This is a genomic window from Pseudomonas putida, from assembly GCF_001941965.1.
Classification (GTDB): Bacteria; Pseudomonadota; Gammaproteobacteria; order Pseudomonadales; family Pseudomonadaceae; genus Aquipseudomonas; species Aquipseudomonas putida_L.
In genome coordinates, this window is record NZ_MKZO01000036.1 from 113,932 (window position 1) to 344,617 (window position 230,686).

Sequence of the window (230,686 nt, forward strand, 5' to 3'; positions counted from 1 at the left end):
TTGGGACTGACGAAACGCCAAGGGGTTTCGCCGGATACGCCGGCCAATTCCTACTGCGGCACTCAGGAAAGCCGCGACCTAGAGCGGCCGGTGGAATGTATCAATCCCGTTGATTGTTACCATTACCTTTATGAACTTTTCTATCCAATTTCCAAGAGTAGCATTGGCTCCGTACCCACTTACTTGTCCTCCCCCAGGAGATCCAAAACATGAAACGCCAATTGCTGCTCAGCCTTGCCCTCTCAGTCCTGGCCACCAGTGCCTTCGCCGTACCGGCCGCCGACCAACACCTGTCCGCCGAAGCCCGCGACAGCTCGGCCACGGTCTCCCAGCCGCTGAACACCCTGGCTGAAGGCGGTTCGGATCGTGTGATCGAACGCGCCAACCGTGTGGCCGAAGGTGGTGGTGACCGTGTGATCGAACGCAACAACCGCGTTGCCGAAGGCGGTGGTGACCGTGTGATCGAGCGCAACAACCGAGTTGCCGAAGGCGGTGGTGACCGTGTGATCGAGCGCAATAACCGTGTGGCCGAAGGCGGTGGTGACCGTGTAATCGAACGCAACAACCGGGTGAGCTGATGCCTATGCGCGAAAACAACAGCTACCCGCGCGCAGTCCTCTCCCCTCCGAGGCCCGGTCAACTGACCGGGCTTTGTTTTTCCGGCCCCGGCCTTTAGAGTGCAGGGCCCGTTTCACACGAACGAACCCGCCATGCTGCCGCGCGCCGAACAGAAGCAACAGACCCGCCACGCCCTGCTGGACGCCGCCCGTCAACTGATGGATAGCGGTCGCGGATTCGGCAGCCTGAGCCTGCGTGAAGTGGCCCGCACGGCCGGCATCGTGCCCACCGGTTTCTACCGGCATTTCGATGACATGGACCAACTGGGCCTGGCCCTGGTCCGCGAAGTCAACGAAACCTTCCGCCAGACCATCCGCAGGGTCCGCCACAACGAAATCGAACTGGGCGGCATCACCGACGCCTCGGTACGTATCTTTCTCGATGTGGTCGCGGCCAACCGTGCGCAATTCCTGTTTCTCGCCCGCGAGCAATACGGCGGCTCGCAGCCGGTGCGCCAGGCCATCGCCCGCCTGCGCGAGGGCATCAGTTCCGACCTCGCCGCCGACCTGGGCAGCATGCGCCGCTGGCAGCACCTCGATGCACCGGCACTCGGCGTGATCGCCGACCTGGTGGTGAAAACCGTATTCGCCACCCTGCCGGAGCTGATCGATCCGCCCACCAACCTGGCCGAGGGCCAGCTCAGCGCCGAAGCCAAGATCATCCAGCAACTGCGCTTCATCTTCGTCGGCGCACGGCACTGGCAGGGCCTGGGCAACCCGGCCTGATCCCGGCGCCACGGGGAAATTTCCTGCTACCATGCGCGCCAACGCAATGACGGCGACGAACCTTTTCCATGTCCGAACTTTCCCCTGCCCAGTCCTCCCTGCTCGCTGACATCCAGCAACACTTCGACCGGCGCATCGTGCCGCTCTGGGAAGGCCCGGGCTGGAACCCGGACATGGCCCTGCCCTTCGAGGCGCTCGACCCCGCCCACCAGCCAATGCCGGTGCAGCGCTACCGGGCCATGGCCTGTGCCCGCCAGCTCTACCTGTTCAGCAGCCGCATCGACCAGCCCGGCGCCAGCGAACGCGCCGCCGCGCTGTTCCGCTCGCTGAACCGGCACTTCCATGATGCCGAGCATGGCGGCTGGTTCTACAGCGTCGATGCCCAGGGCAAGCCACTGGACCGGCGCAAGGACCTGTACACCCACGCCTTCATCGTCTTCGCCTGCGCCCACTACTGGGACAAGAGCCGCGACAGCCTGGTGGAATCGACCCTGAATGCCGCGCTCAGCGTGGTGGCCGAGCGCTTCGCCAATGACGACGGGTTGTACGAGGCAAGCCTTGGCGAAGACTGGTCGGACCTGGGCAGCGGCCCGTTGCAGAACCCGTTGATGCACCTGGCCGAAGCCTTCCTTGCCACCCTGGCCGTGCGTGAGGATGACGAGGTGCAGGCGGCTCTGCTGGCCCTGACCGAGGGCATGCAGGCGCAGTTCATCGACCCGCAGCATGGGGTGATGCTGGAGAAACCGCGCGGGGCTGTGGATAACTGGTTCGAGCCGGGGCATCAGTTCGAATGGTTCTGGCTGTTGGAGACTTCGCCGCTGCTCAAGGGCACGGCGTTGCATGCGTCGCTGGAGCGGGCCTTTGCCTTTGCCGAAGAGCGCGGGGTGAAGGACGGTGCGGTACTGGCGATGCTTGATGCCGATGGCCAGGTGCGTGATGCCACCCAGCGCATCTGGGCCCAGGCCGAGTACCTGCGGGCGCTGACCTTGCGCGCGGATGGCGGGGAGAAGCTGGTGGGGCAGCTTGAGGTGCTGCGCCAGCGGTTCCTGCATGAGGGGGGGTGGTATGAGTGTCGGGATGCCAAGGGTGAGGTGAGTCGGGAGGATATGCCTTCTACTACGCCGTATCACCTGGTGACCTGTCTGCAAGGCTTGCAGCGCAGCAACTGACGCCATCGCTGGCAAGCCAGCTCCCACAGGGTTCGCGCCGCCCGCGAGAACACCGCTGTACCTGTGGGAGCTGGCTTGCCAGCGATGAGGGCCTCAAGGGCGACTCAGTCCTTGCGGGTAATCGAGAACCCGGCCCAATCCTGGCTCACCGGCATCAACTCAAGGTTGTTGATGTTGATATGCGCCGGCTGGTTGAGAATCCAGAACACGGTCTCGGCGATGTCCTGCGGCTGGATCGCTTCGGCGCCCGCGTAGGTGGCGTCGTAACGGCTCTGGTCGCCGCCGAAACGCACCAGCGAGAACTCGCTCTCGCACAGCCCCGGCTCGATATTGGTCACCCGCACGCCAGTGCCGCGCAGGTCGCAGCGCAGGCTCAGGGAGAACTGGCCGACGAAGGCCTTGGTGCCGCCATACACGTGGCTGCCCGGATACGGATAGTTGCCCGCCACCGAACCGACGTTGAGGATGGTCGCACCCCGACCGTGGGCGATCAGCCGCGGCAGCAGCAGGCGGGTGCTGTACATCAGGCCCTTGATGTTGGTGTCGACCATGGTTTCCCAATCATCCAGGTCGCACTGCGGCGCCGGGTCCGCGCCCAGGGCCAGGCCAGCGTTGTTGATCAGCCCGCGCAGCTTGGCGAAGGCCGGTGGCAGGCTGGCGATCGCCTCCTCCATGGCCTTGCGGTCACGTACATCCACGACCAGGCCATGCACCTGGGTTTGTTGCGAAAGTTCTGCACACAGGGCGTCGAGGCGCTCCTGGCGGCGACCGGTCAGCACCAGCGACCAGCCGGCCTCGGCGAAACGGCGGGCGCAGGCTTCGCCGAAGCCGGAAGTGGCACCGGTGATGAATACGGTGGAAGTCATGGGTATCTCCTTGGATCACGGCAAGAGGACAGCAGGCCCTGAAGCATGCCCGGCCAATGGCCATGCGGCAAGCCGTTCCTGCCCCTGGACAAAAAACGACCAATCGGCGCAAAGCCTTGTGGCAGAAGGCTCCGGCGCGGCTATGCGCACCTTATCCACAGGCCCTTCCACACAGATTGGGGGCAACTGTATAACCCTGCCGCAGCGCTCCAGGCCAAGTAATCCACAGGCTGGGGCGCCCTTTTTCACTTGACTCCGGTGTCAGCTTAAGCACCCTGCCCCGTTATCGTGCACGGTGGAAAACCGCGTTGATGGCGCAACGCCTTTAACCTCGCGGGCCAGCGGCGTCTTTCCAGGGCTTGTTCACAGAGTTATCCACAGGCTTTCATTGATGTTTTCAGGCTCTTTTAAATGCTGATCAGCAACTTGACAAATACCCCGACAGGGTCTTCTGAAGTCACTGATCAAAAAATGAACACATCCTTGCAAGCCACGTGACACAAGGCTTGCAGCCACTCATCACCAAGTTACCCACAATCGCTTCCACATTAATCGTGGACAACTTCAATTACATGGAAAACAACTGCTTACAGCGACTTTATGGCGCATGGCCATCAACTTGCCCAGGTACTTTTCCACATTCCTGTGGACAACCTATTGCACCTTGCGGTTGGTGTCTTCCAGGCGCCGTTGCAGTTCGCCGATCTGCCGGGTCTGCTCGTCCACGGTGCGGCGCAGATCCTGCAGGTCGCTGGCGTTCTGGTTGAGGGTGTCGCGCATCTTCTTCAGGTCGGCCACGCTGACCCCGGAGTCATGCAGGGAGTGGCTCATGCCGGATTCGCGGTGGATCGCGGCGAGGTTGTCGGAAGAGGACGCAGAGGACTCGATCTGGACCTTGGCCGCTTCCTCGGCGTGCACTGTCAGGCCGCCGAACAGCAGGCCGCAGGCGAGGATCGCGGGGGTGAGCAGGGAGCGTCGGGACATCGTAGGGGTTCCTTGTGCAGCGTCGAAACGGTACACGGGGTACGACTGCCCGGGTTTGCCTTGAGTTCCTGAAAATCCAGGACGACGCAGCGGCTTGTAGGAGCGTGGCTTGCCCGCGAAGGACCGCACAGCGGTCCCAAAAATGTTACTGGCCACACTATTTTGGGACCGCTACGCGGTCCTTCGCGGGCAAGCCACGCTCCTACGAGGATTGGGCGATACAGGAGGTATCAATGCCCGCCGAGATAAGCGTTCCTCACCTCCTCATTGACCAGCAGCTCCTGCCCCGTACCACTCAGGCGGATCTGCCCGTTGACCATCACATAGGCCCGGTCCGACAGCTTCAGCGCATGGTTGGCGTTCTGCTCGACGAGGAAGATGGTCATGCCGCTCTTCGCCAGTTCGCGCAAGGTCGAGAAGATCTGCTTGACCACGATCGGCGCCAGCCCCAGCGAAGGTTCGTCCAGCAGCAAGAGCTTCGGCCGGCTCATCAACGCCCGGGCGATGGCGAGCATCTGCTGCTCGCCACCGGACATGGTCATCGCCCGCTGGCTACGCCGCTCCTTGAGCCGCGGGAACAGCTCGTACATGCGCTGCATGTCTTCGTCGGCATGTTTGTCGCCAATGGGGATGGTGCCCATCATCAGGTTTTCCTCGACGGTCATGTCGGGGAACACCCGCCGCCCTTCCGGCGACTGGGCGATGCCGTTGGAAGCGATGTAGTGCGACGACTTGTGGGTGATGTCGGTACCGCGATAGAGGATCTTGCCCCCCGCCGCCCGCGGCTGGCCGAAGATCGACATCAGCAGGGTCGACTTGCCGGCACCGTTGGAGCCGATCAGGCTGACCGTCTCGCCCTCGTTGATGTGCATCGAGACCTTTTTCAGGGCCTGGATCGGCCCATAGAACACGTCCAGGTCCTGCAGTTCGAGAATGGGTGCACTCATACCAGCTCCTCTTCGTCAGCACCCAGGTAGGCGGCGATCACGGTCGGGTTGTTGCGGATGTCCTGCGGCTTGCCTTCGGCGATCACGTTGCCGTGGTCGAGCACGACGATATGGTCGGAAATGCTCATGACCATGCCCATGTCGTGTTCGATCAGGACCACGGTAATGTCGTGCTCGTCACGCAATACCCGGATCATCCGGCTCAGGGCCTCGGTTTCCTGCGGGTTGAGGCCGGCAGCCGGTTCGTCCAGGCAGATGATCTTCGGCCGCGTGCACATGGCCCGGGCGATTTCCAGGCGGCGCTGCTGGCCATAGGAAAGCTCACCGGCGAGGCGGTTGGCGCAGTCCACCAGGTCCACCACTTCCAGCCAGTAGAAGGCATGGTCGAGGGCGTCGCTTTCCGCCTTGCGGTAGGCCGGGGTGTTGAGCACGCCGGCCAGCAGGTTGCGGTTGACCCACATGTGCTGGGCCACCAGGAGGTTTTCCACCACCGACATTTCCCGGAACAGGCGGATGTTCTGGAAGGTCCGCGCCAGGCCGGCGCGGTTGACCAGGTGGGTACCGCCGAACATCTTGTAGCGTACCCGGGTCATGAAGCGACTCGGCGAAACGAAGTCGCCCAACTGGAAGCGCTCGCCGAGCAACTGGATCACGTTGGTGTGCGAGCCGCGCACGTTCAGTTCGATCTTGCCGCCACTGGCCTTGTAGAAACCGGTGAGGCAGTTGAACACCGTGGTCTTGCCCGCACCGTTGGGGCCGATCAGGGCGAAGATGTCGTTGCGCTTGACCTTCAGGCTGACGTCGCTCAGCGCCTTGATCCCGCCGAACTGCATCATCAGGTTATCGACCGAGAGGATTACGTCGTCGCTCATGGCGCCACTCCTTTACGCGGGACCACACCGGCGCGGCTGATACGGATCAGCCCGCGCGGTCGCCAGATCATCATCAGCACCATCAGCACGCCGAACAGCAGCACGCGGTATTCGGAGAAGCTGCGCAGCAGTTCCGGGGCCACGGTCAGGACGAACGCGGCGATCACCACGCCGACCGTCGAGCCCATTCCGCCGAGCACTACGATGGCAAGGATCAGCGCCGACTCGAAGAAGGTGAACGACGACGGGTTGACGAAGCCTTGGTAACTGGCGAAGAACACCCCGGCCAGACCGGCGGTGGACGCCCCCAGGGTGAAGGCCGAGAGCTTGACCAGCACATGGTTCAGGCCCATGGAACGGCAGGCGATCTCGTCTTCGCGCAGGGCTTCCCAGGCCCGGCCGACCGGCATGCGGGTCAGGCGGTGCTTGATGTACAGCACGGCCAGCACGACCATGAACAGCACGGCGTAGATGAAGATGAACTTGAGGTTGGCGTTGTATTCGAAGCCGAAGAACTCGTGGATCGGTACCCCGCCATCCTTGGCCCGGCGCCCGAACTCCAGGCCGAGGAAGGTCGGCGACGGTACCGGCATGCCGTTCGGACCGCCGGTGAACGACAGCCAGTTGTTCAGCACCAGGCGAATGATTTCACCGAAGCCCAGGGTCACGATCGCCAAATAGTCGCCGTGCATCCTCAGTACCGGGAAGCCCAATATGCAGCCCGCCAGCGCCGCGGCGATGGCCGCCAGCGGCAGCACGCTCCAGAAGCCCAGGCCGAGGTACTGGTAGCCCAGGGCCAGGCCATAGGCGCCGATGGCGTAGAAGGCCACGTAACCCAGGTCGAGCAGGCCGGCCAGGCCCACCACGATGTTCAACCCGAGCCCCAGCAGCACGTAGATCAGGCCGAGGATGACCACGGTCAGCAGGTACTTGTTGGCGAAAATCGGGAAGACGATGGCGATAACGATCAGCGCCGGGATGATGTAGCGCAGGCGCGACTTGTAGTCCGGCGCCAGCACATGCACCCCCGAGCCACCGCTTTCGAAGCCGTGGGCCATGCGCTTGCCGGCGTCGGTCTGGAGGAACAGGCTGATCAGCAGGCGCCCCACCATCACCCCGCCCACCAGCCAGGCCACGCGGCTCGGTTCGGCGTTGAAGCTGTAGCCGTCGAGGACCACGCCCACCACCGGACCGAAGACGATCAGGGCGAGCAGGCCGGCGACGACGGTGTCAATCAAGGTGCGTTTGATATCGAAACCGGAAGAAGCAGTCTTGGCAGTGGACATGTTCACACCTTAGCCACGAGCGGGCGACCCAGCAGGCCCTGGGGACGGAAGATCAGGATCAGCACCAGCAGGGAGAAGCTGAACACGTCCTTGTAGTCGGAGTTGACCAGGCCGGCGAACAGCGATTCCGAGATACCCAGCACGATCCCCCCGAGCATGGCCCCGGGCAGCGAGCCGATGCCGCCGAGTACCGCGGCGGTGAACGCCTTGATGCCGATGATGAAGCCGGCATAGAAGTCGAAGGTGCCGTAGTTCATGGTGATCAGCACCCCGGCCAGGGCCGCCATCACCGCGCCGATGACGAACACATAGGAGATCACCCGATCGGTGTTGATCCCCAGGATCGAGGCCATCTTGCGGTCCTGCTGGGTGGCGCGGCACATGCGGCCGAGCTTGGTGTACTTGATCACGTAGGTGAGCAGGGCCATGCCGGCGAAGGCGGCGATGAGGATGAAGATCTTGGTGTAGGTCAGTTGCACGAAGCCGGTACCGACGTCGAAGCGCCAGGCGCCTTCGAGCAGGGTCGGCACGCCTTGCTGGCGGGCGCCCTGGCTGATCTGCGCGTAGTTCTGCAGGATCAGCGAGATACCGATGGCGCTGATCAGCGGCGCCAGGCGGGTGGAGTTGCGCAGGGGTTTGTAGGCGATGCGTTCGATGGTGAAGCCGTAGACCCCGGTGACGACGATGGTGAACAACAGGGTTCCCAGCATCAGCAGCGGAAAGGACTCGATACCGAAATAGGCCAGCAATGCCAGGCTGATTGCCGCCAGGTAGGCGGAAATCATATACACCTCGCCGTGCGCGAAGTTGATCATGCCGATGATGCCATAGACCATTGTGTAGCCGATGGCGATCAGACCATAGACGGACCCGAGGGTCAGCCCATTGATCAGTTGCTGCAGGAAAATTCCATCCATAACGCAATCTCACGTATTTGAGATTGCACAAGCGCCGACTACGGCGAACCGCGGATGACACGGCCCTCGCAGCGCAGGTTTGTGCAGATCTACGGGAAAAGACAGGTACGGCGCAGAACCGGGAACCGGCCCGGGCGTTGGCAGCCCGGGCCGGTCGCGCTTGTTATTTTTGTTTTTCGAGCTGGTGGTATTTGCCGTTGGCGTCCCACTGGTAGACCACGTAGTCGGAGACGGTCAGGTCGCCCTTGCTGTCCCACTTCTTCTCGCCCATCACGGTTTTCACCGGATTGGCCTTGAGCCACTTGGCGGCGTCTTCGCCCTTCTTCGACTTGGCGCCTTCGAAGCCGGCGGCCAAGGCCTGGATCGAGGCGTAGGCGTACAGGGTGTAGCCTTCCGGCTCGGTGCCGCCCTTGCGGAACTGCTCCACGACTTCCTTGCTGTCCGGCAGCAGGCGCGGGTCGGCGCCGAAGGTCATGTACACGCCGTTGGTGTATTGCGCGCCGCCGGCGGTGGCGACCAGTTCGTCGGTGACGATGCCGTCGTCGGACATGAACGCCACGTCTTTCAGACCCTGCTCACGCAGTTGGCGGACCAGCGGACCGGCTTCCGGGTGCAGGCCACCGAAGTAGACGACATCGGCACCGGCGGCGCGGATCTTGGTGACCACGGCGCTGAAGTCCTTCTCGCCACGGGTCAGGCCTTCGTACAGCACCGGGGTCACGCCGCGCTTGGTCAGCTGTGCCTTGGTGGCGTCGGCAAGGCCCTGGCCGTAGGTGTCCTTGTCGTGCAGGACCACGACTTTCTTGCCCTTGAGCACATCGACGATGTAGTCGCCGGCGACGATGCCCTGCTGGTCGTCACGCCCGCACATGCGGAACATGGCGCCGAGGCCGCGCTCGGTGACCTGCGGGTTGGTCGAGCCCGGGGTGATGGCGATCACGCCGGCTTCGTCGTAGACCTCGGAGGCCGGGATGGTCGAGGAGGAGCAGAAGTGGCCGACCACGCCGGCGACCTTGTCCTGGTCCACCAGGCGGTTGGCCACGGCCACGGCCTGCTTCGGTTCGCAGGCGTCGTCGCCCTTGACCAGGACGATCTTCTCGCCGTTCACGCCGCCCTTGGCATTGATCGCATCGGCCGCAGCCTGGGCACCTTTCATGTACTGCTCGCCGAAGGCTGCGTTGGCGCCGGTCATGGGACCTGCGACACCAATCTTCAGATCGGCCTGGACATACGAAGAAACGCCCAGCGCCGTGGCCACGGCGAGAGCAAGAAAGCCTTTCTTGTAAAACGTCTGCGACATGTGGTGGTGCTCCTGATGTTTTTTTGATTTGGCACTACTACTTCAGCAACTTGTTTCAGCCCATTGCTCTGAGCAAGGGCCGTGCCATCGGTTTTTTATTCGAAAAAAACACGTACCGCAGTTTTCCAGCAGAGACTTCCGGGCTTTCTTTTCAGGTCGTGCAACCGCTTGCCAGACACAAAGAGCAACCTTCCGAAGAGGGAAAGCGCAACCCGCCGATGCCATCATTGCAACCTTGACGCGTGTTTACGTGCAACCGCCCTGTAACAGGATGCGTAACGGAACTGCACATCCGCGGTGCGCGACTGCTACAACAAGCACCATAAGAGGCTAGACCGCCCCGGGAAAATCGCCGCTATCGGTAGTCTGCTACCGAACGACCCGTGAATCGGCCTGACCCCGGGCGGAGTACACTGGCACAATGGGCAGCCTTGATGGCACCCGCCGGAACTGGAGCGACCTAATGAGCGAAAGCGCCTTCGCAGACCGCATCGTGCAAAGCCTGCTGGACACCGATTTCTACAAGCTGACGATGATGCAGGCGGTGCTGCACAACTACCCCAACGTCGACGTCGAGTGGGAGTTCCGCTGCCGCAATGGCGAGGACCTGCGCCCCTGGCTGGGGCAGATCCGTGCACAGATCGAGCGCCTCAGCGACCTGAGCATCAGTGACGAGCAACTGGGCTTCCTCGAACAGATCAGCTTCATGAAGCCGGATTTCCTGCGTTTCCTCGGCCTGTTCCGCTTCAACCTGCGTTACCTCGACATGGGCATCGAGAACGACCAGTTCTACCTGCGCATCAAGGGCCCCTGGCTGCACGTGATCCTCTTCGAAGTGCCGCTGCTGGCGATCGTCAGCGAGGTGCGCAACCGCAACCGTTATCCACAGGTGGTGCTGGGCGACGCCCGCGACCAACTGCTGCGCAAGTTCGACTGGCTGCGGGCCAATGCCAGCGAAGACGAGCTGGCCGGGCTGCAGGTCGCCGATTTCGGCACCCGCCGGCGCTTCTCCTATGGCGTCCAGGAAGAAGTGGTGAAGGTGCTGAAGAGCGAGTTCCCGGCGCGCTTCGTCGGCACCAGCAACGTGCACCTGGCATGGAAACTGGATATCAAGCCGCTGGGCACCATGGCCCATGAATGGATCATGGCCCACCAGCAGCTCGGCCCGCGCCTGATCGACAGCCAGATCGCCGCCCTCGACTGCTGGGTCCGCGAGTACCGCGGCCTGCTCGGCATCGCCCTGACCGACTGCATCACCATGGATGCCTTCCTGCGCGATTTCGACCTGTACTTCGCCAAGCTGTTCGACGGCCTGCGCCACGACTCCGGGGATCCGGTGCTCTGGGCGGAAAAGGCCATCGCCCACTACCGCAAGCTCGGGATCGACCCGATGACCAAGACCCTGGTGTTTTCCGATGGCCTCAACCTGCCGCGCTCCCTGGAAATATTCCGGGCGCTGCGCGGGCGGATCAATGTCAGCTTCGGCATCGGCACCAACCTGACCTGCGACATCCCCGGCGTGGCGCCGATGAGCATCGTGCTTAAAATGACCGACTGCAACGGCCAGCCGGTGGCGAAGATCTCCGATGAGGCCGCCAAGACCCAGTGCCGCGACGCCAATTTCGTCTCTTACCTGCGTCACGTTTTCCAAGTTCCCAGCGAGGAGTAACCCATGCAAGCCGTCCAGCGAGAAATCGCCCAGCAGCTCAAGGTCCAGCCGCCATTCGCCGACCGCGCCGCCCTCGACGCCGAAGTCGCCCGGCGCGTCGCCTTTATCCAGCAATGCCTGAAGAATGCCGGGTTGAAGGTCCTGGTCCTGGGCATCAGCGGTGGCGTCGATTCGCTCACCGCCGCCCTGCTCGCCCAGCGCGCGGTCAATGAACTGCGCGAGCAGACCGGCGACCAGGCCTACCGCTTCATCGCCGTGCGCCTGCCGTACCACGTGCAGCACGACGAGCACGACGCCCAGGCCTGTATCGACTTCATCAAGCCGGACGAACTGCACACGGTGAACATCGCCCCGGCGGTGCGCGCCCTGGCGGCCGAGGTCAAGGCCCTGGAAGGCGGCAAGCCGGCCATGGTGGATTTCGTCGTCGGCAATACCAAGGCGCGGATGCGCATGGTGGCCCAGTACACCATCGCCGGTGCCCGCGCCGGCCTGGTGATCGGTACGGATCATGCTGCCGAAGCGGTGATGGGCTTCTTTACCAAGTTCGGTGACGGGTCCTGCGACCTGGCGCCGCTGAGTGGCCTGGTGAAAAACCAGGTGCGCTCGATCGCCCGCAGTTTCGGGGCGCCGGAGTCACTGGTGGAAAAGGTGCCGACCGCTGACCTGGAAGACCTCGAGCCGGGCAAGCCGGACGAAGCGTCCCACGGCGTGACCTACGCACAGATCGACGCCTTCCTGCACGGCGAGCCGGTGAGCGAGGAAGCGTTCGGGATCATCAAGCGGACGTACGAGAAGACGCAGCACAAGCGGGAGATGCCGTTCGCGCCGTGAGAACAGCATCGCTGGCAAGCCAGCTCCCCAACGGACCTGTGGGAGCTGGCTTGCCAGCGATGAGGCCCTGAAGGCCCCTGAAGGAATTACTTCAGTACGACAGCGCCCTTCATCATGCTGATGTGGCCCGGGAAGGTGCAGAAGAACTGGTAGTCCTGACCCGCTTCCAGCTTGGACACATCGAAGGTCACGGAGCTGGTTTCACCCGCGCCGATCAGCTTGGTGTGGGCAACGATGCGCGCATCGCTCTCATCCAGGTAACCACCGTCCAGGCCTTTGCCCATGCTGGCAGTGGCGATGGCAGGGGCGTCGGCAGCCTTGGCGATCACCAGGTTATGGCCCATGACGTTCTTCGGCAGGGTACCGGAGTGGGTCAGATCGACCGTGAACTGCTTGCAGCTCTTGTCGATCACGATTTCCTTGGTGTTGTAGGACATCTGGTCGGTGGAGTCGACGGTGACCTTGCAATCCGCAGCCATTACCTGGGCACTGGCAAGGGTCAGCAGGGATACGGCAACAAACTTGGCAAACATTGTGAATCTCCATGGCAGGTTTTTTATTGAAATCAGACTGCCCCAACCAGCGCAGCGGACTGGTGACATGGGTCAAGGGTTAAGACCCTGAATCGGCAGTGAAATTCTCTATGGTGTCCATCAAGACAATCAACGTGCGCCATCATGCCCCTATGACCGAGGATGGGACAACCTCTCATTTAGGAGTAGTACGACATGACCCTCGGCAATTTCATGCAAAGCCTCCTGGCCGCCTACGCCTGCGGTGCCACCGGCGCTGCCTGCGAGTTCTCCCGTCCGGAGTGAAATACAAGACTTGGAACCAACGCCCCATGACCGTACCCTGTGGCCGTTTTCGACCCGGAGGAAGTCATGTCCCTACGTTCCGTTTGTGTTTTCTGTGGCGCCAGCACCGGGGCCAGCCCGGTCTACCGTGAAGCCGCCATCGCCCTTGGCCAGGCCATCGCCAAACGCGGCCTGACCCTGGTCTACGGCGGTGGTGCCGTGGGCCTGATGGGTATCGTCGCCGATGCGGCCATGGCGGCTGGTGGCGAAGTGGTCGGGATCATCCCGGTCAGCCTGCAACGCGCCGAAATCGCCCACCCGGGCCTGACCCGCCTGGAAGTGGTCGACGGCATGCACGCCCGCAAGGCGCGCATGGCCGAACTGAGCGATGCCTTTATCGCCCTGCCCGGCGGCCTGGGAACATTCGAAGAGCTGTTCGAAGTCTGGACCTGGGGCCAGTTCGGTTACCACGGCAAGCCGCTGGGCCTGCTGGAGGTCAATGGCTTCTACGAGAAACTCAGCGGCTTCCTCGACCATGTGGTCGCGGAAGGCTTCGTGCGCCCGCAACACCGCTCGATGCTGCAGATGAACGAACAGCCCGATGCCCTGCTCGACGCCCTGGCCGCCTGGGAGCCGGTGGTGCAGCCGAAATGGGTCGATCAGCCGCCGACCTGATCCTCCAGCGGCAGCACCGTCACCCGCACCTCGGGGTCGTGGCTGCCGCCGCCGAGGATCACCCCGCGCAGGGGTGAGACATCGGCGAAATCACGGCCCCAACCGAGGGTGATGTGCTCCAGCGCCGGCAGCAGGTTGTTGGTGGGATCGAAGTCCACCCAGCCATGCCGGGGGCAGAACACCGAGACCCAGGCATGGGAGGCGTCGGCGCCGATCAGCCTGGCCTGCCCGGGCGGCGGCTGGGTCAGCAGGTAGCCGCTGACATAGCGCGCCGCCAGCCCCCGCGAACGCAGGCAAGCGAGCATCAGGTGGGCGAAGTCCTGGCAGACCCCGCGACGTCGCTCCAGCACCTCCACCAGCGGCGTGGCGACCTGGGTCGCGGCGGCATCGAAGGTGAATTCGCGGAAAATCCTGTCCATCAGCGCCCACACCGCCTCCAGCAACGGTACACCGGGGCCGAAGCAAGGCTCGGAGAACGCCACGAAACGTTTTTTCAGACGCACGAAGGGCGATTCGAAACGGTAGCGGCTGGCCTCCAGAACGACCGGGGACAGCGCCTGACGCGAATAGGCCAGGGCCTCCCGCGCCTGCTCCCAGGCCGGTGAGGCGGCAAGGACTGGCTGCCGGCGCGGCAGGACTTCGATGCGCACGCGGGTGCTGACCTTCAGTTCATCGTGCTGGTACTCCAGGCCCAGGCGGGTCAGCGGGTTGCCGAATATATCCTGCTCATCGCGGCGCCGGGTCGGCAGCGGACTCACCTCCAGCACCCGCTCCTCGCAACGCTGCCAGGCACACTCCCGCGGCCACAGGTGCACCAACTGCTGAGCCAGGGACACCGGGCTGGCGTAGCGGTAATGGGTGTCGTGAAGAATCTGGTAACGCGCACTCATCAGGAGGACACCGTCTGCTGGCTGATATCGACATGGGCGAAATGGCGCAGGGCCAGGCGCTCGGCGGCGGCTTCGGCGCCCGAGGCGATCCGTTCGAGCATCGCGGCCAGCCCCTCCAGCACCGCCTGCAGGCTGGCCTCGCCAAACAACGGGTCTTCCAGACTGCGCAGGTCGAAACGCTTCAAGCGCTCGGCCAGCTCGCTCAGCTCGGCCTCCGCCGGGCTGCGCAGGCGCTCCAGCGAACGCAATAGCGAGCGCAACTGGAACAGCACGCCATGGGGGTTCTGCTCGTCCAGCAGCAGCAGGTCCAATGCCGGAACCAGTTGCGCCACCGCCAGGTAACGGGAGCGGTAGGTGATGCTGCTGTTGGCCAGTTCCAGCAGCCATTCCAGGCCGGCCTGGTCGGTCGCCGCCGGGCCGCGCAGGAAGCCGGCGAGGCTGCCGCTCAGGGCGTGCAGGCGCTCGATCCGCCGCCCGGTCAGGAGGAAGCGCCAGCCTTCGTCACGGGTCATGTCGTCCAGGGCGAAACCGGACAGCGCCGCCATCGACAGGATCAGGCGGTTGAGGAAATCCAGCAGTTCGGTGAAGTCGGCGGAGAGGTCGTCAAGGCGCTGGGCCTCCCGTTGCAGTTCGCTCAAGGCCTGCCAGTTCTCCCGCGACAGTTTGCCCCGCACCTGCCCCGCCGCCCATTGCAGGCGTTGCAGGTTGGCCCGCAGGCTGAAGCCCCAGTTCGGGTCGAGCAGGGCTGTGCGCAGGCGGGTGTCGAGGGTCCCCTCCTCCGGCAGCAGTTCGAGCTGTTCGGCCAGTTGCACCGCCGCCTCCAGCGCTTGCGGTGAGTCACCGTCGAGGTAACGCCCAAGCAGGATCCGCAGCAGCCGGGCGCTGGCATCGCAACGTTCGCAATAGCGGCCGAACCAGAACAGGTTTTCCACCACCCGCGAGGGCAAGTAGGGATCCGCACGCACCAGGTCGGCCACACCAAGACTGCGACTGACCTGCCACCGCTCGCCCCGTGCCGGGCGCTCGCCGAGGACCCAGGTGTCCTTGCTGGCACCGCCGCGCTGCATCGAGACCACCTCGGCATCGGCCTGCGCCGCCACCCGGGTCAGGCCGCCCGGCAGGACCCGCCAACCCTCGGCGTCGGCCACGGCGTAGACGCGCATGCCCACCGGACGATCCTCCAGACCGCCGCCCTGCCAGACCGGCGCCTGGGACAGTTGCGCCAGTTCCTGGGCGACATAGGCATAAGGGCGCGCCCGCAGGCGTTCGGCCAAGGCCTGGCGCTGGGCCTCGTCCAGATCCCGCCCCAGCAGTGGCTGGAAGCTTTGCGAGGGGAAGGCGGGCTTGAACAGCAGGTCCGGCATCTTCTCCAGGGCCTGCTCCAGCGCCGCCGGCTCGCCGCACCACCAACTGGCGATGGACGGCAGGATCAGTTCTTCACCCAGCAGGCGCTGGCTGATCCCCGGCAGGAAGCCCGGCAGTCCGGGTGACTCCAGCACCCCGCTGCCCAGGGCATTGGCCACCAGCACGCGGCCCTGGCGCACAGCGTCCAGCAGGCCGGGCACGCCGAGCGCGGAGTCGGTGCGCAGTTCGAGGGGATCGCAGAAATCGTCGTCGAGCCGACGCAGGATCGCGTGGACCCGGCGCAAGCCGCTGAGGGTCTTGAGGTAGACGGTGCCATCGCGCACGGTCAGGTCGCTGCCTTCGACCAGTGGATAACCCAGCTGGCGGGCGAGGAAGAGATGTTCGAACCAGCTTTCGTTGAAGCGGCCCGGGGTCAGGAGTACCACCAGGGGTGTTTCCCGTCCGCAAGGAGCCTGGCGTGCCAGGGTCTGTTGCAGGGTGCGGAAGAAGCCGGCCAGATGCTGCACGTGCAGGTCGCGGTACAGCTCGGGGAAGGCCCGGGAAACCACGGTGCGGTTTTCCAGGGCGTAGCCGGCGCCGGAGGGGGCCTGGGTGCGGTCGGCGGTGACCCACCAGCGTCCGTCGGGACCGCGGGCCAGGTCGGCGGCGTAGATATGCAGCCAGGTCTGCCCGGGGACCTCGATGCCCTGGCAGGGCCAGAGGAAGTTGTTGTGGCCAAAGACCAGCTCGGCGGGCAGCAAACCCTCGGCGATCAGTTGCTGCGGCCCGTAGATATCCGCGAGTACGCCATTGAGCACCTGCGCACGCTGGGCGATGCCCCGAGCCAGTTCGTCCCATTCGGCGGCGGGGATGACCTGGGGCAGCAGGTCCAGTTCCCAAGGGCGGTCGGCGCCGTCCGGGTCGGCGTAGATGTTGTAGGTGACGCCGTTTTCCCGCAGTTGCCGGTTGAGCAGGGACTGGCGCTGGGTCAGTTGCTGCGTGCCGCTGCGTTGCAGGTGGGCGAGCAGCTCCTGCCAGTGCGGACGCACGCTGCCGTCGACGGCCAGCATTTCATGCCAGGTCGCGGGGCTTGGGGTCAGGGCATCCAGCAGGTCGGGCATCGGGGCGCTCACAGGGGAGTTGTGGGCGGGATGCGGCAAGAGTTATGCCAGTGGCTTTTCCGGTGTCTGGTCTGGCCTCATCGCTGGCAAGCCAGCTCCCACAGGGTTCCATGCCAGCCACAAAATGCTGGCCCGGCGCGATCCTTGTGGGAGCTGGCTTGCCAGCGATGAGGCTCTCGGCACCTTGCACCGGATAGGTGCAATGAGGGGCTTCATGACGGGGCGCTGGCCCCGTCATGGGGCTTAGCGCGGCAGGACCGGCTGACGCTTGGTCTTGCCCTTGCCGCCTTTGCCACCTTTGGCCGCATCCTTGCGCGCCTTGGCCGCTTCCTGGTTGCGGGCGAACGCGGCGGCCTTGGCCTCTTCGCGCTTGTCCCACGGCTTGGCGCCATCGCTGGCACGCGGCGGCAGGCCGGTGTGCTGGGTGAGGATCTTCTGTTCCTTGCCCACCTTGTGGCTGCCCGCCGGGGTGGAGTTCTTGCGTCGGGCACTCTGGTAGCTGTCGGTCGCCGGCTGGTGCGCCGGGATCAACTGGTGCTTGCCCGAGCCGATCAGGTCGGCACGGCCCATGCGCTCCAGGGCCTCGCGCAGCATCGGCCAGCCCTTCGGATCGTGATAACGCAGGAAGGCCTTGTGCAGGCGGCGCTGCTCCTCGCTCTTGACGATGGTCACGCCTTCGCTCTTGTAGGTGACCTTGCGCAGCGGGTTCTTGCCCGAGTGGTACATGGCGGTGGCCGAGGCCATCGGCGACGGGTAGAACGCCTGCACCTGGTCGGCACGGAAGCCGTTGCCCTTGAGCCACAGCGCCAGGTTCATCATGTCTTCGTCGGTGGTGCCCGGGTGCGCGGCGATGAAGTACGGGATCAGGTACTGCTCCTTGCCCGCCTCCTTCGAATACTTCTCGAACATGCGCTTGAAGCGGTCGTAGCTGCCGATACCAGGCTTCATCATCTGGTTCAGCGGGCCTTCCTCGGTGTGCTCCGGGGCGATCTTCAGGTAGCCACCAACGTGGTGGGTGACCAGCTCGCGCACGTATTCCGGCGACTCGACCGCGAGGTCGTAGCGCAGGCCCGAGGCGATCAGGATCTTCTTCACCCCCGGCAAGGCACGGGCGCTGCGGTACAGCTTGATCAGCGACGAGTGGTCGGTGTTCAGGTTCGGGCAGATCCCCGGGAACACGCAGGACGGCTTGCGGCAGTGGGTCTCGATCTCGGTGCTCTTGCAGGCGATCCGGTACATGTTGGCGGTCGGGCCGCCAAGGTCGGAGATCACCCCGGTAAAGCCCGGGACCTTGTCGCGGATCTCTTCGATCTCGCGAATGATCGACTCGTGGGAACGGTTCTGGATGATCCGCCCTTCGTGCTCGGTGATGGAGCAGAAGGTGCAGCCACCGAAACAGCCACGCATGATGTTCACCGAGAACCGGATCATTTCATACGCCGGGATACGCTCCTTGCCGTAGGCCGGGTGCGGGATCCGCGCGTAGGGCATGCCGAACACGTAGTCCATTTCCTCGGTGGTCATCGGAATGGGCGGCGGGTTGAACCAGACGTCGACTTCGCCGTGCTTCTGCACCATGGCCCGGGCGTTGCCGGGGTTGGTTTCCAGGTGCAGCACGCGGTTGGCGTGGGCGTAGAGCACCGCGTCGTTGCGCACCTTCTCGAAGGAAGGCAGGCGGATCACGCTCTTTTCGCGGGTCATGCGCGGGCTGTCGAGCAGTTGCACGACCTTCGGCTCGTTCGGGTCCTCGACGTTGCCCTTCTCCTGCTCGATGGCGCAGGCCTGGGTGTCCTGGGTGTTGACGTAGGGGTTGATGATCTTGTCGACCTTGCCCGGACGGTCGATACGGGTCGAGTCGATCTCGTACCAGCCCTGCGGGGTGTCACGGCGGATGAACGCGGTGCCGCGGATGTCGGTGATCTGCTCGATGCGCTCGCCGGCCGACAGGCGCTGAGCGATATCGACCACGGCGCGCTCGGCGTTGCCGTACAGCAGGATGTCGGCGCAGGCGTCGATCAGGATCGAGTGGCGGACCTTGTCCTGCCAGTAGTCGTAGTGCGCGATACGGCGCAGCGAGGCCTCGATGCCGCCGAGGACGATCGGCACGTGCTTGTAGGCTTCCTTGCAGCGCTGGCTGTAGACCAGGCTGGCGCGGTCAGGGCGCTTGCCGGCCAGGCCGCCCGGGGTGTAGGCGTCGTCGGAACGGATCTTCTTGTCCGCGGTGTAGCGGTTGATCATCGAGTCCATGTTGCCGGCGGCGACGCCGAAGAACAGGTTGGGCTCGCCGAGCTTCATGAAGTCGTCTTTCGACTGCCAGTTGGGCTGGGCGATGATCCCGACGCGGAAGCCCTGGGCTTCCAGCAGACGGCCGATGATCGCCATGCCGAACGACGGATGGTCGACGTAGGCGTCGCCGGTCACGATGATGATGTCGCAGGAATCCCAGCCGAGCTCATCCATCTCCTCCCTGCTCATCGGCAGGAACGGCGCTGGCCCGAAGCATTCGGCCCAGTACTTGGGATAGTCGAAGAGTGGTTTGGCTGCTTGCATGTCAGTGACCGGTTTTTTTGGAAGGCGGGAAAATCACGGGCGCGGAGAATAGCACAAAAATTGACCAATTCCGACGCTGAAGGTCGGAATTGGTCAGGCGACGTTCTTACTCGTCGTCGTCGAAGTTGTAGCTGCCCGGGGCGAGGTTCTCGAAGCGGGTGTACTTGCCGATGAAGGCCAGGCGGATGAAGCCGATCGGACCGTTCCGCTGCTTGCCGATGATGATCTCGGCGATGCCCTTGTGCTCGGTCTCGGGGTGATACACCTCGTCACGGTAGACGAACATGATCACGTCGGCGTCCTGCTCGATCGCTCCGGATTCCCGCAAGTCGGAGTTCACCGGGCGCTTGTTGGGCCGTTGCTCCAGGGAGCGGTTGAGCTGCGACAGGGCGATGACCGGGCAGTTGAATTCCTTGGCCAGGGCCTTGAGGGACCGGGAGATCTCGGAAATCTCGTTGGTCCGGTTGTCGCCACTGGAACCGGGGATCTGCATCAACTGCAGGTAGTCGATCATGATCATGGCGATATCGCCATGCTCGCGGACCAGGCGACGGGTCCGCGCGCGCATTTCCGACGGGCTGATGCCGGCGGTATCGTCGATGAACAGCTTGCGGTCGTTGAGCAGGTTGACCGCCGAGGTCAGGCGCGGCCAGTCGTCGTCGTCCAGCTGGCCGGAACGCACCTTGGTCTGGTCGATGCGGCCGAGGGACGAGAGCATACGCATGATCAGCGATTCGCCTGGCATCTCCAGGGAGTAAACCAGCACCGCCTTGTCGCTGCGCAGCACGGCGTTTTCCACCAGGTTCATGGCGAAGGTGGTCTTGCCCATCGACGGACGGCCGGCGACGATGATCAGGTCGGCCGGCTGCAGGCCGCTGGTCTTCTCGTCGAGGTCGGTGTAGCCGGTGGACAGGCCGGTGATCTCGCTGTCGGAGTTGAACAGCGTGTCGATGCGGTCGATGGCCTTGGTCAGCAGTTCGTTGACGCCCACCGGGCCGCCGGTCTTCGGGCGGGCTTCGGCGATCTGGAAGATCTGCCGTTCGGCTTCGTCGAGGATCTCTTCGGCGTTGCGCCCTTGCGGGTTGAAGGCGCTGTCGGCGATGTCGTTGCTGATGCTGATCAGTTGGCGCAGGGTCGAACGCTCGCGAATGATCTGCGCATAGGCCTTGATGTTGGCCACCGACGGGGTGTTCTTCGCCAGTTCGCCGAGGTAGCCGAGGCCACCGACCTGGGTGCTCAGGCCTTCCTTGTCCAGCTGCTCGTGCAGGGTGACCACGTCGAACGGGACGTTCTGGTCCACCAGCTTGTGGATGGCGCGGAAGATCAGGCGGTGGTCATGCCGGTAGAAGTCGCCATCGGAGACTTGATCGAGCACGCGCTCCCAGGCGTTGTTGTCCAGCATCAGGCCACCGAGCACGGCCTGTTCGGCCTCGATGGAATGCGGCGGCACCTTCAGCGCGGCGGTTTGCAGATCATATTGCTCTGGGGCGGTTATCTCGTTCATGGCCACCTGGAAATCTGGGGGGTGAAAAAGACAAAGGGCACGACCTGCAATGCAGGATCGTGCCCGATGTTAACCGGCTGTTCCCGAAGGAACCAGCCGATCGATACAGCTTAGGCTGCTACGACGACCACGCGTACGGTGGCTTCGACGTCGCTGTGCAGGTGCACGGCTACGTCGTATTCGCCAACCTGACGGATGGTGCCGTTCGGCAGACGAACTTCAGCCTTGGCCACTTCAACGCCGGAGGCGGTCAGGGCGTCAGCGATGTCGTGGGTGCCGATCGAACCGAACAGTTTGCCTTCATCGCCCGCGGTAGCGGTGATGGTGACTTCCAGTTCAGCCAGTTGGGCTGCACGGCTTTCAGCCGAAGTTTTCTTGTCGGCAGCTGCTTTTTCCAGCTCGGCGCGACGCTCTTCGAACGCAGCCAGGTTGGCAGCGTTAGCGACGGTGGCCTTGCCGAATGGCAGCAGGAAGTTACGACCGTAACCAGCCTTGACTTTAACTTTGTCGCCCAGGTTGCCCAGGTTGGCGACTTTTTCCAGCAGGATCAGTTCCATTTGGTATAAACCTCTTAACTTTTAACCTTCACCGTTCGCGGAGCCGTTACCGGCGTCCTTGGACGCCCCGCGTCCGCGAAAATCAATCAGGCTGTCGACAATGGCCAGGACCACGAGCAACGGATAAATCAGCTGCATGAACAGCAGCAGCGTTACGTACAACCCGACCAGCCAGAACCTGGCCAGTCGCTTCTGCGCCACCAGGCCGTGAATCACGGCCAGTCCGGCGAAGACCAGCGGCACGGTGCACAGCGGTGTCAGCATGCCCAGCTGGGTACCGAAATTCGGACCCACCAGCATCAACACCAGCAGCACCAGCGCCGCCGCCAGCGGTAGTCTTACGGCACGAAACTCGATGCCGAAGCCTCCCGGGTTATACAAGGCTGCCTGCCAGTAGCGACCCAACATCAGGGCCATCACACTGACCGCTTGCAGCAAGGCCGCAATCAGGCCGGTAAGCACCGGTGCGATCAGCCCTTCGAGTCGGCCCCGCTCTTCTACCGACAGTTGTTGGTAGATCCCGTCGAGCATCTGCGGAAGGATCTTGGCGATCTCTTGCGCGAGGGTGTCGATCGGTTCGCGGAACACCGAACCCAGAACGGCGCCATACACCAGGCCCAGGGCGATGCTGGACAACAGCACCCGGTTCCAGGACTGCCCGGCGCGCAACAGCGCTGCCAGACCCAGCGTCCCCAGCAACACCATCAAGGTGCGCGGCTCGCCGAAGTACCACCAGGCCAACGCCGGCAGTACAGCCCAGGCAAGAACGCCGGAGGCGTCCTTGAAACCGCGCCGCAGGAACACCAGGCTCCCGGCGGCGGCACTCAACCAGAACAGCAGCGGCAATGCCGCACAACCCACCACTACCAGAGTGGCCTGCACGCGACCGCGCATGATGAAATCAGCCAGGGCCCGCATGCACTTTATCCTTTGCTACTTGTCGACGACCCGGTCTCAGCGGCCGTGGCTGTCGGTGTAGGGCAGCAGGGCCAGGAAGCGGGCGCGCTTGATAGCGGTAGCCAGCTGACGCTGATAACGAGCTTTGGTACCAGTGATACGGCTTGGAACGATCTTGCCGGTTTCGGATACGTAAGCTTTCAGGGTGTTGAGATCTTTGTAATCGATCTCTTTCACGTCTTCAGCAGTGAAGCGGCAGAATTTACGACGACGGAAGAAACGTGCCATGTAATAGGCTCCTCAAAAGATCCGTGGATTACTCGTCAGCGTTATCGCTGTTGTCGCTGTCATTGCTGTCGTCGCCTTCGGCGCTGTCAGCATGCTCAGGACGGTCACGACGCTCACGGCGCTCGCTGCGGTTTTCTTCAGCCTTGAGCATCTCGGACTGGCCGGTAACGGCTTCGTCGCGACGGATGACCAGGTTACGGATCACGGCATCGTTGTAGCGGAAGTTGTCTTCCAGCTCGGCCAGGGCCTTGCCGGTGCACTCAACGTTCAGCATCACGTAGTGAGCCTTGTGAACATTGTTGATTGCGTAGGCCAGTTGACGACGGCCCCAGTCTTCCAGACGGTGGATCTTGCCGCCGTCTTCTTCGATCAGCTTGGTGTAACGCTCAACCATGCCGCCGACTTGCTCGCTCTGGTCCGGGTGAACCAGGAAGATGATTTCGTAATGACGCATGAATGCTCCTTACGGGTTGTAGTCTGCCGACAATGCGGTCAGACAAGGAGTGAATGACACTGTATGTCTTGTCCTGAACCAGGCACGCATGCCCGGGACAAGGCGCGCAATTGTAGAGAAGCGCGGTGGGACAAGCAAGGTGATTGGTGAAATATTGAGCAATGCCCCTAAAAGCATCGCTGGCAAGCCAGCTCCCACAGGGTCAGCGTTGCACGCGATCCTGTGGGAGCTGGCTTGCCAGCGATTGGGTCCACCAATTACTTGCTGACGGAACGCTGCCGCACAACCTCGAACAGACAAACCCCGGTAGCCACCGAGACGTTCAGGCTGCTGACGCTCCCCGCCATCGGCAATTTCACCAGGAAATCGCAGTGCTCGCGGGTCAGGCGGCGCATGCCCTTGCCTTCGGCGCCCATGACCAGCACGGTCGGCCCGGTCATGTCCTGCTGGTACAGCTCCTGCTCGGCCTCGCCGGCAGTACCGACCACCCACAGGCCACGCTGCTGCAGCTTTTCCAGGGTCCGCGACAGGTTGGTCACGGCCACCAGAGGGATGACCTCGGCGGCGCCGCAGGCGACTTTACGCACCGCAGCGGTGAGGGTCGCCGATTTGTCCTTGGGCACGATCACCGCCAGCGCACCCGCCGCATCGGCGGTACGCAGGCAGGCCCCGAGGTTGTGCGGGTCGGTGACGCCATCCAGAACCAGCAGCAGCGGAACCTTCTCGGTGCGCTCCAGCAGTTCTTCGAGCATCGCCTCGCCCCACACCTGGCTCGGGCTGACTTCGGCCACCACGCCCTGGTGCACGCCTTCGACCCAGGCGTCCATTTCACGACGCTCGGCCTGGCCGACACTGACCCGGTACTCCGCCGCCAGCGCCAGCAGCGCCTGCAGGCGCGGCTCGCTACGGCCTTCCGACAGCCAGATCTGCTTCACCCGCTTCGGGTGAAAGCGCAACAGGGCTTCCACGGCATGCACGCCGTAGATCTTTTCCAACTGACTCATGACTTGCCTTTCGGTTTACGCGAAGTGGAACCGGACTTGGGCGGCCCCTTGCGGTGTTTGCTCTTCTCCGGCTTGCCCGACGAGGACTTGCCCGCCGGCTTGCCGCTGGCGTGGGCGTGCCGTGCTTCGGAAAGCAGGGCTTTCTTCATTTCCCGGCTCTTGCGCACTTCGGCGTTGTTCGTCGCGGCGTGGGAGGAGAAATAGGCTTCGGAGGTTTCGTCCTTCTTGCTGCGACGAGCCGGACGCTCTTCCTTGGCCGGAGCCGCTGCAGGCTCTGCAGCCTTGCCCTTGCCCTTGGCATTCGGGCCGACGCCGATCTTCGCAGCGGCCGCCGCTGCTGGCTCGGCCGAACGCTGCTTGCGCCCGATCGGTGCCTTGAGGGCGTTCTCGGACATTTCGAAGTCGATCTTGCGCTGCTCCAGGTCGACGCGCATCACCCGCACTTCGACGGTGTCGCCGAGGCGGAAGCTGCGCCCGGTGCGCTCGCCGGTCAGGCGGTGGTGCACCGGGTCGAAGTGGTAGTAATCACCCGGCAGCGCGCTGACATGGACCATGCCCTCGACATAGATGTCGGTCAGCTCGACGAACAGGCCGAAGCCGGTCACCGCGGTGATCACACCCGGGAAGGACTCGCCGACGCGGTCCTTCATGTACTCGCACTTGAGCCAGTTGACCACGTCGCGGGTCGCCTCGTCGGCGCGCCGCTCGCTCATCGAGCACTGTTCGCCCAGTTGCTCAAGAGTGTTCTCGTCGTACGGGTAGATCCGCGCCTTGGGAATGCTCATCGCCCCGGCCCGCTTGACGTGCGGGGTTTCCTGGCGGGAACGGATCACGCTGCGAATGGCGCGGTGCACCAGCAGGTCCGGGTAACGGCGGATCGGCGAGGTGAAGTGGGTGTACGCCTCGTAGTTCAGGCCGAAGTGGCCGTTGTTCTCGGCGCTGTACACCGCCTGGCTCAGGGAGCGCAGCATCACGGTCTGGATCAGGTGGAAGTCCGGGCGCCCGGCGATGCTCGCCAGCAGGGCCTGGTAATCCTTCGGCGACGGGTCCTTGCCTTTATGCAGCGACAGACCCAGCTCGCCGAGGAAGGCGCGCAGTTTTTCCAGGCGCTCCGGCGGCGGACCGTCGTGGACCCGGTACAAGGCCGGAACCTCATGCTTCTTGAGGAATTCGGCAGTGGCCACGTTGGCCGCCAGCATGCATTCCTCGATCAGCTTGTGCGCGTCGTTGCGCACGGTCGGGCGGATTTCCGCGATCTTGCGCTCGGCGCCGAAGATGATGCGGGTTTCCTGGGTCTCGAAGTCGATCGCGCCACGGGTGTGACGGGCATCGAGCAGCACCTTGTACAGCGCATAGAGCTGTTTCAGGTGCGGCAGCACTTCGCTGTATTCCTCGCGCAGGGCACGGCCTTCGCGGGTGCGGGCGTGCTCGAGCATGCTGCTGACCTTGTTGTAGGTCAGGCGCGCATGGGAGTGGATCACCGCTTCATAGAACTGGTAGTCGACCATCTGGCCAGACTTGTTCATGGTCATTTCGCAGACCATGGCCAGGCGATCGACGTGCGGGTTCAGCGAGCACAGGCCGTTGGACAGCTCCTCCGGCAGCATCGGGATCACCCGCTCGGGGAAGTACACCGAGTTGCCGCGGACCTGGGCTTCGGCGTCCAGCGCCGAACCGAGACGGACATAGCTGGAAACGTCGGCGATGGCCACGTACAGGCGCCAGCCACCGGAGAACAGGCGCAGCTTGCCGAGGCTTTCGCAGTAGACGGCGTCGTCGAAGTCGCGGGCGTCTTCACCGTCGATGGTGACGAACGGCAGGTGGCGCAGGTCGATGCGCTTTTCCTTGTCCTTCTCTTCCACGTCCGGCTTGAGCTTGCGGGCTTCCTTGATGACCGCTTCGGGCCATACATGAGGGATGTCGTAGCTGCGCAGCGCCACGTCGATTTCCATGCCCGGCGCCATGTAGTTGCCGATCACTTCGATCACATCGCCTTGCGGCTGGAAGCGCGGGGTCGGCCAATGGGTGATCTTCACCTCGACGAACTGGCCGATCTTGGCCCCGGCGTTGCGGCCCGAGGTCACCAGCACTTCCTGCTGGATCTTCGGGTTGTCGGCGGTGACGAAGCCGATGCCGCCTTCCTCGAAGTAGCGGCCGACGATGCTTTCGTGGGCGCGGGAGATGATTTCCACCAGCACGCCTTCACGGCGGCCACGCCGGTCGACACCGGAGACCCGGGCCAGGGCGCGGTCGCCGTCGAACACCAGGCGCATCTGCGACGGGCTGAGGAACAGGTCCTCGGTGCCATCATCCGGGATCAGGAAACCGAAACCATCGCGGTGGCCGGAAACGCGGCCGAGGATCAGGTCCAGCTTGTCCACCGGGGCATAGGTGCCACGCCGGGTGTAGATCAGCTGACCGTCGCGCTCCATCGCCCGCAGGCGGCGGCGCAGGGCCTCGATCTGATCCTCGGTGTGCAAACCGAATTCCTCAACCAGTTGCTCGCGCGCAGCCGGCGAGCCTCGTTCGGCGAGGTGCTGGAGGATCAGCTCACGGCTAGGGATGGGGTTTTCGTATTTTTCCGCTTCACGAGCGGCCTCGGGATCGAGGGACTGCCAATCGGCCATTAGGAGGGGTTCACCTTGTCTATATAAGGGTTAGTTTGGCATAGCCGTATTGAAGTCTATATAAGGGTTAGTTTGGCATAGCCGTATTGAAACCGGAAATTTCAACCTTGGACAGCCCCGCCCGGGGCGGCCTGTAAACGGGTTCTGTGCATCGGTCGATCAACGGCTTGAATTTTTTAAGATTTTTTTCGAACGGGGGGTTTACAGCCCCTGGGGCCGTCCGTATAGTGCGCACCACAGCGACGGACACCGTCGTTATAGTTGAGAAGCGGCACGATGTAAAACACTACGTCGAAGCGCAATCAGCGAAATGCCCAGATGGTGAAATTGGTAGACACGCCAGCTTCAGGTGCTGGTGACCTTACGGTCGTGGAAGTTCGAGTCTTCTTCTGGGCACCAATTTCAAATTTCAGATAACGCACTGCGTATCTGGAATTTACGCGACACGCTACACCGCTTTTGTTTCAAATGCTGCACATTTGCCCAGATGGTGAAATTGGTAGACACGCCAGCTTCAGGTGCTGGTGACCTTACGGTCGTGGAAGTTCGAGTCTTCTTCTGGGCACCATATTTCTAAAGAAACCCGCGAAAGCGGGTTTTTTTATGCCTGTGATTCAGGAATCAGGTGCCAGGAAAGGGCTTTCGCCCTGCCCTCCTAGAAAGTCTTCTCGAACTTCAACGCCACCTCGGTCTGCCGGTACGAGTAAGCCCAGTCGATGGTGCTATCCATGACCGTGCGCTTGGCATACAGGCTCGGCACGATGCCAGCGAAAGCCAGGCGCGGCATGCCCAGGTTGGCGATGTAGATCTGCTGGCGATCCTTGCGCAGGCCGCCGAGGAAAGCGTCCGGCTCATCGTAGCGCGTGCTGCGGTACAAGCCGATCAGGCTCAGGTTCACCCCCACATCGAAGCTGTGATACGCCCCGAGGCTGCCCATGTACTCGCGATTGCTCGCGGTATCAGCCTCCTGGCTACGGCGGGTGTAGGTGACCCCGCCGAACACCAGGGTTTGCGGATCAAGCAGGTAGGACAGTGAGGTGCCGACCTGACGCTCGTCATAGTCATCGAAGTAATCACGCTGCTCGCCCTGGAAGCGGAAATGCTTGTGCTGCGCCTGCAAGCCGATCTGCAAGCGGTTGCCCAGGTTGTGCTTCCACTCACCGCGCACGCCGCTGGCCTGGTATTTGGTGTGGTGGTCGCTGTAGTAGTTCTCGAACAGCGGCGTCAGCGACACATCGTTGAGCGCGCTCTGGAAGCTGTAGCCGGCGTACAGCACGCTGGTGTTGTCGTCATACCAGGTCTCGACGTCATCCTGCTCGCTGTGCCGGTTGTAGTTGTTGCCATAACTGAGGCCCCGCACCAGCACATTGTGGTTGCCGGAGATCTGGAAACGCCGCTCGGCCGCGACGTCGTAGACCAGGCTTGAGGCGCTGATCTTTTTCGGCATCTGCCGCGTGTAGTCGAAGCAATCGAAGAACACCGAGCAGACCTGGGTGACCGTGGTCATGCCGTTGGCCTGGTTGATATTGCTGTTGTAGCCGAAGCCCAGGGAGGCCGAGCCATGCCACTGGCGGCGCAAATCGATTGCGTTGTGATATTCGCCCAGCACGCTCAGCACCTGCTCGGGCACATCGCTGGCGGCAACTTCGCGGAACAGCGTCTCGGCCTCGCGGGTCTGGTTGTCTTCGAACAGGGTCCGCGCCAGCTCCAGGCGCGCACGCACGAAGCCCGGTTGCAGCTCGTCGGCCCGCCGCAGATGAGCGATCGCCGGCTTGTAGCGGCGCTCGCTGCGGTCGATCAGGCCCTCGGCCATTTCCACCAGCGCCGGCTCATGCCCGGGCAACTGCCGGTAGCGCTCGACGAACTGGCGCACCTTGCCCCACTGCTGCAGGTTGATGGACACATAGATCGCCGGCCCGAGGTCTTCGAGGGTGTTCTGCACGTTGTAGGTCTGCCCCTGGATGGTGATCAGCCCGTCATTGTTTTCGGCCGGGTCCGGCGCGCCCAGGTTGGCCCGCTCGCGCGCTTCGGCGCCGCGCTCGATCTTGTTCAAGAGCAGGCGGGTGTCGTCATCGTCGGCCAGCGCGGCAGTGGACAACAGGGTCGAGACACACAGCAGGGCGACGCGCACCCGCAAGGACGGCAGCATGGTGATCGGTCCGGGACAGAAAGGAATAGGGGTCGGAAGGGAGCGCCGAAGCGCCCTCCTCCAATGACGCGTGGGTGTTACTGCTTGGCGCCGCCGAAGGCGACCTTGGTGGTGCTGGTGGTGTAGATACCCGCCAGGGCCTCGGCGTTGGCGCCGTAGAACTGACCCTGGATGTTGGTGCCGCGAGCGAAGGAGCCGTTCGAAGCGATGGTGGTACCGGCGAAGCTCAGCGAACCGACCGAACCGGTCAGGGTGCCGCTGCCGGAACCGTAGTTGGCGGTCAGCACGCCCGTGGTGACGCCAGCTCCGGTACCCGGGTTGTACTGGTTGATGCCGACCACGTTGTACTTGGCGTTGACCAGAGTAGGCATGCTGGTGGTCGGGTTTTCGCCGACGAACCAGACGGTGCGGTCAGAGCTGGACAGGTTCAGGTCGGTGCTGTTCAGCGGTTGGGTGCCGGTCTTGCGCGGCGCCCATTCACCGAAGTACACCTCGGCACCGGATACCTTGGCGATGACTTCGCCACCGAACTGCGGGTAATTCGGCAGCGGATCATCGATCTGGCGATAGGCGTAGACGTTGGTGTTGTAGGCGTAGGTATTTTTCCAGGTCTCAGAGACATTGGAGACCACGCCGGTAATCGGGTGGGTCTGGGTGATGATCGCCGACGAGAAGCCCGAACTGGACAGTTTTGCGTTGGTCTGGGCGATCGGACCAGCGGCGAAACTTACCACTTTCGAAGTATCAGCGGTGCCACCGACGACGGTTGGCATGGCAATACCCGCGGTGTTCGCAGCGAGCATGTTGGATGCGAACGCCTGGACATAGTTGCTGGACGAACCACCAGACACGGTTGCGGCAAAACTGGTAGAAGCCATCAGTGACAATGCGGAAACAACAAAAAGCTTTTTCATGGAACCTCCTTGGATAGTTGAAGAAACACTGTTTTTATAAAAAACAGCAAAAAATCCTTGGTACTTTAAAAACGGACAGTCAGCCCCATTTTCATGGTGCGTCCGGGTGCCGGCATCATTGCCCGCGCCAATGGGTCGATGTAATAGCGGTTGGTAATGTTGTTGATACCGAAGTCGACATCCAGGTTTTCAGTGACCTGATAACTTGCAAAGGCATCGAAGACCCAGATCGGATGCCAGCGGAACGGCCGGCCGAAGGCGTCGGCACCACTGACACCACTGGTGATCCACTTGGCCTCCTCCTTGTTCTCGGCGCTGCTGTGATAGACCATGCGTCCGCCCAGTTCGAGCTTCTCGTCGAACAGGCGAACACCGCCGTCCAGGTTGATCGAGTACTTCGGCTGCAGACTGGTACGGGCCATGGTCAGCGGGAAGCCGCCGGTTACGCAGCTATTAACGGCCTTGCCATAAAGTGGGTCGAATGTCGCGGCGTAATCCTTGTCGCAGAGTTTCTGTTCCAAACGATAACTGACACCGAAGTTGCTGAAATACCGCCCGGTATCGGTACGGGCCTGCAACTCGATTCCGGAGTAGGTCTTCTTGTCGAACTGAACGATATTGTAATTACGGTCACGATCAATGAAGTCGTGGATTTCATTCTTGTAGTAGTTGATGCGGAAGTCCGCATGTCGCCAGTCCGGAACGAAACTGCGCAAGTCATGCACATAACCCACCTCCCAGTTATAGGCATGCTCAGGGTTCATTGCCTCGGTGGAGCTTCGCCCGAAGGCAGTACCCGCCTGCGTGTCTTCGTACAAGGTAGGGAAGCGCACCAACTCGCTGTAGCGCACATAGACACGGGCGTTGTCGGTGAGCAGGAAGGTCAGGCCGGCCATCGGGGTCCAGGCATGATCCCGGCGTTTCTTGGGCTTGGCGAACCGCTCGGACTCGTCGGGGTTGACGGTGACCGGCGTGAATGCGCCGCTCGCGATGTAACGCTGGGCCGTCTCGGTAGTGCCCTGGGCGTTGGCTACCGTTTCGTTCAGGTCGATGGCGCCATTGAGGAACTGATTGGTGGAGCGATCGATCTTGAAGCCATCGTAGGCGGCCGTGAATTGCTCGCGGGTGTAGTAGAAGCCGTTGACTCGATAAGCCGCCAGCTCGCTGGAGACCATCTCTTCGACGTCCTCCTCGGGTAGCCCCCAGGACTCGACTTCCGTGCGCACCGTCTGCGCCAGTGCCGCCGCCTCATCGTCACTCATCAGGCGCTGGTAGCTGAATCTGGCCCCCACCGTAGCAGGCCCCACAGCCCAGTCACTGTCCTGGTTCTCCCGATGCTTCGCCAGCCCTTCGTCGAACGAGTTGTAATCGCTGTAGCGTGCCCCGGCATTGACCACCAGCCAGGGCATGGCGGTCCATTCGTTGTTGAAGCTGAAGTTGTACTGCTGGCGGTTACCGCTACGTGGCCCGAAGTGCTGGGTCCCCCAGACCACCTCGCTGCCGACCATGGTCGGCGAAGCATAGTTTTCATCCAGTTTTTCATGGCTGAAGTCACTGGCAAGGGTCACATTGAACGTGTCGCTGAGCACCATGCGGTTGCTCAGGTTTACCCCCCAGCGATCATGCTTCGATAGTTGCAGCGACCTGGCAACGAGAGTGAAACGACCATCGCTGTTATCCATGGGTTGTGGCTGGGTGGTGGGCGCGATCGAACAAGCGTTGGGGTTGCTTCCGTACTGGCAATGGACCCAATTGTTCCAGTCTTCATCCTGGTCCAGCCCCGTGACACCGACACCATAGATCGAATCACCGGTCTGGTAGCGCTTGCTGTCACTGTTGGTCATCCATAGGCCGGCCTGAAGATTGATCAGGTCGTTGTCTTCAGGATTCCAGGTGTAAGCCAGCGACCAGGTGTCCTGCTTCACCTGCGAATAGGGATACTGGATGCCCAGATTCTGCGTACCATCCAGACCGCGATAGGTCGTCAGGCTATTAACGAACGGCGAGCTCTCGCCATACTCCAGGTCGCTGTGCATGTAGGACAGCTTCAGACTTTGCTGGTCGGATAGAAACCAGGTGCCCTTGAGCAGGGTGGTGCGCATGTCGCTCGACGTATTGGTGACCTCGTAGCCGGGGTGATACAACTGGGCCACATATGAGGTGCCGGCCCCGGGCACATTCTGATTACCCTCGGCCTTGGCCTTGTCCAGCCAGTCTTCCGTTTCATAACGCTGGCTGCCGCCCTTGCCGCTGTAGTAATTGCCCTTGCGACGATAGCTATAAGCCGCCAGCAGATCGAAGTCCTCCAGATGTGCACCTGCGGCGATACGGAAGGCATTGTCATCGAAGTTGAAGTCAGTCCCGCCAGAGCCCTTGCGCGGCGTCACGCGGCCAGCATTGGGCAAAGCGAAACCCACGGTACCGTCATAGGCCGTTGTCGCACCGGGAACGTCGTGATAATCCTGGCCAAACAGCTTTGTCCCTGAATCATCCGGCGACACCGAATTGCTCGCCGTCTCGGTCTTGATCTCGATACCCCAAGGCTCACCAGGCTTGACGATATCCTCGACATCCAGGGTCTTGATCTGCACCGAACCACCGATTCCCGTACGACTCCCATCCGACATCGACGGCCCCTTCTCCACCGAAATGCTGCCGATCATGTTGGGGTCGACATAGTTGCGGTTTGAAACACCACCCGAGCCCTGCCACACCGAGATTGCCTGTTCGGTGCCATCCACCGTCACCGGGATCCGCCCTTCGCCCTGGATACCGCGGATGTTCGGGTCCAGGGCGCCACTGTTGCGCGAGTCGCCGCTGTAGACGCCGTTCAGCCCGCTGAACACATCGGACACCGAGGTGCCCTTGTAGCGCTCCAGCTCTTCCTTGCCGGCATAGACGTTGGACACATCCTTGCGGAAGACGTCGTTCTTGCCCTTCTCGTCGCGGTCTTCCCATTCGTCTGCGGTGATTTCCTGGGCCTGTAGCTCCTGCGGCTCATTGCGCGACGCGACCGTCTTGCCCGCCTTCTCCTCATACCCCGCCGGCAGCTCGATCTCCACCGGCCCCATGTTCGGTGTCGAAGACTGCGGCGCCGGGCTTTCGCCTTCGGCCAGGGCGGCGGAGCTGGACAGTGCCAGGAGGATCGACCAGGCCAGCGGCTTGAGGCGCATCGGCGTGGGAGGGGTGATGAAGAAGGACATGGCGAGACTCTTGTTTATCGGTGCATGGCAGTTTCGTGACCGCTCTGCGGCGGCGAAGTGATACTACCGATAAACGCAAATGAATCTCGTTTAGATTGGTATGCGGGAGGGTGAAAAATGTATGCGCTCAGAAGAACAACACAAAACCCTGTGGGAGCTGGCTTGCCAGCGATTTGGCCAGATCAGGCAACATCGCTGTCCGTGCCGGCCTCATCGCTGGCAAGCCAGCTCCCACAGGGTTTGTGTTGCAGCATAGGAATTGCGCTCAGCGCTTGCGCCCAAAGATCGACTTCGGCGCCCGCCCGAAGTACCGGGTAAAGGCCACGGTGAAGTTGTTCGGGTACTTGTATCCCACCTGCCACGCCGCCTGGGCGACCTGCTGGCCGGACTCCAGCAGGGTCATGGCCTTGCGCATCCGCAGGTCGAGCAGCATCCGCGCCGGGGTCGTGTCGAACAGATAACGGAAGCCTTCCTTGAGCTTGTGCTCATTCATACCAACGCTGGTGGCCAGGTATTCCACGGTCAACGGCGTATGCAACTGCTCGCAGAGAATGTTGCGTGCCCGCTCGATCCGCTCGATCTCGCTGGTGCTCAAGGGCGACGCACTGCCGTCCTGGGGCGCCAGCAGGTTGAACTGCTCGGACAGCAGACTGAGGGTATGGATATGCAGGTCCAGGCGATTCGACGGATTCAGCACCCCCGGCTGCAGATAGCGCACCAGCGCCGCGGCATGGGCCTGCGCCGCCTTTGAGCTGGCGCGAAAATCGATGCGCTGCAAACGCCCGCTGCCCAGCACCTGGGCCGCGCGTTCTTCGCCGACGTACTTGCACAGGGTCGGCTGGTCGATCACCACCCTGAGTTGCGAAGCCGTTTCATTGGCCTGGTAACGCCGCTCACCCGGCGTGGCGCGAAACGCAGTGATGGTGGTCTGCCCGGCCTCGAAGGCGAGGTTGCTGCCGTCCTTGCCGAGGAAGCCCGATTTGCCCTGCAAACCGATGGTCACCACCATCACATGGCCGTCATGGGGCCCGCAGGTTTCCTCGATCAGCGTGCGCGTCGGGTGGTAGTGCAAACGCCCCAGCGATAGCCCCTGCTCCAGCTGCAACAGCTCGGAATAACAGTTGCCGACATCCTCGGCCAGTTGCATGCGCAGACGCCCGTCAGCCTGCACCGACCGCTGTCGGGGGTGATCGAGGCCAAGACGGCAGCTCCCTTTCATTGTGCTCATGACGACATCCCTGCGTGTGCGCGCCGTGCTTCGCATAGGAACGGCTCCGGCTCGCATACTTAACATAAATGATTCTCATTTAATATATATCACTCTTTTCAGTGATTCGGCCACGGCTTGTTTCGTTAAGAACAAGGCGGCCAAGTACAGGGAGTTACCGTGCCTCAACGTGAAAACCTCAAGGAGCTGACCAGCACCCACCCCCTGCAAGCCTGCTGGGACCTGCAACTGGCCGGGCTTGGCGCCGATGCCTTGCAGGTCGCCCTCGAATGCGCGCTGTTCGATCATCTCGCGGTGCCAGTGAGTGCGCCTGACCTCGCCCGCGTCCTGCAACTGGATGCCGCCAGCGCCGGCTACCTGCTGGAGCTGCTGTGGAGCCTCGGCCTGCTCGACCGCGACCAGCAACAACCGCCGCACTACCGCAACCTGCCCCTGGCCGACCTTTATCTGCGCGCCGAAGCCCGCGCCTATTGCGGCGATGCCCTGCTGTTCCGCCACAAGGTGATGCGCCAGACCGGCACCCAGCTCGGCGACTACCTGCGCAACGGCGTGCCGCGCCCGCCCATGGCCACCGCCTCGATCGCCGCCGCCTGGGCCAACGCCGCACGCCTGCAGATCGCCCAGGAACAACGCGCCGTGACCCGCGAAGTCGCCTGCGCCCTGATCGACCGACTGCCCGAGGCACCGCACCTGCAACGTATCCTCGATCTCGGCGGCGGCCCCGGCCTGGTTGCCATCGCCCTCGCCGAGCACCTGCCTGCGGTGGAGGGCACCGTCTTCGAATACCCCCTGGCCGCCGACGTGGCCCGCGAGAACATCGCCGCCGCCGGGCTGGGCAAACGCCTGCAAGCCATCGGCGGCGACCTCAACGACGACGATATCGGCAGCGACTACGACCTGATCTGGTGTTCCTCGGTCCTGCATTTCGTCCACGACCTGCCCGCCACCCTGCACCGCCTGTACGCCGCCCTGCGCCCCGGCGGCGTGCTGCTGGTGTGCCAGGCCGAAGTGCCGGACGAGCGCCCGGCCGCCGCCCAGGTCCTGCCTTATTACCTGCACATGCGCCTGCAAGGTCGCCACGTCCTGGCCCAGGGCGAACTCGCCGGTCGCCTCGAAGACCTCGGCTTCCGCGCCGTGGAGCAGATCAACGGACTGCGTTTCCCGGTGACCCCGGTCAACGCCGTCATCGCCCGCAAACCCAAGGGATAACTCGATGGAGCGCACGCGGATCGCCGGCCTGCAATTGCTGTTCGGCTGGCTCAACCTGGTGCTGGCGGTGCCCAGCATCTACCTGATGTTCGGCATGCCGCTGGTGATGCGCCAGTACGGCTGGAGCGGCACCGAGATCGGCCTGTTCCAGCTCGCCGGGTTGCCGGCGGTGTTCAAGTTCCTGCTCGCCGTGCCGGTTCAGCGGGTACGCCTGGGCCGCGGGCATCTGGTGCACTGGATGCTCCTGCTGAGCGCCGCGCTGCTGGTCCTGTACTGGCTGATCGGCCGGCAGAACCTGATCGAACAGCGTCTGCCGCTGTTCGCCATGACCTTCGCCATCAGCATCATCGCCACCTGGATGGACATCCCGCTCAACGCCCTCGCCGTGCAGTGGCTGCCGCGCAGCCAGCAACTGCGCGCCGGCAGCATTCGCTCGGCGGCGCTGTTCCTCGGCGCCATCGTCGGTGGCGGTGCCATGCTGCTGATCCAGGCACGCCTGGGCTGGCAGGCGCCGTTCCTGATCATGGGCGCCGGCCTGCTGCTCGGCGTGCTGCCGCTGCTGGCCCTGCGTCGCAAGGCGTTGCCGGTCGAGAGCGAGCAGGCTGCGCCGAGCGGCTTCGTCGCCGACTGGATGAGCTTCTTCAACCAGCCAGCCGCCCGCCAGTGGACCTGGCTGCTGCTCACCGCCTTCCCCTTCATTGGCGCCGCCTGGCTGTACCTCAAGCCGCTGCTGCTCGACCAGGGCATGCCGATGCAGGAAGTGGCGTGGATCGTCGGCATCGCCGGTGGCGTCACCGGGGTGATCTTCAGCCTGATTGGCGGGCGCCTGATCGGCGTACTCGGCACTGCCCGGGCGATCCTCGTCTACCTGCTCGCCGCGCTGCTGGCGCTGCTCCTGCTGACCGTCAGCGTCTGGCTGAACCTCGGCACCCGCTGGTTGATCGCCAGCGCCCTGTGCCTGGCCGCGAGCATGGGTGCGGTGTCGGCGCTGATGTTCGGCCTGACCCTGTTCTTCAGCCGTCGCCAGCGCACCGCCAGCGACTACGGCCTGCAATCCAGCCTCTTCGTCATCACCCGCCTGGCCGCCCCGGTGGCCGCCGGGCTTCTGCTCGACCGCCTCGGCCAGGCCGGCATGCTCGCCTGCCTGAGCGCCGGCCTGCTGCTGGCCCTGCTCCTGGCCTGGCGGGTACGCCACAGCATCGCCGGCAGTGCCGAGGCCCTGCTGACCCACGAACGTCACGCCGCTGCAGGGGTGACCTCCATCGCTACCGAGGGCAAAGCATGAAGCCACGTACCGTCGGCATCTGCCTGGTCAGCCGCGACAGCGCGCTGCAGGAGGATGTGCAAGCAGTGCTCGACCGGCTCAATCACTGGTTGGGCCATGAAACCGCGATCGCCAGCCAGCACTGGCCGGACAGCGACTCGCGCTGCCTGTACCGGCAGGTCGCCGGACAGGCCGAAGCCTATGTCCGCGAGCATGCCGGCAATCACGGCCTGTACCTGGACCTGCGCTGTTTCGATGATGCCGCCGAAGCGCGCGAGGCCTTGGCCACCGCCGACAGCGAAAGCGACTACGTGCTGTTCGACACCCGCCACCTGGCCGAGCAGCCCGACAGCGACCCGCTGGTTGAGTTGCTCGCCGCGCAACCCCAGGCCAAGCGCTCGCCCAGTTCCGCCCTGCTGCTCTGCGATGAACAGCGCTTGCAGCACTGGCTCGGCCGCCTCGGCGGCAACCGCCTGGTGCGGGTGCCCCACGAGCGCCAGCCGCTGCGCCGCGCCGACCTGCTGCGGCTGTTCATCGATCATCTGGAACACGCCTACTTCAACCGCCTGCTGGCCCGCACCACCCTGCAATCCAGCGAGCCGGTGGCCCTGGCCCGGGATATCGAGCAGCGCATGAACGCGCGCTGGGGCGAGCAATGGGATTGCCATTTCTTCACCGGTTCCATGGTCGCCGGCTTCCTCGATTCCATGGGCGCCCTGCTGCGCGACAGCGGCCGCGGCTTCCACACCGCCAGCAACGAACATGCCCTGGCGGTCAGCGCCCTGGCCGGCTGGCAGCTGTATCGCCGGGCCTACGTGATCGTGATGACCTCGGGGATGCTCGACGAACTGCGTGGCACCCTGGCCAACCTCAAGCGCGCCGGCGCGCCGGGCCTGGTGATCTGCGCCGACTCGCCGGAGTCGGTGTGGTTCGCCTTCCAGGGCAGCCTCGACTGCGACAACGACGGCCACCAGGTGATCGCTGCACGCGGGCTCTGGCAGCACTTCATCCGCCGCCCGGAGGAGTCCCGCGCCAGCGTGGAATCGGCCTTCGCCGCGCTGGACAAAAGCCCGGCGCCGACCTTCCTGTTCGCCACCCAGGCGGTCCTGGAATCGCGGGTGCAAAGCGACGCGCCGGGCACCGTGGAACCGGCGGCCACGCCCGAGAGCGACCTCGATGACAGCCAGCGCGCCGCCCTCGACAGCGTGGTCCAGGTGCTCAACAGCGAGCCGTCGCGGATCCTCTGGCAATGCGGCCGCCTCAGCGAGGAAGAACGCCTGCGCGTGCTGGCCCTGGCCCGGCGCACCGGCATCGCCCTGGCCGACAGCATCATCGCCCCGGGCAGCGTCTGCGCCTACCAGGACCAGGAGCCGGTGCTCAACTACCTCGGCCCGCTGTCCATGTACGGTTTCAGCCGGCGCATCCACGCCTTCCTCGAACAGCCGGACGCCGATGAAGGCAAGCCGTGGCTGTTCTTCCTCAAGAGCAAGATCGACCAGTCGGCCACGCCCTATTCCGAGGGCCGTCTCAAGCGCCTGTTCCATATCGTCCAGGTCAACCGCCAGCGCGCGCATATCTCGCCGTTCACCGAGGTAGCGGTGGAGCTGCCGCTGGGCCGGGTGCTGGATTACCTGGAGCCGCGCCTGAACGTGCCGGCGCCCCTGCTGCAAGCCCGCCGCGAACGCCTGCAACGCCTGCAGCGCACCCGCGAGGCGCTGCCCAGCGACCAGATCGAAACCCTGCCGATGACCCCGAACTTCTTCTTCCATCGCCTCGGCCAGTTGCTCGGCGAGCTGATCGAGGGCGACGGCTATCGCTACACCGGGGTCTACGACGTGGGCCGTTGCAGCATCTCGGCGATGCGCAACCTGCCGCGCACCGATGCCGGTTTCTCCGGCTGGTATGGCCGGGCACTGATGGGGGATGCGCTGATGTCGCTGCCCTATATCGCCCTGAACAACTGCCGCCATGTGCTGGCCTTTATCGGTGACGGCGCGCGGGCGCTGGTCCCGGATATCGAGCAGCGCCTGGCCATGAGCCTGGCCAGCGCCAGCGATGCCGCCGAGCGCAACGTCACCGTGCTGTACCTCTCCAACGGCGTGCTGTCGATGATCCAGACCTACCTGGACAAGCGCTACGCCTGCCACGGTGCGGCCCAGGTCAACGTGCCGCTGAACGACCGGCCGCAGCATGCAGCACAGCGCTTCGGCCCGATCAGCATCTGCCGCGCGCGCCTGCTCGCCTTCTGCCCCGACACCCTGCGCCAGGCCCTCACCGCCCCTGGCCGCCTCAACTTCTTCGACGTCTGGCTGGGCCACAACTCGGAGGGCGACGGCTTGAGCCTGGTCTCCGAAACGGCCTGGAGCCGCCTCAACGCAGAGAACCACTGATGAAATTCGGATTCATTGCCCACCCCACCTCCACCGGCCTGCTGCACCAGGTCAAGCTGATCGACCTGCTCGACCGTACCCTGGAAGAACAGGCCTGGGGCTACGACAGCGAGCGCTGGCGCCAGCGCAACCTGGTGCCCTTCGTCGATTTCGGGCGCATCGTCAGCGCCAGCGGCGCGGAGTGCTCGGGCATCCTGCAGTTCATGCCGCTGACCGCCGAACAGATGCTGCGCCAGCCACGGGCCATCGCCGAGCGCGTGCTCCAGGGCGTCAATGCGCTCAAGGCCGAAGGTGCCGAACTGGTCGGCCTCGGTGGCTTCACCGCCATCGTCGGCAACCGCGGGCTGGCGACCATGGAGCAGGCCGACGTCGCCGTGACCACCGGCAACTCCCTGACCGCCTACGCCGCCTACGTCAACCTGCTGGACAGCCTCAGCCTGCTTGGCGTGGCCCCGGAAAACGCCGAAGTCGCCGTGCTCGGCTACCCCGGCTCGATCGCCCTGGCCGTCGCCCGCCTGCTCGCCGAACAGGGCTGCCGCCTGCGCCTGGTGCATCGCGGCAACCAGCGCCAGGCCGAGGCGCAACTGGAATACCTGCCGGCGCAGTACCACCGCCAGGTCAGCCTGCACGACAACATCGAGGACTGTTACGCCAGCGTGCGTTTCTACGTCGCCGCCACCTCCAGCGGCGGCCTGATCGACCCGCGTCGCCTGCTGCCCGGCAGTGTGGTGATCGACGCCGCGCTGCCCAAGGACGTGATGGACGTACCGCATACCCGCCGCGACATCCTGCTGGTGGACGGCGGCCTGGTCTCGGCCAGCCCGGCGGTGCACCTGGGCATGCGCACCATGGGCCTGGAGCCCAAGCGCAGCATGAACGGCTGCCTCGCCGAAACCATGATCCTGGCCTTGGAAGGCCGCGCCGAACCTTTCTCCATCGGCCGCGAACTGCCGGCGAACAAGGTCCTGGAAATCGGCGCCATCGCCGCCCGCCACGGCTTCACCCCGTCGCCCATGGCCAGCGCCGGTGAAGCCCTGGGCAGCGACGACTTCGGCCGCCTGCACCGGCATCACCACGGCCAGCGCCCGGTGCAGGCCAGCGATGCGAAAAAGGCCCCGCAGGACCTGCGCCGCGAAGTGCTCAACAGCTTCGGCGAGCACATCAACCCGGTGCTGCGCGAGTTCTACCAGTTCAACCATATCGAGCGGGTCTTCAGCCATGGCGAAGGCTGCTGGCTGACCGACCTCGACGGGCGCCGCTACCTGGACTTCGTCGCCGGCTACGGCTGCCTTAACACCGGGCACAACCACCCGGCGATCAGCCAGGCCCTGCAACGCTATCTGCAGGAGCAGTTCTCGACCTTCATCCAGTACCTCTCCGCACCGCTGCACGCCAGCCTGCTGGCCAAGCGCCTGGCGGACCTGGCGCCGGGGGGATTGTCGCGGGTGTTCTTCAGCAACTCCGGGACCGAGGCAGTGGAGGCGGCGCTCAAGCTGGCCCTGGCCGCCAGCGACAAGACCACCGTGCTGTATTGCGACAACGGCTATCACGGCAAGACCCTCGGCGCCCTCTCGGTGACCGGCCGGGCCAAGCACCGCAAGCCGTTCGAACCGCTGCTGCCGCGTTGCGACAGCCTGCCCTTCGGCGATCTCGACGCCTTGCGCCAGCGCCTGGAAAAGGACGATGTGGCGGCGTTGATCATCGAGCCGATCCAGGGCGAAGGCGGGGTGATCCTGCCGCCTCCGGGTTACCTCGCGGGCGTGCGGGCGTTGTGCGACGAGTTCGACTGCCTGTGGATCCTCGACGAGATCCAGACCGGCCTGGGCCGTACCGGCAAGCTGTTCGCCTGCGAATGGGACGACACCGCGCCGGACATCATGGTCCTGTCCAAATCGCTCTCCGGCGGGCTGGTGCCGATTGGCGCGACCCTGTCCAAGGAAGCCGTGTGGCACCGCGCCTATGGCGATATCGACAGCTTCGCCCTGCACACCTCGACCTTCGGCGGCGGCAACTTCGCTGCTGCGGCGGCTTTGGCGGCGCTGGACGTGCTGGAGCAGGACGGCTTGATGGACAACGCGGCGCGGGTCGGTGCGCATTTGCAGGAAGGCTTGCAGGCGATTGCCGGGCGCTACCCATTCATCAAGGCGGTGCGCGGGCGCGGGCTGATGCTGGCGATCGAGTTCAGCAACAGCATGGCCGGGGGTATCGAGGCGCTGGTGCGGGAGATGGCCGGGCGCATTCCGGGGCAGGCGGCAGCGACCTGGCGGATGTTGTCGGGCAAGGCGCGGCGGCATCTTGAGGCGGCCATGGAAGAGCTGGAGCAGAGCCTGGAGGACATGTTCGTGCTGCGGTTGATGACCAAGCTGTCGGAGGAGCACGGGATCCTGACGTTCGTGACGGCCAACAATAATCGGGTGATGCGGATTCAGCCGCCGTTGGTGCTGGGGATCGAGGAGGCGGATCGGTTCCTCGGGGCGTTTGCGGCGGTCTGTGAGGATCTGGCGACCTTCGAGTCCTGATTGACAGTTCCGGCCTCATCGCTGGCAAGCCAGCTCCCACAGTGTCCGCGTCGCTGCCGAACTTGTGGGAGCTGGCTTGCCAGCGATGAGGCCGGTACAGCCACAACAGATCTCATACCTTTTCCACGCTTTCCCATACGAATCCCCTCCCCCACCCCATTGAATCCTCGCCTGTCACATTTGAAAATAATTCCAGTTCGTATCTACTGAATGGAAGAAAGCGATATGACCTTACCGCCGCTGGTAGAACCCGGTGCCGAGCTGAGTCGCGAGGAAGTGAACCGCTACAGCCGCCACCTGCTGATCCCCAATATGGGCGTGACCGGACAACGCCGCCTGAAGAACGCCAGGGTGCTGGTGATCGGCGCCGGCGGCCTCGGTTCGCCGACCCTGCTCTACCTCGCCGCCGCCGGCGTCGGCACCCTCGGGGTGATCGACTTCGACCGGGTCGACGAGTCCAACCTGCAACGCCAGGTGATCCACACCGTCGACAGCATCGGCGAACTGAAAGTGGAAAGCGCCCGCCAGGCCATCGCCCGTCTCAACCCGTTGGTGAAAGTGATCGCCCACAGCGACCGCCTGGAACCGGACATGGCCGTGGAGCTGTTCTCGCGCTATGACCTGATCCTCGACGGCACCGACAATTTCGCCACCCGCTACCTGGTCAACGACGCCTGCATCCTGGCGAACAAGCCCTACGTCTGGGGCTCGATCTTCCGCTTCGAAGGCCAGGCCTCGGTGTTCTGGGAAAGCGCGCCGGACGGACGCGGCCTCAACTACCGCGACCTCTACCCCGAGCCACCACCGCCGGAACTGGCGCCGTCCTGCGCCGAAGGCGGCGTGCTCGGCGTGCTCTGCGCCGCCATCGCGTCGATCATGGCCACCGAGGCGATCAAGCTGCTGGTCGGTATCGGCGATCCGCTGCTGGGCCGCCTGATGGTCTACGACGCCCTGGACATGAGCTACCGCGAACTGCCGATCCGCCGCCTGCCGCAACGCGCGGCGGTCACCGCGCTGTCCGACTACCAGAGCTTCTGCGGCCTGAACCGTCCTTCGCCGGCCAACGACAACAGCGTGCCGCTGATCAGCGCGCTGCAACTGAAGTCGCTCAAGGATGGCGGCAAGGCCCCGGTGATCATCGACGTCCGCGAGCAGACCGAATGGGACATCGTGCGCATCGAAGGCGCGCTGCTGATGCCCAAGTCCGCCGAGGTCGCGCAGCAGATCATCGAGCGCTTTGGTCACGACACCGAGCTGGTCATCACCTGCAAATCGGGTATGCGCTCCCAGGCAGTCTCCAGCGACCTGCGCAAGCTCGGCCTGGACAAGGTGCGCAACCTCGAAGGCGGTGTGCTGGCCTGGGTTCGCGACGTCGAGCCGGCCCTGCCGACCTACTGAGGACACGGCCATGGCCCTGCGCATCACCCGCGCGGCGCTGGAGCAGATCCAGCGCCAGGCGGCCCGGGAGCATCCCCTCGAAGCCTGCGGCGTGATCGCCGCACCCTGCGCGGAAACGCTCGCCAGCCGGGTGATCCCGATGCGCAACCAGGCCGCCTCGGAAATCTGGTTCAGCTTCGATCCCCGCGAGCAACTGAAGGTGTGGAACGAACTGGACGAGCGCGACGAGGAGTGCCGCGTGCTCTACCACTCGCACACCGCGAGCGAGGCCTGGCCCAGTCGCGAAGACATCGCCCACGCCCAGGATCCGGACGTGCATTACCTGATCCTCTCGACCTGGCCCGAGGCCAGGCACCGGGCCCGCAGCTTCCGCATCGTCGAAGGCCGCGTGTTCGAAGAACAGCTGTCCATCCAGGAATGAGACATCAACCAAAGGAGATTCACATGTCGGTTTCAGTCATGGTTCCAACCCTGCTGCGTCCACTCACCGAGGGGCAGAAGAAGGTCGAGGCCCAGGGCGAGACGGTGCGCCACATCATCGACCACCTCGACAGCCGCTACCCGGGCATCAAGGCGCGGCTGGTGCACCAGGACGAGGTGCACCGCTTCGTCAATATCTACGTCAATGACGATGACATCCGCTTCGCCGCCGGCCTCGCCACCAGCGTTGCACCGGGCGCCAAGCTGACCGTCCTGCCGGCCGTCGCCGGCGGCTGAGTCCCGCGTGCCGTGTCGCGGGTTCGCTCGCGACACCGTTCCACCGGCTTTCCGACTCACCGTTCCACCCAAGGTGCTTCCCCATGTCCCGACTCCTGGATGCCGCCGGCCTGAGCTGGCGCAGCGGCCCCTGCCTGCCCGCCTGGCAGAGCCTGAGCGCCGCCCTGCAACGCCAGGGCGAGTGCCTCGGCCTGCGCCACGCCGATGGCGCGCCCGACGGTCCGACGCTGCAACTGATGCACCCCGATCTGCAACCGCTCCAGACCCGCTTCACCGGCTTGCCGGCGCTGCCCCTGGAGCTGTCCACCGAATTCACGCTCCAGGCCGCCTGCGGTCTCATGTCGGTGCACGGCCGCGCCAGTGGCAGGCTCCAGGTCCTGGGCGTGAATTATCTCGCCACCCTCAACGCCGCCCTGGCCTGGCAAGGCAGCTTCGCCGCTGCCGTCGGCCAGTTGCGCGGCGGGCGTTTCCATGAGGTGACCCTGCAACCCGCCGCCGGCGCGCTGCTGAGCATCGGCCAGTACCTCGCCGGGGCCACTGCGCCGGAAGACGCCGAGCAGTTGCTACCGGGCACCGACGATGCCCTGGCCCGGCCGCCGTTCCTGTCTGCCGATGGCGTGCTGTTCGAACTGGAAACCCTCGACAGTCACCCGTGGCGGCAATTCTGGAATGCCCTCGGGGTCAGCGACGCGATTGCCGGCAAGGCCTGGCAACGCTTCCTCCTGCGCTATGCCCGCGCTGTCGCGCCGATGCCGGCCGAGTGCCTGGACGCCCTGGCCGGCCTGCCGCTGGCGCGTATCCAGGCGGTTGCCGCCGAGTGTGGCGTGGCCCTGGTGCCGGTGCGTGATCCGGCGCAGCGCCACGCCGACAGCGACTACCCGGCCAGTGCCGCCAGCCCGTGGCAGATCCAGCGCGGCAGCGCCGCCCACGCGCCGCGCCGTACAGCGCCCGTGCGCCTGCCCCTGGAAGGCATCCGCGTGCTCGAATCCTGCCGGCGCATCCAGGGTCCGCTGGCCGGGCATCTGCTGTCGTTGCTCGGCGCCGAGGTCATCCGTTTGGAACCGCCGGGCGGTGATCCGCTGCGCACTATGCCGCCGTGCGCCGATGGCTGCTCGGTGCGCTTCGATGCGCTGAATCATCTGAAGGACGTGCGCGAGGTGGATATCAAGTCCGTCGCCGGCCGTGCCGAGATCCATGCCCTGTGCCGCGACGCCGATGTGTTCCTGCACAACTGGGCACCGGGCAAGGCCGCCGAGCTGCAACTGGATGCGGCCGACCTGCATGCCACCCAGCCGGCGCTGATCCACGCCTATGCCGGCGGTTGGGGCGATGCTGCGGTCAATGCACCAGGGACCGACTTCACCGTGCAGGCCTGGTCCGGTTTCGCCTCGCGCATTGCCGCTGCTTCGGGTACCCGCGGCGGCACCCTGTTCACCGCCCTCGACGTACTCGGCGGCGTGGTCAGCACCCAGGGCATCTGCGCCGCGCTGCTCGACCGCGAGCTGCACGGTCACGGCGCGGCGCTGCACAGCTCGCTGCTGGGCGCCGCCGACCTGCTCCTCGACAGCCGCTGCGACGAGCCTTCGCCGTCCCTGCTGCAAGGGCTGTTCAACACCGCCGACGGCGTACTCGCCCTCGACTGCCAGACCCGCCAGCAGCACCAGGCCCTGACCCGCCTGCTCGGCGGCGAAGCCCACTCCGGCAGCCTCGCCGGACAGACCAGCGCGCGCTGGCTGGACGCCTGCCTCGCCGCCGGCATTCCCGCCAGCACCGCCCATGAAGACCTCGCCCTGCTCGCCGCCGATCCGCGCCTGGCCCCGAGCCTGTCCCAACGCGCCTACCGCGCTGTTCAATCTCCGTGGAGTTTCCTATGAATACTGCCGGCATCATTGATCTCGTCCCCCTGCACACCCGTCGTCGCTGGAGCGAAGACGGCAGCTATCCCAACCAGGATGTCTTCGGCCTGTTCCGCCAGCGCGCCGCCGAGGCGCCGGACAAGGCCGCAGTACTGTCGCCGGAAGGCAACGTCAGCTACGCCGAACTGCTCGACGCCGCCCTGCGCATAGCCGCCAGCCTGCGCCAGGCCGGGATCGTCGCCGGCGATGTGGTGGCCTACCAACTGAGCAACACCTGGCGCTGCTGCGCCATCGACCTGGCGGTGGCCGCGCTGGGCGCTATCGTCGCGCCCTTCCCGCCGGGTCGCGGCAAGCTGGATATCCAGTCGCTGGTACGCCGCTGCGATGCCCGGGCGGTGATCGTGCCGCAGGAGTACGCCGGCATCGACCTGTGCGAAGTGATCGAGTCGCTGCGCCCGACCCTGCTGTCGCTGCGCATCCTGATCGTCGACGGCGAGCCTCGCGCCGGCTGGTCGACCCTCGATGGCCTGCTGGACGCCGCGCCGATCGATCTCGCCAGCCTGCCCAAGGTCTGCCCGGATTCGCCGGTACGCCTGCTGGTGTCTTCCGGCACCGAGTCCGAGCCCAAGCTGGTGGCCTACTCGCACAACGCCCTGGTCGGTGGCCGTGGCCGCTTCCTGCAACGCATCAGCAGCGACGGCGCCGAATTCCGTGGCCTGTACCTGGTGCCGCTGGGCTCGTCGTTCGGCTCCACCGCCACTTTCGGCGTGCTGTGCTGGCTCGGCGGCTCGCTGGTGGTGCTGCCGCGCTTCGATGTGGGCGAGGCGATCAAGGCCATCGAGGCGCTGCGCCCGAGCTTCATCCTCGGCGTGCCGACCATGCTCCAGCGCATCGCCGCCGAGCCGGCCCTGGCCGAGATTGACAAGTCCAGCCTGCGCGGCCTGATCTGCGGTGGTTCGCTGATCGACGAAGCCACGGTGCTGCGTTGCACCGAGCACTTCGGTTGCGGCTTTATCAGCCTGTACGGTTCGGCTGATGGGGTGAACTGCCACAACACCCTCGACGACCCGCTCGACGTGGTGCTCAACAGTGTCGGCAAACCGAACCCGGCGGTGTGCGAGATCCGCATCGTCGATGACCTCGGCCGCGAGCTGCCCCACGGCGATGTCGGCGAGATCACCGCGCGCGGGCCGCTGAGCCCGATGCAGTACGTCAACGCACCGGAGCTGGACGAGCGCTATCGCGACGGCGAAGGCTGGGTGAAGACCGGCGACCTCGGTTTCATCGATCCGCAAGGCTATCTGGTACTGGCCGGGCGCAAGAAGGACATCATCATTCGCGGCGGCGCCAACATCAGCCCGGTGCAGATCGAAGGCCTGGTGATGGGCCACCCGGACGTGGTCACCGTGGCCTGCGTACCGGTGCCGGATGCCGACCTCGGCCAGCGCGTGTGCCTGTGCGTAACCCTGCGCGAAGGCGCGGCGAAGTTCGCCCTGGCGGATATCACCGCGTTCCTGCGCGAGCAGGGCCTGGAGGTGAACAAGCTGCCGGAGTACCTGCGCTACTACCGTCACCTGCCGCTGACCCCGGCGGGCAAGATCGACAAGCGCGCCCTCGCCGCCGATGCCGCCGGCCTCGGTGAAGCCGTGCGCCAGGTGGGCTGAGCCATGAGCAACCCATCCCCTGAAGCAATCGACCTGGCGCGGCGGGTCCGCGCCTTCGTCGAGCAACATATCCTGCCCCGCGAGCTGGAGCTGGGTGCCTACGACCAGGCGGCCGCCGTGCTGGCCGCCGAGTTGCAGGTCAAGGCCCAGGCCATCGGGCTGTTCGGCAGTTTCTATCCGGGCAGCCCGATCACCCGCCTGAGCGACTACCTGGCAGTGGCCGCCGAGGAAGGCCGTAGCGAATTCGCCCCGGCGATCCTCGGCTGCGATGCCACCCTCGACACCTGGATGCTCGACCGCCATGCCAGCCCGGAGCAACGCGAGGCGTTCCTGCTGCCGCTGCTGCGCGGCGAGTCGGTGCCTTGCTATGCCATGTCCGAGCCGGACAGCATCGGCTCGATCCCGGCAACCATGCAGTGCCGGGCCGACTGGCACGGCGATCACTGGCGGCTGAACGGGCGCAAGTGGTTTATCTGCCGCGCCGCCCGGGCCGACTTCGCCACGGTGATCACCCGCACCGGCGACGGCGCGGTCGGTGCAGCGCTGTCGATGTTGCTGGTGCCGAGCGACAGCCCCGGTTTCCGCTTCGTCCGGCCATTGGCCTTGCTGGGTCGCCAGCAGGGTCAGGGTGAATTGCACTTCGACAATGTGCGGGTCGAGGCGCGGCAGGTGCTCGGCGAGCCCGGACAGGGCATCGCCTTGATGCAGCGTCGCCTCGGCCTCGGCCGCCTGCTGCGCGCCGCGCACTGGCTGGGGCTGGCCCAGCGCTGCTTCGATGATCTGTGCGCGCGGGTGCATTCGCCGCGCGGCGAACTGGCGCGATTGAGCGACAAGCAACTGGTGCGCGGGCGGATCTATCAGGTGTATCGCGATATCGCTTCCGCCCGTGGCCTGCTGCGGGAGGCGGCGGAGAAGTTCGACGCGGGTCTGCCCAATGCCATCGAGGTCAACCTGGCCAAGCTGGCGGCGTCGGATGCGCTGTCCGCTGCGGTGGATTCGGCGATACAGATCATGGGCGCCGAGGGCCTGAGCGAGCTGTCGCCGCTGTCGGGCATCTACCGGCATGCGCGCACCACGCACATCCTCGACGGCACCGACGATGCGCTGATCAGCACCCTGGGCCGCGACCTGCTGGCCGCTACAGCACCCGGCAAGGTGAACCCATGAAAAAGCACGCCGCCCTGGCTGCCCTGCTGACCTGCGCCATGGGCCTGCCGATGATGATCTTCTACGCCCTCGGCGTGCTCGGCCCGCAACTGATCGCCGACCTTGGCATCGACCGCGAGCACCTCGGCTGGCTGACCACCAGCGCCTTCGGCCTGGCGGCGCTGCTGTCGCCCTGGGCCGGGGCGCTGGTGGCGCGGATCGGTTCGCGCAACGGGCTGCTGGCGTTGTTCCTGCTGGTGGCGCTGTCGTTCAGCCTGATGGCGGTGTTGCCCGGCTTCGTCGGCGTGGTGATCGCCCTGTCGTTCTGCGGGGTGGCCCAGGCCCTGGCCAATCCGGCGACCAACCAGGCGATCGCGCAGACGGCCGATGCGCCGAAGGCAGCGCTGGTCGGACTGAAGCAGGCCGGGGTGCAACTCTCGGCACTGATTGCCGGGCTGGCGCTGCCGGCGTTGAGTGCCTGGCTGGGCTGGCGCCTGGCGCTGGCTTGCTGGGTGCCGGTGGCGTTGTTGCTGGCCTTGTGGGTACCACTGCGAATCGCCGCGCCAGCTGCGGGCGCCCGTCCGCCGTTGCGTTTGGCCTCGGCCAATGGCTGGCTGCTGCGGCTGATGGCGATCCAGGCCTGTGCCGGGTTGTGCCTGTCGTCGTTCATCACCTTCTTCGGCGTCTATGCCAGCAGCCTTGGCGTCAGCCCTTCCAGCATCGGCCTGATGGTCAGTTGCTTCGGCCTGATGGGCATTGCCTCGCGCCTGTTGCTGACCCCGCTGGGGGCACGTCTGAATGATGAGACGGTGCTGCTCGGCGGGCTGTTCCTGTTTGCCCTGGGCACCCTGCTGGTGATGCAGCAGGCGTCGGGCAACAACCATCTGCCGCTGTGGCTGGGAGTGATCGGCATGGGCCTGAGCCTGGTGGCGAGCAATGCCGTGGCCATGAGCATGCTGCTGCGTGATGCGCGCTTCGGTGGCGTCGCCAGCAGTGCGGGGATGTTGTCGCTGGGCTTCTTCGGCGGTATCGCCGTGGGCCCGCCGCTGTTCGGCATGTTGTTGCGCCAGCCGGGTGGGTTCGCCGCGGCGTGGACGCTGCTGCTGTTCGCCCTGTGTGTCGGCGCCATCCTGTGCCGCAACCTGTACCGCGCCCGTCGCACCGAGGAGAGCCGCCCCCATGCCGGCACAGCGTAAACGTCAGGCGGTGGTCAACGCCCTGTTCAAGCAACTCGACAGCATTTCCCGGCAGTGCGGCGAGCAGTTCCCGCTGTATCGTCTGCCCCGGGAGCGCAAATGGAAACTCTCGCGGCGCGGCTCGTGGCTGGGTGGTTTCTGGGCCGGGCTGTGGTGGCGGCGGGCGGCGTACACCGAGCTCAGCGAGGACCTGGATCAGGCCGCGTTCTGGAGTCGCCAGTTGGTGGCGCAACTGGACGAACCGAGCCTGAACCGCAGTTTCGTGTTCTGGTACGGCGCCGCCTTTGGCGGGCGGCTGGCCCAGGATCAATCGGCACGGGAGCTGGCCTTGCGTGCCGCCGACACCCTGGCCCGGGATTATCGCCCGGATATCGGCGGCTGGCCGCTGGGCCCCGGCATGGGTGGTGGCGACAGCGGGCATGCGACCCTGAATATCGATGCCCTGGCGCCGACCCTGGCGCTGATGCATCTGCAGGCGGACCAGCGCGAGATGGGCCGCAGTCATCTGGAGCTGTGCCTGCGCACCTTGCGTGGGGAAGGTGGTGCTTGGGCGAGCCATGCGCAGCTTGATGAGGACGGCCGCGTCAGTCGTGGCCCGGCCGGTGAATGGGCGCGTGGGCAGGCCTGGGCGATGCTCGGGCTGGCTGAAGCGGTGGGGTTGTATGGCGGCGCCTATGCGGCGCCGGCGCGGGAGGCGTGTGCCTATTGGTTGAAACGCTGGGGCAAGGGCATGGGGGATGCCGACCCTTGCGCCGTGGCCATCGCCTCCCTGGCGCTGCTGCGGCTGTGGCAGTGCCTGCCGGGGATGAATGAATGGCGGGAGCTGGCGTTCAAGCAGCTTGAGGGGTTGATGTCGCTTGAGGTGCAGCAGGGGTGCTTTGTCGGGCACTACTACCGGACCGGGGCGGATCAGGAGCAGATGGTGGAATCGGCCTGTGCGACGTTCTTTCTGGTGGAGGCATTGTTGACCCAGGATCAGGTGATGGCGGCGCAAGGTGGAATCGCCGGGTGGTAACACTCCCCGAGACACCACAAAACCCTGTGGGAGCTGGCTTGCCAGCGATGAGGCCGGCAGGGACAAAAGGGTTGTCAGATCCGGCCAAATCGCTGGCAAGCCAGCTCCCACAGGGTATTGGGCCAGCCCATGACACCTGGGCTTGTCCCCTGCAGATTCTCAGCCTGCCACTGAACCCAGTCCTGACCCGGACACTGTGGGAGCTGGCTTGCCAGCGATGAGGTCAGCAGGGGCAAAAGGGTTGTCAGATCCGGCCAAATCGCTGGCAAGCCAGCTCCCACAGGGTATTGGGTCAGCCCATGACACCTGGGCTTGTCCCCAGCAGAACCTCAGCCTGTCACTGAACCCAGGCCTGACCCGGACATTGTGGGAGCTGGCTTGCCAGCGATGAGGCCAGCAGGGGCAAAAGGGTTGCCAGATCCGGCCAAATCGCTGGCAAGCCAGCTCCCACAGGGTATTGGGCCAGCCCATGACACCTGGGCTTGTCCCCAGCAGAACCTCAGCCTGTCACTGAACCCAGGCCTGACCCGGACATTGTGGGAGCTGGCTTGCCAGCGATGAGGCCAGCAGGGGCAAAAGGGTTGCCAGATCCGGCCAAATCGCTGGCAAGCCAGCTCCCACAGGTTATTGGGCCAGCCCATGAGACCTGGGCTTGTCCCCAGCAGAGTCTCAGCCTGTCACTGAGCCCAGGCATGACCTGGACCCTGTGGGAGCTGGCTTGCCAGCGATGAGGCCGGCAGGGGCAAAAGGGTTGCCAGATCCGGCCAAATCGCTGGCAAGCCAGCTCCCACAAGGTGCGGCGGTGTCCTTTCGATCGAGCAGAAATCCGATAGTTAGCTTATGAAATTCCCGCCATGGGGCCACTTGAGAAACAATTTCGTTTACCATTGTTTCCAAATATGTAGCCGCAAGCGAGGATTGACCCGCATGACGATTCGCAGTAACCCGATTTTGCGCGGCCTGGCCGTTTCCCTTCTCGGCCTGGTGCTCGGCGCACCCGCCGCGCTGGCCGCCGATCCGGTGACCCTGACGCTCTACAACGGCCAGCACAAGGAAATCGGCGAGGCCATCGCCAAGGCCTACGAGGCCAAGACCGGTATCCATATCAATATCCGCAAGGGCAGCAGCAACCAGTTGGCCAGCCAGATCATCGAGGAAGGCGAGCGCTCCCCCGCCGACGTGATCTACACCGAGGAATCGCCACCGCTGAACAACCTCGGCGAACTGGGCCTGCTGGCAACCATCGACCAATCCACCCTGGACGTCCTGCCCAAGGAATTCGTCGCCGCCAACGGCAGCTGGATGGGTGTGACCGCCCGTACCCGCGTGGTCGCCTTCAACCCGAAGAAGATCGACGAGAAAGACCTGCCGCAATCGGTCATGGACTTCGCCGACCCCGAGTGGGACGGCAAGATCGGTTTCGTCCCCACCAGCGGTGCCTTCCAGGAACAGGCCGTGGCCATCCTGAAACTCCACGGTCGTGAAGCCGCCGAGGAATGGCTGACCGGCCTGAAGGCCTTCGGCAAGACCTACACCAACAACATGGTCGCCCTGAAGGCCGTGGAAAACGGTGAAGTCGCCGCCGTGCTGGTGAACAACTACTACTGGTACGCCCTGAAGAAGGAACGCGGCCAGCTCGATTCCAAACTCTACTACCTGGCGGACGGCGATGTCGGCGGCCTGATGACCATCTCCAGCGCCGCTGCGGTGAAGGCCAGCAAGCATCCGAAGGAAGCCCAGGCCCTGCTTGCCTGGATGGCCAGCGAAGAAGGCCAGCGCGTGATCACCCAGACCACCGCCGAGTACCCGCTGCACAAGGGCATGGTCTCCGACCAGGGCCTGAAGCCATTCGAGGACCTGCGTCCGCCGAAGATCACCCCGGCCGACCTGGGTAATGCCGAGGAAGCGCTGGAACTCGAACGCGAAGTCGGCCTGCTCTGATGAGCGCCGCGCTTCCCGCTGGTTTGAACACCGGCTTCGTCCCGCGACGCAAGCGCCCGTCGGTGTGGGTGGTGCTGCCGGTCCTGCTGCTGGTGGGGCTGAGCCTGCTGCCGCTGCTGTACGTGGCGATGAAGACCTGGGAAGCCGGCTGGCACGAGGCCCTGCGCCTGATCTGGCGGCCCTTCGTCTGGGGCCTGATGCGCAACACCCTGCTGCTGATGGTCGGGGTCACGGTCGCCTGTGCGGTGGTCGGCCTGTCCCTGGCCTGGCTGCTGGAGCGCAGCGACCTCCCGGGGCGCCGCCTGTGGGGCGTGATCCTCTGCCTGCCATTTGCCGTGCCGTCCTTCGTCAGCGGCTTTACCTGGGTGTCCCTGAGCCCGAAATTCGAAGGGCTGTGGGGGGCGATCCTGGTGATGAGCCTGTCCAAGTATCCGCTGGTGTTCCTGCCGGTGGCGGCGACCCTGCGCAACCTCGACAGCTCCCTGGAGGAGTCGGCGCGGACCATGGGCTGCAACCGCTGGGCGGTTTTCCGCCGGGTCACCCTGCCGCTGCTGTGGCCGTCGATCCTCGGCGGCAGCCTGCTGATCGCCCTGCATATGCTGGTGGAGTTCGGTGCCCTGTCGATCCTCAACCTGCAGACCTTCACCACGGCGATCTACCAGCAGTTCGAACTGGAGTTCAGCAACGCCAATGCGGCGATGCTCTCCGCCGTGCTGTTGCTGATGTGCCTGCTGATGCTCTGGCTGGAACTGCGGGTGCGCGGCAAGGCGCGGCATGTGCGCATCGGCCAGGGCGTGGCCCGGCGCGGTGCGCCGATCCGCCTGCGTGGCTGGATGCTGGTGGGCCAGGTGTATTGCCTGGGCCTGGCGATTCTCGGCAGCGGCATTCCCCTGGGGATGCTGGCGTACTGGTTGAGCGTGGGCTCGTCGGCGGCCTTCCCGGTGGCGGAAATCAGCCGGGCGCTGCTGTCGTCGCTGTCGATCTCGCTGGGCGGTGCCGGCGTGAGCCTGTTGCTGGCCTTGCCGGTGAGCTTCCTGGTGGTGCGCTACAAGGGCCGCCTGGCGATCTGGGCCGAGCGCCTGCCGTACCTGCTGCACGCCCTGCCGGGATTGGTGATCGCCCTGACCCTGGTGTATTTCGCCCTGCACTATGTGCCGGCGATGTACCAGACCACGGGGCTGTTGCTGCTGGCCTATGCGCTGCTGTTCCTGCCGCTGGCGCAGGCGCCGGTACGCACGGCGCTGACCAAGGCCGCGCCCCAGCTGGAAGAAGCGGCACGGACCCTCGGCGCGACGCCCTTCATGGCGTTCTGCCGGATCACCCTGCCGATCATCTTCCCGGCCCTGGCCGCGGCTTTCGCCCTGGTGTTCCTCGACGCCATGAAGGAGCTGACCGCAACTCTGCTGCTCAGCCCCACCGGCATGACCACCCTGGCCACCGAGGTCTGGGCGCATACCGCCAACGTCGAGTTCGCCGCCGCAGCGCCGTATGCGGCGCTGCTGATCCTGGTGTCCGGGTTGCCGGTGTACCTGCTGACCACCCGGATGTACCTGAACCGCGCCTGATCAGGCGCGGAACTGGCCCAGGCTGGCCTTGAGCTGGGCCGCCAGGTCGTCGAGCACCTTGCTGCTGGCGGTGGTCTGCATGACCACCTCGGCAGCGCGCTCGGCCTGGGCATGGATATTCTCCACCCGTCCCCGTACCGCCTGCGCCCCCTGTGCCTGCTGCTCGGCTGCGCGAGTGGCGAGGCCGATGGCCGCGTGCACCTGCTCCACCGAGACCTGCACCGACTGTTGCAGACGGGCGTTGTCACGCAGCACCAGCAAGCCTTCGCTGGCCTGACGCCCGGCCTGGCTGATCGCTGCCACCGCTTCCTTGGCACCCTGTTGCAGTGCGCCGATATGGGCCTGGATATCGCCAGTGGAGCTTTGCGTCTTGCTCGCCAGTGCCCGTACTTCGTCGGCCACCACGGCAAAGCCGCGCCCGGTCTCCCCGGCCCGCGCCGCCTCGATCGCCGCGTTCAGCGCCAGCAGGTTGGTCTGCTCGGCGATGCCGTGGATCACGGTCAGCACCACCTCGATCTGCTCGCTCTGTTCGGCCAGGCGCTCGATCACCTTGGAGCCGGTGTCCACCTGGCCCGCCAGCGCTTCGATCAGCTTGGCGACCTGGGCCGAGGTGCGGCTGTTCTCGTCGGTGGCCTGGCGGATATCCACCACTTGCTGCAGGGCTTCCTGCATCGCGCGGCTTTCCGCCTGGGCCTCGTCGGCCATGCTCGACAGGGCGCGCAGGCTTTCGGCAACTTCGTCACGCTGGGTCGCCGCCGCCGAATCGGCACCGGCATTGCGCTGGGCCATGCTGCTGATCTCGACGCCGGTACGCTGGGCCACTTCGCCGGCCTCGCGGACGATGGGTTGCAGCTTGTCGACGAAGCGGTTGACTGCCGCGGCCATGTCGCCGATCTCGTCGCGGCTGTCGATGGCCACGCGCTTGGTCAGGTCGCCTTCGCCGGCGGCCAGGTCGTTGAGTGCAGCGATCAGCAGGCGCAGCTTGTTGACCACGCGACGACCGAGGACCACGGCAACCACCAGCAACACGCCACAGCCGACCAGGGCCAGACCGGCGCCGATCCTCCAGCGCAGGGTGGCCGCAGCATCCTGGACGCTTTGCGAGGTGTTGGCCTTCATCTGCAGGGCGCTGCCCTGGGCGGTTTGCAGGCGGGCCTGGAGGGTCTTGGTGCTGTCGGCGGCGGCGCTGGTCAGGCTGTCGCCCACCAACTGGTCGCCACTGGCGATCAGGGCCGCGAAACGCTTGTCCAGGGCCGTCAGCTCGGCGTCCACCGAAGCCGTGGAAACGCCCATCAGGACCTTGCCGATCTCGACGCCATTGGGGTTGATCGAAGCCTCGACGAAGTACACCGCAGGATCAGTGCGCGCGGCATCCAGCACCTTGTCGAGGGCGCGTTCGCCCTTGCCCTTGTCGAGCAGGGCCTGGTTGATCGGGTTCTGGCGGTTGAGGTAGCGGGTCAGGTGTTCGCCCTGGGCATCGTCATAGACGACGAAGAGCACGTTGGGATTGCGCTGGGCACGGCGGGCGAACTCCGACAGGGTCGGTACGTCCACGTCCCAGATGGCCCGGGGCGCCACCGAGGCGAGCAGTTCGGCCATGTCGTTGGCCGAGTCGCGCAGGTTCTTCTCCAGGGTGGTGCGCAGTTGCGCCTGTTCCTCTTCCAGGCGTGACGACAAACCGGCGGTCAGGCGCTGGCGGGTGCTTTCGGAAAGGCTGCTCAGGCCCGAGCTGACTTCCTTGGCGGCCTGGTCCAGTTCCGTCGCCAGTTTCTGGCTGTCGGCGCCCAGACTCTTGCCCAGATCGGCTTCCAGTGCCGTGACCGTGCTGCGGGTCAGAACCACAGCAACCACCACCTGCACCAAAAGAGCGATACCAAGTGCCACAAAGACAGGCCGCAAGAGGCGGCTTCGTAACAATGAGATAACGGCAGACACAATAAATCCCTCTGCTTTTCGGAGCCATTACAGTGATGGCATCCCTGAAGGCAATTTCACAGCAAAGCTTGTGCCGTGAGGGAGGGGCAAAAACGCCAAAGGCCCCTAAAAAGGGGCCTTTGGTTTTAACGCATGACTAAATCAGGCGAAAGGATGACGCAGGACAATAGTCTCGTTGCGGTCAGGACCGGTCGAGATGATGTCGATCGGCGCACCGACCAGCTCTTCCACGCGCTTGATGTAGGCACGGGCGTTGGCGGGCAGCTCTTCCAGGGTCTTGGCGCCCACGGTCGATTCGGTCCAGCCTGGCATCTCTTCGTACACCGGCTCCAGGCCGATGTAGCTGTCGGCGTCGGTCGGAGCGTCGATGACGGCGCCGTTTTCGTTCTTGTAGCCCACGCAGATGCGGATGGTTTCCAGGCCGTCCAGTACGTCCAGCTTGGTCAGGCACAGGCCCGAGATGCTGTTGACGTCGATGGCGCGACGCAGGATGACGGCGTCGAACCAGCCGCAACGACGGGCACGGCCAGTGGTAGCACCGAACTCGTGGCCACGCTTGGCCAGGTAGGCACCGACGTCATCGAACAGTTCGGTCGGGAACGGACCGGAACCAACGCGGGTGGTGTAGGCCTTGGTGATGCCGAGGATGTAGTCGATGTACATCGGGCCAACGCCGGAACCGGTGGCGATACCGCCAGCGGTGGTGTTGGAGCTGGTGACGTACGGGTAGGTACCGTGGTCGATGTCCAGCAGCGAGCCCTGGGCGCCTTCGAACATGATGTCCTTGCCGGCGCGACGCAGGGCGTGCAGCTCGGCGGTGACGTCGAGCATCATCGGCTTCAGTTCTTCGGCGTAGGCCATGCACTGGTCCAGGGTTTCCTGGAAGTCGATGGCCGGCTCCTTGTAGTAATTGACCAGCTGGAAGTTGTGGTAGTCCAGCAGCTCACCCAGCTTGGCGGCGAAACGCTCGCGGTGGAACAGGTCACCGATGCGCAGGCCGCGACGAGCGACCTTGTCTTCGTAGGCCGGGCCGATGCCGCGACCGGTGGTGCCGATCTTCTGCTCGCCACGGGCCTTCTCGCGCGCCTGGTCGAGGGCGACGTGGTAGGAGAGGATCAGCGGGCAGGCCGGGCTGATGCGCAGGCGATCGCGAACCGGGACGCCCTTCTCTTCCAGCTTGGTGATCTCACGCAGCAGGGCGTCGGGAGCGACGACCACGCCGTTGCCGATCAGGCACTGCACGCCTTCGCGCAGGACGCCCGACGGGATCAGGTGCAGCACGGTTTTCTCACCGTCGATCACCAGGGTGTGGCCGGCGTTGTGGCCACCCTGGTAGCGCACTACGGCGGCGGCATGTTCGGTCAGCAGATCGACGATCTTGCCTTTGCCCTCATCACCCCACTGGGTGCCCAGGACTACGACATTCTTACCCATAACACTTGTCCTCATTCGCGCAAACTTGGCGCCGGCGAGAGGGCCGGCGACTAATCTCAGATGGCCAGTGGCAGAACCTGCCAGAGCCCGTTTTGCAGAATCAATTGCCGGTCGCAGTCCGCCTCGATGGCGGCAGCCAGCGGTTGGCCAGGCAATGCCTGCACAACCCGCTGACCGTCACTGCGCAACTGGCAGACCAACTGCCACAGAGCCGCGTCCACGCTGTCGGGCATCCAGATCCCGCCAGTGGGCAACACGACCTCTGCCCGCCCCAGTGTGACCAGGGTCTTCAAATCCGTGGAGAAACCGGTGGCCGGGCGTGCCCGGCCAAAGTCAGCTCCGATGTCGTCGTAGCGACCGCCCTGGGCGATCGACTGGCCGACACCCGGGACGAACGCGGCGAACACCACACCGGTGTGGTAGTGGTAGCCACGCAGCTCGCCCAGGTCGAAATACAGCGGCAGATCCGGGTAACGCGCGGTCAACCGGTCGGCGATGCTCATCAGGTCATCCAGCGCTGCCAGCACGGCGGCCGGGGCACGGCCCAGGCGCACGCGGGCGGCTTCCAGCACTTCGCGGCCGCCGCACAGCTCGGTCAGGGCGCGCAGCATGCCGGCCAGGTCCGCCGGGAGGTTGGCGGTCAGGGCGATGACTTCGTCGATGGCCTTGCGTTGCAGGGCATCGAACAGCTGCTGCTCGACCGCACCGGACAGGCCGGCGGCACGGGCCAGGCCGCGGTAGATACCGACATGGCCGAGGTCCATGTGCACATCCGGCACATCGGCCAGTTGCAGCATGGCCAGCATCAGGCTGATGACTTCCACGTCGCTGACCGGGCTGGCGTCGCCGTACAGCTCGGCACCGAGCTGGATCGGGCTGCGCGAGGTCGACAGTGCGCGCGGCTGGGCGTGCAGGACGCTGCCGGCGTAGCACAGGCGGCTCGGGCCTTCGCGGCGCAGAGTGTGCGCATCGATGCGCGCCACCTGCGGCGTGATGTCGGCGCGGAAGCCCATCTGCCGGCCGGACTGTGGATCGACCACCTTGAAGGTCCGCAGGTCCAGGTCCTGACCGGCACCGGTGAGCAGCGATTCCAGGTACTCGATATGGGGAGTCACGACGAACTCGTAACCCCAGCTCTGGAACAGATCCAACACCTGACGACGCGCGATCTCGATGCGTGTCGCTTCAGGTGGCAGTACTTCTTCGATGCCATCTGGCAGCAGCCAGCGGTCTACCGTTGCCATTACGCCATTTCCCCTGTGGTCCGGGCGGCCAGCCCGCGGGCCCAGCCGTGAGTGAAGCAGGCCTCGGCAAATCACCCGCGCAGCGCCGATTCCAGCGTTGCCGCAGTGCCGATACCCTCGTGAATCCTGAGTCGCGCCGCTGATCGCGACCGCATGCGGTCATTCGATCTTGCAGACGCAAAAAAGCCGGGAATTTCCCGGCTGCCGCATCATACACCCGTTGTCTTGCATAAATCACCCCGCCGAACGTTTTAGCCGCCCGACGGGGTGTTTCGACTTCAGGGTTTCGCTTTGTTCATGAAGCGGAAGAACTCGCTGCTCGGGTCGAGGACCAGAACATCGTTCTTGCTGCTGAAGCTTTCACGGTAGGCATTCAGGCTACGGTAGAACGCGTAGAAGTCCTGGTCCTGGCCGTAAGCCTTGGCGTAGATCGCCGCTGCCTGGGCATCACCGTCACCGCGGGTCTCTTCCGACTCGCGATAGGCTTCCGCCAGCAATACGCGGCGTTGACGATCGGCGTCGGCACGGATGCCTTCGGCCAGCTCGTTACCCTTGGCGCGGTGCTCGCGGGCTTCACGTTCACGCTCGGTGCTCATCCGCTCGAACACGCTGCGGTTGACTTCCTTCGGCAGGTCGATGGCCTTGACGCGAACGTCGACCACCTCGATGCCCAGCTCCTTCTCCGCCATGCGGTTCAGGGAAGCGGTGATATCGGCCATCAGCGCATCGCGCTCACCGGATACCACTTCATGCAGGGTACGTTTACCGAACTGGTCACGCAGGCCGCTTTCCAGACGACGGGACAGACGCTCGTCGGCGATCTGCTTCATGCCGGAAGTCGCGGTGTAGAAGCGCTCGGCGTCCTTCACCCGCCATTTGGCGTAGGCATCGACCATCACCGCTTTCTTCTCCAGGGTCAGGAACCGCTGGGTCGGGGCGTCGAGGGTCATCAGCCGGGCGTCGAACTTGCGCACCTGGTTGACGTACGGGATCTTCAATTGCAGGCCCGGCTGGACATCCGCCTGGACCACCTTACCGAAGCGCAGCAGTACCGCGCGCTCGGTCTGGGACACGATGTAGAAGCTGTTCCAGGCCACGATGGCCAGGACCACGCCGACAATCAGGGCGATCAGCGATTTATTGCTCATCAGCGGCTCTCCCTGGTGCGCACTTGCTGTTGCTGTTGATCCACGGCACGGGCGGCGTCATTGACCGAAGTCGCTGGCACGCTGTTCACCGACGGACTGGCGTTGCGGCTGCTGTCGACCATCTTGTCCAGCGGCAGGTAGAGCAGGTTGTTCTGCCCGTCCTTGCCGGTGACGAGCACCTTGCTGGTGTTGCTGTAGACGGCTTGCATGGTCTCCAGGTACAGGCGCTCGCGGGTGACCTCGGGCGCTTTGCGGTACTCGGTGACCAGCTTGGTGAAGCGATCGGCCTCACCCTTGGCGCGGGAGATGACTTCATCGCGGTAGCCGTTGGCGTCCTCGATGATGCGCTGCGCCTGACCACGGGCTTCCGGCACCACGCCGTTGGCGTAGGACTCGGCCTGGTTGCGGGCACGCTGCTCGTCTTCACGGGCACGGATCACGTCGTCGAAGGCTTCCTGTACTTCACGCGGGGCTGCCGCGCTCTGCACGTTGACCTGGGTGACGGTGATGCCGGTACGGTAGGTGTCGAGGAAGCGTTGCAGACGCTCCTTGATCTCCACGGCCATCTGCTCGCGGCCTTCGGTCAGCACCTTGTCCATCGCGGTCGAACCGACCACGTGACGCAGGGCGCTGTCGGTCGCGTGCTGCAGGCTGACTTCAGGCTGGTCGACGTTGAGGACGAAGTCCTGCAGGTTGCTGATCTTGTACTGCACGGTCAGCGGGACCTCGACGATGTTCTCGTCCTCGGTCAGCATCTGCCCCTGCTTGGTGTACGCCCGCTCACGCGTGACGTTTTCCATGTACTTGCGGTCCATCGGCGGGAAGTAGATGTTCAGGCCCGGCCCGACGGTCTCGTAGTACTTGCCGAAGCGCAGCACCACGGCCTGCTCCTGCTCGTCCACGACGTAGACCGCGCTGTACAGCCAGATGGCCAGCAGCACGAGCAGGCCAATGCCGAGCAGGCCGAAGCCGCCACCTTTCGGGAGGCTGTCGCCGCCACCACGTTTCTTGCCGCTGCCAAACATGCCGTTCAGGCTGTCCTGCAACTTGCGGAAGGCCTCGTCGAGATCCGGAGGGCCTTTCTTGTCGCCGCCGCCGCCACCATTACCGCCGCGACGCCCACCCCAGGGATCCTGATTGTTCGAGTTGCCACCCGGCTCATTCCAAGCCATAGCGCTCTCCATCTGATAAAGCAAAGACGCGCCAAACGGCGCGCCGTCCAATGCTACAGAATGCCTGTCACGGCTGCCTGACCGCGTCGTCAGGCTTTTATTGCAAAGTGTGTTGTTCGAGGAACTCGACCGGCTCCAGCCCTTCGCGCGCCACCAGGCGGTTGACGTCGGCCCGTGGCAAACGCACGGCCAACAGGCTGCTGCCTTCTTCGTCGTGCTCCTCGTTCTGCACGGCCCCCGCCGCAAAGAATTGCGCACGCAAACGCGCGTAGCGCTGTTCCAGGCGAAGGGTACCGACGAACAGGTCATCCCCCAGCAATTCGGCTATCGCCTGCCCCACCAGCTCAAGACCGCGACCCTCACGGGCCGAGACCCAGACCCGCTCAGGCTTGCCGTCGGCATTGCGCTGAATATGTGGCTCAATGCCTTCAAGCAGGTCGAGTTTGTTATACACCTCGAGGATCGGCAAGCCTTCGGCACCGATCTCGCCCAGCACCGCCATCACCTGTTCGATCTGCGCCATGCGCTCGGGCTCGTGGGCGTCGATCACATGCAGCAGCAGGTCGGAGTTGCTCGACTCTTCGAGCGTAGCCCGAAAAGCCTCGACCAGCTTGTGCGGCAGGTGACGAATGAAGCCCACGGTGTCCGCCAGCACGATCGGCCCGATGTCGCTCAGTTCGAGACGGCGCAGGGTCGGGTCGAGGGTGGCGAAGAGCTGGTCGGCCGCATAGACATCGGACGAGGTCAGGGCATTGAAGAGGGTCGATTTGCCGGCGTTGGTATAACCCACCAGTGAAACCGAGGGTACATCGGCCCGCTTGCGCCCGCGCCGCGCCTGTTCGCGCTGGCTGCGCACCTTGTCCAGGCGCGCCTTGATCTGGCGCAGGCGCACACGCAGCAGGCGGCGGTCGGTTTCGAGCTGGGTTTCACCCGGGCCGCGCAGACCGATACCGCCTTTCTGCCGCTCAAGGTGAGTCCAGCCGCGAACCAGGCGCGTGCTCATGTGTTCGAGCTGCGCCAGCTCGACCTGCAGCTTGCCCTCATGGGTCCGGGCGCGCTGGGCGAAGATGTCGAGGATCAGCCCCGTGCGGTCAAGCACGCGACACTCGAAGACACGTTCGAGGTTGCGTTCCTGACTGGGCGTGAGGGTGTGGTTGAAGATGACCAGGTCGGCCTCTTCGGCCTTGACCAGGTCACGCAGTTCCTCGACCTTGCCGCTGCCAATCAGAAACTTGGCAGTGGGCTGGTGTCGCGCCACATTGGCGAGCGCAACGATATCGGCGCCGGCCGACAAGGCCAGTTCCTGGAACTCCTGCGGGTCTTCGCGCGCCTCAGGGCTCTGACCTTCCAGATGAACGAGAACGGCTCGTTCACCACCACCGTGGCGCTCAAAGAACAAAGCAGGCTCCTATCAGGCGTTACCTGGCTCAGCGTCGCCGTGTTCGGCATCAGCTGCGCTAGGCAGACGGATTGGACGTACTGGAACGACGGTCGAGATCGCGTGCTTGTAGACCATCTGGCTGACGGTGTTCTTCAGCAGGATGACGAACTGGTCGAAGGACTCGATGGTGCCTTGCAGCTTGATGCCGTTGACCAGGTAAATCGAAACCCCGACTTTCTCTTTTCTCAAAGTATTCAAGTAAGGGTCTTGTAGCGAATGCCCTTTTGACATATGCCGCACTCCTGTAAGGATCAATAGTAAAAAAACAATAAAAATGATGGCTCAGGCCGCCCCACCCCCAAGGATAGACGGCAATTGCGGGATTCAGCCCAATATGGAGACGCTCCCGAGGTATTTCAAGGTGCGAGACAGATTGTCGCAAGCCAGGCTGTCCAACCAATGGAGATCGGCCCAACTGCGCAACCAGGTAAATTGCCGCTTCGCCAACTGGCGGGTGGCAATGATGCCGCGCTCCTGCATTTCAACTGAAGTCAGCTTGCCATCAAGATGATCCCAGACCTGGCGATAACCAACTGCCCGTATAGACGGCAGTCCCGCGTGCAAGTCACTTCTCGCGCGCAGCAATCGGACCTCGTCAATGAAGCCCTGTTCCAGCATTTGCGTGAATCTTAGTGCAATTCGCTCATGCAGCACCTGCCGGTCCTGCGGGGCGATGGCCAGGCTGGCGACAGTATAGGGCAATTGCCCCGGCCCAGAAGGGTCGGAGCCATTACTTTGCTCAGCTTGACGCAAACGATGTGAAGTCATCGTTAAACCGCTCACCCGATACACTTCGAGTGCGCGGATCAGACGCTGCGGATCATTCGGATGAATACGCGCCGCCGAGACCGGATCGACCGCGGCCAGCTCGTCGTGCAGTGCCTGCCAGCCGTGCTGCTGCGCCTGGGCTTCCAGTTCGGCACGAACCTGCGGATCAGCCGCCGGCATATCCGCCAGGCCTTCGAGCAGCGCCTTGTAATACAGCATGGTCCCGCCTACCAGCAGCGGAATCTTGCCCCGCGCGGTGATATCGGCCATGGCTTCGAGGGCATCGCGGCGGAAATCCGCAGCGGAATAGCTTTCGGCCGGGTCGAGGATGTCGATCAGCCGATGGGGATGGGCCGCGAGAATCTCCTTCGACGGCTTGGCCGTGCCGATGTCCATGCCGCGATAGATCAGTGCCGAATCGACGCTGATCAGTTCGCAGGGCAGCACCTTGGTCAGTTCGATGGCCAGGTCGGTCTTGCCCGCAGCGGTCGGGCCCATCAGGAATATCGCGGGAGGTTTCGACAACGCCATGTTTCAACGACCGCGCAGGAACAGTTTGTCCAGGTCGTCCAGGCCCATCTGGGTCCAGGTCGGGCGACCGTGGTTGCATTGACCGCTGCGCTCGGTGTTTTCCATGTCGCGCAGCAGGCCGTTCATTTCCGGGATGGCCAGGCGCCGGTTGGCGCGTACCGCGCCGTGACAGGCCATGGTCCCGAGCAGCTCGTTCAGGTGTGCCTGGATGCGGTCGCTGGTGCCGTATTCCATCAGGTCGGCGAGCACATCCTGCACCAGGCGATTGGCCTCGGCCTGCTTGAGCAGCGCCGGGATCTGCCGGATCGCCAGGCTTTCAGGGCCCAGGCGCTGCAATTCGAAGCCCAGGCGCTGGAACCACTGCGCATGTTCTTCCGCGCAATCCGCCTCGCGCTGGCTCAGGGCCAGTGACTCCGGCACCAGCAGCGGCTGGCCGCTCAGGCCTTCGCTGGCCATGGCGATCTTCAGGCGCTCGTACATGATCCGCTCATGGGCCGCGTGCATGTCCACCAGCACCAGGCCATGGGCGTTCTCCGCAAGGATATAGATGCCTTTCAATTGCGCCAGGGCGTAGCCCAGCGGCGGAATGTCGCGCTCGCTTTCCGGCAGCGGCGCCGGCTGTGCGTTGGCCAGCGGGGCATAGAACTCGCGATAGGCCTCGCGGGCTTCCTGGACCGGAACGCCGGCCGTTGGCCGCGGCGTGTAGTTGTACTGGTAGCCAGCGCCGGCAGGAGTGGAAACCGAGGGCGCGGCAACCGGCTGCTCCAGCACCGCGGCGGACAGACGCATCTCGCCCTGCGGCCCGAATTCCCCGGCCTGAACGCCGCTTGGCCGGATGAGTTCCTCGGTCGCCGCCGGTGCCGCGACCTGGTCGTCCGGCCGCACATCCGCCAGCGCCCGGTGCAGGGTGCCGTAGAGGAAGTCGTGGACCATGCGCCCGTCACGGAAGCGGACTTCGTGCTTGGTCGGGTGGACGTTGACGTCGACCCCGGTCGGATCGAGTTCGAGGAACAGCACGAAGGTCGGGTGCCGACCGTTGAACAGCACATCGCGATAGGCCTGGCGCACCGCGTGGGCAACCAGCTTGTCGCGCACTGCGCGGCCATTCACGAAGAAGTACTGGAGATCCGCCTGGCTGCGCGAGAAGGTCGGCAAGCCGACCCAGCCCCAGAGGCGCAGACCATTGCGCTCGATCTCGATCGGCAGCGCCTGTTCGAGAAAGCCCGGACCGCAGATCGCCCCGACCCGCCGCGCCCGGGACAGGTCGTCCGGCGCTTCGTGAAGGCTGAGGATGCTCTTGCCGTTATGACGCAGATGGAAGCCGACATCGAAGCGCGCCAGCGCCAGGCGCCGGATCACTTCCTGGAGATGGTCGAACTCGGTCTTCTCGGTCTTGAGGAACTTGCGCCGCGCCGGGGTATTGAAGAACAGGTCGCGCACTTCCACCGACGTGCCGACCGGGTGGGCGGCGGGCTGGACCCGGGGTGCCATGTCGCGGCCTTCGGTTTCCACCTGCCAGGCCTGCTGGGCATCACGGGTTCGCGAGGTCAGGGTCAGGCGTGCCACCGAGCTGATCGAAGCCAGCGCCTCGCCGCGAAAACCCAGGCTCATCACCCGTTCCAGGTCCTCGAGGTCACGGATCTTGCTGGTGGCGTGACGGGCCAGGGCCAGCGGCAGGTCATCGGAGGCGATACCGCTGCCATCGTCACGCACCTTGAGCAGCTTGACCCCGCCCTGCTCCACTTCCACATCGATGCGCCGGGCACCGGAGTCGAGGCTGTTTTCCAGCAGTTCCTTGATCACCGAGGCCGGCCGCTCGACCACCTCGCCGGCGGCGATCTGGTTGGCGAGACGGGGGCTGAGCAGTTCGATGCGCGAAGCCGAACTCATGGCTGGCCCGCCAGGGTGGTGGCGGGGATGTCGAGGTTCTGGCCAACTTTCAGCTCATCGCTTTTCAGGCTGTTGCTGCTGCGCAGGCTGGCGACGCTGACCTGGTAGCGCACGGCGATCATCGCCAGGGTCTCGCCCGGACGCACCGTGTGCTCGCGCGGGCCCTGGGCAATCTTGCCGGTGTCACGCAACCAGGCGATATAGGTGCCCGGCGGCGGGTTCTGCTGGAAGAACTGCTTCACGCCACTGTGGATCGAGCGCGCCAGGGATTGCTGGTGGCTCGCCGTGGCCAGCTTGGCAGCCTCGTTGGCGTTGGAGATGAAGCCGGTTTCCACCAGGATCGACGGGATATCCGGCGACTTCAGCACCATGAACCCGGCCTGTTCCACACGGCGCTTGTGCAGCGAGGTGACCCGGCCGATATTGCCCAGCACCTTCTGCCCGACGTTCAGGCTGGAGCTGAGGGACGCGGTCATCGACAGGTCGAGCAGCACCCCGGCGAGCATGCGGTCCTTGTCGTCGAGGCTGACGTTGCCGGCACCACCGATCAGGTCGGAACGGTTTTCACTGTCCGCCAGCCAGCGTGCAGTCTCGGAGGTGGCGCCACGATCGGACAGGGCGAACACCGAGGCACCGAAGGCAGCCTTGGACGGCGCGGCGTCGGCGTGGATCGAGATGAACAGGTCGGCGCCCTTCTTGCGGGCGATCTCGGTGCGTTTGCGCAGCGGGATGAAGTAGTCGCCGGTGCGGGTCAGCTCGGCACGGAAGCCCTTCTCGGTATTGATCTGGCGCTGCAGCTCCTTGGCGATCTGCAGGACGATGTCTTTCTCGTGCTGGCCGCGGGAGCCCGAGGCACCCGGGTCCTCACCGCCGTGACCGGCGTCGATGGCGATGACGATATCGCGCTTGCCATTCGGCACCGGCGGCAGCTTGATCGCCGGTTGCGCCGGGGTGACCGGTACGGCAGGCGGCGTGGCGGCGGTAGCGGCCGGGGTCGGCGGGGTGGCGGGCGCAGAGGCGGCGATGGCGTCGGCTTCCTGGTCGTACAGGTCGACCACCAGGCGGTTGCCGTACTGGGCGTTGGGCGCCAGGGTGAAACTCTTCGGGGTGACCGACTTGTTCAGGTCGATCACCACGCGCAGGTCGTTAGGCGTGCGCTGCGCCGAGCGCACCGCAGTGATCGGGGTATTTGAAGTGGACGCGGTCAGCGGCGCAGCCAGGGTGGCGCCATTGATATCGATGACCAGGCGATCCGGTGCGGTCAGGGTGAAGACGCTGTGCTCCACCGGGCCGGACAGGTCGAAGACCAGCCGGGTGTTGTCCGGCGCGCGCCACAGACGCATGCTCTTGACCTGCGAGGCCGCGAAGGCCTCGACGGTCACTGCCGTAAGCAGCAGTCCTACGACGGCAACCAGTGCGCGAAAGCGCATACCTTTCCCCATTTCTATTTGAATTCCACGGCCAGAGCGGCACACCAGGCTTCACCGCGAGCACCTTGCGGCGACAGGCTCAACGACCGGCCGCCCGCCTGGGGGCTTATGGTAATGGTCAGGTCCGGCTTTGGCAAAATGCCCTCACCCTTGTCCGGCCACTCGAAGAGACACAGTGCGTCGCCTTCGAAATAGTCGCGAATCCCCATGAATTCCAGCTCTTCCGGATCGACCAGGCGATAAAGGTCGAAGTGAAAAGCTCGGACTTCACCAATCTCGTAGGGTTCCACAACAGTAAATGTAGGACTTTTCACAGCACCGGTATGCCCGAGGCCGCGAATGATGCCTCGGGACAGGGTGGTCTTGCCGGCGCCGAGGTCGCCTTCGAGAAAGATCACACCATGGCCTTGGGTCACCTGGGCGACACGTGCGCCAAAGTCGACCATGGCCTGCTCGTCGGCCAGAAACAGGGTTATGCCTGACACGCTGAATGCTCCTCCAACAACTGACGAATAGACGGGACCAGATCATGGGCCGCCAGGCCGCGCCCCTGGTCACCCAGGCGTTCACCGGCGCAGGCGTGCAGCCAGACGCCAAGGCAGGCGGCGTCCCAGGCGCTCATGTCCTGGGCCAGCAAGGCGCCGAGCACACCGCTCAACACATCGCCCAGGCCGGCCCCCGCCATGGCCGGATGCCCGCGCTTGCACAGCGCCAACTGGCCATGGGGATCGGCAACCAGGGTCCCCGCGCCCTTGAGCACGCTCACCGCCGCATATTTGCGCGCCAGCTTACGTGCCGCGCCGGGACGATCGGCCTGCACCGCCTCGGTGGAAATCCCCAGCAACCGTGCGGCCTCGCCGGGATGCGGGGTAATGATGCTGCCGCGCACCAGCGCCATGGGCGCCGAGGCCAGCAGGTTCAGGGCATCGGCATCCCAGATCTGCGGCAGGGCCGAACTGGCCACCGCCGACAGCAGGCTGCGGCCCCAGGCGGCCTGGCCCAGTCCGGGCCCGACCACCAGCACCGAGGCGCGCTCGATCGGCGCCATCAGTTGGTTGGCCGAGTGCACGCCAAGGCTCATGACCTCGGGAAGCCGGGCCAGGGCGGCGGGTACATGCTCGGGACGCGTGGCCACGGACACCAGCCCCGCGCCACAGCGCAAGGCGGCCTCGGCACCCAGCAGGACCGCGCCGCCGGTGCCGCGATCACCACCCACGATCAGGACATGGCCGAACTGCCCCTTGTGGGCATTGAATGGCCGCGCCGGCAGGCTCGCCAGGGCGTCACGGGTGAGCACCAGCGGCTCGTGTGAAGGGTGTTTGGTCTGAGGCATGCGTCGTTGGGCTCCGATGTCTGGCAGAATTATACGCACCTGTCCTTTTATTGCCCTATTTCGCATGTCCGTCTCTTCCATCGACCTCCCCGCCCTCGCCCAATCCATCAAGGAGTGGGGGCGCGAACTGGGTTTTGCCCACGTCGGCATCTCCGGCGTGGAGCTGGCCGAGCACGAACAGCACCTGGAACGCTGGCTGGCAGCCGGCTACCACGGCGAGATGGACTATATGGGCGCCCACGGCAGCAAGCGCTCCCATCCCGACGAACTGGTGCCCGGCACCGTGCGCGTGGTCTCGCTGCGCATGGACTACCTGCCCGGCGACACCCAGATGGCCCAGCGCCTGGCCCAGCCGGAACAGGCCTATATCTCCCGCTACGCCCTCGGCCGCGACTACCACAAACTGGTGCGCAAGCGCGTGCAGCACCTGGCCGAGCGCATCCAGAAGGAAATCGGCCCGTTCGGCTTCCGCGCCTTCGTCGACAGCGCCCCGGTGCTGGAAAAGGCCATTGCCGAACAGGCCGGCCTCGGCTGGATCGGCAAGAACACCTTGCTGCTCAACCGCAAGGCCGGTAGCTATTTCTTCCTCAGCGAGCTGTTCGTCGACCTGCCGCTGCCGGTGGACGAAGCCCAGGCCACCGAGCATTGCGGCCGGTGCAGCGCCTGCCTGGATATCTGCCCAACCAAGGCCTTCGTCGGGCCTTACGTGCTGGATGCGCGGCGCTGCATTTCCTACCTGACCATCGAACTGAAGAACGCGATTCCCGAGGAACTGCGCTCGATGATCGGCAACCGCGTGTTCGGCTGCGATGACTGCCAGATCGTCTGTCCGTGGAACCGCTTCGCCAAGGAGACGGCGGAAAACGACTTCAAGCCGCGCCATGGCCTGGACAATGCCGGCCTGGCGGAGCTGTTCATGTGGGATGAGGAGCGTTTCCTCGCCAGCACCGAGGGTTCGCCACTGAGGCGTGCCGGCTATGAGCGCTGGCTACGCAACCTGGCGGTCGGCCTGGGCAATGCGCCGTCGACCATCCCGGTGCTGGACGCCCTCAATGCCCGCCGCGACTACCCGTCCGAGCTGGTCCGCGAGCATGTGGAATGGGCACTCAGGCAGCACACCGAGCGTCAGTGCTCGTCGTTGTAGTGGAACTTGGGCATTTCCCAGTGGAAGCGGATCGCCAGCAACCGCAGCAGGAAGCCGCCGAACAGGGTGATCAGGATCGACTGCTCGGCCGGTAGCTTGAGGTACACGCAGCCCATGTAGCACCAGGCGGCGGCGAAGGACACGCTGGCATACAGTTCGCGCCGGAACACCAGCGGGATGTCGTTGCAGAAGATGTCCCGGAGGATACCGCCAAAGACCCCGGTGACCACGCCACTGATGGACGCTACCAGCATGCCATGGCCCAGTTCCAGGGCGGTCATGCAGCCGATCAGGGTGAAGGCCACCAGGCCCAGGGCGTCGAGCACCAGGAACAGCGAGCGCAGATGGCGCATCAGCGGCGCGATGAAGATGGTCAGCAGCGCGGCGACGCTGGTCAGCACCAGGTATTCCGGGTGCTTGACCCAGGTGAGCGGGTAGTGGCCCAGCAGCACGTCGCGCACCGAACCGCCGCCCAGTGCGGTGACGCAGGCGATCAGCACCACCCCGAACCAGTCCATGCCGCGGCGGCCGGCGGACAGCGCACCGGTCATGGCTTCGGCGGTGATCGCGATGAGGTAGAGCATCAACAGCATGGCGCGGGGTCCTGGCAGAAAGGCGCGCAGTCTAACCAGTTGCTGCTGGCACCAAAAGGGGGCACAAGACTTCTAGTGATGCTGATGGCCTCATCGCTGGCAAGCCAGCTCCCACAGTGTCCGAGGCGCTGCCGAACCCTGTGGGAGCTGGCTTGCCAGCGATAGGGCCAGTGGCCACGACTCAGAACTTGATGAAATGCTTGCGGTAGTGCTGCAACTCGGCAATCGACTCACGAATATCATCCAGCGCCAGGTGCGTGCTGCCCTTCTTGAACCCGTCCTTCACCTCAGGCGCCCAGCGGTCGGCCAGCTCTTTCAGGGTCGAGACGTCCAGGTTGCGGTAGTGGAAGTAGTTTTCCAGCCCGCGCATATGGCGATACAGGAAGCGGCGGTCCTGGCAGATGCTGTTGCCGCAGATCGGCGACTTGCCCTTCGGCACCCATTGCTCGAGGAAGGCAATGGTCTGCGCCTCGGCCTCGGCCATGTCGATGGTGCTTTCGCGCACGCGCTGGGTCAGGCCGGACGCACCATGGGTACGGGTGTTCCAGTCGTCCATGCGGGCGAGGATCTCGTCGCTGTGATGGATCGCGATCACCGGGCCTTCGGCCAGAGTGTTCAGGTTGCTGTCGGTAACGATGGTCGCCATCTCGATGATGACGTCGTGATCAGGGTCCAGACCGGTCATTTCCAGGTCGATCCAGATCAGATTCTGTGGGTTTTGCATAAGTCGGACTCCTCGGTAGCTGCGCAGTTTAGCCTAGTGGAGCGTGCTAAACTCGACGCCGTTTCAACATCCCCGCTTTAAATCGACGAGACATTCATGGCCAAACGCCAGCTCAACCGCCGCCAGAACTGGCGCATCGAAAAAATCCAGGAAGAACGGGCCGCCCGTGCGGCCAAACGCGAGGAGCGCGCCCTGGAGGTGCTCGAAGGCGGCGACCTGGGGCCTGAACAGACCGGCCTGGTGATCGCCCACTTTGGCGTGCAGGTCGAGGTCGAGGCCGATGACGGCGAGGAAGCCGGCCAGGTTTTCCGCTGCCACCTGCGCGCCAACCTGCCGGCGCTGGTGACCGGCGACCGCGTGGTCTGGCGCGCCGGCAACCAGGGTATCGGCGTGATCGTCGCACAACTGCCGCGCAGCACCGAGCTGTGCCGGCCCGATAGCCGTGGCCAGCTCAAGCCGGTGGCGGCCAACGTCGACCTGATCGTGATTGTCTTCGCCCCGGCACCCGAGCCCCACGCCAACCTGATCGACCGCTACCTGGTGGCGGCCGAGCACGCCGGCATCCGTCCGCTGCTGTTGCTGAATAAGGCCGACCTGATCGACGAGCAGAACGCCCCGGCACTGAATGCGTTGCTGGCGGTTTACAGGCAACTGGGCTATCCGCTGCTGGAAGTCTCGGCGCACCAGGGCGATGGCATGGAGCAATTGAAGAAGATGCTCGACGGCCACATCAGCGTGTTCGTCGGCCAGTCCGGGGTCGGCAAGTCGTCGCTGGTCAACAGCCTGCTGCCGGAAGTGCAGACCCGGGTCGGCGCGCTGTCGGAGTGGTCCGGCCAGGGCCAGCACACCACCACCACCGCGCGCCTGTACCACTTCCCCGGTGGCGGCGAGCTGATCGACTCCCCGGGTATCCGCGAATTCGGCCTGGTGCATGTCAGCCGTGACGACGTCGAAGCCGGCTTCATCGAGTTCACCGACCTGCTCGGTACTTGCCGCTTCCGCGACTGCAAGCATGACCGCGAGCCCGGCTGCGCCCTGCTCAAGGCCCTCGAAGACGGGCGGATCCAGCAGCAACGGATGAACAGCTACCGCTCGATCATCGCCAGCCTGCCGCAGGACACTTACTGATCCTGTAGTCCATTTCTGTAGGACCGTTCATACGGCAACGTAGGACGGTTCTTTGTTTCTAGCCATCTATTGCCGGGTTGAAGGAATTCACTGATCGTCGCCGCTTTCACCAGAAAGGACGCCTCGTGATGCCTGTATTCATCAGCTACCGCCACCCAGACCGCCTCGACGCGTTCGTAATCAACGAACGACTCAAGCTCGAAGGCATCAACACCTGCCTCGAATTGTTCGACCCGCAGGCCCGGCAGACCACCGACGACATCTGCACCCTGTTCAACACCAACATCAATGCCTGCACGCACATGATCACCGTGCTTGGCCAGGGTGGCGGGGATGAGTGGTGGATACCCTTCAGCCTCGGCAGCGCGACCCAGCTCAACCGTCGCCTGGCGTTCTACCAGTGCGAAGGCAGCCAGCCCGGCTATTTGGAGCGCTGGCCGACCCTGACCCGGCGCGAGCATATCGACCTGTTCGTCAGTGCCTACCACGATGAGCAGACCTTCCGCCGGGCGATCAGCAAGGATGCGGCGGAGACCAATCGTAATAATGCGGAGTTTTTCCACACGGACCTGAAGGCCCGCCTGCGCCGGGGCTTCTAAGGCGAACCGCACCCCCCTGTGAGACTTGAACAATGATGGTGTCTTGACGGGCCAATCGCCGGCAACGCCGGCTCCCACAGGGACCGCATACACCGCAAAAACCTGTGGGAGCCGGCGTTGCCGGCGATGAGGCCATCAGCCACAACACCATAAAAAAGCCCGCCGGGATCGCTCCGGGCGGGCTTTTCATTGCGGCTCGCTTACTGCTGCTTGCCTGGCTCGTCCATCTTCAAGGTACCGTCCTCGAAGATATTCAGCTTCTGGCGCAACTCCTGCGGCTGCATCGGTTCCGGCACCGGCTCGGCGGGCGCCGCAGCACCCGGTACCGCCGGAGTGCCATCCGGGTTGGTCGCAGGGGCCTGCTGACCGTCCGTTGGCGACTGCTCGCCCTCGATCGCCCGCTGCGCCTTCTTGGTCAGCACCACGATATCGATGCGCCGGTTCACCGGGTTCTGCGGATGCTCGCGGTCGAACAGCGACGAGGAGGCATAACCCACCACCCGCGCCACCTGCCCGTCCGGATAACCACCGGCGACCAGCGCACGCCGCGCGGCGTTGGCGCGGTTGGCCGAGAGCTCCCAGTTGCCGAACTCGCCGCTGCCGGAATACGGCTTGGCATCGGTATGGCCACTGACGCTGATCTTGTTCGGCACCGTCTTGATGGTGTCGGCCATGGCCAGCAGGATGTCTTCGAAATACGGCTTCAGCCGCGCACTGCCGAGGTCGAACATCGGCCGGTTCTCGGCATCGACGATCTGGATGCGCAGGCCGTCCTGGGTGATCTCGAAGAGAATCTGGTCCTTGAACTTCTGCAGCTCCGGACTCTGCTCGACCTTGTTCTGCAGTTCCTGCAGGACCAGCTCAAGGCGCTCGCGCTCGACCTGCTCGGCCAGGCTCTCGGCCTGCTCCGGGCTGACCACGCTGCTTTCCGGTGTCGGCGCCGCCTGCTGTTCCGGGTTGATGGTCTTTTCCGGTGCCAGTTCGGGCGAGCCACCGAGGTCGATGATGTACGGCGTGCCACTTTCCGAGAACCCGATCGGGTCCTTGAAATAGCCGGCGATGGCGATCTTCTGTTCCGGCGTGGCCGTGGACAGCAGCCAGAGCACGAGGAAGAACGCCATCATCGCCGTGGCGAAGTCGGCGAAGGCGATCTTCCACGCACCACCATGATGGCCACCGCCGAAGCGCTTGACGCGCTTGATGATAATCGGCTGATTATTTTCCATGGATCAGCGACCGCGGACTGCTTGTTCCAGCTCGGCGAAGCTCGGACGGTGCTTCGGATAGAGCACCTTGCGTCCGAATTCCACGGCCAGCGAAGGCGGCATGCCGGAGGCCGACGCCACCAGGGAGGCCTTGATCGCTTCGTAGGTGTTCAGCTCTTCCTTGGCATCGTGGGCCAGGGAGGTCGCCAGCGGGCCGAAGAAGCCGTAGGCCGCGAGAATACCGAAGAAGGTACCCACCAGCGCCGCACCTACGTGCATGCCGATGGCCGCCTGGTCACCCTCGCCCAGCGAGGCCATGGTCACCACGATACCCAGTACCGCTGCGACGATACCGAAACCGGGCATGCCGTCGGCGATACCGGTCACCGCGTGGGACGGGTGCTCCAGCTCTTCCTTCATGCTCAGCAGTTCCATGTCGAACAGGCCTTCCAGCTCGTGGGGAGCCATGTTGCCGGTGGACATGATGCGCAGGTAGTCACAGACGTACGCGGTCATGCGCTCGTCCTTCAGCACCGCCGGGTACTTGGCGAAGATGGGGCTCGCCGCGGCATCCTCGATGTCGCCCTCGATCGCCATCATGCCTTCGCGGCGGCTCTTGTTGAGGATCTCGTAGACCAGGCCGAGCACTTCTATATAGAAGGCGTGGGAAAAGCGGCTGCTGAACATGCTCAGCGACTTTTTCACCACATGCATGGTCATATAGCCAGGGTTGGCCTGCAGGAACGCACCGAACGCGGCACCGCCAATGATCAGCACCTCGAAAGGCTGGATCAGGGCCGCGATCTTGCCGTGGGAGAGCACATATCCGCCTAGCACGCTCGCGAATACGACAATGATGCCGATAATTTTAGCCATAGATAGAAAGCACTTACTGTCGGGGTCTTGGGTGAGGACGGAAGTTAGTAAATCTCTTCTTCTACTTATCGGCAGTTCTGCGCCAGACTATAGCCAGTCAAGGCGAAAAGCCAGCTTGGCCCACTTCCAGCATGCTTAGTGAAACCATCGTGCCAACTACGAATCCGAAGACTCTAGACGCCTGGATCAAACTACTGGACGGTACCCCTCTACCAGTCCCGTGCCATAGCCACGACCGCGTGAAAGAAGCGCTCGCGGACAGCCGCCGTTCGCTGCGCGACATTGCCGAAGTGATGCAGGATAGTCCGGCTTTGGTGCTTGGGGTAATGCGCGAAGCGAATCGGCATACCCACGCCACCATCGCCGAGCCGGCAGAGAATCTCGAGGTCGCGCTCAACCGTCTCGGCCTGGCCCGCGTCGATGCCTTGATGCAGCGCCTGCCGACCGCGCCCGTCGAACAGATCCCCCTGGCCCTGCGCCAATTGCAGATGATCAGCCAGCACGCCAGCCAGCAGGCCAGCGGCCTGTTCGCCAGCCGCCTGGCGCGGCTCTGGCAGGACATCCACTGGGGCAGCCTGCTGTTTCTTTCGCCCCTCTGGCCGCTGGCCCTGACCCATCCGCAACTGCTGGAAGAATGGGAAGTGCGCGTGGTCCATCGCGGCGAGCCGGCCCCCAAGGTCGAGCGCGAGCTGTTCGGCGTGCGCCTGCTCAGCCTGTGCCAGGCCCTCGCCGAGTTCTGGCACCTGCCGACCTGGGTCACCCAGGGCTATCACCTGTTGCAGGAAGAGCGCCGCTCGCTGGCCAAGGTCATGCACATCGCCCGCCTGCACAAAAGCCCGCTGCGCCAGCAACAGAAGCTGGATGCCGACCCGGAACTGCGGCGCTGGCTGAACCATCCGGCCAACACCGTGATGCTGGCCAACGGCGTGGCCCTGGCCGCGCAGCATGCCTGGACCGGCGCCCATATCCGCCGCTGGCAACAGCTGATCAGCCTGTACCTGCAGGCAGCGCTCGAAGACGTCCAGGTGCAGAACCACCAGCAGGCGGCGGCCAGTGCGCGCAAGCATGGGCTGCAAGGCGTATTCCATCCGGCGCAGATGCTGCTCTGGCCCGCCGATGCCCGCTACATCCCGCGCGGCATGCAGCAGGCGAGCACCCCGGACACCAAGGCCCTCGGCGACTGGCGCAAATACTGCGCCGACCTGCTCACCGAGCCGAGCCCGTTCTCCAACGCCATGCACCTGACCACCTACGCCCGCGAAGCCCTGCAGGCCTGCGGGATGAAACGGGTGCTGCTGTTGATGTGCGACAAGACCCAAAGCTACCTGCGCGTCCACCAGTTGGCGGGCCTGCCGCAACAGGCCGCCAGCCTCACGGTACCGGTGGAACAGAGCAAATTGCTGCAACGCCTGCTTACACAATCGGCACAACTGCGCCTCACCCCGCAGAACCATGCGCAGTTCTCCGCCCTGCTTCCAGGCAGCCTGCGCGTGCTGTTCCGTGGCGAACACCTGCTGCTGCGTTCGCTGTCGAACAACGGCAAAGTGATCATGCTGCTGATGGCCGACCAGGGCGGCGGCCCGTTCTCCGAAGTCAGCGTCCAGGCCTTTGCCAGGACGGCCCAGTGCCTGGAGCGCGCCCTCGCCACCTTCAGCAACCGCGGCGCCTGACCCTGCGCTACAATCGCCACCCTCTGTTCCGCTCTGGAGTTTCTGGATGACTGACTTTTCCGGCTTGCCCCTGGTGATCGAACCGGCAGACCTGCAGCCGCGCCTCGCTTCGCCGGAGTTGATCCTGGTCGACCTGACCAGCGTCAACCGCTACGGCAGCGGCCATCTTCCCGGTGCCCGTTTCGTCGATCCCAAGCGCACGCAACTGGGTCAGCCGCCAGCACCCGGCCTGGCCCCGGCCAAGACCGAACTGGAAAAACTCTTCAGTGAACTGGGCCATCGCGCCGACGCCACCTACGTGGTCTACGACGACGAAGGCGGCGGCTGGGCCGGACGCTTCATCTGGCTGCTGGATGTGATCGGCCACCAGCGCTACCACTACCTCAACGGTGGCGTGCAGGCCTGGCCGGCCAACCTGCTGAGCACCGAGGTCCCGGCCAACGCTACGGCGCCGGTCAGCCTGGTGCTGCATGACGAGCCCACCGCCACCCGCGAATACCTGCAAAGCCGTCTCGGCGCCGCCGACCTGGCGATCTGGGACGCGCGCAGCCCCGGCGAATACCGTGGCGAAAAAGTCCTCGCCGCCAAGGGCGGACACATCCCCGGCGCGGTCAACTTCGAGTGGACCGCCGGCATGGACCTGAACGACGCCCTGCGCATCCGCAAGGACATGCCGCAGATCCTCGAACAGCTGGGCATCAGCAAGGACAAGGAAGTCGTTACCCACTGCCAGACTCACCACCGCTCGGGCTTCACCTACCTGGTGGCCAAGCACCTGGGCTACCCACGGGTCAAGGCGTACGCCGGCTCCTGGGGCGAATGGGGCAACCATCCGGACACGCCCGTCGAAGTTTAAGGAAACCCAATGAAATCCCGTTTGTTCATCATCAGCCAGTACCTGCTGCCCCATCACCTGCTCTCGCGCCTGGCCGGCTGCGTGGCCGAGTGCCGCGTGCGCTGGTTCAAGAACGCCTTCACCGCCTGGTTCGCCAAGCGCTACCAGGTCGACATGTCCCAGGCCCTGGTCGAAGACCTGACCGCCTACGAGCACTTCAACGACTTCTTCACCCGGGCCCTGAAGCCGGGCGCCCGCCCGCTGGATGAAACCCCGGGCGCGATCCTCTGCCCGGCCGACGGTGCCATCAGCCAGCTGGGTCCGATCGAGCACGGCCGCATCTTCCAGGCCAAGGGCCACAGCTACAGCGCCCAGGAACTGCTCGGCGGCGATCCGGCCAATGCCGCGCCGTTCATGGGCGGCGAGTTCGCCACCGTGTACCTGTCGCCGAAGGACTACCACCGCGTGCACATGCCGCTGGCCGGTACCCTGCGGGAGATGATCTACGTGCCGGGCCGCCTGTTCTCGGTGAACCAGACCACCGCGGAAAACGTCCCGGAGCTGTTCGCCCGCAACGAGCGCGTGGTCTGCCTGTTCGATACCGAACGCGGGCCGATGGCCGTGGTGCTGGTGGGTGCGATGATCGTCGCCTCGATCGAGACGGTGTGGGCCGGCCTGGTCACCCCGCCGAAGCGCGAGCTGAAGACCTTCCGCTACGATGAAGCCTCCCGTGCGCCGATCCATCTGGAGAAAGGTGCCGAACTGGGTCGCTTCAAGCTGGGTTCGACCGCCATCGTGCTGTTCGGCCCCGAGCAGGTGAAGTGGGCCGAAAGCCTCGGCGCCGGCTCGCCGGTCACCATGGGCCAGGGCATGGCCCTGCCGGTCGCCCCGCACGCCTGATCCCTGAGGCAGCTGCAAGCTACAAGCTGCAAGCCATAAGAAAAAGCAGACCGATGCGCTGGCTGCTTTTCCTTACAGCTTGCGGCTTAAAGCTTACAGCTCGATATGACTGCGGAAGCCGATCGGGCCTTCGTTGTCATAGGTGTTGGTGCCATCGAGGCTCTTGCCTCCGTCGTTCGACTTGACGCTCAGGGCAACCACGCTCTGGTTGTCGCGCCCGCCGATGACCCATTCGCCACCCGGATGCCAAGGGGCATCGTTGCCGCCCCACTGGTTCTGGACTTCGTAGCGGTTGTGGGCGATGCGCTTGGCCTTGAAGCCGATCGGACCTTCGCCCGAGTAGGTCATCTGGCCCTTGAAGGTCACGCCACCGTCACCGGAACGGATATCGACGGCCACCACCTTCTGGTTGTCCCGCGCACCGAGCTGCCAGGTTCCACCCGGATGCCACGGTGCACTGTTACCGCCCCATTGGTTCTGAACTGCGTACTTGTTCGCCATGAACTTCATCTCCTTGAAGTTGCTGATGGGAGACCGGCCAGTGTCCCGACCGGCCGTGCGACCCTCGGTACGGGCCGCACGCGAGCAAGCCTAGTCGGCGCTCAAAGAACGCCAGGGCACAAGGGACGAATGGTTAGAACCATTCGCTCTATCACGCGCCTTCGCGGTCGCGCATGCCCAGCAGGTAGAGCACGCCATCGAGGCCGAGGGTGGAGATCGCCTGCTTGGCCGACTGGCGCACCAGCGGCTTGGCACGGAAAGCCACGCCGAGGCCGGCGATAGCCAGCATCGGCAGGTCGTTGGCGCCGTCACCGACCGCGATGGTCTGCTCCATCTGCAGGCCTTCCTTGCGCGCCAGCTCGGTGAGCAGGTCGGCCTTGCGCTGGGCGTCGACGATCGGCTCGATGGCCACGCCGGTCACCTTGCCGTCGACCACTTCCAGTTCGTTGGCGAACACGTAGTCGATGCCCAGCTTGGCTTGCAGTTGCTTGGCGAAATAGGTGAAGCCGCCGGAGAGGATGGCGGTCTTGTAGCCGAGGCGCTTGAGTTCGGCGAACAGGGTTTCCGCGCCCTCGGTCAGGCGCAGCGAGGCGCCGATATCGTCGAGCACGTTGACGTCCAGGCCCTTGAGCAGTGCCAGGCGCTCCTTGAAGCTGGCGCGGAAGTCCAACTCGCCGCGCATGGCGCGCTCGGTGATTTCCGAGACCTGCTCGCCGACGCCGGCGGCCTTGGCCAGTTCGTCGATCACTTCGGCCTCGATCAGCGTCGAGTCCATGTCGAACACCGCCAGGCGGCGGTTGCGGCGGAACAGCGAATCCTGCTGGAAGGCGATATCGACGCTCAGTTCCTGGCCGACACTGAGGAATTCGGCACGCAGGGCCTGGGGATCGGCCGGTTCGCCGCGCACGGAGAACTCGATGCAACCCTTGCCCTGCTCCACCGGGGTGTCCAGCGCCACGCGACCGGACAGGCGGTCGATATGGTCGATGTTCAGCCCGTACTTGGCGGTGATGGAGCTGACGCGCTGCAATTGCTCGGCGGTGACCTTGCGGGTCAGCAGGGTCACGATGTGGCGTGGCTTGCCCTGGTTGGACACCCAGTTGCGGTAGTCTTCTTCCGAGACCGGGGTGAAACGCACCTGCTGGTTCAGTTCGTAGCCGGTGAACAGCAGGTCCTTGAGTACCGAGGAGCCCTGCTCGGTGCCGGGAATCTCGACGAGGATGCCGAACGACAGGGTGTCGTGGATCACCGCCTGGCCAATATCGAGGATGTTCACACCGCCACGGGCCAGAACGCCGGTAATGGCCGCGGTCAGACCCGGACGGTCCTCACCGGTGATGTTGATCAAGACGATTTCGCGCAAGACGGGCTCCAGGACGTGCAAAAAATGCGCATTCTACCGCCTTTTGCGGACCATCGGGCGCAGTCGATGCTTTGCCGCCCGAAGGGCGCTCGCTATACTGCGCAGCAATTTCTCCGTCATAAAGAGCCGCGCTCAGTGAACCGGCCCACGCCCGTCAAAACCGACAACTTCTTCCTGCTGATCTTCCGTGCCCTGCGTCAGCGTCGCGTGCCACTGGCACTGCGCATCGCCTGCCACAACATTTTCCTGGTTGCCCTGGCGCTGGTGATCTACGCCTGCGTGATGGGTTTGCAGTTCAAGGAAGCCATGCACGAACAGGCCGACGCCCTCGGGCAGAGCCTGACCACCCAGACCGCGACCTCGGCCACCGAGCTGCTGGTGTCCAACGACATCCTCAGCCTCAACGTGCTGCTCGGCAACCTGGTGAAGAACCCGCTGGTGGCCCATGCCGCGATCTACAGCGTGGACAACCGGATTCTTGCCGAAGCCGGCCAGCGCCCGAAGAACAGCCTTCTTGGCGAGGCCGAGGGCCTGTACCAAACCAAGATCACTTTCCAGGACGTCACTGCCGGGCAACTGCGCATCAGCCTCGACATGAGCCAGTTCCAGCAGCCGATGACCATCAGCATGCAGAGCATGGGCATCCTGGCCGGGATCCTGCTGGCCTTGGCGCTGACCATGAGCCTGCGCCTCGGGCGCTACGTCTCCACACCGTTGCTGCAACTGCGGGTGTGGCTGCGTGACCTGGACGAATACACCCCGGCCACCGAGCGCCAGGACGAGATCGGCGACCTCGCGCGCCAGTTGCACGCACGCTTCGCCCCGCCGCCAAAGCCGGTCGAGCCCGAGCCGGAAATCGAGGACGAGTTCGAGGAAGACGCCGAGCCGTTCGAAGTGCGTGATCTGCGCGATCCGGAGTTCGACGAAGCGCCCGCGGTGGTGCGTCCGGTCAAGCGCGTGGTGGAAGCTGAAGAAGACGAAGATGACGACGCCTTCGCCGACCTGCGTGACGACGCCGTGCCGGCTGCCGCGCCGGTCGCCGCCAAGCCGGTCGCTCCACGTGAACCGACGAAAAGCGCCGTGCTGGCCGTGCAACTGGGTTCTCAGGAGCAACTGCGCCGCCTGCCCCGCGCCCGCCTGACCGAGCTTCTGGAGCGCTACCGCGACTGCCTGGACCAGGCGGCGTCGCTGTATGAAGGTGAAGTGCAGACGCTCAACGATGGCAGCACCCTGTTGCTGTTCCACAGCCAGGACAGTGGCGAGGATTACCTGACCAATGCCATCTGCTGTGGCGAACTGTTGCGGGCCCTGGGTCATGCCTTGCAGGTAGAAGTGGCCGACAGCGGCATTACCTTGCAACTGCAGTTGGGCCTGGCGCTGGGTGAAAACCTGAATGGCCTGAGCCAGATCGACCTGCTGCTGACCGAAAAGGCCCAGGATGCCCTGGCCCTGTCGCAGCACAGCCGTAATCTGCTGCTGGTGGAACGCAAGATCAGTGATGACGCGCTGATTCGCCAGCGTGCGCGGATCCGCCCGATTGCCAGCCCTGAGGGCGCCTGTTGTGTGGAGCGCTTGATGGAGCCTTATCCGTCGATGCTGGAACGGCAGCTGGCGCGGATGCATGAGCGGCAGGTGAAGAACTGATATTTGCGGTGCTGCTGATGGCCTCATCGCTGGCAAGCCAGCTCCCACAGTGTCTGCGTCGAGCACAAATCTTGTGGCAGACCACAGAACCTGTGGGAGCTGGCTTGCCAGCGATGAGGCCAGAACAGACTATGCAGTTTCCAGCCCCCAATAAAAAAGCCCGCATCACTGCGGGCTTTTTTTATTGGGTTCAGATCAGAACCGGAACACTTCCATATCGGTACGAATCGGCGAAGCCATCGGGATCTTCGGCTTCTCCGGCTCCTTGCGCACCTGCACCGGTGCCGCCGGTTTTTTCGCCGGGGCCTCTTCCGCCAGCGCTGGCTGGTTGGCCAGCGGCTTGAGCGCAGTGCTCAGCTGTTCCGCCAGCTTCTGCAGCAACTGGCCCTGGGCCTGAACCTGTGCCGCCGAACTACCCGCATGGGGCTGCTCAAGGTGGACGATACGGTTATCCCGCACCTGGCCACGACGGTCCAGCAAGCGCCATTGCGCATCGAGGATCGCCGGCTGGTTAGCCCCGGAATCCAGGCGGGTGATCGACAGCAACACCTGCACATCCGGATTGAAGCCGGCATTGGCCGGCGCCAAAACCACACGCTGGCTATCCAGGCGCCAGGCCAGCTGACGCACCAGCAACTGATCGATATCCGCCGACAGACTGCCCGCCCAGCGACCGTCCGTCGCCGCAGTCAGGCTGCCGTCGGTCTGACGCTGCAGCAAAGTCTCGCGTTGCAGGTAGTCGGCAACCGATACCGGCCCCAACACCACCGACATGCCGGCCGCCTGCTTTGGCTGGCCCGGCTCGCCACTGTCGAGCTGATACAGCGCGACCGGCTGGTGCATGCTGCACCCTGCCAGGCCGAGAACGCCGGTCAGCAGAAGAACAAATGGAAGGCGCAGAAAAGTCATCATCCCATCCAGGCGGCCACCACACGGCACCGCAGTGATACTCATGAATTCAGTCGGGCACCCGGCCACGCCGGCGCCACAGGGGGGCTATCATCCGCGAAAATACGGCCTGACTCCAGTATTTACGCCCGGAACGTGTAGGAAATTACCGTTTCCGGGCGTGTATTTGCCTTACTCGGGAGCGTCGACCAGCAACGCATCGACCCGCTGGAAGCCCCGTGGCAGCTTGTTGCCCCGGCGCCCGCGCTCGCCCTTGTAGTGCTCCAGGTCTTCACCCTTGAGTGACAGGGTACGCTTGCCGGCCTGCAATACAAGGGTCGCCCCGTCGGAGAGTACGGCCATGTCCGTGACATATTCTTCACGACTGGCTACCCGATCCCCGGGAATACCGATGATCTTGTTGCCCTTGCCTTTGCCCAGTTGCGGCAGGTCGCTGATCTTGAACACCAGCAGGCGACCTTCGGTGGTGACCGCCGCCAGCCAGTTCTGCTCGCGGTCCGCCACCGGCCGTGGTGCCAGCACCTTGGCCCCATTGGGCAGGCTGAGCAGGGCTTTACCGGCCTTGTTCTTGGCCTGCAGGTCCTCGCCCTTGACCACGAAGCCATAACCCGCGTCGGACGCGATCACATACAGGGCGTCGTCATCCGGCAGCAGCACGCATTCGAAGGCCGCGCCCGGCGGCGGCGTCAGACGACCGGTCAAGGGTTCGCCCTGGCCCCGTGCCGAAGGCAGGGTGTGGGCCGCCACCGAATAACTGCGCCCGGTGGAGTCGATGAACACGGCGAACTGGTTGGAACGCCCCGCCGCCGCCACCTTGAAACCGTCACCGGCCTTGTAGGACAGCCCGGTGGCATCGATATCGTGCCCCTTGGCGCAACGCACCCAGCCTTTTTCCGACAGAACGACCGTCACCGGCTCGGTCGGCATCAGCTCGTTTTCCGACAGGGCCTTGGCCTCGGCACGGGCAACGATTGGCGACCGGCGGTCGTCGCCGTAGGTTTCCGCATCCTTGATCAGCTCGGTGCGCACCAGCTTGCGCAGTTTGGTGTCGCTGCCCAGCAGAGCCAGCAGCTTGGCCTGCTCTTTCAGCAGTTCTTCCTGCTCGCCGCGGATCTTCATCTCTTCCAGTCGCGCCAACTGGCGCAGACGGGTTTCGAGGATGTAGTCGGCCTGGATCTCGGTCAGTTCGAAACGGGCAATCAGCGCCTGCTTGGGCTGGTCCTCGGTGCGGATGATGTGGATCACTTCGTCGAGATTGAGGAAGGCGGCCAGCAAGCCGTCCAGCAGGTGCAGGCGGCGCTCGACCTTGTCGAGGCGGAATTTCAGGCGCCGACGAACGGTAGCAATCCGGAACTCCAGCCACTCCAGCAGCAGTGTCCGCAGGTTTTTCAACTGCGGCCGGCCATCGAGGCCGATGATGTTGACGTTGACCCGGTAGCTCGACTCCAGGTCGGTCGTGGCGAACAGATGCTGCATCAGTTCATCGAGGTCGACCCGGTTGGAGCGGGCGATGATCACGATGCGGCACGGGTTCTCGTGGTCAGACTCGTCACGCAGGTCGGTGACCATCGGCAGCTTCTTGGCCTGCATCTGCGCGGCGATCTGTTCCAGCACCTTGGCCCCGGAGACCTGGTGCGGCAGCGCGGTGACAACGATATCGCCGTCTTCGATGCGATAGACGGCGCGCATGCGGATCGAGCCGCGACCGCTTTCGTAGATTTTCAGCAGTTCGGCACGCGGGGTGATGATTTCCGCTTCGGTCGGATAGTCCGGGCCCTGGATATGCTCGCAAAGCTGCTCGATGGTGGCTTTCGGCTCGTCCAGCAGGCGCACACAGGCGCTGGCGACTTCCCGCAGGTTGTGCGGCGGTACGTCGGTGGCCATGCCCACGGCGATGCCGGTGGTGCCGTTAAGGAGGATATTCGGCAAACGTGCCGGCAAAACGGCAGGTTCGTCGAGGGTACCGTCGAAGTTCGGCACCCAGTCCGCCGTGCCCTGGCCCAGTTCGCTGAGCAGCACTTCGGAATAACGGGAAAGCCGCGCCTCGGTGTAACGCATGGCCGCGAAGGACTTCGGATCGTCCGGCGCACCCCAGTTGCCCTGGCCGTCGACCAGGGTGTAGCGGTAGCTGAACGGCTGCGCCATCAGCACCATGGCTTCGTAGCAGGCCGAATCGCCGTGGGGATGGAATTTACCGAGCACGTCACCGACGGTACGCGCCGATTTCTTGTGCTTGGAGTCGGCATCCAGGCCCAGTTCGCTCATGGCATAGACGATGCGCCGTTGCACCGGCTTCAGGCCGTCGCCGATATGCGGCAAGGCGCGGTCCATGATCACGTACATGGAATAGTTGAGGTAGGCCTGTTCGGTGAAGTCGGCCAGTGACCGGCGCTCTACGCCATCGAGGCTCAGATCAAGGGAGTCGCTCATGCGGGCCTCATCAGTTCAAGGTCTGGCGCAGCAGCAAGGTGCCGCCGCGCTGGGTGAATTCAAGTTGTTTCAGGGCACTCATGCCCAGCAATACCTGGCTGCCGTCGAGCCCCGGGACCACCAGGGCGCGCACGTCGCGCAGCAGGATATCGCCCAGTTGCACGCTGTCCAGACGGGTGCGATAACCCTCTGCGCGGCCATTGGCGGTGCTGACCGTGACCGGTGCACCGCGCTCGAGACCGAAGTCCCGGGCCAGGGGCTCGGGAATCGCCACGTCGGTAGCGCCGGTATCCAGCAGGAAATGCACGGCCTGGCCGTTGATCAGGCCATCGGCGACGAAATGCCCCTGGCCGTTGCCGAGCAGGCGCACTTCGACGAAGCCGTCACCGTGTTGCGAGGTGACCTGGCTGTTGGGGTTGGCCTGCTTGTCTTCCCACGCGCCGAAAAAGCGCGTGGCCAGGAACAGTCCGGCCGCCCAGGCCAGAACCATGAACACCCGCCCGATCCGCTGGCCCGGGGTCTGGCTCATTTCTTCGCGCTCCAGCCGCCTTTCGGCGCAGCGAAGCGCCAGACAATCGGGCGATCCTCGCCATCGGCGCGGGTGCCGTTGTTGTTGTCGATGCCGATCCAGGCGCCTTCGGCGTCGATCACCAGGGCTTCGGCCAGGCCGTAGGGCTGGCTGTATTGGCGCTGTTCGGTCAGCGCTTCGCCGGCAAAGGACCAGCAACGCTCCACCTGCGCACTCTGGGCGTCACGCCGGCAAATGCGGTAGGCATTGCGCTCGAGGGTGAACAGCTTGCCCTCGAACAGCGCCAGGTCGGAGAAGTCCCGGGACACCTCGCGGGCCTTGGGGAACTGGTCCGGCTGCATTTCCGTGCCGGCTTCGCTGAGCAGGACGCAGGCGTCGCCGCAGGTCCAGGTGCTTTGCTTGCGGTTGACCAGCAGCAGCCCGCGACGCTCGCGCTCGGCCGCCAGCCACAGGCGGTCGCCCGCCGGACTGACGGCCAGGCCTTCGAACAAGGCATTGAAATGCAGGAGCATGCCGCTGGCCCGGGCCTGGCGAATCATCGCCGGATCGATCTTCAGCCAGTTCGGCTCGCCTTCCACGGGTACTTCCAGTACGGCGGCATGGGCTTCGCTGACGATGTACTTGTTGCCGGCCGCGTCACAGCTGATGCCTTCGAAATCCAGATCGCCGCCGCGCACCAGCGAAGCCGCCCACTGCCGCGAGCGCAGGCCCAGCGGGAAGCCGGGGTCCGGCACCGCCGGCGCCGCCAGCGGCTGGCCGAGCGCCTGCCACACGTGGCTGGCGGTATCGAGCTTGTAGATCAGATCGTCGTCGCGGTCGGAAACAGTCCACAGGGCGCCATTGCACTGCGCCAGACCCGACAGGTTGCCGCCGCGCATGCCTTCGACCGGGTGCTCCGAAAGCATGGTCAGTTCCGGCCACGGATCGGCCATGGCCGGCACCGCGACCAGGGTCAGCAGTGCCGCCAGCAAACCACGGATCAAGCCATGACCTCGGCCAGGTTGCCGTTGCTTTCCAGCCAGGACTTGCGGTCGCCCGCGCGTTTCTTGGCCAGGAGCATGTCCATCATCTCGCGGGTTTTCTCGAAGTCATCAAGGGTCAGCTGGACCAGGCGCCGGGTATTCGGGTCCATGGTGGTTTCGCGCAGTTGCGGCGGGTTCATCTCGCCGAGCCCCTTGAATCGGGTGACCTGCGGCTTGCCGCGCTTCTTCTCGGCCACCAGGCGGTCGAGGATGCCGTCACGCTCGGCTTCGTCGAGGGCGTAGTAGATTTCCTTGCCCAGGTCGATACGGTACAGCGGCGGCATCGCCACGTAGACGTGACCGGCCTCGACCAGCGGACGGAAATGCTGGACGAACAGGGCGCACAGCAGGGTCGCGATGTGCAGGCCGTCGGAGTCGGCGTCGGCGAGGATGCAGATCTTGCCGTAGCGCAACTGGGTCAGGTCGGCAGCGCCCGGATCGACGCCGATGGCCACGGCGATGTTGTGCACTTCCTGGCTGGCGAGGACTTCGCCGCCGTCCACTTCCCAGGTGTTGAGGATCTTGCCGCGCAGCGGCAGGATCGCCTGGAATTCCTTGTCCCGCGCCTGCTTGGCGGAACCGCCTGCGGAATCACCCTCGACCAGGAACAGTTCGGCGCGCATCGGATCCTGGCCCGCGCAGTCGGCCAGCTTGCCGGGCAGCGCCGGGCCCTGGGTGACGCGCTTGCGCTCGACCTTCTTGCTCGCCTTGAGGCGGCGACCGGCGTTGCTGATGGCCAGCTCGGCCAGTTGCATGCCCAGTTCAGGGTGCGCGTTGAGCCACAGGCTGAAGGCGTCCTTCACCACGCCGGAGACGAAGGCCGCGGCCTCGCGGGACGACAGGCGTTCCTTGGTCTGCCCGGAGAACTGCGGCTCCTGCATCTTCATCGAGAGGACGAAGGTGATGCGCTCCCAGACGTCTTCCGGCGCCAGCTTGACGCCACGGGGCAGCAGGTTGCGGAATTCGCAGAACTCGCGCATCGCATCCAGCAGGCCCTGGCGCAGGCCGTTGACGTGGGTACCGCCCTGGGCGGTGGGAATCAGGTTGACGTAGCTTTCCTGGACACTGTCGCCACCTTCCGGCAGCCATAGCAGGGCCCAGTCCACGGCTTCCTTGTTGCCGGCCAGGCTGCCGCAGAATGGCTCGTCCGGCAGGCGCAGGTACTCGCTGACCGAGTCGACCAGGTAGGAACGCAGGCCGTCCTCGTAATGCCACTCGACCTTCTCGCCGGTGCTCTTGTCCTCGAAGGTCACCGACAGGCCCGGGCACAGCACGGCCTTGGCCTTGAGCACGTGCTTGAGGCGGCTGACGGAGAATTTCGGCGAGTCGAAGTACTTCGGATCCGGGGCGAAATACACGCTGGTACCGGTATTGCGCTTGCCGACGCTGCCGATGACTTCCAGCTCGCTGGCCTTGAAGCCGTCGGCGAAGGTCATCTGGTACTCGTTGCCATCGCGCTTGACCCGCACCCGCACCTGGGTCGACAGGGCGTTGACCACCGAGATGCCGACGCCGTGCAGACCACCGGAGAACTGGTAGTTCTTGTTGGAGAACTTGCCGCCGGCGTGCAGCTTGGTGAGGATCAGCTCGACCCCCGACACACCCTCTTCCGGGTGGATGTCCACCGGCATGCCGCGACCGTCGTCGCTGACCTCCAGGGAGTGGTCGGCGTGGAGGATCACCTGCACCGAACGGGCGTGGCCGGCCAGGGCTTCGTCGACACTGTTGTCGATGACTTCCTGGGCCAGGTGGTTGGGGCGGCTGGTGTCGGTGTACATGCCCGGACGCTTGCGTACCGGGTCAAGGCCCGAGAGGACTTCGATGGCGTCTGCGTTATAGGCGCTAGCGCTGGGATTGGCCATGGGTTCTCGTCGTCATTCGTGGGTGAAAATAGGCAATCAAAATACAGAAAAATCCAGGTCCTGATACGTCTTCGCATCAATACCCGCGTAACTCAGCAAGGCTGGCAGGTGCAGGGCAAAGCGCTGGAAGCTGTGGTCGCCACCGGCTTCGATGCGCAGGGCACAGGCCCGGTAGAAGCGCTCGGCGCGGCGGTAATCCAGGGTTTCGTCGCCGGTCTGCAACCACACCTGGTAACGCTCGGCGTCCACGGGCGGCGGGACTTCCAGCCCGGCCAGGGCCTCGACATGATCGGGGGTCAGTTCCCAGGTTTCGCCGGTGTAGTGGTTGGTCTGGGTGCCCAGGTAGCCGTCGAACAACTGGTGCGGATTGACCGCCGGGTTGATCAGCAACGCTTTCAGCCCGTGGCGCTCGGCCAGATGAGTCGCATAGTAGCCGCCAAGGGAACTACCGACCAGCAATGGCCGGCCCAGTTCGGCGATACCCGCCTCCAGTTGTGCGATGGCCTGGCGCGGATGGTGATGCAGGGCCGGCACGCGCAGTTGCCCGGCCAGGCCGATGCGCTCCATCACTGCCAGCAACTGGCTGGCCTTCATCGAGCTCGGCGCGCTGTTCAAACCATGGATGTAAAGGATCGAGCCCGACATTCCGCCCCCCGGAGTTCCTGGAGCGCCCGCCAGTGGCGGGCACAAAGACGCGCAGTTTAGCCTGATAAGCGGGAAATGATTCAGCTTTAGAGATTGCGCGATGCTTCAGTAGCCATTGCCGTAGTCAACGCTGAAGGCAAAATCGCTCAGGCGCGAGACACCGGTCTCCAGCCGTCCATCATCATGCAGCGCCAGCCAGCGGTAACCGGGCGGGCGCTGCTCGTCAACCTTGAAGTCCGTGCTGCGCGGTTCGAACTGGATGCAGGTGGACGGCGACGCCAGCAGGCGCCGACCATCCAGGTGCTGGTCCCATTCCTGATGGATATGTCCCCAGAGCAAGGCCCGCGCCTGTGGATAAGGCTTGATCGTCTCGAACAGCGCTTCAGGATTGCGCAGGCCGATGGGCGCCATCCACGCACAGTCGATGGAAATCGGCTGATGGTGGAAGCACACCAGGCAATGACGGCCGCCGGCGCTGCTCAGGGCCTGGTCGAGCACGTGCAGCTGGTTTGCTTCGAGGCGCCCCGGCACGCTGCCGGGAATCGACGAGTCGAGCATGATCACCCGCCAGTTGCCGATATCGGTGACCTGCTGCAGCAGGTCGGTGCCTGCCGCGACGCGTTCCATCGGCAGCGGCTCGTCGTGGTTGCCGGCCAGCCAGCGGGTTGGCGCGCCGAGCACGGCGGTCATATCACGGAAATGTCGGTAGGACGCTTCGGTACCGTCCTGGGACAGATCGCCGGTGGCCAGGATCAGGTCGATATGCGGTTGCTCGGCCAGCACCAGGTCGATGACCCGCTGCAGGCTGTCACGGGTATTCATGCCCAGCAGCGAACCCTCGCCATCGGCGAACAGATGACTGTCAGAAAGCTGCACCAGACGAACCGGGGCACTGGATGCGGGGTTGGCGTGCGGCAAGGGGCCGTCTCCTTGAGGAAATCCTGCACGATTATGGTGGGGAAGAATCGGCGGATCAAACCGGCACCACGACCGCCGTCACATTTCAGCGAACCGCTTCGAGTTCGTGACCGCAGGCCAGGCAATGGCTCAGCCATTCGCCCAGGAACAGATTGAGCTGGGCTTTCTCGTCCGGCTGGTGCATCGCGGCGTTGGGATAGGGGTAGATGCTACGGAAACGCCGGGCATGTTCGGCGCTGACCACTTCGGCCATGCGCGCATCGTGATAGACCTGCACTTCCAGTTGCGGCACCGGCAGCCAGGGCAGGCTGTGCTCCTGGCGCACCCGCAAGGTGGTGGTGTAGGGGCAGGCCAGCACCACTTCCAGGGTCAGTACGCCGAGCATCTGGTCGCCCTGGGTCATGCCGATGCGCCGCGAATCGAGGGAGGTGCGCATATCCGGGAGCAAGCGCATCAGGCGTGCATAGTTCGCCTCGCAGGCAGCCTGCAAGCCAACCAGATCGACCCGATAGCGTTCGCGCACAAGATTCACGACCACATCCCCCTGACTTCATCGCGGTTCAGGGCCAGCCACTGCAAGGCGATGATGGTCGCCGCATTGGCAATCTGCCCGTCGCGCACGGCTTGCAGGGCATCGTCGAAACCCCAGACCCGCACGCGGATATCTTCACCCTCTTCTTCCAGGCCATGCAGCCCGCCAGCCCCCTCGCTGCTGCAACGACCGAGGTACAGATGGACCAACTCGTCGCTGCCACCGGGAGACGGGAAATACCGGGTCATCGGCCACAGCGAGGAGAAACTCAGCCCAGCTTCCTCCTGCGCCTCGCGGTGCGCAACTTCTTCCGGTCGTTCGTCCTTGTCGATCAGACCGGCGACCAGCTCCACCAGCCAGGGGTTGCCGGTCTTGTCCATGGCGCCGACGCGAAACTGCTCGATCAGCACCACTTCGTCGCGCTGCGGGTCGTAGGGCAGGACGCACACCGCGTCGTGACGCACGAACAGCTCGCGCTTGATCTCGCGGCTCATGCCGCCGGCGAACAGCTCATGACGCACGCGGATCCGGTCGAGCCGATAGAAACCCTGGAAACAGGTTTCGCGGTCGACGAGCTCGACGGCTGTTGGAACGGAATTCAGCTTGTCTGTCATGGAAGTCCTCGCTACCTCACTTGCAACTTCGCGCCATCCTACCCCGCGTACCCTCGGCTTTCACCCTCTTTCAAGTCAACCCAAGGACTGCGAGGATAGGCACCGCCCGTCTAATCAAGATTAGCGGCGAACCGACTGCCATGCTGGCGGTCCAAGGCCGATTACCGTCGTTCCAGAAGGATCATCATGACGCTTGTCAAACTGACCACCGTGGCTCTACTGGCCCTAGTCCTGGGGGCGTGCCAGAGCGTTTTCCAGCCGAATATGCGCAAGCCGCTGGAGGTCAAGCGCGAGGCCTGGGAACACATCAAGCCCGGTTGCAGCGCCAGCGATTGCCCGCTGGTGAACATCGACACCCTGCACTTCCCGGCCCAGCCGCAACTGGATGCGCTGATCGAGCGGCGCCTGCTGCAGTTCACCGCCGACGGCGGACCGCTGCCGACCTCGCTCAAGGCCTATGAAGAGAGCTTCCTGCGTTCGGCGCAGAGCCGTAACAGCAGCTACCTGCAAGCCAAGGTACGCGAGCAGCATGACGGACTGGTGATCATCGAGCTGTCCAGCTACCTGGACACCGGCGGCGCGCATGGCAACCCTGGCCGCGCCTTCATCAACTGGTCGCGCCAGCAGGATAAGGTCCTGACCCTGCAGGACATGCTGGTCCCGGGCCAGGAAGAGACGTTCTGGAAAACCGCGGAAGAAGCCCACCGTGGCTGGTTGATCGCGACGAAGATGGACCAGGACCCGGAATTCGTGAAGAACTGGCCGTTCCAGAAAACCCCGAACATCGCCCTGACCTACGGCGCGGTGGTGCTCAAGTACGACGTGTACGCCATTGCGCCCTACGCCATGGGCCATGTCGAACTGAAGATCCCCTACCCGCGCCTGAACGGCGTGATCAAGCCGGAACTGTTTCCCGGCCGCGGCTGAAGCTGAACAGGCCGTGGAGCAATCCTGCCAGCAGCAACGCCGGCAGGGTGGCGCCGATGTCCGGCGCGTAGTTGGCCAGCAGGTGGTAGGTGGCCACGCCACCGGCCCAGGCCAGCAAGGCGCCAAAGTGCAGTGAACCGACCTGCGCCGGCAGGCGGCGACGGCGCAGCAGGAAGTGATCCACCAGCACCACGCCGAACAGCGGCGCGAACACCGAGCCGATCAGCAGCAGGAAGTTCTGATACTGCGCCAGCGGCGCGAAGCAGGCGATCAGGGTGCAGACCACGCCAATCGCCAGGGCCAGGTGTTCCACCTTCAAGCGCAGCAGCAGGCCGCTGGACACCGCCGCCGAATGGATATCGGCGAAGGCGTTTTCCGATTCGTCGAGCAGGATCAGCAACAGCGGAATCCCCAGGCCCGCCCCCGCCAGCGCCAGCAACAACGCATTGACCTCGCCACTCGGCGCGAATGCCAGGGTGTAGGCCACGCCCAGGCTCATCAGCCAGAAGTTGCCGATGAAGAAGCCCAGCGCCGTGCCGCCGAAGACCCGGCTGGCGCGCTTGCCGAAGCGCGAATAGTCGGCGATCAGTGGCAGCCACGACAGTGGCATGGCAATGGCGATATCGAAGCCCACCGCCAGGGACATCGTGCCATCGCCCGCTTTTGCCCACAGCGCAGCCAGGTCGGCCTTGGCGAAGAGGTTCCAGGTCAGCCACAGGCAGGCGCCGAGCAACAGCCAGATCCCCCATTTGCGCAGGATGCGGCGGACGAAGGTCAGCGGGCCGCTGACGGCCAGCAGGGTCGCGAGGCCGCCGAAGAACAGGGTCCACAGCAGCGGGCTGTTCCAGGCGCTGTTCTCGCCGAAGGACTGCGCGCCGAGCAGGCTGGCGGCGTCGCGCATGACGATGATTTCGAAGGAGCCCCAGCCGATCAGTTGCAGCAGGTTGAGCACCGCCGGCAACGAAGCGCCGTGCCTGCCCAGGCTCAGGCGCAGGGCGGCCATGGCCGAGAGACCAGTGTCACTGCCAATCACGCCCACGGCGGCCAGCAACAGGACGCCCACCAGGGTACCCAGGGCAATCGCCAGGATCGACCCGGCCAGCCCCAGGCCCGGCGCCAGCAGCGCGCCGGTCTGCAGGACCATCAGGCCAATGCCGAGGGAGAACCACAGGGAGAACAGGTCGCGGGCACCGAAGATGCGCTGGTGGCCGGGGACGGGGGAATCGGGGGAGTAGTTGCTGGGTAGGGACACGACGGTGGTCTCGGCAGGAGTTTTTTATTGGTTTCGAGGGCCTCATCGCTGGCAAGCCAGCTCCCACAGGGACCGCATGCACCGCGGCCCCTGTGGGAGCTGGCTTGCCAGCGATTGGGGCCGCCTAGGCGGCCCCGGTTTACCTCAGACTTTCTTGTACAACTGGCTGCCTTCCTGGCGGAACCGCTCGGCCTGCTCGCGCATGCCGTCCTCGACCGCCACATCCACCACGTCGATGCGCTGGTTGGCGGCGTATTCGCGGACTTCCTGGGTGATCTTCATCGAGCAGAACTTCGGCCCGCACATCGAGCAGAAGTGCGCGACCTTGGCCGAGTCCTTCGGCAGGGTCTCGTCGTGGAACGCACGCGCCGTGTCCGGATCCAGGCCCAGGTTGAACTGGTCTTCCCAACGGAATTCGAAACGCGCCTTGCTCAAGGCGTTGTCGCGGATCTGCGCGCCCGGATGCCCCTTGGCCAGGTCCGCCGCGTGGGCGGCGATCTTGTAGGTGATGATCCCGGTTTTCACGTCATCCTTGTTCGGCAGGCCGAGGTGCTCCTTCGGCGTGACGTAGCAAAGCATGGCGCAACCGAACCAGCCGATCATCGCGGCACCGATGCCGGAGGTGATGTGGTCATAACCCGGGGCGATGTCGGTAGTCAGCGGGCCGAGGGTGTAGAACGGCGCCTCGTCGCAGCATTCCAGCTGCTTGTCCATGTTCTCCTTGATCAACTGCATCGGCACATGGCCCGGGCCTTCGATCATGCACTGCACGTCATGCTTCCAGGCGATCTTGGTCAGCTCGCCGAGGGTTTCCAGCTCGCCGAACTGCGCTTCGTCGTTGGCGTCGGCAATCGAACCCGGACGCAGGCCGTCGCCCAGCGAGAAGCTGACGTCGTAGGCCTTCATGATTTCGCAGATTTCGTCGAAGTGGGTGTAGAGGAAGTTCTCCTTGTGATGCGCCAGGCACCATTTTGCCATGATCGAACCACCACGGCTGACGATGCCGGTGACCCGCTTGGCAGTCAGCGGCACATAGCGCAGCAGCACGCCGGCGTGGATGGTGAAGTAGTCCACACCCTGCTCGGCCTGTTCGATCAGGGTGTCGCGGAACAGCTCCCAGGTCAGGTCCTCGGCCACGCCGTTGACCTTTTCCAGGGCCTGGTAGATCGGCACGGTACCGATCGGCACCGGCGAGTTGCGGATGATCCACTCGCGGGTTTCATGGATGTGCTTGCCGGTGGACAGGTCCATGACCGTGTCCGAGCCCCAGCGGATACCCCAGGTCAGCTTGGCCACTTCTTCCTCGATCGAGGAACCCAGGGCGCTGTTGCCGATGTTGCCGTTGATCTTCACCAGGAAGTTGCGGCCGATGATCATCGGCTCCAGCTCCACGTGGTTGATGTTGGCCGGGATGATGGCGCGACCGCGGGCGATTTCCTCGCGGACGAACTCGGCGGTGATTTCCTTGGGAATGCTCGCGCCGAAGCTGTGGCCGGCGTGCTGCTGGTCGAGCAGGCCGGCGGCGCGGGCTTCCTGCAGCTTCATGTTTTCGCGCAGGGCGACGTATTCCATCTCGGCGGTGATGATGCCCTTGCGCGCATAGTGCATCTGGCTGACGTTGGCGCCGGCCTTGGCCCGGCGCGGGTTGCGCACGTGGGCGAAGCGCAGCTTGGTCAGCTCGGCGTCGTTCAGGCGCTGCTGGCCGAAGTCGGAGGACAGGCCGGCCAGGCGCTCGGTGTCGCCACGGTCGTCGATCCAGGCCGAACGCACGTCGCCCAGGCCCTTGCGCACGTCAATGACGACGTTGGGGTCGGTGTACGGGCCGGAGGTGTCATAGACCAGCACCGGGGCGTTGGCTTCGCCACCGAAATCGGTCGGGGTATCGTCGAGGCTGATTTCCCGCATCGGCACGCGGATGTCCGGGCGCGAGCCCTCGACATAGACCTTGCGCGAACGGGTGAAAGGTTGCACGGACTGCTGGTCGACCTGGGCGGACTCGCTCAGGTTGGACGGGTATTTTTCTTGTTTGCTCATCACAGGCTCTCCAGACGGGTTGGATGTCGGAGCGAACCTGATGGGGACACGGAGAATGCACCTTGGGCGGTGCTGTGCCGAATGCGGGGGTGTCTGGCGGCCTTGTGAGGCTGACTCGACATTCCCGGACCCGGCACAAGAGGGCTCGCGGGAAGCGAGCAATCTTGTTCCCTACGCAGGCGCTAACCTGATCAGGTTCAACGGGATCCGGAATTTCCGATCTCAGCCTCAACGCAAGGCACCCCGACAAGAACGTGCGCAGTCTAGACTGGAGTCAGCCCAAACGCCAACCCTCCTGGCGCAAGCGTGACAAATGGCGCAAATGTCAGATTGTTGCAAAGTGCCTGCGCAACTACACTCGCAAGTTCAGAATTACCTACTTCGTTCAAGGACCGCCCTATGCTGCGCAAACTTTCACTGGCGCTTGCCGTGTCTTGTGCTTCCAACGGATTGGCCTGGGCAGCAGACTTGCCGCTGTCGAGCAAAACCGACCTGGTCAGCGTTTACAACGAGGCGGTGAACAACAACGCCGACCTCGCCGCCGCCCGCGCCGACTACGGTGCCCGCCGTGAAGTGGTGCCCCAGGCCCGCGCCGGCCTGCTGCCGAACCTGTCCGCCGGCGCCGAGATGATGAACACGCGGACCAGTGTCGACCAGCCTTCGGTCACCGCCAGCCGCAGTGGCAATACCTGGAGCGCGACCCTGGCCCAGCCGATCTTCCGCGCCGACCGCTGGTTCCAGTTGCAGGCGGCCGAAGCGGTCAACGAGCAGGCGGCCCTTGAACTGTCGGCCACCGAACAGAACCTGATCCTGCAAAGTGCCGAGAACTACTTCGCGGTGCTGCGCGCCCAGGACAACCTGGCCTCGACCAAAGCCGAGGAAGCGGCGTTCAAGCGCCAGCTCGACCAGTCCAACGAGCGCTTCGACGTCGGCCTGTCGGATAAGACCGACGTGCTCCAGTCCCAGGCCAGCTACGACACCGCCCGGGCCAACCGGATCATCGCCGAGCGCCGCGTGGCCGATGCCTTCGAAGCTTTGGTGACCCTGACCAACCGCGACTACAACTCGATCCAGGGCATCGTCCACACCCTGCCGGTGCAGGTGCCAACCCCCAACGATGCCAAGGCCTGGGTCGACACGGCGACCCAGCAGAACCTCAACCTGCAGGCGACCAACCACGCCGTGCAGGCCGCCGAGGAAACCCTGCGCCAGCGCAAGGCCGGGCATGCACCGACCGTGGATGCGGTGGCGCGTTACCAGAAGGGTGACAACGACAGCCTCGGCTTCAGCAACCCGAACTACACCGGGCAGCGCTATGGTGGCGACGTGGAGCAGACCAGTATCGGCCTGCAGTTGAACATCCCGATCTACAGCGGTGGCCTGACCAGCTCGCAGGTGCGCGAGGCCTACCAGCGCCTGAGCCAGAGCGAGCAGCAGCGTGAAAGCCTGCGTCGCCAGGTGGTGGAGAACACCCGCAACCTGCACCGTGCGGTGAACACCGATGTGGAGCAGGTGCAGGCGCGCAAGCAGTCGATCATTTCCAACCAGAGTGCGCTGGAAGCCACGGAAATAGGCTATCAGGTGGGGACCCGGAACATCGTCGATGTGCTCGATGCACAGCGCCAGCTGTACACCTCGGTGCGTGACTACAACAACACCCGGTATGACTACATCCTCGACAACCTGCGCCTGAAGCAGGCGGCGGGGACCTTGAGCCCGCAGGACCTGCAGGATCTGGGGCGGTACCTGAAGGCGGACTACAACCCGGACAAGGACTTCCTGCCACCGGACCTGGCGGCGGCGGCCAAGGCCAATTTCGAAGGTCGACCGTAGGGGCCTCATCGCTGGCAAGCCAGCTCCCACAGTGTCCGCGTCGCTGCCGAACCCTGTGGGAGCTGGCTTGCCAGCGATAGCGGCATAACAGTCTCTACCGAATCAAAGCCCCGACACCATCGAGCAAACGCTGCAATGCCCCCTGATTGGCCCGCATCACCGCCACCCCCGCCTCGCCCATCTTCCGCGCATCCTGCGGCAACTCGATCAATCTCCTCACCTCAGTCGCCAGCCCCTCGGCATCATCGACCTGCGCCAACGCCCCGGCCTCACGCAACATCGCGCTGATTTCCAGGAAGTTGAACACATGAGGCCCCATGATCACCGGTAATGCCAGCGCCGCCGGCTCCAGCGGGTTATGCCCGCCGGTCGCGACCAGACTGCCGCCGACAAAGGCGATATCGGCCAGGGCATAGAGGAACAGCAACTCGCCCATGGTATCGCCAAGCAGCACCCGGGTCTGAGCGTCCACCGCCGTGCCAGCCGACCGGCGCACGGTGGCGAACTGCTCGGCACACAGCTGATGCACCGCGTCGAAGCGCTCCGGATGGCGCGGCACCAGGATGAGCAGGGCATCGGCATGAACCGCCAGCAACTGCTTGTGCGCCGCCAGGATCAGCGCATCCTCGCCATCATGGGTACTGGCGGCAATCCACACCGGCCGCTGCGTCGCGCCCCACTGTCCACGCAGCTCACGAGCACGGGGCAGCAGTTGCTCGTCGATCTTCAGGTCGAACTTGATCGAACCGGTCACCTGCACCGTCGCCGGCCGCGCGCCCAACTGGCGGAAGCGCTCGGCCTCGGTTTCGGTCTGCACCGCGAACAGGCTCATCTCTTCCAGCATCGGCCGGGTCAGACCGGCGAAGCGCGCATAGCCACGGGCCGAGCGCTCGGACAACCGGGCATTGGCCAGGGCCACCGGAATCCCGCGCTTGGCGCACTGGTGGATATGGTTCGGCCACAGCTCGGTTTCCATGATGATCCCCAACTGCGGCCGGGCCTTGTCGAGGAAACGCGCCGCCGCCCAGGGCAGGTCATAGGGCAGGTAGCAATGCTGGATGCGCGGCTCGTTGGCGAACATCGCGCGGATCCGCTCCGAGCCGGTGGGGGTCATGCAGGTCACGGTGATCGGCAGCTGTGGATAACGCTCCAGCAGCGCACGGATCATCGGCGCGGCGGCGATGCTTTCGCCCACCGACACGGCATGGACCCAGATACCACCGGGTTTCAGCGGCGGCAGGCCGAAGGCGAAGCGTTCGCCGATGCGCTCGCGATAGGCTGGCGCCTTGCGCCCACGCAGGAACAGGCGCAGCGCAACCAGCGGCAGGCCCAGTTGAAACAGCAGGGTATAGAGAGTTCTGTTCATGGCGCGGGAGTTTACAAGGAAGCAATCGGCAATGCTTCCATGTTGCCCTTGAGGGCCCTATCGCCGGCAACGCCGGCTCCCACAAGTCCAGCGGTGCTCACCCAACCAGTGGGAGCCGGCGTTGCCGGCGATGAGGCCGCAAGGATCAACCCATCTCCCGCAGATGCACCGCAAACCTTTCAGCCAGCCACTGCGCCGCCGGCCCCAAAGGCTCATCCCGACGCCAGGCCAGTTCCACCACCAGCGCCGGCGGCCGCCATTCGCAATCCAGCTCGACCATCTGCTGTTGATAAGCCGGGTACTGCACCACATGCCGCGGCAACCAGGCCCAGCCCAGCCCGCGCTGCAGCAGCTCGGCCATCACATAGAAGCTGTCCGCCCGCCACACCAGCGGGCTGGCCGGCTCCCCTCCGGCATAGCCACTGTCCCGCGGATTGACCAACAGTTGCCGGTGCCGCGCCAGATGCTCGCAACTGACCCGCCCGACCTCCGCCAACGGATGCCCCACCGGACACACCGTGACCATCTCGATACTGCCCAGCACCCGCCGCTCCAGGGCATCGGGCACCTGCTCATGGTGAAACATCAAGCCCAGGTCCGCCCGCCGCTCCACCAGTTGCCGCGCCACATCGCCCTGGGCGCTGCTGGCCATCTGCACTTCGAGCAGCGGAAACTGCCGCGACAGCTCGTCCAGGCTCTCGACCACCGGCTGATACGGCATCGCTTCATCATGGGTCAGACGCAAGCGCGGCTCCTGCCCGCGCATCAAGGCCGACGCCCGCCCTTCAAGGCGCTCGCACTGGCGCAGCAACTCCCGGGCATCCTCCAGCAACGCCGCCCCCGCCTCGGTCAACTGCGGCTGGCGCCCGCTGCTGCGCTCGAACAGGGTCAGGCCGAGATCAGCCTCCAGCATCGCGATGGCATTGCTCACCGCCGACTGCGCCCGCCCCGCGACCCTTGCCACGGCAGAGAACGAACGCCGCTCGGCCACTTCGACGAACAGGCGCACCTGCTCCAGATTCCATTGCGGTTGAATCATCCAGCCTATCTCCCCAGCAGATAGGAAATGACTTTACCGCATCTGGCCAAGCCCTAGAATGCGCGAGCCACCAGAGGAGCGCCCGACCATGAATGCCTACACCTATCTCGCCATCGCCATCTGCGCCGAAGTCATCGCCACCGCGTCGATGAAGGCGGTGAAGGGCCTGAGCACGCCGCTGCCGCTGCTGCTGATGGTCTGTGGCTACGGCGTAGCGTTCTGGATGCTGACCCTGGTGGTGCGCAGCATTCCGGTGGGCATCGCCTATGCCATCTGGTCGGGCCTGGGCATCGTCCTGATCAGCATCGCCGCCCTGGTGATCTACGGGCAGAAACTCGACCTGCCGGCCATGCTCGGCATGGCCCTGATCGTCAGCGGCGTTATCGTGATCCAGCTGTTCTCGAAAACCGCCGGGCATTGATGCCGGAAAAGCTGTCAACGGGCTTATACTTCCCCGCCTGTCCAGCTTGTTGAGGTAACTGCATGTCATCGGTCATTTCCACCGACGTCCTGATCGTCGGCGCGGGGGTTGCGGGTCTCTGGCTCAACGCCCGGCTGCGGCGCCTGGGCTACTCGACGGTGCTGGTGGAACGCAGCAGCGTCGGTGGCGGGCAGACCCTCAAGTCCCAGGGCATCATCCACGGCGGCGCCAAATACGCGCTGCATGGCGCCCTGACCGGCGCCTCGGAAGCCATCGCCGACATGCCGCGACGCTGGCGCGAAGCCCTGGCCGGCAACGGCGAGCTGGACCTGTCCGGCGTGCGCCTGTTGTCCGAGGCCCACTATCTCTGGTCCCCCGGCACCCTCGCCGGCAATCTCACCAGCTTCTTCGCCAGCAAGGCGGTGCGCGGCCGGGTCGACCAGGTCAAGGGCGACCAGTTGCCGCCCGCCCTGCAGGACCGCGGCTTCAAGGGCAAGGTCTATCGCCTGGCCGAGCTGGTGGTGGATGTGCCGAGCCTGCTGCAGCGCCTGGCCGAGCTGGCCGGCGACAGCCTGCTCGCTGGCGAGCGCATCGAGCCGTTGCGCAACGGTGACGAATTGGTAGGCCTGCGCGTCGACGACCGCGAGATCCGTGCCCAGCGCATCGTGCTCAGTGCCGGCGCCGGCACCGCCGACCTGCTCGCCGACCTCGGCCTGAGCCAGCCGGCCATGCAGCGCCGCCCCCTGCACATGGTGATCGCCAAGGGCCCGAGCCTGAAGCCGCTGTACGCCCATTGCCTGGGCGGCGGACCCAAGCCGCGCATCACCGTGACCACCCACCCGGCCGCCGATGGCCAGTGGGTCTGGTACCTCGGCGGTGATATCGCCGAAGCCGACGGCGTGGCCCGCGAACCCGAGGCGCAGATCGCCGCGGCGAAGAAGGAAGTCGCCGGCCTGCTGCCGTGGGTCGACCTGAGCCAGGTGCGCTGGGCCACCCTGCGGGTCGATCGGGCCGAGCCGGCGCAGTCCGGCCTGGTGCGCCCGGACAACGCCTTCCTCGCCGACCAGCACAACCTGCTGGTGGGCTGGCCAACCAAGCTGGCCCTGGCCCCTGACTTCGCCGACCGCGTGCTGCACGCCCTCGACCGCGACGGCATCAAGCCCGCCAATCTGCCGGCTCTGCCCGACCTGCCGAAGCCAGCGCTGGCCCAACCGGAATGGGATCGCCTGCTGCCATGACCCTGCCAACCCTGCACGATCTGCACCGCCCGCTGGGCAGCACCGGACTGTCGGTTTCACCGCTGGGCCTGGGCACCGTCAAGCTCGGCCGCGACCAGGGCGTGAAATACCCCAACGGCTTCACCATCCCCGACGACGACACCGCCCGCCTGCTGCTGGCCCAGGCCCGTGACCTCGGCATCAACCTGATCGACACCGCCCCGGCCTACGGTCGCAGCGAGGAACGCCTCGGCCCGCTGCTGCGCGGCCAGCGTGATCAGTGGGTGATCGTCAGCAAGGTCGGCGAAGAGTTCGAGGACGGCCAGTCCCGCTTCGACTTCAGCGCAGCCCATACCCGCGCCTCGGTGGAACGTAGCCTGCAACGCCTTGAAACAGACTGCATCGACCTGGTCCTGGTCCACTCCAACGGCGACGACCTGCGCATCCTCGAGCAGGAAGAGGTCTACCAGACCCTTGCCCTGCTCAAGCAGGAGGGCAAGATCCGCGGCTTCGGCTTCTCCGGTAAAACCGTCGAAGGCGGGCTGAAAGCCCTGGAACAGGGCGATTGCGCGATGGTCACCTACAATCTCAACGAGCAGGCCGAGCGCCCGGTGCTCGACTATGCCGCGGCCCATGGCAAGGCGATCCTGGTGAAGAAAGCCCTGGCCAGCGGGCATGTGTGCCTGAGCCCGGGGGTCGATCCGGTCAAGGCCAGCTTCGAGTTGCTGTTTGCCCATCCCGGCGTCGGCAGTGCTATTGTCGGGACCATCAATCCCCTGCACCTGGCCCACAACGTGGCGATCGTCGCCCAGGTGCTGCGCCAGCACTGAGCCGCCGCCGCGGCCGACCCCAACGCAAGAAGGAGCCGACATGCCGCGAACGCTGATCCGCAAGAACCCGAGCAACTTCAAGACCCTGCCCCTGCACGTCGAAGCCGGCGTGGAGGGCTTGAGCTACCAGAGCATCGGCCGGCCGCTGAACTTCGCCCAGACCCTGCAGCGGCGCAAGTCTATCCAGTTGCCGGATCACGAGCGCTTCGCTGTCGAACTGGCCAACCTCGGGGTCTCGGTGCGCCTGACCCTGTGCTGGCAGCACCGCGACTACTGGGTACTGGTGCGCCAGCGCCGCCAGGACCGGGGCGATGTGGTGCTCAAGCTGATCTCCGGTTACGTCCCGGCCCAGGAGCTCAACCTGCCGCTGCACACGGCAGTGCAGGAAGTAGCGGAGGAATGCCTGCTGGAAACCCCGGAAGGCTGGCTCGGCGGACGTTTCAACGATACCTGGCTGCCGGCGCCCTATGCCGCCGCCCTGCACTATCGCGAGTCGCTGTCGTTCAACCTCACGCCGCATACCGGCGCGGCGCGGCCGGTGCGTTGCGGCAGCCAGCAACTGATCGAGCGCCCGCGGGCCTATGTGCATCTGCCGACGGCGTCGCTGCAACTGATCTACGACCTGCGCCTGCAGGTGCCGAAGGAAGCCAAGTCGCTGAGCCTGTTCCATGTCGACGAGCGCCTCGAAGGCGACCAGCTCGTCGCCCGGCTGGATCGCGCGCGCCCTGACCTGTACCTGATGCCGCTGGAAGATGGGAAACCGTTGCCGGAGCTGTACACCCTGAGGAAGGATGCGCTGGTACCGGCAAGCACCCGCGGCCTGTATCTGGCGGAGAGCTTCGCGCAGCAGGAAGGCTGGGTGGTGAAGGACGAGCGGATTCGCTGGAAGGACTGGTTGCGTCAGCAGGGCCTGACGCCGAGCAAGCCCAGTGGCTTGCAGCGGATTACCGGGAAGGCGAAGGCGTTGTTGCAGATGGCGCGGGGCGGCTTGGGCAAATAGACGACACGGACCCTGTGGGAGCTGGCTTGCCAGCGATAGGGCCATCATGAACAAAGATGTTGTCTGATCTGGCCTCATCGCTGGCAAGCCAGCTCCCACAGGGGACCGCGTGAACCAAAAGGGCCTGCAATGCAGGCCCTTCTGGATTTCAGTTCTTGCGGATCTTCTCGACGATCGCCGTGGTCGAGCTGTTTTCCACCAGCCCCAGCACCTTCACAGTACCGCCATAGGCCTTGACGATATCCGCGCCGACCACCTGGTCGATGCCGTAGTCGCCGCCCTTGACCAACACATCCGGCTTGACCTGGCTCAGCAGGTTTTCCGGGGTGCCTTCGGCGAAGCTGATCACCCAGTCCACCGCGCCCAGGCCGGCCAGCACCGCCATGCGCCGGTCGACACTGTTGATCGGACGCCCAGGCCCTTTCAGGCGGCTCACCGAAGCATCGTCGTTGACCGCGACGATCAAGCGGTCGCCCTGGGCCCGCGCCTGCTCCAGGTAGGTCACGTGACCGGCATGGAGAATGTCGAAGCAGCCATTGGTGAAGACGATCTTTTCCTTGTGCGCACGGGCATCGTCGATGGCCAGCAGCAGTTGTTCGAGCCCCAGTACACCGCGCTCAGAGCCTTCCTCGCGCTGGATCGCCCGGCGCAGTTCCGGCGCGCTGATCGCCGCAGTACCCAGCTTGCCAACCACGATGCCCGCGGCCAGGTTGGCCAGGCCCACTGCGTTGGGCAGGTCTTCGCCTGCCGCGATGGCGGCAGCCAGGGTGGAGATCACCGTGTCGCCGGCACCGGTGACATCGAAGACTTCACGGGCCCGGGCCGGCAGGTGCAGGGCCGGGTGATCCGGGCGCAGCAGGGTCATGCCGTGCTCGCCACGGGTCACCAGCAAGGCGCCCAGTTCCAGCTCGCGCATCAGCTCGCCGCCCTTGGCCACCAGCTCGGCCTCGTCGGCACAACGGCCAACGATGGTTTCGAATTCGCTGAGGTTCGGGGTGATCAGGCTGGCGCCACGGTAGATGGAGAAATCCTTGCCCTTGGGGTCGGCCAGCACCGGGATACCGCGCTCGCGAGCCGCCTGGATCAGGCTCTGGTGGTTCTTCAGCGCGCCCTTGCCGTAGTCGGACAGGACCAGCACCTTGACCCCCTCGAGCAAGGCATCGACTTCGGCACCGAGGGACAGCGGATCGGTGGCGAAGGGCTCTTCGAAGTCGATACGCAGCAGTTGCTGGTGACGGCTCATGACCCGCAGCTTGACGATGGTCGGCTGGTGGGCGATGCGCTGGAACACCGAACGCACGCCGGCCGCCTGCAGGCTGTTGGCCAGGCTGTCGGCCGCTTCGTCCTGGCCGGTCACACCGACCAGTGCAGCCGGGGCACCCAGCGCGGCGATGTTCAAGGCAACGTTGGCCGCGCCGCCGGGACGATCCTCGATCTGCTCGACCTTGACCACCGGCACCGGGGCTTCAGGCGAGATCCTCGAAGTACCGCCATGCCAGTAGCGGTCGAGCATGACATCGCCGACCACCAATACCGGGGCTTGATCGAAACGCGGCATGGACAACTTCATGGATAACCCATCAGACAGAATGAACAGGGGCGGGATATTAGCACAGGGTTGGCGACAGCTCGCCTGTGCCCGTTGTCGGGGAATTCGGAACGCAAAGCAGCGCCGGGCCATTGCGGCCCGGCGCAGTTGTTTCAGGTGATGTCGGCCTTGCTCGGCTCGTCCAGGCCCATGGCATGCAGGCGGGCGTAGTAGCCGTTGGCGGCGAGCAGTTGCCCGTGGGTGCCACGTTCGACGATACGGCCCTGGTCCATGACCAGGATCAGGTCGGCCTTCTCGATGGTGGACAGGCGGTGGGCGATGACCAGGGTGGTGCGGCCTTTCATGACCTGGTCGAGCGCGGCCTGGATATGCCGTTCGGACTCGGTGTCCAGCGCCGAAGTCGCCTCGTCGAGGATCAGCAGCGGCGCGTTCTTCAGCAAGGCCCGGGCGATCGCCAGGCGCTGGCGCTGGCCGCCGGAAAGCAGCACGCCGTTCTCGCCGACCTGGGTATCGAAGCCTTGTGGCAACTGGTCGACGAAGTCCTTGGCATAGGCGGCAGCGGCCGCTGCCTCGACGTCGGCACGCGGCGCACCGGCCAGGTCACCGTAGGCGATGTTGTTGGCCACGCTGTCGCTGAACAGAGTGACGTGCTGGGTCACCTGGGCGATATGCCGGCGCAGGTTGAGCAGGCGGTAGTCCTCGACCTCGACGCCATCCAGGAGAATCTCGCCCTGGTTGTGATGGTAGAAGCGCGGGATCAGGCTGGCCAGGGTCGACTTGCCGCTGCCCGAGCGTCCGACCAGGGCGATCATCTGCCCCGGCTCGGCGGTGAAGCTGATGTCGTCCAGCACCAGGCGCTCAGTGCCCGGGTAGGTGAAGCTGAGGTTGCGCACCTCGAGGCGACCGGTGACGGTATCGCGCTCGACAGTGCCCTTGTCCAGCTCCGGCTCGACATCCAGTTGTTCGAAGATGCTCTCGGCACCGGCGACGCCCTTCTGGATGGTCGAGCTCACTTCAGACAGTTGGCGAATCGGCTTGGGCAGCAGGCCGGCCAGGGTAATGTAGGCCACCATGTCACCCGCCGAGGCGTCGCCGCGCAGATAGAGCACGAGGAACATCAGGATGGCCATGGCGGTATAAATGACCAGTTGCAGCAGCGGCGTATAGATGGCCCCGGTGCGGGTCATGCGCAGTTGCTTGTCGGTGTTGCTCTGGCTGGCGCCAAGGAAGCGCTTCTGCTCGTAGGTCTCGCCACCGAAGCTGCGCACCACGCGGTAGCCCTGGATGGTCTCGGACGCCACATGGGTGACATCGCCCATCGCCACCTGGATCTTCTTGCTCTGCTTGCGGAATTTCTTGCTGGCGCGGCTGACCATGAAGGCGATCAGCGGCAGGATGGCGATCATCACCAGGGTCAGGCGCCAGTTCATCAGCAACAGCGAGCCGAACAGGAAGACCACGGTCATGCCTTCGCGGATCACCACCTTGATCGCATCGGTGGCCGCTCCGGTCACCATGGTGACGTTGAAGGTGATGCGCGAGATCAGGTGCCCGGAGTTGTGCTTGTCAAAATAGCGATTGGGCAGGGTCAGCAGGTTATTGAAGAGTTGCACACGCAAGTCATGGACCAGGCCAAGGGAGACCTTGGCCAGGAAGTAGTTGCCAAGGAAAGAACCCAGGCCCTGCCAGGCCGCGATCAGGATGATCAGCAGCGGCACCGCCTGCAGCAATTGCAGGTCGCGCAGGTAGGGGACGGACGGGAACAGCACCGCTTCGGGATTGGACAGGCCATCGACGAAGTACTTGAGGATGTAGCCCAGCATGGGTTGGGTCGAGGCGAAGATCAGGAAGCCGACGATACTCAGCAGGAACAGGCCAATATAGGGCCGGACGTAGCCGAGCAGGCGGAAGTAGATCTTCATGCTCGAGGGGCTGGCGGAGCCACTGGAATCGGTCATGTCAGGGAAGTAACTGGAAATTGGGAGGCCGACTTTAACACAGCTTCATGACAGGGTAATTCGCCCGGTGTCCGGCGACCGGCCCAGGTTTCACAGCGCAACGCAGACAGCTGGGTTAGTATTGCCGCTTCTGAAATCATCACCAGCCTAGCCTATGCATCCGAGCCGCATTCACCAAGGCGCCAATCGCCTGTTCGACTTAATCTGTTTATGGATCCTGCCGATTGGATACTTCCTGCTGCTGAGTGCGCTTTTCTACCTGCCGGACCGCAGTTTCCACCACAAGCTTTTCTATGCCCTGTTCAGCATACCGACCCTGCTCGCGCTGCTGCTGCGCCCGCGCGAAGTTGCGGCGCTGGCTCGTGAGCCGATCGTCGTCCTGTTCGTGTTGTTCGCGCTCTACGCGGTGGCAAGCCTGGCCTGGAGCCCTACGACCGACAGCACCAGCAGTCTGATCAAGCGTCCTCTGCATACGCTGATGCTGTTCGCCGGTACATGCCTTCTGCTGCGCCACCGCCCTGAGCTCCTCAAGGGGATTTTCCTCGCCGCGGCCCTGGTCGTGCTGGTGGCCAGCCTCAGGGATCTCTACTACTTTGCCCTGACCTACGTCGACGGGTTACGCCTGGAAGGTTCGGGAGCGATGGACAACCCATTGCTCAGTTCTCACCTGTTCGGTTTCTTCTGTACCTACTGGCTGGTCATGTGCATCACTGACAGGCGCCCTCGCTTCCTGGTCCTGAGCCTGGTCGGGCTGACGGTGATGTTCGCCGCCGTAATCGCCACTGGTTCGCGAACCCCGTTGGTAGCACTGACCCTGGCGCTAGGCTGGATCGTCATGCTGCGCGCCAACCGACGCACGCTGCCGCTGCTCCTGGCGATTCCGCTGATTGCTCTCGCCCTGGTGGCTTTCGCCCCGGAAATGATCGTCGGCCGCGGCGATTCGTACCGCTTCGAAATCTGGCGTTTCAGCTGGAACCTGATCCTCGACCACCTGTTATTCGGGCACGGGTACGACGCGCCGATGGTGGTCGACCTGAATATCGGCTGGCTATTGAGCGAGCCGCATAACTTTGCCCTTGGCGTGCTGTACAACGTTGGCGTGGTCGGCTTTGTTCCATGGATCGGCATGATCGCCTATGCCCTTTACAGTGGCTGGCGGCACCGCGAGAGCAAATACTTCGTCCTTGTTTCGACCTTGCTGGCCTTCGGTATCGGTGCCGGCCTTACCGAGGGTGGCGGCATCCTCTCCCGCCCGAAGGAGCACTGGTTCCTGATATGGATTCCACTGGCGCTGATGGCCGCCCTGAACATAGCCCGACGTGAGGGCCGGTTGCTGGCCTTGGAACCCCGGGCTATTTCAGTGACGCATGCCAGGCAGATGGCTGAACAGGGCGAGGTCATCGAAGAAGACGGGCTGGGTCCCAAGGTCCTGCGCTTGCAGGACGGCAGCTTCCTCAAGCTTTTCCGCCGCCGCCGCTGGTACACCTCGGAAAGCCTGAATCCCTATTCCCAGCGCTTCGCCAGAAACAGCCAACAACTGTCGGCCATGGGCTTCACCACCCCGCAGGTACTTGATCTGTATCGTTATGCCGATGGCGGCAAGGGTGTTCGCTACCAGCCACTCCCTGGCCAGACCCTACGCCATGCCCTGGAGCGCTGCGCTACCCGGGCGGAAAGGGAGAAACTGGTCTATCGTCTTGGCCGCTTCATTGCACAGTTGCACCAGAATGGCGTGTATTTCCGCTCGCTGCACCTGGGCAATGTCCTGCTGCTCGAGGACAACGATTTCGGCCTGATCGACCTGGCCGACATGCGTATCCAGCCTTCGCCACTGTCCCCGGGATTACGCCAGCGCAACCTGCGACACATGCAGCGCTACGCCCAGGACCGGGAATGGCTGTTCGAAGAAAGCGTCGAGGCGCTGCTTTGCGGCTACGCCGAAATTGCACCGGCCTTCACGCAACGGATGCGCGAGCATCTTCAGCCCTCCCAAAAATAAAAGTACGACCTATGCTCACTGCTCCTCTGCTGTCACTCGCGGCCTACACCCTGGCCTTGATGGTGGCGGCACTCCTGGTCAGGATCCCGGGCATCGCCCGCAACCTGCCGCTCAACGCTGAGCGCGCCACGGCCATCGACGGCCTGCGTGGCTATCTCGCTTTCGCGGTGTTCATCCACCATGCCGCCATTGCCTGGCAGTTCCACCAGACTGGCCAGATCGCTATGCCGACCGATCGTTTCTTCGCCCAGATTGGCCAGGTCGGTGTCGCGCTGTTCTTCATGATCACCGGCTTCCTGTTCTGGGACCGCCTGCTCAAGCAGGGCCGCAATCATGACTGGCGAGCCTTTGCGATTTCCCGGGTGTTCCGCCTCTATCCTTTATACGTGCCATTGCTCGCGGCCCTGGTCGTCACCGCGCTCTACCTGCAAGGATGGACACTGCAGGAAAGCCCGCAGCAGTTGCTCAAGCATGTGGCCCTGTGGCTGATATTCGACCGCCCCGACATCAACCAGGTCGCCGGGACCGGGACACTGATTTCCAACGTCACCTGGACCCTGACCTACGAGGTGTACTTCTACCTGGCACTACCGTTGCTAGGAATGATCTTCATCTACCGCGGCGCGCACGCCAAAACCATTGCCTGCCTGGTAGGCCTTTATCTGCTCGCGCAGGTGGTCGGCTGGGAGCACTCGCTGAAGAAAAAGTACCTGCTGAGCTTCCTCGGCGGTATCGCGGCGGCGTACTGGATCCGCAAACCGGCGCTGGTCGATTGGGGGCGTAGCCGGCTGGCGGCGATAGTTGCGCTGATCCTGCTACTGGCAGTGCTGACTCTGTTGCGCAAAACCTTCGCCGTCTTCCCCCTGCTGTTGCTGAGCGGTTTTTTCTTCGTGGTGGTGTCGGGCAACGATCTGTTCGGCGCGCTACGTCTGCGCAGCGTTCGCTGGATGGGGGAAATCAGCTACAGCACCTATCTTCTGCACGGTTTCCTGCTGTGGTGGGTGGCTTACCATTGGTACCCGCAGGCCGGCTTCGCCATGGATGACCCCCTGCCGTTCCTGACGATGATCGCGGTCTGCTGCGCCCTGCTGGTGCTGATCAGCAGCCTGACCTTCCTGATATTCGAAAAGCCGGGTATCGCCAAGGGCAAACAGTGGGTGCAGCATTGGCGCCTCAAACGCGCAGCGCTGGGGGAGAAAGCCTGATTCAGCGGTTTCGGGCGTAATCGAGAAACGCCCGGATATCGTCGTTGCAGAGTTTCGCCAGGATCTGGCGAATCTCCGCTTCAGGCCACTCCCACCAGGCCGCCCGCAACAGTTCGGCACGAATGTCTTCCGGGAAGCGCCAGTTGATCACCTTCGCCGGGTTGCCACCGACGATCGCGTAAGGCGGTACGTCCCGGGTTACCAGGGCGCCAGCGGCAACGATGGCGCCATGACCGACCGTCACGCCCGAGAGGATGCTGCTGTTGGAACACAGCCAGACATCGTTGCCGATGATCACATCGCCACGGGTGCCGTTGTAGTCCTTGATATGCGCCGCTTCGTCGAACATCGCCGGAAAGGGATAGGTGGTGACCCAGTCGGCACGGTGATGCCCGCCCAGAAAGATCTGCACGCCCTCGGCGATCGAGCAGTACGCCCCGATCTTCAGCGTCGAACCTTCCTGCCAGTCATGCACCTCGGGCAGGCCGTAGCTGCCGACACCGAACTCATACTGTGGATAACGCGCCTTGAAACGCGCGCGGCCGCGTTCGCTGCGAGGCAGCTTGCGGATCTCGCGCTTGGCGCGTTTTTCCAGGAACCGTGTAATCCAGCCCATCAGTCTTCAGCCCCGCTCCAGTGGCGAGAACAACAGCCGCCCCAGGCCGCGCCAAGTCTTGCGGGTGAACGCCCTGAGCGGAATCTGCGCCAGCAGCTCCCGGGCCAGCTTGCGATCACGGTTCGCCACCTTCAGGAACATCGAGTTCAAGGCCTTGAACTTGACCTCCTCGTACGCCGGATGATCGCTGAAATGCGCGTAGATGCGCAGGATGCTTTCGATCATGAAACGGTGATTCTTGTACGAGTTGGTCGCGTGCTTGCGGTAGCGCGCCATGACCACCGGCAGGCCGTCGATGACATAGCCGGCATGGGTGATCTTCAGCTCGATGTAGAGGTCTTCGAGGCGGATATCCGGGTTGAAACCACCGACCTTCTCCAGCGCTTCACGGCGGAACAGCAGGGTCGGTGCCGGCGGATAGGGCTTGCGCTCCAGGAACATGTCCTCGAAGTCGGAGCGCCTGAACGGGACATCACGGCGCTGGCGCTTCTCGGGGAAGAGCTCACCCTTGGAATCGATCAGCTCGATATTGCCCGCACAGATACCCACCTCGGGCTTGTCGGCCATATGCGCGACCTGAATGGCGATGCGGTCCGGCATCATGATGTCGTCCGAACCGAAGGTGGCGATCAGCTCACCGTGGGAACGGGCGATACCGTCGTTCAGCGTACGGGTCAGCCCCTGGTTTTTCTGGACCTTGAAGTCGAACCCATGGATCGCCTGCAGACGCTGGATCCGCTCGACACTATCGTCGGTGGAACCATCGTCGATCACCAGCAGCTCGACATTCGGGTAGGTCTGATCGAGCACACTCTGGATGCTCTGCTCGATGTAGGGCCCGTGGTTGTAGGAAGCGATGATGACGCTTACCAGGGGTTGCTTGTCGCTCATGCCGGTTCCTCGTTCGCCTTGGCCAGGCCGGACTCGATCAGGTCCAGGTACTGCTGGCGGAATACGTCGATATCGTGGTTGTTCTGCAGGTACTGGTAAGTTTGCTCGCCCTTGGCCCGCAGGCTCTGTTCGTCGAGAGCCAGGTAGCTGTCCAGCGCGGTGGTGAGCTGGGCGACATTGCCCGGCTCGACCGCCAGCCCGCCCGCACCCTGGATCAACGGCAGCATCGCCGGCACGCTGGAGGCGATCACCGGCAGGCGCCCACTCATGCCTTCGAGCAGGGCCAGACCGAGCCCCTCGGCCATCGACGGCATGGCCCAGATATCGAACGCACGCACGTATTGCAGCGCGTTTTCCTTGAAGCCCAGCAGATGGGCGCGACCGTTCAGACCCAACTGGTCGATTTCGGCCTGAAGGTTCTGTTGTTCGCGACCGGCGCCGATGATCGCCAGTTGCGCCTGTGGGTATTTGTCCTTGAGCGCTGCGAAAGCCTTCAGCAGATGGGTATGCCCCTTGACCGGCACCAGACGCCCGAGCGCCCCGACCAGGCGCGCATCCGCCGCCAGCCCGAGCAACTCGCGGGCCTTCTCGCGGGAATGCTGCAGCGACTCGGCCTGGGGAATATCGATGGCGTTGGTGATGGCGTGGGTGTTCTGCTCAGTGAAGCCGCACTTGCAGTCAACCAGGTACTGCTTGACCGCCGGCGATACCCCGACGAACTGCCAATGCCTGTCCACCAGGCGCTGGGTCTGGCGGCGCCGGTAGAGACGGTCGTACTCGCCGAAGCCATGGGAAATGCCGATGCACAGCGGGATCTTCAGCCAGCGGTTGAGCTGCAGCATCATGTTGACCGGCTTGAAGCGGTTGCAGATCACCACGTCGAAGCCTTCCTTGCGGCAGAAGCGGTACATCTTCCACAACGCCATCAGGCGCATGCCCTTGAGGGCCTTGTCGCTGAACTCGAAATACACCGAATGATCGGAACGGCTTGCCGGCTCGCCAGGCCCTGGCTTGCCCTTGAGGAAGGCCATGGTGGTCTCGAAGCGGTCGGTCGGCAGCGCCTTGACGATCTGCTCGGCGAGATCGGCAAAGTCATGGCGCTTGATGTTGTAGTCCGGCTGCAGTTGCAACACCTTGAAACGTCGTTTCATAGGGCTCCCTGGTGAAAACCGTGCTGGTCGATCATCCAGCTCGACGACGACGCCAGACGGCGCACCTCGGCCGGATCTGGCGTGGGCATTTGCGACCACTCGTTGCGTTTCCAGCAGACGAAATGGAAATACGGGAAGCTGCGCTGGCCATCACGGTCATTGCTCAGGCGCCCGTCCTGCCAGTACCAGTGCAGGGGGAAATCGCAGCTGCCGTCGTGCCATTTGATCACCCCGCCGGGCGTGCTGAACGCCTCGGTGAACTCGCTGCGGCGGCGCAGCGGATTGAACTTGCCGACCAGTTCGAACAGCGGTTTCGGAAAGTTCTTGCGCCACAGGAACAGGCGGCTGAACGCCCCTTCATCGATGGCATGGTGCTCGTGGTCGGTGAAGCGTTCACGCCAGTTCTTGATCCGCTTGAACAGGCCGCGCTGGTCGGCGGTATTGCGCATCACGCACAGATGCCCGGCCACCCGACGCTCGTGAGTGGAAAACAGGTCATTGCGCGCCAGGCGCTCGGCGGTGAAATAGGCCCGCAGGTCACCGTAGACCAGGTCGATATCGCCGAAAGCCCAGAAATCGTAGCCCTGCAGACGGTCTTCGTGGATATAGCCGAGCGCCGGCTTGATATCGCACAGCTTGTAGGCATGCACCGGGGAAAAGTCGATCCCGAGGCGCGCCGACACCAATTGGCAATATTCCTGGTAGCTGATCGGCTCGACGGTGACGTTGGCCGGGAGGTTGTCCGGCACGCCGCAATCGCTGAACAGCAGCCAGTCGATGTCCGGGTTGCGCCGGCAGCTTTCCAGGTAGAACGGCATCCAGAACGGCCATTGTCCGAAATAAGGGATGACGAACAGGATCCGGGGTTTGGATTTGATCACTCGAAGCTCTCTTGGTTGATCCGGGGTACCGATACTGTACGTCCCCGTTTTCTTTATTTTCGTTTCACGACCCACAAGAGTTCATGACGCCGCACAGCCTTGCGGAAGAACTCGTTTTCCCCGAACACAGAGCCCCGCCGCCCGGCCAGCAGGCGTTGCAGTAGCCGGCGCAGCCGACGCTTGAAGGGCGGGCGGGGCTGCAGGTCATGCATCATGCCCAGGGCCATGGCCTTGTCGCATTGACGCCCGGCATCCAGCGTCAGGCTCCAGGGCAGCCAGGTGTCGTCGCCCTCGGTCACCGGCGGCAGGGCCACGCCGGTTCCGGTATCGCCCATGGGCCAGCGGTCGTTGTCGTGCAGGTGATTGGCGTAGCCAAGCAGGGTTTGCGGTTGCCAGTCCAGCCCTTGCAAGGCCTGGACCACCGCCTGCTGGGCGCAGAGATGGTCAGGGTGCGGATCGAGCACCGGGTGCGGTAGCACGATGACTTCCGGCCGGGCGGTCTCGATCAGGGCGCGCAGGTCGGCCAGCAGGTTGTTCCAGCTGGGCACGCCGTCGTCGCCCGGCAACGCCAGGCTGTTGAGCTGGCGGAACGGCCGGGTGTCGGCGGTATCGGCTTCACGGGAGCCAACGGGGTCGGCGGGCGACGCCTGCATCACCGGCAGTTGCAGACAGAAGTAACCCAACTGCACGCACTGCGCTTCGGGTACTCCGGCCCAGCGCGGCACGGCGATGCTGTCCCAGGCCCGCAGACGGCCCTTGAGGCGCGCCGCTTCGGCCCTGCCCAGGCCCATGTCCTGGTAATGCTCGGCCTCGATCTCGCCGGCGGTCAGGGTGACGATCCAGGTCTGCGCGGCCTGGCTGTACAGCCCGTAGGCCGCCAGTTCGGCATCGTCGGCATGGGGCGCGATGACCATGACCCGCTGCTGGCGGTAGTCCGGATGCCGGATGACCCACAACTTCGGCTGGCCAAGCAGCCGGCAGAAGCGCCCACGCACGGCCAGCCGGCCTTCACCGAGGGCACCACCGAAGCCACCGAGATTGAGATAGCGCAGGCCGTTGACGCCGCGCTCGAAGGCCTGCCGGTCCTCGACCCCGTCGCCCGCAAGGTCAATCCCGGGATCGAGGAAGCGACCCAGCCAGTTGCTTTTGAGTTGCACCTGGAGAATCAGGGTCTCGCTGCCATCGAGGGCCAGGGGCTGTTCAAGCTGCAAACGACCCTCGCGCAGCTGCACGGGATGCGCGCTGTCGTCCGCGAAACGGTAGCGATAATCCTGCGCCGGCGAATAGAACAGGTGATCGGCAAACCACGCCTCATGGGCGACCCAGCCCAGCAGCGCCAGCACCAGCGGCAGCCACCAGGCCACCAGCACTCCCACGGCGACCAGCACCAGCAGCCCAAGCAAAAGCGCCACGCGCTTGTTGCGGCGATGGCGCTTGAGCAGTTGCTGCTTGCGGTTCAAACCTGGAACACCGGCACGGGGTTGCACCATCGATCCTTGTACTCGCGATCGGAGCGGCCGAAGGAGAAGCGCAGGGCCTTGTTGCGGGCACGGGCGTCTTCCCAGGCGCTCTGGGTATTGAGGAAACTCAGCACGCTGCCGGGGCTGAACTCGCGGGTCTGCGGGTCGACGCCACCATTGACGTACTCGACGCTGATCCACTCCGGCGCTTCGACCCGGTACACCAGCTGGATAGCGATCGGCGCGTCGTTGAGGAACACCACCGAACCGATCAGCAGCGAGCGCAAGCGCTCGATCACCTCGGCCATGCGCTCGGCGCCGGTCGCCGGGAAGTTCCAGCGGCGCAGGAACAGGTCGCAGTACATCGCGGCGATAGTCGCGCTGTCGAAGTCCTGGATCGGCTTGACCACCCCGCCCGCCTCTTCCAGCAGGCGCAGTTCGCGGCGCTGGTTGTAGCGGAATTTCTTCGACAGGTCTTCCGGCGTGCGGGCCATGGCCAGGGACTCGCTCTGCGCCTTGAGCAGGCTGAAACGCCCCTGGTTCAGCTCGGACAGGTAGCGTGCGCTGTGGCGCAGCGGCGCCTGGGCCTCGGCAGCAGCCGGCAGGATGATCTCGGCGTTGCCGAGGTCGAACAGGCCTTTCTTGCCATGACGCTTGAGCACGTCCTTCGACAGCGCCAGGTAACGACCCCAGGTCGGGATCGCCGCCTTGATCTCGCCGCCCTGCTCCCAGGCCAGGTAGCGCACCGGGATATCGGCCATTTCGGCGAGCTGCGCGACCACCAGCGGATGACTGGCCACGCTGCCGCCGAAGCGGTGCCAGGCCTGTGCATAAGTCTCGGCGTCAACGACGCGCCAGCCACGCTCGCGCCAGCCTTGCAATCGATTGAGCATCAGGCCTCCGCAGTCAGGGCGACGACGTGGGGCAAACGCCAGAACTCCTGGCGTACCGCTGCGTCGGAGAAGCGCGCGTGCAGGCGCTCCAGCATGCGTTCGCGACACTCCTGAAGCTGCGCCTCGTCCATTGCCGCCAGTACCTGCAGGGACCGGGCCAGCGCAGCCGCATCACCGAGCGGGAACAGCACGCCAACGCCTTCGACCACTTCGCTGGCACCGCCACAGGCCGTGGCCGCCAGCGGAACACCAGCGACCATCGCCTCCAGCAGGACCATGCCGAACGGCTCATGATCCGAGCTCAGGGCGAAGGTATCGAAGGCAGCGAAGTAACGCCTGGCGTCGGCGACCTGGCCAAGAAAGTCCACTTGCCCGGCAATCTCCAGTTCGACGGCGAGGGCCTTGAGCTGGGCTTCCAGCCGACCCTTGCCGAGGATCGCCAGGCGCGCGCCGGCCGGCAGGTTCGGCAACGCCTGGGCAAAACCGCGCAGCAGGGTGGCCTGGTCCTTGTCCGGATGCAGGCGACCGACGTTGCCGACGATCCACGCCTGCGGGTCCAGCTTGAGGCTCTCGCGGGCCTCGGCAGCAGGCACCAGGCGCTGTTGCAGCGCCTCGATATCGACCCGGTTGTACAACGTCTGGATGCGTTCGGCCGGCCATTTCTTCAGGCAGCGGCGCATATCGTCACGCACCGCGTCGGACACACCGAGCAGGCTCAGGCGCTTGCTGAAGAGATTGGCGAACAGCTGGCGGCTGCCACGCTTGTAGTCGTCGAAGGCATGGTGCACGCCGATCACCGGCAGGCGCGTGGCCAGCAGGGTGATGTAGATGGGCTTGAAGCGATGGGCGATGCAGAAACTGAAATCCCGCGCTGCGGCAATCTTGCGCAGCGCCCGGATCGCACCCAGCTTCAGGCCACGAATGGCGCTGGAGCTGAACTCGAGAAACAGCACTTCGTCACTGGCGCAGCCTTGCGCGACCTGCGGGTCGGCCTTGCCGGTGAGGAAGACCGTGGTGACCTTGTAGCCGGTCCCGGCGAACAGGCTGGCGTACTGACGGGCGCAATCGAGGAAAGGCCCGTCATAGCCATGGCAGAACTGCAGGACGCGCTTGTCAGTCGAGCGTGTCATAGGCTTTCGCGTCGTCCTTCACTACCAGGATGTCTTCCATGATCAGGTATTGAAGATCGGAGCCGAAGAACATGTTCAGCGCGTCGGTCGGCGAGCAGATCATCGGTTCGCCACGGCGGTTCAGCGAGGTGTTCAGCGACACGCCGTTGCCGGTCAGGTTTTCCAGGGCCTTCATCATGTCGTAGTAGCGCGGGTTGTACTCGCGCTTGAGGACCTGGGCACGGGACGTACCGTCCTCATGGACCACTTCCGGCACGCGAGTCTTCCACTCCTCCGCCACTTCGAAGGTGAAGGTCATGAACGGCGCCGGGTGATCGACCTTGATCATCTGCGGGCCGACGGTGTCCAGCATGGACGGGCAGAAAGGCCTCCAGCGCTCGCGGAACTTGATCTGCTCATTGATCCGGTTGGCCACGCCCGGCACGCTCGGGCAGCCGATGATGGAACGGCCGCCGAGGGCACGCGGGCCGAACTCCATGCGGCCCTGGAACCAGGCCACCGGGTTGCCGTCCACCATGATCTGGGCGATGCGCTCAGGCATGTCGTCGATCTTGCGCCATTTCGGTGCGCTCGGGTGACGGGCGCAGGCGGCGATCACGTCCTCGTTGGAGTACGCAGGGCCGAGGTAGACGTGTTCCATCTTCTCGACCGGCACGCCACGGGCGTGGGACACATAGGCCGCAGCACCGACCGCAGTACCGGCGTCGCCGGACGCTGGCTGGACGAACAGTTCGGTCACGTCCGGACGGGCGATGATCTTCTGGTTCAGCTTGACGTTCAGCGCGCAGCCGCCGGCGAAGGCCAGCTTGCCGGTTTCCTTGAGGATGTCGCCCAGGTAGTGGTCGATCATCTGCAGGGCCAGCTTCTCGAACAGCGCCTGCATGCTGGCGGCGTAGTGGATGTACGGCTCGTCGGCGATATCGCCTTCGCGCTTCGGCCCCAGCCACTCGATCAGCTTCGGCGAGAAGTAGAAGCCCTTGCCCTTCTCTTTATAGCGGCGCAGGCCGATGACGTTGGCGTACTCGGTGTTGATCACCAGTTCGCCGTTTTCGAAACTGGCCAGGCGCGAGAAATCGTACTTGCTGGCATCGCCGTACGGCGCCATGCCCATGACCTTGAATTCGCCGTCGAGCATCTCGAAGCCGAGGAACTCGGTGATCGCACCGTACAGGCCGCCCAGGGAGTCCGGATCGAAGAATTCCTTGATCTTGTGGATCTTGCCGTTCTCGCCATAGCCGAAGAAGGTGGTGGCGTACTCGCCCTTGCCGTCGATCCCGAGGATCGCGGTCTTCTCCTTGAAGCCGGAGCAGTGGTAGGCGCTGGAGGCGTGGGCCAGGTGGTGCTCGACCGGCTCGATCTTGATCTTCTTCGGATCGAAGCCCAGTTGCTCCAGGCACCAGACGATCTTCTTGCGATAGCGCTTGTAGCGGCGGTTGCCCATCAGGATCGCGTCGAGGGCGCGATCCGGGGCGTACCAGTAGCGCTTGGCGTAGTGCCAGCGGGCTTCGCCGAACAGGCTGATAGGGGCGAACGGAATCGCGACTACATCGACGTCGGACGGCTTGATACCGGCTTGTTCCAGGCAGAACTTCGCCGATTCGTAGGGCATGCGGTTCTTTGCATGTTTATCGCGCACGAAGCGCTCTTCTTCGGCGGCGGCGATCAGCTTGCCGTCGATATACAGGGCCGCGGAAGGATCATGGCTAAGGGCGCCGGACAGGCCAAGAATCGTCAATGCCAAGGGTCTAGCCTCTTCATTCGGTAAAAATGCGCCCCGGCCTCGTGGGCGGGCGGCGGCGAAAGGGCGGGATTATAACGCAAAGCGGGTGGGCAATAGGAGGTGGCTGACCTCAAGGGCCTCATCGCTGGCAAGCCAGCTCCCACAGGGACCGCATGCACCGCAAAACCCTGTGGGAGCTGGCTTGCCAGCGATGGGGCCCTCAAGAACAACACAACAGCCAGGATTACTCAGCGATCAACCAATCCATCCGCCAGCTACCGCCCGTCTGCCCCAGGCATTCAGCCAGCCACGGCAGGAACTCGCGCAACTCGTCCTCCAGCCCCCAAGGCGGGTTGGCGATCGCCAGGCCCGAGCCATTCAGGCTCTGCGGCGTGTCCTGCGGGTGCACATACAGTTCGACCCGCAGCAATTTCGGCGCGCCGGTACTGGTCAGGTCCTGGTAGAAGCGCACCAACTGCTTCTGCTCCTTGATCGGATACCAGATCGCCGCGACGGTCTGGCGCATGCGACCGATCGCCTCCTTCATCGAGTTGGAGCAGCGCTTGAGCTCGTCCGGCTGCTCGAACGGCGGGTCGATCAGCATCACCGCGCGCTTTTCCTGCACCGGCAGCAGCGCACGAGGCACATGCCAGCCCTCGCCCAGGTGCACGGCGACCCGCGGGTCCTTCTTCATGTTGTCCTTGAGCAGGCGCCCGTCTTCCGGGTGCTTCTCGTTGAGCAGCACGCGGTCCTGCTGGCGCGCCATGCGCCGCGCCAGCTCGGGCGAGCCGGGGTAGTAGCGCAGTTCGCCATCGGCATTCAGGCGCTTGACGATCCGCAGGTAGTCCGCAGTGATATCCGGCAGGTCCTCACGCCCCCAGAGCCGGCCGATGCCTTCGATCCACTCGCCGGTACGGGTCGCCTGGTCGCCCTGCAGGTCATACAGACCGAGGCCGGCGTGGGTGTCGATATAGGCGAACGGCTGCTCCTTGCGCGACATCAGGGCGATGAGGCGGGTCAGCACGATGTGCTTGAAGACGTCGGCGTGGTTGCCGGCGTGGAAGGCGTGACGATAGTTCATGGCAACTCCTGAGGGGCCGGGAAGTTTACCTTGTCACGCCGCAGTCGTCAGGTTGCACCCGCTGAAACGACAGCGGCCCGCCTCTCTCGAAGAGGCGGGCCGCCGTTTCAACCGGGGTCAGCGATCACTTGTTGGCGTGATAGTCGGCATCGGCCTTTTCAAAGCGCGCAATCATGCTGGACGACGCGCGGCCCATCCGGCTCACCAGCACGATGGCGATGGTGGCGAAGATGAAGCCCGGGATGATCTCGTACAGGCTGCTGCCCGAGTAGTTCTTCCACAGGATCACGGTCAGGGCGCCGACCACGATGCCAGCCAGCGCACCATTGCGGGTCATGCCTTTCCACAGTACCGACAGCAGCACCACCGGACCGAAGGCGGCACCGAAGCCAGCCCAGGCGTAGGCAACCAGGCCCAGTACGCGGTTATCCGGGTTGGCCGCCAGGGCGATGGAAACCAGCGCAACCGCCAGGACCATCAGGCGACCGACCCAGACCAGCTCCAGCTGCGAGGCATTCTTGCGCAGGAAAGTCTTGTAGAAGTCTTCGGTCAGGGCGCTGGAGCAGACCAGCAGCTGGCAGCTCAGGGTGCTCATCACCGCCGCCAGGATGGCCGACAGCAGGACACCGGCGATCCATGGGTTGAACAGGATCTTCGCCAGCTCGATGAACACACGCTCATGGTTCTCGGTGACCGGACCGGCCACTTCCGGATGCGCCGAGAAGTAGGCGATACCGAAGAAGCCCACGGCACAGGTACCGGCCAGGCACAGGATCATCCAGGTCATGGAGATGCGACGGGCATTGGCGATGGATTTCACCGAATCAGCCGCCATGAAACGCGCCAGGATGTGCGGCTGGCCGAAGTAGCCCAGGCCCCAGCCCATCAGCGAGATGATGCCGATGAAGCTGGCATTGCGGAACATGTCGAAGTTCGCCGGGTTCTGCGCTTCGATGGCGAGGAAGGTGGTGTCCACGCCGCCGGTCGCCAGCAGCACGAAGATCGGCGTCAGCAGCAGGGCGAAGATCATCAGGCCGGCCTGCACGGTATCGGTCCAGCTCACCGCGAGGAAACCGCCGACGAAGGTGTAGGCGATGGTCGCAGCGGCACCGGCCCACAGGGCGGTCTCGTAGGACATGCCGAAGGTGCTTTCGAACAGACGAGCACCGGCGACGATGCCGGACGCGCAATAGATGGTGAAGAACACCAGGATGACCACGGCGGAGATGATCCGCAGCAGGCCGCTTTGATCCTCGAAACGGCTGGCGAAGTAGTCCGGCAGGGTCAGCGCATCACCGTTGTGTTCGGTCTGCACGCGCAGGCGGCCGGCAACGAACAGCCAGTTCAGGTAGGCGCCGACGGTCAGGCCGATGGCGATCCAGGCCTCCGACAGGCCCGACATATAGATGGCGCCCGGCAGGCCCATCAACAGCCAGCCGCTCATGTCCGAGGCACCGGCGGAGAGCGCGGTCACCACGCTGCCGAGGCTGCGGCCGCCGAGAATGTAGTCGGAGAGGTTCTTGGTGGAGCGATAGGCCATGAAGCCGATCAGCACCATTGCCGCGATATAGATCACAAAAGTGATCGTGATGGGATTGCTTGCAGTCATGTGTTGCGCCCTGGCGTTTGTTTTTATGTAGCAACAACCCTCGACGGGGTTGCACCCAGGCCGCGAACCCTATGCCACAACCCGAATACGGTGCAACCTTTTTTACAAAGGCAGTTGCACCTTGTATGAAAAATCCGACAACAGCGTGTTTTTGCTCCTTTTTGGAGCAAGAAAAGCCCTTTTTATAAGCGAATGCACGCTTTAAAGCCGTTTCTGTCGTGGGGTTTTCCGCCATCGGACGAGTTGCACCGCCACCCGGAAAAAATTGGGTTGCACTAGGTTGCACCCGGAAACGCGCACCGCTAATCTTGGCGCCAGCTTAGCCACGGCCCAGTGGCAATAACGAGGATAAGAAATGGCGACGACCACCCTTGGGGTCAAACTTGATGACCCTACCCGTGAGCGACTGAAGGCCGCTGCGCAGTCCATCGACCGCACGCCGCACTGGCTCATCAAGCAAGCGATCTTCAATTACCTGGAGAAGCTGGAGGGTGGCGCCACCCTGACCGAACTCAACGGTCAGGCCGGACACAATGGCGACGACGCGGGCGACGTGCAGCCCGACCACAGCCACCAGTGCTTCCTCGAATTCGCCGAAAGCATTCTCCCGCAGTCCGTGCTGCGCGCCGCCATCACCGCCGCCTACCGCCGCCCCGAGCAGGAAGTGGTGCCGATGCTGCTGGAGCAGGCACGCCTGCCGGCCGCCCAGGCCGAGGCCACCAACAAGCTGGCTGCCGGCATCGCGGAAAAACTGCGTAACCAGAAGAGCGCCAGCGGCCGTGCCGGCATCGTCCAGGGCCTGCTGCAGGAGTTCTCCCTGTCGTCCCAGGAAGGCGTGGCCCTGATGTGCCTGGCCGAAGCCCTGCTGCGCATCCCCGACAAGGGCACCCGCGACGCCCTGATCCGCGACAAGATCAGCACCGGCAACTGGCAGCCGCACCTGGGCAACAGCCCGTCGCTGTTCGTCAACGCCGCCACCTGGGGCCTGCTGCTCACCGGCAAGCTGGTCAGCACCCACAACGAATCCGGCCTGACCTCGTCCCTCAGCCGCATCATCGGCAAGAGTGGCGAGCCGATGATCCGCAAGGGCGTCGACATGGCCATGCGCCTGATGGGCGAGCAGTTCGTCACCGGCGAAACCATCGCCGAGGCCCTGGCCAATGCGAGCAGGTTCGAATCGAAAGGCTTCCGCTATTCCTACGACATGCTCGGCGAAGCCGCACTGACCGAGCACGACGCGCAGAAATACCTGGCGTCCTACGAGCAGGCCATCCACTCCATCGGCAAGGCGTCCCACGGCCGCGGCATCTATGAAGGTCCGGGCATCTCGATCAAGCTCTCGGCCCTGCATCCGCGCTACAGCCGCGCCCAGTACGAGCGGGTGATGGACGAGCTGTACCCGCGCCTGCTGTCCCTGACCCTGCTGGCCAAGCAATACGACATCGGCCTGAACATCGACGCCGAGGAAGCCGACCGCCTGGAGCTGTCGCTGGACCTGCTCGAGCGCCTGTGCTTCGAACCGCAACTGACCGGCTGGAACGGTATCGGCTTCGTCATCCAGGCCTACCAGAAACGCTGCCCGCACGTGATCGACTACGTCATCGACCTGGCCCGCCGCAGCCGCCACCGCCTGATGATCCGCCTGGTGAAGGGCGCCTACTGGGACAGCGAAATCAAGCGCGCGCAGATCGAGGGCCTGGAAGGCTATCCGGTCTACACCCGCAAGGTGTACACCGACGTGTCCTACATCGCCTGCGCACGCAAGCTGCTGTCGGTGCCGGAAGTCATCTACCCACAGTTCGCCACCCACAACGCCCACACCCTGTCGGCCATCTACCATATCGCCGGTCAGAACTATTACCCGGGCCAGTACGAATTCCAGTGCCTGCACGGGATGGGCGAGCCGCTGTACGAGCAGGTCGTGGGCAAGGTCGCCGATGGCAAGCTGAACCGTCCGTGCCGCGTATACGCCCCGGTCGGTACCCATGAAACGCTGCTGGCCTACCTGGTCCGCCGCCTTCTGGAAAACGGCGCCAACACCTCCTTCGTCAACCGTATCGCCGACCACTCGATCTCGATCCAGGAACTGGTGGCCGATCCGGTCGCGACCATCGAACGCATGGCCACCCAGGAGGGCAGCGTCGGCCTGCCGCACCCGCGCATCCCGATGCCGCGTGACCTGTACGGCAGCGAGCGGGCCAACTCGGCCGGCATCGACATGGCCAACGAACATCGCCTGGCGTCGCTGTCCTGCGCCCTTCTCGCCACGGCCCACACACCGTGGAAAGCCGAGCCGCTGCTGGGTTGCGCCGCCAGCCAGGAAGCGGCCGCGCCGGTCCTCAACCCGGCGGATCACCGTGATGTGGTCGGCCACGTCCAGGAAGCCACGGTCGGCGATGTCGACAACGCCATCCAGTGCGCGCTGAACGCCGCACCGATCTGGCAGGCCACCCCGCCGGCCGAGCGCGCCGCGATCCTCGAACGCGCCGCCGACCTGATGGAAGCCGAGATCCAGCCGCTGATGGGCCTGCTGGTCCGCGAAGCCGGCAAGACCTACGCCAACGCCATTGCCGAAGTCCGCGAGGCCGTCGACTTCCTGCGCTACTACGCGGTGCAGGCACGCAACGACTTCAGCAACGACGCCCACCGCCCGCTGGGCCCGGTGGTGTGCATCAGCCCGTGGAACTTCCCGCTGGCGATCTTCAGCGGCCAGGTCGCTGCCGCCCTCGCCGCCGGCAACCCGGTGCTGGCCAAGCCGGCCGAACAGACCCCGCTGGTCGCCGCCCAGGCCGTGCGCCTGCTGCTCGACGCCGGGATTCCGGAAGGCGTGGTGCAACTGCTGCCGGGCCGCGGTGAAACCGTCGGCGCGCGCCTGGTCGGTGACGATCGCGTCAAGGGCGTGATGTTCACCGGTTCCACCGAAGTCGCCCGCCTGCTGCAACGCAATATCGCCGGTCGCCTGGACAGCCAGGGCCGGCCGATCCCGCTGATCGCCGAAACCGGCGGCCAGAACGCCATGATCGTCGACTCCTCGGCGCTGACCGAGCAGGTAGTGATCGACGTGGTCTCCTCGGCCTTCGACAGTGCCGGCCAGCGTTGCTCGGCCCTGCGCGTCCTGTGCCTGCAGGAAGATTCCGCCGACCGCGTGATCGAAATGCTCAAGGGCGCCATGGCCGAAAGCCGCCTGGGCAACCCGGAGCGCCTGTCGGTGGATATCGGCCCGGTGATCGACGCCGAAGCCAAGGCCGGCATCGAGAAGCACATCCAGGGCATGCGCGAGAAAGGCCGCCCGGTCTATCAAGTGGCGATTGCCGACAGCGTCGAATGCAAGCGCGGCACCTTCGTCATGCCGACCCTGATCGAACTGGAAAACCTCGACGAACTGAAGCGCGAAGTGTTTGGCCCGGTACTGCACGTACTGCGCTACAACCGCAAGGACCTGGACCAGCTGATCGAGCAGATCAATGCCACCGGCTACGGCCTGACCCTCGGCGTGCACACCCGCATCGACGAGACCATCGCCAAGGTCATCGACAACGCCCATGCCGGTAACGTCTACGTCAACCGCAACATCGTCGGTGCCGTGGTCGGCGTGCAGCCGTTCGGTGGCGAAGGCCTGTCCGGTACCGGTCCGAAGGCCGGTGGCCCGCTGTACCTGTACCGCCTGCTGTCGACCCGTCCGGCGGATGCCATCGAGCAATCGTTCCAGCGTGGCGATGCCGGCAACAACCCGGACAGCCGCCTGCGCGAAGTTCTGCTGAAGCCGTTCGAAGCCTTCAAGGCCTGGGCCGGCAGTGCGCAGCAGAACGACCTGGTGCAGACCTGCGAGCAGTTCGCCCGTCAGTCCCAGAGCGGCATCACCCGCCTGCTGGCCGGCCCGACCGGCGAGCGCAACAGCTACAGCATCCTGCCGCGCGAGCATGTGCTGTGCCTGGCCGACAACGAAGCCGACCTGCTGACCCAACTGGCGGCGGTGCTAGCGGTGGGCAGCTCGGCGGTGGTGCTGGAAGGCGAGCCAGGCAAATCGGTGCGCTCGCGCCTGCCGAAGGACGTACAGGCGCGGATCAAGCTGGTCAGCGACTGGAACAAGGACGACGTGCAGTTCGACGCCGTCCTGCACCACGGCGACTCCGACCAGTTGCGCGGCATCTGCGAGCTGATCGCCAAGCGTCCGGGCGCGATCGTTGGGGTTCATGGCCTGTCGTCGGGTGAGACGGCGGTGGCGCTGGAGCGGTTGGTGATCGAGCGAGCGTTGAGCGTAAACACCGCTGCGGCGGGGGGGAATGCGAGTCTGATGACTATCGGCTGATAGTCGGAAGGGAAAAGAGGCGGGGCGGGTTTTGTGGACTCTTGAAGGGGGTTCGCGAAACCCGCCCCGTTTTGTTTTGCGAAAGACTCAGGACAGTCCCCACAGGAAAGAAACGGACATGGACACGGTCATGACAGCAACGTACAGCGTCCACATCAGCACACCGACTGCGATCCAGATCCAGTTGGCCCAGGTGATCTGTGAGTTGGCTTGCCCTTGCAGATCGCCTTCATGCGTATTGATCGCCCGCTGAACACGACAGAACAGCCAGGTGGTTATCGCGAAGTACAGAAAAGTCTCGAACAGCAGGCGGCCCCAGTGAGAGAGCTTCGGCGGCGTCAGTTCAGATGGCTCCGGGCTCAACCAGGGTGAAACCAAACTTGCGACGATCACCAGCCACATGACCAAGGTCAGCATCAGCGGGGACCAGTCAAACCGGCGCCCCGTCGCATTGAGGCCGCGCTCGACCCGACTTAGCAACGGATACATGAAGAGCACCGGAATGATGCTGCGCAACAGCGGAACCAATGCCTCTCCAGTCGCTTGCCGGTACGCGGACCAGTTTCGATAAAACCAGTAGAAGGCGTACAGATTGCTGGTTACCAGCAACAACGCTATCAACTTGTTGATCGAAACAACATAAAACATTGGGGTTGCCGATTGCGGTGCCTCACTTGCAGCCGGAATTGGATTGGTGGTCATGAAAGAGATACCGGGTAGTTGGGAAGGGCGCTAATCAGATACCCATTTACTAGAAGGCGCTGTAGGCCATTTCTGATTGGACGGAAAGAAAAGTCGAAAAAACCCAAACTCAATCACCAGGAACTGTGGTGACTTCTTCCCCGGGCAAACCAGCCCCGTGACCGCCTAACCCTCCCAACACCAGCCAGCCTGAGGTAACGATCAATATCCACAGCCAGTTGACCACCGTCAGCCGCGCATTCCCCGTCCCCTCCGGATCGCCCTCGCAGAAGTTGATAGCCCGCTGCACCCGACGCTGAAACCGATGAAACAGCAGCACAGCTACCAACACGGTAGGCGCGAGCTCGGGTAATGGCAGCATCACCATCCACAAGTGATGCGCGGATAACCCCATCAACAGCAGCCCGAACGCCAGCCACCAGGGCGACCAACGATAGCTGAGCCCCGCCCTGCGAATCCGCCCGTCGACCCGACACAGCAGTGAATAGAGGAACAGTTCCGGCAGCAGGATTCGCGGCAGCAACATGATCCTGGCGCCGCTGGCATTCCGGTAGAGCTCCCAGTTGCGCAATGACCAGTACAGCCAGTACAGCCCGGACGTGAAAAGCGTCATGACGATCAACTTCGGCACCGCTACCACGAAGAATGCAGGTTGTACCGGATGCGAGGGGGAAACAGTGCTTATGGACATGAACGGAACCGTCGTGCTGGAGACGGTCCATGAAACCTGATCCATTGACAACGAGGCTGCCGGCTCGCTCCCGGTGCGAAGCGGGAAATCTCCGACATATGCCCAGAGGCGGACTACAGAGCGGAACGCGCTTCAGACCGATCCCAAGATCGGCCAATTCTCCGTAGTCCCCCCTTCTACCCCACCATCACCCAAACCTATTTCCCTGTGCAGCCCCCTCCCCGCCCTCCTAGACTCGCCCCACACCGACTCAAGGACCGCCGCCATGACCGAGACCCTGCTCAGCGCCCGCAACCTGGCGTTCGAACTCTATGAAGTGCTGGATGCCGAAGCCCTGACCCGCCGCGAGCGTTTCGCCGAGCACAGCCGCGAGACCTTCGACGCCGCGCTGACCACGGCCCGGACCATCGCCGAGAAGTACTTCGCCCCGCATAACCGCAAGGGCGACGAGAACGAGCCACGCTACGAGAACGGCGAGGCGCTGCTGATTCCGGAAGTGAAGCCCGCAGTGGACGCCTTCCTCGAAGCCGGCTTCCTCAACGCCAACCGCGACTTCGAAGCCGGTGGCATGCAACTGCCAACCCTGCTGTCCCAGGCCTGTTTCGCCCATTTCCAGGCCGCCAACGCCGGGACCACGGCCTACCCTTTCCTGACCATGGGCGCCGCCAACCTGATCGAGAGTTTCGGCAGCGAGGAGCAGAAACGCCTGTTCCTCCAGCCGATGATCGACGGCCGCTTCTTCGGCACCATGGCCCTGACCGAACCCCATGCCGGCTCGTCACTGGCGGATATCCGTACCCGTGCCGAGCCTGCCGCCGATGGCAGCTACCGCCTGCGCGGGAACAAGATCTTCATTTCCGGCGGCGACCATCCGCTGTCGGAAAACATCGTGCATATGGTCCTGGCCAAGCTGCCGGACGCGCCGCCCGGGGTGAAGGGCATTTCCCTGTTTATCGTGCCCAAGTTCCTGGTCAATGCCGATGGCAGCCTCGGCCCGCGCAACGATGTGACCCTGGCCGGGCTGTTCCACAAGATGGGCTGGCGCGGTACCACGTCCACCGCCCTGAACTTCGGCGATAACGGCAACTGTGTCGGCTATCTGGTGGGCAAGCCGCACCAGGGCCTGGCCTGCATGTTCCAGATGATGAACGAGGCACGCATCGGCGTCGGCATGGGCGCGGTGATGCTGGGCTACGCCGGCTACCTGTATTCCCTCGACTATGCGCGCCAGCGCCCGCAAGGTCGCCCGCTGGACAACAAGGACCCGTCCACCCCGGCAGTGCCGATCATCGCCCACGCCGATGTGAAGCGCATGCTCCTAGCCCAGAAGGCCTACGTCGAAGGCGCCTTCGACCTCGGCCTGTACGCCGCCCGGCTGTTCGACGACACCCAGACCGCCGAAACGCCCGAGGCCCGCCAGCAGGCCCACGAACTGCTCGACCTGCTGACCCCGATCGTCAAGTCCTGGCCCTCGGAGTTCTGTCTCAAGGCCAACGAGTTGGCGATCCAGATCCTCGGCGGCCACGGCTACACCCGCGAGTACCCGGTAGAGCAGTACTACCGCGACAACCGCCTGAACCCGATCCACGAAGGCACCCACGGCATCCAGTCCCTCGACCTGCTCGGACGCAAGCTGGCACAGAACGGCGGCGCCGGGCTGAAGCAACTGGTGCGCCTGATCGCCGGCACCTGCGAGCGCGCCCTCCAGCACCCGCAACTGGACGCCCTGCGCCAGCCGCTGGAGCAACTGCTGAACCGCCTGCAAGGCGTGACCCTGGGCCTGCTCGGCGACATGGCGACCGGCAAGGTCAACGCCGCCCTGGCCAACTCGGCGCTGTACATGAAGGCCTTCGGGCATTGCGTGATCGGCTGGCGCTGGCTGGAGCAGGCGATCCGCGCCGAGGAGGGCCTGGCCACGGCCAGCGAGGCGGACCGCGACTTCTATAAAGGCAAGTTGCAGGCGGCGCGATTCTTCCTCACCTGGGAAGTACCGCCCTGCCATAATGAGCTCACCTTGCTCGAAGCACGTGACGACACCTGCCCGGGCATGCAGGAAGGGTGGTTCTGACGGGGAGCCACCTCCAATCAGGAGCTCCGCGCATGTTCGATTCCACCACGCTGTTGCGTCAGCGCTTCGCCGCGCTGCGCAGCGGCGGCGAGTTTTTCTCCCTGCGCCATGTGCGCCAGTCCCGGCAGCAGCTTTCAGTACGCAAGAACGTCGCCGAACCGCCCAGCCTGAGCCGTGACGAAGGCGCCATGCTCACGGTGCGGGTCAGCGGGGTCGAGGCCTATGCGGCCACCGCCGACCTCTCGCAGCACGGCCTGCAACAGGCGCTCGACCGCGCCGAAGCGCTGGCCCGGCAGATCGCCGCGCAGTCCCTGCTGGACCTGCGCGACCAGCCCGTGGCCACGGCCCGCGCCGATTACCTGTCGCCCGGGATGGACAGCGCCTTCCCGTCCCTCGCCGACTGTCTCGATCTGCTCAACCAGGAGTCGGCCTCGGTGCCGGCGGACGAACGCCTGGTGAACTGGCAGGTCAGCCTCGGCCTGAGCACGGTAGAACAGATCTACCTCAACAGCGCCGGCGCCGAACTGCGCCGCGCCCAGCGCCTGGTCTTCCCCGGCTTCGGCGTGACCGCCTTCGACGGCAGCGATAGCCAGACCCGCACCCTTGGCCGGGACAATTTCGGCCAGCAAGGCGGCTTCGAGGTGATCCAGCGCTGCGGCCTGCTGGGCGCCGGCAAGCGCATCGCCGACGAGGCCCTGCAACTGCTGCTGGCGCCCAACACGCCCAGCGGCGTGCGCGACCTGCTGCTGATGCCGGACCAGATGATGCTGCAGATCCACGAGTCCATCGGCCACCCTCTGGAGCTGGACCGCATCCTTGGCGATGAACGCAATTACGCCGGCACCAGCTTCGTCAAGGCCAGCGACTTCGGCCATCTGCAATACGGCTCCCACCTGCTCAACGTGACCTTCGACCCGGAGATCCGCGAAGAGCTGGCCAGCTACGGGCATGACGACGATGGCACCCCGGCGGCCCGGCAGTTCCTGATCCGCGACGGCGTACTGGTGCGGCCACTGGGCGGGGCGCTGTCGCAGTTCCGCTCGGGGCTCGACGGAGTTGCCAACAGCCGTGCCTGCAACTGGAACCGCGCGCCCATCGACCGCATGGCCAACCTCAATATCGAGCCCGGGGACAAGTCCCTGGAGCAACTGATCGGCGGCATCGAGAACGGCATCCTGATGCGCACCAACCGCTCCTGGTCCATCGACGATGCGCGCAACAAGTTCCAGTTCGGCTGCGAATGGGGCCAGTTGATCGAGAACGGCGAGCTCAAGGGCGTGGTGAAGAACCCCAACTACCGCGGCATTTCCTCGAACTTCTGGCGCAACCTCAGCGCGGTCGGCGATGCCGATACCTTCCAGGTGCTCGGCACGCCCAACTGCGGCAAGGGCGAGCCGAACCAGGTGGTCCGGGTCGGCCATGCCTCGCCGGCCTGTGTGTTCAGCCAGATCGACGTATTCGGAGGAGACGCCTGATGGCTGATCATTTCCTGCACAGTTTCGAAAACCTGGTCGAATGGCTGCGCGCCCATGTCCAGGCCCCCGAGCATTTCACCCTGAGCTATGCCGGCGAGCATTCGCAGTTCATTCGCTTCAACCACGCCAAGGTGCGCCAGGCGGGTGATGTCCAGCAATCGTCGGTAGACCTCAAACTGATTGCCGACGGACGCCAGGCCGACCTGCACCTGACCCTGAGCGGCGACCCCGAGATCGATCGCCAGCACCTGGCCGAGGCCCTGGAGCAATTGCGCCAGACGCTGCCGCTGATCCCGCCGGACCCTTATCTGCAACTCAACGAACAGGCCTGGGACAGCCAGCACCAGCAGCAGGCGCCACTGCCGGACAGCGCCGAGGTGCTGGCACGGATCGAAGCCGGCGCGGGGGATCTGGACCTGGTCGGCATCTACGCGGCCGGGCCGATCTGCCGGGGCTTCGCCAGTTCCCACGGGGCGTTTGGCTGGCACCAGGCCAATAGCTTCAACTTCGACTGGAGCCTGTTCCACGCCAACGGGCAGGCGGTGAAGGCCAACTATGCCGGCCAGGACTGGGACCCGCAGGAACTCGACCGGCGCCTGGCCCGCACCCGCGAGCAACTGGACTACCTCGGCCGCCCGCTGAAGACCCTGGCGCCCGGGCAATACCGCGCCTACTTCGCCCCGGCGGCGCTGGAGGATATCGTCGGGCTGATTGGCTGGGGTGGTTTTTCCGCACAGGCGATCGCCACCCGGAACAGTCCGTTGCAGCGGCTGTATGCCGGCGAAGCCGGGCTCAGCCCGCTGTTGAGCATCGCCGAGCAGGTCAGCGGCTCGATCAGCCCGGCGTTTTCCGGTGAAGGCTATCCGCGCAGCGACCTGCGCCTGATCGATCAGGGGCATGCGCAGGATCAACTGACCAGTGCCCGCAGCGCCGTCGAATTCCAGCGCCCGGCCAATGGTGCCGAGGCCTGGGAGTATCCCAACGCGCTGAGCATGGCGGCGGGCGACCTGGCCCAGGCGGATGTGCTGCGGCAGTTGGGCACCGGGTTGTATATCAACAACCTCTGGTACCTGAACTACTCGGACCAGCCGGCGGCGCGCATGACCGGCCTGACCCGCTTCGCCTGTTTCTGGGTGGAGAATGGCGAGATCCAGGCACCGGTGAGCACCATGCGTTTCGATGACAGCGTCTACAGTCTCCTGGGCACGCAACTGGAAGCGCTGACACGGGAACGGGAGATGCTGTTGTCGGCCAGCACCTACGGGCAGCGGCAGACCGGATCGAGTCATTTGCCGGGGGCGCTGGTCAAACGGCTTACCCTGACGCTCTGAAAAGCACCACCGTCCCTGTGGGAGCTGGCTTGCCAGCGATAGGGCCGGCCATGGCAACGATGTTGTCCGGACTGGCCTCATCGCTGGCAAGCCAGCTCCCACAGGGACCGCGCATGCAAGGACATTCCATGCCAGACCGTATCGCCCTCGACCCCACCACCGCCCGCTGGATCCCGTGGGTCGTGGCCATCGCCTTCTTCATGCAGTCCCTCGACGGCACCATCCTCAATACCGCGCTGCCGGCCATGGCCCGGGACCTGGCGGAAGACCCGCTGCGCATGCAGTCGGTGATCATCGCCTACATGCTCACCGTGGCCCTGCTGATCCCCGCTTCAGGCTGGATCGCCGACCGCTTCGGCACCAAGCGCATCTTCTTCGGCGCGATCCTGCTGTTCAGCCTCGGCTCGCTGCTCTGCGCCGCCGCCAACAGCCTGGGCATGCTGGTCGCGGCGCGGGTCATCCAGGGCCTCGGCGGTGCACTGATGCTGCCGGTGGGCCGCCTGGTAGTGCTGCGCGCCTACCCGCGCTCGGAGCTGGTGCGGATCATGAGTTTCATCACCATCCCCGGTCTGCTCGGCCCGCTGATCGGCCCGACCATGGGTGGCTGGTTGGTGGAAATCCTCAGCTGGCACTGGATCTTCCTGCTCAACCTGCCGGTGGGCGTGCTCGGTTGCTATGCGGTGTGGAAGTACATTCCCGACCTGCGCGGCTCGTCGCGCACGCGCTTCGACGGCATCGGCTTCGTGCTGTTCGGCGCAGCCATGGTGCTGATCACCATCGCCATGGAAGGCCTGGGCGAGCTGCACCTGCCGCACCTGCGGGTGATGCTCCTGCTGTTCGCCGGCATGGCCTGCCTGGCGGCCTACTGGCTGCGGGCCGGAAGCATCGAGGACCCGCTGTTCTCGCCGAAGCTGTTCCGCGTGCGGACCTTCTCCGTCGGCATCCTCGGCAACCTGTTCGCCCGCCTCGGCAGCGGCGCCCTGCCCTTCCTGGTACCGCTGCTGTTGCAGGTGGCGCTGGGGTATTCGCCGGCCGAAGCCGGGATGAGCATGATTCCGCTGGCAGCGGCGGCGATGCTCGCCAAGTCCATCGCCCGGCCACTGATCGAACGCTTCGGCTACCGCACCATCCTCACCAGTAACACCCTGCTGCTGGGGGTCATGCTCGCCAGTCTCGGCCTGGTGGACGAGAACACCCCGCACGCCGTACTCCTGGTGCAACTGGGGCTGCTCGGGGCGATCAACTCGATGCAGTTCACCGCGATGAACACCGTGACCCTGATCGACCTCGACGACGCCAGCGCCAGCAGCGGCAACAGCCTGCTCTCGGTGGTCGCGCAGCTGTCCCTGAGCCTGGGCGTGGCCTGTGCAGGCGCGCTGCTCGGCGGTTTCACCGCAGCGGGCAGCGCCGAGGGCGTTGAAACCACCCTCGGCGCCTTCCAGCTGACCTTCGTCACCATCGGCCTGATGGCGATGCTGGCGGCGGCGATCTTCATGCAACTGGGCAAGAATGACGGGCGACGTGCCCCTCGTCAGGAAGCCCCCATGGAGCCTTAGGGCGAATGGCCATGAGGCTGGTACACTGCGCGACATTTTGTTTTGCAGGCCCGCCTCGTGACCACCAACGCCACCGCTTTCGCCACCTTGCCGCTGTCCGCCGCCATGCTGGCCAACCTGGATGCCCTCGGCTACACCGAGATGACCCCGATCCAGGCCCAGAGCCTGCCGGTCATCCTCAAGGGCCAGGACCTGATCGCCCAGGCCAAGACCGGCAGCGGCAAGACCGCCGCGTTCGGCATCGGCCTGCTCAACCCGATCAACCCGCGCTACTTCGGTTGCCAGGCCCTGGTCCTGTGCCCGACCCGCGAGCTGGCCGACCAGGTCGCCAAGGAACTGCGTCGCCTGGCCCGGGCCGAGGACAACATCAAGATCCTCACCCTGTGCGGCGGCGTATCCCTCGGCCCGCAGATCGCCTCGCTGGAGCACGGCGCGCACATCATCGTCGGTACGCCGGGCCGGGTGCAGCAGCACCTGAGCAAGGGCACCCTGGTGCTGGACGGGCTCAACACCCTGGTCCTCGATGAAGCCGACCGCATGCTCGACATGGGCTTCTTCGACGCCATCACCGAGATCGTCGGGCAGACCCCGAAGCGCCGCCAGTCCCTGCTGTTCTCCGCCACCTACCCGTCCGGGATCAAGCAGCTCGCCTCGTCGATCCTGCGCGACCCGCAGCAGGTCAAGGTCGAGGCGTTGCATGACGACAGCCAGATCGAGCAGCATTTCTACGAGATCGACGCCGAAGACCGCATGAGCGCGGTGACCCGCGTGCTCGGGCATTTCCGCCCGCAGTCCTGCGTGGCGTTCTGCTTCACCAAGCAGCAGTGCCAGGAGCTGGTGGATCACCTCAAGGCCAAGGGCATCGCCGCCGAGGCGCTGCATGGCGACCTGGAGCAGCGTGACCGCGACCAGGTCCTGACCGTGTTCGCCAACCGCAGCCTGTCCGTGCTGGTCGCCACCGACGTGGCCGCCCGCGGCCTGGATATCGATGCCCTGGACATGGTGATCAACGTCGAGCTGGCCCGGGATGCGGAGATTCACGTGCACCGTGTCGGCCGTACCGGCCGGGCGGGCGAGAAGGGCCTGGCGGTGAGCCTGGTGGCCCCGGCCGAAGGCCATCGCGCCAAGGCCATCGAAGACCTGCAGAAGAAACCGCTGCGCTGGGAGCAACTGGACAGTCTCAAGAGCAAGGCCGGCGAACCGCTGGTGCCGGTGATGTCGACCCTGTGCATCGCTGCCGGGCGCAAGGACAAGCTGCGCCCGGGCGATATCCTCGGTGCGCTGACCGGCGATGCCGGGATCGACGGCAAGAAAGTCGGCAAGATCGCCATCTTCGACTTCCAGGCCTTCGTCGCGGTGGAGCGGGCCCTGGCCAAGCAGGCCATGCAGCGGCTCAACAGCGGCAAGATCAAGGGGCGCTCGCTCAAGGTCCGGATCATCTGATTTCTTGAGGGCCTCATCGCTGGCAAGCCAGCTCCCACAGGGACCGTGTGGGAGCTGGCTTGCCAGCGATGAGGCCCTCACAGTCACTAGAGAAAAACCATGCACTCCACCGATGTGATCATCATCGGCGCCGGCGCCGCCGGCCTGATGTGCGCCCTGACCGCCGCCTGTCGCGGCCGCCGGGTCGTGCTGCTGGACCACGCCAACAAACCGGGCAAGAAGATCCTCATGTCCGGCGGCGGGCGCTGCAATTTCACCAATATGTACACCGAGCCGGCCAACTTCCTCTCGCAGAACCCGCATTTCTGCAAGTCGGCCCTGGCCCGCTACACCCAGTGGGACTTCATCGAGATGGTCGCCAAGCACGGCGTGCCCTATCACGAAAAGAAGCTCGGCCAGCTGTTCTGCGATAACAAGTCCAGCGACATCCTGCAGATGCTCCTCGACGAGTGCGCCAGCGCCGGCGCCGACTTGCGCATGGACACCCGCATCGAGCAGATCGAAAAGACGACCTACGGCTACCAGCTTGCCACCAGCGCCGGCCCGTTCCAGTGCCAGTCCCTGGTGATCGCCACCGGCGGCCTGTCGATCCCGACCCTCGGCGCCACCGGCTTCGGCTACCAAGTCGCCCGCCAGTTCGGCCACAGCCTGCTGCCGACCCGCGCCGGCCTGGTGCCCTTCACCATCACCGACCAGCTCAAGGCCCTGTGCACCGAGCTGTCCGGCACCTCGGTGGACTGCATCGCCAGCTGCAACGGCACCAGCTTCCGCGAGAACCTGCTGTTCACCCACCGCGGCCTGAGCGGCCCGGCGATCCTGCAGATTTCCTCGTTCTGGGAAGCCGGTGACAGCGTGGAAATCAACCTGCTGCCGGACCACGACGCCCTGGCCTGGCTGCAACAGCAACAGGCCGAACGCCCCAACAGCGAGCTGAAGACCCTGCTCGGCGAGATCTTCACCAAGAAGATGGCCAACCTGCTGGCCGAGACCTGGTTCGTCTCCAAGCCGATGAAGCAGTACACCCCGGCCGAGCTGGCCCAAGTCGCCGACAAGCTGGGCGCCTGGCAACTGGTGCCAGCCGGTACCGAGGGCTATCGCACCGCCGAAGTGACCCTCGGCGGCGTCGACACCCGCGAGGTGTCCTCGAAGACCATGGAGTCACTGAAAAGCCCCGGCCTGTACTTTATCGGCGAGGTACTGGACGTCAGCGGCCACCTCGGCGGTTTCAATTTCCAATGGGCCTGGGCCTCTGCTTACGCGGCGGCGCAGTTCGTCTAGAATCAGCGGCTATCACGGAACGCATTTTGCTGTACGTGAGCAGCGCGACGGCTTTGCGTCGCGCTGACCGCTCACTTCAGAACCCCGCCCGGCAGGCCCGTCGTCGATCATGTCTTCCTCTTCCTTCCGCCAATCGTTGCGTCGCTTGTGGGCGCTGGACAAGTTCAGCTACAGCATCCGGGTATTGATCGCCCTGACCGGCAGCATGGCGCTGTGCTGGTACCAGGATCAGATGAACCTGCTGATCCCGCTGTTCCTCGGCATCATCGCCAGCGCTTTGGCGGAAACCGACGACAGTTGGCAAGGCCGCCTCAATGCCCTGGCCGTGACCCTGGTGTGTTTCACCGTCGCCGCGTTGTCGGTGGAATTGCTGTTCCCCTATCCGTGGATCTTCGTGATCTCCATGGCCCTGGCGGCCTTCAGCCTGACCATGCTCGGCGCCCTCGGCGAGCGCTACGGGGCGATTGCCCAGGCCACGCTGATCCTCTCGGTCTACACCATGATCGGCGTGGACCAGCGCGGTGGCGAGGTCGCCGATTTCTGGCACGAGCCCCTGCTGCTGGTGGCCGGCGCCGCCTGGTACGGGCTGCTCTCAGTGCTGTGGCAGGCGCTGTTCTCCAACCAGCCGGTGCAGCAAAGCCTGGCCCGGCTGTTCCGTGAACTGGGCACCTACCTGAAGCTCAAGGCCACCCTGTTCGAGCCGATCCGCGGCCTCGACGTCGAAGCCCGGCGCCTGGAGCTGGCGCAGCAGAACGGCAAGGTGGTGGCGGCGCTGAACAGCGCCAAGGAAATCATCCTGCACCGGGTCGGCAACGGCCGGCCCAGCTCCAAGGTCAGCCGCTACCTGAAGCTGTACTTCCTGGCCCAGGACATCCACGAGCGGGCCAGTTCCTCGCACTACCCGTACAACGCCCTGACCGAAGCCTTCTTCCACAGCGACGTTCTGTTCCGCTGCCAGCGCCTGCTGCGCCAGCAGGGCAGCGCCTGCCAGCAGCTATCGACGTCGATCCAGTTGCGCCAGCCGTTCGTTTTCAACAGCAACTTCGCCGAAGCCCTGGAAGACCTGCACGCTTCGCTGGAACACCTGCGGATCCAGAGCAACCCGGCCTGGCGCGGCCTGCTCCGCTCGCTGCGGGCCCTGGCCGCCAACCTGGCGACCCTCGACCGCCTGATCAGCGACGCCAGCAACCCGGACAACCTGGCCGATAACACCGACTCCAGCCTGCTCGACCGCTCGCCACGCAACCTCAAGGACGTCTGGACCCGCCTGCGCCTGCAACTGACGCCGACCTCGCTGATCTTCCGCCACGCCCTGCGCCTGCCCCTGGCGCTGTCGATCGGCTACGGCATGGTGCACCTGATCCACCCGACCCAGGGCTACTGGATCATCCTCACCACCCTGTTCGTCTGCCAGCCCAACTACGGGGCGACGCGACGCAAACTGGTGCAGCGGATCATCGGCACGGCCATCGGCCTGACGGTGGGCTGGGCGCTGTTCGACCTGTTCCCCAACGCGGTGATCCAGTCGCTGTTCGCGGTGGCCGCCGGCGTGGTGTTCTTCGTCAACCGGACCACCCGCTACACCCTGGCCACCGCCGCGATCACCCTGATGGTGCTGTTCTGCTTCAACCAGATCGGCGACGGCTACGGCCTGTTCCTGCCGCGCCTGTTCGATACCCTGGTGGGCAGCCTGATCGCGATCCTCGCGGTCTTCCTGTTCCTCCCGGACTGGCAGGGCCGGCGGCTGAACAAGGTGCTGGCCAACACCCTGACCTGCAACAGCCTGTACCTGCGCCAGATCATGCAGCAGTACGCCCAGGGCAAGCAGGACGACCTCGCCTACCGCCTGGCCCGGCGCAATGCGCACAACGCCGATGCGGCGCTCTCGACCACCCTGTCGAACATGCTCATGGAGCCGGGCCACTTCAGAAAAGAAGCGGATACCGGCTTCCGCTTCCTGGTGCTGTCCCACACCTTGCTCAGCTACCTCTCGGCCCTCGGCGCGCACCGCGAAAGCACCCTGCCCGCCGAAGCCCATGCACAGTTGATCGACGGCGCGGCGGCAACACTGGCGGCGAGCCTCGACGAGATCGCCACCGGCCTTGCCGGCAAGCAGCCGGTGGCGATCCATAGCGACGCCGAGGAAGCCCTGGCCATCGAACTGGAGCAGATGCCCGAAGAGATGGACGAGAACCTGCGGACGGTGCAGACCCAACTAGCCCTGATCGCCCGTCACCTCGGCCCGCTGCGCACCCTGGCCGCGCACCTGATCAAGGGGACCCAGGCCTGAAGGCGTAGTGCTCGAGGATCCGCGCGTAGCTGCCATCGGCCTTCATCGCGCCGATGGCCTTGTCGAAGGCCGCGACAATCTGCGCGTGCTGCGGATGCTTGAGGCTGACCAGGATATGCAGGCTGTTCTCGCTGACCGGCTTGCCGAAGAACTCGACCTGGTCCTTGGCGTTGCTTGGTGCCTGCTGCAGGAACCAACTGGCAACGTACTCGTCCTCCACCGCCAGGCTCACCCGCCCGGCCGCGAGCATGCCGATGGCCACGGGGAAACTGCGCACCGGTACCTTCTGCAGGCGCAGGTCATTATCGAACTCGGCGGAATAGGCGTAGTCGCGGACCACCGCGATGGTGTGCGGGTAGAGGTCGGACAGGCGCTCGTAGTGAATCGCATCGGCCTTGCGCTTGAGCAAACGGATGCGATTCGCCAGGTAGCCTTTGGAGAACTCGCCGATCCGGGTGCGCGAGTCGTTGTACCAGGCGTTGACCAGCACGTCGTAGCGACCGTCGCCGATCCCCACCAGGGCCCGCGCCCAGGGCACCTGCTCGAAATCGCTGGCGTAGCCGGCGCGCTCCAGCGCCGTCCTGACCAGGACCGTGGCCAGCCCGCCCTGCTCCATGTTGGCATCGGTAAAGGGCGGCCAGGCATCAGCGACCAGGCGAAGTTTTTCTGCATGAACCGGGGTAACTGACAACATTCCAAGCAAACACAAGACTCGGAGCAAGGGCATGCTCAAATCCTATAGCGGAGTGTGCTCCGCGTTGTGGTTTGACCGCTGGGAAGTGCAATGCCGCTAAATTACACAAACAGGCGTCCGGGTGGGAGAAGCAAATAATAGCTATGTGCCTCTATTCTTGCCGGTTTTGCTTACAGATCGGCCCTCGACAGAAAGCCCCAAGTGGCTATCCTCGGGCGCGTACCCACTGAGAGATTTCCCCATGTCCATCGATTGGCTCTGCAAACATCACACCGACCTTGGCAAGGAACAGCTCTACGCCGTGCTTCGGCTGCGCAACGAAGTGTTCGTGCTGGAACAGAAATGCCCGTACCAGGACCTGGATGGCCAGGATCTATCCGGGGACACCTGCCATTTGATGGCCTGGCAGGATGACCGGCTGGTGGCGTATCTGCGCTTGCTCGACCCGACGTCCCAGGGCGGCGACGTGGTGCTTGGCCGGGTGGTGATCGCCGAGGCGGGGCGGGGCCAGGGGCTGGGGCATGAGTTGATGGTGCGGGCGCTGGAAGAAGCGCAGGAGAACTGGCCGGATGTGCCGGTGTACCTCTCGGCCCAGGCGCATTTGCAGGGGTATTACCGCAAGCACGGGTTCGAGGTGGTGGGGGAAGCTTATCTTGAGGACGGGATTCCGCACATTGGTATGCGCAGGATCTAGAGGGCTTTCACAAAACCCTGTGGGAGCTGGCTTGCCAGCGATGAGGCCGGCATGAGCAATGATGTTGCCTGATCTGACCAAATCGCTGGCAAGACAGCTCCCACAGGGGTTATCCACAGGGCAGAAATAGTGTTGAGTCAGGGATAACCAAGAACTTCCCGAATCACCCGCAGATTCTGGATGATCCAGCCCTTGTCGATCGCCCCCCAATCGCGGATCCGGTAGTTCCCGGCATGGTTCCTCGCCCCCGCCTGCTGCTCGAATTCACAGACGATATCCAGGTCCGCCAGCGCGGCGATGGTGTCCTGCGCCGTGCGCCGGGGCATGCCGGTAGCGGCCATCAGCGCGGGGACGCTGGCGGCGGTCTGGCTGTCGATCAGCCAGGCGACGTACAACCGACGGTAGAAACTGCTCTTGGTCTTGCTCACTTCCATGCAAAGGCTTCCTTGACTCACTGATTGCCTGGCAGGTCGCGCCAGGTCAGGTAGACACGCAGGTCGAACTCCAGTTGATGGTAGCCGGGCTGCATGTATTCGCAGAGCTGGTAGAAGGCCTTGTTGTGATCGGCCTCCTTGAGGTGCGCCAGCTCGTGCACCACGATCATCCGCAAGAACTCCGGCGCCGCATCGCGGAACAGCGAAGCGATGCGGATTTCCTTTTTCGCCTTGAGCTTGCCGCCCTGCACCCGCGACACCGCCGTGTGCAGGCCAAGCGCCCGATGGGTCAGGTCGAGGCGGTTGTCGAACAGCACCTTGTCGAGATTCGGCGCATTGCGCAGGTGCTCCTGCTTGAGCGCCTGGGCGTAGCCGTACAGCGCCTTGTCGCTCTGCACTTCATGCCGGCCCGGATAACGCTTTCGCAGGTAGTCGCCCAACTGGTCGCGGGCGATCAGCTGGCGCACCTGGTCTTGCAGGGCGGGCGGGTAGGCTTGCAGGTACTTGAGGGCGGTCATGGTGGCTGCGGACGACGAAACGAAGGCCGCAGTGTACCCAACTACAACGAGTGCCAGTCAAAAAACGCCGGGAAACGCCCCGCTTCGTCGGCCGTGATCGGCCGCGCCACCAGGAAGCCCTGCACGTACTGGCAGCCATGCTCGCGCAGCCAGGCCGCCTGTTCCGCGGTTTCCACGCCCTCGGCGATCACGCTGATGTTGTACTGCTGGCAGAGTTCGATGACGCAGCGCACCAGCGCCATGTTGGCCTCGGACTCCGGCAGCAGCGCCACCAGGTGGCGGTCGAGCTTGAGGGTATCGATCGGCAGATCGCGCAACAGGCGCAGCGAGCAGTCCCCGGCGCCGAAGTCGTCCAGCGCCACGCGCACGCCCAGGTCGCGCAGCTTGTGCAACTGACGTTGCGCCGCGTCGAGATTGTCGGTCAGGGAGGTTTCGGCGATTTCCACTTCCAATTGGCTGGCCGACAGCCCCGCCGCCTCGATGACCTGGCCGAGTTCCTCGACCAGGTTGGGCATGCCGAACTGCACTTTGCTGAGGCTGATGCCCAGGGTCAGTTCGTCGGGGAAATGCCCGCACCATAGGCGCCGCTGCTCGGCGCCCTGGCGATAGATCCAGCTGGCCAGACGGTTGATCAGCCGCGCTTCTTCCAGCAAGGGCAGGAACAGCCCCGGCGGCACATCGCCAACACTCGGGTGGCGCCAGCGCAGCAACGCCTCGAAACCGCGCAGGCGGCCGTCGGCAAAAGCGACCTGGGGCTGGAACACCAGGGTGAAATCCTGGTTATCCACAGCCGCACGCACGCTGTCTTCGAGCATCAACCGCGAACGGGCGCGGCCGTTGAGGTCCTGATCGTAGTAGCGGTACTGCTGGCGTCCGGCCTGCTTGGCCGCGTACATCGCCGTATCGGCGGCACGCAGCAGGTTATCCACATTGGCGCCGCAGTCGGGGTAGACGGCGATGCCGATACTGACCCCAAGCGTCACCTCCAGGCCATCGATGTGCTGACGGATCGACATGCGCTCGATGCACTTCTCGGCAAAGCGCGCCGCCTGTTCCGGGTAGTCGAGGTCGTCGAGCAGCGCGGTGAACTCATCGCCGCCCATGCGCGCGAGGATGCCGTGGCCGCCGAGGCAGTCCTTCAGTTGTTCGGCCACCCAGTGCAGCACCTGGTCGCCGGTTTCGTGCCCCAGGGAGTCGTTGACCCGCTTGAAGCCGTCGAGGTCGAGGTACATCAGGGCGTGGTGCTTGTCCGAATGCTCGCTGCGCACCAGCGCACTTTCCGCCGCCTGGTAGAAGCCGCGGCGGTTGAGCAGCCCGGTCAGCGGATCGGTGACCGCCTGCTGCTCCAGTTGCTGGTGCAGGCTGCGCACCACCGACATGTCCAGCACCGTGACCACCATGGCGCGCTGCTCGCCGGGCAACGGCGCGCAGGACAGCGCCACCGACAGGGCCTCACCGTTGCTGGTGCTGAGCACCGCGTCATGCAGCCGATAGATATCCCGCTCCAGATAGGCCTGGTAGAACGCCGATTCGCGCCACTGGATGCAGGTCGGCGACAGCACGTAGTCCAGCAGGCAGGCGCCCTGGAGCTGTTCGACGGAGGCCATCAGCAAACGCGAGATCGCCGGGTTGGCGAAACGGATGGTGCCATCCTCGGCCACCACCAGGATGCCTTCGGCGGCGTTTTCCAGGACCGAGGCATTGAAGGCCCGCGCCGCTTCCAGGTCGCGGGTCAGGCGCTGCAAGGCGCGGCGGTTGCGCTGCTGGTCGAGCAGGGCCTGCACCTTGGGTTTGAGGATCTGCGGATCGAAAGGCTTGAACAGGTAGTCCACGGCACCGCTGGCATAGCCCTTGAGCACGGCGGCCTGGCTTTGCTCGTTGGCGGTGAGGAAGATAATCGGAGTGAGGCGCGTGCGCTGACTGCCACGCATCAGGCGAGCGACCTCGAAGCCGTCCATCCCCGGCATCTGCACATCGAGCAGAACCAGGTCGACTTCATGTTCGAGCAAGGTGCTCAGGGCTTCGATGCCCGAGCACGCCGTCAACACCTGCCAGTCCTGACGCGCCAGCAGGGCACGCATGCTGATCAGGTTCTCCGGGTAGTCATCAACCACCAGTAGTGTTGACGCGCCCTCTTGTATGGGGGTTTGAGCGCATTCCATGCTGCTTCTCTATGTGGCAACGAGCGTCAGTATTCCAATTGAAATTCTGCCGCCTTCCACTCTAGACCCGAGTGTTACAAATCTAAAGCTGGCACAAGGCCAACAGATAATGAGCCGACTAACGGTCTAGTCAAGAAGTGATATGGCTGCCGCCTCGCCCCCTGTGGGAGCTGGCTTGCCAGCGATTTGGCCCGATCGGACAACTTCATTGCCAGTGCCGGCCTCATCGCTGGCAAGCCAGCTCCCACAGGGTTCTGCAGGGTTTTCGCGGGCCAATGAAAAAGGGACTGCCTTGGCAGTCCCTTTTTCAATTACGCAAGGAGAACTCAGTTGACCTTGGCGGCCAGCTCGCCCTTGGCGTAGCGCAGGTACATCTCGTCCAGGGAGACCGGTTTGATCTTCGAGGCGTTACCGGCAGTGCCGAAGGCTTCGTAACGGGCGATGCAGATGTCACGCATGGCTTCGACGGTCTTGGCGAAGTATTTGCGCGGGTCGAACTCGGACTTGTTCTGCTCCAGGAAGCGACGGATCGCACCGGTGGAGGCCAGACGCAGGTCGGTGTCGATGTTGACCTTGCGCACGCCGTGCTTGATGCCTTCGACGATCTCTTCGACCGGCACGCCGTAGGTCTCTTTGATGTCGCCACCGAACTCGTTGATGATCGCCAGCCAGTCCTGTGGAACCGAGGACGAACCGTGCATCACCAGGTGGGTGTTCGGAATGCGCTGGTGGATCGCCTTGATGCGGTCGATCGCCAGGATGTCGCCGGTAGGCGGCTTGGTGAACTTGTAGGCGCCGTGGCTGGTGCCGATGGCGATGGCCAGGGCGTCGACCTGGGTCTTCTTGACGAAGTCCGCAGCTTCTTCAGGGTCGGTCAGCATCTGGCTGTGATCGAGGATGCCTTCGGCGCCGACGCCGTCTTCTTCACCGGCCTGGCCGGTTTCCAGGCTGCCCAGGCAACCCAGCTCGCCTTCCACGGAAACGCCGCAGGCGTGGGCGAATGCCACGGTCTGCTGGGTCACGCGGACGTTGTAGTCGTAGTCGGACGGGGTCTTGCCGTCTTCACGCAGCGAGCCGTCCATCATCACCGAGCTGAAGCCCAGCTGGATCGAACGCTGGCAGACGTCAGGGCTGGTGCCGTGGTCCTGGTGCATGCACACCGGGATGTGCGGGAATTCTTCGATGGCAGCCAGGATCAGGTGGCGCAGGAACGGGGCACCGGCGTATTTGCGGGCACCGGCCGAGGCCTGGACGATCACCGGGGAGTCGGTCTTGTCGGCCGCTTCCATGATGGCGCGCATCTGTTCGAGGTTGTTGACGTTGAAAGCCGGAACGCCGTAACCGAATTCGGCGGCGTGGTCCAGCATCTGGCGCATGCTAATGAGTGCCATTGTGTATCTCTCTCCCGACAAGCGTCGTTATTTCATGCAAGCCTGCCGCAGCGGCGGTTGCTGTTCAAGTTGTGTGGGCCGGCACGCAAGGCCGGCCCGGCCAGTCACGGTGCCTTGCAGCCCCGCCCTATCAAATCGTTGGTCGCGACCCAATACACCAGGCCCTCATCGCCCTGGGTGTGAAAGGCCAGTACGCCATCGCTGTACAGCGCCCCGGAACCTGCCGGCTCGGGTTTGAGCCGGTAGACCTGGTCGCCGCCGCCAAGGCGTACGTCCATCTCGTTGCCCACCTGGCGCCAGAGCACCTGGGCCTTGCTGTCGCAGGTCCAGGTGGCCCAGTTGTCGGCCACCGGGGGCTCGGACCTGAAGCTTGCGCATCCCGCGAGTATCGCCAAGGCCATCACGGCCAGAACGCCTTTCATTCCATTCCTCCAGCAGACCACAAAGCAGGCGACAGGTTGACGTCAGCCGATCAAGGGCAGCCCTTGGCCTGGCGCTGATGTTCTTCGTCGTATTTCTCCAGGCCGTCCGGACCGACGCGCTTGCTGATCACCGGTACGGTTTCGGCCTGCCATTCGGACTGGTAGCAGCCGCCCTTTCCGGCGGCCGGCTTGTCGGAAGCGGACTCGGGCGCACTGGAGCAGGCGCCCAGTGCAACAGTCATGACCATCAGGGACAGTCGCTTGATCATCGGTTCGCTCCCTTTACCAGTGCCGCGCCGGCTCAGGCCTTGGCCCGCTGTTCCAGCACTTCCACGGCCGGCAGGACCTTGCCTTCGACGAATTCGAGGAAGGCGCCGCCACCGGTAGAAATGTAGGAGATATCAGCTGCCACGCCATATTTGTCGATGGCCGCCAGGGTGTCGCCACCGCCGGCGATGGAGAACGCGGCGCTGTCGGCGATGGCCTTGGCCAGCGACTTGGTGCCGTTGCCGAACTGGTCGAACTCGAACACGCCGACCGGGCCGTTCCACAGCACGGTTTTCGACGATTTCAGCAGCTCGGCGAACTGCTCGGCAGTCTGCGGGCCGATGTCGAGGATCATGTCGTCGTCAGCCACGTCGGCAACCGCCTTGACGGTGGCTTCGGCGTCTTCGGCGAAGGCCTTGGCGACCACCACGTCAACCGGCAGCGGCACGTTGACCTTGGCCGCGATGGCCTTGGCGGTGTCGACCAGGTCGGCTTCGTACAGCGACTTGCCGACCTTGTGGCCGGCAGCGGCGAGGAAGGTGTTGGCGATGCCGCCACCGACGATCAGCAGGTCGCAGATCTGGCTCAGGCTGTTCAGCACGTCCAGCTTGGTGGAGACCTTGGAGCCGGCAACGATGGCCGCCATCGGCTTGGCCGGGGCTTTCAGGGCCTTGCCCAGGGCGTCCAGCTCGGCCGCCAGCAGCGGGCCGGCAGCGGCGACCTTGGCGAACTTGGCTACGCCATGGGTCGAACCCTCGGCGCGGTGGGCGGTGCCGAAGGCGTCCATGACGAATACGTCGCACAGGGCGGCGTATTTCTGCGCCAGTTCGTCGGCGTTCTTCTTCTCGCCCTTGTTGAAGCGCACGTTCTCGAACAGCACGACGTCGCCGGCCTTGACCTCGACGCCGTCCAGGTAGTCGGCGACCAGCGGCACTTCGCGGCCCAGGGCCTTGCTCAGGTAGTCGGCGACCGGCTTCAGGCTGTTCTCGGCGGAGAATTCACCTTCGGTCGGACGACCCAGGTGCGAGCAGACCATCACCGCCGCGCCCTTCTCCAGGGCCAGCTTGATGGTCGGCAGCGAAGCAAGGATGCGCGCGTCGCTGGCAACCACACCGTCCTTCACAGGGACGTTGAGGTCTTCGCGGATCAGTACGCGCTTACCTTGCAGGTCGAGGTCGGTCATCTTCAAAACGGTCATGAATGCAGTCCTTCAGGGCTGTTTGCTGGTGGTGCGTTGGCGGTTGTCGACGACGCGCAGAAAATGATCGGCTACGTCGAGCATACGGTTGGCGAACCCCCATTCGTTGTCGAACCAGGCCAGCAGGTTCACCAGACGGGGGCCGGAAACACGGGTCTGACTGGCATCGACGATGGCCGAATGCGGGTCATGGTTGAAATCGCAACTGGCGTGCGGCAGCTCGGTATAGGCCAGCAGCCCCTGCAGCGGCCCGCTCAGGGCGGCCTCGCGCAGCACCTGGTTGACCTCGGCGGCCGTGGTGTCGCGGGTGGTCTGCAGGGTGATGTCCAGGCACGACACGTTCACTGTCGGCACTCGCACGGCTTTGGCCTGGATTCGCCCGACAAGTTCCGGAAGCAGGCGCTCGATGCCGCGGGCAAGCCCGGTGGACACCGGGATCACCGACTGGAAGGCCGAACGCGTGCGGCGCAGGTCTTCGTGGTGGTAGGCGTCGATCACCGGCTGGTCGTTCATCGCCGAGTGGATGGTGGTGATCGACACGTAGTCGATGCCGAACGCCCGATCCAGCACGCGCAGCAGCGGCACGCCGCAGTTGGTGGTGCAGGAGGCGTTGGAGACCAGGGTCTCGCTGCCGTCCAGGCACTCCTGGTTGATGCCGTAGACCACGGTGGCATCGACATCGGCTTCGCTGGCCATCGGTTGCGAGAACAGTACCCGCGGCGCGCCGGCGTCGAGGAAACGCTGGCCATCGGCGCGGGTGTTGTAGGCCCCGGAGCATTCCAGGACCAGATCGACATCCAGCGCCGCCCAGTCGATGCCCTCGGGGGTGGCACTGCGCAAGACTTTCACGCAGTCGCCATTGATATGCAGACAGTCGCCATCGACCTTCACCTCACCGGGGAAACGCCCGTGGGTGGAGTCGAAACGTGTCAGGTATTCGAGGCTGGCCTGGTCGGCCAGATCGTTCAGCGCAACGATCTCGAAGCCCGCCTTCGCCCCCCGCTCGACGAGTGCGCGCAAGACGCAACGGCCGATACGGCCATAACCATTGAGTGCAACTCTGTAGGGACGCGGTTGGGGCATTGGGGACTCACGGACAGATCATGGGTGCAACCCGCGGGATTTGCCCCGCCCCAGTCGCGGGCAAGCCCGGCCCCGCGTGACGGCGGGGTCGGGCTTGGCGCGAACCGGGGCGTGGCGCCACGGATCCTTGTATCAGTCTTCCAGCAGCTCTTCGGCGGTGCCCAGGATGTTCTCCAGGGTGAAGCCGAACTCTTCGAACAGTGCAGCGGCCGGAGCCGATTCACCGTAGGTGGTCATGCCGATCACACGACCTTCCAGGCCAACGTACTTGTACCAGAAGTCGGCATGGGCGGCTTCGATGGCGATACGTGCACCCACCTGCAGCGGCAGGACCGACTGCTTGTAGGCAGCGTCCTGGGCGTCGAACACGCTGGTGCTCGGCATCGAGACGACGCGAACCTTGCGGCCCTGCTCGCTCAGCTTGTCGAACGCCTGCACGGCCAGGCCCACTTCGGAACCGGTGGCGATCAGGATCAGCTCAGGCTCGCCGGCGCAGTCCTTGAGGACATAGCCACCACGGGCGATATCGGCGATCTGCTGGGCGTCGCGGTCCTGGTGCTGCAGGTTCTGGCGCGAGAAGATCAGCGCCGAAGGGCCGTTCTTGCGCTCCAGGGCGTGTTTCCAGGACACCGCCGATTCGACGGCGTCGGCTGGACGCCAGGTGTCCAGGTTCGGCGTGCTGCGCAGGCTGGTCAGCTGTTCGATCGGCTGGTGGGTCGGACCGTCTTCGCCCAGACCGATGGAGTCGTGGGTGTAGACGTGGATCACGCGCTGCTTCATCAGTGCCGACATGCGCACGGCGTTGCGGGCGTATTCCATGAACATCAGGAAGGTCGCGCCGTAAGGCACCAGGCCGCCGTGCAGGGCGACGCCGTTCATGATCGCGGTCATGCCGAACTCGCGCACGCCGTAGAACATGTAGTTGCCGTTGGCGTCTTCGGCGCTGACGCCCTTGCAGCCTTTCCACAGGGTCAGGTTGGAACCGGCCAGGTCGGCGGAGCCGCCCAGCAGTTCAGGCAGCAGCGGGCCGAAGGCGTTCAGGGTGTTCTGGCTGGCTTTACGGCTGGCGATGGTCTCGCCCTTGGCCGCGACTTCGGCGATATAGGCAGCGGCCTTGTCGGCGAAGTCGGCTGGCAGCTCGCCGTTCAGGCGGCGCTTGAGCTCGCCGGCCAGTTCAGGGAAGGCAGCGGCGTAGGCGTCGAAACGCTGGTTCCACTCGGCTTCGGCCTTGGCGCCAGCTTCGCGGGCGTTCCACTCGGCATAGATGTCGGCAGGGATTTCGAACGGACCGTGGTTCCAGTTCAGTTCCTTGCGCGCCAGGGCGATTTCGTCGTTGCCCAGCGGAGCGCCGTGGCAGTCTTCCTTGCCCTGCTTGTTCGGCGAACCGAAACCGATGATGGTCTTGCAGCAGATCAGGGTCGGCTGCTCGCTCTTGCGGGCGGTCTCGATGGCGGTCTTGATCTCGTCGGCATCGTGGCCGTTGACGTTGCGGATCACCTGCCAGTTGTAGGCTTCGAAACGCTTCGGCGTGTCGTCGGTGAACCAGCCTTCGACTTCACCGTCGATGGAGATGCCGTTGTCGTCGTAGAAGGCGATCAGCTTGCCCAGGCCCAGGGTACCGGCCAGGGAAGCGACTTCATGGGAAATGCCTTCCATCATGCAGCCGTCGCCGAGGAACACGTAGGTGTTGTGGTCGACGACCTTGTGGCCTCCACGGTTGAACTGGGCGCCCAGGACTTTTTCCGCGATGGCGAAGCCGACGGCGTTGGCCAGGCCCTGGCCCAGCGGGCCGGTGGTGGTCTCGACGCCCGGGGTGTAGCCGAATTCCGGGTGGCCCGGGGTACGGCTGTGCAGCTGGCGGAAGGCCTTGAGGTCGTCGATCGACAGGTCGTAGCCGGTCAGGTGCAGCAGCGAGTAGATCAGCATCGAGCCGTGACCGTTGGACAGGACGAAACGGTCACGGTCGGCGAAGCTCGGGTTGGCCGGGTTGTGCTTGAGGAAATCACCCCACAGCACTTCGGCGATATCCGCCATGCCCATTGGGGCACCGGGATGGCCGCTGTTGGCTTTTTGCACGGCATCCATGCTCAGTGCACGAATGGCGTTGGCACGCTCACGACGGCTCGGCATCGCTTGTCTCCTGGAAACTGGAAAAGGAACTGACGGAAAAAAAGGCGGCTATTTTCGCCCAGCCATGGCCCGGGGGCAATCACGGATGGTCGAACTGGAACGATTTTCCTGCGATTGCCGGGCGATTCCGGGGTTTGACCGACGAAACAGCCGAAAATGCCTGCGCCGTCGGCGCTTTTCCCTCCGCCCATCGCGCAATATCAAAACTTTTTGATATTGGTCTTGCGGGTGCGGTTTGGCCTGACTAGACTGCCGCCCCTATGAATAGCCCCGCAACCGTTCCCGATCAGCAGCAAAGCGAACGTCTGGCCGCCCTGTGCAAGGCCGGCGGCGATGCCCTGCGCCTGAACGTGTTGCGCGCCCTGGCCAACGACTCCTTCGGCGTGCTGGAGCTGGCGCAGATCTTCGCCATCGGCCAGTCCGGCATGAGCCATCACCTCAAGGTGCTGGCCCAGGCCGAGCTGGTGGCGACCCGTCGCGAAGGCAACGCGATCTTCTACCGCCGCGCCCTGCCCGACGGCCTCAGCCTCGGCGGCAAGCTGCACGCCGCGCTGCTCGAAGAGGTCGATGGCTTGCCGCTGCCGGGCGAGATGCAGGCACGCATTGGCCAGGTCCAGCAGCGCCGCGCGGCCACCCGCCAGGACTTCTTCCTGCGTGTGGAAGAGAAGTTCCGCGCCCAGCAAGACCTGATCGCCGGCCTCGCCCAGTACCGCGAAAGCCTGCTGGCCCTGCTCGACAAGCTGAGCTTCGAGCCCGGCGCCACGGCCCTTGAAGTCGGTCCTGGCGACGGCGAATTCCTGCCGGAACTGGCCCGCCGCTTCGCCCGGGTCACCGCGCTGGACAACAGCCCGACCATGCTCGAGCTGGCGCGCCAGGTCTGCCAGCGCGAACGCCTGGCTAACGTAAACCTGCAATTGGCCGATGCACTCGGTAGCACCGAAGGCCAGAGCACCGAAGGCCAGGCCGATTGCGTCGTGCTGAACATGGTCCTGCACCACTTCAGCGACCCGGCCGCCGCCCTCGGGCAACTGGCCGAACGCGTCAAACCAGGCGGCAGCCTGTTGCTTACCGAGTTATGCAGCCACGACCAGGGGTGGGCCCGCGAAGCCTGCGGCGACCTCTGGCTGGGCTTTGAACAGGACGACCTGCTTCGTTGGGCGTGCGCTGCGGGACTGGCTCCCGGAGACAGCCTCTATGTGGGCCTACGTAATGGTTTCCAGCTCCAGGTTCGCCATTTCCAGCGACCGACTGGCAACACTCACCATCAGTAAATTCAGGAACCCGTCGAGATGAGCGAATACTCCCTTTTCACCTCCGAGTCCGTATCTGAAGGGCATCCGGACAAAATCGCCGACCAGATTTCGGACGCGGTGCTGGACGCCATCATCGCGCAAGACAAATACGCCCGCGTGGCCTGCGAAACCCTGGTCAAGACCGGTGTCGCCATCATCGCCGGCGAAGTCACCACCTCGGCCTGGGTCGACCTGGAAGACATCGTCCGCAACGTCATCACCGACATCGGCTACAACAGCTCCGACGTCGGTTTCGACGGCGCCACCTGCGCGGTGATGAACATCATCGGCAAGCAGTCCGTGGACATCGCCCAGGGCGTTGACCGCAGCAAGCCTGAAGACCAGGGCGCCGGCGACCAGGGCCTGATGTTCGGCTACGCCAGCAACGAGACCGACGTGCTGATGCCAGCACCGATCTGCTTCTCCCACCGCCTGGTCGAACGCCAGGCCGAAGCGCGCAAGTCCGGCCTGCTGCCGTGGCTGCGCCCGGACGCCAAGTCCCAGGTCACCTGCCGCTACGAAGGCGGCAAGGTCGTGGGTATCGACGCGGTCGTGCTGTCGACCCAGCACAACCCTGAGGTCTCGCAAAAAGACCTGCAGGAAGCGGTGATGGAGCTGATCGTCAAGCACACCCTGCCGGCCGAACTGCTGCACAAGGGCACCCAGTTCCACATCAACCCGACCGGCCAGTTCATCATCGGCGGCCCGGTGGGCGACTGCGGCCTGACCGGTCGCAAGATCATCGTCGACAGCTACGGCGGCATGGCCCGTCACGGTGGCGGCGCGTTCTCCGGCAAGGACCCGTCCAAGGTTGACCGTTCGGCCGCCTACGCCGGTCGCTACGTGGCCAAGAACATCGTCGCCGCCGGCCTGGCCGAGCGTTGCGAAATCCAGGTCTCCTACGCCATCGGCGTGGCCCAGCCGACCTCGATCTCGCTGAACACCTTCGGCACCGGCAAGATCTCCGACGAGAAGATCGTCCAGCTGGTGCGCGAGTGCTTCGACCTGCGTCCGTACGCGATCACCACCATGCTCGACTTGCTGCATCCGATGTACCAGGAAACCGCGGCCTACGGTCACTTCGGCCGTACCCCGCAGCAGAAGACCGTCGGCGACGACACCTTCACCACCTTCACCTGGGAACGTACCGACCGCGTTGACGCCCTGCGCGCCGCTGCTGGCCTGTAATACCCGGTAAAGGCTTCAGGAAAGCCCCGGCCAGTGCTCTGGCCGGGGCTTTTTCGTGGCTGCGAAACACCGCCTGACAAAGCTGGGCGAGCCAGTTCGGGGGGGGCCTTCCTAGGCTGTGGCGACCTTTCCGAAGAGCAAGGACGCTCCAGATGTCACGACTCACTGCCCTGCTGTTGTGCTGCTTCACCCCCTTCGTCTTCGCCAGCGACTGCCCCGACTGGTCCGAAGCCACTGCCACCCTGCGCATTGCTGAACTGCAAGCACGCGTTGCCGAGTGGGACCGCCAGTACCACGGCACTGGCCAATCACCGATCAGCGACGAACTGTACGACCAGTACGCGGCTCGCCTGCGCCAACTGCACGAGTGTTTTCCGCAAACCAGCCTTGCCCCGGCCAACCCACTGGCTGCAGCGGCCGGACCGGTCCGTCATCCGGTGCCACACACCGGGCTCGACAAGCTCGCCGACGAACAGGCCGTTGCCGCCTGGCTGCAAGGGCGCACGGACCTGTGGGTCCAGCCCAAGGTCGATGGCGTGGCCGTGACCCTGGTGTACCGCAGCGGCAGGCTGATCCAGCTGACCAGCCGCGGCGACGGCCTTCACGGGCATGACTGGAGCCGGCATATCCCGGCCTTGCCTGCCGGCCTGCGCGAACTCGCCAGCCCGCGCCACCTGACCCTGCAAGGGGAGCTGTTCTGGCGCCAGGACGGCCATGTCCAGGCCCAGGCCGGCAGCCTCAAGCTGCGCAGCCGGGTGGCCGGACTGATGGCGCGCCAGGCGATCGACGCGGCGGAGGCCGACGGCCTGGACCTGTTCATCTGGGCCTGGCCGGATGGCCCGAAGGATCCCCGCCAGCGCTTTGCCTTGCTCACCGCCCTCGGCCTGGCCAATACCGAAAGGTTCAGCCAGCCGGTCGCCGACCTTGCCCAGGTCGCTCACTGGCGCCAGCACTGGTACCGCTCGCCGCTGCCTTTCGCCAGCGACGGCGTGGTCCTGCAACAGAGCCGGCAGCCACCAGCGGCGCGCTGGCAGGTCGGTTCATCGCATTGGAGCGCGGCCTGGAAATACCCCTTTGCCCAGGCCCTGGCGGAGGTGCGCGAGGTGGAGTTCCGTGTCGGGCGGACCGGGCGCATCACCCCGGTAGTCCAGCTCGACCCGGTGCGCCTCGATGATCGCCTGGTCCGCCAGGTCAGCGCCGGCTCGTTGCAGCGCTGGCAGGCGCTGGACGTCCAGCCCGGCGACCAGGTTGTCCTGAGCCTGGCCGGGCTGACCATTCCCCGTCTCGATCGCGTGGCGCAACGCGGGCCACGGCAAAACGTGGTACAGCCGCCTCAGGCGGACAGCTATCACCCGTTGAGCTGCTGGCAGCCGACAGCCGGTTGCGAAGGGCAATTCGTCGAGCGCCTGGAGTGGCTGGCGGGCAAGGGCGGCCTGAACCTGCGCGGCGTCGGCCCCGGAACCTGGCGCAAACTGGTGGAGGACGGGCAACTGAACAGCCTGGTGGACTGGATCATCCTGCAGCCGGAGGACCTGCTGGGGGTCGACGGCATCGCCGGGCGTCGCAGCGGGCAGTTGCACCAGGCCTTCCAGCAAGGCAGGGAAAAGCCCTTCCAGTACTGGGTGCGGGCACTCGGTGTACCCGCCCCCCGCGGACTGGACCTGGGCGCTTCATGGGCCGAACTGGCAGTGCGGGACGCGTCGCAATGGCAGCAGGAGGCGGGTATCGGACCGCTGCGGGCGCAGCAGTTGGTGGCGTTTTTCCAGCATCCGCAGGTCAGAAGCCTTGCCGCCAATCTGGGTGAGGAAGCAATCCAGGGTTTCTAAATCCACAGGATCAGGGCAGCATCACGGGTTCTGCATGCCCGATAACGGAGCTTTTCATGAAATCGATTTCCCCATTGGCCCTGTTCGCCCTCTGCGCCGTAATGGCCGCACCTGTCATGGCCATCGAGGACCAACCGGGCCTGACCGGCTGCGCCGCCAAGCAGCAGAGCATCACTGCCCAGATCGAGCAGGCCCGCCTGCATGGCAATGCTGAACAGCAGGCTGGCCTGGAGCGGGCCCTGAGCGAAGTGCAGGCCCACTGCACCGACGCCGGGCTGCGCAAGGAGCGGGAACAGAAGGTGCTGGATGCCCGCCATGAAGTGGCGCAGCGCAAGAAGGACCTGGACAAGGCCATGAAGAAAGGCGACGCCGAGAAGATCAACAAGCGCAAGGACAAGCTGGCCGAGGCGAACAGGGAGCTTCAGGCGGCTGTTGAAGAATTGGAGAAATAGGCTGGTCTTCAGGGCCCTATCGCTGGCAAGCCAGCTCCCACAGTGACCGCGTGCACCGCCGGACCTGTGGGAGCTGGCTTGCCAGCGATGAGGCCCTCAGAAACAAAAGGAATCAATGGTTCCTGAACTCGGTATGACAGGCTTTGCAAGCCGCCTCCACCTTGTCCATCGGCGCTTGCACCGCCGCAGCCTGCAAAGGCTGGGCCCTGCTCGCCTCGACCAATTCCCCCGTCGCCCCTTCCAACTGTCGCGCCAGCTCCTGGAATCGCGCCTGTTTCTCCCAGACATCCGCCCGCGCGCTGGTATCATCCGTCTCCTTGACCTGTGGGAAATGTTTCCACGGCTCGTGGGACAACGCATCGAGCTTGACCGCCCCTTCCGCGAATTTCTGTCCGTCGAATGCCAGGCGGCCACGCAGCATGCCGCCCATGTCCTCGCTGGTCTTGAGCATCTGTTTGAAAATGGCCTTGCGCTGGCCCAGCGGCGAGTTCGGATCGACACCGCCACAGGCGGTCAGGGTCAGGCAGGCCAGCAGTACGACGGAACAACGTTTGAGCAACATGGTCATTCGGCTCACGGGAAAAAAGGCGGCCAGTATCCTCGCCTGACCGGCAAAGACCAATACCCTCAAGAAAACCAAGGTTGTTCGCCCGCCGTCAGCACCGCGACCAACACCAAGGAAATACTGCATGAAACTGCCCCTGCGCCGCCTCGGCTGGACCCTTTCCCTTTGCGCCCTGCTCGCCGGTTGCAACGGCAGCGCCCCGGAACAGTCCAGGCCGCACCCGATCGCCACCTACACCCACGCCACCTGGAAAGACCTGCCGACCGTCAGCGACAGTGACCTGGTGGCCGGCTTCGAATCCTGGCGCAGCGCCTGCGAGCGGCTCAAGCGCGATCCGGTCTGGGCCGAGACCTGCGCCGCCGCCGCCAACGTGCCGGCGGATGCCCGGCAGATCGGCGAATTCCTCGGCGCCCGGCTGGAGGTCTACAGCCTGCGCAACGCCGACAACAACGCCACTGGTCTGATCACCGGCTACTACGAGCCGGTCTACCCGGGCAGCGTCACCCGCACCGACCAGGCGCATGTGCCGGTCTATGGCATTCCTGACGACCTGATCGTGGTCAACCTCGACAGCATCTACCCGGAACTCAAGGGCAAGCGCCTGCGCGGTCGTCTCGAAGGCCGGGTGCTCAAGCCCTACGACACCGCCGAAGTGATCCAGCGCCAGGGCGTAAAAGCACCGGTAGTGGCCTGGCTGACCGACCCGATGGACCTGCAGTTCCTGCAGATCCAGGGCTCGGGCCGGGTGCAACTGGAGGATGGCCGGCAACTGCGCCTGGGTTATGCCGACCAGAACGGACATCCCTATCGTCCGATCGGGCGCTGGCTGGTGGAGCAGGGTCAGTTGAAGAAGGAAGACGTGACCATGGGCGCCATCCATGCCTGGGCCATGGCCAATCCGGCGCGGGTGCCGGAACTGCTGGCGAGCAACCCGAGCTATGTGTTCTTCGGCGCGCGGCCGGACAGCAACGAAGGGCCGCGTGGGTCGCTGAACGTGCCGCTGACGGCGGGCTACAGCGTGGCGATCGACCGCAAGGTGATTCCGCTGGGCAGCCTGCTGTGGCTGTCCACCACCCGTCCCGATGGCAGCCCGGTGGTGCGGCCGGTGGCGGCGCAGGATACTGGCGGGGCGATTACCGGCGAGGTGCGCGCGGACCTGTTCTGGGGAACGGGTGAAGCGGCGGGCAAGCTGGCCGGGGATATGAAGCAGGCGGGGCAGATCTGGTTGTTGTGGCCGAAGGGGGCGGCGTTGCCTGCGGTTCCTCAGACTGAAGCCAAGTAATAGGTTGCTCTTTAGGGCCCTATCGCTGGCAAGCCAGCTCCCACAGGGTTCGCAGTGCCTGTGGGAGCTGGCTTGCCAGCGATAGGGCCCTAAAGATCACACAGAAGCGATAAAGAACCCCGCAATCAGCCCGATCCCCACGAACCACACCAACGACCTCAGCGCCGCCCAGTCCGCCAGGTAGCAGATGATGAACAGCAACCGGCTGGTGATGAACAACACCGCCAGCACATCCTGGGTCACCTGCTCGGCATTGCCGACGATATCCGCGATCAGCACCGCCGCGATAAACGCCGGGAGAATCTCGAAACTGTTCATCTGCGCCGCATTGGCGCGCTTCGGCAAACCCTCCAGCCCGGCCAGATAGGTACGCGGATCATGGTTGTCGCGCAGATTGAAGCCAGTGGTGAACTTGGCAATGCTCACGCAGACGTAAGGCAGGATCAGGGCGATCAGCACGCACCAGAAAGCGACGGTCATGGGTTCAGGTCCTTGTCAGGGTCGAAAAAAATTAGGGTCAGAGCTTCATCACCAGCATGCCGACCAGCACCAGCGCACAGGCTAAGAGCCTGGGGCCGCCGAAAGGTTCTTTGAGGTAGCGCATGCCCATCAGCACCACGAGGATCACGCTGACCTCGCGCAACGCCGCTGCCTCCGCCACCGAGCCCAGTTGCATGGCCCACAGCACCAGAGCGTAGCTGAGCAAAACGCACACGCCGACCGTCAGCCCGAGCTTCCACTGGGTACGCCAGAACGCCACGAAGGGCGCGCGGCGGGCGACGCCGGCAATCACCGGGAACGGCAGGGAACAGGCCAGGGTCAGCCACACCAGGTAATCCAGTGGCTGGGCCCAGCGGCGGATTGCCTGGCCATCGAGCCAGGTGTAGCAACCGATGCACAGGCCGATCAGCGCCACCACCGGCAACATGCTCCAGGGCAGGCGATCACCACCGCCACCCCGCCACAACAGGCAGGCCATGCCGCAGGGGATCAGGAGAATGCCGATGATCTGCTGGCTGCTCAGGTCCTCGCCGGCAAACACCAGGGTCAGGGCCAGCACCACCAGCGGCGACAAACCGCGCATCAGCGGGTAGACCAGGCCGAGGTCGCCGACCTTGTAGGCCTGGATCAGCAGGAAGCGATAGACCAGTTCGAAAAACGCCGACGCCAGCAACCAGGGCCAGATTTCAGCAGGCGGAGGCTGCACGAACCCCACCATGACCAGAGCGAACAGCAACGCCACGCTGTCCATGCTGGCGATCATCAGCAGGCGCTCGCCGCTGAACTTGACCAGGGTGTTCCAGGTTGCATGCAACAGTGCCGCGACAAGCACCAGGGAGGTCGCTACCACGTCTCGATTCCTTCGCCTTCCACGGACCGGGTCCGCTCACCAGAGGGCGGAGTTTCAACCACCCGAAACAAAACAGCCAGCGCGCTGTCGATCGCGGCATTGAAAAAAACTGTGTCTTGAGGCAATCAAAAAGCCATCAAACATTGTGCCCGTCGTGAGCGGGCACCGACATTGGAAGCTGTTACAGGAATCAGGATGCTCGAATTAGTTGCCGCGTTTATCTGCCTCACCACCCTCCTCACCTACGTGAACTACCGCTTCATCGGCCTGCCCCCGGCCATCGGCGTGATGGTCACCGCCCTGCTGTTCTCCCTGATGCTCCAGGGCTTGAGCCTGATCGGCTTCCCCGGCCTGGAAGAGCGGGTCGAAGGCCTGATGAACCAGATCGATTTCAATGACCTGCTGATGCACTGGATGCTGTCGTTCCTGCTGTTCGCCGGCGCCCTGCACGTCAACCTCACCGACCTGCGCAGCTACCGCTGGCCGATCGGCCTGCTGGCCACCCTTGGCGTGCTGATCGCCACCGTGGTGATCGGCTTCCTGGCCCACTGGGTCTTTGCCATGTTCGGCTGGAACGTCAGCCTGATCTACTGCCTGCTGTTCGGCGCGCTCATCTCGCCGACCGACCCGATCGCGGTGCTCGGCGCCCTGCGTACCGCCAATGCCTCGAAACCGCTGAAGACCACCATCGTTGGCGAGTCGCTGTTCAACGACGGCACGGCGGTGGTGGTGTTCACCGTATTGCTCGGCATCATCCAGCTCGGCGAGACCCCGAGCGTGTCCGACACCGCCCTCCTGTTCGCTCGCGAGGCGGTCGGCGGCGTGGTCTTCGGCGCGGTGATCGGCTATGCCACCTACCGCATGATCAAGAGCATCGAGCAGTACCAGGTGGAAGTGATGCTGACCCTGGCCCTGGTCATCGGTGGCTCGGCGATGTGCTACGAACTACACGTGTCGGCACCGATCGCCATGGTGGTGGCCGGCCTGATCATCGGTAATCTGGGGCGCAACCTGGCGATGAACGACATGACCCGGCGCTACATGGACGGTTTCTGGGAACTGATCGACGACATGCTCAACGCCCTGCTGTTCGCTCTGATCGGCCTGGAGCTGTTACTGCTGCCGTTCAACTGGTTGCACCTGGCGGCGGGTGGCGTGCTGGCGGTGGCGGTGCTGGCGTCGCGGCTGCTGACCGTGGCCCCGGCGATCGTCCTGTTGCGGCGCTGGCGCAGCGTGCCGAAAGGCACCATCCGGGTACTGACCTGGGGTGGTTTGCGCGGGGGTGTTTCGGTGGCCCTGGCGCTGTCGCTGCCGGTGGGTGAAGAGCGCGACCTGTTGCTGTCGATCACCTACATCGTGGTGCTGTCGTCGATCCTGGTGCAGGGGTTGACGGTGGGTCGGGTTGTGAAGGGTGTCAGTGAGCAGCCTGCAACCTGATAGACCGCTATCGCTGGCAAGCCAGCTCCCACAGGGTCCGAGTCGCTGCAAAACCCTGTGGGAGCTGGCTTGCCAGCGATGAGGCCCTCAAGTCAGTCACTCAACGGCGCTGTCCGGAAACTGATCCTGGATGTACTTGATCTCGGTCCGCCCATGAGCCGCCGGCAAACCATCCTCACCCAGGTTGACGAAGACCATCTTGTCCACGGTCAGGATTGCCTTGCGGGTGATCTTGTTGCGCACTTCGCAGCTGAGGGTGATGGACGTGCGCCCGAACTCGGTGGCAGTGATGCCCAGCTCGATGATGTCGCCCTGGCGCGAGGCACTGACGAAGTTGATCTCGGAAATGTACTTGGTCACCACACGCTGGTTGCCCAGCTGGACGATCGCGTAGATCGCCGCCTCCTCGTCGATCCAGCGCAGCAGGCTGCCACCGAACAAGGTGCCGTTGGGGTTGAGGTCTTCGGGTTTTACCCACTTGCGGGTATGGAAATTCATGCGTGCTCCTGGAACGGCCTGGCGTGTCAAGAATGGGCCCTGGCGGCCCTGCCTTTACATCCTAGCCCTATTTGCCAGCACCTTGACCATGAGCTTTGTAGGCCCATTGCCCCGTCACCGGTCGCGCACGCCGTTTTTGTCCTTGGGCCGACACAAAAGCCCGGCTATAATCCCCGCGTTTTTACCCGGCGAGGGTCCACTGCGGCCGTCGCTTCCGCCACCCGACCGAGGGGCGCTGCAGCAGGTTCGATCCTGTCAGGCTCGGTCGGGGCGTTGTCCGCAGGCAGCCTTGCGGACTCTCAACGCACAACGGCGCCCATTCGCACACTACGAATGGAGGCTCTCAATGAGCGCTGTAAACACGCCTGCAGGTTTTAACGACTACAAGGTCGCCGACATCTCCCTGGCCGCCTGGGGCCGTCGCGAAACCATCATCGCCGAGTCGGAAATGCCTGCGCTGATGGGCCTGCGCCGTAAGTACCAGGAAGAGCAGCCTCTGAAGGGCGCGAAAATCCTCGGCTGCATCCACATGACCATCCAGACCGCCGTGCTGATCGAAACCCTGGTTGCCCTGGGTGCCGAAGTGCGCTGGTCGTCCTGCAACATCTTCTCCACCCAGGACCAGGCCGCTGCCGCCATCGCCGCCGCCGGCATTCCTGTGTTCGCCTGGAAAGGTGAAACCGAGGAAGAGTACGAGTGGTGCATCGAGCAGACCATCCTCAAGGACGGTCAGCCATGGGACGCCAACATGATCCTCGACGACGGCGGCGACCTGACCGAGATCCTGCACAAGAAATACCCGGCGATGCTGGACAAGATCCACGGCGTCACCGAAGAGACCACCACCGGCGTGCACCGCCTGCTGGACATGCTGGCCAAGGGCGAGCTGAAGATCCCGGCGATCAACGTCAACGACTCGGTCACCAAGAGCAAGAACGACAACAAGTACGGCTGCCGTCACAGCCTGAACGACGCCATCAAGCGCGGCACCGACCACCTGCTGTCGGGCAAGCAGGCCCTGGTGATCGGCTACGGTGACGTGGGCAAGGGCTCGGCCCAGTCCCTGCGCCAGGAAGGCATGATCGTCAAGGTCACCGAAGTCGACCCGATCTGCGCCATGCAGGCCTGCATGGACGGTTTCGAAGTGGTCTCGCCGTTCAAGGACGGTATCAACGACGGTACCGAAGCCAGCATCGACGCCGCCCTGCTGGGCAAGATCGACCTGATCGTGACCACCACCGGCAACGTCAACGTCTGTGACGCGAACATGCTCAAAGCGCTGAAAAAACGCGCCGTGGTCTGCAACATCGGTCACTTCGACAACGAAATCGACACCGCCTTCATGCGCAAGAACTGGGCATGGGAAGAGGTCAAGCCGCAGGTCCACAAGATCCACCGTACCGGTGCCGGTGACTTCGATCCGCAGAACGACGATTACCTGATCCTGCTGGCCGAAGGCCGCCTGGTGAACCTGGGCAACGCCACCGGTCACCCGAGCCGGATCATGGACGGCTCCTTCGCCAACCAGGTACTGGCGCAGATCTTCCTGTTCGCCCAGAAGTTCGCCGACCTGAGCGCCGAGAAGAAAGCCGAGCGCCTGACCGTCGAAGTCCTGCCGAAGAAACTCGACGAAGAAGTGGCCCTGGAAATGGTTCGCGGCTTCGGCGGCGTGATCACCCAGCTGACCCCGAAACAGGCCGAGTACATCGGCGTGACCGTCGAAGGTCCGTTCAAGCCTCACGCCTACCGCTACTAACAGCAGCTGCAAGCGGCCAGTAGCAAGGTTCAAGCAGAAGCGGTTCGCGCCGCTCCTGCTTTTTTCTTGCCGCTTGCCGCTTGAGGCTTGCGGCTGAAAGGAACGTCAAATGACTCAGGAACGCCGTTACAGCTTCGAGTTCTTCCCGACCAAGACCGACGCTGGACATGAAAAACTGCTCGCCACCGCTCGCACGCTGGCCAGCTACAACCCGGATTTCTTCTCCTGCACCTACGGGGCCGGCGGTTCGACCCGTGACCGCACCCTGAACACCGTGCTGCAGCTGGAAAGCGAAGTGAAGGTCCCGGCTGCGCCGCACCTGTCCTGCGTCGGCGACAGCAAGGAAGACCTGCGCGCCCTGCTGGCCCAGTACAAGGCCGCCGGCATCAAGCGCATCGTCGCCCTGCGCGGTGACCTGCCCTCCGGCATGGGCATGGCCAGCGGCGAGCTGCGCTACGCCAACGAGCTTGTGGAATTCATCCGCGCCGAAACCGCCGACCAGTTCCATATCGAAATTGCCGCCTACCCGGAGATGCATCCGCAGGCGCACAACTTCGAGGACGACCTGGCGAACTTCGTGCGCAAGGCCAAGGCCGGCGCCGACAGCGCCATCACCCAGTACTTCTTCAACGCCGAAAGCTACTTCTACTTCGTCGAACGCGTGCAGAAGCTGGGGGTGAAGATCCCGGTGGTCCCGGGGATCATGCCGATCACCAACTACAGCAAGCTGGCGCGCTTCTCCGACGCCTGTGGCGCCGAGATCCCGCGCTGGATCCGCAAGCAACTGGAAGCCTACGGCGACGACGCCAAGAGCATCCAGGCGTTTGGCGAAGAGGTCATCACTCGCATGTGCGAACAACTGCTGCAAGGCGGCGCACCGGGCCTGCACTTCTACACCCTGAACCAGGCCGAACCTAGCCTGGCGATCTGGAACAACCTCAAGCTGCCTCGTTGATCCAGATGGCGATGGTGTCCATGCGTTGTGGCACCATCGCCTTCTTTTTGCCCCTCCGGCCTGTCCGCCAATGCCCAGATTCGCCTACCTGCTGACCGCCCTGCTGTTGAGCTGCATGAGCCTGCTGGCCCGTGCGGAACAGTTGCGCATCGTCAGCGACCCCTGGGCGCCCTATGTCTATGAGGAAAACGGCGAGGCCAAGGGCATCGATTACGAAGTCACCGCCGAGGTGTTCAAGCGCCTGGGAGTGGACGTGCGCTGGGAGTTCATGCCGTGGAAGCGCTGCATGCTGATGGTCGACCAGGGCCTGGCCGACGGCGTGATCGACATTTTCCAGAACGCAGCACGCAGCAGCCAGCTGTATTACCCCAGCGAGCCGCTGTCGGTGGTGGAGTTCGTGCTGTTCCAGGCCAATGACCGGCCCCACGACGTTGAGTCGCTGGAGGACCTGAAGGACCTGACCGTCGGCACCTCCGCCGGTTACGACTATGGCGCCGGCTTCCTGCAATCGCCGCTGTTCCGCCGCGAGGCGGCGCCGACTCAGGAAGCCAACTTCGGCAAGCTGCTGCGCGGGCGCATCGACCTGCTCATCACCGACCGCCGGGTTGGCCGCTACATGCTCGACCAGCTGGGCCTGCAGGACCGCATCAGCGAGCTGCCGCTGGTGGTCAGCCGGCAGAAACAGTACCTGGCGGTGCGCCGCAACGCCGGCATGGACCTTCTGGCCCAGCGTTTCGCCGCCGAACTGCGGCGTTTCAAGCAGGAACCGGCCTACGCCGAGCTGCAGGCGCGCTATGGCCATGTAATAACGACGAATACAGAAGCCGTTGAGCAGCAGGAACGCAGCACTCCCTGATTGCTCTGTTATACTCGGGCCTTTCCGCCAGGCTTACGCCCGGACGCTGGCCCCTGAACAACGCATCCCGACCTTCGAATGCACAGGCAGACCAGCAGGACCGGACGCGACAGCATCGCCCCCGATGCCCTTCGCGCCAGGCACGATCATCCCATCGGGCACAGCCCTTACTAGAACAGGATTTCTCATGTCCTTTGCTTCCCTCGGTCTCTCCGAGGCTCTAGTCCGCGCTATCGAGGCTGCGGGCTACACCCAGCCGACTCCGGTGCAACAGCGGGCGATTCCCGCCGTGTTGCAAGGACGCGACCTGATGGTCGCGGCACAGACAGGTACTGGCAAGACCGGCGGTTTCGCCCTGCCGATCCTCGAGCGCCTGTTCCCGGGTGGTCACCCGGACAAGTCGCAGCGTCACGGCCCGCGCCAGCCGCGCGTACTGGTCCTGACCCCGACCCGCGAACTGGCTGCCCAGGTCCACGACAGCTTCAAGATCTACGCCCGTGACCTGAAATTCGTCAGCGCCTGCATCTTCGGCGGCGTCGGCATGAACCCGCAGGTCCAGGCCATGTCCCGTGGTGTCGACGTGCTCGTCGCCTGCCCGGGTCGCCTGCTGGACCTGGCCGGCCAGGGCAGCGTCGACCTCAGCCACGTCGAGATCCTGGTGCTGGACGAAGCCGACCGCATGCTCGACATGGGCTTCATCCACGATGTGAAGAAGGTCCTCGCCCGCCTCCCGGCCAAGCGCCAGAACCTGCTGTTCTCGGCGACCTTCTCGAAAGACATCACCGACCTCGCCGACAAGCTGCTGCACAACCCCGAACGCATCGAAGTCACCCCGCCGAACACCACGGTGGAGCGTATCGAGCAGCGCGTGTTCCGCCTCCCGGCCAGCCACAAGCGCGCCCTGCTGGCGCACCTGATCACCGCTGGCGCCTGGGAACAGGTGCTGGTCTTCACCCGCACCAAGCACGGCGCCAACCGCCTGGCCGAGTACCTGGAAAAGCACGGCCTGACCGCCGCCGCGATCCACGGCAACAAGAGCCAGAACGCCCGCACCAAGGCCCTGGCCGACTTCAAGTCGGGCGCCGTGCGGATCATGGTCGCCACCGATATCGCTGCCCGCGGCCTGGATATCGACCAACTGCCGCACGTGGTCAACTTCGAGCTGCCGAACGTCGAGGAAGACTACGTCCATCGTATCGGCCGTACCGGTCGTGCGGGCCGCTCCGGCGAGGCCATCTCGCTGGTCGCGCCGGATGAAGAAAAACTGCTCAAGAGCATCGAGCGCGTCACTCGCCAGAAGATCCCGGATGGCGACCTGATGGGCTTCGACATCTCCGCCGTCGAGGCCGAGAAGCCGGAAGTGCGCGAGCCACGCCCGCAGAACAACCAGCGCCGTGGCCAGCGCGCCGACGGCAGCAATGCCGGCGGCCGCAAGGACAAAGGCAAGGACAAGGGCAAAGAGAAAGACAGCAACAAGGACGCCAGGCCGGCGGGTGAGAAGCCTGCCGAGAAGTCCGCTGGCGGCCGCCAGGAACAGCGCAAGCCACGGGATCGCAAGCCGCGCCAGCAGCAGAACGCCCAGCAGGGCGCACCGGCTGCTCCGGCCAATCGTGATCCGGAAGAGTTCCTGGATGACGACGTGGACAACTTCGGCAACCGCGCCGACTACGTCAGCCCTTACCAGAACAAGGGCGGCCAGGGTCGCAATCGTCGTCCGGGCACCCAGGCCGGTGCCGGCAACGGTGGTGGCCAGGCCCGTGGTGGTCAGCCGCGCAGCAATGGCGGTGGTTCGGGTCAGCCGCGCAACAACAATGGCGGCGGTGCCAATGGCGAGAAGCGTGGTGGTGCGCGTAACGGTGGCGGCCAGGCGCGTCGCGATGGCAGCAACAACCGCCGTCCGGCCCGTGACGATCGTCAGGAACCGGCCGTGCGCAGCCCGCGTGAAGGCCAGCCACAGCAGAACCAGCCGAAAATCATGCACAAGGAATCGAAGATCGATCGTTTCCCGTCCATGGAACAGCTGGAGCAACTGCCGAGCCGTCCTCGGGGTGAGAAGCCTGCGTTGCTGACCCGCAATCGCTGAGTTTTTTATTGCCTGTCCTGGCCTCATCGCTGGCAAGCCAGCTCCCACAGGTTCAGCGGTGCACCCGATTCCTGTGGGAGCTGGCTTGCCAGCGATGAGGCCCTGAAGAACACAGCAAGACCCCAAACAAAAACGCCGCCCCTGAGGGCGGCGTTTTTGTTGGCGAGGCAGAAATTACTTCTGCTTCACACCTTCGACCGAGATATCCAGGTCCAGGGTCTGGGAGGACGGGCCTGGGCCTTTGATGCCGAAGTCGTTCAGGTTCAGGGTGGTGGTGGCGTTGAAGCCGGCACGCTCGCCGCCCCATGGATCCTTGCCTTCACCGTTGAAGGTGGCCTTGAAGGTGACCGGCTTGGTCACGCCGTGCAGGGTCAGGTCGCCGGTGACGTCAGCAGTCTTCTCGCCGGTGGATTTCACTGCGGTGGAGACGAACTTGGCGTCCGGGTATTTCTTCACGTCGAGGAAGTCGGCGCTGGCGATGTGCTTGTCACGCTCGGCGTGGTTCGACCAGACGCTGGCGGTCTTCAGGTCGACGCTGATCTTGCTCGCTTCAGGCTTGGCGGCATCCCAGGAGAAGGAACCGTCGAAGTCCTTGAAGGTACCGTGGATGAAGCTGTAGCCCAGGTGGCTGATCTTCCAGTCGACGAATGCGTGCTGGCCTTCCTTGTCGATCTTGTAGTCGGCGGCCATTGCCTGGCCAGCCGAGAGCAGAGCGGTACCCAGTGCCAGAGCGGCAAAAGTCTTTTTCAACATTCTTTCGATTCCTTTGAGTGGAGGTTGAACATCAAGCCTTGCGGCCCAGCATGCGCGTCAGGGTCGCATCACGGTCGATAAAGTGGTGTTTCACAGCGGCCAGCCCGTGCAGGACGGCGAACACCACCAGTCCCCAGGCCAGATAGAGATGAATCACGCCAGCGATATCAGCCTGATCGGGCAGGCCGGAAACCAGTGCTGGCACTTCGAACAGACCGAATACCGGGATTCCCGCGCCATCGGCGGTGGAAATCAGGTAGCCGGCGATCAAAACGGCGAACAGGCCGACATACAGCAGCAGGTGCCCAAGCTTGGCGGCCACGCGGGTCAGCGTGCCGTGGTTGGCCGGTGCCGGTGGCGGCGGGCTGACGAAACGCCAGACCACCCGCAGCAGCATCAGCGCCAGCACGGTCAGGCCGATGCCCTTGTGCAGTTCCGGCGCGGTGTGGCGCCAGGTGCTGTAGTAATCCAGACCGACCATCCAGAGCCCCAGCCCGAACAGCCCGAACACTGCCAGGGCAATGCCCCAATGCAGGAACATGCTGATCAGGCCATAGCGAGAAGATGAATTGCGAAGCTGCATTTGCCGGGATCCCCGTAAGAATTGCTGCCAAGACTAACCGGTTATTTATCGATAGGAAGCGGAAAATTTCGCTATTAACTATCGGAAAAATAGATGCTTAGTCTGAGCAAGAGGCGTTAAGGAAACATTAAGGCCGGGGGGAAGACTGTAGACGGGGTTTTGGAGGATTGCGAAGGGCTTTGGAAATGAGGTGTTGCAGAGGGCCTCATCGCTGGCAAGCCAGCTCCCACAGGTACTGCACAAGTCTTGAGGCCTGTGCTGAACCTGTGGGAGCTGGCTTGCCAGCGATTGCGGCAGTCAGCCTGCCTTGGCCTTAGTGTCAGCCGCCGGTTTCTTGGCCGGCGCTGCTTTCGCTTCAGTCTTCTTGGCTGGCGCATGAGTAGCAGCAGGCTTCTTCGGAGCCGGCTTGGTCTCAGCCTTCTTCACCGGCGCCGGTTTGGCCGCCGGAGCAACCTTGACCGGCTCTTCCTTCACCACCGGAGCCGGAGCAACGGGAGCCGCCGGGGCCGGGGCTGGAGCAACAGGCGCCACCGCCGTTTCCGCCGCTTTGGCCGTTTCCGCAGCAGGCTTCTCATCCCCACCACCGAACAGCCGCGAGAAGAACCCGCCCTTCTCTTCCTTGCCCTTGCCCGCCGCCGCTACCGCAGCACCCGCCGCCGCAGCCGCCACGACCGGCTTGGCATCGAACGACTTGCCCGCCGCCAGGTCCTGCACCTGCCCCGCCGCGCGCTGGCCGCTGCGCAGCGCGCCTTCCAGGGTGCCGGGATACAGGGCGTCGGTGTGCTCGCCGGCAAAGGCGATGCGCTGCACCGGCGTCTCCCACAGGCGCCAGTACTTGCTGATCTGGCCGGGGCCGTAGGCCAGGTAGGAACCGCCGGTACCGGCATCGGTGCTGTAGCGGCGAATCTCGTAGCCGCTGAACGAGCCTCGCGCCTGTGGATAGAAGGCATGCAGGCGGATCAGTACCTGGTCGACCATCTGCTTGTCACCGAACGCCTGCATCACCCGGGCGTTGTCGCCGGACAGGTTGATCACCACGTTGGCGCCACCCTTGAGCGCCGGTTCGATCCACAGCATGCCGAGGCCGGCGTTGCTGTAGATCTCGCCGGACATGCGCGCGCGGCTTTCCCAGACCGGGGTCTTGAACTTCAGCATCAACTGGTCGCGCCAGCCGTAGTTGGTGCCCTTGAGGGCCGCAAGGTGCTTGTCGTCCAGGCCCGGGGTCAGCTGGATCTTCGCCAGCGCACGCAGCGGCACGGCCAGTACCAGGTAGTCGGCCTGGTAGCCAACGCCACCGACCTTGACGGTCACGCCGTCCTTGTCCTGGCTGATGGCGGTGACCGGCGAACTGGTCTTGATGGTTTTCAGTTGCTTGACGAAGGCCTGGGCCAGTACCGGGCTGCCGCCGGGCAGACGGGCGGCGCGCAGGTCACGGTCATTGACGCCACGGTAGACGCGGCTCTGCTGGGCGAAATACAACAGCGACAGGCGCGACGGCTCGTCATAGCGGGTACGGATCTGCTGGTTGACCAGTTGCCGCGCGGTGGCCGGCAGTTGCAGCTTGTCCAGCCAGGCGGAAACGGTGATCTGGTCGAGGGCGAACAGGGTGCTGGTCGCCTTCGGGTTTTCCGGGTCGCTGACGGACGCGGCGAGGTCATCGAGGGTTTTCTCGTAGCGTTTCAGCGCCTCGGCGGTGGCCGGCTGCTTGGTCGCCAGGTCGGCGGCGCTGAAATATTCGCCGTCGATCAGGTAGCTCGGGGTCCGCACGAACTCCGGCGCCGGCAGGGTGGTGAGCTTGAAGTTGTCCAGGTACTTGTTCAGTACCGGCTGCACCTTGCTGTTGCCGATCCACTCGCTGGTGGCCAGGCCCGAGCGCCCGCCGATGCCGGGCTTGGCCTCCAGCAGGGTGACCTGCCAGCCCTTGTTCTGCAGCTCATAGGCCGCCGTGAGCCCCGCCAGTCCGCCGCCGACCACGATGGCCGTGGGGGTCTTGGTCGCCGCCATCGCCCCCGCGCTGAACAACCCGATAAACACCAGCGCGCAGCCGCGCAGCCAACCAGCAGACATTCGTCGAACTCCGGATTTCAAGGCAGAAAAAAACGGGGAAGAATCCCCGCTGAACATGACGCCGAAGAATACGTCACGCCACGTAGGCCCGCCAGCAGCAGGGGCCGAACTGTCTTGCTGCGAAACGGCAGAAAACCTAAACCGACATTGTCCTGATCCCATCCTTTGCTTAGGCTTGTCCGGGTTTCCCACCCCGCGACGCCAGGAGTACAAGCCGATGGGCCTCAATCAACAGTGGATGGACCGCGACCTCAAGGTCCTGTGGCATCCCTGCACCCAGATGAAAGACCACGAGCAGCTGCCGCTGATCCCGATCAAGCGCGGCGAAGGCGTGTGGCTGGAGGACTTCGAGGGCAACCGCTACCTGGATGCGGTGAGCTCCTGGTGGGTGAACGTGTTCGGCCACGCCAATCCGCGGATCAACCAGCGCATCAAGGACCAGGTTGACCAACTGGAACACGTGATCCTTGCCGGTTTCAGCCACCAGCCGGTGATCGAGCTGTCCGAACGCCTGGTGAAGATCACTCCGGATGGCCTGAACCGGGTGTTCTACGCCGATAACGGTTCGTCGTGCATCGAAGTGGCGCTGAAGATGAGCTTCCACTACTGGCTGAACAAGGGCCGCCCGGAGAAGAAGCGCTTCGTCACCCTGAGCAACAGCTACCACGGCGAGACCATCGCGGCGATGTCGGTGGGCGATGTGCCGCTGTTCACCGAGACCTACAAGGCGCTGCTGCTGGACACCCTCAAGGTGCCGAGCCCGGACTGCTACCTGCGCCCCGAGGGCGTGAGCTGGGAAGAACACTCGCGGACAATGTTCGCGGCCATGGAACAAACCCTGGCGGAACACCACGAAAGCATCGCTGCGGTGATCGTCGAGCCGCTGATCCAGGGCGCCGGCGGCATGCGCATGTATCACCCGGTGTACCTCAAGCTGCTGCGCGAGGCCTGCGACCGCTATGAGGTGCACCTGATCCACGACGAGATCGCCGTGGGCTTCGGCCGTACCGGGACCATGTTCGCCTGCGAGCAGGCCGGCATCCGTCCGGACTTCCTGTGCCTGTCCAAGGCCCTGACCGGCGGTTACCTGCCCCTGGCCGCCTGCCTGACCACCGACGAGGTGTACGGCGCCTTCTACGACGATTACCCGACCCTGCGCGCCTTCCTGCACTCCCACAGCTACACCGGCAACCCGCTGGCCTGTGCGGCGGCGCTGGCGACCCTGGATATCTTCGAGCAGGACAACGTGATCGAGGCCAACAAGGCTCTGAGCCAGCGCATGGCGACGGCCACGGCCCACCTGGTGGATCACCCGCATGTGGCCGAGGTACGGCAGACCGGGATGGCCCTGGCCATCGAGATGGTCCAGGACAAGGCGAGCAAGACCGCGTACCCGTGGCAGGAGCGCCGTGGCCTGAAGGTCTTCGAGCATGCCCTGACCCGCGGTGCGCTGTTGCGTCCGCTGGGCAGTGTGGTGTATTTCCTGCCGCCCTATGTGATTACCCCGGAGCAGATCGATTTCCTCGCGGAAGTGGCCAGCGAGGGGATTGATATCGCGACCCGGGACAAGGTCAGTGTGGCGGTGCCGGCGGATTTCCATCCGGATTTCCGGGATCCGGGCTGACAGTCCTGTATTGACCTTGAGGGCCCTATCGCTGGCAAGCCAGCTCCCACAGGTATCGCGTGCACCGCTGAACCTGTGGGAGCTGGCTTGCCAGCGATGAGGCCCTAGAAAACACCCAATTTTTCATGTCGAGCCCCCAATGAGACTCTCCCGCTTTTTCATCGACGCCCCGCTGAGCCTCGGCGAGCACGATCTGCCTGAAGCCCAGGCCCATTACATCGGCCGTGTCCTGCGCATGAACGCCGGCGACGCGGTGCAGCTGTTCGACGGCAGCGGCCAGGAATACCTCGGCCAGTTGCTCGAAGTCGGCAAGAAAACCGTGCGCGTCAGCCTCGCCGAAGCCCTCCCCGGCCAGGCCGAATCACCGCTGCACATCCACCTCGGCCAGGGCCTGTCCCGCGGCGAGCGCATGGACTGGGCGATCCAGAAGGCCACCGAGCTGGGAGTGAATGTGATCACCCCGATCGTCAGCGAACGCTGCGAAGTGCGCCTGAAGGACGAACGCGCCGACAAGCGCCTGGCCCACTGGCGCCAGGTGGCGATCAGCGCCTGCGAACAATGCGGCCGCTCCAGCGTCCCGCAGATCAACCCGCCGGTAACCCTGGCCGAGTGGCTGGCCGCCAGTAACGAAGACCTGAAACTGGTCCTGCACCCGGTGGCCGAACCCCTGGTCAGCCACGAACGCCCCGCCAGCCTGGCCTTCCTGATCGGTCCGGAAGGCGGCCTGTCGGACGCCGAAGTGGAACAGGCCAAGGCCAGCGGCTTCCATTCCGCCCGCCTCGGCCCTCGGGTCCTGCGCACGGAAACCGCGCCGGTGGTGGCGCTGGCCGTGGCCCAGCAGCTGTGGGGCGACTTCTAGACCTCGGGCAGCAGCTTCTCCAGCGCTACCAGGTCCGGCACCCGGGCGACCTGCTCGCCCACCTGCACCGCCGCCAGCTCCAGTTCGGCCAGCGGGACGTCGACGTAGTTGAGCTGGCTATCGAGCTTGCACGAACGCGGAATGCCCTGCACCAGCAGGGCAAAGAAGCTGCGCGAGGTGCCGCCGAGGGCATTGAGCACGACGATCCGCGCCCGTTCACCGACCCGCGTCTGCCCGCCGCAGGCCGCCTCGAAGCTCAGCAGCGGCAAGCGCTGGCCACGCCAGTCGATCCAGCCCAGCAGCCAGGCCGGCTGGTCCGGCGCCGTGGTGCAGGCCTGGTAGCCGATCAGCTCGGCCACCGCCACGTTGGGCAGCACCAGGCTGCGGTCGCTCAAGGGCAGCAAGAGCCCGGTGAGGCTGGTTCGACGCCCGCTACGGGTTCCCTGTTCAAGCATTCTGATGACTCCAGCGGGCGATGCTCTGCAGCAGCACCGATTCCTGGTACGGCTTGCCCAGGTAGTCGTTGACGCCGATCGCCATGGCGCGGTCGCGGTGCTTCTGCCCGGTGCGCGAGGTGATCATGATGATCGGCAGGTTTTTCAGTTGCGGGTCCTGGCGCACCTGGGTGGCCACTTCGAAGCCGTCCATGCGCGGCATCTCGATATCCAGCAGCAAGACATCGGGCCGGTGCTCGGCCAGCACCGCCATGGCATCGACCCCGTCCTTGGCGGTCAGCACGTTCATGCCGTGACGCTCCAGCAAACGCCCGGTGACCTTGCGCACCGTCACCGAATCGTCCACCACCAGCACCAGCAACGGTCGCGCCGGGCCACTGCCGGCAAGCGCCGGCACTTCCCGGTCCGCCCGTCCGGCCTGCTGGGCCAGACGTAGATGCAGCCCGCGCAGTTGCGCCAGCACATCGAGAATCAGCACCACCCGGCCATCGCCGAGCAAGGTCGCCCCGGCCAGGCCCTGCACCGCAGCGAACTGCGGCCCGAGGCTCTTGACCACGATTTCGCGGCTGGCCGACAGGCTGTCCACCTGCACGGCAAACTGCTGGTCGTGGGCATGCACCAGGATCACCGGCAGCGGCAGGCTCTGGCCCAGCAACCGCGGCTGACGCTGGCCCTGCAGCAGCTCGCCGAGATAGCGCAGCTCGTAGCGCCGCCCGGCGTATTCATAGCGCGGCGGATCGAGGCGATAGCAGGCCTCCAGCTCCGCCGGCGGCACCCGTACCACGCCGTCGATGGCGTTCAGCGGCACCGCGTACTGTTCTTCGCCGCAATGCACCATCAGCGCGCGGTTGACCGACACGGTGAACGGCAGGCGGATCAGGAAGCGCGCGCCCTTGCCCACCACCGAGCTGATCACCATCGACCCGCCCAGTTGCTTGACCTCCTCATGGACCACGTCCATGCCCAGGCCGCGCCCGGAAATCTGGGTGATCTTCTCGGCCGTGGAGAACCCCGGCTGGAGGATGAACTGCATCACTTCGTGATCGCTGAGTTCACTGCGTGGGTCCAGCAGGCCACGCTTGATCGCCTTGTTGCGCACCGCTTCCAGCGGCACCCCGGCGCCATCGTCGAACATCTCGATGACGATGTCGGCGCCTTCGTGCAGCAGGTTCAGGGCGATCATGCCCTGCTCCGGCTTGCCCGCTGCCAGGCGCACCTCGCGGCTTTCCAGGCCGTGGTCGACGGCGTTGCGCAGCATGTGCTCCAGCGGCGCGACCATGCGTTCGAGCACGCTGCGGTCCATCTCGCCTTCGGCGTTACCCACCACCAGTTCGACCTGCTTGCCCAGTTCGCTGGCGGTCTGCCGCACCACCCGCTGCAAGCGCGGCACCAGGCGCTCGAAGGGCACCATGCGCGTGCGCATCAGGCCTTCCTGCAGCTCGCTGTTGACCCGTGCCTGCTGCGACAACAGGCTCTGCGCCATCTGCGTGCGGCCGGTCAGGGTTTCCTTGAGGTCGAGCAGGTCGGAGGCGGATTCGGACAGGGCCCGGGACAGCTGCTGGAGCTGGGAATGGCGGTCCATCTCCAGCGGGTCGAAGTCCTCGTAGGCATCGCCATCAGCCTGCAAGCGGCTGAGCAGTCCGCCCTGGGTTTCGGTATCCAGACGCCGCAACTGGTCGCGCATGCGCTCCAGGGTGGTTTCCATCTCGTTGAGGGCGACCTGGGCGTCGTTGATCTGCTGCTCCAGGCGTCCGCGCAGGATCGAGGTTTCCGCCGCCTGGTTGCCCAGGTCGTCGAGCAGCTCGGCGTTGACCTTGACCATGTCCAGCGCCGCACGCTCCGGCGCGGGTGCTGGTGCTTCCGCCGGGGCCTCGGCGGGCGCGGCGGCGGCGCTGTCGCTAAGGGCCGCGCTGCTGAAGTTGCGGATGTAGTCGATCAGCGCCGTGGCCGCATGCAGCGGCTGCTGCAGGCGCACCGCGTCGAGCATGTGGGCCAGGCGGTCGTGACAGTTCTGCAACAGGCTGAACAGCGCCGGGCTGGCCTGTAATTGGCCGGCGGCCAGGTGTTCGTAGAGGAATTCCAGTTCGTGGGCCAGATCGCCGATCGGGCCGATTTCCACCATGCGCGCGCCACCCTTCAGGGTGTGCAGGTCGCGCAGCAGGTTTTCCACCTCGACTGTGTTGCGCGGGTCGGCCTGCCAGCGGGTCAGCGCCCCGGCAGCGCTTTCGACGATATCCACGCCTTCTTCAAGGAAGATCTCCAGCAGCTCCTTGTCGCCTTCCTGCTCCGGTGCCTCGGCCTTGACCGTGGTCCCCGCCGGCTGGGCGTGATGGCGGAATTCGCGCAGGGCGGCAAGGCTTTCCACCACCGACTCCAGTGCCTGGCCCTGGCTCAGTTGCGCCAGCAGCCGGGCCAGCAGGGCATGGCTGCCGCGCAGCAGGCTGACCAGCTCCAGGGACGGACTATAACGCCGATCCACAAGCCCTTCGTAAAGCAGCTCCAGTTCATGGGCGAGCACATCCAGCGCACCGATGCCGGCCATCCGCGCACCGCCCTTGAGGGTGTGCAGATCCCGTTGCAGCGAAGACAGCGTCGAGGCGTTGTCGGGATCGTCGGTCCAGCGCCGGAGGGCCTGGTCGGCGCTGTCCAGCACATCGATGGCTTCTTCGAGGAAGATCGCTACCATCTCGTGGTCCACCTCCTGCCCGGCCAGCTCGCGGGTGACGTCGCCCAGCTCGGCGATGCTCGACGTACCGTCGCCCTGGCGACGGACCAGGCCCATCGCGCCAGGGTCCAGCCCCTCTTCGAGCAATTCGCGCAAGGCCAGCAAGCGCTCGGGGCAAGGCTCGACCTCCTGCCCGGCGGCGATCTGGTCAAGCATGTTGATCAAGGCTTCGTGCGCCTGCTGCGCTTCTTCAAAAAAGCGCGTGTCAGCGGCCAGGCTGCTTTCCTCGACGGCGCCATACAGGTCCAGCAGCGCCTCGCACAGCTCGTCCACCTGCCACAGATTGGCGAGGTGGGCGCTCTGGCCGAGGGTGGTGAGTTCGTCGAGCAGCGAGTTCAGTTCCTGGCGCTCGCCGGGGTGCTCCTGCCAGCGCAGCAGCAAGGATTCGGCGTCCAGCAGGATATCCATGCCCTGTTCGAGGAAGCTGGCGATCAGTTGCGGGTCGCGCTTGATCCGCAGGCTCTGGTCCGGGGAGTCGAGCAAGGCCTGGAGCCGCGCGCTGACCACCTGGTCGACCTGTTCGATCAGGATGTCGGCGCCCTTGATCGGCGCCAGCGGCGTGCTGCCGAGCTGCTCCAGGCCGCGACGCAGCAAGGGTTCGGCGGTTTGCAGCAGATAGATTTCATCGAGGTCGAAGCCCACCTGGTGGGCCTTGAACTCGCGGGCCAGCAGGTCCAGGGCGGTGGCCAGCTCGGCGATCGGCGTGACCCCGGCCATGGCCGCGCTGCCCTTGAGCGTGTGCAGCGCCCGTTGCAGATCGTCGCTGACCGGCGCCGGGAGATAGACCTCGGCATTGGCCAGGAAGGCGTCGAGCCCGGCCAGGTGGGTCTGTGCTTCGTTACGGAAGATCTCCAGCAATTGCGGGTCGAGGGGCTCGGCGTGCTCGCCATCGGCGTCGGCGTCGTTCATCGCCAGGGCGTGCAGATGGCTGGCGAGGTGTTCGACATGGGCGTGAGCATGCACCTCGCCGGTGGCGAACTCGTCGACCAGCGGGGTCATCAGGGTCATCGCCTGGCCAATCGCCTTGAGTACCTCGGCGCCGCTGCCGACGCGGCCTTCGAGCATACGGTTGAGCAAGTGCTCGCCGGCCCAGGCCAGTTCGGCCAGGACCGTGGCGCGGACCATCCGCCCGCTGCCCTTGAGCGTATGGAAACCACGGCGCAGCTCGATCAGCGCCTCGCGCGGATGGCCTTCGCCGCGCCAGCGCAGCCAGTCCTCGTCCATCTGGCCGAGGACTTCCTCGGCTTCCTCGAGAAAGACTTCGCGCAGTTCATCGTCCACCGGCTCCGGCGCAGCGATCGTGATCGGTGCCGGGTGCAGCGGCCGCGCCAGGACCGGAAAGCCCAGCGCCCCGAGGGCACGCCGGGCACGGGCCAGCAGCGGCTCGACCTCGGCCTGGAGATCGATGCTCAGGGACTGCAACGCATATTCCAGGCTGCCGATCACCTCGGCGAGGTGCTCCAGCGCGGCGCTGTCGGGCAGGCTCTCGGCCTGCAGCACATGGGCGCGAAGGTAATCGGTACAGCGCTGCACCACGGCGGCCGGATGCGGCAGCATCAGCATGGCCAGGGCGCCACGGATCTGTCCGAGCAGGTCGGGGAGCGGTTGCAGACGCACCCGGTCCCAGCCGGCCTCGAGGCAATCGGCGATCAGGTCGCGGGCCTGCAGCAGCACGCCGTAGGCCTCGTCCAGCACCAGTTGGCGGATCTCGTTGATATCGGTGCCGGTAGGCGGGGTCTGGCTGCTGGTTTCGATGGCGCCGACCATGCCGCTGAGGGTTGCCTCGGCGTACTGCAGGGCAGCGGAGACGTCGATCAGCGGCGCCTCCTGCGGCGCTTCCTTGAGCATCGACTGCAACACCGCAACCTGGTCGAGAATCACCCGGCGCGGCTGGTTGAAGCCGAGTACGGCGAGGGTATCGGCGATTTGTCGCAACGGCGCCAGCAAGGGCTCCAGGCTTTGGCCCTCACCGCGCGCGTATTGCTCGACGCGCTCCTTGATCCGCAGCAGGTCTTCGCTCAGTGCCGCCACCACCGAGCGCATGCCGTCACGGTCGGGCAGGCGGCCTTGCAAGGCATCCAGCGACAGTTCGAAGTTTTCCCCGCTACCGGGAGCGATAACCCCCAGTGCGCTTTCGCCCAGGGTCTCGACGCCGCGGGCGGCACGCAACTGGTTGAGCAATGGCAGGGCCAGCAACGGCAGGTCGCGCCGGGCAATCCGCAGGCGCTCCAGATACAGCGGCAACTGGCTCAGTGCGCGGAACAGCGCCCCTTGGGCGTTCGCCTGGCCGTCGGCCAACGCGCGGGCCAGCGCTTCCATTTCCTGGGCCAGCAGGGCCGCGCCCTTGAACTCCAGGAGCACCAGGCAACCGTGCACCTGGTGCAGCGCCTCGACACAGGCGCCCAGCCCCTCGCCTTCGCCAATGGCGAACTGCTCAAGTGCCTGGCGCGCCTGGGCCAGGCGTTCATCGATCGCCTCCCTGACCCAGGCCAGGGCGACGAAATCATGCCGGTCAGCCATGTTTACTTCCAACACATCATTCATGGGTTTGGCACGGACCCTGTGGGAGCTGGCTTGCCAGCGATTGCGATGGTGAATTCACTACAGCAATCGCTGGCAAGCCAGCTCCCACAGGGTGTCCGCGTGACGCTTTGATCAGCGCGACTCTGGCAAGGTAAAGCCCGACACCGACCGGCGCATCTCGCTGGCCATCCGCGCCAGGTTGCCGATGCTTTCCGCCGTGGCCGTGGAGCCGGACGAGGTCTGCGAGGTGATCTGCTGGATGATCGCCATGGTGTGGGAGATCTGCCCGGCCGACGAGGTCTGCAATTGCGCCGCATCGGAAATGCTCAGGATCAGCTCGGCCAGGGTCTGCGATACCCCCTCGATCTCCGCCAGGGCCACCCCGGCATCCTGGGCCAGACGCGCCCCGCGCACCACCTCGGCGGTAGTCTGCTCCATGGAAATGACCGCTTCGTTGGTGTCCACCTGGATCGCCCGCACCAGCGCCTCGATCTGCCGCGTCGCCGAGGACGAACGCTCGGCCAGGCGCTGCACTTCGTCGGCAACCACCGCAAAACCACGCCCGGCCTCGCCGGCCATGGACGCCTGGATCGCCGCATTGAGGGCCAGAATATTGGTCTGGTCGGCAATGTCGTCGATCAGGTTGACGATATCGCCGATCTCCTGGGACGACTCGCCCAAACGCTTGATCCGCTTGGCGGTGTCCTGGATCTGCTCGCGAATGTTGTCCATGCCGTGGATGGTGTTGTGCACCACCTCGTTGCCCTTGTTGGCGATGGCCACCGAGCGCTCGGCCACCTTGGCCGACTCGTAGGCGTGGTTGGACACCCGGTCGATGGACTCGGCCATGTCACCCACCGCCATGGACGCATCGGCGATCTGCTGGGCCTGGTGCTCGGAAGCCTTGGCCAGCAGGTGCGCGGTGTTCTGCGTGTCGTCCACGGCGGCGGCGACTTCCTCGGCGCTGTGGTTGATGGTCGCCACCAGGTCGCGCAACTGGTCGATGGAATAGTTGATGGAGTCGGCAATCGCCCCGGTGAAATCCTCGGTGACCGAGGCGGTGACGGTCAGGTCGCCATCGGCAAGGTCTTCGATCTCGTCGAGCAGGCGCATGATCGCCTGCTGGTTGCGCTCGTTCTTCTCGGCGGTTTCGCTGAGCCGGCGGTTGGTTTCGCGAACCATCACCGAACCGATCAGGATGATCGAGGCCAGCGCCAGCAGGCCCAGTACATAGCCACCGACGGTGTCCAGGGTGCGCCCGCTGGCGAGGTTCTCGAAGCCGTTGGCCAGGCGCGAGGCTTCATCCAGCAGGGTTTGCGACAGGCTGAAGATGTTGCCGGCCGCCTCGCGGACGCGGAACAGTTCAGGCGAGGTTTCGAGGATTTCGTCCACCGAGCCGGCAACGAACTGGAACAGCTCGGCGATTTCGCCCAGGCGCGCGCGGGCGTCGGGATCTTCGACACGGGTCACCTGGATCGCCGGGTTACCACCGAGCATGCCTTCCAGCACCTGGCCAAAGCGGTTGGCATCGCGACCGAAGGCGTCGGCCGCCTGCACCGAGGTGTCGTCACCGGCCAGCACGGTATTCACCGAGCCGAGGATGCGCTCGGCCAGCAGCGCCTGGCGCTGGGCCACGGCGACCTGGGCGGCCGGGGCGCCGCTCTGCAGGAGAATTTCCACCACCTTCTCGTACTCGACCTGCAACTGCGGCACGGTCTCGGCCAGGGTGGCGGCGACCTGGTGCAGCGACAGCACGGTCTGCTCGCTGGCGAGGATCACGTCGGTGTTCTTGCGCAGGGTCTCCCAGTCGCGCTGCACCGCGTCCATCTCGTTGCGTACTGCGGCGGGGGCCGACGGCAGTCCGGTGCTGTGGTCGCCCTTCTTCAGGTAGCCCCAGCGCTGCTCGAAATCATTGCGCGCCTCGCTCAGCAGGCGGAAGGCCACGGTCTTGCCGGAGGCCGCCTCGGTGGCGTTCTTGGCGATGCGCTGGGACAGCACGCGCAACTCGCCGGCGTGGCCGATGTACTGCTTGTCGTGGTTGGCCTGGGTGTTGAGGTAGGCGAAGTTGGCGAACAGCAGGATGATCGAGAGGATCAACACGACGAACAGCGCCGCGATCTGCGCGCTGCTGCGCGATCCTTTGAGTGAAGTGGCGGGCTTGGGCTGGCTCACGGTTCTGGCGTTCCTTTACTACAGCGCGACATCGAGAAAGCCCGGGGCCTGGGCCAGGGCGAACGGGCTGAAAATCCCCCAGCAGTGCTCACGCTGGAAGTGTCCCTGGATAAAGGGCGCCGCGCTGCCCAGCAGGGGCGACGGCGGCGACAGTTCGAGGCCGTCGAGGGCGAAATGCTGGAGGCCGAGCACTTCGTCCACCATCAGGCCGGTGAACAGCTCATCGTGATCCACCACCAGGACCCGCCGCTGCTTGCGGGTCAGATTCGCTTCGAGGCCGAGAAAACCGCCGAGGTCGGTGACCGGCAGCAGTTGCCCGCGCAGGTTGGTGACCCCGGCCACCCAGGGTTTCACCCCGGGAATCCGGCTCAGGCGCGGCGCGGTGAGGACTTCGGCGACTTCACCCATGGGCGCCACGAAACAGTGCTCGCCGAGACGAAAACCGATGCCGCTCCAGGTCTGCAGGCGGGTTTCCTGCAAGGGCAGGTCGGCGGCGTGCAGGCGGCAGCGCCGGTCGATATCCAGCAGCAGCTCGAAGGCGGTCAGCGATTCGCCCATGGTGGCGCGGGTCAAGCGGTCAGGACGCTGTTGAGCACGCGGACCAGATCGTCTTCTTCCACCGGCTTCACCAGGTAGCTCTTGGCGCCCTGGCGGGTACCCCAGACCTTGTCGGTTTCCTGGTCCTTGGTGGTAACGATGATCACCGGGATGTCCTTGGTGGCCGGGTCCTTGCTCAGTTGGCGGGTGGCCTGGAAGCCGTTCATGCCGGGCATGACGATATCCATCAGGACGGCATCGGGCTTTTCCTGGACAGCCAGGGCCACACCGTCGGCGCCATTGTTCGCCTTGAGCACCTGATGCCCATGCCTTTCGAGCATTTCGGTGAATTTGTAGGTTTCGGTCGGCGAGTCGTCGACGATAAGAATTCGGGCCATGCTGTTCCCCATGAAAGGACAGACGCCAGCGCTGGTGGGCTGGCGTCAGGGTGCGTGTTGTTCTTCCGCCGTGAAGCCCGGCACATGGGCGCGGATGGCTTCCAGCAGTTCTTCCTTGCTGAACGGTTTGGTCAGGAACTGATCACAGCCGACGATCCGTCCCCGGGCCTTGTCGAACAGACCGTCGCGGGACGACAGCATGATCACCGGGGTGTCCTTGAAAGCGCTGTTGTGCTTGACCAGGGCGCAGGTCTGGTAACCGTCCAGGCGCGGCATCAGCACGTCGACGAAGATGATGCCGGGGCGGTGGTCGACGATCTTGGCCAGGGCATCGAAACCGTCGATGGCCGTGATCACCTCGCAGCCCGCTTCGGCGAGCAGCATCTCGGCGGTGCGGCGAATCGTCTTGGAGTCGTCGATCACCATCACTTTCAATGCCGCGTCGGGCTGAACCATATTCGCTCTACCATAGCTGTCGGATAGCGCCATGCCGGCCACCTGCCACGCATTTTTAGCACACTCAGGGGGTGCATTCCATCGAGCCGGGCCGGGGCCCGGCCGCCGTGCGTTTTTCCCTTGACCGGCGGCGTCGCGGGCGCCACCCTGAGCCACTTTTCTTTGGAACCACCGCGGCCCCGCGCCGCCGAGAGGATTTACCCCCATGAGCGTTCGCCTCGGCATTGTCATGGACCCCATCGCGTCCATCTCCTACAAGAAGGACAGCTCGCTGGCCATGCTGCTGGCCGCCCAGGAGCGCGGTTGGGAGCTGTTCTACATGGAACAGAAGGACCTTTACCTGGGTGCCGGCCAGGCCCGTGCGAAAATGCGCGCGCTGAAGGTCTTCGCTAATCCCGAGCACTGGTTCGAGCTGGACGCCGAGCAGGACGCGCCCCTGGCCGACCTCAACGTGATCCTGATGCGCAAGGATCCGCCCTTCGACATGGAGTTCGTCTACAGCACCTACCTGCTGGAACAGGCCGAAGCCGAAGGCGTGCTGGTGGTCAACCGCCCGCAGAGCCTGCGCGATTGCAACGAGAAGCTCTTCGCCACCCGGTTCCCGCAGTGCATGGCGCCGACCCTGGTCAGCCGCCGCGCCGATATCCTGCGTGAATTCGCCGCCACCCACGGCGACGTGATCCTCAAGCCGCTGGACGGCATGGGCGGCGCCTCGGTGTTCCGTCACCGCCAGGGCGACCCGAACCTCTCGGTGATCCTCGAGACCCTGACCCAGCACGGCCAGCAGCAGATCATGGCGCAGGCATTCCTGCCGGCGATCACCGACGGCGACAAGCGCATCCTGATGATCGACGGCGAGCCGGTGCCTTATTGCCTGGCGCGCATCCCGGCCAGCGGCGAAACCCGTGGCAACCTGGCCGCCGGTGGCCGTGGCGAAGCCCGCCCGCTGACCGACCGCGACCGCTGGATCGCCGCCCAGGTCGGCCCGAGCCTGCGGGAAAAGGGCCTGCTGTTCGTCGGCCTCGACGTGATCGGCGACTACCTCACCGAAATCAACGTCACCAGCCCGACCTGCATCCGCGAGATCGACGCGGCCTACAACACCAATATCGGCGGGCAGTTGATGGACGCCATCGATCGCCAGCTCAAGGCACGCTGACCGACGACAAGAGGAAAGCCCGCGCAGTGGGTTATCATGCCAGTCCCTTTGGACCTGCTCACCCGCTTCGCCGGCCTTCCCCGGCTGCTGGACTCTAGATGACGCTTCCCGCCGACCTCCCCGCCGACTTCGCTCCGCCCCGCGTCCGCCCGGCGGATCGCCTCGGCTTTACCCTGTTCGTGGCGGCGCTGCTGCATCTGGCGCTGATCCTCGGGGTGAGCTTCAGCTTCGCCAAGCCGGAGGAGATCCGCCGTTCCATGGACATCACCCTGGCGATGTTCAAGAGCGAGGTGAAACCCAGGCAGGCCGATTTCCTCGCCCAGGACAACCAGCAGGGCAGCGGTACCCTGGACAAGGCCGAAGTGCCGAAGACCACCGAAGTGGCGCCGTTCCAGGACAACAAGGTGAACAAGGTCTCCCCGCCGCCGGTGTCGCGCAAGGAAGAAGTGCCCCCGCCACCCGCCAAGGCGGCAGTCACCACCGTCGCACCCAAGCCGCAGAAAGTGCAGAACGCGCCCAAGGAAGCCAAGCCACAGCCGGCGCCGAAGGCCGAGACCCCGGATTTCGACAGTTCGCAGCTGTCCAGCCAGATCGCCAGCCTCGAAGCCGAACTGGCCAACGAGCAACAGCTGTATGCCAAGCGCCCGCGCATCCACCGCATCAGCGCCGCCTCCACTGCCCGCGACAAGGGCGCCTGGTACAAGGACGAATGGCGCAAGAAGATCGAGCGCATCGGCAACCTCAACTACCCCGACGAAGCCCGGCGCCAGCAGATCTACGGCAGCCTGCGGCTGATGGTGTCGATCAACCGCGACGGCTCGCTGTATGAAGTGCTGGTGCTGGAATCGTCCGGCCAGCCGCTGCTGGACCAGGCCGCGCAGCGCATCGTGCGCCTTGCCGCGCCGTTCGCGCCGCTGACCGGCGACCTGAACGATGTCGACCGCCTGGAAATCGTCCGCACCTGGCGCTTTGCCCGGGGCGACCGCCTGTCCAGCAATTAACGACGCCGCAGCTTGTCAGCCCGGCCCCTCGCCGCCACACTAGCCGCTATGAAAAATTTCAGCCCGAGTTACCTCAAGCATCAGTTCCTGATCGCCATGCCCCACATGGCCGACCCGAACTTTGCCCATACCCTGACCTACATCGTTGAACACAACGAGAGTGGCGCCATGGGCCTGGTGATCAACCGTCCGCAGGAGCTGAACCTGGCCGATATCCTCGAGCAGTTGCGCCCCGAGGAAGAACCGTCGCCGCTCAGCGTCAACGTACCGATCTATATCGGCGGGCCGGTGCAGACCGATCGCGGTTTCGTCCTGCACACGCCGGAGCAGTCCTACCAGGCCACCATCCAGCTCGACGGCCTGGCCCTGACCACCTCCCAGGACGTGCTGTTCGCCATCGCCGAGGGGCGCGGCCCGCAGCAGAGCCTGATCACCCTCGGCTACGCCGGCTGGGAAGCCGGGCAACTGGAAGCGGAACTGGCCGACAACGCCTGGCTGAACTGCCCGTTCGACGCCCAGATCCTCTTCGGCACCGACACCGAGCTGCGCCTGAACGCTGCCGCCGCACGCCTGGGCATCAACCTCAGCCTGCTGACCAGCCAGGCGGGGCACGCCTGATGGCCGAGCTTCGTCTGCTGCTGGGTTTCGACTACGGCAGCAAGCAGATCGGCGTCGCCGTCGGCCAGGTCATCACCGGCCAGGCCCGCGAACTGTGCACGCTGAAAGCGCAGAACGGCGTGCCGGACTGGAACCAGGTGGAAAAACTCATCAAGGAATGGAAGCCCGATGCCATTGTCGTCGGCCTGCCGCTGAACATGGACGGCACGCCCAGCGAAATGAGCGAGCGCGCCGAGAAGTTCGCCCGCCGCCTGAACGGCCGCTTCAACCTGCCGGTACACACCCACGACGAGCGCCTGACCACCTTCGAGGCCAAGGGCGAGCGCATGGCCCGTGGCGGCCAGCGCGGCAGTTACCGCGACAACCCGGTCGATGCCATCGCCGCCGCCCTGCTCCTGCAAGGCTGGCTGGAGGCCAATACCGCGCAGTCGTAACCCCCGATCATCGGTTACAAGCCGGGCCAGCCTCACTGCCCCGGCCTTTTGAGGAGCAAGCATGAGCCTACCCAATCCCGCCGACCTGATCCGGCAGATGGCCGTCGACCTACGCGCCCACCTGAGTCGGCGCAACATCGCCGAGCCGCGCTATATCGGTATCCGTACCGGTGGCGTCTGGGTGGCCCAGGCCCTGCTGGACGAGCTGGGCAGCCAGGAACCCCTCGGCACCCTCGACGTCTCCTTCTACCGTGACGATTTCAGCCAGAACGGCCTGCACCCGCAGGTGCGCCCGTCGGAGCTGCCGTTCGAGATCGAAGGCCAGCACCTGGTGCTGGTGGACGACGTGCTGATGAGCGGCCGGACCATCCGCGCCGCCCTCAACGAACTCTTCGACTATGGCCGTCCGGCCAGCGTGACCCTGGTCTGCCTGCTCGATCTGGATGCCGGCGAACTGCCGATCCGTCCGAACGTGGTCGGCGCGACCCTGTCCCTGGCCGCCCATGAACGGGTAAAATTGACCGGCCCCGCGCCGCTCGCCCTCGAGCGCCAGGACCTCGCCTCCGCTTCCGCCCTTTAAGAGTCCCCCGCGATGACGCCAATCGACGCCAAGCGCCCGCTGCAGCTCAATGATCAGGGCCAGCTGCGCCACTTCCTCTCGCTCGACGGCCTGCCCCGCGAGCTGCTCACCGAAATCCTCGATACCGCCGACTCGTTCCTCGAAGTCGGCGCCCGGGCGGTGAAAAAAGTCCCGTTGCTGCGCGGCAAGACCGTGTGCAACGTGTTCTTCGAGAACTCCACCCGCACCCGCACCACCTTCGAACTGGCCGCCCAGCGCCTGTCGGCGGACGTGATCACCCTGAACGTGTCGACCTCCTCGACCAGCAAGGGCGAGACCCTGTTCGACACCCTGCGCAACCTCGAGGCCATGGCCGCCGACATGTTCGTGGTGCGCCACGCCGACTCCGGCGCTGCCCACTTCATTGCCGAGCACGTCTGCCCCGAGGTGGCGATCATCAACGGCGGCGACGGCCGTCACGCCCACCCGACCCAGGGCATGCTCGACATGCTCACCATCCGTCGGCACAAGGGCGGTTTCGAAAATCTCTCGGTGGCCATCGTCGGCGACATCCTGCACTCGCGGGTGGCGCGCTCGAACATGCTCGCGCTGAAAGCCCTGGGTTGCCCGGATATCCGCGTGATCGGCCCGAAAACCCTGCTGCCGATCGGTATCGAGCAGTACGGCGTGAAGGTCTACACCGACCTCGCCGAGGGCCTGAAGGACGTCGACGTGGTGATCATGCTGCGCCTGCAGCGCGAGCGCATGGCCGGAGGCCTGCTGCCGAGCGAGGGCGAGTTCTACCGCCTGTTCGGCCTGACCACCGCCCGCCTGGCCGGGGCGAAGCCGGATGCCATCGTCATGCACCCGGGGCCGATCAACCGCGGCGTGGAAATCGAGTCGGCGGTGGCCGACGGCGCCCACTCGGTGATCCTCAACCAGGTCACCTACGGTATCGCCGTGCGCATGGCGGTACTGTCCATGGCCATGAGCGGGCAGAACGCCCAACGTCAATTCGAGCAGGAGAACGCCCAGTGACCCTCAGCATCCTCGGCGCCCGGGTCATCGACCCCAACAGCGGCCTGGACCAGGTCACCGACCTGCATGTCGAAGGCGGCAAGATCGTCGCCATCGGTGCCGCCCCGACCGGCTTCAAGGCGGCGCGCAGCATCGACGCTGCCGGCCTGGTCGCTGCACCCGGCCTGGTCGACCTCAGCGTCGCCCTGCGCGAGCCCGGCTACAGCCGCAAGGGCACCATCGCCAGCGAAACCCGCGCCGCCGCTGCCGGTGGTGTCACCAGCCTGTGCTGCCCGCCGCGCACGAAACCTGTGCTGGACACCTCGGCCGTGGCCGAACTGATCCTCGACCGTGCCCGTGCCGCCGGTCATGCCAAGGTGTTCCCGATCGGCGCCCTGAGCAAGGGCCTGGAAGGCGAGCAACTGGCCGAACTGGTGGCCCTGCGTGATGCCGGTTGCGTCGCGTTCGGCAACGGCCTGGAAAGCTTCCGTAACACTCGCACCCTGTGCCGGGCGCTGGAATACGCGGCGACCTTCGACCTGACCGTGATCTTCCACTCCCAGGACCGCGACCTGGCCGCTGGCGGCCTGGCCCACGAAGGCGCCATGGCCAGCTTCCTCGGCCTGCCGGGCATTCCGGAGACTGCGGAAACCGTGGCCCTGGCCCGTGACCTGCTGCTGGTCGAGCAGACCGGCGTGCGCGCCCACTTCAGCCAGCTGACCAGCGCCCGTGGCGCCCAGCTGATCGCCCAGGCCCAGGCCCGTGGCCTGCCGGTGACCGCCGATGTGGCGCTGTACCAGCTGATCCTCACCGACGAAGCGCTGGTGGACTTCTCCAGCCTGTACCACGTGCAACCGCCGCTGCGCACCCGCGCCGACCGCGACGGCCTGCGTGAAGCGGTGAAATCCGGGGTGATCCAGGCGATCTCCAGCCATCACCAGCCTCACGAGCGGGATGCCAAGCTGGCGCCGTTCGGCGCGACCGAGCCGGGGATCAGCAGCGTGGAAGTGCTGTTGCCGCTGGCGATGACCCTGGTCGCGGATGGTCTCCTAGACCTGCCGACCCTGCTCAAGCGCCTCTCGGCCGGCCCTGCCGCAGCCCTGCGCCTGCCGGTAGGCGAGCTGAAGACCGGCGCTGCTGCCGACCTGGTGCTGTTCGACCCGCAAGCCTCCACCGTGGCGGGCGAGCAATGGCGCTCGAAGGGCGACAACTGCCCGTTCATCGGCCACTGCCTGCCGGGTGCCGTGCGTTATACCGTGGTGGATGGGCATATCAGCCACGAAGGCTGAGGCTTCAAAAGCATCGCTGGCAAGCCAGCTCCCACAGGTTCACTGCAAGGCTCAGGCCTGAGGTGATCCCTGTGGGAGCTGGCTTGCCAGCGATTGGGGCACCGCAGTCTCCGACCAAGGTCGCACCACCCGTCCCCCAAGGTTGAAATCCTTCCCCCCACCCCCATATCAGTCTGCACAGGCATTTTCGCCCCGCTGCGTGGAGACTCTCCCTTGACCACCATCGTTTCAGTTCGTCGCCACGGCAAAGTCGTCATGGGCGGCGACGGCCAGGTTTCCCTCGGCAACACCGTGATGAAAGGCAACGCCAAGAAGGTCCGGCGCCTGTACCACGGCCAGGTCATCGCTGGCTTCGCCGGCGCCACCGCCGACGCCTTCACCCTCTTCGAGCGCTTCGAAGGCCAGCTGGAAAAACACCAGGGCCATCTGATCCGCGCCGCCGTCGAGCTGGCCAAGGAATGGCGTACCGACCGTTCCCTGAGCCGCCTGGAAGCCATGCTCGCGGTCGCCAACAAGGACGCCTCGCTGATCATCACCGGCAACGGTGACGTGGTCGAGCCGGAAGACGGCCTGATCGCCATGGGCTCCGGCGGCGCCTTCGCCCAGGCCGCCGCCCGCGCCCTGCTGAACAAGACCGACCTGTCGGCCCGGGAAATCGCCGAGACCGCCCTGAACATCGCCGGCGACATCTGCGTGTTCACCAACCACAACCTGACCATCGAGGAGCAGGACCTGGCCGAGTGATTCAGCTGATCTGGCGCCCGGATACACCGCCGGGCTTTTCCACGCTGAATGCATTGCCACGGGACCACCACATACCATGTCCATGACCCCCCGCGAGATCGTCCACGAACTCAACCGCCATATCATCGGCCAGGACGACGCCAAGCGCGCCGTCGCCATCGCCCTGCGCAACCGCTGGCGGCGCATGCAGCTCCCCGCCGAGCTGCGCGCCGAGGTGACGCCGAAAAACATCCTGATGATCGGCCCGACCGGCGTCGGCAAGACCGAAATCGCCCGCCGCCTGGCCAAGCTGGCCAACGCGCCGTTCATCAAGGTCGAAGCGACCAAGTTCACCGAAGTCGGTTACGTCGGCCGCGACGTCGAGTCGATCATCCGTGACCTGGCCGACGCCGCGATCAAGATGCTCCGCGAGCAGGAAATGGTCCGCGTGCGCCACCGCGCCGAGGACGCCGCCGAGGACCGTATCCTCGACGCCCTGCTGCCACCGGCCCGCGCCGGCTTCAACGAAGACGCCGCGCCAAGCGCCGACTCCAACACCCGCCAGCTGTTCCGCAAGCGCCTGCGCGAAGGCCAGCTGGACGACAAGGAAATCGAGATCGAAGTGGCCGAGGCCGTGGGTGTCGACATTTCCGCGCCGCCGGGCATGGAAGAGATGACCAACCAGTTGCAAAGCCTGTTCGCCAACATGGGCAAGGGCAAGCGCAAGAGCCGCAAGCTGAAGGTGAAAGAAGCCCTCAAGCTGGTGCGTGACGAAGAAGCCGGGCGCCTGGTCAACGAGGAAGAGCTCAAGGGCAAGGCCCTGGAAGCGGTCGAGCAGCACGGCATCGTGTTCATCGACGAGATCGACAAGGTGGCCAAGCGCGGCAACGTCGGCGGCGCCGATGTGTCCCGCGAAGGCGTGCAGCGCGACCTGCTGCCGCTGATCGAAGGCTGCACCGTCAACACCAAGCTGGGCATGGTCAAGACCGACCATATCCTGTTCATCGCCTCCGGCGCCTTCCACCTGAGCAAGCCGAGCGACCTGGTCCCCGAGCTGCAAGGCCGCCTGCCGATCCGCGTCGAACTCAAGGCCCTGAGCCCGGAAGACTTCGAGCGCATCCTCAGCGAGCCACATGCCTCGCTGACCCTGCAGTACACCGAGCTGCTGAAGACCGAGGGCCTGCACATCGAGTTCGCCCCGGAAGGCATCAAGCGCCTGGCCGAGATCGCCTGGCAGGTCAACGAGAAGACCGAGAACATCGGTGCCCGTCGCCTGCACACCCTGCTCGAGCGCCTGCTCGAAGAGGTGTCGTTCAGCGCCGGCGACCTGGCGGCCGCCCACGACGAAGCGCCGATCCGCATCGACGCCGAGTACGTCAACAGCCACCTCGGTGAACTGGCGCAGAACGAAGACCTGTCGCGCTACATCCTCTAACCCCAGCTGCAAGCTTTAAGCCGCAAGCTGCAAGCGACCTGTGTCGCCTTGCAGCTTGCGTTCTTTCAGGAGAGCAGCAAACGCAAGCTCGACACCGCCCTCTTGCAGCTTGTAGCTTGAAGCTTGAAGCCAAGGAGCCCCGTCGAAATGCCCCGCCTGCCCACCGCGATCAACCTGCACAAAGCCTCGAAGACCCTGAGCCTGACCTACGGCCCGGGCGAGGTGTACCAACTGCCCGCCGAGTTCCTGCGCGTGCACTCCCCCTCCGCCGAGGTCCAGGGCCACGGCAATCCCATCCTGCAATTTGGCAAGATCAACGTCGGCCTCGACAAGATCGAACCCGCCGGCCAGTACGCACTGAAACTGACCTTCGACGACGGCCATGACAGCGGCCTGTTCACCTGGGAATACCTCGAGCAGCTGTGCCTGCGCCAGGATGAGCTGTGGGCTGAATATCTCGCCGATCTCGCCGCCGCCGGCAAATCCCGCGACCCTTCCGAGTCTGTCATCAAGCTGATGCTCTAGTCCGGCACTCTGCTGTTTTAGAGCGCATTTTCTAACCCGATCTGCTTGAATGCCCACGGCAGCGGCCATCATCTGGCCGGCTTGCGCATTGATGGAAAGTCGGGTAACCAATGGGTCTGGCAGGTTCCCTGCATCCTTCAGCACGAAGGCAGGGAACGGGCCGGCAGGTAGAGAACGCGAGCGAAAGCAGGCTGTCTTCACGCGCACACATAAAGTCCGCAACGCTCAGCGCCCCTCTCGGCCGGCCGCAGGATCGCAACTCGTTTATCACTGGTCACCCGAGCAGCAGTACCGGCATTGGTCTGTGCATTACCAGTCGCCGAACCGGTACTCGTCTCAGGACAACGGAGCGTCGTAGATGAGCAACAAGAGTAACGATGACCTGCAGCGCCAAGCCTCGGAAAACACCCTGGGTCTGAACCCGGTCATAGGCTTGCGCCGCAAGGATTTGCTGACTTCTGCCCGCATGGTGCTGCGCCAGGCCATCCGGCAACCGCTGCACAGCGCCAAGCACGTCGCGCACTTCGGCATGGAGCTGAAAGACGTGATCTTCGGTAAATCCAGCCTGCAGCCGGAAAGCGACGACCGTCGTTTCAACGATCCGGCCTGGAGCCAGAACCCCCTGTATCGCCGCTACCTGCAGACCTACCTGGCCTGGCGCAAGGAGCTGCATGACTGGGTCGGCGACAGCAGCATGTCCGACACCGATATCAGCCGCGCCCACTTCGTCATCAACCTGATGACCGAAGCCATGGCCCCGACCAACACCATGGCCAACCCGGCGGCGGTCAAGCGCTTCTTCGAGACCGGCGGCAAGAGCCTGCTCGACGGCCTGTCCAACCTGGCCAAGGACATGGTCAACAACGGCGGCATGCCCAGCCAGGTGAACATGGAAGCTTTCGAGGTCGGCAAGAACCTCGGCACCAGCGAAGGCTCGGTGGTGTACCGCAACGATGTGCTGGAGCTGATCCAGTACGGCCCGATCACCGAGCAGGTCCACGAGCGGCCGCTGCTGGTGGTGCCGCCGCAGATCAACAAGTTCTACGTCTTCGACCTCAGCCCGGAAAAGAGCCTGGCGCGCTTCTGCCTGCGCTCCACCGTGCAGACCTTCATCGTCAGTTGGCGCAACCCGACCAAGGCCCAGCGCGAGTGGGGCCTGTCGACCTATATCGACGCGCTCAAGGAAGCGGTCGACGTGGTCCTGGAAATCACCGGCAGCGACGACCTGAACATGCTCGGCGCCTGCTCCGGCGGCATCACCTGCACCGCGCTGGTCGGCCACTACGCCGCACTGGGCGAGCGCAAGGTGAATGCCCTGACCCTGCTGGTCAGCGTGCTCGACACCACTCTCGACACCCAGGTTGCGCTGTTCGTCGACGAGCAGACCCTCGAGGCGGCCAAGCGCCATTCGTACCAGGCCGGGGTCCTGGAGGGCCGCGACATGGCCAAGGTGTTCGTCTGGATGCGCCCCAACGACCTGATCTGGAACTACTGGGTCAACAACTACCTGCTGGGCAACGAGCCGCCGGTGTTCGACATCCTGTTCTGGAACAACGACACCACGCGCCTGCCCGCGGCCTTCCACGGCGACCTGATCGAGATGTTCAAGAATAACCCGCTGACCCGTCCCGATGCCCTGGAAGTGTGCGGCACGCCGATCGACCTGAAGCAGGTAACCACCGATATCTTCTGCGTCGCCGGCACCGCCGACCACATCACCCCTTGGCAGTCCTGCTACAAGTCGGCGCAACTGTTCGGAGGCAACGTCGAGTTCCTGCTGTCCAACAGTGGACACATCCAGAGCATCCTCAACCCGCCGGGCAACCCCAAGGCACGCTACATGACCAGCAAGGAGATGCCTGCCGACGCCAACGAGTGGCAGGAGAACTCCAACAAGCACACCGATTCCTGGTGGCTGTACTGGCAGAACTGGCTGAGCGAGCGCTCCGGCGAGCTGAAACCGGCGCCGGGCGTACTCGGCAACAAGGCCTACCCGGCAGGCGAGGCGTCGCCGGGCACTTACGTCCACGAGCGTTGAAAGCGCCGCGCCGCCGGCCTGAAACCGGCGGCGCCTTATTAGCCAACAGGGTCCGCGCATGCCGCAACCGTACGTTTTCCGAACCGTCGACCTGGATGGCCAGACCATCCGCACCGCGGTTCGTCCCGGCAAGCCGCACTTGACGCCGCTGCTGATCTTCAACGGCATCGGCGCCAACCTTGAGCTGGTCTTCCCCTTTATCCAGGCCCTCGACCCGGACCTCGAAGTCATTGCCTTCGACGTACCCGGGGTCGGTGGTTCCTCGACGCCCAAGCATCCTTATCGCTTCCCCGGCCTGGCCAAGCTGGCCGCGCGCATGCTCGACTACCTCGACTATGGCCAGGTCAATGCCATCGGCGTGTCCTGGGGCGGCGCCCTGGCCCAGCAGTTCGCCCACGACTACCCGGAGCGCTGCAAGAAACTGGTGCTGGCCGCCACCGCCGCCGGTGCGGTGATGGTGCCGGGCAAGCCCAAGGTGCTGTGGATGATGGCCAGCCCGCGACGCTACGTGCAGCCGTCCCACGTGATCCGCATCGCCCCGCTGATCTACGGCGGCGCCTTCCGCCGCGACCCGGACCTGGCCCTGTCCCATGCTTCCAAGGTGCGCTCCGGGGGCAAGCTCGGCTACTACTGGCAACTGTTCGCCGGCCTCGGCTGGACCAGCGCCCACTGGCTGCACAAGATCCAGCAACCGACCCTGGTGCTGGCCGGCGACGACGATCCGCTGATCCCCTTGATCAATATGCGCTTTCTCGCTTGGCGAATTCCCAATGCCCAGCTACACATAATCGACGATGGACATTTGTTTCTGATTACCCGTGCCGAGGCCGTGGCGCCGATCATCATGAAGTTCCTGCAGCAGGAACGGCAACGCGCGGTCATGCATCCCCGGCCCGCCCCGAGCGCCTGAACCGCCCCTCATCGCCCGCACTTTCGACAGGAGCGTCGAAGCATGCGGGCGCGCTGGACGAGGTGGGGTCGCTCATGAATCCAGGTTCAGTTTGTCGATGGCTCGACGACGGAGTGTTGCCCGATGAAAGACAAACCCACGAAGGCCGTGGCGCCCACCCCCGCCACCTATATCAACGTGCAGAGCGCGATCACCGGCGTGCGCGGCCGCGACCTGATCTCGACCCTGCGCAGCGTCGGCCGTCACGGGCTGCGGCATCCGTTCTATACCGCCCGGCACATGCTCGAACTGGGCGGGCAACTCGGCCGTGTGCTGCTCGGCGATACGCTGCATCAACCCGGCTCGCGGGACAACCGCTTCAGTGATCCGGCCTGGAGCCACAATCCCTTCTACCGGCGTGGCCTGCAGGCGTACCTGGCCTGGCAGAAACAGACGCGTCGATGGATCGAGGAAAGCAGCCTGAGCGAGGACGATCGCACCCGCGCGCATTTTCTCTTCACATTGCTCAATGACGCCGTGTCGCCGAGCAATACCCTGCTCAACCCGCTGGCGGTCAAGGAAGTATTCAACTCCGGCGGCCTGAGCCTGGTGCGCGGGCTTGGCCATCTGCTCGACGACCTGCGCCACAACAACGGCATGCCGCGCCAGGTCGAGAAGGACGCCTTCGAGGTCGGCCGCAACCTGGCCACCACCCCCGGCGCGGTGGTGTTTCGCAACGAGCTGATGGAGCTGATCCAGTACAAGTCGATGAGCGAAAAGCAGTACGCCCGGCCGCTGCTGATCGTGCCGCCGCAGATCAACAAGTTCTATGTGTTCGACCTCAACCCGGCCAACAGCTACGTGCAGTACATGCTCAAGAACAACCTCCAGGTGTTCATGATCAGCTGGCGCAACCCGGATCCACGCCACCGCGAGTGGGGCCTGTCGAGCTATGTGGCGGCGCTGGAAGAGGCGATGAACGCCTGCCGCTCGATCACCGGCAGCCGCGACGTCAACCTGATGGGCGCCTGTGCCGGGGGCCTGACCATGGCCGCCTTGCAGGGCCATCTGCAGGCCAAGCGGCAACTGCGCCGGGTGCACAGCGCCACCTATCTGGTCAGCCTGCTGGACACCCAGCTGGAAAGTGCCGCCAGCCTGTTCGCCGACGAGGAGACCCTCGAATCCGCCAAGCGCCGCTCCTATCAGCACGGGGTGCTGGATGGCGCCGAGATGGGGCGGATCTTCGCCTGGATGCGGCCCAACGACCTGGTGTGGAACTACTTCGTCAACAACTACCTGCTGGGCAAGACGCCGCCGCCGTTCGACATCCTCTACTGGAACAACGACACCACGCGGCTGCCGGCCGCCTTGCACGGCGACCTGCTGGACTTCTTCAAGTACAACCCGCTGGCCCACCCGGCCGGGCTGGAGGTGTGCGGCACGCCGATCGACCTGGGCAAGATCACCGTCGACAGCTTCCACGTGGGCGGGCACAACGACCACATCACCCCGTGGGACGCGGTGTACCGTTCGGCGTTGCTGCTGGGGGGCGAGCGGCGTTTCGTGCTGTCCAACAGCGGCCATGTGCAGAGCATCATCAACCCGCCGGGCAACCCCAAGGCCCACTACGTGCTCAACCCCAAGCTCAGCGGCGACCCGCGGGCCTGGTACTACGACGCCGAGAAGACCGAGGGCAGCTGGTGGCCGCTATGGCTGGACTGGATGCAGGCGCGTTCCGGCGCCCTGCGTGAAACCGGCACCACCCTGGGCAGCGCCAGCTACCCGGCCATGGAGCCCGCACCTGGCAACTACGTGCTGGTGCGCTGATCAGAGGACTGGATGAAAACCCGCGACCGTATCCTCGAATGTGCCCTGCTGCTGTTCAACGCGCAGGGCGAGCCGAATGTCTCGACGCTGGAGATTGCCAACGAACTGGGGATCAGCCCGGGCAACCTGTACTACCACTTCCACGGCAAGGAGCCGCTGGTGCTGGGGTTGTTCGAGCGCTTCGAGGAAGAGCTGACGCCGCTGCTCGATCCGCCGCTGGAGGTCAGGCTGGATGCCGAGGATTACTGGCTGTTCCTGCACCTGATCGTCGAGCGCATGGCGCAGTACCGGTTTCTGTTTCAGGACCTGTCGAACCTGACCGGGCGTTTGCCGAAGCTGGCGCGGGGGATGAGGAACCTGCTGAATGCGCTGAAGCGCACCCTGGCGACCTTGCTGGCCAATCTCAAGGCGCAGGGGCAGGTGGTCAGTGATACCCGGGCGCTGGGGCAACTGGTGGAGCAGATTACCCTGACCTTGTTGTTCTCCCTGGATTACCAGCGGGTGCTGGCCAGGGAGGCCGAGGTGGGGGTAGTGGTGTACCAGATCATGATGCTGGTGGCGCCGCACCTGGAGCTGCCGTCGCGGCATGCGGCGGAGCAGTTGGCCTTGAGGTATCTGGAAGGCTGATGGCCTCATCGCTGGCAAGCCAGCTCCCACAGGGTCACCACTGCCCTTGAGAGCGGCACTGTACCTGTGGGAGCTGGCTTGCCAGCGATGAGGGCCTAAAGGACAAAACAAAACGCCCGGCACTGAGCCGGGCGTTTTGTTTGCAGCAGCCGCCTGTGATCAGGTCTGGCTGGTCGGCGTTGCCGGTGCCGATGGCGCCGGGGCGCTGCTGGCGGCCGGTGCAGCACTGGCCGCTGGCGCTGCGCTGACCGCCGGAGCGGCTGGCTTGGCAGCGGCAGGTTTCGGCGCTGCTGGCTTCTTCACTGCCGGCTTCTTCGCCGCAGCAGGCTTGGCTGCCGGCTTGGCGGCTGCAGGTTTCGCAGCTGGCTTGGCCGCCGGTTTGGCCGCAGCGGTTTTCGCCGCCGCAGGCTTGGCCGCTGGTTTGGCAGCAGCTGGTTTCGCCGCCGCAGTCTTGGCTGCCGGTTTCGCCGCTGCAGTTTTCGCCGCAGGCTTGGCCGCCGCCTTCGGTGCCGCCTTGGCCAGCGGCTTGGCAGCAGCCGGCTTGGCCGCAGCACGGGAAGAAACCGGGGTAACCGACTGCCCGGTGAGCTTCTCGATCTGCTTGGTCAGCTTGTCGACCTGGCTGTGCAATGCCTTGACCTCATTGCGGCTCGGTACACCGAGACGCGAGATGGCACTGTTCAGGCGCTTGTCGAACGCTTCCTCCAGCTCACTCCATTTGCCCAGCGCACGGTCCTTCACATCGCCGACGCGGGAGGTCGCCGACTTGGCGGTCTCCTTGGCAGTGTCGACGCTGCTCTTGGCCTGCTTCTCGGCTTTCTCGCCATCCTTGACCAGATCGTCGAAGAGCTTGGTGCCGTCCTTGTCGATCTTGGAGTAGATACCCAGGCCCGCCAGCCAGATCTTGCGGGAGTACTTCTCGATCCCGCCGACCCAGGAGCTGCCTTCTTTCTCAGTAGTCTTCTTGCCAGCCATCCCGCTCTCCTTATTGTTTGCCCGCGACACGTTCGAGCAATGCCGTCAGCTCATCGAGCTTGGCGGAAAGTGTCTCCACGTCATGTTTAGACGGAATGCCGATACGATTCAAGGCGCTGGCGACCCGCGCGTCGAAAGCCTTTTCGATTTTATCGAGCTGAACTTCGACCTTGCCCTTCACGCTGCGCAGTTCCTGCTTGGCGGAATCGAGCTCGCTGTTGGCCGCATCGAGCTCGCGATCGATGGTTTTCTTGCCGCGTTTTTCCACGGCTTCACCGGCCTTGATCAGGTCTTTCACATAGTCGGCGCTCTCCTGGCCGACACGGGCGTAGGCACCCAGGCCCGCCAGCCAGATCTTGCGCGCATAGCCGCGCACTTCGCCCAGGCTGCTCTGGACTTCGTCTTTTTTCTTCAGGATCACTTTGGCCATGTTCTGCACCTCGCACTCATTAAGGGAATGGAAGAACTACCCACGGATCGGGGATTGCAGGCCAAGTTACGGAGAAAAATTAGAATCGACACCCTAATGGAGCCACAAGCTTCAAGCTTTAAGCTGCAAGAGGACCGAGGTGATCACACGATCTGCGCAACACCACAGGTTACTTGCAGCTTGTGGCTTGAAGCTTGAAGCGGGTCAAGCCAGCGCCTTGTCCAGCGCCCGTTCGATCTCGGCCTTGATGGTGCCGCCCATCATCGACAGCATCATGCCCAGCTTCAGCTCGACGCGTATGGTGTCGTCGCCGATCTCGACGCTGCCATTGGCGCCGCTGCGCTTGACCTCGACCCGGTCGCCCTTCCATTCGGCCTTCAGGTCGTACTCGCGGGAGAGCTTGTCGACCAGGGCCTGGGCCTTCTGACGGGCGGCCTCGCGGCCGAGGCTGTGTTTACGTTCAACGCTGATCTGGGTCATTCATGAAGTCCTGGCTGCAAGGGCATACTCGCGCATTATGCCCCCGCCTCCAGCCGCGACAACCCCGCCAAGACAAATGCAGTCGCACGCCCTAGAATGGCGAGTAATTTTTCCCGGTGAAGCGATATGAACGAGCAGCGCAAAGGCGATAACGCCGAACCCACCACTCATTTCGGTTACCAGAGCGTTCCTGAAAGCCAGAAAGCCGACAAGGTCGCCGAGGTCTTTCATTCGGTAGCCGCCAAGTACGACCTGATGAACGACGTGCTGTCCGTGGGCATGCACCGCCTGTGGAAACGCTTCGCCATCGAGCTGTCCGGTGTGCGCAGCGGCAACCGGGTGCTGGACATTGCCGGCGGTACCGGCGACCTGACCCGCAAGTTCTCCCACCTGGTCGGCCCTACCGGCCAGGTCGTGCTGGCCGATATCAACGCCTCGATGCTCAAGGTCGGCCGTGACCGCCTGCTCGACCTGGGCGTGGCCGGCAACGTCGAGTTCGTCCAGGCCGACGCGGAAAAACTGCCGTTCCCGGACAACCATTTCGACTGCGTGACCATCGCCTTCGGCCTGCGCAACGTGACCCACAAGGACGAAGCCCTGCGCTCCATGCTGCGCGTGCTCAAGCCCGGTGGCCGCCTGCTGGTGCTGGAGTTCTCCAAACCCACCAGCACGCTGATGTCCAAGGTCTACGACGCCTACTCGTTCGCCTTCATGCCGCTGGCCGGCAAGCTGATCACCAACGACTCGGAAAGCTATCGCTACCTGGCCGAATCGATCCGCATGCACCCCGACCAGGAAACCCTCAAGGCCATGATGGTCGACGCCGGCTTCGACCGCGTCACCTACCACAACATGACCAACGGCATCGTTGCCCTGCACCGCGGTATCAAGCCCTGATGCTCATCGCCGGCCTTCTCGCCAGCGTCGAACACGGCCTCAACCGTGTCCTGCGCCTGGACAGCACCGCGCTGCCGCGCCTGGCCCCGCTCGATGGCAAGGTGATTGCCATCGACTGCCGCCAGCCGGCCCTGCAACTGTTCGTCCTGCCCAGCGACGAAGGCCTGCTCCTGGCCAGCCAGTGGGCCAGCCCCGCCGACTGTACCCTGCGTGCCCCGGCCAGCAGCCTGGTGCAACTGGCCCTGAGCCAGGACAAGACCGCCGTGCTGCACAGCCCGCAGGTCGAGCTGGACGGTGACAGCACCGTGCTGCTCGACCTGTTCGGCGTACTCCAGGACCTGGAGCTGGACTGGGAGTACGAAGTCTCCCGCTGGCTCGGCCCGGTGGCCACCCAACTGCTCGGCAGCCACCTGCGCAGCCGCGCCCGCTGGACCCGCGACAGCCTGTCCAGCCTGGGCCGTACCGCCTCCGAATACCTGGCCGAAGAGTCGCGCACCCTGGTGGGCCTGCGCGAAGCCGAAGCCCGCTTCGAAGAGCTCGACAGCCTCAAGCTCGACATTGAACGCCTCGAGGCGCGCCTCGAGCGCCTTGCCCGATCCCTTGAATCCAGCGATAACGCATGAAGCTGCTCGCCGTCCGCCGTCTGTTGCGCATCCAGCGCGTCGTAATCCGCTACCGTCTCGATGACCTGCTGTTCGACCTGCCCCTGCCCTGGTGGCTGGCCTCCCTGCGGCTGCTGATGCCGTGGCGCTGGCTGCCGCGCAAGAAGCTCGAACTGAGCCGTGGCGCGCGCCTGCGCCTGGCCCTGCAGGACCTCGGGCCGATCTTCATCAAGTTCGGCCAGTTGCTCTCCACCCGCCGCGACCTTTTGCCGGCGGATATCGCCGACGAGCTGATGCTGCTGCAGGACCGCGTCCCGCCCTTTGATCCGCAAAAGGCCGTGGCGCTGATCGAAGAGCAACTGGGCGCCAAGGTCGGCGAAGTGTTCGCACGCTTCGATGTCGAGCCATTGGCCTCGGCTTCCGTTGCCCAGGTCCACGCCGCCCGCCTGAAAAGCGGCGAGGAAGTGGTGGTCAAGGTGGTGCGTCCCGGCCTCAAGCCGGTGATCGCCCAGGACCTGGCCTGGCTGTTCCTGATTGCCCGCGGCGCCGAGCGGGTCTCCGCCGATGCCCGCCTGCTGCACCCGGTGGACGTGGTCAGCGACTACGAGAAGACCATCTACGACGAGCTCGACCTGCTTCGCGAGGCGGCCAACGCCAGCCAGTTGCGGCGCAACTTCGAAGGCTCGGACATGATGTACGTGCCCCAGGTCTACTGGGACTGGTGCCGCCCGAAAGTGCTGGTGATGGAGCGCATCTACGGCATCCAGGTCACCGACCTGGAGACCCTCGCCGACCAGCGCACCGACATGAAGATGCTCGCCGAGCGCGGCGTGGAGATCTTCTTCACCCAGGTGTTCCGCGACAGCTTCTTCCACGCCGACATGCACCCCGGCAACATCTTCGTCAGCACCGTGAAGCCCTGGAGCCCGCAGTACATTGCCATCGACTGCGGCATCGTCGGCAGCCTGACCCCGGAAGACCAGGACTACCTGGCGCGCAACCTGTTCGCCTTCTTCAAGCGCGACTACCGCCGCGTGGCGCAGTTGCACATCGATTCCGGCTGGGTCCCGGCGCAGACCAAGCTCAACGAGTTCGAGGCGGCGATCCGCACCGTGTGCGAGCCGATCTTCGAAAAACCGCTGAAGGACATCTCCTTCGGCCAGGTGCTGATGCGCCTGTTCCAGACTGCGCGGCGCTTCAACATGGAAGTGCAGCCGCAACTGGTGCTGCTGCAGAAGACCCTGCTGAACATCGAAGGCCTGGGCCGCCAGTTGTATCCGGACCTGGACCTGTGGAGCACCGCCCAGCCGTTCCTCGAACGCTGGATGCGCGACCGGGTCAGCCCGAAAACCCTGCTGCAGAACCTGCACAGCCAGGTCGAGCAGGTGCCGCACCTGGCCAACATGACCCGCGACCTGCTGGAACGCATGTCGCAGCCGCACCTCAACGACCCGCCGGCCCCGTGGAAGCAGCAGGACCACTGGGCCCTGCGCCTGCTCGGTGCTGCCCTGCTGGGCGGTGGCGCGGTGCTCGCCACCGGCGCGGAGAACTTCGTAGCCACCAGCGTCTGGCCGGCCTGGCTGATGCTGGCGGCGGGGCTCTACCTGGTGGTTCGCCGATAGCCACGACGGCCAGCGGCTGGCACACTAGCCGCCGGCATCGGCGCGGGGCCGTGGCCTGATTTGGGAGTCGAACATGAAAGACTGGCTGGACGAGATCAAGTGGGACAGCAACGGCCTGGTACCGGCCATCGCCCAGGACCACAAGACCGGGCGCGTATTGATGATGGCCTGGATGAACCGCGAATCCCTGGCCCTGACCGCCGCCGAGCAGCGCGCCATCTACTGGTCGCGCTCCCGTGGCAAACTGTGGCGCAAGGGCGAGGAGTCCGGCCATGTGCAGAAACTGCATGAGCTGCGCCTGGACTGCGACGCCGACGTGATCATCCTGATGGTCGAGCAACTGGGTCATATCGCCTGCCACACCGGCCGCGAAAGCTGCTTCTACCGCGTCTTCGAAGACGGCCAGTGGAAAATCGTCGACCCGGTCCTGAAGGACCCGGACGCCATCTACAACGCAGGACACTGAACATGAGCGACACCCTGAGCCGCCTGGCCGAAGTACTGGAAGCCCGCAAGGGCGCGGCCCCCGACAGTTCCTACGTCGCCAGCCTGTACCACAAGGGCCTGAACAAGATCCTTGAGAAGGTCGGCGAGGAATCGGTGGAAACCATCATCGCCGCCAAGGACGCCGCCGTCAGCGGCGACTGCAGCGATGTCATCTATGAAACCGCCGACCTGTGGTTCCATAGCCTGGTCATGCTCAGTGCATTGGGCCAACACCCGCAGGCCGTGCTGGCCGAGCTGGAACGCCGCTTCGGCCTGTCCGGCCATGACGAAAAAGCCGCTCGCCAGCCATCGGCCTGACTGACACTACATTCGAGGAAAGCACCATGGGTATTTTTGACTGGAAACACTGGATCGTCCTGCTGGTCGTGGTCGTGCTGGTCTTCGGCACCAAGAAGCTGAAGAACTTCGGCAGCGACCTGGGCGAGTCCATCAAGGGCTTCCGCAAGGCCATGAACGAAGAAGAGAAGCCGGCGGACCCGAACGTCCAGGCCGCGCAACCTTCCCAGCCGGTACCACCGCAGGGCGCCCCGCTGAACCAGCCGCAAACCTTCGACGGCCAGGCGCAGAAGGTCCAGGAACCTGCAAGGAAAGAGTGATCCCATGTTCGGCATCAGCTTCAGCGAGTTGCTGCTCGTCGGCCTGGTCGCCCTGGTGGTGCTCGGCCCCGAGCGCCTGCCCGGCGCGGCGCGCACCGCCGGCCTGTGGATCGGGCGGCTCAAGCGCAGCTTCAATTCCATCAAGCAGGAAGTGGAGCGCGAGATCGGCGCCGACGAGATCCGCCGGCAACTGCACAACGAGCACATCCTCTCGATGGAGCAGGAAGCCCGGCGCATCCTCAATCCACACAGCGTGACCCCGGACCCGGCCACCACGCCCGGTAGCGAGCCGGTGCCCCCGGTGGCAGCCGAGCCTGCCCCCGTGGCGCCTGTTGCGCCCGTACCGCCGGTAACCCCTGTCGTCACTCCTGAACCGGCCCCCGTCACCCCGCCGCCCACCGAACCGACCCAACCGCCGCGAGCCCCATGAGCGAGATCCCGGAACACGACCAGCCGATGCCGCTGGTGTCGCACCTCACCGAACTGCGGACCCGCCTGCTGCGCTGCGTGGCGGCGGTCTTCCTGATCTTCGCCGGGCTGTTCTCCTTCGCCCAGCAGATCTACACCCTGGTCTCGGCGCCGCTGCGCGCGCACCTGCCGGCCAACGCGACGATGATCGCCACCGACGTGGCCTCGCCGTTCCTCACGCCGTTCAAGCTGACCATGATCGTTTCGCTGTTCCTGGCGATCCCGTTCATCCTCTACCAGATCTGGGGCTTCATCGCGCCCGGCCTGTACCGCCATGAAAAGCGCGTGGCGATCCCGCTGCTGGTGTCCAGCATCCTGCTGTTCTACGCCGGCATGGCCTTCGCCTACTTCCTGGTCTTCCCGCTGATCTTCGGCTTCTTCGCCAGCGCCACGCCCGAAGGCGTGTCGATGATGACCGACATCGCCAGCTACCTCGATTTCGTCATGACCCTGTTCTTCGCCTTCGGGGTGGCCTTCGAGATCCCGGTGGCCGTGGTCCTGCTGGTGTGGATCGGTGTCGTGGACGTGCAGTACCTGCGCAAGATCCGCCCGTACGTGATCATCGGCTGCTTCGTGGTCGGCATGATCCTGACTCCGCCGGACATCTTCTCGCAGACCCTGCTGGCCGTGCCGATGTGGATGCTGTTCGAGATCGGCGTGCTGTTCGGCGGCCTGGTGCGCAAGCGCCGCCAGGAAGAACAAGCCAGCGACGACACCCCGGACGACCAGCCGCCAGCGACCCAGCCGTGAACCTGTTGCTGCTCGAGGAGGCCGATTTCATCTCGGCCGACCGTGCGGTCCTGAACGACCGCCGCTTCACCCATATGCAGGAGATCCATCGCGTGGCGGTGGGCGACAGCCTGCGGGTCGGGCGCATTGGCGGGCGGATGGGCCAAGCCCGGGTCGAGCGCCTGGAAGGCCATGAAGCCGAACTGTCCCTGAGCTTCGACCAGGCTCCGCCGGCCAAGCTGCCGCTGACCCTGGTGCTCGCCCTGCCGCGACCGAAAATGCTCCGCCGGGTGTTCCAGACCATCGCCACCATGGGCGTGGCCAAGCTGGTGCTGGTCAACAGCTACCGGGTGGAAAAGAGCTTCTGGCAGACGCCGTTCCTCGACCCGGAGAACATCCGCGAGAACCTGATCCTCGGCCTGGAACAGGCCCGCGACACGGTGCTGCCGGAAGTCATCATCGAGAAGCGCTTCAAGCCCTTCGTCGAGGACCGCCTGCCGGCCATCGCCGCCGGCACCCTCGGCCTGGTCGGCCATCCTGGCAACCACCCGCCCTGCCCGCGCGGCGTGGATGAGCCGGTGACCCTGGCCATCGGGCCGGAAGGCGGCTGGATTCCTTACGAGATCGACCTGCTGGGCAAGGCCGGGCTCGCCCCGGTGCAGCTCGGTGATCGCATCCTGCGCGTGGAAACAGCCGTCACCGCCCTGCTCGCTCGTCTTTTCTAAGCGCTTTCCCACACGGTCTATAGGACTATTGGCTACCTCTTTAGCCCCGGTTTAGACGCTTTTGCCATCTTCAGTTTTGTCACGGCGAGCCGATTCAGGAACACAGCCTAGAAATCTGCCTCGCCTGACAGAACCGGAGTGACCGTATGTACCGTTGGATGGCCCTGCACCTGGGCAATGTGAGCGTCAATCGCAAACTGGGGATCGGCTTCAGCATCGTGTTGCTGCTGACCCTCGCTATCACCTTCACCGGCTGGCAAGGCCTGAGCGGCGTGATCGGCCGGGGTGACAAGCTCGGCGAGATCTCAGAGGTGTACCAGGGTACCCAGGTCCTGCGTATCGCCCGGCAGAGCTACGAGCACAACCGTGACGCCGCCTCCACCGCCCAGGTGGAACAGGCCCTGGCGTCGCTGGCCACGACCCTGCAACGGGTCAGCAAGGGCGTCAAGGAGCCTCAGGACAGCAAGCGTCTCGCTGACCAGGAGCAGACGGTCCGCGCCTATGAAAGCGCCTTCGCCGACCTCAAGCGCGCTGCAGACGCCCGCGAGGCCGCCCGTGCCATTCTCGGCAGCAGCGCCGACCAGGCTGCCGCGCTGCTCGACCAGGTCCAGCAAGCCCTGCTGCAGGACGGTGACATCGTGGTGTTCAACAACGCGGTCGAGACGGCAAAGCTGCTGCAACAGGCGCGTTTCCAGGTACGCGGCTACACCTACAGCGGCAAGGATGAGTTCCAGGCCACCGCACTGACCGCCATCGACGAGGCGCTGGCGCTGATCAAGTCGCTGCCGGGCAAGGTGCCGGCGCAACATCAGGCCAGCCTGGTCGCGACTGCCGAGGCCCTGAATGCCTACCGCGGCGCGGTGGTCCAGGTAGGCGCCGCCCAGTCAGCCGGCGAGAAGGCCTTGGCCGAGATGGGCAAGCTGGGCACCCGCCTGCTCGACCTGAGCAGCGAGCTGACCCAGTCCCAGACCAAGATTCGCGACACCGAAACCGAGCATGCCAAGTCCATGCTTGGCCTCGCCACCCTGCTCGCCCTGGCCTTCGGCATCCTGGCCGCCTGGGCGATCACCCGGCAGATCGTCATCCCGCTGCGCCAGACCCTGACCGCCGTGGACCGCATCGCCAGCGGCGACCTCAGCCACGACCTCCACGAGCAGCGGCGTGACGAACTGGGCCAGTTGCAGCGCAGCATGCAGCGCATGACCCTGAGCCTGCGCGAGCTGATCGGCGGGATTGGCGATGGCGTCACCCAGATCGCCAGTGCTGCCGAGGAACTGTCCGCAGTGACCGAGCAGACCAGCGCCGGGGTCAACAACCAGAAGGTGGAAACTGACCAGGTCGCCACCGCCATGAACGAAATGGCCGCCACCGTGCATGAAGTGGCCCGCAATGCCGAAGAGGCTTCCGAAGCCGCGAAGATGGCCGACAACCAGGCCCGCGAAGGTGATCGCGTGGTGGCCCAGGCCATTGCCCAGATCGAGCGCCTGGCCAAGGAAGTCGGTAACTCCAGCACTGCAATGAACGACCTCAAGGCCGAGAGCGCGAAGATCGGCAGCGTACTGGACGTGATCAAGTCGGTGGCCGAGCAGACCAACCTGCTGGCGCTCAACGCGGCCATCGAAGCGGCCCGGGCCGGTGAAGCGGGTCGCGGGTTTGCCGTGGTCGCGGATGAGGTGCGCAGCCTGGCGCAGCGCACCCAGCAGTCCACCGAGGAGATCGAGCAATTGATCGCCGGGTTGCAGAACGGCACCCAGCAGGTGGCGGCGGTGATGGACAACAGCCGGAACCTGACCGACAGCAGCGTGCAGTTGACCCGCAGTGCCGGGGTTTCGCTGGAGACCATTACCAGGACCGTGTCGTCGATCCAGGCGATGAACCAGCAGATCGCGGCGGCGGCGGAACAGCAGAGCGCGGTGGCGGAAGAGATCAACCGCAGCGTGATGAATGTGCGGGATGTGTCGGATCAGACGGCGTCGGCGAGTGAGGAGACGGCGGCGTCCAGCGTGGAACTGGCGCGCTTGGGGACGCATTTGCAGTCGCTGGTATCGCGGTTCCGCCTGTAATCCATTTGTGTGGCTGATGGCCCTATCGCTGGCAAGCCAGCTCCCACAAGTATCGCGTGCACCGCTGAACCTGTGGGAGCTGGCTTGCCAGCGATAGGGCCCGGAAGAGCGACAGAGCTTAGAGAACCTGGCGGAGGAAGGCCTGGGCCCGCAGGTCTTTAGGTGCAGTAAAGAACTGCTCCGGCGGCGAATCCTCCAGCAGCTTCCCGTGATCGAAGAACAGCACCCGATCCGCCACTTCCCGCGCAAAGCCCATTTCATGAGTCACGCAGACCATGGTCATGCCTTCCTGGGCCAGGGTCTTCATCACATCCAGCACTTCGCCGACCATTTCCGGGTCGAGCGCCGACGTCGGCTCGTCGAACAGCATCACCTTCGGGTCCATCGCCAGCGCCCGGGCAATCGCCACGCGCTGCTGCTGGCCACCGGAGAGCCGCGACGGGTATTCGTTGGCCTTCTGCCCGATGCCCACCTTCTCCAGCAAGGCTTTCGCCTTGGCCTCGCGCTCGGCCTTGCCGCGCTTGCGCACGACCTTCTGCGCCAGGCACAGGTTCTCCAGCACGGTCATGTGCGGGAACAGGTTGAAGTGCTGGAACACCATGCCGACTTCACGGCGATAGGCGTTGATATCGGTCTTCGGGTCAGCCAGTTGCAGACCATCGATGGCCACGCTGCCAGAGTCGAAGGATTCCAGGCCGTTGAGGCAGCGCAGGAAGGTCGACTTGCCCGAACCCGACGGGCCCAGCACCACCAGCACTTCGCCACGGGCGACCTGGGTGGTGACGTTATCCACAGCCCGCACGACCATGCCGCGGGTGTCGAAGACTTTGGTCAGATCACGGACTTCAATCACTTTGCGCAAGCCTCCGCTCGAGCCGGCTGGCGAAGTGCGACAGCGGCAGGTTGATCAGCAGGTACAGCCCGGCGACACAGAACCAGATCTCGAAGGTGGAGAACGAGGTGGTGATCGCCTCGCGGCCGCTCTTGGTCAGTTCGGTGATGGCGATCACCGAGACCAGCGAGGTGTCCTTGACCAGGCTGATGAACTGCCCGGCCAACGGCGGCAGCACGCGCTTGAACGCCTGCGGCAGAACCACGTGGCGCATCGATTGCGAGGCATTCAGGCCCAGCGAGCGCGCCGCTTCACTCTGGCCCTTGGCGATCGACTGCACGCCGGCGCGGACGATCTCGGCCACGTAGGCACCGGTGAACAGCGCCAGCGCCGCGACCCCGGCGAACTCCCGGGACAGGTTGAGCACCGTGCCGATGAAGAAGTAGAAGATGAAGATCTGCACCAGCAGCGGCGTACCGCGCACCAGTTCGACGTAGACCGTGGACAGGTCGCGCAGGGTCGGGTTGCTCGACAGGCGGCACAGCCCGGCGAACAGGCCGATCACCAGGCCGGCGATGCCCGACGCCACGGAGATCCAGATGGTGGTCCACAGACCCCAGGCCAGCGGGCCGGCGGCCCAGTGGTGGGTCAGGCCGATCACGTCGCCTTCGGCTACATCGTCGCCCTGGGACAGCTGCACGCTGGCCTGGTCGACTTCCAGCACCTGGTCGTTGCCGTCTTCATCACGCAGGGTCACCACGGCAGTGCCGCCCTTGCGCTCGATCTCCTGCACCGTGCCGTAGCCGGCAGCGCGATGGGCTTCTTCGGCCTGGTAGGCGAAGTATTGCGGCACACGGTTCCAGCGCCACTCGTAGGAAATCATCGAGGTGGCGAAATACAGACTCACCGCCAGTCCGACCAGGACCAGCGCGGTCAGCCCGTGCCAGGGCCACTGGGCTTTCTTGTGTTTGATCACGTTGAGGGTTCCGTAAATGCGAACGCGCAGGACAAGCCTGCGCGTCGGGTTTCAAGCCTGGGCGTGGAGCCTGGGCCTTATTCCATGTCCTTCAGCCACTCGGTCTTCTTGAACCACTTGTCGTGGATTCGATCGTAGGTGCCGTCGTGCTTGATCTGGTGCAGGAAGTTGTTGATGAAGTTGATGCTGTCGTAGTCGCCTTTCTTCAGGCCGAAGGCCAGCGGCTCGTAGGTGAACGGCTCGTCCAGGTAGACCAGCTTGCCGTTGCCGACCTTGGTCAGGGCAACGACGTTGTACGGGGCGTCGTAGACGAAGGCGTCAGCCTTGCCGTTGACCACGTCCAGCACGCCCTCCTGCTCGTTGTCGTAGCCGTGGTACTGGGCCTTGCTGATCATTTTCTTGGCCATCATCTCGCCGGTGGTGCCCAGCTTGGAGGTCAGGCGGTACTCAGCGCTGTTCAGGTCCTTGTACGACTTGACCTTGCCTTCCAGTTCCTTGCGGATCAGCAGGGTCTGGCCGACGACGATGAAGGGCTCGCTGAAGTTCAGCTTCAGGTTGCGCTCCTGGGTCAGGGTCATGCCGCTGCCGATCATGTCGAACTTGTTGGTCATCAGGGCCGGGATGATGCCGTCGTAGCCAGTGGAAACCAGTTCCAGCTTGACGCCCATGGACTTGGCCATGGCCTTGAGGATGTCCACTTCGAAGCCGATGATCTCACCGCGCTTGTTGGTCATCTCGAAGGGCATGTAGGTCGGGTCCATGCCGACGCGCAGGGTGCCGCGCTTGGTCGCGTCATCGATCACGCCAGCCTGGGCGGAGCACACCGCCACGGTGGCCGCGACGCCGGCCAGCAGCATCGACAGATACTTTTTGAACATCACCACTTCCCCCAAACAGAAAACCGCTCGAATTTTATTGTGTGCGCGAAAAGTCCTACAGACGACGCGCCATAGTCGGGGTGGGATGCTAACGCATGAGCGGCACGGGACCTAGCGTCCGTGAAGACTTTGTTACTTATTGATACCAGAAAATGCAACGGGGCGACGAATGTCGCCCCGTTGCGGGTCAGGCGTTGGCCAGGGCCGGCTGCGGCGCCGGCTCGGGGTGCAACGGCAGCAGCGGCGAGTGCGGATCGCTGGCGATGGACTTGCGCCACACGTCCAGCCAGGCCGGGGTCTGCTCGGCCCAGATCTGCTCGTGCAGGCGGGCCAGGGCCACCGGGTCGCTGAGCAGGGCCAGGCGGGTGTTGCCGTCCAGACCGGACGGGCCGACCTGCAGGGCCTTGGCGATACGCTCGGCGCGCAGCGCCTCGATCGGCGCTGCTTCGCGGTGACGGGCAGTGGCCAGGGCACAGGCCAGGGCGTTCTGCTTCGGATCGACCACGGCGCGGACGAAACCGTCCTTGAGCGCGTGCCAGCGGTTCTCGTGGGTGTACTGGTCGGTCGCCAGCAGTTCCTGGGGCGTCGAGTACTCCTCGGGAATCAGGAACAGCTTCTCGTCCTTGGCGCGCAGGCCCAGGTTGACCCGGCTGGAGATCACCGAGACCGGGATCGACAGGGTCAGCGAACCGACGATAGGCACCAGCCACCACAGGAAGCTCGGGTTCAGCCAGGCCACCAGCAGCGCCCAGGCCACGCCCAGCAGGGTCTGCGGGCCATGGCGGCGTACCGCTTCGCTCCACGGCGTGGAGTCGTCGTCACGCTGCGGCGAGTTCCAGGTCGCGGCCCAGCCGAGGAACGCGGCGAGGACGAAACGGGTGTGGAAGATCATCCGCACCGGCGCCAGCAGCATGGAGAACAGCATCTCCAGGAGCATCGACAGGGTCACCTTGATGCGCCCGCCAAACTCCTTCGCGCCCTTGGCCCAGATCAGGATGACGCTGAGCAGCTTGGGCAGGAACAACAGCACGATGGTGGTGGAGAACAGCGCGATGGCCTTCTCCGGGTGCCACTGCGGCCACAGCGGGTACAGCTGCCGTGGTTCGAGGAAGTACTGCGGCTCCATCAGGGTGTTGGTCGCCAGCAAGGCCGTCGACAGCACCAGGAAGAAGAACCACAGCGGCGCCGACAGGTAGGACATCACCCCGGTGAGGAACACCGCGCGGTGCACCGGGTGCATGCCCTTGACCAGGAACAGGCGGAAGTTCATCAGGTTGCCGTGGCACCAGCGACGGTCACGCTTGAGCTCGTCGAGCAGGTTCGGCGGCAGTTCTTCGTAGCTGCCCGGCAGGTCGTAGGCGATCCACACGCCCCAACCGGCACGGCGCATCAGCGCGGCTTCGACGAAGTCGTGGGAAAGAATCGCACCGGCAAAGGCGCCCTTGCCCGGCAACGGCGCCAGGGCGCAGTGCTCGATGAAGGGCTTCATGCGGATGATCGCGTTGTGGCCCCAGTAGTGCGACTCGCCCAGCTGCCAGAAGTGCAGGCCGGCTGTGAACAGCGGGCCGTACACGCGGGTGGCGAACTGCTGCATGCGCGCATACAGGGTGTCCATGCCCGAAGCCTTCGGCGCGGTCTGGATGATCCCGGCGTCCGGGTTGGCTTCCATCAGGCGCACCAGGCTGGTGAGGCATTCGCCGCTCATCACGCTGTCGGCGTCGAGCACCACCATGTAGCGGTAGTCGCTGCCCCAGCGACGGCAGAAGTCGTCGAGGTTGCCGCTCTTGCGCTTCACCCGGCGACGCCGGCGACGGTAGAAGATCCGCCCGAAACCGTTGGTTTCGCGGCAGACGTCCAGCCACGCCTGTTGCTCGGCAACGGCGATGTCGGTGTCGTTGGTGTCGCTGAGGACGAAGAAGTCGAAGCGGTCCAGGTCACCGGTGGCGGCAACGGACTCGAAGGTGGCGCGCAGGCCGGCGAACACCCGTGGCACGTCTTCGTTGCAGATCGGCATGACCAGTGCAGTACGGGCGCCCTTCTCGATCGGCTCGTTGCCGGCGCTGCTTCCGGAAATACGGTACTTGTCGCGCCCGGTGAGCAGTTCGAGGAAGCCCATCAGCGCGGTCCAGAAACCGGCCGAGACCCAGCAGAAGAGGATGCCGAAGAGGATCAGGATGCTGGTCTGCAAGGCATACGGCCAGACCTGCGCCGCGGTCTGCAGCAGCGGCTGGTGCATCACCTCGTCGAGGTCGACGAAGGACCAGCCTTGATAAGGCAGGATGCCCTTCATGTACCAGCCAGCGACCAGGGTCTGGCCGATCATCAGGGCCAGCAGGATATAGCGGCGCATGGAGCCAACCCAGCGCCAGCGCGCGGCCGGCAGCTCGCGTTTTTCCGGGGCCGGGGCATTGGTGCGCCCGGTCAGCCGGCGCCAGCCGCGGATCAGGATGTTGGTCCGCCATGGCTCGGGCACGACCCGGGTGCGGCGGATCGGCGGGGTCGCCTTGAGGCAGACCCGGCCGTTGGCGTCGAGGCCGAGCATCTCGACCTCTTCCATATCGGTTGCGGTCAGCAGGTTCAGCCGGCTGCCGACCGAGCCCTGGGGGGACTCGGCATCGGCAGGCGCCGGATGCACCGACAGGCGCTGGTGCAACTCGCTGAACGAGTTGCAGCGGGCGAGTTCCGCCCGTTGCTCATCGCTCAATGGTAGGTGGGCCAGATACTCGACGAGCGGTTCCGGCCGTGCTGAAGAGTTACTCATCGGCAGGCAACTGATAGCTCCAGGTCTCGGTCAGCACCTGTTCGGTGGTGGCCGGGGCCTCGGTGGTGGGCGCCGCGTCGGCGGCAGGCTGCTCGGCAGGTTGCTCGGCCTTCGCGGTTTTCGCCGCGGCCTTGTCATGCTTCGCAGGTTTTTCCTGTTTCTTCGGCTCTTCCTGCTTTTCAGGCTTGGCCGGCTCGACCGGCACATCGCGAACCAGGGCGGCGCGCATTTCCACGGCCTTGCCCGGATCCTTGACCTTCATCCGCAGGGTCAGGCGCCAGCCCTTGATTTCAGGGTTGTAGCGCAGGTTGTTTTCCACCAGCTCCGCGTTGTCGTCCAGGCTGACCTGGGTACGCACCGCGGTATCTGGCGCCAGCTTGGCCAGGGCCGGACCTTCGAAGTCGACCAGGAAGGCCACGCTGCCGTCCGGCTGGCGAATCAGGTTGGATTGCTTGACGTCGCCGGTGGAACGCATGGTCTGCTTGACCCAGCCTAGCTCAGGCGAGTGGAACTCGGACTCGTCCATGGTCCAGTGCAGGCGATATTCGTATTCGATCGGGGTCCCTGGCTCCGGCAGTTTCTCCGGGCTCCAGAAGGCCACGATGTTGTCGTTGGTCTCGTCGGCGGTCGGGATCTCGACCAGGTCGACGGTGCCCTTGCCCCAGTCGCCCTTCGGCTCGATCCAGGTGCTCGGACGTTTCTGGTAGTTGTCATCCAGGTCTTCGAAGAAGCCGAAGTCGCGGTTGCGCTGCAGCAGACCGAAGCCGCGCGGGTTCTCGACGCTGAAGTTGCTGACGGCCAGGTGTTTCGGGTTGTTCAGCGGACGCCACAGCCATTCGCCGTTGCCGGCATGGATCGACAGGCCTTCGGAGTCGTGCAGCGAAGGACGGTAGTTCGGCACGCGGGACGGCTGGTTGCTGCCGAACAGGTACATGCTGGTCAGCGGGGCGATGCCCAGGCGGCTGACGTGGTCACGCAGGAAGACTTTCGACTGCACATCGACGATGGTGTCGGAACCCGGACGCAGGATCAGCTTGTAGGCGCCGGTGGAGCGCGGCGAATCCAGCAGGGCGTAGATCACCAGGTGCTTGTCGTTGGCGCTCGGGCGCTCGACCCAGAACTCGGTGAAGCGCGGGAATTCTTCGCCGGACGGCAGCGCGGTGTCGATCGCCAGGCCGCGGGCCGACAGGCCGTACACCTGGCCCTTGCCGACCACGCGGAAGTAGCTGGCGCCGAGCAGGGTCATGATTTCGTCCTGCTTGTCCGCCTTGTTGATCGGATAGAGAACGCGGAAACCGGCGTAGCCGAGCTTCTCGGTGGCCTTGGCATCGAACTGCAGGTCGCCGAAGTCGAAGCGGCTCGGGTCGTACTTGATTTCTTCGACGGTGGTGGCGGTGACTTCATTGATTTTCACCGGCGTATCGAAGTGCATGCCCTGGTGATAGAAGGACAGCTCGAACGGGGTCTTCTCCCCGGCCCACTCGGCTTTCTCGGTGCGGAAATGAATCTTCTGGTAGTCAGCGAACTTCATGTCGCGGAACACGGCCGGCAGATTGCTTTTCGGGGCTTCGTACTTCTGTCCGGCCAGGTCCTTCGCCTTGGCCGCCACGTCGTCAAGGTTGAACGCCCAGAGCTGGCCGGAGCCGAGCAGGCACATCAGTGCCGAACCCGCGATCAGGGCCTTGCGCAGCCGGCTGGCAGGCATTCTTGGAGCATCAAAGGGACTTACAATCACGAGCAACCCTCGCCGAATACTGATCTAAAGAACCAACGGCCAGCGACACATGCCGGGTTGGCGAGCACTGTTCGGACTCCGAAAGGGCTCAATGATTCCCCAAACGGTTCCGGACAGTTCTCGAGTCAAGGTAAACAGGCCGTCGAACGCCGGCCCTGTGTAGCGCGCGATTATCTAGCAGGCTGCGTTACAACGCATCAGGGCCAGCCAACTATTTTTGCTGCTAAACCCCTTGTTTTCCTGCAAACAAGGGGATTTTTGTCTTCATATTTGTAACATAAATGTTACGGGGCCATCATTGACCAGGTGAACCTGCATGTCGGCCCCGAAGCGACCGCTGCCGACAGTGCCGTGCTTGAGCCTCGCCTGGGCCAGCAGGTAGTCGAACAGTTCGGCGCCGAGGGCCGGCGGCGCGGCGGTGGAAAAGCTCGGGCGCAGGCCGCTGCGGGTGTCCGCGGCCAGGGTGAACTGGGACACCAGCAGCAGGCCGCCGTCGATGTCCTTGAGGGAGAGGTTCATCTTGCCCTGCGGGTCGCTGAAGACCCGGTAGTTGAGGAGCTTGTGCAGCAGCTTGTCGGCGTGTTCCGGGGTGTCGCCGGGTTCCACGGCGACCAGCACCATCAGGCCCTGATCGATGGAACCGACGATCTCCCCTTCCACTTCCACCCGGGCGCCACGCACCCGTTGCAGCAGGCCCTTCACGCTTCTTCCAAAGGCAGGTCGAGCAGGCGCCGGGCCATCTGCTCGGCGGCGCGCACCAGGGCGTCGGTGATGCCCGGCTCGGAGGCGGCGTGGCCGGCGTCGCGGATCACCTTCAATTCACTGTTCGGCCAGGCCTGGTGCAGTTCCCAGGCGTTGTCCAGCGGGCAGATCACGTCATAGCGGCCATGCACGATCACCGCCGGCAGGTGGGCGATCTTCGGCATGTCGCGGATCAGCTGGTTTTCGTCGAGGAAGGCGTTGTTGACGAAGTAGTGGCATTCGATGCGGGCGATCGACAGGGCGCGCTGCGGCTCGGAGAAGCGATCGACCACCAGCGGGTTCGGGCGCAGGGTCGCGGTGCGGCCTTCCCAGGTGGACCAGGCCTTGGCCGCGTGCATCTGGGCGATCTGGTCGTTGCCGGTAAGGCGCTTGTGGAAGGCCTGGACCAGGTTGTCGCGTTCGTCCACCGGGATCGGCGCGATGTAGTCCTGCCAGTAGTCCGGGAACAGGCGGCTGGCGCCACCGGTCTGGTAGAACCAGTCGATCTCCTGCGGACGGCAGAGGAAGATGCCGCGCAGGATCAGGCCATGGACGCGCTCGGGATGGGTCTGGGCGTAGGCCAGGGCCAGGGTCGAGCCCCAGGAGCCGCCGAACAGGACCCATTTCTCGATGCCGAGGTGCTTGCGGATGCGCTCGAGGTCTTCGACCAGATGCCAGGTGGTGTTGTTTTCCAGGCTGGCGTGGGGCGTGGAGCGGCCACAGCCGCGCTGGTCGAAGGTGATGATGCGGTAGACGGTGGGGTCGAAGTAGCAGCGGCTCTGGGCATCGCAGCCGGCGCCGGGGCCACCGTGAATGAACACCACCGGCAGACCTTCCGGTGAACCACTTTCATCGACGTACAGCACATGCGGTGCTTCGACTGCCAGATCGTGCCGGGCGTAGGGTTTGATCTGTGGGTACAAGGTCTGCATTACGCACTCCGTGTGGGAATTATTCTGCCGTTGGGCATCATAAACCCGAAATGCGCTTTGAGCATGCCCCGTTGGGTCAAGTGTTCTTCAGGTAACCATGTGCTGCTCTCAGGGGCCTCATCGCTGGCAAGCCAGCTCCCACAGGGTTCGGCGGCGCCGCGGACACTGTGGGAGCTGGCGTTGCCAGCGATGGCGTCAGTCGTATCGCCGCTGAGCCCAGGCCAGAACCTCTTCGAGCAATCCCCGCAATACCACCTGCGTCGGCCCCGCCAGATCCTCCCGATAGGCAAACGGCTCCACCTCTTCCATATAAGTGCTCTGCGCCAGCTCCAGCTGCACCGCATGGATATCCCCGGCCGGATCGCCGTAATGCCGGGTGATATGCCCGCCCTTGAAGCGCCCGTTCAGCACATGGGTGTAGTCCGGCGCCCCGGCACACACCGCCTTCAACCGCTCGGCCAGTTCGGGGTCACAACTCGCCCCGTTGAACGTCCCCAGGTTGAAGTCCGGCAGTTTCCCGTCGAACAGATGCGGCACATGGGAGCGGATCGAATGCGCATCCCACAACAGCGCATAACCAAACTCCGCCTTCAACCGCGCCAGTTCGTTACGCAGGGTGTCGTGATACGGCCGCCAGATCGCCTCCAGATACCCTGCCCGCTCCGCCGCCGACGGCACCTTCCCTTCCTCGAACAACGGCTCGCCATCGAACAGCGTCGCCGGGAACAACCCGGTAGTCGCGCCGACATACAGCGGCTGGTCATCCTCGGGCCGGTTCAGGTCGATGACAAAGCGCGAATACTCCGCCGCCACCACACTGGCGCCCATCTCGCGGACGAAGTCGTAGAGCCGGGGGATATGCCAGTCGGTATCCGGCAGGCTGCGGGCCGCCGGCACCAGTCCGTCACGCACCGCCGGGGTCAACTTCAGACCGGCGTGCGGCATGCTGACCAGCAGCGGCAGCCTGCCCTGGTGAAAACTCAGAACCTTGTCCATCGTCATGCCTCAATCAGTCAGTTCGACGCCGTGGCGGACCACGCGCTTGTCCAGTTCACCACCGAGCCAGTACGCCAGGTCGGCCGGGCGCTCGATAGCCCAGGCCACGAAGTCGGCGACCTTGCCCGCTTCCAGCGAGCCATGGCTGTGCCCCAGCCCCAGCGCCGTGGCGGCATGGGTGGTCACCCCCGCCAGCGCCTCTTCCGGGGTCATGCGGAACAGGGTGCAGGCCATGTTCAGCATCAGCCGCAACGACAGCGCCGGCGAGGTGCCGGGGTTGAGGTCGCTGGCAATGGCGATCTTCACCCCGTGCTTGCGCAGGGCATCCATTGGCGGCAGCTGGGTTTCCCGCAGGTAATAGAAGGCACCGGGCAGCAGCACGGCGACGGTGCCGGCAGCGGCCATGGCGATGCAGTCATCCTCGGTCATGAACTCCAGGTGATCGGCAGACAACCCGTGATACCGCGCCGCCAGGCTCGACCCGGCCAGGGACGACAACTGCTCGGCATGCAGCTTGACCGGCAGGCCCAGCTCCCGTGCCTTGATGAACACCCGCTCGACCTGCGCCGGCGAGAACGCCAGGTACTCGCAGAATGCATCCACCGCGTCCACCAGCCCCTCGGCGGCCAGAGCCGGGAGCATCACCTCGCAGATATGGGTGATGTAGTCGTCGCTGCGGTCCTTGCACTCCGGCGGCAGCGCATGGGCCGCAAGACAAGTGGCGCGCACGGTCAGCGGCAGGCTCTCGCCAAGGCGGCGGGCGACCTTGAGCATCTTGCGTTCGTTTTCCAGATCCAGCCCGTAGCCGGACTTGATCTCCAGTGTGGTCACCCCATCGCGCATCAGCGCCCGTACCCGGCGCAGCGCGCTGGCGTACAGTTCGTCCTCGCTGGCGGCGCGGGTAGCGCGCACGGTGCTGGCGATACCGCCGCCCTGGGCGGCGATTTCGGCGTAGCTGACGCCCTGCAGGCGCTGTTCGAATTCGCCGCTGCGGTTACCGCCGAACACCGTGTGGGTGTGGCAGTCGATCAGCCCCGGCGTGACCCAGGCGCCGCCGAGGTCGACCCGCTGGCCGATATCCAGGTCCGGCAGCGAGCCACGCGGCCCGATCCAGTCGATATGCCCGTTGGACGTGACGATCGCCGCGTCCTCGATGATCGAGTAGCTGCCGTTGGCCATGCTCGCCACATGGCAGTGCTGCCAGAGGGTCTTCATCGTTTTCCCTCCATTCAGCCCAGGCTCGGCAGCACGCCGGCCGGCAGCAGGCCGGTCAGGCGACCTTCGGCCAGCAGTTCCACGGCGATCTCGATATCAGGAGCGAAGAAACGGTCCTTGTCGTAGTGCGGTACGCGGTCACGCAGGATCTTGCGCGCCTCTTCCAGCTTGGCCGAGCTCTTCAGCCCGGTACGCAGGTCCAGGCCCTGGCAGGCGCCGAGCCATTCGATGGCGAGGACGCCACGGGTGTTCTCGGCCATCTCCCACAGGCGCTTGCCGGCCGCCGGGGCCATGGACACGTGGTCTTCCTGGTTGGCCGAGGTCGGCAGGCTGTCGACGCTGTGCGGGTGCGACAGCGCCTTGTTCTCGCTGGCCAGGGCCGCGGCAGTGACCTGGGCGATCATGAAGCCGGAGTTGACCCCGCCGTTTTCCACCAGGAACGGCGGCAGCTGGGACATGTGCTTGTCCATCATCAGCGAGATGCGCCGTTCGCTCAGCGAGCCGATCTCGGCAATGGCCAGGGCCATGTTGTCGGCGGCCATGGCCACCGGCTCGGCGTGGAAGTTGCCTCCGGAGATCACATCGCCCTGCTCGGCGAACACCAGCGGGTTGTCGGAGACGGCGTTGGCCTCGATGGCCAGCACTTCGGCGGCCTGGCGCAGCTGGGTCAGGCAGGCGCCCATGACCTGCGGCTGGCAGCGCAGGGAGTACGGGTCCTGGACCTTGCCGCAATGTTCGTGGGAGGCGGACACCTCGGTGCCGTCGGTGAGCAGGTCGCGGTAGCAGGCTGCAGCATCGATCTGCCCGCGCTGGCCGCGGGCGGCATGAACGCGCGCATCGAACGGCGAACGCGAGCCCAGCACGGCTTCGACGGTCAGGCCACCACAGGCGATGGCGGCAGCGAACAGGTCCTCGGCTTCGAACAGCCCGCGCAGGGCATAGGCGGTCGAGGCCTGGGTGCCGTTGAGCAGCGCCAGCCCTTCCTTGGCCGCCAGGGTCAGCGGCTTCAGGCCGGCAACAGCCAGCGCATCCACCGCCGACAGCCACTCACCCTTGTGCCGGGCCTTGCCTTCACCGAGCAGCACCAGCGACATATGCGCCAGCGGCGCCAGGTCGCCGGACGCCCCGACCGAGCCTTTCAGCGGGATATGCGGGTAGACCTCGGCATTGACCAGGGCGATCAGCGCATCGATCACCACCCGGCGGATCCCGGAGAAACCCCGGCTCAGGCTGTTGATCTTCAGGACCATGATCAACCGCACCATGGCGTCGTCCAGCGGCGCGCCGATCCCGGCGGCATGGGACAGCACCAGCGAGCGCTGGAGGTTTTCCAGGTCGTGGCTGGCGATGCGGGTCGAGGCCAGCAGGCCGAAACCGGTGTTGATGCCGTAGGCGGTGCGGTCCTCGGCGAGGATCTGCTCGACGCAGGCAACGCTGGCATCGATCTGCGCCGCGGCGCTGGCCACCAGGCTCAGGCGTGCCGGGGTGTTATAGATGCCGCGCAGTTCGGCGAGGCTGACCTGGCCGGGAATCAGGTTGAAGACTTGCATGTTCAGGCTCCTTGTATGAGGTCAGAGCAGGGTCGGCAGCACGGACTGCGGGCCCTGCGGCTGTTTGAGCAATGCGGCCGCGCGGGCGATGTCCGGCGCCAGCCAGCGGTCCTGCTGGTAGGCCGGGACCTGTTCGCGCAGCAACTGCCAGGCGCGTTGGGTGCCGGCGCCAAAGCGCTGCTCCTTGAGAAATTCGAAGGCCTGGGCCGCCAGCAAATACTCGATGGCGAGGATCTGCGTGCAGTTTTCCAGGGCCTTGTGCAGCTTGAGCGCGGCACTGGTGCCGAGGCTCAGGTGGTCTTCCTGCAGGCCCGAGGTAACGAAGTTATCCACAACCGCCGGCTGCGCCAGCTGGCGGTTTTCGGCGCACAGCGAGGCGGCGACGTACTGGACGATCATCATTCCGGAGTTGACCCCCGGCTCGCTGACCAGGAACGCCGGCAGCCCGCTGACATGCGGGTTGACCAGGCGATCCAGGCGGCGCTCGGCAATCGAGCCGGTCTCGGCCACGGCGATCGCCAGCAGGTCGGCGGCCATGGCCACGGACTGGCCGTGGGGGTTGGCCTGGGACATCACCCGGAAGTTGTCCGGGGTGCCCAGCAGCAGCGGGTTGTCGGTGGCCGAGTTGAGTTCGGTCTCGATCTGTTGCGTCGCGTGGGCCAGCTGGTCCCGCGCCGCGCCGTGAACCTGGGGAATGGAACGGATGCTCAGGGCGTCCTGGGTGCGGATGCCCTTGCTGCTGGCGATCACTTCGCTGCCGTCGAGCAGGGCGCGCAGGTTGGCGCCGACCTGCTGCATGCCCGGGTGCGGCTTGAGGGCGATGATCTCGGCATCGAACGCAGCGATCTGCCCGCGCAACGCCTCGAAACTCATGGCCGAGACGATATCGGCCCAGTGCAGCAGGTGGGTGGCGTCAGCCAAAGCCAGGCAGCTCAGGCCGGTCATGCACGGCGTGCCGTTGACCAGGCACAGGCCGTCCTTCGCCCCCAGTACCGCCGGCGTCAGGCCTTCCTCGGCCAGCGCTTCGGCGGCCTCGACGATCCGCCCGCGATAACTGACCTTGCCCACGCCCAGCAGGCAGATGCCGACATGGGCCATGTGGGTCAGGTAACCCACCGAGCCCTGGGACGGCACCTGCGGGGTGATCCCGCGTTCCAGCAAGGCCAGGAGCATTTCCACCACCGGCCGCTGGATCCCTGACTTGCCGTGGCTGTAGTTGACGATGGCGGCGCAGATGATCGCCCGGGTCTGCTCGTCGGCCAGCACCGGCCCGACGCCGCAGGCGTGGCTGAGCAGGGTGTTGCTCGACAGCCGGCTCAGTTGCTCGCCTTCCAGGGCCACGTTGCACAAGGCGCCGAGGCCGGTGTTGACGCCATAGGCCCGCTCGCCACTGTCGACGATACGGCGGACGATGGCCTGGGCATTCTCGATCCGCGCCCAGGCGCTGTCGGCCAGGGTCAGGCGCGCACCGTGGCGGGCCACGGCGACGATGTCCTGCCAGCGCAGCGGGGCGTCGGCGATCACGACATTCTCGGGTTGCTGCATGACGGCCCTCATACGGTGGCGGCGCGGCGCTGGACGAAGCGGTCGACGTACTCGTCGGCCGGCGAATGGAGGATCTCCCGCGGCGTGCCGACCTGGATCAGGCGGCCGTCCTTGAGGATCGCGATGCGGTTGCCGATGCGCACGGCTTCATCGAGGTCATGGGTAATGAAGACGATGGTCTTGTTCAGGGTCTTCTGCAGTTCCAGCAACTGGTCCTGCATCTCGGCGCGGATCAGCGGGTCGAGGGCGCTGAAGGCTTCGTCCATCAGGATGATGTCGGTATCCGCCGCCAGGGCCCGGGCCAGGCCGACGCGCTGGCGCATGCCGCCGGACAGTTGATGCGGGTAGGACTTCTCGTAGCCTTTCAGGCCCACGGTGGTGATCCAGTGCTGGGCGCGCTCGGCGCACAGCTGCTTGCTCTCGCCACGCACCTTGAGGCCGTAGGCGACGTTCTCCAGCACGGTCTTGTGCGGCAGCAGGCCGAAGCTCTGGAACACCATGCTGATCTTGCGCCGGCGGAATTGGCGCAGGGCTTCCATGTCGTACTGCAGGATGTCCTCGCCATCCACCAGGATCGCCCCGCTGGTGGGGTCGATCAGGCGGTTGAAGTGGCGCACCAGGGTCGATTTGCCGGAGCCGGACAGGCCCATGATCACGAAGATCTCGCCGGCGCCAATGGACAGCGACAGGTCGTTGACCCCGACCACGCAGCCGGTCTTCGCCAGCACCTGCTCCTTGCTCTGGGCGTCGCGGATCAGTTGCAGCGCTTCTTCGTGCCGCTGGCCGAAGATCTTGAACACGTTCTTCACTTCGATCTTGTTCATCGCCGCCGTACTCATTTGCTCACCTCATGCCGCGCCCGGCCGTAGGCCTGGGTAATGCGGTCGATCACCACCGCGAGAATCACGATTGCCAGCCCGGCTTCCAGGCCGCGGCCGACGTTCAGGGTCTGGATGCCCACCAGCACGTCCTCGCCCAGGCCACGGGCGCCGATCATCGAGGCGATCACCACCATCGACAGGGCCATCATGGTGGTCTGGTTGATCCCGGCCATGATGCTCGGCAGGGCCAGCGGCAACTGCACGCCGAACAGTTGCTGCCAGCGGTTGGCGCCGAAGGCGTTGATCGCTTCCATGACCTCGCCGTCGACCTGGCGGATGCCCAGGTCGGTGAGGCGGATCAGCGGCGGCGCGGCGTAGATCACCGTGGCGAAGATCGCCGGCACCTTGCCCAGGCCGAACAGCATCAGCACCGGGATCAGGTACACGAAGCTGGGCATGGTCTGCATGATGTCGAGCAGCGGCATGAGGATCGAACGCAGACGGTTGCTGCGCGCGGACAGGATCCCCAGGGGGATGCCAATCAGTACCGAGATCAGCGTCGCCACCAGCATCAACGCCAGGGTCTGCATGAGTTTGTCCCACAGCCCCACGGCCCCTACCAGGAACAGCAGGCCGACGATCACCAGGGTCGGCAGCACGCGACGGGTGGCATGCCAGGCGATACCGGCGACGATCGCCAGCATCAGCCACCAGGGCGTGGCCCGCAGCAGGCCTTCGAGGTTGACGATGGCCCAGAGCAGGGTGTCGGAGATCTGCCGGAACACATCACCGTAGTTGGTCACCAGCGCATCGACCCAGCCGTTGACCCAGTCGGCGATGGAGAAGGTAAGTTTTTCGGGGAACATAGGACTCACTCATCAGGTGAAAAGGGGAACGTCAGAGCGCGGCGTCGATTTTCTTCGCGGCGTCTTCGCTGACCCATGCATGCCAGATTTCAGGATGTTCCTTGAGGAAGGCTTTCGCCAGTTTCGGCGACTCGATGCGTTCCTTGGTCATGCGGGCGAGGTTCTGGTTGAGCAGGTCGATGGGCAGGTTGACCTTTTCCAGCACCGCGACCAGTTCCGGGGCACCTTCGTGGAAGGCCTTGGACAGGCCGACCTTGATGCTCACGCTCTTGTCGACGCCGGGTTTTTCTTCCAGCTTGACCAGGTCGACCTGGCCCATCAGCGGGGTCGGGGTCCAGTAATAGAAGAGGATCGGCTCGCCGCGCTTGTAGCTCGACAGCACCGCAGCGTCCAGGGCCGGGCCGGTGCCCGGGCGGAAGTTGGTGTAGCTGCCTTCCAGGCCGTAGTCCTTGAGCATCTCGCTGTTGTCCAGCTCGCAGGTCCAGCCGGCCGGGCAGTTGTAGAAGCGGCCCTTGGACGGCTCTTCCGGGTCCTTGAACACCGCCGAGTACTGACCGAGATCGGCAATGGCCTTGAGGTTCGGCGCTTTTGCTTCCAGCTTGCGCTTGGCATCGCCTTCGATCACGTAGCGCGGCACGTACCAGCCTTCGATCGCGCCCACCACCGGGGCACCGACGCCGACCACCTTGCCGGCCGCCTCGGCCTTCTTCCACACCTCGCTGCGGCCCACCCACTCTTCGGCGAAGACCTGGATGTCATTGGTGCCCAGGGCGTTTTCCATGGTGATGGAGTTGCCCGGCAGGCTGTCGGTCTCGCAGCCGTAGCCATTCTTCAGGACGAATTGCATGACGTCGGTCAGCAGCATGCCGCTTTCCCAGTTCAGCCCGGCGAACTTCACCGGTTTGCCGGATTCGCACCAGCCGGCGGCCTGGCTCGTTCCGGACAGGCTCAACAGGCCAAGGGCACACAGCGACGCAAGCAGGGTCTTGTTGGTTTTCATTGCATGACGCTCCCAAACAGGAAAGTGGATATCGGCAGTTCAGAGGCCTTCCGGTCGTCCCTTCCATGAAACGCCGCGTTGGCAGGGGCCGGGTTCGACGGCCCCCGCCCTGCGGATCAGCCGGTAATCATCGGCAGGTTCAGGCCCTGCTCTTTGGCACACTCGATAGCAATGTCATAACCGGCATCGGCGTGACGCATCACACCGGTACCCGGGTCGTTGGTCAGCACGCGGGCGATACGCTCGGCCGCTTCATCGGTCCCGTCGCAGACGATGACCATGCCCGAGTGCTGGGAGAAGCCCATGCCCACGCCACCACCGTGGTGCAGCGAAACCCAGGTGGCACCGCTGGCGGTGTTCAGCAGGGCGTTGAGCAGCGGCCAGTCGGACACGGCATCGGAACCGTCCTTCATCGCTTCCGTTTCACGGTTCGGGCTGGACACCGAGCCGGAGTCCAGGTGGTCGCGACCGATAACGATAGGCGCAGACAGCTCGCCGCGACGGACCATTTCGTTGAACGCCAGGCCCAGCTTGGCGCGCTGGCCCAGGCCAACCCAGCAGATCCGCGCCGGCAGGCCCTGGAAGCTGATGCGCTCGCGGGCCATGTCCAGCCAGTTGTGCAGGTGGGCGTCGTCGGGGATCAGTTCCTTGACCTTGGCGTCGGTCTTGTAGATGTCCTCGGCATTGCCGGACAGCGCGGCCCAGCGGAACGGGCCGATGCCGCGGCAGAACAGCGGACGGATATAGGCCGGGACGAAGCCGGGGAAGTCGAAGGCATTGGCGACGCCCTCTTCCTTGGCCATCTGGCGGATGTTGTTGCCGTAGTCGAAGGTCGGGATGCCCTGCTTCTGGAAATCGAGCATGGCCTGGACGTGCACGGCCATGGATTGCTTGGCGGCTTTCACCACGGCAGCTGGCTCGGTCTTGGCGCGGTCGCGGTATTGCTCCCAGGTCCAGCCGGCCGGCAGGTAGCCGTTGAGCGGGTCGTGGGCGCTGGTCTGGTCGGTGACCATGTCCGGGCGTACGCCGCGCTTGATCAGTTCCGGGAGGATTTCCGCAGCGTTGCCCAGCAGGGCGATGGAAATGGCCTTGCCTTCGGCGGTGTACCGGGCAATGCGCGCCAGGGCGTCGTCGAGGTCCTTGGCTTGCTCGTCGACGTAGCGGCTGGCCAGGCGGAAGTCGATGCGGCTCTGCTGGCATTCGATGTTCAGCGAGCAAGCGCCGGCCAGGGTCGCGGCCAGTGGCTGGGCGCCGCCCATGCCGCCGAGGCCGGCGGTCAGCACCCATTTGCCCTTGAGGTCGCCGTTGTAGTGCTGGCGGCCAGCCTCGACGAAGGTTTCGTAGGTGCCCTGGACGATGCCCTGGCTACCGATATAGATCCAGCTGCCGGCGGTCATCTGGCCGTACATGGCCAGGCCCTTGGCATCCAGTTCGTTGAAGTGTTCCCAGTTGGCCCAGTGCGGCACCAGGTTGGAGTTGGCGATCAGGACGCGGGGGGCGTTGGCGTGGGTCTTGAACACGCCGACCGGCTTGCCGGACTGCACCAGCAGGGTCTCGTCGTCATTCAGGTGGGTCAGGCTCTCGACGATCTTGTCGTAGCAAGCCCAGTTGCGCGCCGCACGGCCGATACCGCCGTACACCACCAGTTCCTTCGGGTTCTCCGCCACTTCCGGGTCGAGGTTGTTCATCAGCATCCGCAGCGGCGCTTCGGTCAGCCAGCTCTTGGCGGTCAGCTTGGTGCCGCGCGGGGCGCGGATTTCGACATCACGGAATTTGTTCAGGTTGTTGTCAGTCACGAAAAGGGCTCCTCGAGCGATCTATCCAATCCCAACCCAGGCAGTGGGCCAGCGGTGAAAACCGGTTTGCGAACAGCGCTGAGGGGACGGCCTATCCACTCATACGCACACATCTTTACTTGTACATACAAGCATATGCAATTGAATTGCCAATCCCGGGAAACGCTTCATGAAAAAACTCCGCACAGGGCTACAGCCCTTGTGGAACAAGGCCGGGAAATCTTGCAGGGGGCGTGGGAAAAAGCGGGAGGGTGGTGCGAGGACCAAGGCGGCATTGCGCCACCTTGGGGCATTCGGTAACAAAATGTGCGCAGGCGGTGCGTTACTCGGAAACAGCGATCAGCTCGATCAGGCAACAGCGACCGGTGATATCCAGCGCGCGCAATTGCGTGTTGTCCTTGAGGTAGAGGCAGTCGTACAGGCCGAGGTTTTGCTCGGGCTCGCCGCTGATACCGATCTGTAGCGAAGCCTGGGCGCTAAAAAACAGAACGGTGCTGGCGGAGGTGAAGACCCGGCTGTAACCGCTGAACCACTGCAACCGTGCGCGGTAGCGCTGCGGTGCATAGATCAGGTTGAAATCACGGATCGCCCCGCCCAGCAGGCGGCAACTGACCTGGCTTTCGCCGCTGAAGACATAAGCATCGAACGGCAGCAGCACGCGGCTGGCTTCGCCATCGACCTCCAGCACCATGCCGTCGCCCTGCAGCACGCTGATGATCCGCTGGTAGCCGGCGAAGCTGGAGAAGTCGCCCGACTCAGCGATATCGGCGATCGACAGGCGCCAGCCGAAACCGTCCAGACCCTGGCCGGCGTCGCGGGTGATCTCTTCGGTGCTACCGCCGCCGTTCTTCCACGGCATGCGCGGGTAATCGGTGGCGCGTAACAGGGTCAACTCGGTCATTTGCTGAAGCGTCCTTCGAGGCGATGGCGGGAACCGGGGTGGATCAGGCGTGCGGCGGTGACCGGCTGACGGCCCGACCAGGTGCGCCGGCGGATCAGCAGGCACGGCTCGCTGTGTTCGATCTGCAACAGGCTGCATTCATAGGCATCGGCGAGGATCGCCTCGACCACATGCTCGCCCTCGGTCAGCGGCGCGACCTGGGACAGATAGGCATAGGGCGTCTGCCGGGTGAAGTCCTGCTTGAGGTAGTCCGGGGCGATCTGCGCGTTGACGTAGCGGTCCTCGATCTGCACCGGGATACCGTTCTCGTAGTGCACGATCAGCGAATGAAACACCCGCCCGCCCTCGCGCATGTCCAGGGCCAGAGCACGCTCGGAGCCGGCGGCCTCCTCAGCCAGGGTCACCACCTTGCAGCTGTGCTGGTGGCCGCGGGCGGAGATTTCGTCGGCGATGTTATGCACGTCGAACAGCGCGGAATGAGTCTTGGGTTCCGCCACGAAGGTACCGACGCCCTGCATGCGCACCAGCAGCCCTTCGGCGGTGAGTTCGCGCAGGGCACGGTTGATGGTCATGCGGCTGAAGCCCAGTTCGGCGACCAGTTCGCTTTCCGAGGGCACCCGGTGGTGCGGCGGCCAGGTGCCGCTCTCGATCTGCTGGACGATCATCTGCTTGACCCGGGCATACAGCGGCGCCGGCCCCTCGCCCATCTGGGCAACCAGCGTGGAGACAGGAGGTTTCGGCACTGGAAAAGTCCTTGTTCTATTGAATGAACGGTAGCTTGCCGGAGTTTACCGGGCAGGCAAACGTCTGTATATGTATATACAAATAACCAGAACGAGGTGCCGTGTCGATGTCCGTGTACTTTGCCGAACGTGCTTTGTTGCCCAGCGGCTGGGCGGAACAGGTCCGCATCGAGGTCGGCGCGGACGGCGTATTGACGTCGATTCAGGCCGGCGCTTCGTCGGACGGCGCGCAAAAGCTCGCCGGCCCGCTGCTGCCGGGCATGCCCAACCTGCACTCCCACGCTTTCCAGCGGGCCATGGCCGGGCTGGCGGAAGTGGCGGGCAACCCGAACGACAGCTTCTGGACCTGGCGCGAGCTGATGTACCGGCTGGTGGGCAAGATCAGCCCGGAGCAGCTCGAAGTCATCGCCCGCCAGCTGTATATCGAGATGCTCAAGGCGGGCTACACCTCGGTCGCCGAATTCCATTACGTGCACCACGACACCCAGGGCCAGGCGTATGCCGACCCGGTGGAGCTGTCGCGGCGGATCAGTGCGGCGGCGGCACACAGTGGCATCGGCCTGACCTTGCTGCCGGTGCTCTATACCCATTCCGGCTTTGGCGGGCAGGCACCGAATGACGGGCAGCGGCGCTTTATCAACAGCACCGAACAGTATCTGGATCTGCAATCACGCCTGAAACCGCTGCTGGCCGCGCAACCGGCGCAGGCCCTGGGGCTGTGTTTCCACTCGCTGCGCGCGGTGACGCCGGAGCAGATCGCCACCGTCCTGGCCGCCAGCGACAAGGCCTGTCCGGTGCATATCCATATCGCCGAGCAGCAGAAGGAAGTCGACGACTGCCTGGCCTGGAGCGGCCGGCGGCCTTTGCAATGGCTGTACGAGAATGTCGAGGTGGATGAACGCTGGTGCCTGGTGCATGCGACCCATGCTGAAGCGGATGAAGTGACGGCGATGGCCCGGAGCCGGGCGATTGCCGGGTTGTGCCTGACCACCGAGGCGAACCTCGGGGACGGGATCTTCCCGGCGGTGGATTTCCTCGCCCAGGGTGGGCGCATGGGGATTGGCTCGGACAGTCATGTGTCGTTGAGCGTGGTGGAAGAACTGCGCTGGCTGGAATACGGCCAGCGGCTGCGGGATCAGCGGCGTAATCGGCTGTATGGGGCTAGTCAGCCGATGGTTGGGCGGACGCTGTTCGATGCGGCGCTGGATGGCGGGGCCCAGGCGCTGGGGCAGCCGGTGGGGGAACTGGCGGTCGGCAAGCGGGCGGACTGGATCGTGCTGGATGGGCGGGATCCGTACCTGGCCATGGCGGATGGCGACAGTATCCTGAACCGCTGGCTGTTTGCCGGTGGGGATCGGCAGGTTCGGGATGTGATGGTGAACGGGGTTTGGGTGGTGCAGCAGGGGCGGCATGCTGCTGAAGAGGACAGCGCCGAGGCGTTTGGCCGGGTGCTGAAGGAATTGCTGGGTTGAACTTCAGGGCTTGCGCGCGATATCCCGGTCCGAAACCCGCCACACCAAGCGGGTCGTGTCATACCCCTGCTGCCGCGCCTTGGCCAGCAGGCTCTCCCGCTCCACCGCCGGCAAGGTCGGCGTGCGCGACAGCAACCACAGGTACTTGCGGTCCGGATTCCCCACCAGCGCCGTCTGGTAGTCGCTGCTCACATACAACACCCAGTAATTGCCCTTCGGCGCGCCCGGCAGCTTCATGAACCAGTTGTCGAACTGCACCCACAGCTTGTCGGTCTTGCCCGGCTCCTGCGGCGTGGCACTGCCGCTCGCCTCCTGCCATTTGCCCTCCAGGGTCAGACAACGGTTGAGCACCCCGACACTGCCATCGGCCCGCAGGTTGTAATGCGCCTCGGACTGCGCGCAATCACGCTGGAAGAACATCGGCAGCCGGGCCAGCTCGTACCACTTGCCCTGGTAACGCTTGAAATCGACGTGATCCACCGTCTTCGGCGGCAGCGGCCCGACCTCCGGCGTGGCGCAACCCGCCAGCGCCAGGGCGGCACAGCCTGCCAGCAGAACGCGACGCATCATTTCAGGCCCTGCCCCGCGTACATCAACACTTTGTCACCTGCGTACTGGACACTGATAAAGGTCTTCTCATCCCCCCAGGTACAGCTGGACACGCCAAGGGCGCCGGAACATTCGGTCGGGCTCCCCAGGAGCGCCTCGACTTCCGCCTTGGTCATACCGGTCTTGAGCTTGGAATAGTTCTCCTGGTTGAGCTTGCTGCAGGCAGCCAGCAACACGCACAGGGACAAGAGGGCGAGGGAACGCACGGACATGAAGGAAACTCCTGGGAATGAAGGTGACAGGGCCAGACCACTGCCGACAGCTTAGAAGGGAAAAACTCACTCCGGTTCCCGAAGGCCCGCGCTTTCAGTCCACAGCTGGCATTCGCCTTTGGTCGACTGCCGGCGGAACCGATTAATCTTTTTCGTGCGACGGACGACACAGGGGGCGCGACGGCGGATTGCCGCGCCCTCTCCGTAGATTGCGTGACCTCGAAATGACCAAAAACCTGAAGTTCAGCCACAAGATCCTGCTGGCCGCCGCCCTCGTGGTGGTGGTCGCCTTTACCTGCTTCGTCTTCTTCAACGACTATCGCCAGCGTCAGTCCCTGCGGGTCAGCACCGAAGCTTCGATGCAGGAGCTGGGCAGCCTGACCGCGGGCAATATCCGCACCTGGCTGGACAGCCGCATCCAGATCCTCGATTCCTTCGCCCAGCAGGTCGCCGTCGACGGCCCCGGCAAGGACGCTCTCGGCCGCAGCCTGGCGCTGCCGGTGTACAACGCCAACTTCGCCCTGACCTACTTCGGCGGCAAGGACGGCGCCATGCAGTCGGTGCCCGCCGGCAACCGCGCCGCCGACTACGACCCGCGGGTACGCGGCTGGTACAAGAGCGCCAGCGCCGCCAACCAGACCGTGGTCACCGAACCCTATATCTCCGCCTCCATGGGCAAGCTGGTGGTGACCATCGCCACCCCGGTGCAACAGGCCGGCCAACTGATCGGCGTAGCCGGCGCGGACATGGCCCTGGACACCATCAGCGCGATCATCAACTCGCTGAACTTCGATGGCCACGGCCACGCGTTCATCGTCAACGGCGAAGGCAAGATCCTCATCCACCCGAATGGCGAACTGGCCCTGAAAACCCTGGCCGACGCTTATCCACAGGGCGCCCCGGTGATCGGCAAGGGCCTGAAGGAAGTCGAGATCGACGGGCGCAGGCAGTTCATCAACTTCAGCCATGTCGACGGCATCCCGTCGGCGGACTGGTATGTGGCGCTGGTGCTGGACCAGGACGCCGCCTTCTCCATGCTCGCCGAACTGCGCAGCTCCGCCGTGGTGGCGACCATCGCCGCCGTGCTGATCATCATCGCCCTCCTCGGCCTGCTGATCCGCGTGCTGATGGAGCCGCTGCACGTCATGGGCCGGGCCATGCACGATATCGCCGAGGGCAAGGGCGACCTGACCCGGCGCCTGGCCATCCACGCCCACGATGAATTCGGCACCCTGGGCCAGTCGTTCAACCGTTTCGTCGAGCGGATCCACGAGTCGATCCGCGAAGTGTCGTCGGCCACCGGCCAGGTCAACGAGGTTGCCCTGCGGGTGGTGAGCGCCTCGAATGCCTCGATCCACAACGCCGACCAGCAGGCCAACCGCACCAGCAGCGTGGCCGCCGCGATCAACGAACTCGGCGCCGCCGCCCAGGAAATCGCCCAGAACGCCGCCCTCGCCTCGCAGCATTCCAGCGATGCGCGCAATCTCGCGGAAGACGGCCAGCAAGTGGTCAACCAGACCATCGAGGTGATGAACCAACTGTCAGCGAAGATCAGCGATTCCTGCGGCAACATCGAGACGCTGAATGCCAACACGGTGAATATCGGGCAGATCCTCGAAGTGATCGCCGGAATCTCCCAGCAGACCAACCTGCTGGCGCTCAATGCGGCGATCGAAGCGGCGCGGGCTGGCGAAGCCGGGCGTGGCTTTGCGGTGGTGGCGGACGAGGTGCGCAACCTGGCCCACCGCACCCAGGACTCGGCGCAGCAGGTGCAGCGGATCATCGAGGAATTGCAGTCGGGTGCGCAGGTAGCGGTCAGTACCATGACCGAGAGCCAGCATCAGAGTCAGCACAGCGTCGGCATCGCCAACCAGGCGGGCCAGCGGCTGGGCAGCGTGACCCAGCGCATCGGCGAGATCGACGGGATGAACCAGTCGGTGGCGACGGCGACCGAGGAACAGACCGCGGTGGTGGAATCGATCAATGTCGATATCACCGAGATCAATACCCTGAACCAGGAAGGGGTGGAGAACCTGCAGGCAACATTGCGGGCCTGCAATGACCTGGAGAACCAGGTGGAGCGGCTGAAGCATCTGGTAGGCAGCTTCAGGATTTGATGTGAACTTCAGGGCCCCATCGCTGGCAAGCCAGCTCCCACAGGTCCGGCGGTGCACGCGGTCACTGTGGGAGCTGGCTTGCCAGCGATGAGGCCCTCAAGAACAGCAGAGATTCAGAAGCGCGAGCCAGGCTCCAGCAGGAAGTCCATCTCTTCCCCCGTACTAGGCCGCCCCAGCACCAGGTTCCGGTGCGGGAACCGCCCAAACCGCGCAATCACCCGCTGATGCTGCTCGGCATAGTCAAGGAACCCCTCGAACAACCGCCGATCCGCCGCCGGCTGCGCCGCCAGCAAGCTCTGGTAGCGCTCGACACAGGTGTTCTGCCAGTCCAGCACTTCGGCATGCTCCAGCACCAGCAGGATGAACACCCGCTGCAGCGGCAGCAGCTGGTAATCCCAGGCCCGGTCCAGGCCCTGCATCACCAGTACCTGCGCACGCCGGTCACCTTCGAAGGCACGCGGCGTGTCGCGATAGATCATCCGCGGCAACTGGTCCAGCAACAGCACCAGACCCAGCCAGCCCTGCGGGCTTTCCAGCCACTCCTCAAGACCGCCAGCCAACGCCTGCTCGACCAGCGGCCCGAAGCGCTCGTGCGCCTCGGCATCATGCTGCTTGCCGAACCACAGCGTGCTCTTCTCGTCAGCGACGTCCTGCGGGCTGGTGCCCCATCCGAACCACCATTCCAACAACGGCTGCCAAGGTGCGAGCATGGCCTGGTTACTCCTGGTGATAACCGGTGACGCGCTGGACTTCCTCTTTCGAACCGAGGAAGACCGCGACGCGCTGGTGCAGGCTGTCCGGCTGGATGTCGAGGATGCGCTGCTTGCCGTCGGTGGAAGCACCACCGGCCTGCTCGATGATGAAGGACATCGGGTTGGCCTCGTACATCAGGCGCAGTTTGCCCGGCTTGGACGGCTCGCGCGCGTCACGCGGGTACATGAACAGACCACCACGGGTCAGGATGCGATGCACGTCGGCCACCATCGAGGCGATCCAGCGCATGTTGTAGTTCTTCTTCAGCGGGCCGGTCTCGCCTGCCAGCAGCTCGCCAACGTAGCGGGTCACAGGCGCTTCCCAGTGACGCTGGTTGGACATGTTGATGGCGAATTCGGCGGTGGTTTCCGGAACCTTGATGTTCTCGTGGGTCAGGACGAAGCTGCCCAGCTCGCGGTCCAGGGTGAAGCCCTTGACGCCGTTGCCCAGGGTCAGGATCAGCATGGTCTGCGGACCATAGATGGCGTAGCCGGCAGCGACCTGCTGGGTGCCTGGCTGGAGGAAGGCCTTTTCGTTCAGGCTTTCGTTCTGGCTCAGGTATTCGTTAGGGCAGCGCAGTACCGAGAAGATGGTGCCGACCGAAACGTTGACGTCGATGTTCGACGAGCCGTCCAGCGGGTCGAAGACCAGCAGGTAGGCGCCTTTCGGGTATTTGCCCGGGATCTGGTAGGCGTTGTCCATCTCTTCGGACGCCATGCCGGCCAGGTGACCGCCCCATTCGTTGGCTTCGAGAAGGATGTCGTTGGAAATCACGTCCAGTTTCTTCTGGACTTCGCCCTGCACGTTTTCAGTGCCCATGCTGCCCAGAACACCGCCGAGGGCGCCCTTGGACACGTTGTGGCTGATTTCCTTG

At 64.7% G+C, this 230,686-nt stretch carries 196 protein-coding genes, 2 tRNA genes, 2 pseudogenes and 2 riboswitches (1 of these 202 cut by a window edge); of the genes and pseudogenes, 86 read left to right on the forward strand and 114 right to left on the reverse strand.

Features of this window, described 5'->3' with window-relative positions; genetic code table 11:
• Positions 1-209 precede the first annotated feature (209 nt).
• From PSEMO_RS20095 to PSEMO_RS20105, 3 genes are all read left to right on the forward strand, one after another.
• Positions 210-578, forward strand: coding sequence for a hypothetical protein (locus tag PSEMO_RS20095; RefSeq protein WP_075804724.1), 369 nt, complete (start codon positions 210-212; stop codon positions 576-578).
• A gap of 132 nt (positions 579-710) precedes the next feature.
• Positions 711-1,343, forward strand: coding sequence for a TetR family transcriptional regulator (locus PSEMO_RS20100; RefSeq protein ID WP_075804725.1), 633 nt, complete (start codon positions 711-713; stop codon positions 1,341-1,343).
• Between the two features lie 68 nt (positions 1,344-1,411).
• The gene (locus PSEMO_RS20105; protein ID WP_075804726.1) at positions 1,412-2,512 is read left to right on the forward strand and encodes an AGE family epimerase/isomerase; all 1,101 of its coding nucleotides are present in this window, start codon (positions 1,412-1,414) and stop codon (positions 2,510-2,512) included.
• Positions 2,513-2,616: 104 nt separating this feature from the next.
• On the opposite strand, the gene PSEMO_RS20110 is transcribed toward PSEMO_RS20105, so the two are convergent.
• The 7 genes from PSEMO_RS20110 to PSEMO_RS20140 all read right to left on the reverse strand — a co-directional run bounded on the left by PSEMO_RS20110 (position 2,617) and on the right by PSEMO_RS20140 (position 9,684).
• Complete coding sequence (locus PSEMO_RS20110; RefSeq protein WP_075804727.1) at positions 2,617-3,378, reverse strand: SDR family oxidoreductase; 762 nt, start codon at positions 3,376-3,378, stop codon at positions 2,617-2,619.
• A gap of 654 nt (positions 3,379-4,032) precedes the next feature.
• Complete coding sequence (locus PSEMO_RS20115) at positions 4,033-4,362, reverse strand: hypothetical protein (protein WP_075804728.1); 330 nt, start codon at positions 4,360-4,362, stop codon at positions 4,033-4,035.
• Between the two features lie 230 nt (positions 4,363-4,592).
• Positions 4,593-5,309 carry an ABC transporter ATP-binding protein gene (locus tag PSEMO_RS20120; RefSeq protein WP_075804729.1) on the reverse strand — a complete coding sequence of 239 codons (717 nt, stop codon included), beginning with the start codon at positions 5,307-5,309 and terminating at the stop codon, positions 4,593-4,595.
• Entirely contained in the window at positions 5,306-6,181 is an 876-nt protein-coding gene (locus tag PSEMO_RS20125; protein WP_075804730.1) for an ATP-binding cassette domain-containing protein, read from the reverse strand. Before PSEMO_RS20125 ends, PSEMO_RS20120 begins: the two co-directional genes overlap by 4 nt.
• Positions 6,178-7,467: a high-affinity branched-chain amino acid ABC transporter permease LivM gene (gene livM, locus PSEMO_RS20130; protein WP_075804731.1), complete on the reverse strand. Its 1,290-nt coding sequence runs from the start codon at positions 7,465-7,467 to the stop codon at positions 6,178-6,180. The genes PSEMO_RS20125 and livM overlap by 4 nt, the downstream gene beginning before the upstream one ends.
• A gap of 2 nt (positions 7,468-7,469) precedes the next feature.
• Complete coding sequence (locus PSEMO_RS20135; protein WP_009398626.1) at positions 7,470-8,384, reverse strand: ABC transporter permease subunit; 915 nt, start codon at positions 8,382-8,384, stop codon at positions 7,470-7,472.
• Positions 8,385-8,547: 163 nt separating this feature from the next.
• Complete coding sequence (locus PSEMO_RS20140) at positions 8,548-9,684, reverse strand: branched-chain amino acid ABC transporter substrate-binding protein (RefSeq protein ID WP_075804732.1); 1,137 nt, start codon at positions 9,682-9,684, stop codon at positions 8,548-8,550.
• Positions 9,685-10,147: 463 nt separating this feature from the next.
• Here PSEMO_RS20140 and pncB point away from each other — a divergent pair, with 463 nt between their 5' ends.
• Positions 10,148-11,353 (forward strand): nicotinate phosphoribosyltransferase, encoded by a 1,206-nt coding sequence (gene pncB, locus PSEMO_RS20145; protein ID WP_075804733.1) that lies wholly within the window; start codon positions 10,148-10,150, stop codon positions 11,351-11,353.
• Positions 11,354-11,356: 3 nt separating this feature from the next.
• Positions 11,357-12,184 (forward strand): ammonia-dependent NAD(+) synthetase, encoded by an 828-nt coding sequence (gene nadE, locus PSEMO_RS20150; protein WP_075804734.1) that lies wholly within the window; start codon positions 11,357-11,359, stop codon positions 12,182-12,184.
• Positions 12,185-12,270: 86 nt separating this feature from the next.
• On the opposite strand, the gene azu is transcribed toward nadE, so the two are convergent.
• Positions 12,271-12,717 carry an azurin gene (gene azu / locus PSEMO_RS20155; RefSeq protein ID WP_075804735.1) on the reverse strand — a complete coding sequence of 149 codons (447 nt, stop codon included), beginning with the start codon at positions 12,715-12,717 and terminating at the stop codon, positions 12,271-12,273.
• A 351-nt stretch (positions 12,718-13,068) separates the two neighbouring features.
• Between azu and PSEMO_RS20160 the strand changes: the two genes are divergently transcribed.
• A complete protein-coding gene (locus PSEMO_RS20160; protein ID WP_075804982.1) occupies positions 13,069-13,656 on the forward strand; it encodes an LOG family protein in 588 nt (195 codons plus the stop codon).
• On the opposite strand, the gene PSEMO_RS20165 is transcribed toward PSEMO_RS20160, so the two are convergent.
• The 10 genes from PSEMO_RS20165 to rnr all read right to left on the reverse strand — a co-directional run bounded on the left by PSEMO_RS20165 (position 13,641) and on the right by rnr (position 26,892).
• The gene (locus tag PSEMO_RS20165; RefSeq protein WP_075804736.1) at positions 13,641-14,546 is read right to left on the reverse strand and encodes a transglutaminase family protein; all 906 of its coding nucleotides are present in this window, start codon (positions 14,544-14,546) and stop codon (positions 13,641-13,643) included. The two genes, PSEMO_RS20160 and PSEMO_RS20165, sit on opposite strands and share 16 nt — an antisense overlap.
• Complete coding sequence (locus tag PSEMO_RS20170; RefSeq protein ID WP_075804737.1) at positions 14,546-17,011, reverse strand: circularly permuted type 2 ATP-grasp protein; 2,466 nt, start codon at positions 17,009-17,011, stop codon at positions 14,546-14,548. Before PSEMO_RS20170 ends, PSEMO_RS20165 begins: the two co-directional genes overlap by 1 nt.
• A 243-nt stretch (positions 17,012-17,254) precedes the next feature.
• Positions 17,255-19,561 (reverse strand): YgiQ family radical SAM protein, encoded by a 2,307-nt coding sequence (locus tag PSEMO_RS20175; RefSeq protein ID WP_075804738.1) that lies wholly within the window; start codon positions 19,559-19,561, stop codon positions 17,255-17,257.
• A 106-nt stretch (positions 19,562-19,667) separates the two neighbouring features.
• On the reverse strand, positions 19,668-21,065 hold the full coding sequence (gene dnaB, locus PSEMO_RS20180; protein WP_075804739.1) for a replicative DNA helicase: 1,398 nt from the start codon (positions 21,063-21,065) through the stop codon (positions 19,668-19,670).
• A 110-nt stretch (positions 21,066-21,175) separates the two neighbouring features.
• Entirely contained in the window at positions 21,176-21,622 is a 447-nt protein-coding gene (rplI, locus tag PSEMO_RS20185; RefSeq protein ID WP_075804740.1) for a 50S ribosomal protein L9, read from the reverse strand.
• A gap of 21 nt (positions 21,623-21,643) precedes the next feature.
• The gene (locus PSEMO_RS20190) at positions 21,644-22,540 is read right to left on the reverse strand and encodes a hypothetical protein (protein ID WP_075804741.1); all 897 of its coding nucleotides are present in this window, start codon (positions 22,538-22,540) and stop codon (positions 21,644-21,646) included.
• A gap of 36 nt (positions 22,541-22,576) precedes the next feature.
• Positions 22,577-22,807, reverse strand: coding sequence for a 30S ribosomal protein S18 (gene rpsR / locus PSEMO_RS20195; protein WP_009403887.1), 231 nt, complete (start codon positions 22,805-22,807; stop codon positions 22,577-22,579).
• Between the two features lie 28 nt (positions 22,808-22,835).
• Positions 22,836-23,261 carry a 30S ribosomal protein S6 gene (rpsF, locus tag PSEMO_RS20200; RefSeq protein WP_009403888.1) on the reverse strand — a complete coding sequence of 142 codons (426 nt, stop codon included), beginning with the start codon at positions 23,259-23,261 and terminating at the stop codon, positions 22,836-22,838.
• Positions 23,262-23,518: 257 nt separating this feature from the next.
• The gene (gene rlmB, locus PSEMO_RS20205) at positions 23,519-24,265 is read right to left on the reverse strand and encodes a 23S rRNA (guanosine(2251)-2'-O)-methyltransferase RlmB (protein ID WP_075804742.1); all 747 of its coding nucleotides are present in this window, start codon (positions 24,263-24,265) and stop codon (positions 23,519-23,521) included.
• A complete protein-coding gene (gene rnr, locus PSEMO_RS20210; protein WP_075804743.1) occupies positions 24,262-26,892 on the reverse strand; it encodes a ribonuclease R in 2,631 nt (876 codons plus the stop codon). Before rnr ends, rlmB begins: the two co-directional genes overlap by 4 nt.
• 312 nt (positions 26,893-27,204) lie before the next feature.
• On the opposite strand from rnr, the gene PSEMO_RS20215 reads away from it, so the two are divergent.
• Both PSEMO_RS20215 and PSEMO_RS20220 read left to right on the forward strand, forming a co-directional pair.
• Positions 27,205-27,291, forward strand: a tRNA-Leu gene (locus PSEMO_RS20215).
• A gap of 82 nt (positions 27,292-27,373) precedes the next feature.
• Positions 27,374-27,460 (forward strand) — tRNA-Leu (locus PSEMO_RS20220).
• Positions 27,461-27,547: 87 nt separating this feature from the next.
• Here PSEMO_RS20220 and PSEMO_RS20225 read toward each other — a convergent pair.
• From PSEMO_RS20225 to PSEMO_RS20240, 4 genes are all read right to left on the reverse strand, one after another.
• The gene (locus tag PSEMO_RS20225; protein WP_075804744.1) at positions 27,548-29,041 is read right to left on the reverse strand and encodes a surface lipoprotein assembly modifier; all 1,494 of its coding nucleotides are present in this window, start codon (positions 29,039-29,041) and stop codon (positions 27,548-27,550) included.
• Positions 29,042-29,118: 77 nt separating this feature from the next.
• On the reverse strand, positions 29,119-29,955 hold the full coding sequence (locus PSEMO_RS20230; protein ID WP_075804745.1) for a Slam-dependent surface lipoprotein: 837 nt from the start codon (positions 29,953-29,955) through the stop codon (positions 29,119-29,121).
• A 65-nt stretch (positions 29,956-30,020) separates the two neighbouring features.
• On the reverse strand, positions 30,021-33,158 hold the full coding sequence (locus tag PSEMO_RS20235; protein WP_081430300.1) for a TonB-dependent receptor domain-containing protein: 3,138 nt from the start codon (positions 33,156-33,158) through the stop codon (positions 30,021-30,023).
• A gap of 265 nt (positions 33,159-33,423) precedes the next feature.
• Positions 33,424-34,386, reverse strand: a complete 963-nt coding sequence (locus PSEMO_RS20240; RefSeq protein WP_075804746.1) for a helix-turn-helix transcriptional regulator — start codon at positions 34,384-34,386, stop codon at positions 33,424-33,426.
• A 159-nt stretch (positions 34,387-34,545) separates the two neighbouring features.
• Here PSEMO_RS20240 and PSEMO_RS20245 point away from each other — a divergent pair, with 159 nt between their 5' ends.
• From PSEMO_RS20245 to PSEMO_RS20310, 14 genes are all read left to right on the forward strand, one after another.
• The gene (locus PSEMO_RS20245) at positions 34,546-35,595 is read left to right on the forward strand and encodes a class I SAM-dependent methyltransferase (RefSeq protein WP_075804747.1); all 1,050 of its coding nucleotides are present in this window, start codon (positions 34,546-34,548) and stop codon (positions 35,593-35,595) included.
• A gap of 4 nt (positions 35,596-35,599) precedes the next feature.
• Positions 35,600-36,880 carry an MFS transporter gene (locus PSEMO_RS20250; RefSeq protein WP_075804748.1) on the forward strand — a complete coding sequence of 427 codons (1,281 nt, stop codon included), beginning with the start codon at positions 35,600-35,602 and terminating at the stop codon, positions 36,878-36,880.
• A complete protein-coding gene (locus PSEMO_RS20255) occupies positions 36,877-39,249 on the forward strand; it encodes a decarboxylase (protein ID WP_075804749.1) in 2,373 nt (790 codons plus the stop codon). Before PSEMO_RS20250 ends, PSEMO_RS20255 begins: the two co-directional genes overlap by 4 nt.
• Positions 39,249-41,768 (forward strand): aminotransferase class III-fold pyridoxal phosphate-dependent enzyme, encoded by a 2,520-nt coding sequence (locus tag PSEMO_RS20260; RefSeq protein WP_075804750.1) that lies wholly within the window; start codon positions 39,249-39,251, stop codon positions 41,766-41,768. The genes PSEMO_RS20255 and PSEMO_RS20260 overlap by 1 nt, the downstream gene beginning before the upstream one ends.
• Positions 41,769-41,993: 225 nt before the next feature.
• Complete coding sequence (gene moeB / locus PSEMO_RS20265; protein ID WP_075804751.1) at positions 41,994-43,166, forward strand: molybdopterin-synthase adenylyltransferase MoeB; 1,173 nt, start codon at positions 41,994-41,996, stop codon at positions 43,164-43,166.
• A 10-nt stretch (positions 43,167-43,176) separates the two neighbouring features.
• A complete protein-coding gene (locus PSEMO_RS20270) occupies positions 43,177-43,587 on the forward strand; it encodes a Mov34/MPN/PAD-1 family protein (protein ID WP_075804752.1) in 411 nt (136 codons plus the stop codon).
• 23 nt (positions 43,588-43,610) lie between these two features.
• On the forward strand, positions 43,611-43,883 hold the full coding sequence (locus tag PSEMO_RS20275) for a MoaD/ThiS family protein (RefSeq protein ID WP_075804753.1): 273 nt from the start codon (positions 43,611-43,613) through the stop codon (positions 43,881-43,883).
• 83 nt (positions 43,884-43,966) lie between these two features.
• The gene (locus PSEMO_RS20280) at positions 43,967-45,757 is read left to right on the forward strand and encodes a CoA transferase (RefSeq protein ID WP_075804754.1); all 1,791 of its coding nucleotides are present in this window, start codon (positions 43,967-43,969) and stop codon (positions 45,755-45,757) included.
• Positions 45,754-47,403 carry a class I adenylate-forming enzyme family protein gene (locus PSEMO_RS20285; protein ID WP_075804755.1) on the forward strand — a complete coding sequence of 550 codons (1,650 nt, stop codon included), beginning with the start codon at positions 45,754-45,756 and terminating at the stop codon, positions 47,401-47,403. The genes PSEMO_RS20280 and PSEMO_RS20285 overlap by 4 nt, the downstream gene beginning before the upstream one ends.
• A 3-nt stretch (positions 47,404-47,406) precedes the next feature.
• Positions 47,407-48,570 carry an acyl-CoA dehydrogenase family protein gene (locus tag PSEMO_RS20290; RefSeq protein WP_075804756.1) on the forward strand — a complete coding sequence of 388 codons (1,164 nt, stop codon included), beginning with the start codon at positions 47,407-47,409 and terminating at the stop codon, positions 48,568-48,570.
• Positions 48,567-49,745, forward strand: a complete 1,179-nt coding sequence (locus PSEMO_RS20295) for an MFS transporter (protein ID WP_075804757.1) — start codon at positions 48,567-48,569, stop codon at positions 49,743-49,745. Before PSEMO_RS20290 ends, PSEMO_RS20295 begins: the two co-directional genes overlap by 4 nt.
• The gene (locus PSEMO_RS20300; protein ID WP_075804758.1) at positions 49,729-50,760 is read left to right on the forward strand and encodes a glucuronyl hydrolase; all 1,032 of its coding nucleotides are present in this window, start codon (positions 49,729-49,731) and stop codon (positions 50,758-50,760) included. Before PSEMO_RS20295 ends, PSEMO_RS20300 begins: the two co-directional genes overlap by 17 nt.
• A gap of 927 nt (positions 50,761-51,687) precedes the next feature.
• Complete coding sequence (locus PSEMO_RS20305) at positions 51,688-52,701, forward strand: extracellular solute-binding protein (RefSeq protein WP_075804759.1); 1,014 nt, start codon at positions 51,688-51,690, stop codon at positions 52,699-52,701.
• Positions 52,701-54,266, forward strand: a complete 1,566-nt coding sequence (locus PSEMO_RS20310) for an ABC transporter permease (protein WP_075804760.1) — start codon at positions 52,701-52,703, stop codon at positions 54,264-54,266. Before PSEMO_RS20305 ends, PSEMO_RS20310 begins: the two co-directional genes overlap by 1 nt.
• Here PSEMO_RS20310 and PSEMO_RS20315 read toward each other — a convergent pair whose 3' ends face one another.
• From PSEMO_RS20315 to PSEMO_RS20370, 12 genes are all read right to left on the reverse strand, one after another.
• A complete protein-coding gene (locus tag PSEMO_RS20315) occupies positions 54,267-56,201 on the reverse strand; it encodes a methyl-accepting chemotaxis protein (protein ID WP_075804761.1) in 1,935 nt (644 codons plus the stop codon).
• 141 nt (positions 56,202-56,342) lie between these two features.
• A complete protein-coding gene (locus PSEMO_RS20320) occupies positions 56,343-57,635 on the reverse strand; it encodes an adenylosuccinate synthase (protein WP_075804762.1) in 1,293 nt (430 codons plus the stop codon).
• Positions 57,636-57,691: 56 nt separating this feature from the next.
• Positions 57,692-58,879: an ATP phosphoribosyltransferase regulatory subunit gene (locus tag PSEMO_RS20325; RefSeq protein WP_075804763.1), complete on the reverse strand. Its 1,188-nt coding sequence runs from the start codon at positions 58,877-58,879 to the stop codon at positions 57,692-57,694.
• 278 nt (positions 58,880-59,157) lie between these two features.
• Entirely contained in the window at positions 59,158-60,027 is an 870-nt protein-coding gene (gene hflC, locus PSEMO_RS20330) for a protease modulator HflC (RefSeq protein ID WP_075804764.1), read from the reverse strand.
• Positions 60,027-61,199 (reverse strand): FtsH protease activity modulator HflK, encoded by a 1,173-nt coding sequence (gene hflK, locus PSEMO_RS20335; RefSeq protein ID WP_075804765.1) that lies wholly within the window; start codon positions 61,197-61,199, stop codon positions 60,027-60,029. Before hflK ends, hflC begins: the two co-directional genes overlap by 1 nt.
• A 97-nt stretch (positions 61,200-61,296) precedes the next feature.
• On the reverse strand, positions 61,297-62,598 hold the full coding sequence (hflX, locus tag PSEMO_RS20340) for a ribosome rescue GTPase HflX (protein WP_075804766.1): 1,302 nt from the start codon (positions 62,596-62,598) through the stop codon (positions 61,297-61,299).
• A gap of 12 nt (positions 62,599-62,610) precedes the next feature.
• A complete protein-coding gene (gene hfq, locus PSEMO_RS20345; RefSeq protein ID WP_065758756.1) occupies positions 62,611-62,871 on the reverse strand; it encodes an RNA chaperone Hfq in 261 nt (86 codons plus the stop codon).
• Positions 62,872-62,964: 93 nt separating this feature from the next.
• Positions 62,965-63,939 (reverse strand): tRNA (adenosine(37)-N6)-dimethylallyltransferase MiaA, encoded by a 975-nt coding sequence (gene miaA / locus PSEMO_RS20350; RefSeq protein WP_075804767.1) that lies wholly within the window; start codon positions 63,937-63,939, stop codon positions 62,965-62,967.
• Between the two features lie 3 nt (positions 63,940-63,942).
• On the reverse strand, positions 63,943-65,829 hold the full coding sequence (gene mutL / locus PSEMO_RS20355) for a DNA mismatch repair endonuclease MutL (RefSeq protein ID WP_075804768.1): 1,887 nt from the start codon (positions 65,827-65,829) through the stop codon (positions 63,943-63,945).
• Positions 65,826-67,271: an N-acetylmuramoyl-L-alanine amidase gene (locus tag PSEMO_RS20360; protein ID WP_178392028.1), complete on the reverse strand. Its 1,446-nt coding sequence runs from the start codon at positions 67,269-67,271 to the stop codon at positions 65,826-65,828. The genes mutL and PSEMO_RS20360 overlap by 4 nt, the downstream gene beginning before the upstream one ends.
• 2 nt (positions 67,272-67,273) lie before the next feature.
• Positions 67,274-67,744, reverse strand: coding sequence for a tRNA (adenosine(37)-N6)-threonylcarbamoyltransferase complex ATPase subunit type 1 TsaE (gene tsaE, locus PSEMO_RS20365; RefSeq protein WP_075804769.1), 471 nt, complete (start codon positions 67,742-67,744; stop codon positions 67,274-67,276).
• Positions 67,732-68,592 carry an NAD(P)H-hydrate dehydratase gene (locus PSEMO_RS20370; protein WP_075804770.1) on the reverse strand — a complete coding sequence of 287 codons (861 nt, stop codon included), beginning with the start codon at positions 68,590-68,592 and terminating at the stop codon, positions 67,732-67,734. Before PSEMO_RS20370 ends, tsaE begins: the two co-directional genes overlap by 13 nt.
• A 64-nt stretch (positions 68,593-68,656) precedes the next feature.
• Here PSEMO_RS20370 and queG point away from each other — a divergent pair, with 64 nt between their 5' ends.
• Positions 68,657-69,736, forward strand: a complete 1,080-nt coding sequence (gene queG, locus PSEMO_RS20375) for a tRNA epoxyqueuosine(34) reductase QueG (RefSeq protein WP_075804771.1) — start codon at positions 68,657-68,659, stop codon at positions 69,734-69,736.
• Here queG and PSEMO_RS20380 read toward each other — a convergent pair.
• Both PSEMO_RS20380 and orn read right to left on the reverse strand, forming a co-directional pair.
• Entirely contained in the window at positions 69,718-70,329 is a 612-nt protein-coding gene (locus PSEMO_RS20380; protein WP_075804772.1) for a trimeric intracellular cation channel family protein, read from the reverse strand. The genes queG and PSEMO_RS20380 overlap by 19 nt on opposite strands.
• Before the next feature lie 181 nt (positions 70,330-70,510).
• The gene (gene orn, locus PSEMO_RS20385) at positions 70,511-71,053 is read right to left on the reverse strand and encodes an oligoribonuclease (RefSeq protein WP_075804773.1); all 543 of its coding nucleotides are present in this window, start codon (positions 71,051-71,053) and stop codon (positions 70,511-70,513) included.
• Positions 71,054-71,149: 96 nt separating this feature from the next.
• On the opposite strand from orn, the gene rsgA reads away from it, so the two are divergent.
• Positions 71,150-72,181, forward strand: coding sequence for a small ribosomal subunit biogenesis GTPase RsgA (rsgA, locus tag PSEMO_RS20390; protein ID WP_075804774.1), 1,032 nt, complete (start codon positions 71,150-71,152; stop codon positions 72,179-72,181).
• A gap of 128 nt (positions 72,182-72,309) precedes the next feature.
• On the forward strand, positions 72,310-72,780 hold the full coding sequence (locus PSEMO_RS20395; RefSeq protein ID WP_075804775.1) for a molecular chaperone Tir: 471 nt from the start codon (positions 72,310-72,312) through the stop codon (positions 72,778-72,780).
• A 200-nt stretch (positions 72,781-72,980) separates the two neighbouring features.
• On the opposite strand, the gene motB is transcribed toward PSEMO_RS20395, so the two are convergent.
• Both motB and motA read right to left on the reverse strand, forming a co-directional pair.
• Positions 72,981-74,006, reverse strand: coding sequence for a flagellar motor protein MotB (gene motB / locus PSEMO_RS20400; protein WP_075804776.1), 1,026 nt, complete (start codon positions 74,004-74,006; stop codon positions 72,981-72,983).
• A gap of 3 nt (positions 74,007-74,009) precedes the next feature.
• On the reverse strand, positions 74,010-74,861 hold the full coding sequence (gene motA / locus PSEMO_RS20405; RefSeq protein WP_075804777.1) for a flagellar motor stator protein MotA: 852 nt from the start codon (positions 74,859-74,861) through the stop codon (positions 74,010-74,012).
• Positions 74,862-74,992: 131 nt separating this feature from the next.
• Here motA and PSEMO_RS20410 point away from each other — a divergent pair, with 131 nt between their 5' ends.
• The 3 genes from PSEMO_RS20410 to asd are packed head-to-tail and all read left to right on the forward strand — an operon-like array spanning position 74,993 to position 78,266.
• The gene (locus tag PSEMO_RS20410) at positions 74,993-76,531 is read left to right on the forward strand and encodes an HDOD domain-containing protein (protein ID WP_075804778.1); all 1,539 of its coding nucleotides are present in this window, start codon (positions 74,993-74,995) and stop codon (positions 76,529-76,531) included.
• Between the two features lie 46 nt (positions 76,532-76,577).
• Positions 76,578-77,387 (forward strand): rhodanese-like domain-containing protein, encoded by an 810-nt coding sequence (locus PSEMO_RS20415; protein WP_075804779.1) that lies wholly within the window; start codon positions 76,578-76,580, stop codon positions 77,385-77,387.
• A 9-nt stretch (positions 77,388-77,396) separates the two neighbouring features.
• Complete coding sequence (gene asd, locus PSEMO_RS20420; protein WP_075804780.1) at positions 77,397-78,266, forward strand: archaetidylserine decarboxylase; 870 nt, start codon at positions 77,397-77,399, stop codon at positions 78,264-78,266.
• A gap of 93 nt (positions 78,267-78,359) precedes the next feature.
• On the opposite strand, the gene PSEMO_RS20425 is transcribed toward asd, so the two are convergent.
• Positions 78,360-78,767 (reverse strand): lectin OAA family protein, encoded by a 408-nt coding sequence (locus PSEMO_RS20425; protein WP_178392029.1) that lies wholly within the window; start codon positions 78,765-78,767, stop codon positions 78,360-78,362.
• 151 nt (positions 78,768-78,918) lie between these two features.
• The gene (gene serB, locus PSEMO_RS20430; RefSeq protein ID WP_075804782.1) at positions 78,919-80,130 is read right to left on the reverse strand and encodes a phosphoserine phosphatase SerB; all 1,212 of its coding nucleotides are present in this window, start codon (positions 80,128-80,130) and stop codon (positions 78,919-78,921) included.
• Positions 80,131-80,265: 135 nt separating this feature from the next.
• On the opposite strand from serB, the gene PSEMO_RS20435 reads away from it, so the two are divergent.
• Entirely contained in the window at positions 80,266-81,774 is a 1,509-nt protein-coding gene (locus PSEMO_RS20435; protein WP_075804783.1) for a HAMP domain-containing protein, read from the forward strand.
• Between the two features lie 195 nt (positions 81,775-81,969).
• Here the strand turns inward: PSEMO_RS20435 and PSEMO_RS20440 are convergent, their stop codons facing one another.
• The 9 genes from PSEMO_RS20440 to PSEMO_RS20480 form a co-directional block, all read right to left on the reverse strand.
• Positions 81,970-82,683, reverse strand: a complete 714-nt coding sequence (locus PSEMO_RS20440) for a PqiC family protein (protein WP_075804784.1) — start codon at positions 82,681-82,683, stop codon at positions 81,970-81,972.
• A gap of 171 nt (positions 82,684-82,854) precedes the next feature.
• On the reverse strand, positions 82,855-85,113 hold the full coding sequence (gene parC, locus PSEMO_RS20445; RefSeq protein WP_075804785.1) for a DNA topoisomerase IV subunit A: 2,259 nt from the start codon (positions 85,111-85,113) through the stop codon (positions 82,855-82,857).
• A gap of 10 nt (positions 85,114-85,123) precedes the next feature.
• Complete coding sequence (locus tag PSEMO_RS20450; protein WP_075804786.1) at positions 85,124-85,642, reverse strand: retropepsin-like aspartic protease family protein; 519 nt, start codon at positions 85,640-85,642, stop codon at positions 85,124-85,126.
• Positions 85,639-86,625 (reverse strand): esterase-like activity of phytase family protein, encoded by a 987-nt coding sequence (locus tag PSEMO_RS20455; RefSeq protein WP_075804787.1) that lies wholly within the window; start codon positions 86,623-86,625, stop codon positions 85,639-85,641. Before PSEMO_RS20455 ends, PSEMO_RS20450 begins: the two co-directional genes overlap by 4 nt.
• Entirely contained in the window at positions 86,622-88,526 is a 1,905-nt protein-coding gene (parE, locus tag PSEMO_RS20460; protein ID WP_075804788.1) for a DNA topoisomerase IV subunit B, read from the reverse strand. Before parE ends, PSEMO_RS20455 begins: the two co-directional genes overlap by 4 nt.
• 36 nt (positions 88,527-88,562) lie before the next feature.
• Positions 88,563-89,171 carry a YqiA/YcfP family alpha/beta fold hydrolase gene (locus PSEMO_RS20465; protein ID WP_075804789.1) on the reverse strand — a complete coding sequence of 203 codons (609 nt, stop codon included), beginning with the start codon at positions 89,169-89,171 and terminating at the stop codon, positions 88,563-88,565.
• A gap of 105 nt (positions 89,172-89,276) precedes the next feature.
• Positions 89,277-90,089 carry a 3',5'-cyclic-AMP phosphodiesterase gene (gene cpdA / locus PSEMO_RS20470; protein WP_075804790.1) on the reverse strand — a complete coding sequence of 271 codons (813 nt, stop codon included), beginning with the start codon at positions 90,087-90,089 and terminating at the stop codon, positions 89,277-89,279.
• A gap of 85 nt (positions 90,090-90,174) precedes the next feature.
• Positions 90,175-90,627 (reverse strand): DUF1249 domain-containing protein, encoded by a 453-nt coding sequence (locus tag PSEMO_RS20475; protein WP_075804791.1) that lies wholly within the window; start codon positions 90,625-90,627, stop codon positions 90,175-90,177.
• Entirely contained in the window at positions 90,618-91,235 is a 618-nt protein-coding gene (locus PSEMO_RS20480; RefSeq protein WP_075804792.1) for an NUDIX domain-containing protein, read from the reverse strand. The genes PSEMO_RS20475 and PSEMO_RS20480 overlap by 10 nt, the downstream gene beginning before the upstream one ends.
• Before the next feature lie 186 nt (positions 91,236-91,421).
• Between PSEMO_RS20480 and PSEMO_RS20485 the strand changes: the two genes are divergently transcribed.
• Positions 91,422-92,162: an RsiV family protein gene (locus tag PSEMO_RS20485; protein WP_075804793.1), complete on the forward strand. Its 741-nt coding sequence runs from the start codon at positions 91,422-91,424 to the stop codon at positions 92,160-92,162.
• On the opposite strand, the gene cytX is transcribed toward PSEMO_RS20485, so the two are convergent.
• Positions 92,131-93,414 carry a putative hydroxymethylpyrimidine transporter CytX gene (gene cytX, locus PSEMO_RS20490; protein WP_075804794.1) on the reverse strand — a complete coding sequence of 428 codons (1,284 nt, stop codon included), beginning with the start codon at positions 93,412-93,414 and terminating at the stop codon, positions 92,131-92,133. The genes PSEMO_RS20485 and cytX overlap by 32 nt on opposite strands.
• Before the next feature lie 144 nt (positions 93,415-93,558).
• Positions 93,559-95,448 carry a phosphomethylpyrimidine synthase ThiC gene (gene thiC, locus PSEMO_RS20495; protein ID WP_075804795.1) on the reverse strand — a complete coding sequence of 630 codons (1,890 nt, stop codon included), beginning with the start codon at positions 95,446-95,448 and terminating at the stop codon, positions 93,559-93,561.
• Between the two features lie 151 nt (positions 95,449-95,599).
• Positions 95,600-95,704, reverse strand: a riboswitch (TPP riboswitch).
• Positions 95,705-95,847: 143 nt separating this feature from the next.
• On the opposite strand from thiC, the gene PSEMO_RS20500 reads away from it, so the two are divergent.
• Positions 95,848-97,281 (forward strand): TolC family outer membrane protein, encoded by a 1,434-nt coding sequence (locus PSEMO_RS20500; RefSeq protein WP_075804796.1) that lies wholly within the window; start codon positions 95,848-95,850, stop codon positions 97,279-97,281.
• Between the two features lie 94 nt (positions 97,282-97,375).
• Here the strand turns inward: PSEMO_RS20500 and waaA are convergent, their stop codons facing one another.
• Positions 97,376-98,647 carry a lipid IV(A) 3-deoxy-D-manno-octulosonic acid transferase gene (gene waaA / locus PSEMO_RS20505; RefSeq protein ID WP_075804797.1) on the reverse strand — a complete coding sequence of 424 codons (1,272 nt, stop codon included), beginning with the start codon at positions 98,645-98,647 and terminating at the stop codon, positions 97,376-97,378.
• Between the two features lie 145 nt (positions 98,648-98,792).
• A complete protein-coding gene (locus PSEMO_RS20510; RefSeq protein WP_086937248.1) occupies positions 98,793-99,683 on the reverse strand; it encodes a LysR family transcriptional regulator in 891 nt (296 codons plus the stop codon).
• Between the two features lie 91 nt (positions 99,684-99,774).
• Here PSEMO_RS20510 and PSEMO_RS20515 point away from each other — a divergent pair, with 91 nt between their 5' ends.
• From PSEMO_RS20515 to PSEMO_RS20530, 4 genes are all read left to right on the forward strand, one after another.
• A complete protein-coding gene (locus tag PSEMO_RS20515) occupies positions 99,775-100,107 on the forward strand; it encodes a DMT family transporter (protein ID WP_075804799.1) in 333 nt (110 codons plus the stop codon).
• 62 nt (positions 100,108-100,169) lie between these two features.
• Positions 100,170-101,345: an NAD(P)/FAD-dependent oxidoreductase gene (locus PSEMO_RS20520; protein WP_075804800.1), complete on the forward strand. Its 1,176-nt coding sequence runs from the start codon at positions 100,170-100,172 to the stop codon at positions 101,343-101,345.
• Complete coding sequence (locus tag PSEMO_RS20525; protein ID WP_075804801.1) at positions 101,342-102,154, forward strand: aldo/keto reductase; 813 nt, start codon at positions 101,342-101,344, stop codon at positions 102,152-102,154. Before PSEMO_RS20520 ends, PSEMO_RS20525 begins: the two co-directional genes overlap by 4 nt.
• A gap of 40 nt (positions 102,155-102,194) precedes the next feature.
• A complete protein-coding gene (locus PSEMO_RS20530) occupies positions 102,195-103,154 on the forward strand; it encodes a metal ABC transporter ATPase (protein WP_075804802.1) in 960 nt (319 codons plus the stop codon).
• 148 nt (positions 103,155-103,302) lie between these two features.
• Here the strand turns inward: PSEMO_RS20530 and hldE are convergent, their stop codons facing one another.
• Both hldE and msbA read right to left on the reverse strand, forming a co-directional pair.
• Positions 103,303-104,724, reverse strand: coding sequence for a bifunctional D-glycero-beta-D-manno-heptose-7-phosphate kinase/D-glycero-beta-D-manno-heptose 1-phosphate adenylyltransferase HldE (hldE, locus tag PSEMO_RS20535; protein ID WP_075804803.1), 1,422 nt, complete (start codon positions 104,722-104,724; stop codon positions 103,303-103,305).
• 131 nt (positions 104,725-104,855) lie between these two features.
• The gene (gene msbA / locus PSEMO_RS20540) at positions 104,856-106,661 is read right to left on the reverse strand and encodes a lipid A export permease/ATP-binding protein MsbA (RefSeq protein WP_075804804.1); all 1,806 of its coding nucleotides are present in this window, start codon (positions 106,659-106,661) and stop codon (positions 104,856-104,858) included.
• 154 nt (positions 106,662-106,815) lie between these two features.
• Here msbA and PSEMO_RS20545 point away from each other — a divergent pair, with 154 nt between their 5' ends.
• The gene (locus tag PSEMO_RS20545; protein ID WP_075804805.1) at positions 106,816-108,660 is read left to right on the forward strand and encodes a bifunctional O-antigen ligase/aminoglycoside phosphotransferase family protein; all 1,845 of its coding nucleotides are present in this window, start codon (positions 106,816-106,818) and stop codon (positions 108,658-108,660) included.
• An 11-nt stretch (positions 108,661-108,671) separates the two neighbouring features.
• Complete coding sequence (locus PSEMO_RS20550) at positions 108,672-109,865, forward strand: acyltransferase family protein (protein ID WP_075804806.1); 1,194 nt, start codon at positions 108,672-108,674, stop codon at positions 109,863-109,865.
• A gap of 1 nt (position 109,866) precedes the next feature.
• Here the strand turns inward: PSEMO_RS20550 and PSEMO_RS20555 are convergent, their stop codons facing one another.
• The 10 genes from PSEMO_RS20555 to putP form a co-directional block, all read right to left on the reverse strand.
• Positions 109,867-110,481 carry a CatB-related O-acetyltransferase gene (locus PSEMO_RS20555; protein WP_075804807.1) on the reverse strand — a complete coding sequence of 205 codons (615 nt, stop codon included), beginning with the start codon at positions 110,479-110,481 and terminating at the stop codon, positions 109,867-109,869.
• Positions 110,482-110,487: 6 nt separating this feature from the next.
• Positions 110,488-111,372: a glycosyltransferase gene (locus tag PSEMO_RS20560; protein WP_075804808.1), complete on the reverse strand. Its 885-nt coding sequence runs from the start codon at positions 111,370-111,372 to the stop codon at positions 110,488-110,490.
• Positions 111,369-112,523: a glycosyltransferase gene (locus PSEMO_RS20565; protein WP_075804809.1), complete on the reverse strand. Its 1,155-nt coding sequence runs from the start codon at positions 112,521-112,523 to the stop codon at positions 111,369-111,371. The genes PSEMO_RS20560 and PSEMO_RS20565 overlap by 4 nt, the downstream gene beginning before the upstream one ends.
• A complete protein-coding gene (locus PSEMO_RS20570) occupies positions 112,520-113,404 on the reverse strand; it encodes a DUF6625 family protein (protein ID WP_075804810.1) in 885 nt (294 codons plus the stop codon). The genes PSEMO_RS20565 and PSEMO_RS20570 overlap by 4 nt, the downstream gene beginning before the upstream one ends.
• 53 nt (positions 113,405-113,457) lie before the next feature.
• Entirely contained in the window at positions 113,458-114,894 is a 1,437-nt protein-coding gene (locus PSEMO_RS20575; RefSeq protein ID WP_372239128.1) for a PIG-L deacetylase family protein, read from the reverse strand.
• Positions 114,861-115,757, reverse strand: a complete 897-nt coding sequence (locus PSEMO_RS20580) for an antimicrobial resistance protein Mig-14 (protein WP_075804812.1) — start codon at positions 115,755-115,757, stop codon at positions 114,861-114,863. Before PSEMO_RS20580 ends, PSEMO_RS20575 begins: the two co-directional genes overlap by 34 nt.
• Positions 115,757-116,887, reverse strand: a complete 1,131-nt coding sequence (locus PSEMO_RS20585; RefSeq protein WP_075804813.1) for a glycosyltransferase — start codon at positions 116,885-116,887, stop codon at positions 115,757-115,759. Before PSEMO_RS20585 ends, PSEMO_RS20580 begins: the two co-directional genes overlap by 1 nt.
• On the reverse strand, positions 116,871-118,628 hold the full coding sequence (locus PSEMO_RS20590) for a carbamoyltransferase family protein (RefSeq protein WP_075804814.1): 1,758 nt from the start codon (positions 118,626-118,628) through the stop codon (positions 116,871-116,873). The genes PSEMO_RS20585 and PSEMO_RS20590 overlap by 17 nt, the downstream gene beginning before the upstream one ends.
• A gap of 223 nt (positions 118,629-118,851) precedes the next feature.
• Entirely contained in the window at positions 118,852-119,688 is an 837-nt protein-coding gene (locus PSEMO_RS20595) for a 23S rRNA (adenine(2030)-N(6))-methyltransferase RlmJ (protein WP_075804815.1), read from the reverse strand.
• Positions 119,689-119,812: 124 nt separating this feature from the next.
• The gene (gene putP / locus PSEMO_RS20600; RefSeq protein ID WP_075804816.1) at positions 119,813-121,297 is read right to left on the reverse strand and encodes a sodium/proline symporter PutP; all 1,485 of its coding nucleotides are present in this window, start codon (positions 121,295-121,297) and stop codon (positions 119,813-119,815) included.
• 355 nt (positions 121,298-121,652) lie between these two features.
• Here putP and putA point away from each other — a divergent pair, with 355 nt between their 5' ends.
• Positions 121,653-125,606, forward strand: coding sequence for a trifunctional transcriptional regulator/proline dehydrogenase/L-glutamate gamma-semialdehyde dehydrogenase (gene putA / locus PSEMO_RS20605; protein WP_075804817.1), 3,954 nt, complete (start codon positions 121,653-121,655; stop codon positions 125,604-125,606).
• Positions 125,607-125,693: 87 nt separating this feature from the next.
• On the opposite strand, the gene PSEMO_RS20610 is transcribed toward putA, so the two are convergent.
• Positions 125,694-126,308 carry a hypothetical protein gene (locus PSEMO_RS20610; protein WP_144443600.1) on the reverse strand — a complete coding sequence of 205 codons (615 nt, stop codon included), beginning with the start codon at positions 126,306-126,308 and terminating at the stop codon, positions 125,694-125,696.
• Between the two features lie 109 nt (positions 126,309-126,417).
• Positions 126,418-126,999: a hypothetical protein gene (locus PSEMO_RS20615; RefSeq protein WP_144443601.1), complete on the reverse strand. Its 582-nt coding sequence runs from the start codon at positions 126,997-126,999 to the stop codon at positions 126,418-126,420.
• Between the two features lie 265 nt (positions 127,000-127,264).
• On the opposite strand from PSEMO_RS20615, the gene PSEMO_RS20620 reads away from it, so the two are divergent.
• The 7 genes from PSEMO_RS20620 to yccS all read left to right on the forward strand — a co-directional run bounded on the left by PSEMO_RS20620 (position 127,265) and on the right by yccS (position 138,440).
• Complete coding sequence (locus tag PSEMO_RS20620; RefSeq protein WP_075804820.1) at positions 127,265-129,067, forward strand: acyl-CoA dehydrogenase; 1,803 nt, start codon at positions 127,265-127,267, stop codon at positions 129,065-129,067.
• 32 nt (positions 129,068-129,099) lie between these two features.
• The gene (locus PSEMO_RS20625) at positions 129,100-130,542 is read left to right on the forward strand and encodes a TldD/PmbA family protein (RefSeq protein WP_075804821.1); all 1,443 of its coding nucleotides are present in this window, start codon (positions 129,100-129,102) and stop codon (positions 130,540-130,542) included.
• Positions 130,542-131,873 (forward strand): TldD/PmbA family protein, encoded by a 1,332-nt coding sequence (locus tag PSEMO_RS20630; RefSeq protein ID WP_075804822.1) that lies wholly within the window; start codon positions 130,542-130,544, stop codon positions 131,871-131,873. Before PSEMO_RS20625 ends, PSEMO_RS20630 begins: the two co-directional genes overlap by 1 nt.
• 128 nt (positions 131,874-132,001) lie before the next feature.
• Positions 132,002-133,429: a multidrug transporter subunit MdtD gene (gene mdtD / locus PSEMO_RS20635; protein ID WP_075804823.1), complete on the forward strand. Its 1,428-nt coding sequence runs from the start codon at positions 132,002-132,004 to the stop codon at positions 133,427-133,429.
• Between the two features lie 105 nt (positions 133,430-133,534).
• Positions 133,535-134,872: an ATP-dependent RNA helicase DbpA gene (dbpA, locus tag PSEMO_RS20640; protein WP_256721167.1), complete on the forward strand. Its 1,338-nt coding sequence runs from the start codon at positions 133,535-133,537 to the stop codon at positions 134,870-134,872.
• Between the two features lie 99 nt (positions 134,873-134,971).
• Entirely contained in the window at positions 134,972-136,150 is a 1,179-nt protein-coding gene (locus PSEMO_RS20645; protein WP_075804824.1) for a BaiN/RdsA family NAD(P)/FAD-dependent oxidoreductase, read from the forward strand.
• Between the two features lie 109 nt (positions 136,151-136,259).
• On the forward strand, positions 136,260-138,440 hold the full coding sequence (gene yccS, locus PSEMO_RS20650; RefSeq protein ID WP_075804825.1) for a YccS family putative transporter: 2,181 nt from the start codon (positions 136,260-136,262) through the stop codon (positions 138,438-138,440).
• Here the strand turns inward: yccS and PSEMO_RS20655 are convergent.
• A complete protein-coding gene (locus PSEMO_RS20655; protein ID WP_075804826.1) occupies positions 138,421-139,167 on the reverse strand; it encodes a substrate-binding periplasmic protein in 747 nt (248 codons plus the stop codon). The two genes, yccS and PSEMO_RS20655, sit on opposite strands and share 20 nt — an antisense overlap.
• A 208-nt stretch (positions 139,168-139,375) precedes the next feature.
• Between PSEMO_RS20655 and PSEMO_RS20660 the strand changes: the two genes are divergently transcribed.
• Entirely contained in the window at positions 139,376-139,828 is a 453-nt protein-coding gene (locus PSEMO_RS20660; RefSeq protein ID WP_075804827.1) for a GNAT family N-acetyltransferase, read from the forward strand.
• A 137-nt stretch (positions 139,829-139,965) separates the two neighbouring features.
• Here PSEMO_RS20660 and PSEMO_RS20665 read toward each other — a convergent pair whose 3' ends face one another.
• The 9 genes from PSEMO_RS20665 to tkt all read right to left on the reverse strand — a co-directional run bounded on the left by PSEMO_RS20665 (position 139,966) and on the right by tkt (position 149,433).
• A complete protein-coding gene (locus PSEMO_RS20665; RefSeq protein WP_075804828.1) occupies positions 139,966-140,262 on the reverse strand; it encodes a winged helix-turn-helix domain-containing protein in 297 nt (98 codons plus the stop codon).
• A 17-nt stretch (positions 140,263-140,279) separates the two neighbouring features.
• Positions 140,280-140,780: a M48 metallopeptidase family protein gene (locus PSEMO_RS20670; RefSeq protein WP_075804829.1), complete on the reverse strand. Its 501-nt coding sequence runs from the start codon at positions 140,778-140,780 to the stop codon at positions 140,280-140,282.
• A 41-nt stretch (positions 140,781-140,821) separates the two neighbouring features.
• On the reverse strand, positions 140,822-142,942 hold the full coding sequence (locus PSEMO_RS20675) for a putative bifunctional diguanylate cyclase/phosphodiesterase (RefSeq protein ID WP_075804830.1): 2,121 nt from the start codon (positions 142,940-142,942) through the stop codon (positions 140,822-140,824).
• A gap of 326 nt (positions 142,943-143,268) precedes the next feature.
• Complete coding sequence (gene fba, locus PSEMO_RS20680) at positions 143,269-144,333, reverse strand: class II fructose-bisphosphate aldolase (protein WP_075804831.1); 1,065 nt, start codon at positions 144,331-144,333, stop codon at positions 143,269-143,271.
• Positions 144,334-144,437: 104 nt separating this feature from the next.
• Positions 144,438-144,755, reverse strand: coding sequence for an MliC family protein (locus tag PSEMO_RS20685; protein ID WP_075804832.1), 318 nt, complete (start codon positions 144,753-144,755; stop codon positions 144,438-144,440).
• Between the two features lie 50 nt (positions 144,756-144,805).
• Entirely contained in the window at positions 144,806-145,024 is a 219-nt protein-coding gene (locus PSEMO_RS20690) for a hypothetical protein (RefSeq protein ID WP_075804833.1), read from the reverse strand.
• 32 nt (positions 145,025-145,056) lie between these two features.
• The gene (locus PSEMO_RS20695; protein ID WP_075804834.1) at positions 145,057-146,220 is read right to left on the reverse strand and encodes a phosphoglycerate kinase; all 1,164 of its coding nucleotides are present in this window, start codon (positions 146,218-146,220) and stop codon (positions 145,057-145,059) included.
• 12 nt (positions 146,221-146,232) lie between these two features.
• Positions 146,233-147,303 carry an erythrose-4-phosphate dehydrogenase gene (epd, locus tag PSEMO_RS20700; RefSeq protein ID WP_075804835.1) on the reverse strand — a complete coding sequence of 357 codons (1,071 nt, stop codon included), beginning with the start codon at positions 147,301-147,303 and terminating at the stop codon, positions 146,233-146,235.
• A gap of 132 nt (positions 147,304-147,435) precedes the next feature.
• Positions 147,436-149,433, reverse strand: coding sequence for a transketolase (gene tkt / locus PSEMO_RS20705; protein ID WP_075804836.1), 1,998 nt, complete (start codon positions 149,431-149,433; stop codon positions 147,436-147,438).
• A 260-nt stretch (positions 149,434-149,693) separates the two neighbouring features.
• Between tkt and PSEMO_RS20710 the strand changes: the two genes are divergently transcribed.
• The 4 genes from PSEMO_RS20710 (at position 149,694) to PSEMO_RS20725 (ending at position 154,191) form a co-directional block, all read left to right on the forward strand.
• Positions 149,694-150,704 (forward strand): ArsR/SmtB family transcription factor, encoded by a 1,011-nt coding sequence (locus PSEMO_RS20710; protein ID WP_075804837.1) that lies wholly within the window; start codon positions 149,694-149,696, stop codon positions 150,702-150,704.
• Positions 150,705-150,722: 18 nt separating this feature from the next.
• Positions 150,723-151,913: a methionine adenosyltransferase gene (gene metK, locus PSEMO_RS20715; protein ID WP_009399333.1), complete on the forward strand. Its 1,191-nt coding sequence runs from the start codon at positions 150,723-150,725 to the stop codon at positions 151,911-151,913.
• Between the two features lie 152 nt (positions 151,914-152,065).
• Positions 152,066-153,739, forward strand: coding sequence for an NAD-dependent DNA ligase LigB (gene ligB / locus PSEMO_RS20720; protein ID WP_075804838.1), 1,674 nt, complete (start codon positions 152,066-152,068; stop codon positions 153,737-153,739).
• 56 nt (positions 153,740-153,795) lie between these two features.
• Positions 153,796-154,191, forward strand: a complete 396-nt coding sequence (locus PSEMO_RS20725; RefSeq protein ID WP_075804839.1) for a DUF1090 domain-containing protein — start codon at positions 153,796-153,798, stop codon at positions 154,189-154,191.
• Between the two features lie 112 nt (positions 154,192-154,303).
• Here PSEMO_RS20725 and PSEMO_RS20730 read toward each other — a convergent pair whose 3' ends face one another.
• Complete coding sequence (locus PSEMO_RS20730; RefSeq protein ID WP_075804986.1) at positions 154,304-154,753, reverse strand: c-type cytochrome; 450 nt, start codon at positions 154,751-154,753, stop codon at positions 154,304-154,306.
• Between the two features lie 127 nt (positions 154,754-154,880).
• Here PSEMO_RS20730 and mltA point away from each other — a divergent pair, with 127 nt between their 5' ends.
• A complete protein-coding gene (gene mltA / locus PSEMO_RS20735) occupies positions 154,881-156,038 on the forward strand; it encodes a murein transglycosylase A (protein ID WP_075804840.1) in 1,158 nt (385 codons plus the stop codon).
• 96 nt (positions 156,039-156,134) lie between these two features.
• On the opposite strand, the gene PSEMO_RS20740 is transcribed toward mltA, so the two are convergent.
• Both PSEMO_RS20740 and PSEMO_RS20745 read right to left on the reverse strand, forming a co-directional pair.
• Positions 156,135-156,518, reverse strand: a complete 384-nt coding sequence (locus PSEMO_RS20740; protein WP_075804841.1) for an MAPEG family protein — start codon at positions 156,516-156,518, stop codon at positions 156,135-156,137.
• 37 nt (positions 156,519-156,555) lie between these two features.
• Complete coding sequence (locus PSEMO_RS20745) at positions 156,556-157,389, reverse strand: EamA family transporter (RefSeq protein WP_075804842.1); 834 nt, start codon at positions 157,387-157,389, stop codon at positions 156,556-156,558.
• A 195-nt stretch (positions 157,390-157,584) separates the two neighbouring features.
• Here PSEMO_RS20745 and PSEMO_RS20750 point away from each other — a divergent pair, with 195 nt between their 5' ends.
• Entirely contained in the window at positions 157,585-158,826 is a 1,242-nt protein-coding gene (locus tag PSEMO_RS20750) for a cation:proton antiporter (protein WP_075804843.1), read from the forward strand.
• A gap of 96 nt (positions 158,827-158,922) precedes the next feature.
• Here PSEMO_RS20750 and PSEMO_RS20755 read toward each other — a convergent pair whose 3' ends face one another.
• Positions 158,923-159,324 carry an acyl-CoA thioesterase gene (locus tag PSEMO_RS20755; RefSeq protein ID WP_075804844.1) on the reverse strand — a complete coding sequence of 134 codons (402 nt, stop codon included), beginning with the start codon at positions 159,322-159,324 and terminating at the stop codon, positions 158,923-158,925.
• 221 nt (positions 159,325-159,545) lie between these two features.
• Positions 159,546-159,649, forward strand: a riboswitch (S-adenosyl-L-homocysteine riboswitch).
• 21 nt (positions 159,650-159,670) lie between these two features.
• On the opposite strand from PSEMO_RS20755, the gene ahcY reads away from it, so the two are divergent.
• The 4 genes from ahcY to PSEMO_RS20775 all read left to right on the forward strand — a co-directional run bounded on the left by ahcY (position 159,671) and on the right by PSEMO_RS20775 (position 164,974).
• Positions 159,671-161,080 carry an adenosylhomocysteinase gene (ahcY, locus tag PSEMO_RS20760; protein WP_075804845.1) on the forward strand — a complete coding sequence of 470 codons (1,410 nt, stop codon included), beginning with the start codon at positions 159,671-159,673 and terminating at the stop codon, positions 161,078-161,080.
• A 109-nt stretch (positions 161,081-161,189) separates the two neighbouring features.
• Entirely contained in the window at positions 161,190-162,035 is an 846-nt protein-coding gene (gene metF / locus PSEMO_RS20765; protein ID WP_075804846.1) for a methylenetetrahydrofolate reductase [NAD(P)H], read from the forward strand.
• 70 nt (positions 162,036-162,105) lie between these two features.
• On the forward strand, positions 162,106-162,891 hold the full coding sequence (locus tag PSEMO_RS20770) for a substrate-binding periplasmic protein (protein ID WP_075804847.1): 786 nt from the start codon (positions 162,106-162,108) through the stop codon (positions 162,889-162,891).
• Between the two features lie 187 nt (positions 162,892-163,078).
• Positions 163,079-164,974 carry a DEAD/DEAH box helicase gene (locus PSEMO_RS20775; RefSeq protein ID WP_178392030.1) on the forward strand — a complete coding sequence of 632 codons (1,896 nt, stop codon included), beginning with the start codon at positions 163,079-163,081 and terminating at the stop codon, positions 164,972-164,974.
• 174 nt (positions 164,975-165,148) lie between these two features.
• Here PSEMO_RS20775 and PSEMO_RS20780 read toward each other — a convergent pair whose 3' ends face one another.
• The 3 genes from PSEMO_RS20780 to PSEMO_RS20790 form a co-directional block, all read right to left on the reverse strand.
• On the reverse strand, positions 165,149-165,727 hold the full coding sequence (locus PSEMO_RS20780) for a YceI family protein (protein ID WP_075804848.1): 579 nt from the start codon (positions 165,725-165,727) through the stop codon (positions 165,149-165,151).
• A gap of 31 nt (positions 165,728-165,758) precedes the next feature.
• Positions 165,759-166,310: a cytochrome b gene (locus tag PSEMO_RS20785; protein WP_075804849.1), complete on the reverse strand. Its 552-nt coding sequence runs from the start codon at positions 166,308-166,310 to the stop codon at positions 165,759-165,761.
• Between the two features lie 297 nt (positions 166,311-166,607).
• A complete protein-coding gene (locus tag PSEMO_RS20790; RefSeq protein WP_075804850.1) occupies positions 166,608-168,377 on the reverse strand; it encodes a flavin monoamine oxidase family protein in 1,770 nt (589 codons plus the stop codon).
• 217 nt (positions 168,378-168,594) lie between these two features.
• Between PSEMO_RS20790 and PSEMO_RS20795 the strand changes: the two genes are divergently transcribed.
• Positions 168,595-170,001, forward strand: coding sequence for an adenosylmethionine--8-amino-7-oxononanoate transaminase (locus PSEMO_RS20795; RefSeq protein ID WP_075804851.1), 1,407 nt, complete (start codon positions 168,595-168,597; stop codon positions 169,999-170,001).
• Between the two features lie 139 nt (positions 170,002-170,140).
• Entirely contained in the window at positions 170,141-170,860 is a 720-nt protein-coding gene (locus PSEMO_RS20800) for a 16S rRNA (uracil(1498)-N(3))-methyltransferase (RefSeq protein WP_075804852.1), read from the forward strand.
• On the opposite strand, the gene PSEMO_RS20805 is transcribed toward PSEMO_RS20800, so the two are convergent.
• The 6 genes from PSEMO_RS20805 to pilG form a co-directional block, all read right to left on the reverse strand.
• Positions 170,857-171,315: a chemotaxis protein CheW gene (locus PSEMO_RS20805; protein ID WP_075804853.1), complete on the reverse strand. Its 459-nt coding sequence runs from the start codon at positions 171,313-171,315 to the stop codon at positions 170,857-170,859. The genes PSEMO_RS20800 and PSEMO_RS20805 overlap by 4 nt on opposite strands.
• On the reverse strand, positions 171,308-176,560 hold the full coding sequence (locus PSEMO_RS20810; RefSeq protein ID WP_075804854.1) for a hybrid sensor histidine kinase/response regulator: 5,253 nt from the start codon (positions 176,558-176,560) through the stop codon (positions 171,308-171,310). The genes PSEMO_RS20805 and PSEMO_RS20810 overlap by 8 nt, the downstream gene beginning before the upstream one ends.
• A gap of 135 nt (positions 176,561-176,695) precedes the next feature.
• The gene (locus tag PSEMO_RS20815; RefSeq protein ID WP_075804855.1) at positions 176,696-178,735 is read right to left on the reverse strand and encodes a methyl-accepting chemotaxis protein; all 2,040 of its coding nucleotides are present in this window, start codon (positions 178,733-178,735) and stop codon (positions 176,696-176,698) included.
• Positions 178,736-178,753: 18 nt separating this feature from the next.
• A complete protein-coding gene (locus tag PSEMO_RS20820; protein ID WP_075804856.1) occupies positions 178,754-179,293 on the reverse strand; it encodes a chemotaxis protein CheW in 540 nt (179 codons plus the stop codon).
• Between the two features lie 11 nt (positions 179,294-179,304).
• Complete coding sequence (gene pilH, locus PSEMO_RS20825; protein WP_075804987.1) at positions 179,305-179,670, reverse strand: twitching motility response regulator PilH; 366 nt, start codon at positions 179,668-179,670, stop codon at positions 179,305-179,307.
• Positions 179,671-179,715: 45 nt separating this feature from the next.
• Positions 179,716-180,126, reverse strand: coding sequence for a twitching motility response regulator PilG (pilG, locus tag PSEMO_RS20830; protein ID WP_075804857.1), 411 nt, complete (start codon positions 180,124-180,126; stop codon positions 179,716-179,718).
• A 205-nt stretch (positions 180,127-180,331) separates the two neighbouring features.
• On the opposite strand from pilG, the gene gshB reads away from it, so the two are divergent.
• The 14 genes from gshB to PSEMO_RS20900 all read left to right on the forward strand — a co-directional run bounded on the left by gshB (position 180,332) and on the right by PSEMO_RS20900 (position 194,267).
• Positions 180,332-181,285 (forward strand): glutathione synthase, encoded by a 954-nt coding sequence (gshB, locus tag PSEMO_RS20835; protein ID WP_075804858.1) that lies wholly within the window; start codon positions 180,332-180,334, stop codon positions 181,283-181,285.
• A gap of 98 nt (positions 181,286-181,383) precedes the next feature.
• Positions 181,384-182,286 carry an energy transducer TonB gene (locus tag PSEMO_RS20840; protein ID WP_075804859.1) on the forward strand — a complete coding sequence of 301 codons (903 nt, stop codon included), beginning with the start codon at positions 181,384-181,386 and terminating at the stop codon, positions 182,284-182,286.
• 48 nt (positions 182,287-182,334) lie between these two features.
• Positions 182,335-182,904 (forward strand): YqgE/AlgH family protein, encoded by a 570-nt coding sequence (locus tag PSEMO_RS20845; RefSeq protein WP_075804860.1) that lies wholly within the window; start codon positions 182,335-182,337, stop codon positions 182,902-182,904.
• Positions 182,904-183,338: a Holliday junction resolvase RuvX gene (ruvX, locus tag PSEMO_RS20850; RefSeq protein ID WP_075804861.1), complete on the forward strand. Its 435-nt coding sequence runs from the start codon at positions 182,904-182,906 to the stop codon at positions 183,336-183,338. Before PSEMO_RS20845 ends, ruvX begins: the two co-directional genes overlap by 1 nt.
• A gap of 61 nt (positions 183,339-183,399) precedes the next feature.
• A complete protein-coding gene (gene pyrR / locus PSEMO_RS20855) occupies positions 183,400-183,918 on the forward strand; it encodes a bifunctional pyr operon transcriptional regulator/uracil phosphoribosyltransferase PyrR (RefSeq protein ID WP_075804862.1) in 519 nt (172 codons plus the stop codon).
• Positions 183,919-183,930: 12 nt separating this feature from the next.
• Positions 183,931-184,935: an aspartate carbamoyltransferase catalytic subunit gene (locus tag PSEMO_RS20860; RefSeq protein WP_075804863.1), complete on the forward strand. Its 1,005-nt coding sequence runs from the start codon at positions 183,931-183,933 to the stop codon at positions 184,933-184,935.
• Positions 184,932-186,203 carry a dihydroorotase gene (locus tag PSEMO_RS20865; protein ID WP_075804864.1) on the forward strand — a complete coding sequence of 424 codons (1,272 nt, stop codon included), beginning with the start codon at positions 184,932-184,934 and terminating at the stop codon, positions 186,201-186,203. Before PSEMO_RS20860 ends, PSEMO_RS20865 begins: the two co-directional genes overlap by 4 nt.
• 213 nt (positions 186,204-186,416) lie before the next feature.
• On the forward strand, positions 186,417-186,947 hold the full coding sequence (gene hslV / locus PSEMO_RS20870) for an ATP-dependent protease subunit HslV (RefSeq protein WP_075804865.1): 531 nt from the start codon (positions 186,417-186,419) through the stop codon (positions 186,945-186,947).
• A 76-nt stretch (positions 186,948-187,023) separates the two neighbouring features.
• Entirely contained in the window at positions 187,024-188,361 is a 1,338-nt protein-coding gene (gene hslU, locus PSEMO_RS20875) for an ATP-dependent protease ATPase subunit HslU (protein WP_075804866.1), read from the forward strand.
• A 147-nt stretch (positions 188,362-188,508) separates the two neighbouring features.
• Positions 188,509-188,886 carry a gamma-butyrobetaine hydroxylase-like domain-containing protein gene (locus PSEMO_RS20880; protein ID WP_075804867.1) on the forward strand — a complete coding sequence of 126 codons (378 nt, stop codon included), beginning with the start codon at positions 188,509-188,511 and terminating at the stop codon, positions 188,884-188,886.
• Positions 188,887-189,244: 358 nt separating this feature from the next.
• A complete protein-coding gene (phaC, locus tag PSEMO_RS20885) occupies positions 189,245-190,924 on the forward strand; it encodes a class II poly(R)-hydroxyalkanoic acid synthase (RefSeq protein WP_075804868.1) in 1,680 nt (559 codons plus the stop codon).
• A gap of 58 nt (positions 190,925-190,982) precedes the next feature.
• A complete protein-coding gene (gene phaZ / locus PSEMO_RS20890) occupies positions 190,983-191,834 on the forward strand; it encodes a poly(3-hydroxyalkanoate) depolymerase (RefSeq protein ID WP_075804869.1) in 852 nt (283 codons plus the stop codon).
• A gap of 123 nt (positions 191,835-191,957) precedes the next feature.
• Entirely contained in the window at positions 191,958-193,640 is a 1,683-nt protein-coding gene (phaC, locus tag PSEMO_RS20895) for a class II poly(R)-hydroxyalkanoic acid synthase (protein WP_075804870.1), read from the forward strand.
• Positions 193,641-193,652: 12 nt separating this feature from the next.
• Positions 193,653-194,267, forward strand: coding sequence for a TetR/AcrR family transcriptional regulator (locus tag PSEMO_RS20900; protein ID WP_075804871.1), 615 nt, complete (start codon positions 193,653-193,655; stop codon positions 194,265-194,267).
• 159 nt (positions 194,268-194,426) lie between these two features.
• On the opposite strand, the gene PSEMO_RS20905 is transcribed toward PSEMO_RS20900, so the two are convergent.
• From PSEMO_RS20905 to PSEMO_RS20915, 3 genes are all read right to left on the reverse strand, one after another.
• Positions 194,427-195,242 carry a phasin family protein gene (locus tag PSEMO_RS20905; protein WP_075804872.1) on the reverse strand — a complete coding sequence of 272 codons (816 nt, stop codon included), beginning with the start codon at positions 195,240-195,242 and terminating at the stop codon, positions 194,427-194,429.
• Between the two features lie 10 nt (positions 195,243-195,252).
• Complete coding sequence (locus tag PSEMO_RS20910) at positions 195,253-195,672, reverse strand: phasin family protein (protein WP_075804988.1); 420 nt, start codon at positions 195,670-195,672, stop codon at positions 195,253-195,255.
• Between the two features lie 204 nt (positions 195,673-195,876).
• Complete coding sequence (locus tag PSEMO_RS20915) at positions 195,877-196,152, reverse strand: polyhydroxyalkanoic acid system family protein (protein ID WP_075804873.1); 276 nt, start codon at positions 196,150-196,152, stop codon at positions 195,877-195,879.
• 126 nt (positions 196,153-196,278) lie between these two features.
• Here PSEMO_RS20915 and ubiE point away from each other — a divergent pair, with 126 nt between their 5' ends.
• The 11 genes and pseudogenes from ubiE (at position 196,279) to PSEMO_RS34340 (ending at position 204,361) form a co-directional block, all read left to right on the forward strand.
• Entirely contained in the window at positions 196,279-197,049 is a 771-nt protein-coding gene (ubiE, locus tag PSEMO_RS20920) for a bifunctional demethylmenaquinone methyltransferase/2-methoxy-6-polyprenyl-1,4-benzoquinol methylase UbiE (RefSeq protein ID WP_075804874.1), read from the forward strand.
• Positions 197,049-197,672, forward strand: coding sequence for a ubiquinone biosynthesis accessory factor UbiJ (locus PSEMO_RS20925; RefSeq protein ID WP_075804875.1), 624 nt, complete (start codon positions 197,049-197,051; stop codon positions 197,670-197,672). Before ubiE ends, PSEMO_RS20925 begins: the two co-directional genes overlap by 1 nt.
• Positions 197,669-199,273: a ubiquinone biosynthesis regulatory protein kinase UbiB gene (gene ubiB, locus PSEMO_RS20930; protein ID WP_075804876.1), complete on the forward strand. Its 1,605-nt coding sequence runs from the start codon at positions 197,669-197,671 to the stop codon at positions 199,271-199,273. The genes PSEMO_RS20925 and ubiB overlap by 4 nt, the downstream gene beginning before the upstream one ends.
• Before the next feature lie 73 nt (positions 199,274-199,346).
• Entirely contained in the window at positions 199,347-199,739 is a 393-nt protein-coding gene (gene hisI / locus PSEMO_RS20935) for a phosphoribosyl-AMP cyclohydrolase (RefSeq protein WP_009397765.1), read from the forward strand.
• A gap of 2 nt (positions 199,740-199,741) precedes the next feature.
• Entirely contained in the window at positions 199,742-200,077 is a 336-nt protein-coding gene (locus PSEMO_RS20940) for a phosphoribosyl-ATP diphosphatase (RefSeq protein ID WP_009397764.1), read from the forward strand.
• A gap of 26 nt (positions 200,078-200,103) precedes the next feature.
• The gene (locus PSEMO_RS20945) at positions 200,104-200,376 is read left to right on the forward strand and encodes a twin-arginine translocase TatA/TatE family subunit (protein ID WP_075804877.1); all 273 of its coding nucleotides are present in this window, start codon (positions 200,104-200,106) and stop codon (positions 200,374-200,376) included.
• Positions 200,377-200,380: 4 nt separating this feature from the next.
• Positions 200,381-200,806: a Sec-independent protein translocase protein TatB gene (gene tatB / locus PSEMO_RS20950; RefSeq protein ID WP_075804878.1), complete on the forward strand. Its 426-nt coding sequence runs from the start codon at positions 200,381-200,383 to the stop codon at positions 200,804-200,806.
• Entirely contained in the window at positions 200,803-201,594 is a 792-nt protein-coding gene (tatC, locus tag PSEMO_RS20955) for a twin-arginine translocase subunit TatC (RefSeq protein ID WP_075804879.1), read from the forward strand. Before tatB ends, tatC begins: the two co-directional genes overlap by 4 nt.
• Positions 201,591-202,298: a 16S rRNA (uracil(1498)-N(3))-methyltransferase gene (locus PSEMO_RS20960; protein ID WP_075804880.1), complete on the forward strand. Its 708-nt coding sequence runs from the start codon at positions 201,591-201,593 to the stop codon at positions 202,296-202,298. Before tatC ends, PSEMO_RS20960 begins: the two co-directional genes overlap by 4 nt.
• Positions 202,299-202,456: 158 nt before the next feature.
• A pseudogene (locus PSEMO_RS34335) lies at positions 202,457-203,506 on the forward strand (methyl-accepting chemotaxis protein); the annotation flags it as partial.
• Positions 203,507-203,647: 141 nt separating this feature from the next.
• Positions 203,648-204,361: a methyl-accepting chemotaxis protein gene (locus PSEMO_RS34340; RefSeq protein ID WP_372239130.1), complete on the forward strand. Its 714-nt coding sequence runs from the start codon at positions 203,648-203,650 to the stop codon at positions 204,359-204,361.
• Between the two features lie 118 nt (positions 204,362-204,479).
• Here the strand turns inward: PSEMO_RS34340 and PSEMO_RS20970 are convergent, their stop codons facing one another.
• The 17 genes from PSEMO_RS20970 to hutC all read right to left on the reverse strand — a co-directional run bounded on the left by PSEMO_RS20970 (position 204,480) and on the right by hutC (position 224,613).
• Complete coding sequence (locus PSEMO_RS20970) at positions 204,480-205,214, reverse strand: amino acid ABC transporter ATP-binding protein (RefSeq protein ID WP_009397751.1); 735 nt, start codon at positions 205,212-205,214, stop codon at positions 204,480-204,482.
• Positions 205,207-206,169: an amino acid ABC transporter permease gene (locus PSEMO_RS20975; RefSeq protein WP_075804882.1), complete on the reverse strand. Its 963-nt coding sequence runs from the start codon at positions 206,167-206,169 to the stop codon at positions 205,207-205,209. The genes PSEMO_RS20970 and PSEMO_RS20975 overlap by 8 nt, the downstream gene beginning before the upstream one ends.
• Positions 206,170-206,246: 77 nt before the next feature.
• Entirely contained in the window at positions 206,247-207,047 is an 801-nt protein-coding gene (locus tag PSEMO_RS20980) for a transporter substrate-binding domain-containing protein (RefSeq protein ID WP_075804883.1), read from the reverse strand.
• A gap of 187 nt (positions 207,048-207,234) precedes the next feature.
• Positions 207,235-209,808 (reverse strand): glucans biosynthesis glucosyltransferase MdoH, encoded by a 2,574-nt coding sequence (gene mdoH / locus PSEMO_RS20985; protein ID WP_075804884.1) that lies wholly within the window; start codon positions 209,806-209,808, stop codon positions 207,235-207,237.
• Entirely contained in the window at positions 209,801-211,543 is a 1,743-nt protein-coding gene (locus PSEMO_RS20990) for a glucan biosynthesis protein G (protein WP_081430305.1), read from the reverse strand. The genes mdoH and PSEMO_RS20990 overlap by 8 nt, the downstream gene beginning before the upstream one ends.
• Before the next feature lie 264 nt (positions 211,544-211,807).
• Positions 211,808-212,245: a D-aminoacyl-tRNA deacylase gene (gene dtd, locus PSEMO_RS20995; protein WP_075804885.1), complete on the reverse strand. Its 438-nt coding sequence runs from the start codon at positions 212,243-212,245 to the stop codon at positions 211,808-211,810.
• Entirely contained in the window at positions 212,242-213,216 is a 975-nt protein-coding gene (gene pip / locus PSEMO_RS21000) for a prolyl aminopeptidase (protein ID WP_075804886.1), read from the reverse strand. Before pip ends, dtd begins: the two co-directional genes overlap by 4 nt.
• Before the next feature lie 195 nt (positions 213,217-213,411).
• On the reverse strand, positions 213,412-214,212 hold the full coding sequence (gene hutG / locus PSEMO_RS21005) for an N-formylglutamate deformylase (protein WP_075804887.1): 801 nt from the start codon (positions 214,210-214,212) through the stop codon (positions 213,412-213,414).
• Between the two features lie 9 nt (positions 214,213-214,221).
• Positions 214,222-215,427: an imidazolonepropionase gene (gene hutI, locus PSEMO_RS21010; RefSeq protein WP_075804888.1), complete on the reverse strand. Its 1,206-nt coding sequence runs from the start codon at positions 215,425-215,427 to the stop codon at positions 214,222-214,224.
• Between the two features lie 14 nt (positions 215,428-215,441).
• Positions 215,442-216,977: a histidine ammonia-lyase gene (gene hutH / locus PSEMO_RS21015; RefSeq protein ID WP_075804889.1), complete on the reverse strand. Its 1,536-nt coding sequence runs from the start codon at positions 216,975-216,977 to the stop codon at positions 215,442-215,444.
• 21 nt (positions 216,978-216,998) lie between these two features.
• Positions 216,999-218,522: an HAL/PAL/TAL family ammonia-lyase gene (locus PSEMO_RS21020; protein ID WP_075804890.1), complete on the reverse strand. Its 1,524-nt coding sequence runs from the start codon at positions 218,520-218,522 to the stop codon at positions 216,999-217,001.
• A gap of 8 nt (positions 218,523-218,530) precedes the next feature.
• Positions 218,531-219,361 (reverse strand): quaternary amine ABC transporter ATP-binding protein, encoded by an 831-nt coding sequence (locus tag PSEMO_RS21025; protein ID WP_075804891.1) that lies wholly within the window; start codon positions 219,359-219,361, stop codon positions 218,531-218,533.
• Complete coding sequence (locus tag PSEMO_RS21030) at positions 219,358-220,209, reverse strand: ABC transporter permease (RefSeq protein WP_075804892.1); 852 nt, start codon at positions 220,207-220,209, stop codon at positions 219,358-219,360. Before PSEMO_RS21030 ends, PSEMO_RS21025 begins: the two co-directional genes overlap by 4 nt.
• Before the next feature lie 31 nt (positions 220,210-220,240).
• A complete protein-coding gene (locus tag PSEMO_RS21035; RefSeq protein WP_075804893.1) occupies positions 220,241-221,209 on the reverse strand; it encodes an ABC transporter substrate-binding protein in 969 nt (322 codons plus the stop codon).
• Positions 221,210-221,325: 116 nt separating this feature from the next.
• Entirely contained in the window at positions 221,326-223,005 is a 1,680-nt protein-coding gene (gene hutU, locus PSEMO_RS21040; protein ID WP_075804894.1) for a urocanate hydratase, read from the reverse strand.
• 322 nt (positions 223,006-223,327) lie between these two features.
• Positions 223,328-223,906 carry a HutD/Ves family protein gene (locus tag PSEMO_RS21045; protein WP_075804895.1) on the reverse strand — a complete coding sequence of 193 codons (579 nt, stop codon included), beginning with the start codon at positions 223,904-223,906 and terminating at the stop codon, positions 223,328-223,330.
• Entirely contained in the window at positions 223,903-224,613 is a 711-nt protein-coding gene (gene hutC / locus PSEMO_RS21050; protein WP_178392032.1) for a histidine utilization repressor, read from the reverse strand. The genes PSEMO_RS21045 and hutC overlap by 4 nt, the downstream gene beginning before the upstream one ends.
• A gap of 143 nt (positions 224,614-224,756) precedes the next feature.
• Here hutC and PSEMO_RS21055 point away from each other — a divergent pair, with 143 nt between their 5' ends.
• Complete coding sequence (locus PSEMO_RS21055) at positions 224,757-226,121, forward strand: formimidoylglutamate deiminase (protein WP_075804897.1); 1,365 nt, start codon at positions 224,757-224,759, stop codon at positions 226,119-226,121.
• Positions 226,122-226,124: 3 nt separating this feature from the next.
• Here the strand turns inward: PSEMO_RS21055 and PSEMO_RS21060 are convergent, their stop codons facing one another.
• Together PSEMO_RS21060 and bamE are read right to left on the reverse strand one after the other, a co-directional pair.
• The gene (locus tag PSEMO_RS21060) at positions 226,125-226,688 is read right to left on the reverse strand and encodes a lipocalin family protein (RefSeq protein ID WP_075804990.1); all 564 of its coding nucleotides are present in this window, start codon (positions 226,686-226,688) and stop codon (positions 226,125-226,127) included.
• Complete coding sequence (gene bamE, locus PSEMO_RS21065; RefSeq protein WP_075804898.1) at positions 226,688-226,942, reverse strand: outer membrane protein assembly factor BamE domain-containing protein; 255 nt, start codon at positions 226,940-226,942, stop codon at positions 226,688-226,690. Before bamE ends, PSEMO_RS21060 begins: the two co-directional genes overlap by 1 nt.
• 359 nt (positions 226,943-227,301) lie before the next feature.
• Between bamE and PSEMO_RS34345 the strand changes: the two are divergent.
• Positions 227,302-228,204 (forward strand): annotated as a pseudogene (locus PSEMO_RS34345) (HAMP domain-containing protein); the annotation flags it as partial.
• Positions 228,205-228,333: 129 nt separating this feature from the next.
• A complete protein-coding gene (locus PSEMO_RS34350; protein ID WP_372239131.1) occupies positions 228,334-229,059 on the forward strand; it encodes a methyl-accepting chemotaxis protein in 726 nt (241 codons plus the stop codon).
• Between the two features lie 113 nt (positions 229,060-229,172).
• On the opposite strand, the gene PSEMO_RS21075 is transcribed toward PSEMO_RS34350, so the two are convergent.
• Both PSEMO_RS21075 and PSEMO_RS21080 read right to left on the reverse strand, forming a co-directional pair.
• Positions 229,173-229,769: a DUF924 family protein gene (locus PSEMO_RS21075; RefSeq protein ID WP_075804900.1), complete on the reverse strand. Its 597-nt coding sequence runs from the start codon at positions 229,767-229,769 to the stop codon at positions 229,173-229,175.
• Between the two features lie 7 nt (positions 229,770-229,776).
• Positions 229,777-230,686 carry the 3' portion of a class 1 fructose-bisphosphatase gene (locus PSEMO_RS21080; RefSeq protein ID WP_075804901.1) on the reverse strand. It continues 101 nt past the right edge of the window, so the window shows 910 of its 1,011 coding nt (coding positions 102-1,011); its start codon lies beyond the right edge, outside the window; its stop codon occupies positions 229,777-229,779.

Excerpts from the sequence above, each read along its gene's own strand:
- PSEMO_RS20515 (WP_075804799.1), top strand. The coding sequence starts at position 99,775 with ATGAATGCCTACACCTATCTCGCCATCGCCATCTGCGCCGAAGTCATC.
- PSEMO_RS20105 (WP_075804726.1), top strand. The coding sequence starts at position 1,412 with ATGTCCGAACTTTCCCCTGCCCAGTCCTCCCTGCTCGCTGACATCCAG.
- PSEMO_RS20945 (WP_075804877.1), top strand. The coding sequence starts at position 200,104 with ATGGGTATTTTTGACTGGAAACACTGGATCGTCCTGCTGGTCGTGGTC.
- thiC (WP_075804795.1), bottom strand. The coding sequence starts at position 95,448 with ATGAGCAAACAAGAAAAATACCCGTCCAACCTGAGCGAGTCCGCCCAG.
- PSEMO_RS20160 (WP_075804982.1), top strand. The coding sequence starts at position 13,069 with ATGTCCCTACGTTCCGTTTGTGTTTTCTGTGGCGCCAGCACCGGGGCC.
- phaC (WP_075804868.1), top strand. The coding sequence starts at position 189,245 with ATGAGCAACAAGAGTAACGATGACCTGCAGCGCCAAGCCTCGGAAAAC.
- PSEMO_RS20525 (WP_075804801.1), top strand. The coding sequence starts at position 101,342 with ATGACCCTGCCAACCCTGCACGATCTGCACCGCCCGCTGGGCAGCACC.
- PSEMO_RS20225 (WP_075804744.1), bottom strand. The coding sequence starts at position 29,041 with ATGCTGCCGTCCTTGCGGGTGCGCGTCGCCCTGCTGTGTGTCTCGACC.
- yccS (WP_075804825.1), top strand. The coding sequence starts at position 136,260 with ATGTCTTCCTCTTCCTTCCGCCAATCGTTGCGTCGCTTGTGGGCGCTG.
- mdoH (WP_075804884.1), bottom strand. The coding sequence starts at position 209,808 with ATGAGTAACTCTTCAGCACGGCCGGAACCGCTCGTCGAGTATCTGGCC.
- tatB (WP_075804878.1), top strand. The coding sequence starts at position 200,381 with ATGTTCGGCATCAGCTTCAGCGAGTTGCTGCTCGTCGGCCTGGTCGCC.
- hflK (WP_075804765.1), bottom strand. The coding sequence starts at position 61,199 with ATGGCTTGGAATGAGCCGGGTGGCAACTCGAACAATCAGGATCCCTGG.
- pilH (WP_075804987.1), bottom strand. The coding sequence starts at position 179,670 with ATGGCCCGAATTCTTATCGTCGACGACTCGCCGACCGAAACCTACAAA.
- PSEMO_RS21025 (WP_075804891.1), bottom strand. The coding sequence starts at position 219,361 with ATGAGTACGGCGGCGATGAACAAGATCGAAGTGAAGAACGTGTTCAAG.
- epd (WP_075804835.1), bottom strand. The coding sequence starts at position 147,303 with ATGCCCCAACCGCGTCCCTACAGAGTTGCACTCAATGGTTATGGCCGT.
- PSEMO_RS20370 (WP_075804770.1), bottom strand. The coding sequence starts at position 68,592 with ATGCCTCAGACCAAACACCCTTCACACGAGCCGCTGGTGCTCACCCGT.
- PSEMO_RS20240 (WP_075804746.1), bottom strand. The coding sequence starts at position 34,386 with ATGAGCACAATGAAAGGGAGCTGCCGTCTTGGCCTCGATCACCCCCGA.
- rnr (WP_075804743.1), bottom strand. The coding sequence starts at position 26,892 with ATGGCCGATTGGCAGTCCCTCGATCCCGAGGCCGCTCGTGAAGCGGAA.
- PSEMO_RS20555 (WP_075804807.1), bottom strand. The coding sequence starts at position 110,481 with ATGGGCTGGATTACACGGTTCCTGGAAAAACGCGCCAAGCGCGAGATC.
- PSEMO_RS20675 (WP_075804830.1), bottom strand. The coding sequence starts at position 142,942 with ATGGAATGCGCTCAAACCCCCATACAAGAGGGCGCGTCAACACTACTG.
- PSEMO_RS20500 (WP_075804796.1), top strand. The coding sequence starts at position 95,848 with ATGCTGCGCAAACTTTCACTGGCGCTTGCCGTGTCTTGTGCTTCCAAC.
- putP (WP_075804816.1), bottom strand. The coding sequence starts at position 121,297 with ATGACTGCAAGCAATCCCATCACGATCACTTTTGTGATCTATATCGCG.
- hutH (WP_075804889.1), bottom strand. The coding sequence starts at position 216,977 with ATGCAAGTCTTCAACCTGATTCCCGGCCAGGTCAGCCTCGCCGAACTG.
- PSEMO_RS20795 (WP_075804851.1), top strand. The coding sequence starts at position 168,595 with ATGGGCCTCAATCAACAGTGGATGGACCGCGACCTCAAGGTCCTGTGG.
- PSEMO_RS20545 (WP_075804805.1), top strand. The coding sequence starts at position 106,816 with ATGCATCCGAGCCGCATTCACCAAGGCGCCAATCGCCTGTTCGACTTA.
- PSEMO_RS20805 (WP_075804853.1), bottom strand. The coding sequence starts at position 171,315 with ATGCTTGAACAGGGAACCCGTAGCGGGCGTCGAACCAGCCTCACCGGG.
- PSEMO_RS20170 (WP_075804737.1), bottom strand. The coding sequence starts at position 17,011 with ATGCCCGACCTGCTGGATGCCCTGACCCCAAGCCCCGCGACCTGGCAT.
- PSEMO_RS20310 (WP_075804760.1), top strand. The coding sequence starts at position 52,701 with ATGAGCGCCGCGCTTCCCGCTGGTTTGAACACCGGCTTCGTCCCGCGA.
- PSEMO_RS20685 (WP_075804832.1), bottom strand. The coding sequence starts at position 144,755 with ATGAAAGGCGTTCTGGCCGTGATGGCCTTGGCGATACTCGCGGGATGC.
- PSEMO_RS20670 (WP_075804829.1), bottom strand. The coding sequence starts at position 140,780 with ATGACCGCCCTCAAGTACCTGCAAGCCTACCCGCCCGCCCTGCAAGAC.
- miaA (WP_075804767.1), bottom strand. The coding sequence starts at position 63,939 with ATGGCGTTGTCGAAACCTCCCGCGATATTCCTGATGGGCCCGACCGCT.
- PSEMO_RS20450 (WP_075804786.1), bottom strand. The coding sequence starts at position 85,642 with ATGAGCCAGACCCCGGGCCAGCGGATCGGGCGGGTGTTCATGGTTCTG.
- phaZ (WP_075804869.1), top strand. The coding sequence starts at position 190,983 with ATGCCGCAACCGTACGTTTTCCGAACCGTCGACCTGGATGGCCAGACC.
- PSEMO_RS20100 (WP_075804725.1), top strand. The coding sequence starts at position 711 with ATGCTGCCGCGCGCCGAACAGAAGCAACAGACCCGCCACGCCCTGCTG.
- PSEMO_RS20775 (WP_178392030.1), top strand. The coding sequence starts at position 163,079 with ATGTCCTTTGCTTCCCTCGGTCTCTCCGAGGCTCTAGTCCGCGCTATC.
- gshB (WP_075804858.1), top strand. The coding sequence starts at position 180,332 with ATGAGCGTTCGCCTCGGCATTGTCATGGACCCCATCGCGTCCATCTCC.
- azu (WP_075804735.1), bottom strand. The coding sequence starts at position 12,717 with ATGTTTGCCAAGTTTGTTGCCGTATCCCTGCTGACCCTTGCCAGTGCC.
- PSEMO_RS20615 (WP_144443601.1), bottom strand. The coding sequence starts at position 126,999 with ATGTCCATAAGCACTGTTTCCCCCTCGCATCCGGTACAACCTGCATTC.
- PSEMO_RS20660 (WP_075804827.1), top strand. The coding sequence starts at position 139,376 with ATGTCCATCGATTGGCTCTGCAAACATCACACCGACCTTGGCAAGGAA.
- PSEMO_RS20230 (WP_075804745.1), bottom strand. The coding sequence starts at position 29,955 with ATGAAAAAGCTTTTTGTTGTTTCCGCATTGTCACTGATGGCTTCTACC.
- PSEMO_RS20620 (WP_075804820.1), top strand. The coding sequence starts at position 127,265 with ATGACCGAGACCCTGCTCAGCGCCCGCAACCTGGCGTTCGAACTCTAT.
- PSEMO_RS20325 (WP_075804763.1), bottom strand. The coding sequence starts at position 58,879 with ATGGCAACGGTAGACCGCTGGCTGCTGCCAGATGGCATCGAAGAAGTA.
- PSEMO_RS20940 (WP_009397764.1), top strand. The coding sequence starts at position 199,742 with ATGAGCGACACCCTGAGCCGCCTGGCCGAAGTACTGGAAGCCCGCAAG.
- PSEMO_RS20630 (WP_075804822.1), top strand. The coding sequence starts at position 130,542 with ATGGCTGATCATTTCCTGCACAGTTTCGAAAACCTGGTCGAATGGCTG.
- dbpA (WP_256721167.1), top strand. The coding sequence starts at position 133,535 with ATGCTGGCCAACCTGGATGCCCTCGGCTACACCGAGATGACCCCGATC.
- PSEMO_RS20410 (WP_075804778.1), top strand. The coding sequence starts at position 74,993 with ATGCTTAGTGAAACCATCGTGCCAACTACGAATCCGAAGACTCTAGAC.
- motA (WP_075804777.1), bottom strand. The coding sequence starts at position 74,861 with ATGGCTAAAATTATCGGCATCATTGTCGTATTCGCGAGCGTGCTAGGC.
- PSEMO_RS20550 (WP_075804806.1), top strand. The coding sequence starts at position 108,672 with ATGCTCACTGCTCCTCTGCTGTCACTCGCGGCCTACACCCTGGCCTTG.
- parC (WP_075804785.1), bottom strand. The coding sequence starts at position 85,113 with ATGAGCGACTCCCTTGATCTGAGCCTCGATGGCGTAGAGCGCCGGTCA.
- PSEMO_RS20260 (WP_075804750.1), top strand. The coding sequence starts at position 39,249 with ATGAAATTCGGATTCATTGCCCACCCCACCTCCACCGGCCTGCTGCAC.
- PSEMO_RS20780 (WP_075804848.1), bottom strand. The coding sequence starts at position 165,727 with ATGTTGAAAAAGACTTTTGCCGCTCTGGCACTGGGTACCGCTCTGCTC.
- PSEMO_RS20740 (WP_075804841.1), bottom strand. The coding sequence starts at position 156,518 with ATGACCGTCGCTTTCTGGTGCGTGCTGATCGCCCTGATCCTGCCTTAC.
- rpsF (WP_009403888.1), bottom strand. The coding sequence starts at position 23,261 with ATGCGTCATTACGAAATCATCTTCCTGGTTCACCCGGACCAGAGCGAG.
- waaA (WP_075804797.1), bottom strand. The coding sequence starts at position 98,647 with ATGAACAGAACTCTCTATACCCTGCTGTTTCAACTGGGCCTGCCGCTG.
- PSEMO_RS20255 (WP_075804749.1), top strand. The coding sequence starts at position 36,877 with ATGAAGCCACGTACCGTCGGCATCTGCCTGGTCAGCCGCGACAGCGCG.
- ahcY (WP_075804845.1), top strand. The coding sequence starts at position 159,671 with ATGAGCGCTGTAAACACGCCTGCAGGTTTTAACGACTACAAGGTCGCC.
- PSEMO_RS20395 (WP_075804775.1), top strand. The coding sequence starts at position 72,310 with ATGCCTGTATTCATCAGCTACCGCCACCCAGACCGCCTCGACGCGTTC.
- PSEMO_RS20880 (WP_075804867.1), top strand. The coding sequence starts at position 188,509 with ATGCCCCGCCTGCCCACCGCGATCAACCTGCACAAAGCCTCGAAGACC.
- PSEMO_RS21045 (WP_075804895.1), bottom strand. The coding sequence starts at position 223,906 with ATGACCGAGTTGACCCTGTTACGCGCCACCGATTACCCGCGCATGCCG.
- tatC (WP_075804879.1), top strand. The coding sequence starts at position 200,803 with ATGAGCGAGATCCCGGAACACGACCAGCCGATGCCGCTGGTGTCGCAC.
- PSEMO_RS20665 (WP_075804828.1), bottom strand. The coding sequence starts at position 140,262 with ATGGAAGTGAGCAAGACCAAGAGCAGTTTCTACCGTCGGTTGTACGTC.
- ruvX (WP_075804861.1), top strand. The coding sequence starts at position 182,904 with ATGGCCGAGCTTCGTCTGCTGCTGGGTTTCGACTACGGCAGCAAGCAG.
- putA (WP_075804817.1), top strand. The coding sequence starts at position 121,653 with ATGGCGACGACCACCCTTGGGGTCAAACTTGATGACCCTACCCGTGAG.
- PSEMO_RS20300 (WP_075804758.1), top strand. The coding sequence starts at position 49,729 with ATGCCGGCACAGCGTAAACGTCAGGCGGTGGTCAACGCCCTGTTCAAG.
- phaC (WP_075804870.1), top strand. The coding sequence starts at position 191,958 with ATGAAAGACAAACCCACGAAGGCCGTGGCGCCCACCCCCGCCACCTAT.
- PSEMO_RS20840 (WP_075804859.1), top strand. The coding sequence starts at position 181,384 with ATGACGCTTCCCGCCGACCTCCCCGCCGACTTCGCTCCGCCCCGCGTC.
- PSEMO_RS20575 (WP_372239128.1), bottom strand. The coding sequence starts at position 114,894 with ATGGTGCAACCCCGTGCCGGTGTTCCAGGTTTGAACCGCAAGCAGCAA.
- PSEMO_RS20580 (WP_075804812.1), bottom strand. The coding sequence starts at position 115,757 with ATGCTCAATCGATTGCAAGGCTGGCGCGAGCGTGGCTGGCGCGTCGTT.
- PSEMO_RS20295 (WP_075804757.1), top strand. The coding sequence starts at position 48,567 with ATGAAAAAGCACGCCGCCCTGGCTGCCCTGCTGACCTGCGCCATGGGC.
- PSEMO_RS20900 (WP_075804871.1), top strand. The coding sequence starts at position 193,653 with ATGAAAACCCGCGACCGTATCCTCGAATGTGCCCTGCTGCTGTTCAAC.
- PSEMO_RS20915 (WP_075804873.1), bottom strand. The coding sequence starts at position 196,152 with ATGACCCAGATCAGCGTTGAACGTAAACACAGCCTCGGCCGCGAGGCC.
- PSEMO_RS20910 (WP_075804988.1), bottom strand. The coding sequence starts at position 195,672 with ATGGCCAAAGTGATCCTGAAGAAAAAAGACGAAGTCCAGAGCAGCCTG.
- pncB (WP_075804733.1), top strand. The coding sequence starts at position 10,148 with ATGAGCGAAAGCGCCTTCGCAGACCGCATCGTGCAAAGCCTGCTGGAC.
- tkt (WP_075804836.1), bottom strand. The coding sequence starts at position 149,433 with ATGCCGAGCCGTCGTGAGCGTGCCAACGCCATTCGTGCACTGAGCATG.
- PSEMO_RS20320 (WP_075804762.1), bottom strand. The coding sequence starts at position 57,635 with ATGGGTAAGAATGTCGTAGTCCTGGGCACCCAGTGGGGTGATGAGGGC.
- PSEMO_RS20725 (WP_075804839.1), top strand. The coding sequence starts at position 153,796 with ATGAAATCGATTTCCCCATTGGCCCTGTTCGCCCTCTGCGCCGTAATG.
- PSEMO_RS20695 (WP_075804834.1), bottom strand. The coding sequence starts at position 146,220 with ATGACCGTTTTGAAGATGACCGACCTCGACCTGCAAGGTAAGCGCGTA.
- livM (WP_075804731.1), bottom strand. The coding sequence starts at position 7,467 with ATGTCCACTGCCAAGACTGCTTCTTCCGGTTTCGATATCAAACGCACC.
- ubiB (WP_075804876.1), top strand. The coding sequence starts at position 197,669 with ATGAAGCTGCTCGCCGTCCGCCGTCTGTTGCGCATCCAGCGCGTCGTA.
- PSEMO_RS20690 (WP_075804833.1), bottom strand. The coding sequence starts at position 145,024 with ATGATCAAGCGACTGTCCCTGATGGTCATGACTGTTGCACTGGGCGCC.
- rlmB (WP_075804742.1), bottom strand. The coding sequence starts at position 24,265 with ATGAGTCAGTTGGAAAAGATCTACGGCGTGCATGCCGTGGAAGCCCTG.
- pilG (WP_075804857.1), bottom strand. The coding sequence starts at position 180,126 with ATGGTTCAGCCCGACGCGGCATTGAAAGTGATGGTGATCGACGACTCC.
- PSEMO_RS20465 (WP_075804789.1), bottom strand. The coding sequence starts at position 89,171 with ATGTCGGGCTCGATCCTTTACATCCATGGTTTGAACAGCGCGCCGAGC.
- PSEMO_RS20585 (WP_075804813.1), bottom strand. The coding sequence starts at position 116,887 with ATGACACGCTCGACTGACAAGCGCGTCCTGCAGTTCTGCCATGGCTAT.
- hutI (WP_075804888.1), bottom strand. The coding sequence starts at position 215,427 with ATGAAGACCCTCTGGCAGCACTGCCATGTGGCGAGCATGGCCAACGGC.
- PSEMO_RS20425 (WP_178392029.1), bottom strand. The coding sequence starts at position 78,767 with ATGGCGAACAAGTACGCAGTTCAGAACCAATGGGGCGGTAACAGTGCA.
- PSEMO_RS20820 (WP_075804856.1), bottom strand. The coding sequence starts at position 179,293 with ATGGGCGAATCGCTGACCGCCTTCGAGCTGCTGCTGGATATCGACCGG.
- rsgA (WP_075804774.1), top strand. The coding sequence starts at position 71,150 with ATGGCCAAACGCCAGCTCAACCGCCGCCAGAACTGGCGCATCGAAAAA.
- PSEMO_RS20440 (WP_075804784.1), bottom strand. The coding sequence starts at position 82,683 with ATGACTTTTCTGCGCCTTCCATTTGTTCTTCTGCTGACCGGCGTTCTC.
- PSEMO_RS20380 (WP_075804772.1), bottom strand. The coding sequence starts at position 70,329 with ATGCTGTTGATGCTCTACCTCATCGCGATCACCGCCGAAGCCATGACC.
- PSEMO_RS20790 (WP_075804850.1), bottom strand. The coding sequence starts at position 168,377 with ATGTCTGCTGGTTGGCTGCGCGGCTGCGCGCTGGTGTTTATCGGGTTG.
- PSEMO_RS20845 (WP_075804860.1), top strand. The coding sequence starts at position 182,335 with ATGAAAAATTTCAGCCCGAGTTACCTCAAGCATCAGTTCCTGATCGCC.
- hldE (WP_075804803.1), bottom strand. The coding sequence starts at position 104,724 with ATGAAGTTGTCCATGCCGCGTTTCGATCAAGCCCCGGTATTGGTGGTC.
- PSEMO_RS34340 (WP_372239130.1), top strand. The coding sequence starts at position 203,648 with ATGAACGAAATGGCCGCCACCGTGCATGAAGTGGCCCGCAATGCCGAA.
- ligB (WP_075804838.1), top strand. The coding sequence starts at position 152,066 with ATGTCACGACTCACTGCCCTGCTGTTGTGCTGCTTCACCCCCTTCGTC.
- parE (WP_075804788.1), bottom strand. The coding sequence starts at position 88,526 with ATGGCCAATCCCAGCGCTAGCGCCTATAACGCAGACGCCATCGAAGTC.
- hflC (WP_075804764.1), bottom strand. The coding sequence starts at position 60,027 with ATGAGCAATAAATCGCTGATCGCCCTGATTGTCGGCGTGGTCCTGGCC.
- PSEMO_RS20305 (WP_075804759.1), top strand. The coding sequence starts at position 51,688 with ATGACGATTCGCAGTAACCCGATTTTGCGCGGCCTGGCCGTTTCCCTT.
- PSEMO_RS20655 (WP_075804826.1), bottom strand. The coding sequence starts at position 139,167 with ATGCCCTTGCTCCGAGTCTTGTGTTTGCTTGGAATGTTGTCAGTTACC.
- PSEMO_RS21075 (WP_075804900.1), bottom strand. The coding sequence starts at position 229,769 with ATGCTCGCACCTTGGCAGCCGTTGTTGGAATGGTGGTTCGGATGGGGC.
- PSEMO_RS20480 (WP_075804792.1), bottom strand. The coding sequence starts at position 91,235 with ATGACAGACAAGCTGAATTCCGTTCCAACAGCCGTCGAGCTCGTCGAC.
- hfq (WP_065758756.1), bottom strand. The coding sequence starts at position 62,871 with ATGTCAAAAGGGCATTCGCTACAAGACCCTTACTTGAATACTTTGAGA.
- PSEMO_RS20115 (WP_075804728.1), bottom strand. The coding sequence starts at position 4,362 with ATGTCCCGACGCTCCCTGCTCACCCCCGCGATCCTCGCCTGCGGCCTG.
- PSEMO_RS20235 (WP_081430300.1), bottom strand. The coding sequence starts at position 33,158 with ATGTCCTTCTTCATCACCCCTCCCACGCCGATGCGCCTCAAGCCGCTG.
- PSEMO_RS20250 (WP_075804748.1), top strand. The coding sequence starts at position 35,600 with ATGGAGCGCACGCGGATCGCCGGCCTGCAATTGCTGTTCGGCTGGCTC.
- hutC (WP_178392032.1), bottom strand. The coding sequence starts at position 224,613 with ATGGGCGAGGGGCCGGCGCCGCTGTATGCCCGGGTCAAGCAGATGATC.
- hisI (WP_009397765.1), top strand. The coding sequence starts at position 199,347 with ATGAAAGACTGGCTGGACGAGATCAAGTGGGACAGCAACGGCCTGGTA.
- PSEMO_RS20520 (WP_075804800.1), top strand. The coding sequence starts at position 100,170 with ATGTCATCGGTCATTTCCACCGACGTCCTGATCGTCGGCGCGGGGGTT.
- pip (WP_075804886.1), bottom strand. The coding sequence starts at position 213,216 with ATGCAGACCTTGTACCCACAGATCAAACCCTACGCCCGGCACGATCTG.
- PSEMO_RS21035 (WP_075804893.1), bottom strand. The coding sequence starts at position 221,209 with ATGAAAACCAACAAGACCCTGCTTGCGTCGCTGTGTGCCCTTGGCCTG.
- PSEMO_RS20110 (WP_075804727.1), bottom strand. The coding sequence starts at position 3,378 with ATGACTTCCACCGTATTCATCACCGGTGCCACTTCCGGCTTCGGCGAA.
- PSEMO_RS20285 (WP_075804755.1), top strand. The coding sequence starts at position 45,754 with ATGAATACTGCCGGCATCATTGATCTCGTCCCCCTGCACACCCGTCGT.
- mdtD (WP_075804823.1), top strand. The coding sequence starts at position 132,002 with ATGCCAGACCGTATCGCCCTCGACCCCACCACCGCCCGCTGGATCCCG.
- PSEMO_RS20280 (WP_075804754.1), top strand. The coding sequence starts at position 43,967 with ATGTCCCGACTCCTGGATGCCGCCGGCCTGAGCTGGCGCAGCGGCCCC.
- PSEMO_RS20645 (WP_075804824.1), top strand. The coding sequence starts at position 134,972 with ATGCACTCCACCGATGTGATCATCATCGGCGCCGGCGCCGCCGGCCTG.
- PSEMO_RS20360 (WP_178392028.1), bottom strand. The coding sequence starts at position 67,271 with ATGGGGAAAGGTATGCGCTTTCGCGCACTGGTTGCCGTCGTAGGACTG.
- PSEMO_RS20135 (WP_009398626.1), bottom strand. The coding sequence starts at position 8,384 with ATGGATGGAATTTTCCTGCAGCAACTGATCAATGGGCTGACCCTCGGG.
- asd (WP_075804780.1), top strand. The coding sequence starts at position 77,397 with ATGAAATCCCGTTTGTTCATCATCAGCCAGTACCTGCTGCCCCATCAC.
- moeB (WP_075804751.1), top strand. The coding sequence starts at position 41,994 with ATGACCTTACCGCCGCTGGTAGAACCCGGTGCCGAGCTGAGTCGCGAG.
- PSEMO_RS20530 (WP_075804802.1), top strand. The coding sequence starts at position 102,195 with ATGCCGCGAACGCTGATCCGCAAGAACCCGAGCAACTTCAAGACCCTG.
- PSEMO_RS20755 (WP_075804844.1), bottom strand. The coding sequence starts at position 159,324 with ATGAATTTCCATACCCGCAAGTGGGTAAAACCCGAAGACCTCAACCCC.
- PSEMO_RS20860 (WP_075804863.1), top strand. The coding sequence starts at position 183,931 with ATGACGCCAATCGACGCCAAGCGCCCGCTGCAGCTCAATGATCAGGGC.
- mutL (WP_075804768.1), bottom strand. The coding sequence starts at position 65,829 with ATGAGTTCGGCTTCGCGCATCGAACTGCTCAGCCCCCGTCTCGCCAAC.
- orn (WP_075804773.1), bottom strand. The coding sequence starts at position 71,053 with ATGCAAAACCCACAGAATCTGATCTGGATCGACCTGGAAATGACCGGT.
- PSEMO_RS20710 (WP_075804837.1), top strand. The coding sequence starts at position 149,694 with ATGAATAGCCCCGCAACCGTTCCCGATCAGCAGCAAAGCGAACGTCTG.
- hutG (WP_075804887.1), bottom strand. The coding sequence starts at position 214,212 with ATGGACAAGGTTCTGAGTTTTCACCAGGGCAGGCTGCCGCTGCTGGTC.
- PSEMO_RS20980 (WP_075804883.1), bottom strand. The coding sequence starts at position 207,047 with ATGTTCAAAAAGTATCTGTCGATGCTGCTGGCCGGCGTCGCGGCCACC.
- PSEMO_RS20800 (WP_075804852.1), top strand. The coding sequence starts at position 170,141 with ATGAGACTCTCCCGCTTTTTCATCGACGCCCCGCTGAGCCTCGGCGAG.
- PSEMO_RS20750 (WP_075804843.1), top strand. The coding sequence starts at position 157,585 with ATGCTCGAATTAGTTGCCGCGTTTATCTGCCTCACCACCCTCCTCACC.
- PSEMO_RS20125 (WP_075804730.1), bottom strand. The coding sequence starts at position 6,181 with ATGAGCGACGACGTAATCCTCTCGGTCGATAACCTGATGATGCAGTTC.
- PSEMO_RS20165 (WP_075804736.1), bottom strand. The coding sequence starts at position 14,546 with ATGAGTGCGCGTTACCAGATTCTTCACGACACCCATTACCGCTACGCC.
- PSEMO_RS20810 (WP_075804854.1), bottom strand. The coding sequence starts at position 176,560 with ATGGCTGACCGGCATGATTTCGTCGCCCTGGCCTGGGTCAGGGAGGCG.
- PSEMO_RS20730 (WP_075804986.1), bottom strand. The coding sequence starts at position 154,753 with ATGTTGCTCAAACGTTGTTCCGTCGTACTGCTGGCCTGCCTGACCCTG.
- nadE (WP_075804734.1), top strand. The coding sequence starts at position 11,357 with ATGCAAGCCGTCCAGCGAGAAATCGCCCAGCAGCTCAAGGTCCAGCCG.
- bamE (WP_075804898.1), bottom strand. The coding sequence starts at position 226,942 with ATGTCCGTGCGTTCCCTCGCCCTCTTGTCCCTGTGCGTGTTGCTGGCT.
- PSEMO_RS20190 (WP_075804741.1), bottom strand. The coding sequence starts at position 22,540 with ATGCGGGCCCTGGCTGATTTCATCATGCGCGGTCGCGTGCAGGCCACT.
- PSEMO_RS21020 (WP_075804890.1), bottom strand. The coding sequence starts at position 218,522 with ATGCAGCAACCCGAGAATGTCGTGATCGCCGACGCCCCGCTGCGCTGG.
- PSEMO_RS21055 (WP_075804897.1), top strand. The coding sequence starts at position 224,757 with ATGTCCGTGTACTTTGCCGAACGTGCTTTGTTGCCCAGCGGCTGGGCG.
- PSEMO_RS20175 (WP_075804738.1), bottom strand. The coding sequence starts at position 19,561 with ATGCAAGCAGCCAAACCACTCTTCGACTATCCCAAGTACTGGGCCGAA.
- PSEMO_RS20120 (WP_075804729.1), bottom strand. The coding sequence starts at position 5,309 with ATGAGTGCACCCATTCTCGAACTGCAGGACCTGGACGTGTTCTATGGG.
- PSEMO_RS20565 (WP_075804809.1), bottom strand. The coding sequence starts at position 112,523 with ATGAAACGACGTTTCAAGGTGTTGCAACTGCAGCCGGACTACAACATC.
- PSEMO_RS21060 (WP_075804990.1), bottom strand. The coding sequence starts at position 226,688 with ATGCGTCGCGTTCTGCTGGCAGGCTGTGCCGCCCTGGCGCTGGCGGGT.
- fba (WP_075804831.1), bottom strand. The coding sequence starts at position 144,333 with ATGGCACTCATTAGCATGCGCCAGATGCTGGACCACGCCGCCGAATTC.
- pyrR (WP_075804862.1), top strand. The coding sequence starts at position 183,400 with ATGAGCCTACCCAATCCCGCCGACCTGATCCGGCAGATGGCCGTCGAC.
- PSEMO_RS21030 (WP_075804892.1), bottom strand. The coding sequence starts at position 220,209 with ATGTTCCCCGAAAAACTTACCTTCTCCATCGCCGACTGGGTCAACGGC.
- queG (WP_075804771.1), top strand. The coding sequence starts at position 68,657 with ATGTCCGTCTCTTCCATCGACCTCCCCGCCCTCGCCCAATCCATCAAG.
- PSEMO_RS20415 (WP_075804779.1), top strand. The coding sequence starts at position 76,578 with ATGACTGACTTTTCCGGCTTGCCCCTGGTGATCGAACCGGCAGACCTG.
- PSEMO_RS20925 (WP_075804875.1), top strand. The coding sequence starts at position 197,049 with ATGCTCATCGCCGGCCTTCTCGCCAGCGTCGAACACGGCCTCAACCGT.
- metF (WP_075804846.1), top strand. The coding sequence starts at position 161,190 with ATGACTCAGGAACGCCGTTACAGCTTCGAGTTCTTCCCGACCAAGACC.
- PSEMO_RS20095 (WP_075804724.1), top strand. The coding sequence starts at position 210 with ATGAAACGCCAATTGCTGCTCAGCCTTGCCCTCTCAGTCCTGGCCACC.
- PSEMO_RS20560 (WP_075804808.1), bottom strand. The coding sequence starts at position 111,372 with ATGAGCGACAAGCAACCCCTGGTAAGCGTCATCATCGCTTCCTACAAC.
- PSEMO_RS20785 (WP_075804849.1), bottom strand. The coding sequence starts at position 166,310 with ATGCAGCTTCGCAATTCATCTTCTCGCTATGGCCTGATCAGCATGTTC.
- msbA (WP_075804804.1), bottom strand. The coding sequence starts at position 106,661 with ATGACCGATTCCAGTGGCTCCGCCAGCCCCTCGAGCATGAAGATCTAC.
- dnaB (WP_075804739.1), bottom strand. The coding sequence starts at position 21,065 with ATGAACGAGATAACCGCCCCAGAGCAATATGATCTGCAAACCGCCGCG.
- PSEMO_RS20275 (WP_075804753.1), top strand. The coding sequence starts at position 43,611 with ATGTCGGTTTCAGTCATGGTTCCAACCCTGCTGCGTCCACTCACCGAG.
- PSEMO_RS20595 (WP_075804815.1), bottom strand. The coding sequence starts at position 119,688 with ATGAACTATCGTCACGCCTTCCACGCCGGCAACCACGCCGACGTCTTC.
- PSEMO_RS20905 (WP_075804872.1), bottom strand. The coding sequence starts at position 195,242 with ATGGCTGGCAAGAAGACTACTGAGAAAGAAGGCAGCTCCTGGGTCGGC.
- rpsR (WP_009403887.1), bottom strand. The coding sequence starts at position 22,807 with ATGGCACGTTTCTTCCGTCGTCGTAAATTCTGCCGCTTCACTGCTGAA.
- PSEMO_RS20270 (WP_075804752.1), top strand. The coding sequence starts at position 43,177 with ATGGCCCTGCGCATCACCCGCGCGGCGCTGGAGCAGATCCAGCGCCAG.
- PSEMO_RS20610 (WP_144443600.1), bottom strand. The coding sequence starts at position 126,308 with ATGACCACCAATCCAATTCCGGCTGCAAGTGAGGCACCGCAATCGGCA.
- PSEMO_RS20140 (WP_075804732.1), bottom strand. The coding sequence starts at position 9,684 with ATGTCGCAGACGTTTTACAAGAAAGGCTTTCTTGCTCTCGCCGTGGCC.
- ubiE (WP_075804874.1), top strand. The coding sequence starts at position 196,279 with ATGAACGAGCAGCGCAAAGGCGATAACGCCGAACCCACCACTCATTTC.
- rplI (WP_075804740.1), bottom strand. The coding sequence starts at position 21,622 with ATGGAACTGATCCTGCTGGAAAAAGTCGCCAACCTGGGCAACCTGGGC.
- motB (WP_075804776.1), bottom strand. The coding sequence starts at position 74,006 with ATGGAAAATAATCAGCCGATTATCATCAAGCGCGTCAAGCGCTTCGGC.
- hslU (WP_075804866.1), top strand. The coding sequence starts at position 187,024 with ATGTCCATGACCCCCCGCGAGATCGTCCACGAACTCAACCGCCATATC.
- PSEMO_RS20485 (WP_075804793.1), top strand. The coding sequence starts at position 91,422 with ATGACGCTTGTCAAACTGACCACCGTGGCTCTACTGGCCCTAGTCCTG.
- PSEMO_RS20290 (WP_075804756.1), top strand. The coding sequence starts at position 47,407 with ATGAGCAACCCATCCCCTGAAGCAATCGACCTGGCGCGGCGGGTCCGC.
- PSEMO_RS20770 (WP_075804847.1), top strand. The coding sequence starts at position 162,106 with ATGCCCAGATTCGCCTACCTGCTGACCGCCCTGCTGTTGAGCTGCATG.
- mltA (WP_075804840.1), top strand. The coding sequence starts at position 154,881 with ATGAAACTGCCCCTGCGCCGCCTCGGCTGGACCCTTTCCCTTTGCGCC.
- metK (WP_009399333.1), top strand. The coding sequence starts at position 150,723 with ATGAGCGAATACTCCCTTTTCACCTCCGAGTCCGTATCTGAAGGGCAT.
- PSEMO_RS20625 (WP_075804821.1), top strand. The coding sequence starts at position 129,100 with ATGTTCGATTCCACCACGCTGTTGCGTCAGCGCTTCGCCGCGCTGCGC.